The sequence below is a fragment of the Mesorhizobium sp. WSM4871 genome, from assembly GCF_055811295.1.
In genome coordinates this window covers 1-230,686 of the sequence record NZ_JBVVPU010000007.1, presented here as the reverse complement: position 1 = coordinate 230,686, position 230,686 = coordinate 1, and the positions used below count along the sequence as shown (strand labels likewise).

Sequence of the window (230,686 nt, the reverse complement as noted above, 5' to 3'; positions counted from 1 at the left end):
CTCCGCATTCATAGTAGTGAGGGACCAAACATGCTGATTGCGATAGTCGACTTCAACGTCGCACCTGACAAAAGGGCGACCGCGCTCGCCACGCTTCTTGAGGAAGCCTCTTCCGTCCGATCCATGACCGGCAGCGAGTGACCGTCAGCAGTGCGGCTGGTTTGGCGCGTTGTCGGATCGAAAAGGAGAGATAATCTCAAGCGCTATCGCAGTTTTGCTCGCAATAGCTGCACGCGAAAGTCATGCTGCTCTCGTTTTCGTTCAACTATGTGATCTCCGCCTAGCCAATAGAGGCGTCCATTTGACGTTACGTCGATTTGTGCGTGGGGCGGGGAGTGCGCCCCACGCACATGTCAACTAGCTCTTGAAGCAGTCCTGGTCCAAACGCGCCGCTGCATCTGCCGGCGAAATGAGCCCAGCTGGCAAGGCTGTGTTGACAACTTGAGCGAAGGTATCCTTGCATTGTCCTTGTAGGTTGTCATTGGCGAGACCTACGAAAACGTCGGCATCGGCGTTCACCGCCAGGAGCTCCTCGAAATATTTGGCATATGGACCGGTGACCTTCGCGTCACCGGTGATGGTAGCAGTCTGCAGCAGGATGTTCTGCAGCCAGAGGACGCCCATTTCGGGCTTTGCCATCTCCTGCAAGAACTCTGCGGCGAGCTTCTGGTTCTTGCTGGTTGCGTTGATCGCGAAGCTGGCACCTACCGCCGCCGTCTTGCAGTTTGGACAGACTGCGCCGTCGAGAAGCGGGAACTTCATGAAGCTCATGGGAAAGCCGACGGGCGGGCCACCCTTCTCCGGCGGGTTGGCGATATTGGGTACCATGAAGCTGCCCATCGGAGCCATCAGTGCCCCAGGCTTAACTGAAAAATATGAGAACGTCTCGCCGAGGGTCAGCGTCGTGAAACTGCTCGGAAAGCCTTTCGCATCCGCGACCTGTTTGACGTAGTCGAACACCTTCATCACGCGCGGGTCGGTATAGGAGATTTCGCCCTTGAGCAGCTTGCCGTAGTCCGCCAGACCCAACTGCTTGAGAAGCAGTTCGTGCGTGAAGAACGCACCGGGATACGGGCGATTGCCAACGCCGACAGCCATCGGGGTTATGCCGGCATCGACCGATTTCTTGATTACGCCGAGAAAATCGGTCCCGGAGAATTGCTTGTTTGACGGCACTGTGATGCCGAGCTTTTCCATCAGGGCGGAGTTGTACTCGAGGTCCACCGTATAGACTTCCTGCGGAACGCCATAGGTTTTGCCGTCATGTTTCCAGACATCCCTGGTCCATGGATGAATGACGCTCCAGTCGATCAGGTCGTCAAGCGGGACAATGAACCCGTTGTCAATGTATTCGGTCTGGTCGGGCTCGATGTAGAATGCGTCGGGACCCGTACCAGCGAGCAGCGCCGCCTTCAGGGCGGCATTGAGGTCCGGTTTGTCGTACCAGGTGATCTTAACCGTAACGCCGGGATGCGACTTCTCGAAGTTTCGTGCCGCCAGCTCGCGCCACGCTACCTTCTCGGCGCTGCCAATTTCATGGCTCCAGACCGTCAGTGTCGTCTGGTCTTGAGCCGTGGCGGCGTCGCAAAAGAGGCCGGCCGCGGCGGCCAACGTGATCCCCGCGACACGCCAATCGAAAGACATGCACATGCTGTGTTCCCCTTTTCTGATTGAGTTCCTTGTCAGCATATTATATGATTATTTGACTTGGCAAGCCACAGAATCGGCCGCACAACCGTTACGGTGAAAATCAGCGCAGACAGGCACGTGCGCTTGCACTCGACAGAAGGTACAGAGAGTCTTGTCAGGTCATGACCAGCAAGGGTTGATTCGAGAACCGGAAATGAGGGTCGCGAAATGTCGGCTGTAGCCAGTACGGATTGAAGTGGAGAGCCATGTGGTGAGCAAAACCGGCGAACGTGGAAGGGGTGCGTTGGCAAGGGATCGCCAGCCGCGGGGTGTTTGGCTTGATCCGGTGCAAAAGGGCTTGCACAGGGCGGTTGTTGATGAAATCGGGTTCAGGATCGTCAGCGGACAATTGAAGGCTGGAGAGGTCCTTGTTGAGGCCGATGTTGTTGACCAGATCAGAGTGAGCCGAAGCGGCGTCCGTGAGGCAATCAAAGTTCTGGCTGCGAAGGGAATGATCCGATCGCGCACAAAGATCGGTACGATCATCCAGCCTCGTTCAGAATGGAACATGCTCGATCCGGACGTGCTCACTTGGTGGAGTCAGAGTGGCGACCAGCAAGGTTTCATCCAGGCGGTACACGAAATTCGTTGGCTAATCGAGCCTGGCGCCGCCGCATGGGCTGCCGAACGTGGTTCGAAGGAATCCCACGCGCGGATATCGGCGGCCTTCGATGGCATGGTCGGAAGCGCGGACAATGAAGAAGCCTGGATTGCGACGGATCTGGAATTTCATCTTGCGATTCTTGAGTCTTCCGACAATCCGCTGCTGAGCGCGCTGGGAACGTTGATCGAGACCGCCCTAACTGCGACCTTCAAGATCACAGTGAGCATCTCGATTGAAGCGCCGAATTCACTGCCGCATCATGCCGCGGTGTGTCATGCCATTTTGGCTCGGGACTCCAAGGCGGCCCGCCAGGCAATGGAGCAGGTCCTCGACAATTCGCGGTCGGCCTGGCAGATGGCCTTTGCTCGCGAAGAATCTCGACGAGTGATGGGCAAGTCGAAGCGCCGCGTTGCCGATACGGCATAGGATCGCGCGCTTATCTGCTACTACCTGTGTAGGTAGAGCACCGCATCCCCGTCTGAACGCGACAACAGCCCTACCTTCCCGCCACCGGTGACGGAGGCATCCGGAATTGAAAACCCCGTCGATGGATCGAACCACTCGACGGCAAGTGAGCCGGACACTGTGGTCAGGTCGACCGTGACCCGTTCCTTCGTCTGCAGAAAAACCAGAAATGCAGCATCGGGTCCTGATGGATTGGCCAGGCAGTAGCCGGTCGATGTCAGATGTCCGGACGGCCTCATCTCAGCCAGGTCGACGCGATCTGCAAACTCGCGTGTATATTTCATATTGACGCGCAGCGTTTCCCAATAGGGGTCGAGTTCCACACCATTGCTTTCGTTACGTCCGGGCCAAGGCATGAGATAAGGATCCATGAAGGCGAGGTTGCAGCCGCGCAGGAAGCTTTTCCAGATCCAGGCCCGCTGGCCTGCTTCACCTGCTTTCTGCAGCAACGGGTAGAAGGCCGAGTGATCAGTGTCGTTGATGATCACCTTCTCGCCGGTCGCCGAGGGCGGATCGGTTGGGATTCCATAGCCGTCGGCACCCGACGGAGACATCCAGTCCGCATTGCTCGACATCAGCACACGATTCTCGACGTCGGTAATGTCGGTGATGCCCACGGGGTGCTGATGGGGCAGCCCGGCCTGATGATGCTTGATCAGGTCGACCAGATGAAACTGCCATTCTATCGAATGGCTGCCCGCCTCGTTAGCGATTTCGTACATCACGTTGTCGAGGTCGTTAACCGTATCGACAACCCGCCGGACATACGCCTCGTGGTAAGGCAGCGCTTCGGACATGATCGTCTGTGAGCGAAGACTGCCGCAACTGATGCCGTTGACGTTGTTGTTTCGGTCGAAAGGAAAGCCGGTCGGCCCGTTGCGGGCCGTGAAATGTTCCACGCCGCCGAACAGCATGATCGCAACATAGATATCGCGTTGGGCTGCGGCAGCGACCCGCTCCCTCAACCGGGTAAAGTAGGACTCGTCGAATTTGGTTAGATCGAAACGCGGAAGGCCGTCATTGGCAAGGCCGGGCCCGGTACGTGCCCAGGGAAACGGTGTTCTTCGCCACATGGCTGTCGCATAGACGTCCATGCGCATGGGAGACCGTGGGAAATCCCAATTCCATAGCCGGAAAAAGTTCATCTTGTAGCGATCTTGGAAGTCCAGGAACCTGTCGAAGTCGAAGGGCGGCATGTCGACGTCGTCGCTAGTGAAATCCTTGAAATTAGCCCAATTATGCGAGCCAGCAAGGTAGACGATTTCGCCTTTTGTGTTCTGGAAATATCGTGGATTTCGTTGAGACACAGTCAGCACGTCAAGCTCTCCGACACTGAGTTTCCTTCAAAAGTACATATAATATGCTAAATCGCAAGCAGGCAAGGCACGTCGATGCAGTTCGCTGCCCCTCAGATTTTCTGCGTGTATCACTCAACGGCTCTTGCAAAAGGCATATTATATGCTTAAATGACAGATGTGAATCGACACGGTTCGTGGCGAGGAGCACGCGTGCCCTTGGAGGTGGATTTGGCAGTCGTAACCGTGGACGAACTTGGCAAGCGTTACGACAACAGCTCCATGCCAGCGGTGAAAAACGTCACCTTTGCCGTTGCCGATGGCGAGTTCATGGTTCTGCTGGGTCCGTCGGGTTGCGGCAAATCAACCGTCCTGCGCATGATCGCCGGGCTCGAGCCGATCACGTCGGGCACTGTTTCGATTGACGGGACCGTGGTCAACCAGGTGCCAGCAAAGAACCGCGACATTGCCATGGTGTTCCAGTCCTATGCCCTTTATCCGCATATGCGGGTCTACGACAACATGGCCTTTGGCTTGCGTCGACGAGGGGTCCCGTCGGACGAAATCGTAAAGCGCGTCGACGCTGTCGCGGCCCGCCTGGGGCTTACCGATTATCTGCAGCGCCGCCCGCACGCACTCTCCGGTGGCCAACGTCAACGTGTGGCGCTCGGCCGCGCCATTGTGCGGGACCCCAAGGTGTTCCTGTTCGACGAACCGCTCTCGAACCTCGACGCGGCGTTACGCAACACGACGCGCAACGAGATCATCAAACAGCAACGCGATATCGGCACCACCTCTATCTACGTCACCCATGACCAGATCGAGGCAATGACCATGGGCGACCGCATCTGCATCATGAACCTCGGCGAGGTGGTACAGATCGGCAGACCGCTCGAAGTATATCGACGGCCGATCAACACTTTCGTCGCGCGCTTCCTCGGCGCCCCGCCGATGAACCTCCTCGAAGCCCGCCTTGTGGATGACGGTGGAAAACTGGCGGCCCGCATCGGCAATCAGACGATCCCGCTCGGGACGGCGGAGGCATTGTCGAGCACTGCCGGCCAGGACGGCATAATCCTTGGAATACGGCCGGAAGACATGCACGAGCCGGGTTTTCAGGGCAAGGCAACGGCGGCGCTGCCGGCGCGGGTGCGCGGGCTTGAGCCGCTGGGCGCCGAGACGCTGGCGGTGCTTGAAATCGAGGGTGCGAAGGGCGAGGTGACTGCCAGATTCGGGCGCGATACCGCGCTACAACTCGACGAGCGGATCGATGTTGTCGTCGATCTTTCCGAACTGCGCCTGTTCGACGCCACAACCACCAAGGCGATCGAATGGCAAGCAAACTGATTGGCGGCGTGGATTGTCACGTCCACGTGATAGATCCCGAGCGCCATCCGCTGCCGCCTGGTGGAGGATATAAGCCAGCGCCGGATGAAGTCGGGACACAGGCCGAACTGCGGCGCACGCTCGATGTCAACGGCATATCTGGCGCCGTGGTCGTTCAGCTCAGCGGATATGGAACCGACAGCGCCTCGATCCTCGATGTTCTGGCATCAGATCCTGGCGCGTATCGCGGCGTGGTGATGGTCGAGCCGACAATCACCGATCGTGAGCTCGAATCCATGGCAGCAGCCGGCGTCGTCGGAGCCCGGTTCAACCTGCCGAGCTATGATCCATTGGCACTGCGCCGTCCCGGCGTTGCCACGCTACTCGAGCGCATCGGTGATCTCGGATGGTTCGCACAAATCTATGCTAGGGACGCGCAGTGGGTTGAGTTGGCTGCGCTGCCGAGGCCAAGCCGCACGCGCATCCTCGTCGACCATTTCGGGCTCGAATCCGTAGCAGGCGGGCTTGCCCAACCCGGCTTCCAGGAGGTGCTTCGGCTCGGCCGCGAGGGCCGAGCGGTCATCAAGCTGTCTTCCGTATTCAGGATCTCTCCGTTGCTCGGCGGCTTTTCGGATGTCGACCCTTACGTCGAGGCCCTGCTGGACGCCTATGGCCTGGACAATTGCCTATGGGGATCAGACTGGCCGTTCGTGGGCGTTTCCTGGAGGCCTTCTTACAAAGATGTGGTCTCGCCCCTGGAACGTTGGCTTCCCGACGGAAACGACCGCCTTCGCGTCATGAAAGACAATCCGGTACGATTGTTCGGGTTCACCGCATGCTGAGGGTGGCTCTCGCCGGCGCTGGCATGATCAGCTGGTTTCACTTGAAGGCCTGGCAGCGCCTCGGCGGTCGTGCCGAAGTCGTTGCCATCTGCGATCCTGATCTCGGGCGCGCGGCGGCCCGGGCACAGGAATTCGGAATCAAGGCGGTTTACCAAGGGGCTGCCGATCTATTCGCGCATGAGGCGTTGGATGCAATTGACATTGCTTCTCCACGCGATGCGCATGCGGGTTGGGTCGAAGCTGCGGTCCGACAAGACATCGCGGTTCTGTGCCAGAAACCGATGACTCCTTCGCTGGCTTCGGCCGAACAGCTCGTTTCCTGTGTCGGTGACAGGGCGCGGTTCATGGTCCACGACAATTGGCGGTTTCGCCCCTGGTACCGCAGGCTCAAGCGCTGGATCGATGATGGTGACCTGGGCGAGGTTTCCATCGGTCGAATGGCGTTGCTGTCTTCGGGGTTCATTCCGGGACCTGCAGGGGTCGCTCCGATGCTCGAACGGCAGCCTTTCATGCGACATGAAGAGCGGCTGCTTTTTGCCGAAATCATGATCCACCACCTCGACACGCTTCGTAGCCTATGCGGTGAGCTAAGGGTATTGTCAGCTCACACGGCTCGGCAGCTCCCAGATGTGCGCGGAGAGACGTCGGGTTCCATTCTGCTCGCCACCGCAAAAGGCGCTACGATTGCGCTCACCGGAAGCGTTGCCGCGCCTGGCTATCCGGCCATGCCTGTGGATCGGCTGGAGTTGATCGGCAGGCGCGCGTCGGCTGTACTGGAGGGCACCGAACTTCGCTTGATGGGCCCCGTCCCGCGAGCGGTACGGTTTGATCAAGCCGAAGGGTACCAGCAAAGTTTTGACGATGCCATCGGGCACTTCGTTGACGGCTTGGAAACTGGTCGCAGATTCGAGACGGATGCTCGGGACAATCTTGAGACGATGCGCCTGGTCGAGGCGGCCTACCTGGTCTCCGAGAGGGTCTGCCAATGACCCTTTCCGGAGAATTTGGAGGCCTGAGTCTAAGCGACCTTGACACACCTGCGCTCGTGGTCGATCTCGACATCCTCCAAGCCAATATTGAACATGTCGCAGTCTCGTGCCTTACCCACGGTGTCGCATGGCGCCCTCACGTAAAATCCCACAAAACGATCGAGATCGCGCGTCTTCAAATCCGACAGGGCGCCATCGGCGTCACCTGTGCCAAGCTTGGCGAGGCCGAGGTGATGGCCGCGGCCAACATCCCCGGGATCCTGATTGCCAATCAGATCGTGGGGCGCCACAAGATCGGCCGGCTAGTTCGTCTCCTTGAAACAGCCGACCCGATCGTCTGTGCCGATAGCGTGTCCAATGTGGATGAGCTGACGACGGCTCTCCAGCACTCCGGTAAACGGCTTCGGGTCGCGATCGAAGTCAATATCGGCATGAACCGCGCAGGAGTCGAACCGGATCGCGTAGTCGAACTTGCGCGCTATATCGCGGCCCAACCGGCACTAATCTTTGCCGGCGTCGTCGGCTGGGAAAGCCAGGCCGTGACGATTGCCGACCCTAGCGCTAAAAAGCTGGCAGTCGCAGGCGCCATAGCCCGGCTTGCGGCAAGCGCCGAAGACTGCCGAAAGGCGGGCCTCGAGCCAGTAATCGTCAGTTGTGGCGGTACCGGAACTTTCCCCCACTGCCTTGAGCAACCCGGGATTACCGAAGTGCAAATTGGCGGCGGTATATTCGGCGACCTGCATTATCGCGATCACTATCATGTCAATTTCCCCTTCGCGCTCAAAGTGATCTCGACTGTGGTGAGTAGGCCAAATCCCATGAGAATCGTCGTCGATGTTGGAAAGAAGGCGATGAGCGGGGACGTCGCGATGCCACAGCCCATCGGCCTCGCGCCGGTGAAGTCGCTTCGGCTCTCTGCCGAACACACGACAATCGAGTTGAATGAGCCAAGCGGGAGCCCTTGCGTTGGCGACCGAGTGGCGTTCGATGTCGGCTATTCGGATACGACGGTCCACCTCCACGAAGAAATTGTCGCAGCGAAGGGTGCGAAGGTCGTCGGCTTTTGGCCAGTCGCCGCACGAGGAAAAATAAAATGACTTCCGCGAAGGAAACCGACCTAAAGCGAGGGCTGGCTATTTAGCATATAATATAATTATTGTGCTTTGAATCTGCTCATGCCAGGGTGCCCTGCAGGTTTTTGGGGGAGTGAATGCCAGAATTTGCTATCAAAGGATCAAACGCGCAGTCGGCGGTGAAGCGCTCGCCGTTTGAATTCCTGCATACCGCGCGTGCGGAGATTACCTTTTTTCTCCTGCCCGCCTTGTTGATGTACGCCGTCTTCACTGCCTATCCCGTGTTCCGCACCTTCTGGAACAGCTTTCATACGATCCGCCCTGGCAACCGGCAGGAGTTCGTCGGTGTCGCGAACTTCGTCGAAATGTTCCACGACGGCAATTTTTGGCACGCTGTCCATAACACGATGATCTGGGCCGGCGTCGCGCCACTCATCGACGTCGCCATTGGCCTCGTGCTCGCGCTTTGTCTCTATGCCGGGGTGCCCTTCGCCCGAGTTTTTCGGGTCGCATGGTTTACACCTGTCCTGATCTCGTACGTCGTGGTCGGCATCCTCTGGATGTGGATCTACAACTACGATTGGGGAATCGTGAACCTTCTTCTGCGTTCAGCCGGGCTCGGAAGTCTGGCGCATTCCTGGTTGGGCGACCCTGATACGGCCCTGTGGGCGCTCATCTTCACCCATGCCTGGAAATGGGCCGGCTTCAATATGGTGATCTGCCTAGCCGGCCTCTACGCATTGCCGCGGGAGGTCCTGGACGCCGCAGAACTAGATAATTGCGGGTGGTTCGGCAAGCTCATTTTCGTCATCATTCCAATGATGCGCCGGACCTTGCTCAATCTTTTTATCCTCGCTTTCATTGGCAAGATGAAGGTCTTCGACCTTGTCTGGATCATGACGAAGGGCGGTCCGCTATGGTCGACAGAGACGGTCTCCACCTACGTCTACAAGCGCGCCTTTGAATGGCGCACCTTTGACCTTGGCTACCCATCCGCGGTGGGTGCTGTCTGGTTCATCATCATCATGATTACGGTAACGCTTCTGACCTGGGCGCTACGGCAGCGCGGCAAGCTGGAGTACTGAGCATGTCGCGATACCCTTTCGTATGGAAGACGCTTCTGCTGACGGTTCTGGCAGCCTACACAGCATTTTCCGCTGGCCCTTTCATCTGGATTGCGACGATGTCGCTACGCACCACGGCCGAGATCAATCTGGACCCGTACGCGCTTCCACAACAGCTGCACTGGGAGAAGTTCGCGGCCGCCTGGAACAGTTCTCACTACGCCACCTACTTCAGCAACAGCGTGACCGTCGTGTGCTCAGCCGTGTTTTTGACGACGGTCATCGGCGCCATGGGCGCCCACGCGCTTGCACGATACCAGTTCAGGGGCAGGACGCTGATCTTCCTGATACTGTTCAGCACGGTGCTGCTGCCGCCTCAGCTTACCATCATCTCGTTGTTTCAAATTCTGATCGACTACGGTCTCATCAACACGCTGACCGGGCTGACTCTCGTCTATGTGTCCCTGCAGCTACCGCTAACCATCTACATCCTGGAGAGCTTCTTCGCACAGATGCCACAGGACCTGTTCGACGCGGCTAAAATGGACGGGTATTCAAACTACGAAATCTTCTGGCGCATAACGGTCCCCGTCGGCATTCCCGCCATCTCGACGACGATCATCCTAAACTTCATCAGCCTATGGAACGAGTTTCTCTACGCGGTCGTGCTGGTGACCGACGATTCCAAACGCACCTTGCCGATGGGAATCCAGCGTTTCTTTAGCGATCAAGGCACCGACATCGGTATGGTCTCCACCGGCTTGATGATCGCGATCCTGCCGGTCATCGTGATCTACGTCTTCTTCTCCGAACAGCTGGTAAAGGGGATGACGGCAGGTGCGATCAAGTAAGAGAAATAGGGAGCATCACCGTGACGAAAACAAAGGTTGCGATCATGGGATCGGGCAACATCGGCACTGATCTCATGATCAAGATCATGCGCCATCCGGAGCATTTCGAGTTGGCGGCCCTGGCGGGCATCGATCCCAATTCGGACGGGCTCGCCCGCGCCCGGCAGCTAGGAGTGGCGACCACGCATCAGGGCTTCGCGGGTCTGCGTCGCCTTCCCGATTATGATGATATCGCGATCGTCTTCGACGCTACATCTGCTCATGCTCATCATGAGATTGCCGGGCCGCTTGCCGATGACGGCAAGCAGGCCATTGATCTCACCCCGGCTGCGATCGGACCCTACGTGGTCCCGACCGTGAACCTCGATCGCAATCTGAACCTTCCCAATCTCAATATGGTCACCTGCGGCGGACAGGCGACCATTCCCATTGTCGCGGCGGTGACCCGCGTTGCGCCGGTCCACTACGCCGAGATTGTTGCCTCCATCGCCTCCAGATCGGCCGGGCCCGGCACGCGAGCCAATATTGACGAATTCACGCAAACGACCGCCCGTGCAATCGAAAGCGTCGGCGGCGCTGCGCGCGGGAAGGCGATTATCGTTCTCAATCCCGCTGAGCCGCCACTCATAATGCGCGATACGGTCTATTGCCTTGCCGATACGGACGACGCTGATGCGGTCGAGCGTTCGATCGCTGATCAAGTAAGCAAGGTACAGGCTTATGTGCCAGGCTACCGCCTTAAGCAGAAGGTGCAGTTCGACCGTGTTGGACCGAACAATCCGGCTCTGATCCCTAACCTGGGTGCCCGTTGGGGTCTTAAGGTTACGGTCTTTCTCGAGGTCGAGGGCGCTGGCGATTATCTGCCGGCCTACGCAGGAAATCTCGACATCATGACGTCGGCCGCACTCGCGGTGGCCAGACGCCTCGCCCGTACGCCAGAGGCCGCCTGATGCCGGGACGGGTCTACATCCAGGACGTGACTTTACGCGACGGCATGCATGCTGTCCGCCATCAGTACACGCTCGACCAAGTCCGTTCCCTCGCCGGCGCCCTTGATGCGGCCGGAGTCGACGCCATTGAGGTCTCGCATGGAGACGGGCTCGAGGGCTCAAGTTTCAACTATGGCTTCGGTCGCTGCACTGATCTCGAATGGATCGAGGCTGCTGCCGAAGTGGTCAAGAATGCGCGTCTCACAACGTTGTTGCTGCCTGGCATCGGGGCCATCGAGGACTTGCGAAGGGCGGTAGCAAGCGGTGTTAATTCAGTCCGGGTAGCGACGCATTGCACGGAGGCGGACGTCGCCGCGCAGCATATCAGTGCAGCGCGTGAGCTCGGCATTGATGTAGCCGGCTTTTTGATGATGGCGCACATGGCCCCGCCGGAGGTTCTTGCATCCCAGGCCAAGTTGATGGAGAGCTATGGTGCACATTGCGTCTACGTCACGGATTCGGCGGGCGCGTTGACTATTCCTGCCGCGGTCGATCGCATTCGTGCGCTACGCGATACTGTCGGGGAGACCACGCAGGTCGGCATCCACGCTCACCACAATCTGGCGCTCGGCGTGGCCATCTCGACGGCCGCGGTCGACGCCGGTGCCTATCGCGTTGATTGTTCGCTCGCGGGCATGGGCGCTGGCGCCGGCAACACGCCGCTCGAAGTGTTCGTTGCGGTGGCCAATCGTCTGGGGATTGAGCACGGCTGCGACCTTTTTACCCTCATGGATGCCGCCGATGATCTGGTGCGGCCGATTCAGGATCGACCCGTCCGGGTGGACCGCGAAACGCTGAGCATCGGCTATGCCGGCGTCTACTCGTCGTTCCTCAGACATGCCGAGAGCGTCTCAACCACTCACGGTGTCGATGTTCGCGATATCTTGTTGGAACTCGGCCGCCGGCACATGGTGGGTGGGCAGGAGGACATGATTGTCGACGTTGCACTCGACCTAGCTCGAGATCGGTCGCCCCGATTGCCGATGGGGGATCAGATCAATCCGCAAGAGGCGAGGGGACGATGAACTCGGTTGCTTTTCTCGGCCTTGGCAACATGGGCGCGCCAATGGCCAACGCGATGGCGCGGGCGGGGATTGCCGTTCACGCCTGGAGCCGATCCGGCACATCGGCTCATCCGCTGGCGCCCGAAATTACGATGCATGAGAAACAAAAGGACGCGCTTGCTGGACAACGCGCGGTCATCCTCATGCTTACCGACGCACGGGCAGTAAACGAAGTATTGGTACATAATGCTGCCCTCGAGGCGCTGTCACCAGGTGCGGTCGTCGTCGATATGGGAACGACGGGCGTGAAGCAGGCGAGACAGACTGCTGAGGCGCTGGCCGAACGCGGGATTGATCTCCTGGATGCACCCGTCTCGGGAGGGGTCGTCGGAGCGATCAATGGATCCCTCGCGATTTTCGTCGGCGGCCAGGAGGCGACGTTCAATACGCTCCGTGGCTACCTCGAAACCATGGGAAAGCCGCATCTGGTGGGTCCCGTTGGCTCGGGCCAAGCGGCTAAGCTTGTCAATCAAATGATTGCGGCGATCAACATCGGCGCGCTAGCGGAAGGTCTCCGATTTGCCGAGAAGTTCGGCCTGGATTGCCCAACGTTGCTGGAGGCTTTGGCGGGCGGCTTTGCCGACAGCCGAGTGCGGGAAGTGCACGGGCCTCGCATGGTCGCCCGAGACTTTTCGGCAAAGGGTGCGATCAACATGCACCTCAAGGATCTTCGACTAGCTGCGGACACGCCGGGCACCTCGTTCGCCGGACTACCGCATGCAAACCTCGCGCTCAAGCATTTTGAGGATCTGGTTGAGAGCGGTCTCGGTGACCTGGATCACAGCGCTTACATCCTCGCATATGATGACAAGGTGCTCGGGGCTCATGAGGCGCGCTGATTTTTTGCGTTCTAATGGACGCGGACAAGAGTGTCCGCGCAAAACCGTTTGCGTGCCAAAACAAGCGAGCTCCACGCTTTGTGTGCACTGCCAGACCTCGTCACCTTGCTTGAGAGGACAATAGCAGGATGGAGCGGGTTCGTATTGGCGTGGTTGGGCTCGGCAATATCGCGGCGGCATACATCAAGGCAGCCCCGAGCTTTCCTATCGTTCAGATCGTCGCAGTGACCGATATCAATCCTGATGTCGTGGACCTGAGGAGCCAGGAATTCGGGATTCCGGGGGTTTCGCCTGATGCGATATTCGCCGACCCCCGCATCGATGTCATCCTCAACCTCACCAATCCAAAGTCGCATGTCGAGGTCGGCCTCCGCGCTCTCGCAGGTGGAAAACATGTATACTCTGAGAAGCCGCTCGGTGTGTCTTTCGCAGACGCCAAGCGGTTAATAGAACTCGCTCGAGCCAGCAAGCTTCGCGTCGGCTGCGCTCCTGACACATTTTTCGGCGGCTCGCACCAGTTCGCCCGCCAACTGGTCGATCAAGGCGCGATCGGCACGCCGATCGGCGGAACGGCGTTTATGATGGTCCCCGGCCACGAAAGCTGGCATCCAAATCCCGCCTTCTACTATGCGGCGGGCGGCGGTCCGATGCTCGACATGGGGCCGTACTACCTTACGGACTTGGTCAACCTGCTGGGGCCGGTCGCAAGCGTTGCCGGCATGGTTGCGACATCGCGATCACAACGCCGCATAACTTCCAAAGAACGGTTCGGTGACCTCATCCCCGTCGAGGTGCCGACACATGTGACCGGATTGCTCAACTTCAGCAACGGCGCCATCATTCAGATAACCATGAGCTTCGACGTGGTAGGCCACAGGCACTCTCACATTGAACTCTATGGAACCAGCGGATCGATGGTGGTACCGGACCCCAATCGATTTGGTGGACAGGTCGAACTGCTTTCCTCCTCGGCCGAATGGACGGACATCGCCCCGACATTGCCTTATGCTGACCGCAACTATCGATCGATCGGCTTGGCGGACATGGCCTATGCCATTCGCACCGGTCGGTCGCACCGCGCCAGCGGCGATCTTGGCCTCCATGTCCTGGAGGTTATGGAGGCGGTTGGGCGGGCGTCCGAGACCCGTTCCACGGTCGACATCACCACCACTGTCGAACGACCAGCGCCGCTTGCCAACTCGCTTCGGGACGGCGAACTCAGCGATTGATAGGAGGCTGCGTTGCGTGATGCACTGATCGTCTGGGGCGGATGGGATGGACATGAGCCTGAGCATGGCGCCGAGATCATCAGGCAGTTCCTGGTTGAGGACGGGTTCAACGTAAGGGTTGAAACCTCGACCGAAGCGTTCAGCGATCCAGCGGTCAAAGGCTACTCTCTGATCGTTCCGATCGTTACAATGTCGACCATAAGAAAGGAGGAGGCGTTTGACCTTGCTTTGGCTGTCGAGGGAGGGGCCGGCCTTGCTGGCTATCATGGCGGTATGGGAGACGCCTTTCGCGATTCTACCGAATACCAGTTCATTGTCGGTGGCCAGTGGGTTGCGCACCCTGGTAATGTGATCGACTACGTGGTCGAGGTCACCAGTCCGGACGATCCGGTGATGGAAGGAATCACGAGCTTTCCCTATCGGTCCGAACAGTACTACATGCATGTCGATCCGGCCAACGAAGTGCTCGCGACGACAAAGTTCTCAGGCAGCCACGCCTATTGGATCAATGGCGTGACCATGCCCGTGGTCTGGAAACGCAGGCACGGCCAAGGCCGGGTGTTCTATTCATCCCTGGGTCACAAGGCGCACGAGTTCGAGATCCCGCAGATGAAAACAATTCTTCGCCGCGGCATGAACTGGGCGGCACGCTAGATGTCGGGTGGGTTCGCTTCGAGCGGATCGGACATCGGAGCGCGAGGGGAATCGTACCGGTAAGAGCAAGCGGCGAGCATCGCATGGGAACACCTGCGGTAAGCTGGGCACTCGGTTGAGTCGCCCTTTCCCGCGGCCGTGTTGGACAAGATGACTCCTCTCAGCGGTAGAACATAAGCGTGACGCAGAATTGCGGGGACCGAAAACTAGCGCCCTGGGAATTCATCCGCGCTCAATCAACTCGATCCGGTATCCATCAGGATCTTCCGCGAACGCTATCGTGTCACGTTGCCCGTTGACCGCGGCATGCGCCATCAGCCCCGCAGGACGAATTATGGTCGCGCCGAGTTTCTTCATACGATCGCACGCCGCCGAGATGTCGCTGACGGCAACGGCCAAGTGTCCAAAGGCGTTGCCATGGGAATATTCTGTCCCATCGTAATTATAGGTCAGTTCAATAACTGTGCTCTGAGCCTCGTCCCCATACCCGAGGAAGGACAACGTGAATCCACCTGATGGATAATCCTCTCGCCGCAACTCCCGCATACCAAGCGCATCCACGTAGAACGCGACAGAGCGATCAAGATCAGTCACTCGGATCATGGTATGCAGTAGTTGATGTGGTACATCCCGGTTAGCCATTCTCGCGCGCCTCCAATGAGATTTCGCAGAGCGCGGCGGATAGAGTCCACCGCCCTCTGCTTGACTTTGCGTTAGCCCTTCGCAATCGCCGCGCCGAGCGCAGCATTCACGTGCGGCCGACCGTTGAGATTCCACGTTCCATCCACCGTGTGGACGCCGTTGGTCCAAATGCGATCCCGCGACAATTTTCCCGCAGAAAGCCGATGAAGTATCTCGGTGACTTCGACGAAGAATTTTTCCTGAATCTGGTGATCAGCAAGCGCAAACGACGGTGTCTTGGTTTCGAGCCAAGCGCCTTCGACTGGTTTCCCTCCGGAAAAGGCTCTCCCCTTTTCAAGAATATTTACATGGGCGGTGACATTGGGAGTCATAACCGTATTCCCGCCGAGATTGTGGGCCGCGAGGAACGCCTCGGTGATCTCCGCAATTGCGGTCGCTTCGAGACCGTCCGGGAGAGCGCCTTGGGTCAAAGTCAAGGATAGGGGCATGGTTTTTCCTTCGCTGAAAGTGCCGCGCCTGAGCAGCCTTGTAATGGGATTGCGACCGTTATATAACGACCGCTATGTTCCATAGGATAACGATCGCTATGGAGTCAATCGTTAAATCACGATCGTTATCTGAAAGGCAACCATGCGGTATCGAGCCGGGCATAGAGAGGAAGCCAAGACGCGAATGATCGCTGCGGCCGGCCGAGGCTTCCGACGGAAGGGTTTTGCGGGTATCGGCGTAGATGGGCTGGCTAAGGAGGCCCAGGTTACTTCAGGGGCCTTCTACAGCCATTTCTCCTCGAAGGATGCCGCGTTCCAGGAAGCCGTCGAAGTCGGAATTGAGGAGCTTCGAGCAGGGATCGAAGCCTTCCAGGCACAGCATGGACCGGACTGGCTAGAGCATTTCGTCGATTTTTATCTGGGCGAGAAGCGCACCTGTGACTTAGATCTAAGCTGCGCCATGCAAAGCCTGTCACCAGAAGTCATACGCTCAGATGTCGATACACAGGCGATCTACCGCGCGGGAATGTTGCGAGTTGTCGAACAGATTTCGAAGGGATTACCCGGTGATAGAGCTGAGGATCGGCAGGCCCATGCATGGCGTCTTGTATCAATTCTTGTTGGAGCGGTAACCTTAGCTCGAGCCGTCGGCGACTCTACGTTGGCGGCCTCGATCGCAAATTGCACTAGAAGCGCGGCTAGGAAATAACGAATCCCCACTGCTGCACTTCTCACTGCCGGCAAGCTCAGCATCCAGCAGGTTACCAGACGCAGACCGTCAGAGCGCAGATCCACGCAGTATGTAACGCAAATGGCGCATCTCGATCCCGGTCTGATGCTCCTTCGGGGCTGCGATGATCTGCTTTTCGCTGAACTCACTCTCCATTAAGTTATGGAGTTTGATTCAAATCGAGGGCGGCGTGTCAAGGGTACCGTCCGACATCGCAGGGTCATCGCGCATACGTTTTCGGGCAAAGGTCACGAATGCCTTAAGTTTCGGCAACGATTGTTGCGGACTTGGATAATAGAGCGAGAGGCCCGGAAACTCGTCAGCGAATGATTGCAGGGCCGGTTCGAGCCGGCCCGCAGTTATGTGATCATGAAGAAACGATTGCGGAGCGCAGATGAGACCTATCCCTCTGATTGCTGCATCTATGCCGTTGTCAACGTCATTGGTGAAAAGTATGCCCTTGGGCTGCACGGTGACCTTTCGTTGCCCAACCACAAAGTCCCAATGGCCCACGTTTCGACCCTCGCGCTGCAAGACGATGCCGCGGGCATCGTTGAGATCTCGGGGATGACGTGGCTTTCCGTAACGCTCAAAGTAGGATGTCGCGCCAACAAGCAAAAGCGGTTCTGGCTTTGTTAGCTGCACCGCCACCATATCCTTTTGAACGAGATCGCTGATGCGAATTCCTGCGTCGAAGCCAGCCGAAATGATGTCGACAGATTGATCATCGCCAACCATTTCCAGTTCGATTTTGGGATAAGCGTCGAAGAACTCTGGAAGTAGCCGGTTCGTGATCAATCTCAGAACTGGACGCGGCACATTGATCCGCAATCTTCCCCTGGCGACCACCCCCAGGTCCCTCGCGGCCTCCAAACCTTCGTCTATTAGTGCAACCGCCGGGCGCGCGTATTCCATGAGACGCAGGCCGGCCTCGGTCAGGCTGACGCTTCGGGTCGTTCGGGCTAAGAGCGTTGCGCCAACGCGATGCTCTAGGCTTTTGACAGCGTGACTAACTGCTGAAGGCGTTAGCCCCAGCTTGGCAGCTGCGGCTCTGAAACCGCGAAGATCGGCAACCGCCATGAAAACGACGAGGCCGTCCAATCGGGATAAATCAATTGATGAAGGCATTTGCACGGCCTGTTCGATAATTAGCGAATTATCGTACAGTAGCCCATCTGCTACCCGGGGCTGTGAAAAACTTGAGAGAGACGAATGGCACAGCTTGGCGGAAAAGTCGCTCTAATAACCGGGGCAAACAGCGGAATTGGATTTGCAACTGCGAAGCTGTTTGCCGAGGAGGGAGCGAGAGTCATAGTCGTCGGGCGCAGAGAGCCTGCGGTGCGGGAAGCGGCTGCCTCGATCGCCGGCGCGGTCGGAATCACCGCAGATGTTTCCAAGCTCGAAGAGCTCGATAGGCTCTACAACGAAGTGGATGAAAGGTTCGGAACGCTGGACATATTGTTCGCTAATGCAGGCATTCTGGCGCGGGCGCCATTCGGGAGCGTGACGCCGGAGCACTTCGACCGCGAGTTCGATGTCAACGTTAGAGGGCTATTTTTTACAGTACAGAAAGCGCTTCCGCTTTTGCGAGACGGAAGTGCAGTCGTGTTAATGTCTTCCATATCGAATTCGAAGGGAATGCCGGGCGATCAGTTGTATGCGGCTGCTAAGGCCGCCGTCCGTTCTTTTGCTCGAGGTTGGACAAACGATCTAAAGAATCGCAAAATCCGAGTTAATTCCATTAGCCCGGGCCCTACTGCCACACCCATCATCGGTAAGATGGGAATCCCAGAAGACGTTCTTCAGGCGATGCTGCCTGCGTTGATTGCGCAAATTCCACTCGGTCGGCTCGGGTCGCCCGAAGAGATTGCAAAGGCGGTACTGTTCTTGGCCAGCGAGAGCAGCTCGTTCGTGACGGGCATAGATCTGAGCGTTGACGGCGGCATGGCACAGGTTTGAACTTTCGTCATTGCATACGCCGATCAACTGGTCAGCTGCGGAATTGGTGCGTAGGGCCGGGATGGCGTTGGCCGCAGAATTAACGTTTCCTGTCGTTACGACCTCTGAACGAGCGTTGACCTCTGAAGAGCGAAGGGCGGCACGCCGCGACTTCGAGCAGTCCCCAAAAATTTGTTGGCGAATTGCTGGCCAATTGGCCCGCCCAAATCAATACCGCAGTCTCCCATATTAAAATGGAACTACGACAAGGGAATTTGCTTCGCGATTATCAGTGAACCGGAAACTGCCGAGATCATGAGGGATATGCTTCCCAACTGCCGAACGTGCAAAAGTCAATTGACGTTCTTGACACCTGGCCGGGCGGTAAGCTTTGCGGCAGGCGACACATTCGCCGGCGCGCCGCCCGCGGCGCAGTCCGTCCGATAGCGGCCCGGCGATTTGGAAAAGTAACGGCGAAAGGTTTTGCCGAAGGCGGTTGCAGACTCGTAACCAGTGCACAGTGCGACGTTCTCGACCGAGAGTTCCGTCGATCGCAACAGTTTGGCTGCGACGTTCATTCGCCAATTCGCCAGGTATTCGAGCGGTGTCTGACCGACGAGGAGAGGAAACCGCCGAGCAAAGGAAGCTCTTGACATTCCGACACACGCCGCAAGTTCAGCAACTGACCAGGAATGGCTAGGGTCACGATGCATCGCGGCAAGTGCGCGGAGGATCTTTGGATCGCGTAACGCGCCAAGCCAACCAGCGCTCGGTGCTTGCTGCGAATCGAGCCAGTGCCTCACAATCAGGACAAGTAGCGCGTCGAGTAGCCGTGCGATCACGATATCGGAACCCGCATCCTGCTTCGCAGCTTCTTTCAGGAGAATGCGGGTTAGCGCCGGAAGCGCCTCGCCCCGCTCCGCTGCATCGGAGGGTATATGAATCAGGTCCGGGAGCACGCCAGCAAGTGGATGCCGGGCCGCGTGATCGAAGGTGATCTCCGCACAAAGAAGCAGGGCTCGTCCGACGTTACTTCCGCGGTCCGCGCGTTCCCGGGCAAGGGCAAGTCCCTGCGCAAGAGGCAGTGGAGGAGTATCCGGGGCGTCTGACAGGACGTGGGCAAGCGCGCTTGGAATGAGAACGATGTCTCCTTCGGACAAACGAACGGGCTCCGAACTGCCAGCGACGCGCAGCCAGCACCCTCCTCGTTGAATGAGATGAATCGCAACACGGACATCAGCGGGGATTGTCAGTGCCCAAGGGGCGTAGAGCTCAGACCGTGTTAAAACAGCGTTTCCGAGACTAGCCAGCCTCAACACGTCGGCAAGGACATCCATTTGCATCACGCCCGCAATTGATACGGCGCATTCCTATCAAAGAGTGAGACGATCGAATAGCTTTTTGAGGCTTTGGCTCCTTCAAATATCACAGAGAGTAGACGTACAGTCGGGCATCAACATGGGAGCCTGACATGACTGCAGCAAAGACACCCGAGGATCTCCATCAGGACCTCGCGACGGCCTACAATCAGAGGGACGTGGAACGTCTGCTGGCGCTATTTGAGCCCAACGGCACGCTTGTGCCGCAACCCGGGCAGTTCGCGCGAGGTTCTGACGAAATTCGTGGCGCGTTGACCGGCTTCATCCGGATTGGCGGCGTAATGGAAGTGAAGACGGTCGATATCGTGACTGCCGGCGATCACGCATTGACGCGGACCGCGTGGTCAATCGTCAACGGTAATCAGACGACCGTCCAAGCAAACGGGGTGGAGATTCTTCGGAAGGGGGACGATGGCGCCTGGCGCTTTCTCGTCGATCATCCCTTCGGAGCGAATGCGCCGGCCTAGCGCGCTTGCAACGGCCTAAATTCCCCGAAGAACCGAATATCGGAAGTACGTCATGTCGCTGCGCAGCCAACTCGACGCTGTCACTACTAGTCTTACGAACCAGGCGGCGCCCGAGATAATCGCCGTGATGGACGCAGCAGGTGATGCGTTAGCTCGGACCGACCTAATAGATCACGCGTTGAAAGTCGGTTCGGCGCTGCCTGAGTTCGCGTTGCCCGACCCGATGGGAAAGATTGTCACTTCGGCCGAACTCCTGGCCGGAGGGCCGTTGCTACTGACCTTTTATCGAGGTGGATGGTGCCCTTACTGCAATCTGGCACTGAAGGCACTGGCTGACATTTCGAGTGAGCTGGCAGCTTCAGGGGTTCAGATCGTGGCAATCTCGCCGCAGTCGCCAGATCATTCGCTGTCGATGCAGGAAAAACTTGCGTTGTCATTCCCTGTTCTATCTGACGCCGGAAACGCGGTCGCCCGCCGGTTCGGGCTTGTATTCAAGCTCTCGGCAGAGCTATTGCCGATCTACAAGTCGTTCGGAATCGATCTGACGGAATTCAATGCCGACGCGAGTTCTGAACTTCCCGTTCCCGCCAACTTTCTTGTCAATACCAGAGGGCAGATTCTAGAGCGCCACATCGACGTCGACTACCGCCAACGTCTTGAACCTTCCGACGCGCTGAAGTGGACCGCGACCCATTTCGGAAATCTTTAGGCCGTTGCCAATGAAGATCTGAATCAACATGTCTACTCTACTTCAGTATCTCACGTTGTCTGCGATCTTTACCGCGAGCGTGTTCATTCCCGTCGGACTTTCGCGTGTCGCCGCTGCGGAGACAGTCGGCAAAGGACTGCGGCATGAAATGGGAAATCGGGAAAGCAGCGAGCCCGGATCTGCATTCAGCGGACGAGCGTCGCGCGCTTTCAGCAACGGCATTGAAAGCTTTGCCACATTTGCCGCAGTTGCTCTCACCGCCCACTTAACAGGCCGGGACCCGCACCTGGCAGCGTTGTTGGCGCAGACATACTTCTATTCTCGTGTAGCTTTCACCGCGTTCTATTGGGCTGGCGTGGCGTATTTGAGGACGATCGCCTTCTATGCCGGCTATCTCTCTACCCTGCTGCTTGGTCTTGTCGCGTTAGGCACATTCGACTGAGATGCCGCTTGAGTTTGGCTTGCTCCGGCGCGTATTGGAGTGGCAGGCCGATTTGGGAGGATCAACCGATGCGCCGAAAAAGGTTCGAGCGAAATCCGGCGCTGGTGCTCTCGTTACCTTATCCGAGCGGTCGCGGCAGGTCGCCATGTACGCCGTCGCCCTCGGCGTGGATGGCGTCTATTCGCAAGCGGGCCCTCGAGGATCACTCGAAGCAGGCGCGGCGGCGCGGTCTCAATCGTCAATCCGCGCCCAGATCGAGGCGATCAACATATCTCTCCGCAGTCCGCCGAGGTTGCATGCGCGCACTGTCGCCCCTGCCTTAAAGCAAGCGAACCACCGCGCATTTAGTGGCCGCATTTCTCCGAACTCGTCGAAGCTCCCGGCTCCTGCAGCCGCCGCCTTTCGCGTTGCTTTCAATATCCGGCGAGCCACCCAGCTGAGCGCTCTACAAAGCACCCGCAAGTGGTCTGCCCGAGACACATTGAGCGTCCGATGGCGACACAGTGAAATGTCGGTTTAGGAGGCCAGCAGGCCGTTTAATTTGGCCTGCCGCGACCATGGCTTCACGTCCTTTAAAGCAACAATGACAGTTTTGAACTCGGAGTACTCGTCGAAACCGTATTTGCCGGTATCGCGGCCATTTCCGCTCTGGCGATAGCCGCCAATCGGCAGTTCCGGCGCGCCGTCGAGCGTATCGTTGATCCAGCAGCGTCCGGCCCGAACGGCCCGTATCGTGTTGAATGCCTTCTCGAGATCCTTGGTCCAAACACCGGCTGACAGCCCAAAATTAGTGTCATTGGCCATCCGCGCCGCCTCCTGTGGTGTATCGAAGGTCAAGGTCGTCAGCACAGGTCCGAAAATCTCATCACGGGCGATCGACATTTCAGGCTTCGCGCCGGTGATAATTGTCGGTTCGAAATAGTGGCCCTTGCCCGCGCCTGCTCGGTTGCCTCCAATCATGACTCTCGCGCCAGCATCCGCCGCTGTTTGGACGTAGCGCTCGACCTTATCGAGATGCGCGGCCGAGATGAGTGAGCCCATTTCCACACGGTCGTTCAACGGATCGCCGTAGGTCGTATGGCTGGCGATCTCGGCGACGCGGTCGATCAGCTGATCCGCGATGCCGCGTTCCACAATCAACCTGCTGCCCGAAATGCAGACCTGGCCGGTGTTGTGCAGGAAACCCTTGATCACCGTCTGCGCGGCAGCGTTGATGTCAGCGTCGGCAAAGACGATCTGCGGACCCTTGCCGCCGAGCTCCAGCCCCACCCGCTTGACTGTGTCAGCGGCGACCGCGCTGAGCAATCTTCCGGTGCGTACCGAGCCGGTGAAGGCGATCATGTCGACGCGCGGATCTTCCGCTAGTGTTTGGCCGGCGGGGTTGCCGTATCCCGTCACGACGTTGAACACGCCGTCTGGAAACCCCGCCTCGCGCGCCAGCTCGGCCATCATGATTGTCGATCCCGACGTGAACTCCGACGGCTTCACCACCACCGTACAGCCGACGCCTATGGCCCAAGGAAGCCGCTCGCAGGCGATCACCATCGGGAAGTTCCACGGTGTGATGATACCGACGACACCGATAGGCTCGCGCAACACCAGCCCCAATCGGTCGGGCCCGAGCGTGTTGTGCGTATCGCCCTGCAGGCCGCGCACCATACCGGCGCCATAGCGCCAAAGGTCGGCGCAGTAGGCGATCTCGCCGCGTGACACGCTGATCGGCTTGCCGACCTCGAGGCTTTCCACGACCGCCATTTCCTCCTGATGCTCGATCAGAAGATCGGCAAGGCGGAACATCAGCGCCGCTCGCTCGGCTCCCGTCATGCGCGACCATGGGCCATTGTCGAATGCATCGCGCGCGGCCTGGATCGCCGACTCGACATCCTCCTTGTCCGCGGACGGCCACTGGCCGACGATTGCCGATCCGTGGCCAGGACCTTCCCGATCGATCGTCTTGCCGCTCTTGGCATCGACGGAGCGGCCGTTGATCAACATCGAATAGCGGCGCGCCTTGCGAACGCGGCTGTCCGTAAGGTCCGGCGCGATGAAGGTTGAGATCTCGTCCATGGTGCAACTCCTGTGCTGAGAAGCTTGATACCGCACGCCTCAGGATCAGGCAATAGCCGCATCAACTGTGCATTGGTTGCACCAGCGGACTGTGCTATGATACTCGAGCGTCTGGATCTTGGCGCACAGCATCGCTACAGATTGTCGCGAAGACGCGAGGAATTCATGCTTAAGACGATCGAAACCGACGATGCCAAGTCTCGGAGCATCGCTCTTCGCCCGCTACGCATTCTCGAAAGCATCGCCGAGGCCAACGCGCCGCTTGCGGTAATGGATGTCGCGCGCCAGGTCGGCGTCGATCGCAGCACCGCCTATCGCATCCTGGTCAACCTTGCCGAGGCCGGCTATGTCGAGCGCGATAGTACCGGTGCGCGCTACATGCTGGCGCACAAGGTTCTGTGGCTGGCCAAGTCGCTGCTCGACAAGGATGATTCCAACGCACGCATCAACGAAGCGCTTGCCGTGCTTGCCTCCCTGACCGGCGAGACCGTGCATTTTTCCGTTCTGGATGGCAATTCCGCTTTGCTCACCCACAGTGCCAAGGGAAAGCAGAGGCTGAGCGTCGACGTTGCGATCGGCGAGCGATCGCCCCTTCATGCGACGTCGGCCGGCAAGATACTGCTCGCCTACGCAAGCGAGGCGTTCGTCGATGCTCTGGTCGATCGAGGGCTCCCGAAACTGGCGCAAAACACCATTACCAAGGGGCGTGCCTTGAAGCGTGAAGTCGCCAAGGTTCGCGAGATCGGCTTCGCCTATGACCTGCATGAATTCGCCGACGACATGCATTGTGTCGCCGTACCAGTTCAAAACAGGCGCGGCGGGTTGCATGGAACGATCAGCTTCTCCGGCCCGGATTCCAGATTCACACTGGCATTCCTGGACACGTTGCGTGATGCCGCCCTGGTTGCCGCCAAGAATCTCTCCGAGATGTTCTAGTGTGCAACCATTGCACATCATTCGCAACCATCGCACTTTTAGGTTGACCGCTCCCCGAATTATCTCCATCCTTCAAAACGGGTGGCGGGACTGACCGCGCCTGTAAGGGAGGAGTTTATGTTGAAGAGATTGTTGACAGGCGTCGTTCTTGCCGGAGCACTCATGCTTGGCTCGATCGCTCCCTCGGCAGCGGATGGCGAGAAATTCGCACTGTCGATGGGGTGGGCCGACGGTGAGTCCGGCGCGCATTTGAAGAAGGGCTTCGAGGACGCCATCAAGGAGCACGGCGGCACATTGACGGTTTCGGACGCCAACTATGATGCGAAGCGCCAGTCCGACCAGATCGACGCTTTCATCCAGTCGAAGCCTACGACGTTGTTCATCACCGCGGCCGACCCGGCGGCAATCGCGCCAGCGGTTCAGCGGGCCATCGATGCGGGCATTCCGGTTTTCGCCTCCGACAGTCTGATCCCCGGCGTCCCTGTTACCTCGACGGCCCTGTCGAACAATTTCGGCATGGGGGTCTATACCGGCGAGTACATCGCCAAGCGCCTGAATGGCAAAGGCAATATCGGCGTCGTCGACCTGCCGTCCAACGAGACCTGGGACCTGCGCGCGCTCGGCCTTAAATGGGCGTTGCGCCAGTATCCCGACATCAAGATCGTCAACACATGGTCTTTCAATCCCTCGGGCTCGACAACGCCGCGCCAAGGCGTGGAAGGCATTCTGGCCGCAAATCCGGACGTGCAGGCGATCTGGTCGGCCTGGGATGGAGCGGCGATGGAAGGCGCTCTCGCGCTTCAGGCCGCGGGTCGCACGGAAGTGTTCACAACCGGTATCGACGGCGGCAAGCAGGTCTTTGAGCACCTGAACTCTGATACAGGCGTTGCGCTTTCGATGGCGCAGAGCTTCTACGAGATGGCGGCTCTCAACGTCTTCTATGCCTATGAACATCTGGCCGGAAACAAGGTGCCGCGCATCGCGATCACCCCGACCTATGCCGTCACCAAAGATGTGCTCAAGGGCACGGTGCCGGACAATTACGATGTCCCTGGAGAAGCGGCGAAACTCGGCTGGCAGCGGGCACTTTGAGCCGCGGCCAAACGGGAGGATAGTCTCCCAAGACGCGGCCGGGCCGGGAAACATCCGCCCGGCCGCACCTTGAAGTGGCATCGGAGGAAACCGTTGGACGAACCCGTTCTGAAAGCCGACGGCATCGAAAAACGCTTCGGCGCATTCCGTGCGCTGAAATCGATCGACTTCGCACTCCAGGCTGGAGAAGTGCGCGCGTTGCTCGGCGTGAACGGTGCAGGCAAATCGACCTTTGTGAAGATCATCTCAGGCCTCTACACGAGGGATAGCGGCGTGCTTACAGTGGCGGGCAAGAGGGTCGAAATCGGTTCGCCAGCAGCGGCGCTCCATGCCGGCATCGCTTCGGTCCATCAGCATCCCGAGCTGGTCGAGGATATCTCGGGTTCCGAGAACATCTATCTGGGCAAGGAAGCCACAGGCGCGCTGTACAGCTGCGCGAAGTTGCGCCAAAGGGCGTTGAGCCTTGCGCGTCGTTACGAGATCGATGTCGATCTGGACACGCCTGTTGGCGAGTTGAGCGCGATCGAACGCGAGATGATCGCGATCCTGCGCGCCATATCCGCCGACGACATCAAGGTGCTCATTCTCGACGAACCGACTTCGGTCCTGACGCAACGCGAAAAGGCGATCCTGTTCTCGCTGATTGCCCGCCTGAGCCAGCGCGGCATCGGTGTGATTTACATCACCCACCGCCTCGACGAGGTCTTCGAGATCGCCAGCAGCTTCACTGTTTTTCGCGGCGGCGAGGTCGTCGCAACGCAGCCCGTGACCGCTGAAACCGACGCTCGGTCGATAGCCGAGCTGATGCTCGGAACCAGTCTCGGAAATGTGTATCCCGACAAGCATCCACAACCGCGCGAGCCGGTGCTCGAGGCGCGAAAGCTCGACGTCGCGGGCAAATTCGAGAATGTCTCGTTCACCGCCCGTAAGGGTGAGGTTCTCGGCATTTTCGGCCTGCTCGGTTCGGGGCTGGACGAACTGTCCAAGGTAATCTTCGGGGCCTTGGCGCCTACCGGAGGCGGGCTGGCCGTCAACGGCGGAGCCGTTAAATTCACCTCACCGCGGGATGCCTTGCGCTCAGGCATATTCCTCGTGCCGGGCGATCGTCGCAAGGAAGGTCTCACGCCCGAACGGGATGTTGCGTTCAACACGACATTGGCGCGCTTGGGCAAAGTAAGTCTCGGCGGGTTGATGAATTTTGGCACGGCGCGAAGGCGCTCCACCGAGCTGGCACGCAAAGTCGATCTGCAGCCGAACGACACCTATCGAAAGGCGGAATCCTTCAGCGGCGGTAACCAGCAGAAGATCGTCATCGCCAAGGGGCTCTTCACGCAGGCCGACTGCTACGTTTTCGTCGAACCGACGGTTGGCGTCGACATCGGCGCACGCTCCAAAATCTATTCTCTGATACGCGAACTCGCGACCCATGCCGCAGTAATCGTCATGAGTTCGGACGCCGAAGAAGCCTACGGGCTGTCCGACCATGTCATCGCCTTGCTGGCCGGCAAAATGGTGAGGTCAGGACCGGTCGCGAGCCTGACGCGCGAGGAGTTGCTCCTCGCGGGCCTTGGCGCTCCACGAGAGAAGGCGCGCGTCGCATGAGCAAATTGGCGCCGATACTCGCTTTCGGGCTGATCTACGTAGCGATACTCGCGACGTTCGGATCACTTCAGCCGCAATTCCTGACCACGAACAATCTGCAGACGATCTTTCGTCTGATGTCGGCCAACGGCTTGGCGGCGCTCGGCCTGACCTATGTCATCGTGGTGCGTCAGTTCGACATGTCCTTTCCCTGGGTCGCGTCGTTTGGAGCGATGACTACCGGCTTCTGCGTCGCCGCGGGAATGCCTGTCTTGTTGGCGCTTGCCGGCGGTATGGCGGCGGCCGCGCTCGTCGGGCTGATCAACGGTTTGATCGTCGGCTTCCTGCGCCTGCCGGACATCATCGTCACCATCGCTACCGGCTCGATCGCCTATGGGCTCGCCTATTTCTACAATGACGGCGTGCCTATACACGAGAACTACCTCACCTCCGGCATCATGAAGATCAGCAACCAGCGCCTACTTGGCGTCTCGATGCCGACGATCATCATGCTCTCGCTATACGTGCTATCGCTTGTTTTGCTTGAGGCATCGCGCTTTGGTCGCGGCTTCTACGCCACGGGTGAATCGCGCAATGCGGCCTACCTGTCCGGCATCCACGTAAGGCTCTATGTGCTTGTAGCTTTTTCCATCTGTGCGGTGCTTGCCACGCTGGCCGCGATCATAGTCACAGCCGGCGGCGGCAAGGCGGACCTGCGTGTGGGAATCAATTTCCTGATGCCCGCCTACGCCGCCGTCTATTTGGGAGCAGCGCTGTTCGGGCGGCCGTCGGTGTTGGCAACGCTGCTAGGCACGCTGTTCATGTCAACGATGATCAACGGCTTCACGCTGCTTGGCGTGCCATTTTATTATGCGGACGCGGTCGTAAGTCTGACGCTGCTTGTGGCCCTGGGCTTCACCAGCAGCCGCGTCCATGAGGCAGCAAGATCGGTGCTGAGCCAGTTCAGCCCGCGCGCGGAGAAGGCCTCGTCATGACCGTGGCGAGCTCGCACGAAACACCCAGCGGGGCTGCGCAAGGGGCCGCCTTGATTCAGCGCGTCTCGCGTCTTGCGCTGGTCGGCATCCTGATCGCCTTCTACGCTGCGTTTGCTCTCACCAACCCGGTCTTCGGACAGTGGAGTAACTTCCTGTCGATGTGGCAGAACGCCAGCATCGCAGCTATCATGTTCATCGGCCTGACCTGGGTGGTGGCATCAGGCGAGATGGACGTCGCGTTCATGGAGATCGCCGCCTTTTCGGGTGTCGTCTTCGCCTGGCTGCTCCAGGAGCGTTGGGACCCGGCCCTTGCGGCGCTGCTTGCAATAGGTTGCGGCGTTGGCTTCGGCCTTCTCAACGGGCTGCTTGTCGGCGTTCTGCGTTTTCCCGCGCTGATCGCGACCATCGCCACCGGCGGTATCGCACACGCTGTTGCGTTCATCCTTGGCGGCGGACAGCCGATCTATGTCAACAACAGCGGCGTTATTGGTCGCTTCGTCAATGCGACTTTGTTTGGATTGCCATCGCTCGGACTGTTCGCGCTGGCGCTCTATGGACTTGCATGGTTCGCGCAAGATCGGCTTGTGATCGGCCGCCGCATCTACACTCTGGCACAGAACCGCAAGGCGATGGAGGAAGCCGGCATCGGCTGCAGCAGGATCGTCCTGGGCCTCTACTGCTTCTCTGGATTGACCGCTGCGCTTGCTGGCGTGCTGCTCGCCGCCAGCTTGAAATCCGGCCAGCCGACAATCGGCGCTTCGTTCTTCCTCGACGGCCTTACCGTCGTGCTCCTGGGTACCACCGTCATCAAGATCGGCAAGCCGAATATCATCGGCACGGCGGTCGGCGTGGCCTTGCTGGCCGTCCTTTTGAACGCCCTGGCGCTCGCCGGCTGGCCGACCTCGACGCGCGAGATCATCAAAGGCGGGCTACTGCTTTTAGGAATTTCGGCGTCACTGCTCACCCAGTCGCGAACGGCAAGATCGGTGGAGCCGCAGCGACGTGAGAGACCCAATAAAATTCAGAACTGGAACAACAGGTACAAGTGAATGGAAATCATCGTGTGTTGTGAATTTAACTTCGGCTCGAGAGAAGGCGCGCAACCGCCATCAAATCTAACCTAGGGAAGACGTTAGTTGCAGACTATTCCACCGAGAGCAGTTTGGAATTGGCCTTTTCCAATTCCGGCAGCACCTTGGTGGGCCAAAACGCAGTACCTACCATGCGATCGGAGGTTGCGCCTGCGAGGTCAGTCTCTTGGATCGTCAACCATGCTTGAAACCCCGCCCTTGGTTTCTCACGTCATTAAATTGCGGTCATCCAACCGCGAAGATGAATCGCTTTTTCCGCCACCACGCATAGTCTGTCACAGGCGATTATGGGCGCACGCGGTCGGGTGGAAACAGAGATGAGGCGGTGGTCGGTGTTGAGCGCGCCTATACTCGGATTGCCGTCAAGGTGGACTGTCCTAACCAGCCAGGCCACCTAAAACCCCGCTACGGCGCGGATGATCGCCATGGCCAGCAAGTGCGGCGCCCCACAAATGCCTGGCAAATTGAGCGCCAAACTCAATCGGCATAGAGATTTCCGGCTTCGATCTCCTGAGTTCTAGTCCGCAAAAACGGTCCCCGCGAGGGGACCGCCTGTTCGTGCATGGCAGCGATTGCGGGCTACTTGCTACCGCCATTCTGCTTAACGCTACTGCAGAACTCCGGATGGCTGTTGGCTGCGGTGGCATCCTTCGCCTCGTCCTCGCACGCCGCCATCATCGCGGCCTGATCGTCAGGTGACAGCGCCTTCCAGGCCTTCGCGAAATCGTCGCTACCGACCATCGTCTTCATGCTGGAGTCTGTATAGAAGGGCTGTACCTTGGCCGGATCATCGAGCGCCGACGTGCCGGTATTCCCAGCAGCAAGGGCTGAGCCCGCAGCGATCGAGAGCGCCATTGCGCCGAAGAAAATCATCTTGATGTTCATAATGTAATCCTCCTGTTGCTTTGGGACCGTTCAAGCAACGATCATTTTCAAAACGACAGAATGGGATCAAGGTTCCGGGCTTTTACGCGGAACGGCCAAATCCGAGTAAAATATTTCTCGATAGCCCTTGAAACTTTCTTCGGGTTCTTTCGCTCGCGCCGAAGTGCTCATTTCGACCGAAAGTGCGGACGGCCAACAAAAAGTGTCACCGGGGGGCCTAAGGCTTTTTATGCCACCATCGAGAAGGCGCGAAAAGCAGATCCCGGCCAGACGAGCCGCCGATGAAACATGATGGCCGGGGAGGCTCGCGACGCCGGGCTTCCCCAGGGGTTTTCAGCGGGTTTTCGATTCCGGCCCACTCCGACATACGCACGATGTCTTCAAACACCTTGAGACCCCACTTTGCTTCAGGTTCCAGTGGCTTGCCCTTGCGCAGATCGTCTGACGCCTGCGCAAGGGCCGGACCGCCCGGAGAGGATCATAACGGACCCCATTTCGTCGATCTCGGAGGGTGCGACCTATGGTGTCTTGCCGCTCCGCTCATCCACCCAAAACAATTCATAAACCGCGACGCTTCGGGGCTTCGCGGCTCTCTCGGATCCCTCTGATCATCTGCCGATCGGGGCCCGATCACGGGATTAGACATCATCATATGCAACCAGAACACCTTTGAAAGGTTCTTGCTGTGATTTTGAGCCGACGCGGCGTCGACCGTCGTCCGAGGTAAGCGATAGATGGACGTATCCGTTTCACGAACTGCAGATGACAACATAAGAGCGGGCAAGAGCGGCTTGCTGCTCGTGCCTAACAATTATGATGCGTTTGCCGTGCGCGTTCTGGCAGCAAGAAGCGCCGTTAGCAGCCTCGATCTAATGTACTACCTTTGGCACGATGACCACACTGGCCGCATGCTTCTGCAGGAGGTTTTCCAGGCTGCAGAGCGCGGCGTGCGAGTGCGGATGCTCCTAGATGACGTAAATCCTCGCAAAAACGATTCGTCATATTTAGCATTGGGCAATCATCCGAACATTGAGCTGAAGTTGTTCAATCCTAGTGGCATTAGACAACGCAGCATTGTGCGCGGTGTGGAAGTTCTGCTACGCCTTTTTGCGTTGACCCGGCGAATGCACAACAAGGCCTGGATCGCGGACGACAACGTCGCAATCGTCGGGGGGCGCAATGTTGGCGATGCCTATTTCGATGCCGCACAAACCAATTTTCGCGACCTCGACGTGCTGCTTCTGGGACCTGCCGTCCAGCAAACCGCTCAAATATTCGAGACCTTCTGGGTTTGTGAGGAAGCAATACCGATCAGCGCACTTGGTTCAGGCGCCCAGAACGAGCACGTTAACTTCTTCGAGGGGAATGACCCTAAAGCTGCTTCGACACTTCTAAGCGGTATAGGTGATCATGCTTCCCTCACCGAGTTCATTGCAGCAAGCAACGACGTCCATTGGGTGGACCGTGTGCGCGTAATTTCCGATCCTCCAGAGAAGGTGCGTGGTTGGAGGCGTCGCAGTTGGCTGATGAAGGAGTTACGCCCCATCATTCAGTCTGCGCGGCGCCGTCTCGAAATCGTATCTCCTTATTTCATCCCTGGCAGGAGGGGCTCCGCAATCTTGTCGGAACTCGTCAGCAATAGGGTTGAAGTTTCAGTCCTGACCAACTCCCTGGCAGCCACAGACATCGCCGCGGTTCATGGAGCCTACGCAAACTATCGCAAGCGACTGCTGAGGAATGGCGTAAAACTCTTCGAGCTCCAACCCTTCACGCGTAAACCGTCGATCTCGGTGTTTGGGTCGAAGGGCGCCAGTCTGCACACGAAAGCCTTCACGGTCGACGACAAGATCGGGTTCGTCGGTTCCTTCAATTTTGATCCGCGCTCGGTGTCGTTGAATTCGGAGATGGGCGTGCTCTTTGAGGATCCGAACTTGGTGGCTGAGCTTCAGCGCCGATTTCAAACCGAAATATCGGCCGAAACCAGCTACCGGCTTGAGCTGAAAAACAACGTCCTGCACTGGCATGGATGCGACGAGGGTGAGCTCCAAGACTATACCAGAGAACCGGAAGCCGGAATTTCTCGTCGTGTCCTGGCGGCCTTGGTCCGCCATCTTCCCATCGAGTCTCAGCTGTAGCCGGCACCCAGCGCTTCCTGAAGTTCAGCTAGGATCGCCAGCGGTGCTCTACGATGATCCGCACTCGTATCACTCTGCGATCTTTCCCAAGGTGTCGGCGACGACTGCCCCACGTTCTCCCATGGGGAGTGCGGGGCCCGTGGTTGAGTCACAGGCCGTCTGGTGTTCCATCTCTGCATTGATGGCGGCACCTGCGATGAAAATGATGACTGAAATCCATGTCCACATCATCAAGCCGACAACGGCGCCAAGGGAACCGTATGTGGCGTTGTAGTTGGCGAAATGCTGCAAATAGAACGAGAAGAGCCACGAAGCGGCAATCCACACTGCCGTCGCGGCCAAAGCCCCCCAGCTTAGCCATCGCCACTTCGCACGTTCCCGGCTGGGCCCAAAGCGATAGAGCAAGGAAATGCCGGTGAGCATCGCGATCACCAGGATTGGCCACCGAGCCAGCGTAACCAGCGTTTCCGTCCATGCATCAAGGTAGAAATAGCGCAAAAGTGCGGGAACGACGCCCACGGTCAGAAAGAGCACGATCGCAATAAGGAGCGCACCAACCGTGAACAATATCGACATCAGGTTCAGGGTGAAGAAACTGCGTTTCTCGCTTTCCTCATAGGCGATATTCATCGCGTCGAAAAGGGCCTTCATTCCGCTGTTTGCGCTCCAGAGAGCGATGGCGAGGCCGATGAAAAAGCCGGTCCCAAGTGCGCCTGGTTTCTGCCTCGCCAAGGCCTGGAGTTGGCCTCGGATGAGATCGAGCCCGCCCGACGGCAGCAACCCGCCGAGATATGCGACATGATCTGCCACCGTAATTGGATCCGCGACAAAACCATAGATAGAGATGAATGCCGCCAGAGCTGGGAACAGCGCGAGAAGCAAATAGAAGGTTGCTCCAGCCGCCACCAGCAGAACGCGGTCCTTGTTGAATTCTTCCCAGAGCCGCCAGAAAATATCTTTCCAACCCAGACCTGGAATTTGTGATGGCCAAGCCGCATCGCGGCCACGGTCTCCTGGTTCCGAATTAAGGGCTACTTGGTCGTCTTCCGTGGTTGACGATGCTCGGGCGGCTGCTTCTCCATCGATTAACGAGGATTGAGTACTTCCTGGATGAAGGCCCGGTGTCGCTTTGAAGCGCCATCCGGCTTTCCTAAAGTCCACGCTCGACCAGGATGCCGGCGTGCCCTGCCAATGCGACGAGGGCCTCCCTGGCCTGGTCCGGCGTTGCCTTGCCATCCAGCGCAGCATGCACGACCTCACTCGCCGATCGATAATGATAATAGGGCCCGCGTTTGGCGTGCGGCCAGTCGATCAGGATCTCGCGGGCGCCGTTGACCGATTTGACCTCGCGCACAGCGCTGCCGCCGTGCGGCTGGATACACACACTGCTTTCGAAATAGATACGGCTTGGCACGACGGCATCTTCGGGAGAGGACTCTACAAGAATGCTTGCTTCCCTGGCTGCCAAGCTGAAGGCATCGAAAACCTTTGCTACCGGCCGATGGCCGGCAAGCGCGCCCTCGGCCACTCTGCAGGCGTCGCGATGTGCCTGGGATTGGTCGGCGGGCCAATCGGCACTTTCGAGCAAAACGTAAGCTTCGTGCGCAGAGGCAGTCCGCCGGGCCTTAGCTCCCTCTCGCAGACGTACTTTCACCGGAATATCGAAGACTTGACCCTTCATCGCTCATCCCCAGTGCTCGAACCATGTCCGAAGCGTGCCTATGAACGCTGGTAGGACGCACCAGTTCCCCCCCACCGTGAACGGGGATCAACGACAAACTAGGGGGCCACGAGAACAGGCTTTGCAGCAATTGGATACCTCCGGTGACAGTATCCAATATGTCGACGTCCACGGCGCGCAGCCGCTTTTGTTCCGGGTGATGACGCCTCCGGTGCTGTGGGGCAGCCTCTGTCCATGCGGGCATAAAGTTCCTCGCCTTCGCCGAAGGCGGCCCAACGTGAACGGCCAAGCCGGGCAATCCCCCGCCCGCCGCCGACACAGTCGACCCACAGAGTTCGAGGCGAGTAGTGACGCCCTCCGCTAAGTCACGTATCCGGCTGTTGAGGCGGGCCCAGGACTTCAGGTTCGATTGGCGGCGCGTCGATCGCTCGGGACTCTCGATCGTGTTCGAATTGCTCAGCCCATTGCAGGTCCATGAGCCAGGGTTCGCGCCGACCGATCCAGAGTTCATAGCCGGGGACGATGTCGCTGGGAGTAAGATCGAGAGCACCGAGCATGATCTCCGCCTCGTCATCCCGCAAGGATGTCACGCGAGATCCGCAAATTTGGCAAAAACTTCGGCCTTCAAACGTGCTGAGTTGGCCCGTTCCTTGGTAAGCAGATCGCGGCCAGACCCCGAAGAAGTTGAATGCGCTCCCGCTCGTGCGCCGGCAATCATGACAGTGGCATAGCCCGACGCGAAGCGGGGCGCCCTTGACCGAGAAGCGAACTGCACCACAAAGACAGCCACCGTTGCGAATGTCATGTTCGCTCATATGAGAGCTCTCATTGGAGGGTCACTATTCTCGTCGGGATTCGGGACGGGCTGCTCGTCGGGAAGAACATCGGGATCAGGTTCACGGACGTCTGGCGTCCAAGTTGACGTGTCCACTGGCGGTTCTTCGGCCGGCTCTGGTTTGGGTGGCATGGCTACTCTCCACGATTGTCGGTTGGACGCGGCGTTTTGCCGACCACAGGTCGGGGCGATTTGTCTGGCCGGAAAAGACTCTACAATTGGGCTTTTGCGTTTGAGCGGAGCACCCGCCGTCTTGGTTGCAACGGGCGCCTGACCGGCTGCGTTAATACCTGGGTTTTTGCGCTCGATCTTGACGCCTGCAACCTCTGGCTCCTTAACAATTGCCTTGTTGAGATTTTTGACCTTAGCCATTCGCTATCTCCTTCGCTGGCCAACGACCGGCGGTAAGGAATGTTCCATGTGATGCGGAACTCGCAGCTTGCCGGGCTGTTATCGATCATCCCACTGGAGAATCGAAAATGCCTGGCAATGAAAATCATCGCGAAACCGGAGCAACAAAATATCCAGCCAAGACGGGTGCCGATCCTTCAGATGCGTTTTCCCAGGACGCAGCTGGCAACAAGAAGCCCAGGAGCGGGGCCGGACTGACGCGCCCCGTCAACGACGTAGATGACAAGACGCACCAGTCAGATGGTCAGAACCTTCCAGCACAGGCAAAGCGGAACCGCGAAAAGAGCCGTCCATGAACGTCGCGAATCTTCAACTTGAGCGGCTGATGATGGCCTTCGGGCGCTTAAAAAGGCCCGGATCGATTGCGCGTATCGAATGGGATGCAATCGGGTGTCCGCTACGCCAGGCTAACCTTTGCCACGCTGTCTTTGAAGTCTTCCTTGGGATCCCCCATGCCGAGAAACATCTTTATACCGGCAACGACGCTGGAAGCGTCTTTCCAGATTTCCGCCTCAGCCGGATCGAACCGCAGCAAGCAGAGCTTAGGATCGTCCTTCCCTTGCTCAAACCAGGCCGCGACGAAGCGATTCCACAGTCGATCAATCGTGGCGCGGTCATTGTCAGTCTGTAGTGTGCCATGGACGGTCGCGAAAAGGTCATGGCCTTTCGCCGCGTAAACAAGGGTTGCCGATGTGGGGCTTGAGGCGGCGTTCTCTGCAAGTTCGGTATCTTTTGCGGTGAAGAAGTAAATGACCTTCCGATCACCGTCGAACTGCGCTGTCATGGGCCGGGGATCTACGCCCGGAACCCCGACCATGGCCGTCATATCTGAACGGATTGACTTCCAGAACTGTCCTTCGAATTCGTGATTGTCGTGCATATCGTGGCTCCTGTGAGACAGCCAAACGTCGCGGTGGTGCCAAGGTTCCTATTCTTGCTGGGATATTACCGCTGAAACCACTGGCGTCTTCCTTGCCGTTCGTCGTGTCTCCAGATTCGTCTGGAAGGGCACGTCGCAATGGGGCCCCCCAGCATTTTTTTTGAGGGAAGCTCATGCTCCGCCGTCACCAGCCTCAACCGGTTCGACCGCAGATGGTTCCAGAAAGGTGGAGACGAACAGGTCCAAGTCCACTAGCGTTGACCGCAATCAACCGCGCGAGTTTGATTGGTCAGCTTTGGCTGTGTCGCCATTTGCGGCGTCGGTTCGATACCGCCAGCGTTTTGTGGCGTCGCTTCTACAGCTCTGTCTAGAAAAGCCGGTTGCATGCCTTCAGTTGCGGGATGACGCTCTCCGTTTTGCTTCGATCCGGAGCCCTCCAAAGTTCCAAAAACTGCTGATCTGCAGTAACCGCCTGAAGGGTCCATCTAGTCGTCGGCTCCAGACAGACTATCAGCAACTCACGATGGAACCTTGTGCCGCCAGACCGCATTAATGGCGTTGCATCAACTGGGGCTATTATGGGGGCCACCGTCGACCACGAGCTGGAAACTAGCCTGCACCGCTCGGAGGTGTTAGCGGCGCTGGGCGATCGCATTCGAGAAATCGACGATCCTGGAGAACTGGCATACGCGGCAGCGCAGTTGCTAGGCCGGCAACTCAATGTCAGTCGAGCCGGCTACGGAACGATCGATCTCGAGCGGGAGACGATCACCATCGAACGAGATTGGAACGCGCCGGGCATAAAGAGCTTGGCGGGGATACTTCATTTTCGGGATTACGGCTCGTACATCGAAGATCTGAAGCGGGGCGAGACTGTCGTTTTCGACGACGCTGAAAAGGATCCTCGGACGAAGGCTCATGCTGACGCGCTGAAAGCTATCAGCGCCCAATCGGTCATCAATATGCCGGTGACTGAGCATGGCGGCCTGGTTGCGCTGCTTTATTTGAATCACGCCAAGGCTAGACAATGGACACCCGACGAAATCAACCTGATTTCGGAAGTTGCCAACCGTATGCGTACGGCGACCGAGCGCCTGCGCGCCGAGCGAGCGCTGCGCGAAAGTGCCGAGCGTCTGACCTTTCTCGATAAGCTCGGCAAGGAAACCGCTGATGCGACCAGCGCCGACGCCGTCATGCAAGTCACAACCCGGCTGATCGGAGAACACCTTCGTGTCTCCATCTGCGCCTACGCAGACATGGAGCCGGATCAGGACCATTTCACCATTCGCGGCGACTGGAGTGCTCCGGGTTCGCCCAGTATTGTCGGCTACTACAGCCTGGCGGATTTTGGGCGCCTCGCTGTCGCCAACCTCAGCGCCGGCCGGCCGCTTGTAGTCAACGACAATCTCGCGGAACTGCCGCCCGAGGAAGCAAAGACTTTCCAAAATATCGGCATCGCGGCAACTATCTGCATGCCGCTGGTCAAGCAGGGTCGGCTGACCGCGCTGATGGCAATTCACGACAAGCAGCCGCGTTTGTGGTCGCAACGTGAACTGGCCTTGCTGACTGAGGTGACTGAGCGCTGCTGGGCCCACATAGAGCGGGTTCGCTCCGAGCAGGGGGCCAGGGCCAGTGAGGAGCGTCTGCGGCTGGCGACAGACGCGGCCGCCATCGGCACATGGGACTATGACCCCGTGAGGAGGGATCTCCGCTGGGACGACAGGTGCAAGGCCCTGTTCGGGCTACCACCCGACGCCGAGGTCACCTATGAGGACGCATTTCTGGCGGGCTTGCATCCCGAAGACCGAGATCGGGCGGACGAGGCGGTGCGGCGAGCGCTCACGTGCGGAGCAACTTCGCGGTATGACATCGAGTATCGCACCATCGGCCTGCGCGACGGAAAAGAGCGGTGGATCGCAGCCACGGGCGACGCATTCTTTGAAGACGGAAGAGCGGTCCGCTTCATCGGCACAGTGTTCGACATAACCTCGCGAAAGCGGGCGCAGCGCCATCTCCAGATCATGAACGCGACAGGAGCCGCGGTTGCGGCGGAGCTCGATCTGGAACGGATCGTACAGACAGTCACGGACGCCGGCGTGGAATTGTCGGGAGCGCAATTTGGGGCATTCTTCTATAATGTGATCGACGATCAGGGCGGCAGCTACACGCTCTACGCCTTGTCAGGCGCGTCCCGCTCGGCCTTCGAGAACTACCCCATGCCGCGCAACACGGCCGTTTTCGCTCCAACATTTCTTGGAACCGGCGTGGTTCGCTCCGACGATATCCTGCAAGACCCCCGCTATGGCAGCAACTCACCAAACAAGGGAATGCCGAAGGGTCATCTTCCAGTACGTTCTTATCTGGCGGTGCCTGTCGCATCGCGCTCAGGCGAAGTGCTTGGCGGATTATTCTTCGGGCATGCCGAAACCGGCGTTTTCGGAGCCGAGCACGAGTCCGCGCTACTCGGACTTGCAGGACATGCCGCAACGGCAATAGACAATTCCCGATTGTTTAGGGCGCTACAGGCCCTCAACGCCACGCTCGAGCAACGCGTGCTTGAGGCTGTTGCCGAGCGTGCCAGAGCTGAAGAGCATCTTCGGCAGGCACAGAAGATGGAAGCTGTCGGCCAACTCACCGGTGGGATAGCGCACGACTTCAACAACATGCTTGCGGTTATCATCGGTGGCCTTAACCTTGTACAACGCAAGCTCAGAAAGGGTGATACGAACGTCCAGAGTTTTGTTGAGGGGGCGATAGAGGGCGCGCAACGTGCGGCGGAACTTACCAAGCGGCTTCTGGCTTTTGCACGCCAGCAACCGTTAGCGCCGAAACGCCTCAATCCAAACCGTTTGGTTGGCGGCATGAGCGAACTGCTGAGCCGGACGCTTGGCGAAACCATTGAAGTTGAGACTGTGCTCGCCGCGGGCCTGTGGCAGGTGAAGGTCGATTCTGCGCAGCTTGAAAACGCTCTTCTCAACTTGTCGGTCAATGCCCGTGATGCGATGCCTGCGGGCGGAAAGTTGACCATCGAGACCTCCAACGCTTACATCGACGATCGATATGCGAGAGAAAACGCGATCGCCGCCGGCCAGTATGTGCTTATCGCCGTCACCGACACCGGGACCGGAATGTCGGAGGATGTCAGGGCCAAAGCATTCGATCCGTTTTTCACCACCAAGCGCGTTGGCAAGGGAACAGGCCTGGGACTCAGCCAAGTCTATGGCTTCGTGCGGCAGTCAGGCGGTAGCGTCAAAATCTACTCAGAACCAGGCCACGGAACTACTTTGAAAATTTACCTGCCGCGCTCGTATGACGGGGTAGCAGAGGAAACTGTCTCGAGACCGACAGAGGAGTATCCGGGCCGCGCGGAAGAAGTCATCATGATTGTCGAGGACGAGGAAAGCGTCCGTCTCATGGCGGCCGAGGCGCTGCGCGAGCTGGGCTATTCGGTTCTGGAGATGCGTGGTCCGGGAGAGGCGCTGGACCACGTCCAAAGCGGGCACGTGCCGTCGCTCCTGTTTACGGATGTTGTGATGCCGGAGATGTCGGGACGTGAACTGGTGGACAAGGTCAAAGCGATAATTCCTGACCTCAAAATTCTCTATACCACCGGCTACACACGCAACGCCATTGTCCACAACGGAACTCTGGACATTGGGACAGAGCTTCTAGGGAAGCCCTACACCCTCGACGAATTGGCGGAGAAGGTTCGCTCTATTCTCGACCGATAGGGAGGTCGCGGAGGGAAAGCGTAGCGCCGTCCAGTCTGATTGGTTTGTGGCACCGTCAGCCGTATGCGGAGGTCTTGCCGCTGCGTCACATTACAATCACGGAGCGGTCACGGCAACGAGGCCGCCACTGAACCCAAGGCGCAGACGTCGGCTCTGCTGTGGCTACAACAAAAAAGGCGCTGCCTTGTGTGACAGCGCCCTAATACCTTTGATCAAAGGCGATCACTACCAGCCCTGCTGACCATACCAATCGTCGACATCCTTTCGGACGCGGTCCTTCTCGATACCGTAACGCTCCTGGATCTTGCCTTCAAGCTGGTCGCGCTTTCCCGCGATCCGGTCCAGATCGTCGTCAGTGAGCTTACCCCACTGTTCCTTGACCTTGCCTTTGACCTGCTTCCAGTTTCCTTCGACGCGGTTCCAATCCATGGTCCGTGACCTCCAGTGTTTCAGAGAAAGTGAAACGGGTGTCAGTCCGGGAGGTTCCGATAAAGTCAAAGGCTCAACTGAGCAAAAAGCGCGGCGCAAACCTCTTCCGCGACTGGGGCGGGACGTCGAAGGCGTAACCTATCCGCCGCCGAGCGGCGGCGCTATGAGAGGGAACTCGCTGACGCGCGGCCGGCCGCAGACGCAAGGAATCGTGACTTGACTGAAAGATGGGTCGCTGAGCGCGAACAGGGAGAATTGCGGGAGCAGTTCATTGCCGTACTTGGACACGATTTGCGCAATCCCCTGGCGGCGATCGACGCCGGCGTCAGGCTGGTGTTGCGAGAGCAGCCCGGCGAACGCATCGCCACGGTTGCGCGGCTCATCCAGGGGAGTACCTTGCGGATGAGCGGTCTGATCAACAACCTGCTGGATTTCGCGCGCGGCCGGTTGGGTGGCGGAATGGCTGTCCAGCTTGACGTCAGCAAACCGCTGGAGCCCACACTGCAGCAAGTGATTGGCGAAATTCGCGCCGTTGTGCCGGAGCGGGTGCTACAGATGCACTTGGAAATTGACGTTCCCGTCGCTGTCGACCACGCGCGAATCGCGCAGCTTTTCTCCAATCTTCTCGGCAATGCCATAACCCACGGCGACCCGCTTGAACCTGTTCGCATCGCCGTAGCGACGCGAGACGGCCAACTCATGGCCAGTGTCGCCAACAGCGGCCCACCGATCTCGCCTGCAGCGATGGACACTTTGTTCCAGCCGTTTTATCGGGGCGAAGGGAAAGCCAGCCAACAGGGTTTGGGCCTCGGGCTTTTACACCGCCAGCGAGATTGCCAAGGCCCATGGCGGGCGTATTGACGCCGTCTCTCACGCGAATGAAACCTGCTTTACCTTCGTGATGCCGATTGTATAACGCCTGAGAAAGCTAGAGAGGCATTTTGTCGTGCTGTGATCAGTAGGCGGGCACGAGACGCGTGTCACGCAGCGGCAGGGCCATGGTGAACTGCAAGCCGTTACGATGGTATTTCAATTCTACCTTAGCGTCACACTGCACCGCCACAACCTTTTCTAGCAAAGTGGTCCCAAAACCGCGCCGCTTGGGCTGCTCGACCTTTGGCCCATCCCGTTCCCGCCAGTCAAGGTTGACGATCTGCGCGTCGCCGAACGCGCTGACTGACCAGCGGACATCCAGGCGACCTTGAGGCAGGGACAGCGCACCGAATTTCGACGAATTGGATGCCAGTTCATGGAAGGCCATCCCGACCGGGATCGCGATGTCAGCGACAAGCGCCACGTTCGGTCCTTCCAACACTATGCGCGGCCTGTCGTGCGTTTCGTAGTGGCTAAGCTCGCTTTCAAGCAGTCTGTATAAGGATGCTGTCTGCCAGTAATCGTCGGTTAGCATCGAATGCGTGTCGGCCAGCGAAACGATCCGGGCTGAAAAATCACGAATGAAATCCTGGACGTTGCCGCTCGACTTAGCCGTCGCGCCCATCATCGCGCGAACGTTGGCCAGCGTGTTCTTGACGCGATGATGCAGCTCTCGGATGAGCAATTTCTGCCGGTCGGCTACCTCCTGCTTCTGTTTGATGTAGGACTGGACCTCGCGCTGGCGGGCGCGGGCACGCAGAGCAGAGCGCACAGAATTGGCAAGGCTCGAAGCCAGGAATGGCCGTTCAAGCACGATCAAATAGCGGTCTAGGAAGGCCAACCGCTTGTCGAATTCCGTACCACGCATGGTCAGAAGTACAATCGGAAAATCTGACCATGCCGGTTGGTTCTCAAGCCATGCTGCGAATCGCTTTCTATCCGAACTAATCAATGCTTCCTCGGCCACAACAAGACACTGTGCCTCGTCCAGAAGGGGCAGAGTCTGGTCCAGGCTGTCGCAAACACGCGAGGCAATGTGGTTCGTCGCTAGTATGGAAGCCGCGATCTTCGCGTCACGGCCGAGAGGCGCGAGCACGAGGACTGCGGGACTCGAGGCCATCACGAAGCCTTGTCTTTGAGAAGATCGCCCTGCTTGCCCTCAAATTCTGGTGATCCCATCAGGATGCCACGGAACTGTTCCAATGGCTCGCCCACCGTCACGCCGGTAACGCCGATTTTAAACTCGCGAATTGTCTCTTCGTGCGGGCCGACGCGTTTTTTGACAACCGAAATGGCGCGTCTCAACCGACCTGCGTTTTCGAAGAAACGTAGCAACATGATGGAATCGCAGAGATACGTCATATCCACCGGTGCTGCCATTTGACCATACAGCCCGTGATTGGCTAGGAGCAGGATCGTAACAGCAGCCTTCTGGTTGAGATAGGTGAGGATCTCGTGCATCTGAAGCACGAGATGCTGTTCTTCCGACATTGCATTGAGGTAGCCGGTCAGACTGTCGATTACGACGATCCGGGCATTGGAACCTTCCACCGCCGCTTGGATGCGCGAAGACAATTCGCCCGGCGAAAGCTCAGCCGGATTGACCGGTTCAAGCATCAGCATGCCATTATAGGCAAATGGTTCCAGATCCATACCAAGCCCCGCAGCGCGCGCCAGGAAAATGCGCTTTGTTTCGTCAAACAAGAGCACCAGCACACGCTCGCCGCGCGTGAGTGCGGCATAGCAATAGGTGCAGGCAATGGTGGACTTGCCAACGCCGGACGGCCCCATCAGCAGAGTGCTGGTACCGCGTTCCAGACCGCCGCCGAGCAGTGTGTCGATCTGGTTGTTGCTCATGGCCGAGGGGCCATGCTCGGCCATCTCATGCTCGGCGGCAACCAGCCGCGGAAAGGCGATAACGCCGCCTGGCCGAATGATGAAATCGTGAAAGCCACCCCGAATCTGCACGCCGCGCATCTTGATCACACGCAGCCGCCGGCGCTCGCCGCCATAGATGGGCGACAGCTGCTCCATCCGGATGACGCCGTGACTGATCGAATGCAAATTGAGATCGTCCTGTTCGGCTGTCAGGTCGTCGAGCATGAGCACCGTCACATTGTTGAGCATAAAGAAGCTCTTCAGAGCCAACACTTGACGCCGGTAGCGCAGCGACCCTTGCGACAAAAGCCGGATTTCCGAAAGTGAATCGAACACCACTCGGTCGGGTTTGATGCGATCGATCTCAGCCAGGGCAGACTGCACGGTTTCGCCGAGTTCCAGTTCGGAGGAATGAACCAATGTCTGAAGCTGTGCCGGATCGAGGCTGAGTTCTGGAGGCACAAGCTCAAGAATTTGTACGCCCTGCAGGTCCCAGCCGTGACGGTCGGCAACCGACAGCAGCTCACGCTTGCTTTCTGACAGCGTGATGTAAAGGCACGTCTCTCCGTTCTTGGCTCCCTCGATCAAGAACTGTAGGCCAAGGGTGGTCTTTCCGGAACCTGGTTTTCCCTCGATGAGATGGGATCGGTTTTTGGCGTAGCCGCCGCGAAGAATGTAATCGAGACCGTCGACCCCAGAAGCAATCGCTGACGCATCGTCGCTGTCCACTCTGATCCCCAACCGCAATTTCGAGAACGAGATAACGGCGGGCACTTTTGATGGTTCCACGTCGGTAGGTTGCATTTCTCTGTCGCGTCGGCCTTTAACACGTTCGAAAAGACGCCTGGAAAAATGGAAGAGTTTGGGAGTCGAAAAAAAGGCCAGTACTCGCCGTCAGGTGCCAAAGTTTATGTTTGCTCACCTTCGATGAACCCAGTGCCTGACATTCAGAGTGGGCACTGCAAAAGGAGGCATTCCAGCCACGAAAGCCTTTTTCCGTCCCGCATTCGACAGAATTTGCAGCCTCGAGCTGGAGCTTTCATTCATGTTCTCACCTTCTCTTTAGGTTTGTAGAGATCAGCCTCACACATGACCGATCGTTAAACTCGGTCAGCCCGACAGGTAGCTGCCGACGCTTGGTGGCAAGATCGTCCCTGGCTCTCATTAGCCGCAACGTCGCCTGGCAGGCGAGTTATCCGCCTTACAGTGTCCACAATTGGAACGTTAACGGTACTTTTCGAGACGGCATACGCGCACCGCCAAACACCATAGAGTTGCAAAAACGCCCGATTGTCATCGATAGATAGCGAAACCTCGAAATATTTTTCGAGGCGATTTTCCCTTTAAAATCAACAGCGTAATTATTTGACGGTCTTGTTGTCGGTTTTTTGTGCTGAAAACAAGAAAAAATCCAGCTAAATCAATCATCTAGCTGGGATAAAACGATTGAGTGGGAGTGAGGGGATAGTTCCGGGGAATAGGTTTGAGTGCGGTGGGATATCTTTGGGAGTTATTGGCGGCCGATAGTAGCTGATAGCAGGCGGGTGTGCCTCTTGATCACTCACGATAGGTGCGGACCAATTCAACACGTTATCCGAGAGGGGAGAGGGGTGCGCGGCTAACTATAGCGTCGATCGTCGCCTGATGTCTTAGCCGAGCCACCGTCGAACCTGATCCACCATGAAACCATATCCGCATGGCGCGGGCAGTGCCGACGCCTTTGGCGGGCGGTGGCAGAACTATCGTGCCAGGACACACGGGATTCGGTCTATCCCGCATCTGAAGCGCGCCTTTGTCCGCATAATTTCAGCGAAAGTTAAGTGCTAGGCAGTTACGTCATTGCCGCGGATTAATTTTCGGAGAATGCCGATGTCGATGATGCTGCGCGCCTTGGCTGTTGCCGTTCTGGCGCTGGGTTTAGTTAGCACCCTGCCTGCGATGGCGCAGGACAAGGCCCCCATCAACATCGCCTCAGACGTACAATACGAATTCATCGGCCGCTGGGATGCCGACAAGCTTAACAAGGTACTCACCGACGACACGCCGAAATTCTTCGGCGTAACGGTGAAATATACCGCAGCCAAGAACGCGGTGAAGCTATACCGCGTGACCTATTCGTCGGTGGTGCCGGAGCGCGGCAACAAGCCGATCGTCGCGACCGGACTGGTCGCCGTTCCCGATATCGCCGGCACATCGTTCCCGATGGTGTCGTATCAGCACGGCACGGTTTACGAGAAGACGCAGGTGCCGTCGTTTCCGGATCAGTCGCCGGAGACGCAGCTGATGCTCGCTCAGTTCGCAGGGCAGGGCTACATCGTCATCGGCGCCGACTATTTCGGCATGGGCTCTTCGAAGGAGCTGGAAGGCTACATGGTGAAGGCGAGCCACCAGCAGGCGAGCTACGACATGCTGCTGGCGAGCCGCGCCGTACTCGCTGATCTGAAACTCTCAAGCAGCAAGCTGTTCGTCAGCGGTTGGTCGCAGGGCGGTTTCGTCGCGATGGCGTTTCTGGAAAAATTGGAAGCCGCCGGCGTAAAGGTCGATGCCGCGGCGACGGCGAGCGCGCCGGTCGACGTGTCGGTCGCCCTCAATGGTTTCCTCAGCTTCCCGCGCAAGAACGACGCTGACTGGGTGAACTCGCTGTTCATCCTGTCGTCGTTTGCGTTCGAGAATTATTATGGCGTGCCGGGGTTGGCGCGCTCGCTGATCGCGGATGCGTACTACGATGTCGCGCGCAAAGCTTACCTGCGCGAACCCTTTAATGTCAGCGATGTGCCGACCGATCTGCATAAGCTGATCAAGCCGGATTATTTCAACGCGCAGTTCTTCGCCGAGTCGGCCTATGGCAAGCTCGTCGCGCAGACCGCGGCCTATCGATGGGTCATCAAGACGCCGGTGCGCAATTATTATGGCGAGGCGGACGAGGCGATCGCCGTTGGCTTGGGGCAACTGGCGATGACCTATCAGCGCGCTATCGGTAACGGCAACCCGCAAGTCGAAGCCGTGTCGACCGGACAGACCTCGCACCGCGGTACCTATGCCACCGCCATGCCGCAGTGGAAGACCTGGTTCGACGGGCTGTAGGGAACAAATGAGCGGCGCGGGTGGGCGCTTTTTAGCGTTACCCCGCGCCGCCACCTTGTCCTGCGTCTTGGTGTCGGAGTCGCTCGCGCCGTGACGTTCGCGATGGTGCTCTCGAAAGACGCTCACCCATCGCAACCAGGCAGGGTCACAAGTACCGCTCCAGCCGCCGCCTCTTCGAGCGTCTGGTCGAACTTTGGGCGACATCCGCGAACTTGGCCGGCCAGCTGTCGTTCCGGTACTACGGATTGTAATCATGGCAGTTACAGCAGAACAGAAGGCGACCCCGACAGACCGGTCAGGCATTGATCAGTTGCTTGATGCACCCTTTTCAGCATCATCACGCTGGCGACAGTCATAGCGCTGCTTTTTCCACATTAGGTGGTCGGCATCTCTCTTCACGCTCTATATCAGGATCATCGCGCTTGCGGTCCACGTCCGTCAGGTTGGATGAGCGGGGCAGTGGACCAATTCTCGGATGCACTCGAGGCCTTTTTCCGCCTCAATATAACTAAGATAAATCAGAACATATTGAATTACGAATCTGGGACGCAGGAGTGCGAAGCTCTTCGGGCGTGCCAATACAAAATATGACTTACGCCGGTTTTGGAAGGACGTAAATTTGATCGAGCCACGTCGTCGCCTGGCGTACGCGACCAGGAGGACCAGGCAGAAAGATTGGGCCTCCAAGGCTGACGGTACGCCGATACGGCTCGAGCGTTTCACTGACCGCCTGCTCGGGGAGGGGGTCGAAACCCACTCCATCGAGGGCGTGCCTGTAAGGTCTTCGGCGTCGCCAAGACGATTGCCGATTGCTTCCGATATCGGAACAAGATCGGTCTGTCGGTTGCGATCGAGGGCCCCAGGGAGGCGCTTCGTCAACGTAAGGCCACGTCAGGTGAGATTGCCAAACAGGCCGAGCGTGGCGATGTCGCCACCGTCATCCGACCGTATCTCGAGGCGCTGACTGCCAATGGCTAAGGAGATCAAGAACATTGGCGCCTCGGTGCGCGCACGCTTGCTGCAGTTCGCGAAAGCAAGCGGTCAGAGCTTCGATCTGGTTCTGACGCGCTTCGCCCCCGAGCGGCTGCTCTTTCGGCGCAGTTGGTCACGCCACGCCGACCGCTTCGTGCTGAAGGGCGCGATGTTGATGATGAGCTGGTTCGACGACCCGCATGCGGTACGCGCGACCTAGATCTGCTCGGCTTCGGCGACCCGAGCCCGGAGCCGATGCTGGCGACGTTTCAGGAAATCTTGGCATAGGATACCGGCGATGGCGTCGAGTTCGACGCTGACGCACTACGCGTCGACCGCATTCGCGAGGAGCCGGAACATGGTGGGCTCAGGCTGCGGACGACGGCCTCGATCGGCGGCGCCCGCATAAGTTTGACGATCAACATCGGCTTTGGCGATGCGGTGGAACCTGGCACCGAAAAAGCTGGACTATCCTTACGCTTGACTTCCCCATGCCCCGGCTACGTGGCTACGCGGGCGAAACCGTCATTGCCGAGAAATTCCAGGCGATGGTGGCGCTGGGGCCGGCGAACAGCCGAATGAAGGATTTCTATGACATCTGGATTCTCAGCCGGTCCTTCACCTTTGACGACGACAGGTTGTCCTGGGCGATCGCTGCCACCTTTGCGCGGCGCAGGACGGCAATTCCTGAGGACCTACCTGACGATGAAGCGCTGCCAATGTTCGACACCAAACGTGCTCTGCGCTTCCCGATTCACTCTCAGGCTCTCAGGCTCAGGCTGGAACGGATGCTTGGCGGGAGCTTTTCTCGAGAGTAACCGCAACGGCTGGCATCTTGCTGTGGTGCGGCGATGAGAATCTTCGAGTTACTTTGGCCGACTGGACAGCTGGATCTATTCGAATAATTGTCATCTCCACAATGATTCGCTGCTGCTATCCATTTCACGTCCAATGACCCGCCTGTTCAGACCGGCAAAATCGGGTGAAATGTGTGCCAGATCGACCGTTGTAATGGCTATTTGTCCCTTCGCTGCCGTTTTCCTGCTCCAGCCTGTGAGTTCAGGGGCACAGGAGCACGTGCCGCAGCCATTCCAGATTCGATCTTCGGATGTGAACCCGAAATCCTCGGCCGGTGATGCCAACGCGCCTTTCGCAATTACCGCCGATGACGTGGCCCCTGAATTGACCTCGAGCGGTAGTGTCACGACCTATCAGGGAACCGAATCGGCCGGCGACGCGGCGATCACCAACAACGAGAACGACAGGGTGGAATTCCTCGACCAGAGCACCGCGGCTCAGGCGACCATCGTAAACAATTCAGGCGGTAGCGCGCATTTTTCCGACCAGTCGACGGCGGGGAGTGCGTTCATGACCAACAATGCCGACAGCCTGATCGAATTCACCGGCCAATCCACGGCGGCGGGATCGAACATCACGAACAATGAAGGCGGCAAGATTTCCTTCGACGATGATGCCGGTGGCGGCAACGCCGCGATCGCCAACAATGGCGCGATCGCCTTCCAGGGCAACGCCAGCGCCGAACAGGCAAACATCGTCAGCAATGCCGGTGCGACCGTTTCGTTTTCGGGAAATGCCACTGCCGGCACCGCCCAGATCACCAACAATGGCGGCTTGAATTTTGAAGGAGGTTCAAGCGCGGGCCAGAGCCTGATCACCAACAATGAGGGTGCCGCGACAAATTTTTCCGGCAACAGTTCGGCCGCCACCGCGGCAATCACCAACAATGGCGGCGTCACCTTCACGGACGATGCCACCGCCGGTTCGGCGAGCATCATCAACAATCAGTCCGGTGAGGTTACCTTCTCCGGCAATGCCTCTGCCGGGACGGCTTTCATGGCCAATAGCGGACAGCTCGACTTTGCCGGCGCCAGTTCGGCCGGCACCGCGGAGATCGTCAACAACGCAAGCGGCATAGTGGCGCTCTCAGGTTCAGCCACGCTGGCCAATGCCTCCGTCAACAATGGCGGGTTGGTGGATTTCTCCGGCAACGCATCGGCGGGCGCTGCCACCATCGTGACTGGGCCAGCCGGCCGGACGGTTTTTCGCGAGCTGAGCTCGGGCGGCACCGCCGCGCTGGAGACGAACCTGGGCGGAACGGTCGATTTTTCCGGGGTTTCCGATGGACAGATCGAAGTCGGGTCAATCCAGGGGCCGGGGACGTATTATCTCGGTGGCGTCGCCCTCGTCGTCGGAGGAAACAATTTGTCGACGACCGTCGATGGCGCCATCGTCGACGGCGGATTGTCGGGCGGCACCGGCGGTTCGCTGGTCAAGACAGGCGGCGGCACGCTCACGCTCTCGGGGCCTAATACCTATACCGGGGCAACGGATGTCCGCGGCGGCGTCCTGCAGGCAGGCGCGGCGGGCGCTCTTTCGGCAAGCTCGGATTTCATCGTCGGCGCCGGCGCGCTGCTTGACCTCGCCGGCTTCGACCAGGCGATCGGCTCGCTTTCCGGCACAGGATCGGTCGATCTCGCCACCGCCCGGCTGACGACAGGCGGGAACGATGCCGACACCGTCTTCGAGGGTACGGCCAGTGGGACCGGCGGCCTTACCAAGACTGGCGCCGGCACCATGGAACTCGACGGCGTCAATGCCTATTCCGGGACGACCCAGGTGGAGCAAGGCGAGCTGCGCGTTTCGGGCTCCATCGCCGCTTCGGCAGTGCAGGTCGATGCCGGCGCCATCCTGAGCGGCAACGGCACCGTGGGCGCGACGACGGTGGCGGGCACTCTGGCACGGGAAAACGACGGTGGCACGCTGTCGGTCGCTGGCGATCTCGTTCTCGGCCACGGTTCCACCTACAGCCTGTCGCTGGATCCGAATGCTGGGGCAAGTCTGCTGACTGTGAACGGCACGGCGACGGTTGAGGGAAGCTCCCTCGTCGTTTCTGTGATCGGCGACTTCACCATCGAGGGGACCAGCTTCAGGATCCTCTCGGCATCGCAGGTGATCGGCAGTTTTTCCGACGTTCAAAGCGACATGCCGTTCATCGACCTGGCGCTGCACTATGGGGGCGGGACCGTCGACCTCGACGTGTCGCGCAACAATACAGATTTCACATCGGTCGCCGAAACCGCCAACCAGCGAGCCGTGGCGGGTGCGCTCGCGGACTTGCCGGACGGTGCGATCGTCGATGCCGTCGTTGCTTCGGCAAGTCCATCCGCGGCACGTTCGGCGTTCGATGCGCTTTCGGGCGAGATCTACCCGAGCCTCGCCAATAGCCTGTTGGAAAGCGATGCCGCGCTGCGCGATATCATGCTCGCCCAGGCCAGAAATTCCGCTGCCGAAGATGGTTCCCAGACCCGGCCACGGCTATGGTTCGATCCCTATCTGACCGAGATAGCGGGCGGCTCCGACGGCAATGCCGCCAGCAGCTATATAAGTCGCTCCGGTTTTCTCACGGGTGGCGATCTTAAATTGAGTGAAAACTGGCTGGTTGGCCTTGCGGCGGGTTATGGCGAGAGCGATTTCGACGTCAGCGCACGCGCGTCGGACGCCAATGTCGACACGCTCAGCATCGGGGCCTATTCGGCATGGGCAGGGTCGGGATTGCGGGGCCGGTTTGGCGGGCTGTATTCCTGGCATGAAATCAACTCCGAACGAAGCATCGCCTTTGGAGCGTTCAGGGACAAAGTCAAAGGCAACTACAATGCGCGCTCCGGACAGGTGTTCGGCGAAATCGACTATCCATTCAAACTTGCTCGGGCCGAAATTGCGCCGTTCGTCAACCTGACCTATGCGCGTTGGGATGCGGATGGCTGGTCCGAAAGCGGCGGTGACGCCGCGCTGGACATCCAGGCCTCCCATCTGGACGGCTTGATCACCACGACCGGTTTGCGCATGGGCGCCGAATTTCCCTGGAGCAGCGATCTGCTGGTCCGGCTCGGGGCAATGGCCGGCTGGCGCTTCACATCGCTTGGTGGCAGCGGAGAGTGGCACCAGCTCGCCGGCGCGAGCCCATTCTTTATTGGCGGCGTCCCCGTTGAACGAAACGCCGCTGTACTCGGCGCCGATCTGCGCCTTGCGTTTCGATCGATGTCGCTGGGCCTTGCCTATGAGGGATTGCTGGAGCGCGGCTCCCAGTACCAATCATATAAAGGCTTCCTCACGGTGAAGTTCTGACCAGGGCGAGTTGCAAATTTGACTCGGTTACAGGCTTCTCTTGGGGGCAAGGTTCTTTTGCCGGGATTATTCCTTCGTCAAGCAGCGCGAATCTCATAGCGTCGCATGCATGGACTTCGCCGAGGGCCGCCACGTCTGCCCGGTTTTGAGGGAGCGTCTCGATTCAATTCGAGGCTCTTGCCTGTGGAGAATTGGCGCGGCGTTCGCCCTGAAGATTGCAGGCCTGGCCCTGGTACTGATGCTTGCCGCTTGCGCCCAGCCTCCGCCGCTTGTGAATTCGTCCGGAACGAACCTCGTTTCGACCGAAACGGCTTTTGCGTTTCCCGCGCCAGGCGGCCCTGCAATCACCGCCATCATCGAGCGGCGATTCACCAATGCCACCCAGCAGGACATTCTGCTTTCGACATCGGCGCGTACGCCCGGCCAGAACATGTTGAGGGTTCAGTTGTTTGGGCCGGTCGATACATCGGCCGCCGGGGAATCCCGGCTTCGCGACGGATACCTTCCGATCGGCGATGTCGGCTCGGAGATGCGGCGGCTGCTGCCGGGCATCCGGATGTTGCGTTCGCCCTATTATGTGCAGAACAAATATGGGCCGTTTGGCTATGCCGCGGGGCGCTCGGCATCGGGTGACACCTGTCTCTACGGCTGGCAGCGCATAAGCTCGACCGGCATGACCCAAACCTGGGTGGGGAACAAAGGCTCGATCCAGGTTCGTCTTCGTCTGTGCGACCAGAATGCATCCGAGCAAAGACTTCTCGACGTCATGTATGGCTATACGATCACCTCGTCCTTCAAGACGCGCAATTGGAATCCGTATGGCGAGCCCGCCGCGCCAGATGCATCCCTTGGCAAAGCAGGGCAGCCGATCTACCCCGTTGGTATTTCGCGTTTCGAGACTGTAACCGGGCCGCCGCCCGCCGCGCAGCCAGGGCAGTCAGATGGCCGGGTGTATCGCACTCAGAGGCAGGCGTCGGTAGAGCCACCTCCCGCTCCCTCGCAGCCAGCGCCCGTGGGGCTTGTCGTGCCACCGCCGCCGGAAGCGGAGAGTGCCAACTCCCAAATGCCGGCTTCGTCCGTAGCGCCTCCGGTCTCCGCGGCGGATACCGTCGGGAAGGGCACCGTGCCGATCGTGCCGCCGCCGCCTTGCGTGGCTGACGCCGCGGGCGGCTGCAAATAAGCCAGTTTACCATTCGCTAACCATACCGAGAACGGGCATGGGCCATGAAGCCGAAATCAACCATTACGTGTTCGGATGCATGGTCGCTGCGAGTGGTGGCGCATCCCGCAAAATCTGGGAACGCAGGGGCGCAGCCGGGGACCGGGACGCGATTGGACCGACAGGTGGCAAGCGTCCGAATGTAGAGGCATGAATGCGGAAGTTCCTGAGCGTCGTTCAATGGGCCTTGGCATCGGTGTGCGTGCTCACACTGGTGACGCTGCCCATCAGTCTGGAAACCCAACTGGTTGCCGGCATGTGCGTGCTCGTCGCCATGATGGTGCTGAAGCTCGTGCGACCGGATGGCATCTGGCGGCTGGTTGCCCTTGCTTTCGGCACAGCCATCGTCATGCGCTATGTGTACTGGCGCACGACAAGCACGCTGCCGCCGGTCAACCAGCTGGAGAACTTCATTCCCGGCTTGATGGTCTATCTCGCGGAAATGTACAGCGTGCTGATGCTGGCGCTCAGCCTTTTCGTCGTGGCGCTGCCGCTTCCCTCGCGACCGTCGCGCGCCAATTCCGGCGATCGTATGCCCTCGGTCGACGTCTTCATTCCCACCTACAACGAAGATCCGGACCTGCTGGCGAACACGATGGCCGCAGCCAAGGGCATGGATTATCCAGCCGACAAATTCAATGTCTGGCTGCTCGATGATGGTGGAACCGTTCAGAAGCGGAACTCGGACAAAATCGGCGACGCCAACAATGCGGAGCGGCGCCATGCCCAATTGCAGAAGTTGAGCGCCGAGATGGGCGTGAACTACCTGACGCGCGATCGCAACGAACATGCAAAGGCCGGCAACCTCAATAATGGACTCTCAAAGTCGACGGGTGAGCTCATCGCCGTGTTCGATGCGGATCATGCGCCGGCACGCGATTTTCTCAAGGAGACGGTCGGCTATTTTGATGAAGATCCAAAGTTATTCCTCGTCCAGACACCGCATTTCTTCCTCAACCCAGACCCAGTTGAGCGAAACCTTCGCACCTTTGAAAAAATGCCGTCCGAAAACGAGATGTTCTACGGCATCATTCAGCGTGGCCTCGACAAGTGGAATGCGGCTTTCTTTTGCGGATCGGCGGCGGTGCTGCGCCGTACGGCTCTTGCGGAAACCGGCGGCTTCAGCGGCGTCAGCATCACTGAAGACTGCGAGACCGCGGTCGAGCTGCACGCGCGTGGCTGGCATAGTGTCTATGTCGACAAGCCGCTGATTGCCGGATTGCAGCCGGCAACCTTCGCCAGTTTCATCGGCCAAAGAAGCCGCTGGGCGCAGGGCATGATGCAGATACTGCGATTCAGATTCCCGCCGCTCAAGCGTGGCCTCTCAATTCCGCAGCGCCTTTGCTACATGTCGTCAACCCTGTTCTGGCTGTTCCCGTTCCCGCGCACGATCTTCCTGATCGCGCCGCTGTTCTACCTGTTCTTCGACCTGCAGATATTCACCGCGTCCGGCGGCGAGTTCATGGCCTACACGCTCGCCTACATGATAGTGAACTTGATGATGCAGAACTATCTCTACGGCGCCTTCCGCTGGCCATGGGTCTCGGAACTCTATGAATATGTCCAGACGGTGCATCTGCTCCCCGCCGTGATTTCCGTGATCCTGAATCCGAGGAAGCCGACATTCAAGGTCACCGCGAAGGACGAATCGATAGCGAGGAGCCGGCTGTCGGAAATCGGAAAGCCGTTTTTCGCCATCTTCGGTGTCCTGCTCGCTGGCGTGGCGATGACGGTCTACAAGGTTTACACCGAGCCTTACAAAGCGGACGTCACACTGGTCGTCGGGGGCTGGAATCTGCTCAACCTCATTATCGCCGGATGCGCGCTGGGTGTGGTCTCCGAACGGGGAGAGCGCGCGGCCACCAGACGCGTCAAGGTCAGCCGTCGCTGTGATTTCCAGGTCGCCGGGAAATGGCTTCAGGGGACAATCGAGAATGTGTCGGCAAACGGCGCCCGCGTGCTGGTCTTCGGCGCCGAGCTCGAGGATCTCGTGATCGATGCCAAGACTGGAATTCGGTTCAAATTGTTCTCCGACGGGACTGAAGCCGTCTTGCCGGTGTCGATACGAAACTTCGAGCGAACAACGGACAGCATTGCCATCGGATGCCTCTACCTGCCGACCGAAGCCGTTCATCATCGGCTTGTCGCCGACCTGATCTTCGCGAACTCAAAGCAGTGGGAACAGTTCCAGCTGTCGCGCAGAGGCAATCCGGGGTTGCTGCGGGGGACGTTCTGGTTCCTGAGGCTGGCGATCTACCAGACCTACCGCGGCCTGGTTTACTTCTGGCGTGACCTGCGCGGACGGGACAACATAAAGCCCATCGGACAACTCGCGGAGAAGCGGCCATGAGAGCCGTTTTCGCGTCGGTTGCATTGCTTCTGCTGGCGGTATCGCCGGCAGTCTCCCAAACCAGCCCGTTCGACATGTCCTCCGAAAAGCCGGCTGTTCCCGCGCCTGCTCAACCGACAGGAGCGGCGCCAGCCCAAAATGACAGCGCGCCGATTGCAGCGGCGACGCCGCAGCCGGCCGCGTCGCTGGCACGGCGCTATATCGCGCCATTCACCGAGCTGGTGCTTTCGGGGGAGTATTCGCAGCGCTCCTGGTCACTCTTTCTCACGCCGGAACAGGCTGCCGCGAAGGCGGAGCTGCATCTCGTCTATCAAAATGCCGTTGTCATCGCCCCCGAGGCGTCGCGTCTGAAAATATCCATCAATGGCAGCGAGCTGGTCGATGCGCCGATCGCCTCGTCGGAGAATGCCTCCGACATCTCGGTGAACATCCCGGCGAACCTCCTGCACGCCGGGATGAACGATATTGCGATATCCGCGCAGCAGAGGCACCGTACGGATTGCACGATTGAATCGACTTACGAACTGTGGACGCAGATCGACACAGCCAAGACCTTTCTTTCATTCGATGGTCCAGACGCCGGACGTTGGAAGCGCGTCGACGATCTGCGCGCGATCGGCGTGGACGAAAGTGGCGCAACGACCTTCAACCTGATTGTTCCGTCAATGGGACAAACAATCTCGACGTCACCGGCGGTGCGCCTGGGTGAGGCACTGGCGCTGATGGCCAGTATGCCGAACCAGTCCTTCGACGTCAGCGAGACCGGATCGTCGGCCGCCAAACCCGGCATGGCGACCATAGTCCTGGGGCCAGCATCGGAGCTTTCCAATGTGCTGGCGACAGTCCCCCCTGCCGCCGAAACCGGTCCGGTGGCAACATTGATCGACGATCCCAGGCTTGGTCCTTCCATCCTGGTGGTGAGCGGCCCAACCTGGCAGGCAGTCGATATGGCGATCGACGATATTGCCAAGCAAGTCGACCGGCCTGCAGGCAGCCTGCGGACGAGCCTGTCGACCCGGACGTGGCGGATGCCGGATGTGCCATTGCTGTCGAGTGCCAGCCGATTGAAGTTTTCCGAGCTTGGCATGAACACGCTGGAATTCTCGGGACGAAGGGTACGCACCGATTTTGCGGTCGGGGTTCCCTCCGACTTCTATGCCAACGCCTATGGCGAAGCGACCATCCTGCTGGATGCGGCCTACTCGCAGGACGTACTGCCCGGGAGCCACATCGACGTCTATGTCAATGACAATATTGCCGCCACGGTGCCGATCACGACCTCCGGCGGTGAGATTCTGCGGCATCTGCCGATCAAGGTCACGATGCGACACTTCAGACCGGGCGACAACGTCATTGCGCTTGAAGCCGTTCTCATGACCCGGGCCGACGCAATATGCGCGCCCGGCGCGACGGCGCAAGGCGGCCAGCGCTTCGTGATTTTCGACAGCTCCGAGTTCGCCGTCCCCGACTTCGCGCGAGTGGCCAGGACGCCCGATCTTGCAGGTGTCAGCGGCACCGGTTTCCCCTATAACCGTTCGGAATACACGTTGCCGCTGATCATGGACCGTACTCAACCGGAGAGCGTTTCCGCCGGGGTCACGCTCCTGGCGCGCATGTCGGTCGCAGCCGGACGCCTCATCGCCGTGGACTCCCTGACCGCGGCCACCGCCGTGGCGGACAGGAACGCTCTGTTCATCAGCGCGATCTCGCAAGTCCCCCCGGCAGTGCTGGCGCAGGTCGGCGTTTCGAATGATGCCTCCTCGACATGGGGGGAAACCGTCGCATCGATTCGTCCGAATACCGAGGCGACATTCGACCGATGGCGCGAAAGGCTACGCGACAGCGGGTGGCGCGGCCAGATCGGCTCGCTTCAGGATTGGCTGACAAGGACCTTCAACATATCCATGAATTCATTTCGGATCTTCCCAGGCCCGGCAGCCGAATTCACGCCGCAAGGCAGCGCCAGCCTGGTCGTCGCGCAGGAAGCCAGCCCTGCGGGTTCCGGCACATGGACGCTCGTTACCGCTCCGACGGTCGGTGCTCTGCGGGATGGTGTCCGCTCGCTGACGGAACAGGGTACCTGGCGGCAGATGGAAGGACACATCACAACCGTCGACGCCAGCGACGACAAGGTTGCCACCGTGCCAGTCACGCGTTTCAATTTCGTCGAAACGCAACCATTTTCAATCTGGAACTATCGCCTGATCGTCGCCAACTGGCTATCCGCCAATGCGCTGTCCTATGCTGTCGTGCTGACCTTGCTGTCGATCTTGCTGGGCTTTGCAACCGCCGGACTGCTTGGCGCGCTGGGACGGCGCAGGTGACACGTTCTGCGCGGGCGTTGCTTGTTGTTCTTGCCGGCGCCCTGCTTGTCGTGATGGCGCAATCCAGGGATGTTCGAGCGGCTGGAGCAATTACGGCGAAGGAATGGACCCTTTACAAGGAAAAGTTTCTCGACCCGAGCGGAAGAATCATTGACAACGCCAATGGAAAGATCAGTCACAGCGAAGGTCAGGGGTACGGGCTGCTATTGTCCTATCTTGCCGATAACAGGGGTGATTTCGATCGCATCTGGGCATTCACCCGCACGGAGATGCTGGTGCGGGACGATGGATTGGCTGCCTGGAAATGGGACCCGGCGGCGGCCCCGCACGTAGCCGACACCAACAATGCCAGCGATGGCGACGTGCTGATCGCTTACGGTCTGGCGCTCGCAGGGGCTGCCTGGCAGCGCCCTGACCTCAGCGCTTCCGCACGCAATATCGCGGTCGCGCTGGCTGCCGGTGGATTGGAAACGGTGGGCGATCTTGTTCTGCTGAAGCCGGGCAATTCGGGCTTCGCCGCCAGTGACCGCAAGGACGGCCCCGTCGTCAACCCGTCCTACTGGGTGTTCGAAGCGTTTCCGGTGTTGGCCGAATTGATGCCGGACGGGCCGTGGCGGGAAGTCGATGACAGTGGCAAGGCCTTGCTGGCGGCTTCCATGAAAATCGGGGTATCAAGCCTGCCGCCGGATTGGGTGTCCCTGAAGGCCAAACCTCGTCCAGCGGATGGGTTTCCCCAGGAATTCAGCTACAATGCCGTGCGAATCCCGCTTTACCTTGTCCGTTCAGGCAATCGCGACCGGGCGTTGCTGGAACCATTCATGACCCAAATGCCCGATCAGAATGGGCGCGTGCGTATCGTCAACATTGCCACGGGCCAAACACGTCAATTGCTTGACGATACAGGCTACCGCATCATCCCCGCTTTGGTCGCCTGCGTCCTCGACGGGACACCGCTGCCCGACGACATGCGGTCGTTCACGCCGACCGACTACTACCCTTCGACCTTGCAGTTGCTGGCGTTGTCCTATGCAAGGCGCCACAAGCCGGATTGCCTATGAAACCGGTGGTGTTCATAGCCGCCGGCGTGGCGCTGCTTGGCGCGGTCGTTCTCCGAGACGCCGGCTATTTCGGTGGTGGGGCTTCGATTCGCGATGCCGGTCGTCCCGCTACCGGCAATGCTCAATCCGAGGCGGGATATTCGTCTGTTGCGCAGCAAGCGCCCGCAACGACAGGTCCTGCCAAGCCCAACGGTGCGCGGGCTGCGTCGCCGAAGGTCGACGAGACGGCGCTCCGCTATTTTGCCTCCAAGGGCGATACCAAGCGGTTGGAGGCTGAAATTGCCCGGCTGAGAGCCCTCTACCCGCAATGGACGCCGCCGGAAAATCCCTTGGCCGTGCAGGAAGTGGGCGACCTGCAACTCGACCAGATGTGGAAGCTCTATTCCGAAGGCAAACTCGCCGAGGTACGAAAGGCGATAGCCGACAGGCAAACCGCGCAGGCTGGCTGGCAACCCCCAGCGGACCTGCTCGACCGGCTGGCGGTCGCGGAAGCCAGGGAACAACTCATCAACGCCTCCAATTTAAAGCAATACGAGGCCGTCATCCGGATTGGCTCAACCAGCTCAAGTCTGCTGACATGCGGCGATGTCGATGTACTCTGGCGCGTGGCCGAAGCCTTCGCGCACACGCAACGCGAGGACCGGGCGCGCGACGCCTACCTCTATGTGCTGAACAATTGCAAGAAACCCGAGGAACGCATAGCCACAGTACAGAAGGCGTTGCCGCTGCTGTCGCGGCCAAATCTCGAGCAGCTGCTGGCCACGGAGCAGAAGACGGCCGACGGCAAGGGAGAATTTTCCGCGATACGCGGCGATATTGCCAGGCAGAGCCTTGCCGACGCCGATGCGGACCCGAAGCTGGTTGTCCCACCGGCCGATATTGCGACCGTGAAAGCGCTGGCGACCGAGGGCGGATTGCCGTCCGACGCTCTTTTGCTGGGCTGGTACTACGTCCGCCGTGACAACCCGAAAGATGCGGAAGAATGGTTTCGAAAGGCCCGTGACAAGGAAGACACGGCCGGTGCCTCGCAAGGGCTGGCGCTTGCGTTGATCAACCAGAATCGCCCCGCCGAAGCCGAGCAAATCCTCTATTCGTGGCGCGATACGAACGATGATGTGCGACGCGTCTATCTGGCTGCGATAGCGAACCTCCTGGCTGTCACGCCGCCCCCGCCCCTCGACACTGAAGTCCTGCAGCGGATGGTTCAGGAAGTCTACGCCGCCAAGGATGCCGCGTCCGCGCAACAGCTCGGCTGGTACGCCGACGGGTTGGACCAGTGGCAGACAGCCGCGCAATGGTTCAAGCTCGCACTCGACTGGAAGCCCGACGATGAGCCTTCCGCCTACGGTCTCGCGCTGACCCGCTGGAAAATCGGCGACAAGGCCGGTGCGCGGGAAATACAGGCGGCTTGGGCGGGACGCTCCGAACGCATACCGACGGTCGGCGAGCGCAGCATCGAGACGGCGGCTGTCGGAAAAGACGCGGGGACAGAGCCGCGCGCGCGACAGCCGGTGACGCAGAGCCGCCCTGAGGATCAGGCGAAAACATATCAATCCGGGGATCAGCCAAGATCCAATCGAAATGACGCACAAGCGAGCTCTCGTGCCGGAGCCAAGCGGCAGAATCGAGGCTGCTTGAGCACCATCGATCCAGCGTCATTGGCTCCCGACGCGGCGCTAACGCGCGGCTGGTGCCTCATGGAGGCAAACAGGCCGGTTGAAGCCGCGGCGGCCTTTGAAATCGCGCTAGGCGGTTCCGGCAAAACCCGCTCCGACGCAGCGTACGGGCAAAGCCTGGCCTATTTGCGTGCCGGGCTTTCCGACATGGCGGCAGTGGCTGCCTCCAAGGCCCCTTTGGATGCCGACCGCAAGGTCCAAGTACAGACCGCGCTTCTGGAAGCCCAAGCGACAACCGCTTTCGACCAGGGGCGATATGTCGAAGTCCTCATGGCATTGGATGAAAGGTCGCGCATTGCGCCCGAACGCACCGGCCTGATGGTGCTGCGCGGCTATGCATATTTGAAACTTAGGCGGTTCGGCGACGCGGAACAGGTTTTCCGCGCTGCCGCAGGCACCGGGAATCGGGACGCTTTGAAGGGGCTGAACGATGTACGGGTGACACGCGCCGCTAAAATTCAGTGACGAGCCATAAGAGAGTTCGGTTCTCGTGGCCAGCCTTCGGGGTGTTCGTCGCTGAGGAATTCCTCCGCGATGCGACGTGAAAGAGAGGTCGCACCTCGCTGACACAGGTGGCACTACCCGTGGGATTCAGCTCGTCAATGTGCAAGTCATCGGCATCAGCCTGGTGAAAGCTTGCAGGTCGGCCATCAAGGCTAGGACGGGATGCGTTTGGCAAGCCGTCCATCTTCGAGCGACGCCCAAAGGGTGAAAGTGTTGGCGCAACCACTTGGTGACAAGCGCGTTTGTGGACAATGGCTGCAACGATATCGGAGGGGTTTTGTTCGCCCACGTTTGCACACATAGAGGCCCAAATTGCGAAACGCGCTGCGGTAGGTTGCTTTCCAGTGTCAATATGCTTGGGCTAATCGGGCATCCAATCGGTGCTTGATCCGGCCGGAGAGGAAGCGCGCCAGGTCGCTTACCTTTTCTGGCTCATGGCAATTGCTGGCGGTGTTATCTGGCTGACGGTCGTCGGTCTTCTCGTTCATGCGATGCGTCATGAGCGCGCCGCCATAAGCGAGCGTATTGCAAGTCGGCTGATTTTCTGGGGCGGGGCGGCCATTCCCTCGCTGCTCCTCTTTCTATTGCTAGGCTATGCGCTTTGGCTGATGCCTGGACTGAGACCTTTCGCACGCGCGGGCGAAGCCAACGGTCTCAGGATCGAAGTGACTGGTGAACAATTCTGGTGGAGGGTCGCCTACCGCCCGGCAGATGGCGGGGTTCCTATTCTTTCCGCCAACGAGATCAGGCTGCCGGTTGGCGTGCGCGTCGAGTTCTTGCTGAAGAGCACCGACGTCATCCATTCCTTCTGGATTCCCGCCCTCGGTGGCAAGATGGATATGATTCCGGGCCGGGTGAACCGGCTCTCGTTGCTGGCGACCAAACCTGGCACTTACCGTGGTCCTTGCGCGGAATATTGCGGAACCTCGCACGCGCTGATGACCTTCACCGCCGTCGCCATGGAACCAACTGCCTTCCGGGAGTGGTTAGCTGTGCGGGCGAACCCTTCGCCCGGAACATCCTTGCCGGGACGTGAGCCCTTTCTTCGCAACGGCTGCGGCGCATGCCATCGCGTTGCGGGCACGGAAGCTGATGGCCGTGTCGGGCCGGATCTCTCGCATGTGGGTTCGCGCGAAACGATCGGTGCCGGGATCTTGCCTGCTCACGATGAGGCGATCCGCAGCTTCATCGCGCATCCGAACGCGATCAAACCCGGTTCGAAGATGCCCGACTTCAGCATGCTGCCCCAACAGGACATCGCCGAGATTGCCGCCTGGCTGAAGGGGCTCGAATGACAGCCGTCAAAGCCCGCATCAAGCCAAAGCTTTCGCCCGCCGCGAAGAAGGCCGAGGAAGGCCAACTGCGCCGCGTCTGGGAGACGCCTGCCGGCTGGCGTTACTGGACTTCGGTCAACAATACGCAGGTTGGCCTCTGGTATGGCGGTGCGGCTTTCGCCTTCATGCTGTTTGCCGGCGTGCTGGCGCTTCTGGTGCGAACGCAACTCGCGGTTCCGGGAAATGATTTCCTCTCGGCCGACTTCTATAATCAAGCCTTCACGCTGCACGGCACGGTGATGATGTTCCTGTTTGCTGTGCCCATCTTCGAGGCCGTCGCGATCTTTCTGCTGCCGCCGATGCTAGGCGCGCGCGAACTGCCATTCCCCCGTCTCGGCGCCTTCGGCTTCTGGAGCTTCTTGATCGGCGGTGTCTTCGTTTGCGGCTCGATCTTCTTCGACGCAGCTCCCTCTTCAGGCTGGTTCATGTATCCGCCTCTCGCCACCGACAAGGAATACTCCGGCATCGGCGCCGACATCTGGCTGCTGGGCCTCTCCTTTATCGAAGTCGCTTCGATCGCCGCGGCGGTCGAACTGATCGTCGGCATCATGAAATGCCGCGCGCCGGGCATGCGCATCAACCTGATGCCGCTCTTCGCTTGGTATCTGCTGATCGTCGCGGGCATGATCCTCTTCGCTTTCCCGCCGCTGATTGCCGGCGACATCCTGTTCGAGATGCAGCGCATGTTCGACTGGCCGTTCTTCGATCCGACACGCGGCGGCGACCCGCTGCTGTGGCAGCACCTGTTCTGGATCTTCGGGCACCCCGAGGTCTACATCATCTTCCTGCCCGCCATCGCGCTGATGGCGATGATCGTACCGACCTTTTCGCAACGGCCGATCGTCGGTTATTCCTGGATCGTGCTTGCCGCTGTCGGCACCGGCTTCCTGTCGTTCGGCCTTTGGGTACACCACATGTTCGCGACGGGCCTGCCGCAGATCTCGCTGGCTTTCTTCTCGGCTGCCTCGGAAGCCGTCGCAATTCCAACCGGCGTGCAGATATTCGTCTTCATCGCCACCATGCTGGCCGGACGCGTCATCTTCTCGGTGCCGATGCTGTTTGGCGCCGGCGGGCTCGCCATCTTCGTCATTGGCGGGCTGACCGGCGTTATGGTTGCGCTCGTTCCGTTCGACTGGCAGGCTCACGATACCTATTTCGTCGTTGCACATCTGCATTACGTGCTGATTGGTGGGATGCTGTTCCCGCTGATCGCCGGCATTTATTATTACTACCCGCTGATCAACGCGCGGATGCTTTCTCCCTGGCTCGGGCGCACCGCGTTCTGGCTGATGTTTGCCGGCTTCAACATCGCCTTCTTTCCGATGCATCTGAGCGGGCTGCGGGGGATGCCGCGCCGCGTCTTCACCTATCCCGAGGGGATAGGCTGGGACTGGCTGAATCTCATCTCCACGATCGGCGCCTATGTTTTCGCAGCGGGGGTGCTGGTGGTCGCATTCGATGTTGTGCGGCCGAAGCATCGCGAACCCCGCGGCGAGCAGAATCCGTGGAAGGCCGGCACGCTAGAATGGCTGAACGAACCCGAGGAGAACTGGGGCGTCCGATCCATTCCCATCATCGAGAGCCGCTATCCGCTGTGGGACCAGAACGATCTGATGCGAAAGGTCAACGAGGGCGCCTATTATCTGTCTGACGCCAGGGACAATCGCCGCGAGACGTTGATCACCTCGGTGCTCGACGGCCATCCGGTGCAGTGCCAGCGCGTGGCTGGGCCAACCACGATCACGATAATTGCGGCCGTGTTGCTCGGCGGCGTCTTCGTGGCGCTTACCTTTGAACTGTGGATTCTTGCCCTACTCTCAGGCGTCGGCACGCTCGCTGCGATCCTCTGGTGGCTCTGGACCGGCACCGGCGAAATCCCGGAAAAGAAAACCAGGGATGTCGGCCTCGGGCTGCGCTTGCCACTCTATTCGTCCGGCCCGGATTCTGTAGGCTGGTGGGCGATATTCATTACGATGGTCGGCGACGGCACCGCGTTTGCCAGCCTCATCTTCGGCTATTTCTTCTACTGGACCATCCATCCGGACTTCACTCTGGGGCAGTCAGGCCCAGGTTTGCGGTGGCCGATGATGGCTTTGACGCTCTTTCTCGTAGCGTGGGTCTCGATGCTTGGAGCGCGTCAATTGAACGCGAGCGGGTGGATCAACGGCGCACGCCTTGCGCTTGTTGCCGCTTTCCTGCTCACGCTCACCGCCTCTGCTGCCGGCCTTGCCGGGCCGTGGCTGCATGGCATGCAGCCGACCGCGCATGTCTATCCGGCGATCGTCTGGATCCTCGTCATCTGGGCCCTTGCCCATGCCGCGGTTGGAGCCATCATGCAGCTCTATTGCCTCGCGCGAAGCCTCGCCGGTCGCCTGACGCGGGAGCACGACATGGAACTGCATAACGTCGTGCTCTACTGGCACTTTATGGCGATCACCGCGGCCATTACCTTCGCCGTCATCGGTCTTTTCCCGGAAGCGATGTGAGGCGGTGATGCGCGTCATTCCCAAAGAGGTCGAAACGCTCTGGACGCTCTTCACTGCGCCCGTGGTCTGGGCCGGACATTTCCTCGCCTGCTACGCCCTGGCCGCAATCTGGTGCGCCAAGCGCGGTGACCTCGGTTTCGGTGTCGTCCAGGCTGGCATAGCGGCTGTGACGCTGGCGGCTCTGGCCATGATCGTTCTGTCCAGCTGGCTCGCCTGGCGGCAGTGGGGCTTCGGCACACACGACCCGCCGCACGACGATCCCACCGCGAAGGATCGCACGCTCTTCCAGGGATTTGCCACGCTTCTGCTTTCCGGCCTGAGCTTCGTTGCCGTGCTTTACGTGGCGCTGCCGCTGCTCTTCATCGACGGATGTGCACCATGAGGATGCAAAGCCTGGTGCTGGGCCTACTCACGCTCGCGCTGGTCTGGGCGGGGCCGCTGCTCGATTCGTGGCGAGGCTCCTTCGCGGCCCACATGCTTGCCCACATGGGCGTCGTCGCCATTGCGGCTCCGCTGATTGCAATCGGCGTTTCAAATACAATACCTCCCGTAACGACCTCCGCTCCCCTCATCGCCTCCCTCGTCGAACTGATTGTCGTCTGGGGCTGGCACGCGCCCGCGGCGCGGCAGTGGGTCGAGACTTCAACCATCGCCACCCTAATTGAGCAGGCATCCTTCCTTGGCGCCGGGCTGCTCCTCTGGCTGACGTGCATCGCACCGGGGAATTCCCATGCACCGGCTCGCGACGCTGCCGGCACCTTCGCGCTGCTCTTGACCTCCATCCACATGACGTTGCTCGGCGCGCTGCTCTCGCTTGCCTCGCGACCGCTCTATGGCACCGGCGATGTGACTTGCTTCGGTCTCGTGCTTGGCGCCGGACAGGATCAGGCACTGGGCGGCGTTATCATGTTGATGATCGGCGCGGCCGTCTATCTCGCCGGAGGCGTCTTCCTGCTTGCCAAGCTCGTTGCTCGCAGAGCCGAAGAGGTGGCCAGCTGATGCACGTCAACTGGAAACATCTGGCGATAGGCTTGGCGATCCTCCCCGTTGCAGTGCTTTTCGCGACGTGGATCGGTTTCTTCAATGTTGGCGCCTCCACCGGTCACTGGAAAGTCACCGACTGGTTCTTGCATTTCGCCATGCGCTCGGCTGTGCGAACATACGCATTCAGCGTCGAGGTGCCGGACGACCTGCCGCGCTACGCTATTCAGCCGGCCGCCGGCCATTTCGCGCGCGGCTGCGCCATCTGCCACGGCGCGCCTGGCGAACAGCGCTCGCCCTCCGTCCTCGCGATGCTGCCGCGGCCGCCGGACCTTGCCGGAAAGGTCGCCGAATGGACGGACGCCGAACTCTTCCGCATCGTCAAGCACGGCGTGCGCTTCACCGGCATGCCGGCCTGGCCGACGCAGCGGCGCGACGATGAAGTCTGGGCGATGGTCGCCTTCCTGCGCGAACTGCCGAGGATGGACGAGGCGCGATGGCGCGATCTCGCTTACGGCAGTAGCGAACCGCCAACGGGCCAAACACGAGACCTCGAACGCGCACTAGCGGATTGTACGCGCTGCCACGGCAAGGACGGGCTCGGCCGTAGCGCCGGAACGGCGGTACTGGCCGCTCAGCGCGAAACTTACCTTCTTGAAAGCACAAGGGCCTATGCTGCAGGCCACCGTCAGAGCGGCGTCATGGAAGTTGCTGCCTCGGCCGTCGATCCTTCGCTCTTTGCCGATCTAGCGCGATATTTTTCCGCGCTGCCTGCGCCCGTAGTCTCGACACAACCGGATTCTGCTGAGGTTGCCCGCGGCGACGAGATCGCGCGCCGCGGCATCCCAGAGCGCGACGTTCCTGCATGCTTGGGTTGTCACGGTCGCCCCGACCGCAACCCCATTTATCCGGAACTGTCCGGACAGCCCGCCAAATACATTGCGACACAGCTCGAGCTCTTCCGCGCGGATAAGCGCGGCGGCACGCGCTTCGCCCATCTGATGCGCAACGCTGCTAAGAACCTCTCGGACGAAGATATTGCCGCACTAGCCGGCTTTTTCGCGAAAATGCCGCGTGCCGCCGCAACCGGCGGGCCTTGATTTGCGTTAGCTCATCACCCCAACCTGCTGGACTATCTCATGCGAAACTTCTGCGCGGTCTGTTCGTCATTGTCGCCATCGCCGTCATCGCAGGGGCGGCATGTTCTGCTTTTCGCGCGAGGAGCGAGCTTTCGTCGGATGCTGAATTTTGCACAAGGGCGAACACTATAGGAACTGATACACGGTCTTGATGACGCGAGAGCTATTGCTGGTCTGGTGCATCCGCTTGCTCGCCTAGATTACGCTCGACGGTCTCCGCGCTCAATGCAGCAAGATTACCGAGCGTTTGTATTTCATTGCAAATTTCCGTGGAGTGAGAGGAAGAGGGCCCGACATATTAAGTCGAGAGTTCGCGGCGCTTGACTCTCTGCAGGTTCACTCGGATGCCTGGGCAGACCACGCATCCACCTGTCGCCGCGACGTTCTCAAGGCGAGGCTGCGCGTCACCGTCACTTTGGCGACGTGACGATCCGCCAGTTTGGGATCAGCAGACCGTTTTCCGTCACCCCAACCCGCCGTTCGCGAATAGGGTTTGCGCGTCGATCCAGGCGCCATCCTGCGAACAGAGAAGCGCGATGACGCCGGCGATGTCTTCCGGCAGGCCCAGACGACCGAGGGGGGTTTGTTCGGGAATTCCGCGGAGCGCTTCTTCGCCGTGCTGACGGAGGAGCTGCGTGTCGACGGCGCCAGGCGCCACCGCGTTGACCGAGATGTTGCGACCGGCGAGCTCCTTCGCAAGGACACTGGAAAAGAGCACCTGGGCGCTTTTTGTGGCCGCATACGCGCCCGTAGCCGGAGGTGGCGTCTTGATGATGCTTGAGGCCAGGCTGATGATCCGGCCGCCGTCACGCGTACGTCGCGCCGCCTCGCGCAGCACGTTGAAGCTGCCTTTGACATTGGTGGCCATCATTCGATCGAAGGCCTCGTCCGACATCTGGGCGAAGAGGCCGACGTTCATGACGCCAGCGTTGTTGACCACCACATCAACGCCCCCGAACGCCTGGTCATTGGCGTCGAAGAGAGCCTTGACCGCTGCGGGATCGGCGACGTCGGCCTGAAGAGCGATGGCGCGCCCCCCAGCCGCCTCGATATCGGCCACCACGCGGGCGGCCAGATCACGGTTCGTAAGGTAGTTCACGGTCACGGCAAAGCCATCGCGTGCCAGACGCTTGGCGGTGGCAGCGCCGATGCCCCGCGACGAGCCGGTGACGACGGCCGCTTTGCCGGCGCCGGGGATAGCGGTTGTGGCTGCATGGGCCGAAGCCGTGCTTCCCAAGGCGAGAGTCGCGGGAACGGCGGCCGCGAGGGCCATGAAGGTGCGGCGCGAGGTGTCAGTATCGGACATTCTGATGGTCCCTTTCTCGATACGAGCGGTTTGCTTGTGATAGGTGTGGCCCAGCCCGGCGATTGGCGGGCTGAGGCCTGTTGTCGGCCGATCGGGAGGAGGCGATAGTCACTGTCGTCCCAGCGATGCGGCGATCCGCCCGTTTGCGATCAGCAACGTGATACCTGTCAGGACGCTCGCGATCGGGACGACCAGCAGCCCGAAGCCAAGGCCATTGGGTCCCTGCGCAGCCGTCACCGCATCGCTGACCATCCCGACGATGAGAGGCCCGAGCGCTGGCCCAAGAAGGCCGGAGCCGATCATCACGAGGCTGGAGGCCTGCGCTTGCTTACCCTCGCCGGCCACGAGATGGGCTGCGCCGAAGGCCCATGGCAGCATGAACGAGAAGGACAGCATCCCCGGCACCAACAGGGCGATAGACAACCAGCCGGCCGGCGCAAACAAGGCTGCACTCGTGGTCGCGCTGGCGATCAGGAAGAGAATGGCTGGCGGTCCGAGCACTCTCCCAGTGCCTGAGCTCACCGCGCGGTCGAACCAGCGTCCGCCCAGGAGCGTGCCGACAATGCCCATCAGGCCCTGCAAGAGACCAAAGGCAAGTCCCACCTCGCTCGCGCTGAAGCCGTGCGTGCGGATGAGAAAAGGAGCGGAGAAGGCGTAGAAGGGTGCTGCGGCGAAGCCGAGGAAGATCGCTGCGATGAACAGCCAGCGAAACGCCGGGGACGCTAGCAATCGCCGGCTGGATCGCAGGAACGGTTCGCTATTGGCGGCCGTGCGCTCGAGCGTGGGGGTCGGCCCCGGGACAAGAAAGGCCAACAGACCAACCAGACCGCCGATGGCTCCGGCGCCGATCATGGCGGTGCGCCATCCCAGCGCGTCGCCGACTGCGCCCCCTGCGGCGAAGCCGACCATGGTGCCTAGAGGAATCCCCATGGCGAAAAGGCCGATCGCCAGGCCGCGACGCTCCGGTCGGATCTTGCGGGCGATCAGCGCATGGCCGGCAGGTACTGCGCCGGCTTCTCCGAACGCGACGCCGAAACGCGTAACCGCCAGCAGCAGAAAGCTTGCGGCGAAGCCACCAAGCGCCGTCATTGCGCTCCAGAGCAGAATGCACGAAACCAGGACAAAGCGAGGCGACCCTCGATCCGAGGCTCGGGCGAGAGGCAACGAAAGCAGCGAATAGCAAACTGCGAAGGCGAGACCTGTAAGCAGGCCCATCTGGGTGTCGCTCAACCCGAGGTCCGATTTTATAGACTCAGCCAAAATAAAAGGAAGTATTCTGTCGATTTGAGAGAATGCGTTTATAAGAAGAAGCGTCGTGCAAATCGCAAATACGCGCCAACCGCGCACGTATTGCTTTGAAGGATTCTTTGAAGGGATCGGAAAAGTTTGTTGTATGTCTATTGACTGCGCAGCGGCTTCTGTCATGTTTGACGCACTCCTCGCTTGGTTCGCACCCTCAAGCTAGATGGAGTGCACAATGATCAGAATGCCGGAAGCCTCAAAAAACTTGCCTAATCCTGCGGGCGACGATAGGCTGTCAGTTGAGGGCCAGGTACTGCGCTGGCCTCGCAACCCTCCGGAGGTTCGTGTGCCGCCATCGCTGTTCGGGGCAATCACCGCCTATATCGAGGCCCAGGGCGGGGGGCAGGGCGTGTTCCCGACGCCGATCGGCAGCTTCATTATCGTCCGTTCCTTCAAGGAGAGAATGCGGATGCGGCAGGTCTACAAGCCGTCGATCTGCGTCGTGCTCCAGGGGGCGAAAGAAATCATCCTGGGAGAGGACACGCTTCGCTACGGCGCGATGGAGTGTCTGGCTGTTGGCATGACGCTGCCGGCGACGGGACACATCGTCGAGGCAAGCCCAGATGCGCCATATACCGGATTGACGCTTGAGCTGGACGTAGCGATGATCCGCGACGTACTGGAACAGCTCGAAGTGCCTCCGCCACCCCCCGCCACCTCCGGTCCATGCCTGTTCGTGCGGCAGGTCGATGAGCCTCTGGCGGAGTGTGTTCTCCGCCTCCTGCGGATGTGCGAGACACCGAAGGCGATCCCGATCCTCTTTCCGTCCGTCATGCGCGAGATCTGCTACTGGCTTTTGAGCGGTCCGAATGGCGGCGAACTCTGCAAGCTGGCCGAGCCTGAGTCGAATGCCGCCCGGATCGCGAAAGCCCTCCACCTCATGCACGAGGACATCGCCCGGACGCTTCGTATGGAGGAATTGGCGGAAGTGGCGCGAATGAGCCTATCGTCGTTCCATCAGCACTTCAAGGCCATGACTTCGATGACACCGCTGCAGTTCCAGAAGCAGTTACGCCTTCTCGAGGCGCGGCGCCTGATGGTGATGGAAGATGCAAACGTAGCCGACGCGGCCTATCAGGTCGGTTACGAAAGTGCGTCGCAGTTCAGCCGCGAATATTCCCGGACGTTTGGCGTTGCTCCGAAGCGTGACGTCATGAATCAGCAGCGCCTGTACAGCGAATATGTCGGTCGCAGGGTGCAAACTGCGTAGCTGCCTCACCATGCCCTGAGAGGGACTGCTCCCGGCAATACTGCCAGGAGCAGCTCTTTTGGTGATCCTGATCGCTCGTCAGATTGCGCGGCACCTGGCGCTGGTCGTGCGAAGCGACGACTTCTCGCCCCAGACTGCACCCGTGGCGGCGCCCTCGATCTCCATCAGAGGCCCGGCTGCAAAGCCGATCATCTCGCGCAGAAGATCGGCGTCTTCTCCGCGAGCGTGCATAAGTTCATCATGCCGTCGGTGATCGGGATCTCTCGTCAAAGCTCATTGCTTCTCTTCGACACGGAATCGAGCGCTATCGGAAATCGGATTCGGGTCGGATCGAAACTCGGCGAATGCCTGTCGGGCTTCAGTCCATGGCGCCATGGTCGAGCCGGTCATTGCCGAAGTGAATCTCTTTCGACGCAGAGCGAAGGCCGGTTAATCGCCCTGACCGGCAACATGGCCTGAAACGAGCGGACTATGTTGAACCCTCGATCAGCGTTGGAACGAGCTGTGCGGCCAAAGCTGCACCTGACCGAAGGTATCCCCCATCTGCAGGATCAGGCAAATTTCTTGAAGGTTCGGGTATTCTGATCATTGTGCACTCCATCTAGCTTGGATTTCTGGTGCCAACCAGCGCGTTGCCGATTTCCTTCGAGAATGATGGCCGCCGGAACGGCAACGTCAGGCCGAACCCGTCAATGACCCCAGATCCGAGGTTGGTATGCTTACGCTCATTGAAGATGCACTCGATAGTTTCCTGAAAAAAGACGACGGACAACCCGTCGTCATGCTGAATCTCCTGCGGTTCCAGGAAGACGGCGGCAGGGAGCGATACGCCGACTACCTCGCCGTGGCCGCGCCGATCGTCGCCCGTTTCGGGGCGGAGATCCTCTATGTGGGCAATGGCCTTCCGGCCCTTTCGGCAGAACCCGGGCAGGCCTGGGACGCGATGGCTCTCGTCCGCTATCCCAACCGCCGGGCATTCGCCGATATGGCGATGGAGACCGATTACCGGGACGAGGCAGCACCGTTGCGCGAGGCGGCGCTGACTGAAGCCGTCCTGCAGCCTCTCCAGGCAGCTTCCTCCTAAAGGCGACGAGAGAATTTCCGGATGCAAAAGAATTGGACCACCCAGGACATGCCGTCCCAGAACGGCAGGACAATCGTCGTCACGGGCACCGGCGGCCTCGGCTTCCATGATGCACTTGCGCTTGCGCGCGCAGGCGGCGACGTCATTATCGCGGGGCGAAGCCCTCGCAAGGGAAGCGATGCCGTCGCCCGCATCAGACAGTTGGCGAGACATGCGCGCGTGAGCTTCGAGCCCGTCGATCTCGCTGATCTCGCTTCTGTCGCCGCGTTCGGGCAGCGGTTGCGCGAGAACCGGGAGCGGGTCGACACTCTGATCAACAATGCAGCCGTCATGACGCCGCCGCAGCGCCAGACGACGACGGATGGGTTCGAACTCCAGTTCGGGACTAACTATCTCGGCCACTTCGCGTTGAGTGCGCATCTGTTGCCTTTGCTCATGCGTGGACAGGATCCTCGTGTGGTCACGCTGTCTAGTATCGCCGTGCGCCGAAATGCAGCCATCAATTTCGATGATCTTCAGGCCGAAAAGGCCTATCGGCCGATGCCCGTCTACGCGCAATCCAAGCTCGCCTGCCTGATGTTCGCGCTCGAGCTTCAGCGCCGCAGTGACGAAGCCGGCTGGGGCCTGACGAGTATTGCTGCCCATCCCGGGATTTCGCGAACCGACCTTCTGCACAACGCCCCGGGGCGATACAGTGCCCAGGGACTTTTGCGGTCGACCCTGTGGTTTCTGTTCCAGCCGGCGGTGCAGGGAGCACTGCCCACCTTGTTCGCAGCGACGTCACCGGAGGCGCGAGGCGGCAGATACTACGGTCCCGCCAGGCTCTCGGAGACGCGCGGCCATCCGAGCGAGGCGGCAATCCCGCCAGCCGCATTGGAGTTGCACGTCGCCAGCCGGCTTTGGGACGTCTCGGAAAATCTGGCGAACGTTAATTTCGCCGCTGCGACGGCAACACCTCTCCACACCAGTCCAAGTGGGTCCAGCCTTGCCGCGGAGGCCTGAGAGATGGACCCGCTCGGGAGCCTCGTCGACTGGATTGCTCTTTACGGAGTGCTTGGTTTGTTCGCTGCGGGGCTGGGGGAACGTGTCATACCTGCCTTGCCCTCCCATGGTATGTTGGTTGCGATCGGCATGGCCGCGGCCGGAGGAAGTTGGTCGCTGCCCGCCGCTTTCGTCATGACGACCTGCGGGAGTGTAGTCGCCAGTATTGCACTGTTTCTCGTCGTCCGGACTGTCGGGCAGGATATGTCCGCCAAGCTTCTGTATGGAACCGGGCGGCTCCTGGGTCTGCCATCGACGCGCATCGACGGGATGCTCATCTCCCTGCAAGCGCGTGACCGAAGCCTGTCCCTGATTGCGCAGATCATCCCGACAGTTCGGTTCGTCGCGCCGTTGGCCGCTGCGCTTGTTCGCCTGGATGCGTGGCGCTTTGCTACCGGCACTTTGCTGGGCATCGCCCTGTGGAACGGTCTGTTCCTCACCGCGGGCTACACGGCCGCGCACTCGATCCCCGACCTTAATGCATCAGCCTTGGCGATCAAGTTTCTGGTCCTCTTTCTCGCGGTTGAGACGCTGTCCGTGTTGATCTGGCGCCTGCTTGGACGAACCAATAGGCGCCGGACCTCCTCGGAGGATCAAGCATGCTGAACAAGTCGTCAGAGACCCTCCAGTTCTTCCGCGCCTGGCTATCCGAACCGTTCAGGGTTGCGGCCGTGACGCCATCCGGACGGGCGCTGGCGGCTTTGATCGTATCGGAGGTTTCTGCGGAAACCGGGCCAATCCTCGAACTCGGTCCCGGAACGGGGGTGTTCACGCGCGCGCTGCTGGCGCGGGGGGTTACCGAGGAGAACCTCGCGCTCATCGAATTCGGTAAGGAGTTTGCCGCAAAGCTGAATGCCGATTTCCCTCGTGCGAAGACATTGTGCATGGATGCGGCGCGATTGCGCGATGTTGAGCTTTTCGATGACACGCCGGCGGGGGCCGTCATCAGCGGCCTGCCGCTTTTGTCGATGTCGCCGCGGACGGTCTATTCGATCCTGGAAGGCGCCTTCGCGCAGCTTCGCGCCAACGGTGCGTTTTATCAGTTCACATATGGCCCGCGCTGTCCGGTATCGCGTCCGTTGCTCGACCGGTTGGGCCTCAAGGCCACCTATTTGGGCGGTACCTTCGCAAACGTGCCTCCGGCGGCCGTCTACCGCATTCAGCGTCGCAAGGTCCTTCGGATACGTGACACGACCGCGGGCACCCCTGACGCAGTAAGTCCGTCGCTGCCATGAGGATCAGGCCTTGTCCTGCGTCCCGTGACCTGTCGTGGCCGTGATTTGGTCCCAGCCGGCGAGGGCGATTTCCGCGATTGCCGTGAGCTCGGCTCGATCCGCTCCGTCACGGGCGCGGATCGCCATGCCACTTTGTACGGTCTGCGCGAACCTCGCCAGCTTGGTCGTGTCTGCCGTGGCCTGGAGGTCCCCGTCGCCTCTTGCTTTGTCGAAACGGGCCTTGAGGAGATCGAAGCCACCTGCGCGGGTCGTTCGCATGAACTCGCCGAGTTCGGAATGTCCTTCGCTGCCCACTATGGCGAGCGTCGCCATGCATCCATGCGGCAGATCGCTATCTCCACCCGTCATGGCCATGGCGGAATCCTGGAGAACGCCAGCGCCGCCTCTCGTGCGGTCGGGCCTTCCGGAAACGGGCCCAGACCAACCCCTCATAGGTCGTGTAATAGTATTGGAGCGCTTCCGCGTAGAGCGCGTCCTTCGAGCCGAAGGCCGCATAGAGGCTCTTTGTTCCGATCCCCATCGCATCCGTCAGATCAGCGATTGAGGTCGCCTCGTATCCCTTGATCCAGAACAGTCTGGTCGCGGCCGCGAGGGCAGCCACGCGATCAAATTCCCGCGGTCGACCGCGCGCGGGGAGCCGGCATTGGCTGTCCGGAGGGGTTGGAGCCTTACTATGCATCGGACACTGCATAAATCAGGTCCTGCTGGTCCCGCAGCAAGCCTAATTACCGGGGCGGTTCTCAACGTGGACGCGGGCTTCAACGCCTGACGTCAGCCCCCCACCAAGGGCCAGTTGCCAAGGGGGCGCTGCGTGACGCCGCCCAGACGCAGAACCTGGTCCCCTTTGCTTGTGGTCACACCACGAAGTCGAAACGGCCGAACTGTCCGTCGCCGGTTTGCTTTATGTCGAGGAGAAGTGTCTCGTGAAAGAGCCCATCTCCGACATTTCGGGGCTCTCCGGGAAAGTAGAGCTGCGTTGTAAGGGCGCGGCCGCCCGGACGCTGGACCTTGAAATGGAAGTGACGTGTTCGGCCGGGATAAAGCGCGGGCACGATAGTGTTGAACCACCAGCGCCCCTGCACGTCGGTGAACTGGTGTCCGCGCAGGCGGAAGCCGATGCTGTCATAGGCGCCGTTTTCATCCGCATGCCAGATCTCGACGAGGCTGCCGGGGAGGGCCCGGCAGCGATGGTCGAAAACGAAACCGGCCAGGGTGATCCGTTCGCCACCGGGCGCCCCGGGGTACAAATCGCGTTCGAGTGGCGAGTTCGGCCGGAAGAAGGGGCCGGCTTCACGCTCGAGAGTGAGATCATCTCCGTCATCGCAGGAAGGGGTCGGCGGCAGTTCGGGGGCGGCCTGCGCGAATGCCCTCAGTCTATTGGCGTCGATGAGAGGCAGCATCAAAAAGGCCGTCAGAAGCGAGCGTCGGGTGGAAAGCAAAGTCGGTCTCCCGGTTCTGAGTTGATGACCGCGTGGCGCAGGAGGTTAGCGTAGCCGCCGAGCCGCATTTGCCTGGGCCTCGCGGATCAGACCGGAATACATGCTCTCCTTGCCGGGGTACCAAGGCATGGAGCCGATGGAGCCGAAGCCGGGAACTGTTTCCATGTGCGCGACCATGCGGGCGCGCATGCGCTCGTCGGGCAGCGGGCCGCTCATCGCCTGGACATTGTCGCTCATGTGATCGGGGCTAGAGGTGCCGCAAAGCACGCTGGTGACGGCGGGATGCGCCATGACCCATTTCAGGAAGAACTGAGCCCAACTCGTCGCGTCGAATTCCCGGGCGAAACCGGGAAGTGGCTGCCCTTCGACCACCTTCATCAGCCGCGCCTTTTCCAGCGGCAGGTTGATTAGCACGCCGACGCCCTTTTCGGCCGCGGCCGGAAGCAGGCGGCGCTCGGCGTCCCGGTTGAAGATCGAGTAGTTCGTCTGGATGAAATCGACATCGTCGCGCTCGACGATCGCCAGCAATTGCTCCTGTGCCGCAGACTCGTGGTGGGTCACGCCGACATGGCGTATCAGGCCGTCCCGCTTCCACGCCTTCATGAGCGGGATGACGACGGGCGCATTGGTGATGCTGTGGCATTGCATGAGATTGATCGTGTCGCGCCAGGTGCGCAGCCGCGACTGCCGCAAGCTTTCCTCGGCGTGGCTTTCATCGCCGAGATATTCTCCGGTGGCCCAGACCTTGTTGGCGAGGAACATCCTGTCGGATCCCGCGTACTCGCCCATGAACTGGCCGACGCTTACCTCAGCCGAGCCGTAGAGCGGTGAGGTGTCGACGACGCGGCCGCCTGCGGCAACATATCGCTCGAAAACCTGCCGGAGACCATCACGGCGCACGCCGGGCTTCAGATCGAAGGTCAGGAATGTGCCGAGGCCGAGAGCCGTGAGCCGCTCGCCGGTGCGCGGCAAGGCGCGGGTTAGCACATCTGGATCGGATCCCGAAGCGGGCGAGGCCACCTCCGTCCCCTGGGCCTGTGCCGTCGCCTGCGTGGCGAGGCCGAACCCCGTCGCCGCTGCGCCCATCGTGCCGAGGAAACCGCGTCGGTTGATCTTCGACTTGTCCATGAAGTCCTCCTTGTACTGAGCGTCAGAACTGCCAATTGGCGGGCACCCAGGCGTAGGCGCCATCGGTCTTGAGCAGCCGACCGAGGCCGGGGAACGGAAAGTGGAAGCCAAGCACGGGTATGCGATCGACCGCCGCCTGGTCGAAGATGCGCCGGCGGGAGGCGAGGGCTGCCTCTTTGTCGCGGTCCGGGCCCGGAACCCAGGGCCTGTCCACGTTGACGACCGGGTGATAGGCGAGATCCGCCGTCAGCAGCAGCTGGTCGTTGCCGGAATGGACGAGAAACGCCGCCATGCCCGGTGTGTGGCCGGAGGCGACGATCGTCGTGAGGCCGGGCACGATCTCGGCGTCGGCTTCATAGAGCGTGACATCGTTCTTTACCGGCTCAAGGCTATTCTTGATGGCTGCCGCGAAGCGCACGCGGAAATCCTGCGGAACGGGCATGTAGGAGAGATCCGGCTCGGTGCGGACGAAGAAATCCCAGTCCGCCTTCGGCACGAAGACCGTGGCGCGGGGGAAGGCCCTGCCGCCGTCGACCGTTCGGAGATTGCCGACATGGTCGGGATGGGTGTGCGAGATGACGATCGCGTCAATATCGGCAGGACCAAGCCCGATCGCCGCCAAGTTTTCAAGGATGCGGCCGCCATTCGGCCCCATCGTCTTGCCCGCGCCTGCCTCGATCAGGATCCGCCGCCCGCCGGTTTCGATCAGCAGCGTGTTGAGGTTGAGCGTCATGTGGTCGGTGGGAAGAAATGCGCGCCGCAGCACCGCCTGAAGCTCCGCCTCGGGCGCATCGCTCGCATAGATACGCGGCGGGCCGCCAATGACGCCGTCGCTCAAGACGGTCGCCCGGATGTCGCCGACACGGAAGCGGTAGCAGCCGGAATTGCCGCCCAGCGAGGGTGTGGATTGGGCCTTCGCGCTGCCGGATCCGCCAATAGCCGGAACGACCACGCTCGATGCGCCTGCGACGGCGGACAACATGATGGCGCGTCGGTTGAGGGTGAAGGCATTCATCGGTCTTCCCTTTCGTTTGGTCACGCGCGCTTCATCCCGATCTTGGGGGCCGAGGGCCAGTGAGAGAAAGCGCGACAGCTATCCTTGCGGCAACCATGACATAGGGTTATTCAACGGATAAGATGCACAATTGCGATCAGCTTGATTAGAACTGCTTCCCAATGAACCCCGTCCGGCTCGACAGCTTCGAAGTGTTCGTCTCGATCGTCCGGTGTGGCGGTTTCCGCGCGGCGGCGCTCGAGCGCGGAGTGTCTTCGTCGGCCTTAAGCCAGACGATGAACGCCTTGGAAGAGGTTCTGGGTATCCGGTTGCTCAATCGCACGACGAGGAGCGTGTCGCCCACCGAAGCAGGACAACGCCTCCTCGAACGTTTGGCCCCAGCGTTGAGCGATATCAGGCTCGCGATCGCAGAGGTCGACGAGTTGAGAGATACGCCGTCCGGAACGCTCCGGATCAACGCCCCGGCGCCGGCGGTCGATCATTTTCTTTGCCCGCTGGCATTCGACTTCATGGAGGCCTATCCCGAGGTGAACATTGAAATCTTCAGCGATGCCGCGGTTATCGACATCGTGGAACAGGGCTTCGATGCCGGGGTCAGATTCGGCAAGCAACTGGCGCAGGACATGATCGCGCTCCCGCTTGGCCCTGCGCTTCGCTATGCGATCGTCGCTTCACCGGGCTACATCAAGAAGCACGGCCAACCTCAGGGACCGCACGACCTCGTTAGTCATGAGTGCATCAAGCGCAGATTTCCTGGGGGCACTTTGGTCACCTGGCGGTTTGTCGACGGAAACGAAAAGATAGAGGTCACTCCCAAGGGCCGCCTGATGGTGAGCTCGGCGCACAACGAGTTGCAGGCGGCGCTGGCCGGCAGAGGAATAGCCCATGTTTTCGATGACTATGCCAAACCCCATATCCTGAATGGCAGGCTCGTTGAGCTCCTCCCCGATTGGAGCCCGACATTGCCGCACTGGTTTCTGTACTATCCGAGCCGCCGCCTCCCGAGCGCTACGATGCGCGCATTTCTCGATTACGTCAGGAGCTACGATTGGGAAGCCCGGACGGGTCCAGCTTCGCCAGTTTCCTGAGGTTTTGGGCGGTGGCGGCGAGCAGGAACGCGACGCGGGGGTCCCATGGTCCTCGGAGGCGCAGCCGATCGAGCCGCAGGATGCGCTTCAGATGCGCGAACAGCATCTCGACCTTCTTCCGCTCGCGCCGTGAGGTCGCGCCGTCTCGAACAGCTTGTGCAACAGGGTCGCTTTGGCGGAAGCGGCCGTGACGGTTCTCGAGAATGTGGAGTGATCAGGTGCGTCGCCCGATCGGCCAAGCGTGGACGTCCGTGTGATCAGACAGTCGGGACAGTGCCGCCGTCGACGACGAGCTCCGAACCGTGGATCGAAGAGGCGCGATCCGAGGCCAGGAAGGCGATGGCTTCAGCGACCTCGAATGGTTCGGCTCCGCGCCCGATGGCAATGCCGCCAAGGCCGTCCAGGACGAGCTGGCGCGCGTCCTCTAGCGTGCCGCCGTTGGCGGCTTGGATACGTTCCAAAAACACTCCGGTCCCCTCGGTCATGATCCAGCCGGGGGACACGACGTTGACCCGCACGCCCTTCGGTCCCAGTTCCCTGGAGATCGACTTGCTGTAGGTCCGAAGCGCGGCCTTGGCGGCGGCGTACGCGGTGGTCGCCTCGGGAAGCGGCAGGACCGACTGGATGGAGGTGACGTGCACCACCGCGCCGGCGCCCCGTTCGATCATCTGCGGAATCAGGAGGCGATCGAGACGCACCGTGGCCAGCAGGTTCAGGTTCAGTTCGGACAGCCAGTAGTCGTCGGTCAGCGCGACGAAGCCGCCGCCTGGGGTGGTCGAGCCGCCGATCACATGGGCCAGGATGTCGACGCCGCCCAGACGCTCGAGCGCCGCCTTGGCCAGGGCTTCTCCGCCCGCGGCGGTCGCCAGGTCCGCCTGGACGAACTCGACGCCGTCGAGGGGCTCCAGCGTTCCGCGGGCGGCGGTGATCACCCGGGCGCCGCCCGCCAGGAAGCGGTCGACGGTTGCGCGGCCCAAACCCTTGGTGCCGCCACTGATGAGTACACGCTTTCCCGCGAACTCGGTCGGATCAGCCTTGGTGGTCATGCCGTGATCTCCAAGGCCTTGATGGCGTCGTCTTCGAGCGTGAAGCGGTAGGTAAAGCGGATCGGGCTGCCCTTGAAGTCGCCATGAGCGGGACCTTCGACCACGACCTGACCGGCCTCGTGCCGGACAGTGTCCGGTGTGAAAATCGCCTTCGCGGCGACCACGGCCTCTTCAAGCAGCGACCTGATTTCGTCGTGCCCCCGGAGAACGGCGCCGTTATCGCGAAGGATGGCCTCGGCTGCGAAGGGTGCAAGCATGCCGTCAACGTCCAGGCGGGCGTTCGCGGCCACATACGCGGCGATGGAGGATGGAAGTTCGAGCGTCATTGTTTTCCCTATTTGCTGCGATCGCAGCCGCGGCGGCTGCAAGTGCGCTTGCCAGCCAAGATAGCGATAGACAGCTTCCGCGATAATGAGGATAATTCGGGATGCTTCATCACGAAGAGCGGGACAATGGTGCAGAGCAGCCTGACGGAATTGGACGCCGTGCTCATGGTCGCCCACCGGGGCAAGTTCCGCACAGCTGCGCTTGAGCTCGGGATTTCAACGACCGCACTCAGCAATGCGGTCGGAAAGCTGGAGCGCACGCTCGGCGTACGGCTCTTCAATCGGACGACGCGAAGCGTCTCCCTGACGGAGGCAGGCCAGCAGTTCGTCGCGCAAGTCGCTCCCGCCGTGCGGGACATCCATGAGGCGATGGAGGTTGCGCGGTCTCAACAGGCCACGCCTTCCGGCACCCTGCGCATCAATGCCTTTCCGACAGCGGCGCGGGAAATTTTCTCTTGGCTCGTCCTACCGTTTCTCCAAGTGCACCCTCAGGTCCACATCGACATCGTCACAGAGGGTCGCCTGGTGGATATTGTGGCGGGCGGCTTCGACCTCGGCGTCCGTAGCTCGGATCTTGTGCCAGTCGACATGATCGCACTCCCATTGGGGGTCGCGCGGCGCAATGTTGTGGTGGGCACACCGAGCTATTTGAAAGCGCGCGGGACGCCCATGATCCCTCAGGATCTCGCCGAGCACTCCTGTCTCCGCGTCCGGCTCCCCAATGGCGCAATCTACCGCTGGCCGTTCGAGAAGGACGGACAATCGGTCCATATCGACGTTGAGGGCGCCGTCACCCTCGACGAAGCGAGCCTCGCACGCACCGCGGCCCTCGCTTCCGTAGGTCTCACCCTGGCGATGGAGTCCGACGTGCGAGACGACATCGAGGCAGGCCGTCTTGTGTGCGTGCTTGAAGATTGGACGCCCACTCTGTCACCCTTGAGTCTCTACTATCCGAGCCGGCGCAATCCGACCGCCGCATTCAAGGCGTTCGTCGACTTCGCGCGGCGGCATAGTGTAGGCAGAGATGCCCTGAGGCCGTCGACAGGTTGAGATGCGCCACAAACGGACATTAGGCCGTCGTACATTTATTGTCGCCTAGGGGTCGCCGCACGAACTAAGGCCCGCGCCGATTTTCGGACATTGCTTGAGAAGCGTCAGGCCCCTGTGCCGGTGCGGCGCCGGCCCGCCAACCGCTGTCGTGGGGTCGGCAGCTCCGGCATTCGATGCGGCTGGGACCGCCCTCGAAGCCAAGGCAAAAAAGGTGCGCCCATTTGCCCGCCGCAACAACGTTGCGAGCGTGCGGGGGCAGGTGGTGCTGGCGAACGCACTGCGGCTTGCGAACCGTCGCTACGAGGTTTTAGGCAATCGCGACGGCATGGGAAGCGAGCCAGCTGCCAACGACCACATAAGTTTATTCGTTTTTGACCAATACGCGCCGGCGGATTCCTGTAATCTTCAGAAAAACACCGGGCTAACCGGGGCCAACCAGAAAGGTCGGGGAATGAAATACGTCGTCGATACGATCGGCGGTCCCGCAGGCGGTGATGCCTGGCAAGCCGCTGTTACCGAAGCCTATTTTCCGCTCGACACCGAGTATCGGAACCGTCGCGAATTTTCAGGCAAGCTGGAAACCTTCTCGCTTGGGCTCGTCAGCGTGTCTAAAATGCGCTGCGATGCCGTAAGCTATCGCCGCCATCGCCGCCACTTCCTCAACGAGCGCGACGCCAGCCTGCTCATCACCATCCCGGAGATGTCGGAAGTGAATTTCTCGCAAGGGTCGAGGACCGTCAATTGCAGTCCGGGGGGCTTTCTCGTTGAGAGGGGAGATGCGCCTTACGAATTCTGGCACGGCAAGCCAAACGCGCTGTGGGTCCTGAAGGTGCCGTCATCGAGCGTTCGGGCGCGGATCGGATCCGCCGAACGGCTCAGTGCGCTCAGTTTCGACGCGACCCAAGGGATCGCCGCGCTCTTCCTCGACACGGTGCGAACCACGATCGGTCATCTCGATGAGATCACTGAAGTCGCTCGCGAGATGATGGGCAGGCACATCCTGGAAATGCTGTGCCTGTCGATCGTAAGCGACGATCGCGTGCTCGACAGCAACATCTCGTCGATCCGGGCCGGCCATTTGCACCGTGCCGAGCAGTTTATTCGCGACAACCTGAAGAATTCCGACCTCGGCCCGCAGGCGGTGGCTGATGCCTGCGGCATCTCCCTGCGTTACCTGCAGGTTCTTTTTCAGGACAGCAACCAGTCGATCAACGGCTTCATCCGCGACGCTCGGCTTGAACTTTGCGCCGAGGAGCTGATGTCGGTGACCAACATCAGCAGCGTTGCCGAGATCGCTTACCGCTGGGGTTTCGCCGACCAGTCTCAGTTCTGCAAGCACTACCGGACGCGGTTCGGCTGCGCACCGACCGATACCCGTCGCGAAGCAGCGAACCGGGCAGGCCGCGCTTCGACCTCAAGAGAGCGGCACTAGGCCCGACGAAATCCGGGCCAATTCCATAATCTATTGCGACGTCACCCCGGCAAGGGGCGGCGGAAGCCGGGCCTTGCCCGCAAAGACACCGCGAAGGAACTGTCATGAGCAGAATAAGAGTTGCCGTCGATGTCGGAGGGACCTTCACCGACATCTGCATCATGGACGAAGATAGCGGCGCGATCCGCATCGAGAAGACCGCCTCCACGCCTGACGATCCCATGCAGGCCATCATGAGTGGCGTGGAGCAGGGCCGCATCGATCTTTCGGAGGTGACGATGTTCTCTCATGGCACGACGGTCGCCACCAATGCGCTGATCACCCGCCGCCTGCCACGCACCGCAATGGTCTGCACCGAGGGTTTCCGTGATGTTGTCGAGATCCGCCGCGCCAACAAGGAAGACCTCTGGGACACCTACAAGGATGTCGCCAAGCCCTATATCCCGCGCCGCGACCGGCTGACAGTCCGGGAACGGGTCGGTGCCGAGGGCACGATCTTGGAAGCGCTGGACGAAGAGGCTGCGCGCCGCGTCGCGGAAATTCTCGTGAAACGGCAGGTCAAGTCCATCGCCGTCTGCTTCATGAATTCCTATGTCAACGGCGCCAATGAGCGCCGCATGCGTGAGATTCTGAAGGAGGCCATGCCGGATCTGCCGGTCTCGATCTCCTCGGAGGTGATGCCGGAAATCTTCGAGCACGAGCGTTTTTCCACCACCATGGCGAACGCCGTCTGTGCCCCGGTCGTCGTCGACTACGTGTCGCGCCTTGGAGAAAAGCTTGCGGCCGCCGGATACAAACGAGATCTCCTGTTGCTGCACAGCGGTGGCGGGGTCATGACGCCCGCGAGCGTCAAGGATTTCTCGGCCCGGCTCGCGGGATCCGGCATCGCCGCCGGTGCGATTGCAAGCCGCTTCATCGGAAATCTCTGTGGCTTCCCGAACTCGATCGGCTTCGACATGGGCGGCACCAGCACCGACGTCTCGCTGGCATGGAACGGGGAGTCGCGCATCACAAAAGACTGGTACATCGAATTCGGATATCCGATTCGCTTCCCCTCCATCGAGGTGCTGACCATCGGTGCGGGCGGCGGGTCGTTGGCATGGCAGGACGAGGGCGGCAGCTTGCGCAACGGACCGCAGTCCGCCGGCGCCTTTCCAGGTCCGGCCTGCTACAAGAATGGCAACCGCATTGCCACCAACACCGATGCCAATGTCGTGCTCGGCCGTCTCGGCACCAGCCTTGCGGGCGGCAAGATCACGCTCGACCCCGCCCTGGCCGCCCAGGCGGTGCAGGAGACTGTGGCGGCACCCTTCGGCATGGAACTCCACCAGGCGGCCGAGGCGATCATCGCCGTCGCCAACGCCAATATGGGCAATGCCGTCCGGCTTCTCTCCATCAGCCGGGGCTATGACCCGCGCGACTTTGCACTGGTCGCATTCGGCGGTGCTGGCGCTTTGCACGGAGCGGCCGTGGCGAAGGAGCTTTCGATTCCGACCGTGATTGTGCCGCCCAATCCAGGCGTCACCTCCGCGCTCGGTTGCCTCCTCGTCGACGTGCAGCACGATTTCTCCGAAAGCTTCATGGCCGATGCTTCGACGGTCTCGCCCGCCGAGATGCAGTCGGCGTTTGTCCTGATGGAAAAACAGGCTGTCGAGCGCCTGGCCCATGAGGGCGTGGCGCGGGAAGACATGGCGCTGCAGCGCACGGTCGAGATGATGTACCAGGGCCAGTGGCGCTCGCTTGCGGTGTCGGCCCCGGCGCGGATCGAGAGCATCTGCTCGCTGATCGAGGCGTTCCACAACGAGCACGAACGCGAGTTCAACTACCGCCGTGAAGAGGCGCCGGTGTCGATCTTCCGCATCGCGGTCAAAGCGATCGGCATCGTCCCGAAAGCCGAGATACCGCGACACGAAGTCTTGCCTCATGTGCCCGAGCCGCTCGGCCGCCGCGGCGTCTGGTTCGACGGCGTATCTCATGATGCGGCTGTCTATGAACGCGACCAACTCAGCGCCGGCGCTGCCTTTGCGGGGCCCGCCATCGTCGAACAGTTCGATTCCACCACCGTGGTTCCGCCGGGAATGAGCGCGACCGTCGACGGCTTCCTGAACATTCTCATCGTGACGAAAGGCTGAGACATGACAAAGCTGATTGAAACGAGCCCTGGCCTCGATCCGGTAACGTTCGAGGTGCTGAAGAACTCCTTCATCACCACCGTCGACCAGATGGCCGAACAGATGCTTCGCACCTGCTATTCCTTCGTCATCTACAACCGAGACTTTTCGAATGCCCTGCACGACGCCGATGGCAACTCCGTTGCCCAGGGCAACTACGACATCGCGGTCCATGTCGGCACACTGCACAACACGTGCAAGGAGGTGATCCGGGTCTTCGAAGGCGATATGGCACCCGGCGACGTGTACGCAATCAACGATCCTTATGCCGGCGGTACGCATTTCAGCGATGTTCGGCTCGTCCGGCCGATCTTCGACGAAGACAAACTGATCGGCTTCTCCCAGTCGAACGGCCACTGGTCGGATCTTGGCGGCTCCGTGCCAGGCTCCTTCGATGTCACCGCTCGCGACATGTTCCGCGAAGGCCTGCGGATCACGCCGTTGCGCCTTTTCCAGCGCGGCCGCTTCTGCTCCGACGTCGCCAACATGATCGCGGCCAACACGCGCGATCCCGCGTCGATCATTGGCGACATCCATTCCCAGGCGCAGGCGACGCAGGCGGCCGAGCGCGAGCTGCTGCGGCTGGTCAAGAAGTACGGGCGCGGCCAGGTCATGCGCGGTATGGAGGAGGTCCAGGACTACGTCGAACGTGCCGTGCGAAAGCGTCTCGCGGAGCTGCCCGACGGCACTTGGGAGACGGTCGACTACATTGACCGGGATCTCGGTGCCGGCGAGGGCATGATCCCGATCCGCATCAAGATGACGATCAAGGGCGACACGATCCACTACGATTTTACGGGAAGCCATTCGACCATTGCCTCGATGTACAATTCCGCCCCGGGCGCGACCTTCTCGGCCGTGGTCGCCGGCATGAAGACCTTCTTTCCGGACCTCCCGCTCAACAGCGGGTTCTACCGGATGATCGAGGTGACCGCGCCAAAGAACAGCATCGTCAGCGCGGAATGGCCGGTGGCGGTGACAGGGTTCCTGATGCCGTTCGAAAAGATCATGAACGCGATCTTCGAGATGTGGTCGAAGATCATGCCCGAACGCGCTATCGCCTGCGCCTTCAACCTCGAATATCTGCTGGCCGGGGGACGGGACGCGCGCAAACCCGAAAAGCCGATCTTTATGTTTTACGAATGGCTGCCCGGTGGTTGGGGCGGGCGCAACGGCAAGGATGGCGCCGATGTCACCACCGCCTGCTTCGGAACCGGGCTGATGTCGCAGCCGAACGAAGGCAACGAGCGGGTGAATCCCACTCGGACGATCGAGTTCCAGATCAAGCAGGATTCAGCCGGGCCTGGCAAATGGCGAGGCGGCGTCGGCGTGCAGAAGACCTCGTTGCTGCTTGAGGCCGAAAACGCCGTCATGTCCTATATTTGCGACCGCGAGCGCGCTGTCGTCTGGGGCGTCGAAGGGGGGCTGCCGTCGATGCCCCACGGCTTGACCATGAAGCGCGCCGGAGAAAAGACCGAGATTTGGCTCGGCTCCGTATTCTCCGATTACTCCGTCCACACAGGCGACCAGTTCGCTCGTCCGACGGCCGGCGGCGGCGGTTTTGGCGATCCACTGCAGCGCGAGCCCCGCAAGGTGATGGAGGACGTGATCGACGACTACGTTTCCCTGGAGCGTGCCAGAACCGACTACGGCGTGGTAATCCGCGAAATCGACCGCGACTTGTGCCAGTACGAAATCGACGAGACGGCGACCGAAGCCTGCCGTGCCGACATCCGGGCGAAACGGAAGGGGTGGGCACGCATGGATCCCGAGGAGGTCGCGCGCAAATACCGCTCCGGCGAGATCGATACGCTCGATGCGGTTCGGCACTATGCCGTGATCCTCGACTGGGAGACTGGCGAACTACTCCCCAAAACCACCGCCCAGTTCCGGGAGAGTTTTGAGAAACGGACCGTTGCCCACTGGGTCTGAGCGCCAACGAGCGCGACGCAATCTTGCGGGCGCTCGCGGGATGCCTGAGTTATCTGTTTTTTCGATACGATATTCAAAGAATTATTATTTCACAGGAGCCTGAAGCTGGAGCAACAATGCTGCAGCGCCGCGAAAGTTGGCGGCTTCCGAGGGGTAAATGACAGATGGCGCCAAGCGTGGGACGATCGTTCACCGCAGCCAGCACACTTGAAGAGGCAATGGCCGCACGCCGGCAAGGTGCGGCGGTGCTTGCCGGCGGCACCTGGATGATGCGTGATCCACGGCGCGGGGTCGACCTTCCCGAGGCGGTGGTCGCACTCCATCGGATACCGGCCTTGTCGCAGGTCGAAATCGAACCGGACCATGTCGTGATCGGCGCAGCCGTTACCCACGCAGTCCTTGGCCGCGCGTTGCACGGCGCGGAGGGCTTCGAAGGCGTGGTTGCCGCGGCGGAGGGTGCGGCCAATCCCGGCATCCGAAGGGTCGCAACCGTGGGCGGCAACCTTTGTGCCCTCGACTTTGCCGCCGCCGATCTTGCCCCTGCGCTTCTCGTCTGTGAGGCGACGGTGGAGCTGGAGACGGTCGAAGGCCCAAAACTCCTCGGTATTTCGGATTTCCTCAAAGACAGGCATACGCTGCTGACCGAAGCGATTGTAACGAGAGTTCATCTGCGCCGCGACCTTGTCGCAAGTGTTCATATTCGCCTGCCGCTTCGGAAAGCTGGCGACTACCCGGTCGCCATCGTCTCCCTCGCGATGGACAAAGACAAACGATGTCGCATTGCCGTCGGCTCGGTGGAGCCTGTAGCGCGGCGCTGGACGGCGCTCGAACAGGCCATGAGGGCAGGCCCGGCCGCCGCCCTTGATCCGGAACGTGCCGCCGGGCTTGCACTGGAGCACAATGATTTTCAGGGCCGCGACGGCAAGGAAGCTGAGGGTTGGTACCGGCGGCAGGTTCTTCCGCCGCTGGTCAAGCGCGGTGTTGCCGCACTTCTCGAGACCGGGGGCCTGGCATGACTGTGACATTCCAGCTGAATGGCGAGGACTGCAGCTTTCACGGTGATCCGATGACGCCGCTCGTCGACATCTTGCGGCAGGAACAATTCCTGACGGGGACCAAAGCCGTGTGCCGCGAAGGCTTCTGCGGCGCCTGCACGGTGCATGTCGACGACGAAGCGGTGCCGTCCTGCCTGAAGCCGATTGGCCTCGTCCAGGGATGCGCGGTGACGACCATCGAGGGATTGAGCTCCGGAAACCAGCCGCTGCACCCGCTCCAGGCCGCTTTCGAGGCGGCCGATGCCGTGCAATGCGGCATGTGTTTTCCGGGAATGGTCATGAGCTTCTCGGCTTTCGTGCGTGACAAGCCGCATGCGAGCCGTCCCGAAATCAAGGCCGCGATGGTCGGCAATATCTGCCGCTGCACGGGATATGAGCGGATCGTCGACGCCGTGGCCGAATGCCTCGACCAGGCGCGGAAGGCTGGCCAGTTGGCGGGAAGCATCCATGTCTGAGCTGTCCGCCACGGTGATGGATCTTCCCCGCCGCGATGCGCAGGACAAGCTGCGCGGGCGGACGAAATACACCAACGACCGGATTCGCCCCGACATGTTGCATGCCGTGCTGCTGCGGTCGACCGTTCCCGCGGGGCGCATCCGCAAGCTCGACGTTTCGGCGGCACTTCGCTGTCCTGGCGTGCGCGCCGTGGCGACCGGCGCCGATGCGCCAGGGCTCTACGGCATCGGCATTGCCGACCATCCGCTCCTGGCCATCGACACGATCCGCTATCACGGCGAGCCAATCGCTGTCATCGCCGCCGAGACGGAGACGCAGGCGCGGGCGGCGCTTGCCGCCATCGTGCTCGAGGTTGAGCCGCTGGCACCGGTTTTCACCATGGCCGAAGCGCTCAAACCCGCCGCCCGCCTCGTCCACGAGGGCTGGCGCGGCTATGAGGTGATCACGGAGGGCGGTGCACGTGCCGGCAACATCGCATGGGAGGCAAAATCCAGCCGCGGTGACGTCGATGCGGCCTTCGCCCGTTCCGATATACGCATTGTCGAGAGCAGCTTCACCGTCGGTCGGCAGAGCCATGTGCCCTTCGAACCACGCGTTGCCATCGGCTCCTGGGAGGACGGCCGTGCTCACATCCAGACCTCGACGCAGGTGCCTTGGACCGTGCGCAACGTCACCGGAAGAGTCATGCAGCTTCCACCCGGGCGTGTGCGGGTCACTGTACCCCCTGTCGGTGGCGGGTTCGGCCTGAAATTCGATGCGTCGATCGAGCCGATCACGGCACTTCTGGCACGGATGACCGGGCGCACGGTGGTGCTGGAAAACACCCGGCAGGAAGAGATGGCAACCTGCCTGTGCCGCGAGAATGCGGAAATTCGCATTCGCTCCGCCGTCACCGCCGAAGGATACATCGCCGGGCGCGAGGCGGTCGTGCTGATGGACTGCGGTGCGTATGGCGGCGAGCAGGTCTTCCTGACGACGATGACGGCGCACACGCTGGGCGGTAATTACAGGGTTGGCGCAACGCGGCTCGTCAGCCGCGCCGTATACACCAACACACCGCCCAACGGGGCTTTCCGAGCTTGCAACGGCGTCTACAACACATTCGCGCTGGAGCGACACACCGATGAAATCTGCGATGCGCTGGGCTTCGACCCAACGGCGTTCCGGAAGAAAAATGTCCTGGGAGATGGTGATCTCGGTGCCACGGGCCAGGTTTTCGAGGCCGACGTGCTGGGTCCAATGCTCGATCGTATGGAGGCGTTGCGTGCCCGTACCGGCACATCAGAAGCGAAGGCCGATGGCAGGCTCTATGGAATTGCGGCAACGGTCGGCACATGGTTCGTGTTTGTCGGACCCTCGGCGGCAACGGTGAATTTGAACGCCGACGGCAGCGCAACGCTGGTCACGTCGGGTGTGGAGATCGGATCGGGCACGATGGTGCAATCCCTGCCGCAGATCGTGGCTGGGCAGCTCGGCCTCGCTCCCGACCAGGTGATCGTGCGCGAAGCCGATACAGATGCCGCCGGTCTCGATGTCGGGGTTGGCGGCGGGCGCACCACCGTGTCCATTGGTGCTGCGAGCATCGCCGCCTGTGTAGAGGTGCGGGAGAAGCTGCTGCGGACCGCCGGCGAGATGCTTCAGACCCGACCGGAAGACCTGGTGCTGCGGGACGGTCGTGTCGAGATCACCGGACGTCCCGGTTCCGGCATGTCGATCCCCGCCGTCATCGCTCATGCGCAGGCAACCGCCGGCCCGATCACGGGAAGCGGAGCCTTTACCGCCAGGAACACTCCGGCAATGTCCGGCTGCGCCATGGGGCATTTCATCGATGCGCTCGACATCCCCGTCTTCGTCGTTCACGAGGCCGAGGTGGCGGTTGATCCGGACACCGGTCATGTCGAGGTGCTGGCCTATCGCGTGGTTCAAGATGTCGGCCGCGCGCTCAACCCGCGCGCCATCCTGGGCCAGATACAGGGCGGTGTGGTGCAGGGGCTGGGCTATGCGTTGCATGAGGAGGTGACGCTCACCGCCGACGGACGCATCGCGCAGGACGATTTCGAGACCTATCGCCTGCCGCTGGCGCAGGACGTGGTTCCGGTCGCCGCCGATCTCTACGAGGGCGCACCGTCGATGGGGCCTCTAGGCACCAAGGGCGCGGGCGAGGTCCCGATCCTGGCCGTGGGCGCGGCGATCGGCTGTGCGGTGGCGCGCGCCATCGGCAAGCCGGTGCGGAAGCTGCCGCTGACGCCGCCGCGCGTGCTTCGGCTGCTGCACGAGCGCGAACCACCGCCGGAATTCCCGCACATCGCCCCCGGCTGGGCGTCGAGCACTCTGGGCTGAGGCAAGCAAAAATGGTCACCCTGAACTGCGACATGGGCGAAAGCTACGGCAACTGGCGCTTCGGCGACGATGTCGGCATTATGCCTCATATCGATTGCGCCAACATCGCCTGCGGCTTCCACGCCTCCGATCCATGGACGATGCTGAAGACCGTGCGGCTCGCGCTTTCGCATGGCAAGCGGGTCGGCGCGCATCCCTCCCTTCCCGATCGCGAGGGGTTCGGCCGGCGCGAAATGAAACTTCAGCCGGAGGAACTGACAGCCGCCTTCCTCTACCAAATCGGTGCTCTGACAGGGATGCTGGCCGCCGAGGGCGCGCAGCTCAGCCATGTCAAGCCGCATGGCATCATTTACGGCATGGCCGCGCACGACGTGGACACTGCCCGGGCAATTGCCGCGGCGGTCAAGCCGTTCGGCGTCCCTCTCTTCGGCATGGCGGGAACCTGTCACGAGACGGCGGCAGCCGAACTCGGCGTTGCCTTCGTGGGCGAGTTCTTTCCCGATCTTGCCTACGCTCCCGGCGGCAGCCTGATCATCCCGCGTGTCCAGTCGGCCATCGATCTGACGCTTGCCGAGCACCGCATGGTGGGGGCGCTTACCCGACGCGAACTCGTGACGACAGACGGCACGGTCCGCCCGGTCGACTTCGACACCGTCTGCATCCACTCTGATCCACCGAATGCACGCGACGTCGCCGCGCTGATGCGGCGGATCATCGACACTCATTCCAACGGCCTCCCATGATTCATTTTCCCGAATCGTGAAAGCTCCACGCACGGGATCGAGGACTATCTCGAACTCACTGCCCGATCCATTTCCACAAGCCGCTGAGGACTTCCATGGACGCGCTTTCCAACTCTCTCGCCGCCGCCGACATCGCCACCACCATGCACCCCTACACCAACCTGCGTCAGCACGAAAAAACCGGGCCGCTGATCATCAGCCGCGGCGACGGCATCCGCGTGTATGACGAGCGCGGCAAGGAATACATCGAAGGGCTCGCGGGACTGTGGTCGGTGGGCGTCGGCTTTTCGGAAAAGCGGTTGGCCGACGCTGCCTATCAGCAAATGCTGAAGCTGCCCTACTACCACACCTTCTCCTCCAAGGCGCATGAGCCGTCCATCCGGCTGGCAGAGAAACTCGTGGAGATGACGCCGGAGAACCTGACGCGTGTCTTCTTCACGTCGTCGGGGTCGGAAGCCAACGACACCATCGTCAAGATGATGTGGTTCATGAACAACGCGCTGGGCCGGCCCAGAAAGAAGAAGTTCCTGGCACGGACCAAGGGCTATCACGGCATCACCGTCGCCTCCGGCAGCCTGACGGGCCTGCCGATCAACCATCGCGACTTCGATCTGCCGGCGATTCCCGTTCGCCACCTGACCTGCCCACACTTCTATCGTTTCGGCATGGAAGGTGAAGACGAAGCCGCCTTCACGGCGCGTCTGCTCGCCGAGCTGGAAGCGGTGATCGCCGAAGAAGGGGCCGACACCATCGCAGCCTTCATAGGAGAGCCGCTTATGGCAGCCGGCGGGGTTCTGCCACCGCCGGTCGGGTACTGGGAAGGCGTGGAGAAAATCTGCCGGGCAAACGATATCATCCTGATAGCAGATGAGGTGATCTGTGGTTTCGGGCGGCTCGGCACGCCCTTTGGCTGCCGGAAATTCGGCTTCACGCCTGATATCATGACGCTTTCCAAGCAGATCACCTCCTCCTACATGCCGCTGGCCGCGGTGATGTTCTCGGAGGCGATCTATCAGGCGATTGCCGACAACACCGCAACGATCGGCAATTTCGGCCACGGCTTCACGGCGTCGGGTCATCCGGTCGCTACGGCGGTGGGTCTCGAAAACCTCGCCATCTTCGAGGAGCGGGACCTGATCGGAAACGCGGCCCGCCTCGAGACCTCGTTTCAGGCCGGCATCCGCTCGTTCGCCGATCACCCGCTTGTCGGCGAAGCGCGGGGCACCGGTCTTATCGGCGCTGTTGAGCTGGTGGCGGACAAGGCGACGAAACGCCCCTTCGCCAAGGTAGGGCGAGCAGGGAGTATCGCATCAGGGATCGGCCACGAGGAAGGCCTCATCTTCCGCGCCATCGGCGACCAGCTCGCGCTCTGTCCGCCGATGATCTCGACAGAAGACGATGTGAAGGAAATCATGACGCGCATGGGCCGGACGCTTGAGCGCCTGACCGGTGCTGTTGCCAAGGAGGGACTTGAATGACCCGTATGAAAGCCGAACCGGTCGTCCATATCGACGACGAACGTTTCCGGGTCACCGAATGGCGCTTTGCCACCGGGGCCGAGACAGGCTGGCACATCCATGGCCATGACTACGTCATCGTGCCACTTACCGACGGGAAGCTCGGTCTCGAAGGCCCAGACGGCGCGCAATCGCAAGCCGCTCTCACCCAAGGCTTGCCCTATTCGCGACGGACAGGTGTGGCTCATAACGTCATCAATGCCGGCGATGCGCCGCTGGCCTTCCTGGAGGTCGAGGTGGTTGAGGCTGGCGACCTCGCAGCCAGGCGGCTTGCCGTGCTCGACCGGTTCCTCGCGGCCTGGAACGCCCGCGACGTGGGCGCGCTGATGGACTGCATGGCGGAGAATTGCGCTTTCCATGGATCGGTCGGCCCCGACGTCGAAGGGCGCAAGCATGTGGGACGTGACCCCGTGCGCGCCGCCTATGCAGCGCTGTTCGATGCCTTCCCGAAAGCCGCCTGGACCAGGGGACGGCACGTCGTGACGGGCGACACCGGACTTTCTTCATGGCGCTTCGTCGGCACCACGGCAGCGGGGCAGCAAATCGAAGTCGACGGCTGCGATATCTTCGCTTTCTCGGGGGAGCTCATAGCGCTTAAGGATTCCTACCGCAAAGCGCGAGGGTAGCGAAAATCTGAATTCATCGGGCGACGAGGGCGGTCCAAGCGGGCCGCCCTCGTTTTTGTCCAAAGGCAAGATCCTCAAAAGACGAAAGGCCCGGTCGTCCCATAGGAACAGGGCCTTTCGCATGTGAAGGGCCGGGTTTATCCGGCCCATCTTCTCCTACTTGAGCAAGGCTTCCATCGGTACCGGCTCGGAAATCGTCCAGTTGCCTACAACACCCGGCGTGCCGGCCTTGGTCTCGACGATCAGGTACCGAGTCTGGTTCTGGTGATGCAGTTCCGGCGTGAAGGTGCGAGGCCCGAACAGCGTCGGCTCATTCTTCATCTTCTCCAGTTCCGCGACCACCGCGTCGGCATCGGTCGTGCCTGCACGCTCCACCGCCTTGGCCCAGACGTCGACCATGACGTAACCCGGAAAGACATACTGGCTCGAGGGATCGGCGCCTGTCTTCGCCTTGTATGTGGCATTGAACTTCAGCACGTCCGGATTGGGATCGTCGCCATAGATCGATCCCTGAACGGGGACGTAGAAGTTCGTCAGATCGGGCACAGCCGAGAGCCAATAGCTACCGTCGACGCCCGAGCCATTCAGGATCATGGAGTTGATACCCGCGGCGCGAAGCTGCTTGATGGCCGAGACAGCGCCTGGCATCATCGTGCAAAGCATGATCGCGTCCGGCTCCTTCGGCAGAGACTTGATGCGGGTGATCTGCGCGGCGATGGAGGCGTCCTCGTTCTTGAAGGTGTCTTCACCGACAAGCTTCGCGCCCTGGGCTTCGAGCTTCGGCATCATCCAGTCGAAGCCGTCGCAGATGCCCTTGTTGTAGGCCGTCCAGGTATCGAGCAGACGGTAGAAGTCCTTTGCGCCCTTTTCCTTGAATGCCCACTCGGCCATGGTTGCGCCCTGCACGGCCGCCAGCACCGACGCCGAGAAGCTGTGCGGGCCGACACCCTGGATACCGGCCTTGACCGATTCCGCGCACAGGAAGAAGGAGATACGGCTCGCGTCCTCGGCCGCGAGCGCAGCCGGCGATCCGAAGTCGTAGTCGCAGGAGACGACCACGAGATCGGCATCCTGGTCGAGCACGGAGAGGCCCGCCTTGGCGCCTTCGGCTCGGTCGGACTTGGTGTCGGCCTTGACGACCTTGATCTGCTTCCCAAGCAGACCGCCAGCCGCATTGATCTCCTCGATGCGGATCAAGGCTGCCTCCTGCGCAGGCTTGTCATAGGCTTCCATGAAGCCCGACTCCGCAGTGGCGAAGCCGACGACGATAGTCTCGTCATCGGCCAGGGCCGGGTATGCGATGGACATCGAGGCCAAAGCGGTTGCGACAATTCTTATTTTGTATGACATGCACGTCTCCTTTTTTGTTTTCCGGTCGGGCTTGTGCCGCCGGTCACTTGTTGCGACTGCTGCGAGGTAACGTGAGCTCGCGGTTGCCCATGAGTCCGGATGGGCGAAGCGCGAGGATCACGATCATGATGACGCCGAGGGCTATTTCCTGAACCCCTTTCGGGAGGGCGAAAGTGGACTCGCCGAGCGATACGCCTGCCTCCAGCCAGCGCAGCGCCTGGATGAGGGCGGACAGCAGGACGACACCCACCACACCCCCCGACAGGCTGCCCATGCCGCCGACGACGAGCATGGAAAGGGTGATGAAGGTGAGACCGAGATAGAATGTGTCGGGTGTGACGACGCCGATGGAATGAGCCATGAGCGCACCGCCCAGCCCCATCACCGCGCCTGATACGACGAACGCCACCAGTCTTTCCCTGGGAATGTCGATACCGGAAGCGGCGGCGGCGGTGGGCTCGTCGCGGGCAGCACGAAGCGCCAGGCCGGACCGGGAGATCGCGTGCGCCCAGGCGATGAAGATTGCGACCACGGCGCCGATGAGATACGGCCAGATCACGCGCACGATCGGAATGCCGACGACAGATGAGGTTGCACCGGTCACGCTTTCCCAGTTGGAATAAATTGTGTTGATCATGGCGAGCATCGCGAAGGTCGCGATCGATGCCGCGATGCCCGATAGCCGCATCAGCACCCGCCCGAAAATGAGAGCGGCGAGGGCGGCGAACAATGCCGCCAGCACAGCCGATTGCCAGTACGGCAAACGGGTCGCCAGCAGCCATTCGGGCAGTCCCGGCAGCGAACCGCGCTTCATCATCGGATTGATGGTGAGCCACGCGGCCGCGTAGGCGCCAAGGCAGGTGAAGCCGATATGTCCGAAGCTGAGAACGCCCGAATTTCCGATAAATATGTATAGGCCCACGACGAGGATGACACGGACGAACACGTCGATCACCGTTTGGTTGAAGGGCCGCGATCCGGTCATCACCGTGATCAGCGCGATGGCCAGCAGCAGCAGAGAAAGCAGGACCGGCGTCAGGATTGTGCGGCGGGCAAGCGCGAAGCGGGCTGGCTTTCGCTCGGCAGCCGCGGCACCGGCAGCGGTAGAGTTGGCAAGGGAGGCGGCGACAGCCATGAAATCAGACCCTTTCCTTGGTGCCGCGCGCGGCAATGAGCCCTTGCGGGCGGAAGAGGAGAACGAGGATGACCGCTCCATAGACAAAGGCATCGCGGAATGGCCGGGCGTCGATGGGCAGCATGACCTGCATGATCACCGAGGCGGCACCCAGCAGGAAGCCGGCGAGCACGGCCCCCCCGAGGCTGCCGAGGCCGCCAATGACTGTGGCGATGAAGGCCATCAACATGATCGAGGCGCCCATCTGGATGTCCAGCGTGCCTGTCTGGGCGCCAAAGATCAGCGCAATGGCGGCGGCCAACGCGCCGGAGAGGGCGAACGCGCCCATGATAACCCGGTTCGCACGCACACCCAGCATGCGGGCCATCGAGAAGTTCTCGGCCGCCGCCCGCATCTCCAGGCCGAAGCGGGTTTGACGCAGGAACAGCGTCAGGCCAATCAGGATGACCATTGTGGCGACGATCGTTATCAGTTGGAGGAGGGGAAGCCGGGCACCGAGGATCTCCACCGGTTGGGATAGTTCGGGCAGCAGCGAGATCGATTTCGGCCGACTGGAGAAAAGCATGAGCAGGAAGTAGCGAATTACGAAACCGAGCGCGAAGGAGGCGATCATCATCGTTGCCGGATTTGCCTTGCGGAACCGCCTGAAGACGACGATTTCGCACAGCACCGACAGCCCGGCTCCGCATAGGAGCACGAAGGGCACCAGCAGATACCACGGCAATTGACCAGCGAAGACGATGGCCATGGCGTCTGTTGACGGCCACAGCAGGGCGAAGACGCAGAAGGCGATGACGTCGCCATGCGCGAAGTTCACGAGCCGCATGACGCCGAAGATGAGGGCAATGCCAAGCGCCCCGAGCGCGTAGAGCGAACCAAGCGAGAGTGCGTCGAACAGGATCTGGAGCATCTCAGTGGTCCTCGTAACCGAAATAAGCAGCCTGGATCGCCTCGCCGTTGCCGAGCGTCCGGGCGTCGCCATCGAGCACGATCTGTCCGCCACGCATCAGGATCATCCGCCCGCCCACCATCATCGCCCGGGCCGAGCTCTGCTCAACGATCAGGAGCGTGAGCTGGCGCTGCGCACGCAGCGCGATCAGCCGCTCATAGACCTGGTCGTTGATGTTGGGGGCGAGGCCCAGCGAAGGCTCGTCGATGGCTACAAGCCGCGGATTGGTCATCAGCGCGCGTCCGATGACCAGCATTTGCTGCTGCCCACCGGACAGCAATCCCGCCTGCCCGTGCCGCCTCTCTTTCAGCATCGGGAAGGTTGCGTAGACGGCTTCAAGTTCGTCGGCAGCTCGGCTGCGCCAGCCACGTTCGCGGGCGTGCATGCCGGTTCCGACCAGAAGGTTCTCTTCGGTCGTCAGCGAGCCGAAGACATCGCGCCCCTCCGGCACCATGGAGAATCCGAGCCTGGCGATGTTCTCCGGCGCCTGGCCGGTGATCTCATGACCCGCGAGGTCGATCCGGCCGCCCGCCACCGGCGTAACACCGGCGATCGCGCGCAGCAGCGAAGACTTTCCGGCACCGTTCGGGCCGGTGATGAACAGGATTTCTCCTTCGTCCATGGAGAAGGAGACGTCGCGGACCGCCGTGAGACGGCTATAGCGGATGGTGATATCGGAAAGGGCGAGCAGGCTCATTCCATCACCTCCAGCACTGGCAGGTCGGTGTTTGAGGCCGTTCCCATATAGGCGTGGCGCACCTTCTCGCTATCGCGGATGGCCGCGGGCGGGCCTTCTTCGATGATCGCTCCGGAATCGAGCACGACGATATGCTCGCAAAGGCCGAGCACCAGCCCGACATTGTGCTCGATGAGCAGGACACCACAGCCGAGATCGGCGGCGATGTGTCTTATCAGGGCCGAAAGCTCCCGCGCCTCTGGCGAACTCATGCCAGCCGCTGGCTCGTCGAGCAGGATGTATGCGGGCCGTCCCATCAGGGCACGGCCAATGGCTACACGGCGCTCATCCGTATAAGGCAAGGTTCCGGCGATGCGGGAGCCCAACGCGCCGATGCCTATCCAGTCGAGCATCGCTTCCGCTTCGGCGATGGCAGCGCGCCGGCTCATCCCCAGGCCAACGCCGGTTACCTCCAAATTGTCCAGCACAGGCAGGTCGCGGAAGAGCCGCCCACCCTGGAAGGTGCGGGCGATGCCGCGCCGCCGGACCTGGTGCGGCTTGAGACCCGCGAGTGCTGCCCCGTCGAGCTTGATAGTGCCTTCCGTCGGTGCCTGGAAGCCGGTCAACACGTTGACGAGCGTGGTCTTGCCGGCGCCATTCGGGCCGATGAGGCCACTGATGCGGCCGGGCGTAATTTGGAGGTCTACCGATGACAGGGCCTTCAGCCCCGCAAACGATACCGAGACGTTCTCCGCGCTCAGATGACTCATGTCCCTTTCCTTCTTTCTACCGACGGAAAGGCGCGAAGCATCCGGCCTTGCGGCCAGCCACGTTGCAAATGTCTTCCCCTGTCGGTTCCGGCGGTCTCTAGCGGACTGCTCGGGTGCCAAATTCACGCCGTTGCCCGGCGTCGTCTTGTCGTTTCGCGCACCGGATTTTGTCTTCCGCTACGCGCGGTCGGTTTTGGCCGACCGATCTCCTCGCCTCCGGCTCCTCCGCCCGGCTGACGTCAGCCGGCCAGATGCCCTTCAGCACGCGCCAGCGCGGCGCGCTGTTCGGTTCGCGCGGCAAGCGCGTCTTCCAGCGTCACCGGAACGAAGCGCGCCGGGGTGTGCGGCTGGAGCTGGGCGATCAGGTCCATGTCGGCTGATATTACCACGCCCAGCATCATGTACCCGCCACCCGAAACCGCGTCCCGGTGAAGAACGATCGGCTCCGTGCCACTTGGCACCTGGACGGATCCATAGGGATAGCAGGCATCGACGATGTTCGAGGGGTCGGAGCCCGCACCGAAAGGCTGCTCGCGCTCGACAAACTCCAGCGGCGTCCCGCCGCGGAAACGATAGCCGATGCGGTCGGCTTCGGGCGCGACCTTCCAGGTTTCCTCGAAGAACCGATTGCCGGCGGCTTCGGTAATCCGATGCCAGTATAAGCCTGGCAGCATTCTGAGTTCCGCCGGACTATTGCGCTCGCGGCGCAGATTTGCAGGCAGTGAGAGACCGGCTTTGCCGGGACCTTCGCCGAGGGGAAGCTCATCGCCCGCCTTCAGCGTGCGGCCCTCATGCCCGCCGAGCGCGCCCAGAATGTAAGTCGAGCGCGAGCCGAGAACCACGGGTACGTCGATGCCGCCGGAGATGGCCAGATAAGCGCGCGCGCCGCCCTTGAGGAAGCCGAAGGAAAGCCGGTCACCGGCCTTCACCGGAAAACTTTCCCAGGTCGGCCGTTCCTCGCCATTGAGTTTGGGTGGGAGCTCTCCACCCGTGACGGCGACGACCGCGGATTGGGTGAATTCGAGTTCGGGGCCCATGAAGGTGGCTTCGAGCACCGCGGCACCCGGATCGTTGCCGACAAGCAGGTTTGCGATGCGTGTCGCAAAGCGGTCCATGCCGCCGCCTTCTGGAATGCCGACATGATAGTGGCCTGGTCGGCCAAGGTCCTGCACGGACGTGGAGAGGCCGGGAGAGATTACCTTAACGGCCATTGATAAGCTCCATCAGCTTTGCATTGGTGCCGTAAATATCGCTGTTGAAGTCCTTCAGGCTGAAGGTGCACTCGCGAACCGTCGGCTGCCACCGATTGGCTTCGATTTCCTCCAGCGTGGCGTCGTAGTCATCGCGGCCAATGGCCTTGAACTTGACGATGTCGCCTGGCTTGAACAGGCACATGTCATCGGAGAGGTAGCGCACCTTCCTGGTCGGGTCGTAGATCGGGGCCGGGGTTATGCCATACATCTGGTAGCCGCCAGCGCCGCGCACCGAATAGATCGCTGCAAAGCAACCGCCATGGCCAATGGTGAGCTTGGGAGTGTCGGTGCGTGGGCGCAAGTATTTCGGCGCCTGAATCTGTTTCTTGCGCTCAACCATCTGGTACAGGAAGGGCAGTCCAGCGACGAAGCCGACCATGGATACGAACCAGGGCTGGCCGGAATAGGCCGCAATAAACTCTTCCACCGTGGCGTAGCCGTTGATGCGTGCCGAATATTCAAGATCGGTGGAGGAGGGGTCCTGATGGCGCTCGCGAAAGCGCAAGCAGGTTTCACGCGTCCATGGATCCTGGAAATAAACCGGCAGTTCGATGATCCGGGTCTTCAGCACAGGGTCCGCCTTTGAGGCCGCCTCTTCCATCGACTTCAGTTCGCTGAGCAAATCCTGCGGCTTGACGATGTCGGGGTTGAAGCGAATCTGGAAGCTGGCGTTGGCTGGGCAGATCTCGGTGACACCTCGGATGCCTGCCGTACGCACCGCATTGGTCATCGAAAGGCCGGTAAAGAAGGAGGTGAGCGACATTTCTTCGGACACCTCACCGAAGATATGCTCGTCACCGCCGAAGTTGAATCGTATCGACATCGGTCCTCCTTTAGCCCGCCAAAGCTGCGGCGTTTTCGATGAGCCAGCCTTCCAGCCAGCGGGTATGCACGTCTCCCGTCCGCACCGCAGGATCTGCGGCGAGCGCAAGAAACAGCGGCTTGGTGGTCTTGAGCCCGCCGATCTTCAACTCGTTGAGCGCGCGGATCAGGCGCACTATCGCCGCCTCGCGCGTCTCTGCATGCACGATCAGCTTGGCAAGCAGCGAGTCATAAAAGGGCGGCACTTGATAGCCTTGGTAGAGCATGGAATCGAAACGTACGCCCGGACCGCCGGGAATGCGAAGCTCGGCCACCTGCCCGGGGAATGGAGCGAACTCCCTCGCCGGATCTTCGGCATTGAGCCGGACTTCGATCGCATGCCCCTTGACGGAGACATCGCCCTGCCGAATCCGCAGCTTCTCGCCGCCGGCGATGCGAAGCATCTCCGCAACGAGGTCGACGCCGGTGATCGCCTCGGTGACCGGGTGCTCAACCTGGATGCGGGTGTTCATCTCTATGAAGTAAAAGCGGTCTGCTTCATCGTCATAAAGATACTCTACCGTGCCGGCACCAGAGTATTTGACCGCCTTGGCTAAAGCGACCGCCGAAGCGCAGAGCTCCTCGCGCAGCCTTGGGGAAAGTGCGCGCGACGGCGCCTCCTCCCAAACCTTCTGGCGTCGCCGCTGCAGCGAGCACTCCCGCTCGTAGCAGTGGATGGCATCGCTTCCGTCCGCCAGCACCTGCACCTCGATATGGCGGGCCTTGCCGATCACCTTTTCCATGTAGAGACCACCGTCGCCAAAGGCGGCGAGGGCTTCTGCTTCGGCCTGAGGAAAGGCTTGTTCGAACTCGGCGAGCGAGTTCGCAATGCGGATGCCGCGCCCGCCGCCGCCCGCCGCAGCCTTGATCATCACCGGAAAACCGGTTTCCGTCAGCACCTCGCGGCCAGCCTTGAGGCCCTCGACCCGGCCAGCCGAGCCAGGCACCACAGCGACACCTGCAGCGGCAGCGGCCGATCGCGCAGAGACCTTGTCTCCCATCATTCGGATTGCATTTCCCGACGGGCCGACGAAGACCAATCCAGCGCCTGTGACCGCGTCGGAAAACGCGGCATTCTCGGCAAGGAACCCATAGCCAGGATGAACGCTGTCGCAACCGGTGTCGCGGGCAGCCTTCAGAATTGCTTCGCCATTGAGATAGGACTTCTTTGCTGCTGGTGGGCCGATGTTGACCGCTTCGTCCGCAAGCTGGACGTGGAGCGACTCGGCGTCTGCGGCCGAATACACCGCCACGGTGGCGATCCCCAAATCTTGCGCGGCCCGGATGATCCTGACCGCTATCTCGCCCCGGTTGGCAACCAGAAGCTTTTTCAGCATCAGTCGAGATCCGCAATGGGTGCGCCGGCCATGATGGGGTCCTCATTGTCGGCAATGAAGCGGATGTTCGTACCAGCCGTCTCGGCCCTCACTTCGTGGAACGACTTCATCACTTCGATGAGACCGATTACGTCTCCGGCGGAAACTGCGTCGCCATCCGCCTTATAGGGCGGCTGGTCCGGCGAAGCGCTCCGATAAAAAGTGCCGGGAAGAGGCGAAAGAATCTGGGCCATAAAAAGCTCCGGAAAACTGCAGGCAAACTATTTTGGAACCGCCTGCGCAGGCGGGTTCGGTCGAGTTCAGTGCCAAGGGGCGATTGCGGCGCGCACGGCCCTGGCTATTTCGATGGCGTTCGGCGTATCGGAATGCACGCAGATGGTTTCGCAGCGTACGGGGAAGAAACTGCCGTCCTCTGCCGTGCCCTCGCCCTCGCTAATGGCGCGTACGCAACGCTCGGCCATCTCTGCGGGGTCCTTGGCGTCATGAACGCGTGTCAAGATCAGCTTGCCGGAGGCATCGTAGTCGAGATCGGCATAGAACTCGGCGACGAATGGGATACCGCGCTCTTGATAGATCTTCTCGTGCAGGGTGCCCGTCATGCCAAAGAGGGGTACGCCGAAAACCTCTGCCGCGTCGCACACGCCATGGGCGATTGCCTCCTGCTGCATGGCCATGAAGTAAAGGCTGCCATGCGGCTTGATATGGTGGAGTTCCACACCCTCGGCCTTGAGGAAGCCGGCAAGCGCTCCCACCTGGTAAATGATGGTGTTCCTGACTTCGTCGCGGGTCATCCGCATCTCGCGCCGGCCGAAACCCTGAATGTCCGGCAAGCCTGGATGGGCGCCGATCTTTACGCCACTCGCCTTGGCGCTGCGGACGGCGGCGTGCATGTGATCCGGATCGGAGGCATGAAAACCACATGCGACATTGGCAACGTCGATGATCGGCATCATGCCCACATCATCGCCAACCTTGTAGAGGCCAAAGCTTTCGCCCATGTCACAGTTTAGCGTCACCGCCATCGCATTGTTACCCCTCGAAGCTGCCGTCTCTGCGGCGTTGCAGCATTTTTTGCGCATGCGAGGGCATTTGTGAAATAGTAGTTTATTGATTGTGATATCAAAAAAACAGATAATGGTTTTGGGCCGGAGCGCACCATGACCATCACCTTGAAACAGCTTGATTATTTTATCGCGACCGCCGAGAGCGGACAGGTCAGTCATGCCGCGGTGGAACTCAACATCTCTCAATCGGCGGTCACTGCTGCGATAAAGACGCTTGAGGCTGATCTGGGCGTACGGCTTTTGGAGCGTAACCACGCTGGCGTAAGATTGACGATGGAGGGCGCGCGGTTTCTTGAACACGCGCGTGTTATCACCGGGGCCGTCGCAGCCGCCGTCCGAAGCCCGTTGCGCGATAGGAAAGGACTGGCGGGCAAGCTGCGGCTGGGCATGACCTACACGGTCGTCGGCTACTACATGTCGCGCCACTACGCGCGGTTTCGAAAGACCTATCCCGAGATCGAGGTCGAGGTGCTGGAACTGCCCCGAGACGCCCTCGAAAGCGGCTTGATGTGCGGAGACATCGACATGGCCGTTATGCTGGTGTCCAACCTGGAGCACACCGAGGAATTGGCGCAGGAGGTCTTGATGCGATCGAACCGCCGGCTCTGGCTTTCGGCTGATCATCATCTGCTCGCGCGGCAGGAAATCAGACTCGCCGATGTGGCGGCGGAAGATTATGTCATGCTGACGGTGGACGAGGCGCGCACGACGGCTGCCCGTTACTGGGATGCCGCGGGCCTTTCGCTCCGCGCCGTACTTACCACCAGTTCGGTCGAGGCCGTGCGATCGCTCGTGGCTGCCGGCATGGGGGTCACTGTCCTGTCCGACATGGTTTACCGCCCCTGGTCCTTGGAGGGGCAGCGCATAGAAGTGCGCGGGCTTGTCGAGCCGATCCCCACTATGGATGTCGGCCTGGCCTGGTCGCGTGACAGACCAATCGACCCGGCGGCGGCGGCCTTCCGGGCCTTCATGTCCGTAACCATGGGCGGCGGCGGCTAACCGTCTTTCCTACTCCGTTGTGCTGGCTTTTTTTCTGCGCCGATCGGTGTGCGACTGTGCGACGGCCATTTTCAGTTCGGGTGTGATTTCCAACGGCGCATTCTCTGCCTCATGCGGGTTCTGCAGCCCCTGGACATGGACGGTCGGAAATGGGAGTTCGATGCCCTGCTCCTTGAAGACCTGGCGCAGGCGTATATAGAATTTGCGTTTCATGCCGAAGGCGCCCCCCGGCCTGGTTGTGGCCTTGACCCTCAAGACGATGCCGTACTCGCCGAACTCCTGTACACCCTGCATCTTGATCGGCTCGAGCACCCAGTGTTTGAACTCGGGATCTTCCGCCAGTTCGAGGCCGATCCGCTTGATCAGCTTGCGGGCGAAGTCGATATCGGTGTCATAGCCGACGGTGATGTTGAATTTATCGATAACCCAGTCACGGCTCTGGTTCTGGACTGCCCCGAGTTCACCGAACGGTATCGTGAACAACGGACCACGGTGGTGGCGCAGCTTCACCGAACGCAGCGAAAAGCTTTCCACCGTACCCTTGTAATTGCCCGACGAAATGTATTCGCCGACACGAAACGCATCATCGAGCAGAAAAAACACGCCTGAGATGACGTCCTTGACGACGGTTTGCGCGCCAAAGCCGACGGCGACGCCGACGACGCCAGCGCCAGCGATCAGGGGGCCGATCTGGATACCCATGGAGGCGAGCATCATCAGCACCGCCATCACGACGATCAATGCCAGCAGCATGTTCTGGAGGATCGGTAAGAGCGTGTGCAGCCGCGCCTGCTGTGGATCGAGGATCGGGACCTCCTCCTCGCTGATCACGGGGTGCGGTACTTCGACACCCAGCTTTCGTTCGATCAAAGCCTTGATGATCGACCAGCCGAAATCGGCTGCGAGGGCAATGACCACGACATTGATCAAGCCGCGCAATATGAACGTCGTCGTCGTATCGCTGTCCCGCATGGATTGCATGTCCAGACCCCAGACACGCGCGAGAAAATAAGCCGCCGCCAGGATCAAAATCATCCGGATTGCGCGATCGATGACAGCGATCGTCACCGCAGGGATCGTAGGCCGACCGGCGTCTTCCGAACCTGGCCGCAGGACGAAATTAACCCCGCGCTGCGTCAGCACGATTGCCAAAGGCAGGAAGAATGCGGCGAAGGTAAACCAGAAGTATATATAAGAGCCGGCGACACGCTGAAGGAACAGGACGACAAAATAAGCAGTCAATAGCCATGTCGCTTCCGTGTGACCGCTGTGGCGCGCGCCGTCTCGCTGCGTCCTTGGCCGACGCCAAATGGCAAGCAGCAAGAGCAACAGCAGCACGAAATCGGCGCCCAGCGACAGGACCATCATTCCGTCCTGGTCGACGCCGAGGCCCGGCAAGAGGATAAACGCGGCGCCGAAGAAGGCGAAGACGCCGACGATCCGGGGTAGCCATAAGGACCAATGGTCAGCCGCTTCGTTGGTAATCGGCAAAGCGCGAACCTCGACGGCGTTCTCGACGTTCATGTAGGACGGGAGGAGCATGGCCATGACGTACATGCGCACACCCCATGTAACGACCGCCGCCATCAGAAATGTCAGGACAATCTCGCGGATGAGCATTGGCCAGTCGAACAACATGAACGCACCGGCGCTGCCCAGTGCGAACGAGACGATCAGCATGCTGGAATAAAGCGCGCGACCGCCAATCTTCTTGGCTCGCCCGATGGGCGTATCCTTCGGTAGCGCGATAATCCAAAGACGAAATGGACGGGTGACTTTGTACGTTGCCCAGGTGAGTGCCAGGCCGGCGGCGATGAACATCGCAATCAACATAAATACGCCGGCAGACCCCTTGCTCGACATATCCTGCATGGTCTCAGCCCGAACGCGCGCGAACTGGCCCGGCAGCAGGGGCAAAGTTCGCACGATTCGTTCGATATGGTGCCTGATCCGATCGAGCGTCGAGGATGCCATCGTATTCATCTGGCCCGGTGCGGCCCCGGCGCCGGACGAGGTGTCGGCCGGCGGAGCGCCTGCCGCGGCAGGCGCTCCCGTCGACCCGGCGTCCTGGTTTCGTTGTTCGGCCACCCAGGCCTTCACGGACGGATCGTCGAGAAGCTCAAACAGCTGTTTGACCCTTTCCGGCGGGACGGTCGCCGGCGCTTGCGCCTGTGCCGGACCGGCCAACAGGAGGGCGATCCAAAAGACGAGCGGCCCGGCGACAAGGACAAACATCGCCGTCAGATCTCCGAGACGTCGTGCCGGGTGCGCCAGGTATCTGGCTCCCAATCGTCGAATCTTCAGTGGCATCGTGCTGTCAACCTTCCGGCCAAATCGGCGAGCAACGACATCCGTCGTTGCCCCACCTTGGAGAAACCGATGTTGCAGTGCAAGGCATCATCGTTCCGAGCCAGCCGTTGCGCCGGGTAACTGGAGATGGTTCATTGAGCCGCCCGGGCAGCAGCCTGAGAGGCGACGAAAGTGCATCGGTACGTAGGCGGCTGACCAAGTCTCGCGGGACCATGACAGGTGGTCGACTGACATTCGAAACCGCGATTTTTGACTGCTTGAGATGCAATGCGCTCCAGGGTCGGCGACGCCGAGCGGCAAATCAGGCCGGAAGCCGCCACATTCGCACACGACCTGTACCACGCAATTCTGTTTCCGCGAGTGGGTCGCAAGCAAAGTCTGGTCCAAGCAGTTTGTGAGTTGCATCCGAAATACGGATTTCATCGGGCTCCGCGGACGTCTGAATACGTGCGGCGAGATTAACGGTCTCGCCCCACAGGTCATAGGCAAACCGCCTTTTGCCTATGACGCCCGCAACGATTGGTCCCGAGTGAATTCCAATCCTGAGTCTTAGCGGTTGTCCCGCGAAGCGTTCGCGCTTAACCGCCTCCCGCAGTTCAAATGCATAGTGCGCAAGGGCTTCTGCATGATCGGATCGGGCGACGGGCAGGCCAGCGACCACCATCACGCAATCGCCGATTGTCTTGATTTTTTCGCAGCCGTATCGTTCCGAGAGCAGATCCGCCGCCTTGAAGAAGTAGTTTAACATTGCGAGCGTCGTCTCGGCTCCGACGCTCCGCGCTCTTTCCGTAAAGCCGACGATGTCGGCAAAAAGCACACTCACCTCTGCGTGGCTGTCTGCAATCTGTTCGTCCGCTTTTAACCGCTCCGCGATCGACGCCGGAAGAATGTTGAGGAGGAGGCTTTCGGCGCGCTGGTATTCACGCGACAATCCCTCTTGGCTCTCCCTCAACGCCTCGTTCGTCGACTGTAATTTCTCGTTGAGTTGACGCTCCCTCTCTTGCAGGAGCGTCATTTCATAAGCCTTCTGTTGAAGCCGCTGCCTGTTGTCGCGTTCGGCAGTGGCGTCAAGAAAGAGCAGCCACACGCAACCATTGTCAGCAAAAAGATGAAGGTCCGCGACACGCCCGCTGGGCAGTTCGACCATGGCCATATGAAATGGAAGCTCCGGGCAAGGCAGCAAACCTTCCATGAACGCAAGCTGCTCGGCAACTGGCTTACCAATGCAAAGTGATGACAGTCCGTAATGTTTGATATTACCGCCCTTCGCAACTATGCAGAGCTGGGCGTCAATTTTCAGATATGCGACGGAGTGCTCAATGTTGAAGAAATTGTAAATCCAGCTTCTGACTTCTTTTGGAAATCCATGCATGGCCTATTCGGTGACCATCGAAGCAAGCTGACGAAATGCATCGTCAACATATTCACCTGAAAGCGCGCTTGTTAGATAGATCTGCCATCCAAGTTGCCTCAGTTGGTCAATCTCACTATCCGGTATTGCCCACCGATCGGCCAGATCGGATTTGTTGAACAGCAATATAAACGGCATGGCGCCGAATTCGGCCTCGGCCCGCTCGCGCAGCGTGAGCGCCACGGCAAGAGTAGCGGCGCGGGTTCCGTCGACGACAAGCACGAGCCCGGTCGCACCTCGCACATAGCTGACCCGGAATGAGCCGATATCGTCTTCGCCGGCCAAATCCCACAAAATCAGATCCACGGTTTTGTCTGGGAGTGCGACACTCTTCTTGTCGATTTTCACCCCCACCGTGGTCAAGTAGGTTTCCGAAAAGATGCTTTGCACGAACCTGCGAACCAGGCTCGTCTTTCCGACACCGAACCCGCCTAACATGCAGATCTTTTTTTGCAACATTCCTGGGGCTCCGGACTAGTCTAGGTTTACCGTAACCGAAACCCGGCGATTGGCGGAGCTCCCAGTTCGACTATCTTCTGGCACCGCCGGCTCAAAGGTTCCCGCGCCCCGAACCAGCAGCAGTTCCGGAGCGACGCCGCGCTTGTTGAGAAGCGCACGAACTGTCTCGGCGCGGGCGGCGCTGATCGACGCGTTGGCCGTCTCACGGCCCGTGGCGTCCGAATGCCCGGTCAACATGAACCGAGCTGTTACGCCTGACTTTCGGGCATTTTGGGCGAATTCCTTCAATTGATCCGCCAATTTGTCGAGAACCGGCGTCTGTTCAGGTCCCGGCACAACCTTGCCGGAATAGAAGAGAATATCGGTCGCCTGGATGACCTCTCTCAAATGATTGAGTTCCGCAAGGCTCAGCTCACGAAGCTGCGAGACATCCAGAGCCACTCCGTCCGCGGACAGCTGTTGAGCGGCGGCCTGCGCCCGGTTGATCCAGGCGGCCGGAGCCTCACCCACGACAACGATGCGATCCTGGATGATCGAAAGCTGAACCGATTTCGGAGGGGTCAGCGACGCTATCAGCCGCTTCACCACGAACTTCGGATCAAGGCTCTGATAAAATTGCCACTGCGAATGAACGCGGGCAGGATCGACCTCCGTTCCGGACAACAGCTCCTGCGGGTCGGCGGCAAGCGGGTCTCTCAGGCCGGAAATGTAGAAATGTCCGCCCCTCGCCGTTTGTTGGGCGACGATGATTCCCGGTTGGGCCTCAAGCCGCGACACATAATGCTGCCAGTGCTCCGCCGCGCGTGCTTCGGGGCTCACATCACGAACCTTGGAGATGTCGAATTCCGGTCCGCCTGCCGAGAGCTGTCGGGCCGCTGCGCGCGCCCGATCTATCCAGGTGTCGGGAGCCTCACCCTCGGCAACGATGCGGTCCTCGACGATCGAAAGCCGGACCGATTTCGGTGGGGTCAGCGACGCCGTCAGCCGCTTCAGCACGAACTCCGGATCAAGACTTTGATAGAATTGCCACTGTGAATGAACGCGGACGGGATCGATCTCCGTTCCGGACAACAGCGCCTGCGGGTCGGCGGCAAGCGGGTCTCTCAGGCCGGCAATATGGAATTGGCCATCGCGCACTGTTTGTTCCGCAACGATGATGCCTGGCTGGCTCTCCAGTTTCGACACATAGGCCTGCCAGCGCTCCGCGGCGCGTGCCTCGGGGCTCACATCACGAACCTTGGAGATGTCGAATTCCGGCCCGCCTGCCGTCAGCTGTCGGGCCGCTGCACGCGCCCGATCTATCCAGGTGTCGGTAGCCTCACCCTCGGCAACGATACGATCCGCGACGATCGAAAGTCGGACTGAATCCGGCGGAGCGAGCGAAGCCGTTAGCCGCTTCAACACGAACTCCGGCTCAAGGCTCTGATAGAATTGCCACTGTGAATGAACGCGGGCGGGATCGACCTCCGTTCCGGACAGCAGAGCCTGCGGGTCGGCGGCAAGCGGGTCTCTCAGGCCGGCGATATGGAATTGGCCGTCGCGCACTGTTTGTTCGGCAACGATGATACCCGGCTGGGTTTCCAGTCGTGACACATAGGCCTGCCAGCGCTCCGCGGCGCGTGCCTCGGGGCTCACATCACGAAGCTTGGAGATGTCGAATTCCGGTCCGCCTGCCGACAGCTGTCGGGCCGCTGCGCGCGCCCGATCTATCCAGGTGTCGGGAGCCTCGCCCTCGGCAACGATGCGATCCTTGACGATCGAAAGTCGGACTGAATCCGGCGGAGCCAGCGACGCCGTTAGCCGCTTCAGCACGAACTCTGGATCAAGGCTCTGATAGAATTGCCACTGTGAATGAACGCGGGCGGGATCGACCTCCGTTCCGGACAACAGAGCCTGCGGGTCGGCGGCAAGCGGGTCTCTCAGGCCGGCAATATAGAATTGGCCGCCGCGCATTTTTTGTTCGGCAACGATGATGCCCGGTTGGCTCCCCAGTCGCGACACATAGGCCTGCCAGCGCTGCCCGGATTGCCAGGAAAGAAAGAACCAACCGCCTGCTGGAATCAAAATCAGCAGGACCGCTGCCACCACCAGCCACGGAAATCCCTGGTCTGATTCCTCCTGCTTCAGTTCAACGCAGGTCTGCAACTGCGTGTTTACGCCGAGCAACTGCGAACTGTCGCCGTCGAACTGCTCTAAAGCCTGTGAGCATTCATCATGGATGCGAAGCAAGACGTCGCGAATTACTTCATGTAATTCCTCTGGCGGATTTCCCCGGATCACCGCAACCAAGGTCGCAAACCGTCCAACTTCCGACCAGAGACGAAGCTCCCCGAAACGGATAGTGTCCAGGCCGCTCTGTTCTTTCTCGTTAAATGAGTCCTTAACAAAATCCTGAATTGCGCTAATCATCGAAGAAATTAGTTGAGGGTCTTCACTCGTTGCGTTCTCGGCAGCTACATGCGCAATCAAAAGCCCGGAATTGCGGTTGATGAGAAAGACGTGTTCTACTCGATAGACGAGAGAATGCTTAAGAACAACTTCCGAGAAGCTTGCACCTGTTCTCCAGGATTCAAATCTCCACTTAAGCCCATGCCAGGTAAATATATGCCTCAGAGATTCATTCAGCGACTGAAAGGTCTGGTCGATCTTTTCGCCGATCGACTTGCGAATAGCCGGCAGAAACACCGGGTATAATATATCCGTGAGCGTGCGCGGGTTCTTCTGGATGGACCGTTGCACAGCCCTCTCGACCACTGGCGCAAAGGCCTCGCCGAGCTGCGCATGAGACGCACGTGCGGTTGCACTGGGGAGAACTCCGCCCACCGCAGCCGCAAGCTGCTCGGGTTCGTCGAGCAGTTGGGTTACTCGTGAAAGTTCCGAAATTTCGCGGCTGACCAGCAACTGGCGCAGCGTTTCCATGCGAGGATCGGCGGTTGGAACTCCGTCGAAACGCGCACGATAGTCCGGATCGACATTCCGGGCAATTTCGACCAAAAGACTAGCCAGAGCCTCGCGATCAATCTCTGTATCGTTCGAAGCTGTTCTTTGAGGAAGGCTGATTGGGTCGACGGTCGACGTCAAGTCCGATCAACTCACTTTCCAGCTACGCTCCGAGTTGCTCTTGCTGCCGACGGGATCCTGATTCAGACATTTCGCGACCTCGACAAACAGGCCAGCCAAAAGATTTCGGTCGGTCTTGACGTTACTGAGATCGGAGAACATTTTCTCAATCAGCATCTGAATGCTTTCATTCTTTTGCTTGATTTCCTCCCGCAGCAATTGATCGCTTCGATTTACCCGGTCCGCAACTTCGCGCTCGAGCTCGCTTAATTGATCCGACAACGCGCGCACCTGCTTTTCAAGCGCCTGATTTTGTTCGCGAAGATTCCGGTCGATCTCCTTGTCGGCCTCGGCTCGTGCATCTTTTTCGTTCCGCAATTGCGCCGCGAGCGATTCGACCTGCTTCTTTGCATTCGACTCGTACATTTCCAGATTGCGCTTGGCCTCGGATTCGACATCCTTGAAGCGCTGCAAGAACCGTTCTTCAAGCTTGGAAAAACGGCGGTCATAGTCCTGCATCTGGTTGCCGAACAGCAGATCACGTATCTTGTCGACACCTACGGCTTCGCCGGAACCCCCGCTCTCGCGAGCCTGGACCGCCATGAAGTTCAGCCCGTTTCCCTCTGCATTACTTATCAGATTTCCGTCCGCTTTATTTGCTGAAGAAGCGGTACTCGCAGATTCCTTGGCCATCTCTATACCCCAATTGCCACAACCCAGAAACATATCAGAATGTCAGCAAATTACCCGGCCCGCAAGCTGGAATCTTCTTAATTTGGGCCGATTCAAGCGTCAATTTTACATCCCTTGGACTAGTAACAAAAGCAAGCGTTCAGATTGGTTCCGCTATAGTACTTATTTGTGACAGCAGCCATAGCGGGATAAACTAATTGACAATCGTATTAAATCTACTGAATAAATGAATAATACAATATCCGGCTATAGCTACTGGAGCGCAAATAAGTATCGCAGGATAATTAGAAATCTCTAAATTAGCTTGCCGTGGCGGTGAACATACTGCTTCGCACCGGCTGTATACTGCGACGATCGGCTTCCGACGCGGCCCCAACGGTAGAAGGAAGGTCTCCTTTCGAACGGAGAATGGCTGTTCGATAATGCCCCCCCCCGCAATCGAGGAGTCTCGGTCGCTGGAAGGGGAGCAATAGTCCCAATAACTGGGGTCATTCACACCAAGCTTCAGTGGGCTTGCATTTATTGCGCCCCCGATTGCAAAAGACGTCGGTTTGCCATAGCCATTGCACTCACCCGGTGCCGGAGACCGCAGCTTGTGGTCATGGTGCCGATCCCGGGAATCGACATGAGTATGCTTGGCTTTGACGTACATCTGCGACAGCTGGCGCCCAAACTCGGCGGCACGGGTGCGAATGCTGCGCCAGGCTTCCAATATCGGTAGCACGGCAGGAGCAAGCTCGCTCTGCAGCCAAATGGTGGCGTCGCGGCGGCCCGGAAGAATTCGCGGAAAACTGTTTGGACGCAATGTCCCTGAGGACCGTTTCCTTTGGCAGGAAATCGCCGGCTATGTTTCGGGACTCTTGTTCTACCTTCGAACCAGGCGCGGGTAAGACGGCGTGGCGCATGATCCCTTGGTTTCAATCGTGGTTCCTGCGCACAACGCGGAGGCAACGCTGGCGCGCGCACTCGATTGCCTTCTCGATCAGGAAATAGTGGATTGGGAGGCGATCGTCGTCGACGACGCCTCCACGGACCGTACTCCAGCGATCATCGCCGGTTATGTGGAGCGCGATGCCCGATTTCGCACGTTAAGCTCTTGCGCCTATAGCGCCGCCGGCGCGCGCAATAGCGGGATTTCGACAGCGCGCGGCCGCTGGCTCATGTTTCTGGATGCGGACGATTGGGTGGATGCCGGCTTCCTTGCGAAAATGCTGGCCGCACTGAAAACCGCTCCCGGGGCAGTGGCCGCCTATTGCGGGTCCCGGCGCGTGATGCCCGATGGCGGACTCACCCCGCCGAGCATCGCCATGGAGGTCGCGGCCCAGCCATTCGAAACATTCGCCCGCCGGTGCGCCATCGCCACTCACGCGCTGCTGGTCGACCGGGAGACAATTGTCGGGCTGGGCGGTTTCGATGTGTCGCTGCGCACCTGCGAGGACTGGGACCTGTGGCAGCGCCTCGCGCGTCTGGGCAAAGATTGGGTGATGGTCGACGAGCCGCTCGCTTTCTATCGTATCGGCCCCAACGCGCTCTCCCGCAATTCGACGCAGATGCTGGCAGATGCGGAAATCGTGATCGCCCGCGGCTTTTCTCCTGATCCCAGGGTCAAACACCCGGCTTCGGCTCATGCCAATGGAGCGATCGAGGCGAACGGCGGCACCGCCTCCGAGGCACTCGCATGGTTCGCGTTGTGGAACGCCGCGTCGGATTGCGGCAGCGGCTCGCGCTCGGTCGACCCGCACGCCCTGCGCGCGCTCCCGGCAGGACGTAAATGGGCGCGTGAGATCGCCAAGGTGGCCGTCGATGGCCTGATGGTCGGAAGCCTGTCGGTGCCAGCGCAATTGGCTGCCAGGTGGGACCGGTTCGGCGGCCCCGTCACCGAGTTGATCGGCAGGGTCTGGGAGAATCCCGCAACCGGTCGTCGCGTCCAGTATCAACTCGAGCAAATGCTTCTCGACGTCGACGACCTTGCCGCGCCGCGGAGGCTGGCGCACACACTTGGAATTCGCGTCGACGCTCGAAATCCGACTACGCTCGAACTTCCGCAAGGAATCGATCAAATCTACGCCTACCTGGTGACGGATGGCCAGATCGAGTCTGTCGTGCAATTCGGTGCACTCGGGACAGTGACAAGGGATTATTGGATCGAATTGATCCAGAATGTCGTGCCCCCTGAGCGGCTTGACCGCCGGTCCGATCCAGACAGTCACTTCGGCAAACTCGCCCAATTGGCCGAGGAAGCGCGGGAGCTGGTTCGATCGAGCGCCGAACCTGCGGAGCCTCCCGCCGCGCCGCGCCGCGCACGGGCCCGGCACGGCAAGGATCGCACGTCGTTCTGGAATGGCTATTTCGCGACCGAGGATCCCTGGAACTACGGTTCGTCCTATGAGCAGGAAAAGTACGAGCGGCAGCTCGAAATTTTGCCTGCCGGTCCCATCGGACGGGCGCTTGAGCTGGCTTGTGCGGAGGGCCACTTCACGCGGCAGCTGGCGCCGCGAGTGGGCCATTTGACCGCAACTGACATCTCCGCCATAGCCGTCGAACGGGCCCGCGCGCGATGCGGCGATCAGCCGAATGTTGAGTTCGGCGTCTTGGATTTCTCCGCGGACACGCTGCCGGGCGAGATGGATCTGATCGTCTGTTCGGAGGTCTTCTACTATCTGGACGATCTCGACGAGTTGCGGCGCATCGCCAAAAAATTTGTTGAGGCGTTGGCGCCTGGCGGCAGTTTCATCAGCGCGCACGCATTCGTGCTGCGTGACAATGTTGAGAGGACGGGCTTCGACTGGAATACATTCGGTGCACAAGCGATCTCGCAGACGCTGGCCGCGACCGAAGGCCTCGTCCTCGAGCAATCGATCCAGACCGAGCTCTATCGCGTAGACCGCTTCCGCCGCCTGTCACCAGGCGAGGTGGCGGCGGGACCGATGATAGATCATGTGCCAATCCGCGCGCCCGTCGCAATCGGGGTCGCGCGAAATATCGTCTGGGGCGGGGCGCGGGCCTTGCGCCGCGACGTCGCACGTAGCGAGCGGCGGCAGCGTATCCCTGTCCTCATGTATCACAGCGTCGCCGATGATGGTCCGGCCGCGCTCGCCCGTTTTCGGCTGACACCCGCCGCATTCGCCAGCCAGATGGCATGGCTGCGCGCCAATGGCTTTCACGCGATTGGCTCCGAAAAGCTGGAAGGGTCCATCGCCAACCGTCAACCTTTCGTCGGCCGCCCGGTGCTCATCACCTTCGATGACGGCTTTCAGAACTTTGCCGACCATGCCTGGCCGATCTTGCGCGCGAACGACCTGACCGCGGAAGTGTTCCTGGTGACGGATCTCGTGGGTGAGAGTGCGCAGTGGGATGCCGACAGCGGTCCACCGGCGCCGCTTATGGACGCCGGCACGGTGCGACGCCTCGCCGCCGAAGGTGCGTTCTTCGGTAGCCATCTGGCGACCCATAGCGCGATCGATGGTCTGTCGAGCTCGGATCTGGCCGCCGAGCTCCTGCGCTCTCGTATGTTCATCGAACGGTGGACCGGTCGGCCGACCACGGCGTTCGCGGCACCCTTTTCTGTCACCGACCGACGGATTGGCCGGTTGGCCAAGGAGTGCGGCTATCGGATCGGCTTCGGCGGCAGACACGGGCCGGCGGATCTCGACTGCGATCCCATCGACCTTCCGCGCATCGAGATTCGCGGGGATCGCTCGCTCGATGACTTTGTTGCCAAAGTCGAGGCCGTGCTCGAAGAGCGGTGAACTTGTCAGGGTGATTATTAAGACTGAAATAAGGTCAGGTCGCCTTGATCTCTGCCCGGCCGATCCTGCGCCATCGGGCGTTCTCGCGAACCAGTTTCAGGTCGTCGGTCGTCTCGGCAAGTGTCCGCAAACGGTATTGCCGGAGCAGGTCCGGGAAGAGCGCCCCTTCCGGCAGGCCGGCAAGCTGCTCGCGGACCGAGATCTTTTCATCGATGACCCGCATGCCCCAGGCATTTTCCCGAACCTCAAGCTCCGCGGCCAGGTCGCGCTCTTCCGGCGCGTTTTCATCCAGCGCAGCCAGCAGGATCGAGTGGAAAAGCGCTACATAGCCAATCTGTCTCAGGCCGCCCACAACCCGTACGCGCGGCAATATGGCAAGGACGAGGAACATCAGGAACAAGTTCGGCAGCAGCACGCCGTCCAGCAGCGCCTGCCTGAGATGCGACCGCTCGAACGGTATGGAAAGACCATGCGGCCTGTCAGGTTCGATCAGGTGCCCGCTCTCAAGGACGAGCTTGCGCACGCGCTCCTCGCGGATGCCCCAGAAATAGGCTGTGGCATTGGGCAGGAATCTGCCAAATGGGCTCGATTCGGCTTCTTGCAAGGCACGTTCGAGACGCTGGCGTCTTGCGGGCTCAATGAGCAGCCTGGAAAGAAGGCTGCCGTCATGGTCTAGATGCCGCGCCACGGCAGAAGCGGCGAGCCGATCATCGATGAAAACCGGCAGGGCCATGCCGGAACGATCCCAATTGGCGACCAGATCTTCGTTGAGGGCCGTCAGCGCATCGGCGGCGGTCCCAAACACCTTGCCCTGGCTGGCACGCAGCGTGCTCAGCCAGCGGCTGGCATCAGTTTCGTCGCCCACCGCTTCGAGCGCACGCTTGTTGAGGGTGACGGGACCGGCCGCGCAGGCGCTTTTGCGGCAAAGTTTGTGGCGCCCCATGCCAAACAGGTTGACCTTGTCGCCACCGACATCGAGCCATCCCGGCCCCTCCCGGCCAATTGTCTCCATGGTCATCGTCGTTCCCATGAAGCTGAAGAAGGCCGACAGCCCGTTTTCGACCGCGCCGAGCCAGGCAAGCAGGAGGGCATCGAAGGTGATCCGGTCCATCAGAAGCAGGCAGTGCAGGCCGGACTGAATCACCGGTCTATGCTCGAACTCGTCCAGGGCTTTGCCGATCTCTTCAGGCTGCATGATCGCACCAAGGCGCTGATGCAGAACTTCGCGCAGGATCGAACGGGCAGCGATCGCTGGGCCCGATACGGGCTTTGCCACCGGCCGCCACAGATGGCGGGCGTAATCGGAAACCGGTGCGTTCCAATTCTGCTCGATATCACGCACGACTTCCGGGCAGAGCAGCGACAGCACAGCCAGAATTTCCGCCGGAGGCGCAGGGGTTGGGTCAAAGACGGCTGTCATTGGTCTCGTCTAGCCGCTTGCGGTGCGAACGCCAAGGGCGAGCGGATTGCTGGATCCGGCCGGCCCACACATGGATTGTCAGCTCGATCAAGATGGTGTGACAGCGCTTCTCAGAACCGCAGCCGGGCCATGCTCAGGAGGTCATGGTACTGCCCGTCGGTAAAACCGGCCTTCACATGCCGGCCTTCGACTTCGAAGCCGTGGCTTGTGTAGAGACGGATGGCCGGTTCGTTGTCGGCATAGACGGTCAATTCGACCCGCTTCAGGGCGCGCCAGTTGTCGGCCACGTCAAGCAGCGCGCCAAGTATGGCAGAGCCGATGCCCTTGCCGACAAACGCATCGTCAAGTCCGATATTGATCTCGCCGATATGCGAACGGCGCGGCGAACCCTGCACGACCAGGCTGCCATGGCCGACGACCTTGCCGTCCAACTCGGCAACGATCCAGGTGGTTTCATGGCCGGACTTGGCGATGCGCCGCTCCACCTGCTCCACCCTCTCGAAGGGCATCCTGAGCGTGCCCCAGCGGAAGCCCGGCATGTTGAAGATGGCGCAAAGCGCCTCCGCATCGCTTGCCCGGACGGCCCGGAGCTGCGGTTGGATTTTCTCTTGGGATAACGAGGTCATGGCTTTCCCGGCAAGGCATCGGTCCTGCACGATGCATCGGACGTCACCTGAAAATCCAGCTGTCTGTGCAATCTATGATGCCGATTGCGGGCTGAAAACCCCGGAGGCGGCGTAGAGTTTGAAGGCGCCGCTGATGCCGATCCAGCCGAAAAGGGCGAGCCAGCACAATGTCCCTGTCGCCGTCCAGCCGATCCGGTGCACCGCGGCGTCGGTGATGACGAGGCCAAGGATGGCAAGCAGGCCCACCAGAAACTGCGCCAGGCCGAGCACCAGCAGTTCCTCGCGCGGCGCGCTTTTCCAGACGAGATATACACCACCCGCGCCGGCGAGGAAGATGGCGCTGTAGACCTGAGCGTGAAAGGCATCGATCGGCCATGGCCAAAAGCTGCTGGATGTCAGGGGCAACAGCAACAGGCCGACGCCGTAGAGCCCGAGAATTGTCGCTTCCGCCGCCATGTAGCCGCGCCATGCGGGGTTTAAGATCACGCCTTTTGCAGGAGGACGGGCCCTAGCCCGCCACAGGAACAGCCCGGATACCGCGACCGAACCAAGATAGACCAAAAACCAGAGCCAGGGTGCTTTGCGCCCGAAGTTGAAATAGCCGAGATTGATGAACGAAGCCACCGACACGATGACGGTGAAGATGAAGGCCATGACGAGCACGAGCCTGCCGGGCGACCAGCGATTCCAGACCAGCAGCGCCGCCATCACGGCCATTTCGGCGGTGTAAAAGCCGCCGAGGAAGCGGGCATTGAACGGCGTGACGGCCCAAGGCCAGCGCGGCCTGACCAGCACCGGAGCGAAAAACAGGGCGGCGCCTACGATCAGCACGATGAGGACCATTACCGAGAAAAGGCGCAGGGCCGCGGGAAATGGCGGGTTGTTGGCTGTCGGCATGGGAGAAAGTCCCAAAGATGAATGGCCCATGGAGCCATCATAGTGCCGCTAGGGGCCGGTGAAAATCCGCCGAATGGAAATTGAACTGTCACCGGCTTGTCTATTCGAATGGCCGTACGGTCCGTTTCGGAGTAAGATGAAGCGCTCGGACCGGTGACCGGTCCGGTCAACACGCCTCCGGGGCGCATCTTTCCGGAGCCTGCACGATGAACGAAGCTCAGGATCTGTTCTCGCTTCTGCTGCAATCGACCGATGTCGATCCGCGGGCAATCGATGCGATCAAGCAAACCATCGCGGAGGGCAAGGACCGCGAACTTTGCCGCATCAATGTGCCAGCCTTCGCCAGCAAGCATGGCCTCGACGAGGAACGCGCCATAAGCGCCTTTCTCCATGCGGCACGGGTAGGCATCTTCGACATTTCCTGGAATGTTCTGTGCCCCGGTTGTGGCGGCGTGCTCGATACCAACGCCACGCTGAAAACCGTGCAGAAGGACGAATACACCTGCGCGCTGTGCTCCGAGGGCTATTCGCCGACCCTTGACGAGATGGTCGAGGTGACATTCACCGTCAGTCCCCGCGTGCGCAGGATTGCCGCCCACAATCCACACGAGCTGTCGTTGATGGAATATTTCCGCCAGATCTACTGGGCGTCCGGTGTCGATCTGCCGGAAGAGGATTTCGCGAAAAAGATAGAAGCGTTCTCGCTGGAGGATATCGAGCTTGCCCCCGGTGAAAAGGCGGTTCTGCCGATACAGCTTCCGTCTGAATTCGTCATCGTCTTTGAGCCGGTCACCCATTCAGTGCAGTTCATCGACGGGAAGGGCGAACCGACAAAAGAGCGCCGAAGCCTTTCTTTGGTCTTCGACCGCGACCATGTCCAGAACCAGACGCTGGAGATGCAACCCGGCCCGTTGCGCATTTCGCTGGAGAACAGGACCGACGCCCGCGTGCTGCCGACGGTCTTCATCGCCGGCCAGCTATTGCATGATTTCCTGGGCAAACGCCGGCCCTTCCTGACCGCCAAGCGCCTGCTCACCAACCAGACGTTCCGCAATCTGTATCGCACCGATACACTCGACATTAACCAGCGCCTGAAGATCACCAGCCTGACCTTTCTGTTCACCGACCTGCGCGGATCGACCGAGCTTTACGAGCGGGTGGGCGATCTTTCGGCTTTCGATCTCGTGCGCGAGCATTTCCAGGTTCTGCACGAGATCGTCGCGGCCGAGGCAGGCGCGGTGGTGAAGACGATCGGTGATGCGGTTATGGCGACCTTCGCGACGCCTGATCGTGCGATTGCCGCGGCCCTCAGGATGCGCGATGCCATGCGTGAGCTCAACGACAAGAGCGGGCGCGAGGATCTGCTGCTCAAGATCGGAGTCCATGCCGGTCCCTGCATCGCCGTGTCCATGAACGAGCGGCAGGACTATTTCGGCCAGACGGTCAACATTGCTTCACGAGTCCAGAACCTTGCCAAGGCACAGGCGATCTTCGCCACGCGTGCGGTGGTCGAAGATAATCTCACCGCCGATCTGTTGCACAGGAACGCGCTGACGCCGGTGCCTCATGAGGTCTCGCTGCGCGGCATTGAGCGGGAGATAGCAGTCTATACGATCCCCTGAAGATTTCCTGGCGCGCTCACACGCGCTTGCAGAGGAAATAACGATCGGCGGGCTCCGAAGTCGGCGCCGGGAGGCGTTGCAATAGCGGGTGATCGAGTGGCGTGCCACTGACCGCGAAGCCGCCGACGCGAAGCAGGCGCGCAATCAGATCGGGAAGCCAGGTAGCGGTCACTGCGTCGCGATCGTCATAGCCGGTGCCGATGTCGGCATGAACAAGAGCGGCGTCGATGCCAATGAACTTGCGGGCCGTCTCGCGTATTTCGCCGAGCACGAGGTTTTCAGTATCGGGAATTGAGCTGGCGTGTGCACCAACTTCGCGGTCGAACACCACGATCCGACGCCCGGGCAGAAGCTCGCGCAGATGGTGGAACGTCCGGCCATTGCCGAGGCCGAGCTCGAGCACAAGCCCCTCCATCTTCGCCACCTCGGGGCAGATTTGATTGAGAATGTCGCGCTGTGCGGTCATCCTGCTGATGAAATTATCGAGGCGACTCATATGCGATTGTATGTCCTGAACCAGCAGCCTCGATCGAGGCCTGCCGCATATAGAGGCGAACGACGAACCTTGCAATAACGCAACCATCCGCCGAGAACCGTCATACCGGGTGGAGTCGTTCGGCAGCCCGCGCGCGGAACAGCGATCTCACTTGTAGGGATCCGCGGCGTCCCGCAAGCCGTCGCCGAGGAAGTTGAACGCCATGATGACGAGAATGACGGGGAGCATCGGCAAAAGCAGCCATGGATAGAAAGCGATGACGCTGACGCTGCGCGCCTCGGTAAGCAGGATGCCCCAGCTGGTTATCGGAGCCCTCAGGCCGAGCCCGAGGAAGCTCAGCGCCGTCTCGCCCAGGATCATGCCGGGTATGGAGATCGTCGCCGTCGCGATCAGGTGCGACATGAAACCCGGAATGAGATGCCGCCCGATGATGCGGCTGCTTCTGGCGCCCATCAATTGCGCGGCCAGAACGTAATCCTCCTCGCGCAAGGCTAGAAGCTTTGAACGCACGGCGCGCGCCAGTCCGGTCCAGTCGAGCAGCCCGAGGATGACGGTGATGCCGAAATAGATCAGGATCGGACTCCAGGTTATCGGCATGATCGCCGCCAGAGCCAGCCATAGCGGAATGCTGGGGATCGATTGCAGAACTTCGATTATCCGTTGAACGATCAGATCGAAGATACCGCCGTGATAGCCGGCCAGTCCGCCGATGACAATGCCGAGCAGGAAGCTGAAACTGATGCCGACGAGGCCGATTGTCAGTGAAATGCGTGCGCCATAGATGATGCGCGAGAGCACATCGCGCCCCAGCCTGTCGGTGCCGGCCAGGAAAAGCTGGCCGTTTTCGGCGGGGCAGACAAAATGCCTGTCACCTTCGATCAGGCCCCAGAACTGGTAACTGTCGCCCTTGCAGAAGAAACGGATCCGCTGAACATCATCCTGTTGTTCGATGTAGTTCCGCTTGAGCGTGTCCATATCCAGCGTCATCTTGCGGCCATAGACGAACGGACCGACGAACTGGCCGTCGTGGAACAGGTGCACCCGCTGCGGCGGCGAATAGATGTAGTCCATGTTGCGCGTGTGCAGATTGTAGGGCGCCAGGAACTCGCAGATCAGTATTCCGAAATAAAGCGCCGCCAGGAATATGCCGGATACAACGGCAAGCCGGTGCTTCCGGAATTTCCACCACATCAGCCGCAACTGCGACGCCTGAAAGACCTTCGACTGCTCCGGCGTCATCGCCTCGACCGACTGCAGGTCAAAGGGCGCGGTGGAAACGTAGTGCTGCAGTGGAGCACCCGGAGCGGGCAGGGGCGAATGCGTGTTCATTTGGTGCTGCCGCCCTGCAAACGAATTCGTGGATCAAGCAGCGCCAGCGCAAGATCGGAAATCAGGACGCCGATGACTGTCAGGAAGGCGAGGAACATTAGGAACGACCCTGCCAGGTACATGTCCTGGCTTTGCAGCGCCTTGATCAGCATAGGCCCGGTCGTCTCCAGGGACAGCACGATCGCCGTGATTTCGGCACCGGAGATGATGGCCGGCAGGATAGAGCCGATGTCGGAAATGAAGAAATTGAGCGCCATGCGCAGCGGATATTTGACCAGCGCCTTGAACGGATGAAGTCCTTTGGCGCGCGCGGTCACGACATATTGCTTGTGTAGCTCGTCGAGAAGATTGGCGCGCAGCCGCCGGATCATGCTTGCCGTGCCTCCGGTGCCGATGATCAAGACCGGAATCCAGAGATGGGCGAGGATCGACTTCGCCTTGGCCCAGCTCATCGGCTCGCCGAGATATTGCTGGTCCATGAGATGGCCGATGGATGTGCCGAACCAGATGTTGGCGAAATACATCAGGATCAGCGCCAGCATGAAGTTCGGAATGGCAAGGCCGAGAAGGCCGAAGAAAGTCAGGCCGTAGTCGCCCCAGCTGTATTGATGGGTGGCGGAGTACATGCCGATCGGAAAGGCTATGAGCCAGGTGAAGATGATCGTGACGAAGGAAACCAGCACGGTCAGCCACATTCGGTCCCCGACGACGTCGCGAACCGGCAGCTCATATTCGAAGGAATAGCCGAAATCGCCGTGCAGCATCCCCCCGACCCAGTAGAAGTAGCGAATGACCGGTGGCTGGTCGAAACCATATTCCTTGCGCATCATCTCGATGCGATCGGAATCCACCGCTTCGCCCTGGGCCCGAAGCTCGGCGACATAGCTGTCGAAATAGTCGCCCGGTGGAAGTTCGATGATCGTGAACACCAGTGCCGATATGACCAGCAGCGTTGGAACCATCACGGCGATGCGCCAGACAAGATATCGAAGCACGCTCAGGTGTCTCCAAGCCAGAATGTATCCGGCATGTAGACACCGAAATAAGCGGTCGGGTCGTAGCCGTAGAGCGCCTTGTCAGGCAGGTTGCGCAGCCGCGAGGACGCCAGAATCGGCTGATGCGTTGCGTTCACCGTGCCGATCGAAAACACCTGGTCGGTGTAGATCGACAGCATTGAATTCCAGATTTCGGCGCGCTCGGTGGCTTCGGTCGATCCGTTCCAGCGCTTGAGCAAAGCCATCAACTCGACCACCTCAGGAAGATCGGGCGCCTCACCCATCTTGCCATGGGACAGATAGTGAGCGCCCCAGAGCGGCCATTGCAGCTGGTCGTCGACGGTGGGGGCCAGCTGGTACGGGTTCATGTCGGCGGTCGGCACGCCATTGTCGATGCCCGACCACATCGACATCATGATCTGGCCGCCAAGCGCGCGGCTGCGGAAGATGTCGCGCTGCGAAGTCCGGATGAACAGGGCGATCCCGATCTTGCGCCAGTGATCGGTGATGAGTTCGAGTGCGTCGGTTTCCAGCGTGCTTTCGCCGGCCGTTTCCACGATGACCTGCGCAGAGCGCCCATCGGGAAGCATCCGCAGGCCGTCATCGTCACGCGTCTGGAGCCCGACCTCGTCGAGCAGGGCATTGGCCTGGTCGGGATCATGGGCAACCCAGGCTTTCGCGAATTCCGGCCGGTAGAGCGGGCTCTCCGGCAATACCGTATCGGCACTTTCCTGCGCCAAACCGTAGAACACAGCCATGTTGATCTCGCGCCTGTCCACGGCGAGCGACAGGGCGCGGCGCACGCGCACGTCACGAAGAAGGCCACGCCACACCTGGTCGGAACAATTCAGATTGGGCAGCAGCGCCAGCCGCGAACCCTGTGTGCGTTTCCACAGATGCATCTTCACCGGGTAGCGCTTCTCCGCATCCTTCAGGAAGGAGTAATCGGTGAAGTCGATTCCCATACATTGCAGGTCGCTCTCGCCCGCACCGGTCTTGGCGGAGATGATCGCCGACGAGCTGACATTCATGACGATCCGGTCGATATAGGGCAGTTGCCGGCCATTCTCGTCCATTCGATGAAAGAACGGGTTTCGCTCGAAGACGAATTGCTCGGCCGGCGGTTTGGTCCGGTTCTGCCAGGGATCGAGTGTCGGCAGTTCCGGATTCTCCGGGCGATACTGCCGCGACATGCGGATATGCAGGAGCGTCCATTTCTTGGCCCGGTTCTCCTTCATCAGGCCGGCGAGCCGGAATGGATCCTGGTATTTCTTGTGGAACTGCTTGAGATAGGTGGCCGGCAGAACAAGCGAGAGCGGCGAAGCAGCAGCGAGCTTGGGCAGGAAGTCGGGATTGGGCGCATCCCAACTATAGCGGACCGTCAACGGGTCGACGATCTCGAAACGTGGCGGCTTGCCGTCCGCCAAAAGGGCCGGGGCGAGCCCGCCTTGCGAAAGCTCGTCGTTCAGCCAGACATCTTCCCAGCAATAGCGGAAATCCTCCGGCGTCAGCAGGCTACCGTCAGACCATTTATGCCCTTCCCGTATCTTGAACGTGAAGACGCGGTCATCCGCCACGTCATAACTTTCGAGAATGTCGGGTTGCAAGTTGAGCTTTTCGTCATAGCCGACTAGGCGGGCATACCCGTAGATCGTCATCATCCGGATATCTTTCTGGCTGCCGATGATGGTGCGCAGCGTGCCGCCATACTGGCCGGGCTGCCGGCCCATTGCGGCGAGGTTCAACGCGCGCGGGCTCTTGGGCAAGCGTTCGGCGAGTGCCGGCAGCGCCCGGGCCGTCAGCTGCGGCTGAAGAAATTCCGGCTCCAGATCGCCGGCGCGCGACGTGCCCGGCAGAAATGCCGAAGCCATGAGCCCAAGGACGGTGCGCCGGCTGATCAATGGCGTAACTCGCTGACATCGGCCGTACGCCGGGCCAGCACGAGGTGACCGCCGCCGAGGTCGAGCGGCGACAGCATATCCTCGTCGCCTTCGTCGCGGAATTGCGGTCCCCATGCGCTGGTGTCGGAAGCGCCGCCGAGCTTCAGCGTCTTGAAGTCCATCGGTCGGTCGAGGTCGGGGAAAGGGACTGCGGCCAGCAGTGAGCGCGTGTAGGGGTGGATCGGTTTCCTGAGCAGAATTTCGCGCGGCGCAAGCTCGACGATACGCCCGCCGCACATCACCGCGATGCGGTCCGCCATGTAGTCAACCACCGCCAGATTGTGGGATATGAACAGGTAGGTCAGGCCCAGTTCCTTCTGCAGGTCCTTCAGGAGGTTCAGGATCTGCGCCTGGACAGAGACATCGAGCGCCGAAACCGGCTCGTCGCAGATCAGCAGTTCAGGCCCCAGCGCCAATGCGCGCGCGATGCCGATACGCTGACGCTGCCCGCCGGAGAAACTGTGGGGATAGCGCTTGATGAAGCGCGGATCGAGCCCGATTGCCTGCATCAGGCTCTTGACCGTGGCGAGTCGGGACGCGCCATTGCCACGTTGATGGATTTCCAGCGGCTCGCTCAAGATGTTCTCCACCGTCATGCGAGGTGAGAGCGACGAAACCGGATCCTGGAAGACCATCTGGATTTTCGCGCGCAGCAATCGCAGGGCGTCTCCCTCGGCTTCCAGCACGTCGATCGGTCCCTCGCGGCCATTGAAGACCACAGAGCCGCCGCTAGGGGTGATAGCCCGCATGAGGATCTTGCTGACGGTGGTTTTGCCGCAGCCGCTTTCGCCGACCAGACCCAGGCACTCACCCCGCCTGATATCGAAGCTCACGCCGTCCACGGCGCGAACAGAAGTTTGATGATCCCCGCCGAACCATCCGGACTTGCGGATGGTGAAGGTCTTTGTCAGATCCCTGACCGACAGCAGGATGTCGTCCGGCCCCTTCGATACCGGCGCCGTCTGCTTGCCGAGCAGGTTCCCGACATTCACCGGCACCTCGCGCAGCGCCTTCAGCCTTTCGCCAGGCTTCAGGTCGAAATGCGGAACGGCCGCCATCAGGCCCTTCAGGTAAGGGTGGCCTGGCCGGCGGAATATCGCCTCCACAGGTCCCGCTTCCATGATCTCGCCATGGTACATGACCACCACCTCGTCGGCGACATTGGCGACCACGCCAAGGTCGTGTGTGATCAGCAGCATCGCCATGTTCAGCTTGGTCTGAAGCCCGCGCAGCAATTGCAGGATTTGCGCTTGGATGGTGACGTCCAACGCCGTCGTCGGCTCGTCGGCGATCAACAAAGCGGGCCGACAGATGAGCGCCATGGCGATCATGGCGCGTTGACGCAATCCTCCCGAAAGTTCAAAGGGATACATGTCATAGGCGCGCTTGGGGTTGGGAAAGCCGACAAGGCCGAGCATTTCCTCGGTCCGCGCCTTGCGCTCCACCCGAGCCATGGGCGTATGAATCTGCAGGGACTCGCTGACCTGGTTGCCGATCGTGTGCAACGGCGACAGCGATGTCATCGGCTCCTGAAAGATCTTGCCGATGCGGCTGCCTCTCAACGCCCGGATTTCGGGTCCGTCGCGCGGCATCTGCAGGATATCCTGCGTCGTGCCGGGTTTTTCAGGATCGGAAAACAGGATGCGGCCGCGAACATGGGCTGTGTTCGGCAAAATGCCCATCACTGCCTGGCTGAGAACCGACTTTCCGGAACCGGACTCGCCCACAAGCGCGGTAACCCTGCCGGGCAGGACGCGAAGATTTGCACGCCTGACGGCATGCAACGGTCCCCCGACAATGGCAAAAGAGATGCCAACATCCTCGATCCGCAGCAGATCAACGCCCGAATTCATTCTCACACCAGCCCCACTCTGGTAGGTCCAGAAGGCGAGACTAGCGTATTGCGCGCCTAGAGCAACTTGGATTCGAAACAGTCGCCAGTTCCCTGGCGGAACCGGCGACCGGACTGCATCCCAAAGGCGTTCGGATCAGATCGTGGCGGTTACTGGAGCTTCCTCCGGTCGCCCCCCGACAGCCGCGCGGCATCGCGATGAAGCAGCATAACCTGCTCGGCGTCCGATATCCGGTCGTGAATCGGCGCAGCGTCTTCATCGAGTGCGAGGTCACCCGACAGATCGGGTGAAAGCACCGTCAGCTTCTGCTTGATCCCAGCCAGTTCCTCCTTGCCGAGCGTCAGCCAGCTGTCGGCGTCGCAATAGCCAGCGAAGTCTTTGCTGGCGAGAACGCTGTGCGGATATTTCTTGGTCAGGGTCTGGAGGCGCTGGACCTCGTTTACGGCCGCGCCGAAGACAGAGAATGTGAGCCGGTCGGTAAGCCCGACATTGCCGAACATCACATTGCCGACATGCAGGCCGATACCGAATTTTATGTCGTCCAACCCTTGCTCCTTTCTGCGCAGATTGAGCTCCATCATACGCGCGGTGGCCTTGTGCGCTGCCGCAAGAGCGGCCTGGCAGGCGATCTCGGACTGCGAGCGGTGCCTTTCGCAAGGGTAGACGGCAATGAAGCCATCCCCCAGGAAACTCATGATCTGCCCGCCGTTGCGATTGAAAGGTGCGGCAATGGCATCGAAAAACTGGTTCAGCGTATCGATATAGATTTCGCGGCCGGCGGTTTCGGCAAGCCTTGACGACCCGCGCATATCGGCCATGACCAGTGCGGCCCGGATTGTATCGCCGTCGCCGCGCTTGATCTGGCCGTCCAGCACGCGCCTGCCGGCGTCGCCGCCGAGATAAGTGGTCATCATGTTGTCGGCGAGCTTGGTGAGCACCGCCATCTTGGTTGCGATAGCGAGATGGTTCTGGATGTGCAGCAGCGCCGAAATCATGCTGTCGCTGAAGCCTGAAGCACTGTCGGTCGACCAAGACCCCATCATGCCCTGACTGGTATCGACGCTGAAGGGATGGACGAAAGCCATGTAATCGGTGACGCCCATTTGGCTGAGCTCATCGAAAACAGGAAACTCTGACCGCACCGACGGGTCGAGCCGGCGCCGCAGATGGTCGAGCTTGTTGCTGAGCAGATGGTAGTATGGACTGGTCAGGAATCTGTCAGAATGAACGCCGTTCTCACTGCGGAAGCCTTCCACTTCCAGGCCTTGGCCGCGAAGCCAGGTGAAGCCAAGCGCGTCATAAAGCGGATGAAGCATCGAAAAGCTCAAATGCACCCGCTTCAGCGGCAGACCGGCAGCAGCCAGCCGTTCACAAAAGCCTTTTACCAATGTTTCCAGGTCGTTGCCCGCCAGCGCCGATTGGGTCAGCCAATCCGCAACCTTATCTACGAGAATGGTGGAAATTTCGGATTGCGCTGTGCTCATGCTATCTGGAAGCCCGTCGAGACGAGCCATTCTCCTTTGATCCGCCACGACAAAAGCCGGTAAAGAATTTCCGGAATGACTGTTCTTGCAGGCAACTGGCGCACTATGTGGCGAGGCTGCCGGCGGAGTGCAACCACGATCCTGACATCCGGGCAAAAAATTTGCCGGCTCGAACACCGTCAGGCCTTCACCACCGTCTCTCGGGCCAGCCCGAGGCGGCCAAAAACATTGCGTGTGTCGATGATCAGAAGAGCGTGATCAGCGATCGCCTGATAATCGATCGTGTCGTGGTCGGTTGCAACGACGACAGCATCGAAATCCTTCAAGGCCGACTCGGTCAATTCGACCGAGCGACGCCCCTTGATCGCCATATGCTCCCGTGTGGTCGGGATCTCGGTAACATGCGGGTCGTGGAATTCCGCCTTGCCGCCCCATTCCTCGATGAGTTCAATGAGCCGCAATGAGGGGCTCTCGCGGATGTCGGGCACATTCTTCTTATAGGCGAGCCCGATGATGAGAATGCGCGAGCGGCTCAGCGCCTTGCCGCAGCGCCGGTCCAGCGCCTTCGCCAGTTCATCGACCACATGACGCGGCATGGCCGTGTTGATCTCTGCCGCCAGTTCGATGAAGCGGGTCGGCAGTTCGTATTCGCGCGCCTTCCATGTCAGGTAGAAGGGATCGATCGGAACGCAGTGCCCGCCAAGTCCGGGGCCAGGATAGAAAGGCATGTAGCCGAAGGGCTTGGTCTTTGCCGCCTCGATCACCTCCCAGATGTCGATGCCCATCGCACCGAGCACGATCTTCAACTCGTTGACGAGGGCTATGTTGACCGAGCGGAAGATGTTTTCGGTCAGCTTGACCGCTTCGGCGGTCGCCGTGGTGGAAACCGGAACGACGGTCTTGACCACGCCCTGGTAGAAAGCCTGCACGAGCGTCGCTGCTTCAATGCCGTCACCTGCCACGATCTTGGGGATCGTCGCGACTTCAAAGCTGCGGTTGCCGGGATCCTCGCGTTCGGGCGAGAAACCGAGGAAGAAGTCCCTCTTCGACTGCAAGCCGGTTATTTCCAGTATGGGCTTGATCACGTCGTCGGTGGTGCCGGGATAGGTGGTCGATTCCAGCACGATCAGCTGGCCGAGACGTAAATGCTTCGCGATGGTGCCTGCCGTGTTCCTGACAAAAGAGAGATCCGGCTCTCGGTGTTTCGTCAGCGGTGTCGGAACGCAGATGATGATGATATCGCAGACGGCCAGTTCGGCAAAATCCGCAGTGGCGCGGAACCGTCCGCTCGCCACCTGGCCGGCAAGGGCTGTCGACGTCACCGCCTCAATGTAGGATTGGCCGCTGTTCAGGCTCTCGACCTTCTGGGCTTCGATGTCGAAGCCGGAAACCGGGAAGCCGGCGCGTGCGATCGCGACCGCCAGCGGCAATCCGACATAGCCCAGCCCGATCACGCCGACTTGCGCAGCCCGCGTCGAGATACGGTTCAGAAGACGGTCATATGTCGATCGTGAGGCGTCCAAAAATCTGCTTTCCCGTCAATTCGGACAGGCTGTCCGCGCCCATGGCGAGGCTCATCATGATCCCGAGACCCATAGCCGAGGCATATTGCGGAAAATCGGTTTCCGCAAGCCGTCATCAGACCGGCGCCTTCGCCTTCAGGCTTGCGGCAGCAATCGCATAGCCGCCGGCGGCGCCATCGATGAAATGAACGTGATCGCGTTGCAGCGGCGATGCGACGAGGCATGTCATCAAGGCCGATTTCTGGCGGTGCAGGCCATAGTTGCTGATGCCCGCCTCTTCCGCCTGTTTCAGCCGGTTCTCGATCCGCTGCAACACATCCGCGTCGACGTCGATGGTCATCTTCAAGCCGTCGTCGAACTTCCGGAAATCCGAATTGCTGGCCACGTCGCGTTTGTAGATCTTCGGATCGAAACCGCCAATCGTCCAGCCATATCTATCCGTAACAGCCGTAAGCGTCATCAGGAACACTACCCACAGCTTCGACAGCCACCGCCATCCTGCTGGTGCCATGGCCCGCGCTTCGATATCGAGGCCGGCGGGCAGAAAACTGTAGCCCGGCCCATTCACCGGCACCGGATGGCCATCGCGTTCCTGCCTGCCGGCCAAGGCGATGATGTCGGAAGCCAGAAACTGAAAACCGCGCAGGTCGCGCGACGCCCCCGGTACGGCTATGATCGAGACGATTTCGCCATGCCGGGCTTCGATAGGGTTCCAGCGGCAGGAGAGGCCGGTCAGATCCGGCCGCGCGCCGGCCGGCGCAGGATCGATGCGGTAGCGCCCCGCTTTCATCTCGGCTTCCGCCCAACTGCCGCCGCCGCCGGCGAACATGGCATAGAAGACCGCTTCGGAGGCCTGGAACCTCGCCACGCGAACGTCGAGGCCTTGCGCCCTTACATCCTTTATCGGCACGATTGCGGCGCGCAAGGTCAGGTCCAGTTCGTCCGCCACCCATCTCTGGACAGCCGCCAGCGCGTCGCGGGCAATCTCCAGTGCCGAGCCGGGAAACGCCACGAGCGCGCCGTCGCCGCCGAAGACGAAGGGAAGATCTTGCCGGCCCAGCGCATTGAGCAGCGCCGAAATGACGCTGGCGCCGGCCATATTGACGGTTTTATAGCGCCCGGCCTCGATCGCCTTGGTCGAGCCGACGATGTCGGCGGTGGCAAGCGCCCAGTCATCGGGGAGAGGCCGATAGTTATCGATATCGGCAACGCTCTCGAACTTTGCGAAGACCGGCAAGGAAGCGACAAACGGGTCGGACGCGGCAGCTGTTTCCATGAGCATCAGATAGCACATTCCACTGCTCGAAGGAGAAGTCGATCATGCTTCGAAATTGACTTGCGCAGGCTTTCCGATGATAGGATCCGGCGATGCGAATTGCCTTCCACGCGCCGCTGAAGTCGCCCAATCATCCCGTTGTCTCCGGCGACCGCCAGATGGCACGGATGCTGGTCAAGGCGCTGGAGCATGGAGGGCATAGTGTCGAACTGGCATCGGAATTGCGCTTCTATCTACGCCAACCGGAACAGAAAAGTTTCGATGCGCTCAAGGTCGAGGCCCGAGAAGAGGCGGCGCGGCTGACAAAGCTCTGGGATCGTGACGGCAAGCCTGATCTCTGGTTCTCCTACCATCCCTATTACAAGGCGCCCGACCTGATCGGCCCCGAGCTGGCGTCGGCCTTTGCTGTCCCCTATGTGACAGCGGAAGCCTCCTATTCGAGGCGGCGCGACGCCGGCTTATGGGCCGATACGCAAGCGTTGGTGGTGCGAGCCATCGAACAGGCAGCACTGAACATCTGCTTCACGCAAAGGGATCGCCAGGGACTGACAGATGCGATTCCCGACGCCGCTCTCGGTATGCTTTCGCCCTTCATCGACACGTCGGTATTCCGGGAAACGCCGGCACGGGGTTGTCCGACACGCCTCGTTACCGTCGCCATGATGCGCGCGGGCGACAAAGTCGAAAGCTATCGCATGCTGGCGCAAGCACTCGGTTCGATCGGTCACCTGCGCTGGACCATGTCGGTCGTCGGGGACGGGCCTGCTCGTGACCAGGTCAAAGCGCAATTCGCCGGCTTGCCCGCCGAGCGTATCGAATGGCTTGGCGCGATTGAGCCAGCCGCCGTGCCGGATGTCCTCTACAGCGGGGGGATCTATGTCTGGCCGGGTTACGGCGAGGCCTATGGCGTTGCCTATCTTGAAGCACAGGCCGCCGGCCTTCCGGTCGTGGCCCAGGAGATCGCCGGCGTGCCGGAGGTCGTGCGGGATGGCCAAACCGGGTTTCTCACCCCGCCGGGCGATGTGGCGGCGTTCGCTTCTGCCATCGAAAGGCTTCTGGCCAGCAACGACGAAAGAACCATCATGGGAGCGGGAGCCAGGCGTTTTGTCCTCGAGGAACGTTCCCTCGGTGGCGCGGCGGCGCGTCTGGCCGAACTTCTTGCGAAGATCCCGGTTTCATGACCTCCGATCAGATATGGCAGCCCTTGGTGGCAGAACTGGCGCGCTGGCAACGGGCGGATCGCAAGGCAGAGTTCTGGCTGCGCGACGATGACGCCGTGGATCCGACGCCTGCGCTTGATCGGCTGCTCGACCTCACCGGTGAATTCGCGGTTCCGGTCACTCTGGCCGTCATTCCGGCCCTGACTGATGAGAAGCTTGTCGTCCGGCTTGACGAGGCGCCGCATGCCACGGTCGCCATCCATGGCTGGGCGCACCGAAATCATGCGCCCGAGCACCAGAAAAAGCAGGAACTCGGCGCGCATCGGCCACGCGAGGCGGTGCTCGATGATCTGGCTCGCGGACTGTCGCACATAACCGGCCTGCACGGCGCACGTGCCGTTCCGATGCTGGTCCCACCCTGGAACAGGATCGACGCCGGCCTGCTATCCGACCTTGGATCGATAGGATTTGCGGCATTGTCGGTCTATGGGCCGCCGAAGCCGGCTTCCCTGGCGGTCATCAACAGCAATGTCGACATCATGGATTGGCATGGGACACGCGGCTGCCGCGATCATGGCCTGTTGGTTCAGGCTATCATCGCGCAATTGCGGCATGCATTCGACGGCGAAGAACCGGTCGGCCTGCTCACCCACCATCTCGTACATGACGAATCGGCCTGGCTTTTCCTCGAACGGCTGTTCACAGTCACCGCACGGACTGAAGCCTGCGCATGGCTTCCGATCAGGACATTGATTGCGGGTAGAGGAAAATAGCTCAGCGCTTTTTGTGCAATGAGACTGGAAATTTGAGCGTCTGGCCATCCCGCGCGGCAAAAGCGCCGGCAAACCTGTCTTTGGCCAGTTTCTCGATCTCGTCCAGTTCCTCGTCGGTGCGTGTCGGATCGTGGTGAAATAGCGCAAGCCCGCGCGCACCGGCCGCCTCACAGAGCTTGACGCCCTGTTGCCATGTCGAGTGCCCGTTACCGCGGCGGCGTTCCATTTCCTCCTCGGTGTAGGCGCAATCGTAAATGACGAGGTCGGCATCGTCGATCAGGCCGAGCACCGCCTGATCGAGTCTGTCCGGCTCGTGCTCAGTGTCTGTGATCACCGCCACGGCGCGGCCGCCCCATTCGACCCGGTAGCCTATGCAGCCGCCCGGATGGATAAGGCTGCCGGTTCGGACGACCACCCCTTCGCGCGGCCGAAGCACGTCTCCGGACACGAAATCGCGGCAGTCGAGGCTTGCCTTGCAGACGTCCATTTTTACCGGAAACCACGGCGGCCGCATGAACTCATCGATCATCTGCCGGGTCGTCATGCGTCCTGCAAGATGCCCGGACCAAAGCGTAACCTTGACGCTCCGGTCATAGATCGGCGTAAACGCCGGCAGCCCGATGATGTGATCGTAATGGCAATGGGTGAAAAGCAGGTCGAAATCGGTTACGCCCGACGCCCGAAGGGCCCTGCCGGCAGGCCGCAGGCCAGAGCCCGCGTCGAACAGAAGCGTATGCCTACCGCATCGCATTTCGATGCAGATCGTGTTGCCGCCATAGCGAGAGAATTCAGGGCCCGATACCGAAATGCTGCCGCGCACGCCCCAAAACCTGACCAGGAAAACGTCGTCGTCCATGCTAGCCCTTCGCGGTCTCCGTCGCCCATCGTAGCCAAACAACTGCTGCCAGAGCAATTCCAGGAAAAGTGTTAACCGGTTTTCCCGGGAAAAGCGCGTAGCGCTTTCCCTTGGGAATTGCGTCAAAACAAAGAGGCGAGGCCGGTTTTCTCCGGGAGATATTCTCGGCAAGAAGCCAGTGCCATCACGACGGCGAGGATCGAGCGCACGTCTATTTGGCGCTTCGTGCGTCGATCAGATCCGCGGTCGTATGGCTTAGGCGATCGGCAAGAACCCGCAATATCTCGATGGTCATTTCCGGGAACTCTCTCATAAGCCTCAGGAAATGATCCTTGCGGATTCTCAAGGCTTCCAGCGGACTTGCCGCTCTGACGGTGGCAGTGCGGGAGCTGTTGCACAATATGGCGATCTCGCCAACAATCGAATTTGGCACCAGTTCGGCAACTTTTATCGGCCCGGCGTCGGAATCGACCAGAATATCCGCCCTGCCTGAAAGGATGACATAGGCGGCGTCTCCCTCGTCGCCCTGCCGAAAAAGAATCTGGCCGGCGCTGTAGCTCACGCGGTCGGATGTGAACGCAAGCAGTTTGAGCTTTGTCGGCTCGATGCCAGAGAACAAGGGAACGCGTTGCAGCATTCCAACTTCATCCTTGAGCAGCATTGTCGCAAACCTTCCCGCGTTTGCTATGATAGCAGTTCTTTGAAGATACCGTTCCCTGCCAAAAGTGTCTCGTATGTTCCGTCTTCCACCAATTGACCCGAGTCGAAGACGACAACGCGATCGAACATCGCCGCCATAGCCGGATTCGTCACGACCCATACAATTGCCGGCGAACGCCCGTCGCGTCTGGCTTCTTCGAGCACGTTTCGCAGCACCTTATTCTGCATGCGCTGATCGAGCGCTGACAGCGGCCGGTTGAAAATGAGAAAATCGGGACGCTTGAGCAGGGCTCGGGCAACATCGAGCTTCTGTCGCTGTCCTCCGGTCAGCCGCCTGCCGCCGGAGCCGACATTGAAGTCCAGGCCGACATCCAGAAGCTCGGCATAAAGCCCGAGTTCGTCAAGAATGTCGTAGACGATGGAGCGTATGCGGTCCGGCGCGTCGGGGTGGTTGGTGCCCACACGCCCGAACAGGACATTATCCATGACGGTGGCCGCGGCAATGTATTTGGCAGGATCATACCGTTCGACTGCATTTTGCAGCTCGGGCGGCAGGTTTTCATAGAACCGGTTGCGTGCAGCGACGATCTTGCTCATCAGTTCGTCGCTCAGCAGGCCGAAGCGGTGCCGGGGTTCGATATAGGCAAAGCTCAAGGCGACGATCATGGCGCGGTCGTTCTCCGAAACCGCCTCGTGGGGACGATTCTTGAGCCGTTGCAGCAAGGTTTCGTAGGCGGGTATCTCCTCGGCGGTCATGAAGGCGAGCTGCTGGAAGAACTGGTGATCGGGCGGCAGGTCGGCAAACAGCTCGATCGCCTGTTCGGCGATCTCCATGCCCATTTCGTAGAGCGTGTGGTCGAGGCCGGCTTGCTTCAGCACGGAAGCAAAATAGGGATTGGCCGCCAGAGCCTTGTCGGCCAGTTCGGGGCCGGCGGCAGCGCCGAAGAGCAGATTTTGGCCGATTGTTGCTTCCTTGTTGTAGGCGCCCGGTTCGAAAGGAACCACCAGTCCGCTCAGTCCTTCGTGTTCCAGCCGGGTTCGCAGCGCCGCACGCAGTTCGACGATTCGCCTGGCAAGCTCCGTGTGACGCGTAAGGTCGGCTGTAGAGCGTAAGCCAAGATCCAGAATGTCGCGCGACAGAACAACTGCGTCGAGCACCCGGCGCACGGCTTCAAAGAGATCGTGCGGGCCGGTAGCGCCGACGGAAGCATAGTTGATCCAGTCGCTGTGGATATCAAGATCCGAATTGCCCGACCGGCGTGCCTCGTCGATGTTCCAGCGGTGCTGGTCTGCCGCGGGACCGTCATAAGGCACCGTTGTCAGCGGCGCATGCTTCAACCCGTAGAGCAAGTTATCACGGAGGCTTGCCTGGAACAGGAAAACATCCGATGAGGCATAGGACATGCGCCGGCCGGTCACTGCTTCGGGGAGTTCAAGCAGGTCATCGGCGCCCGAAGTGACCCTTCCGCTGTCCGGCCGGTTCAGCCGCGCGAAGGCTTCTGCAAGCGCCTCCGCTCCACCTGTTGCTGTACTGACCAGCGCCACCGTCTCGCCCGGCTTGACCTGGAGGGAGACACGGTTGAGGAGCATTGCACCGCCATCGTCTGCTATGGACAGACTGATCGCCGACAGAGGACCGGTTATCGGAGCGGGGTCTTCGATCGTCAACGCCCCGATTGTCGGCGCGATGAGACCCTCGACGGTGAACTGTTCAACGACCTGCTGATATTTGACCTGGACGTCCTGCCGATCCTGATCCCAGTCGATCAGTTCCTTCATCGGTCCGGGCAGGTCCTTGTAGGCGCCGATCACGGCCACGAGCTGGCCGACGTCCAGCCGCCCCTGGATGACCAGATACCCGCCGATCATGTAGAATAGAAAGGGCGTGAGCTGCGCGAGAAAATTGTTGAGGAACTTCACCATGAATTTCCATTGGTAAAGATCGAAGCGGATCTTGAAGATGAGTCCGAGCCGGGCAGCTATGTCGGCGCGCTCGTAATTTGATGTATCGTGGACGTGAACCGCGCCGATGCCGTCGACGATTTCGCCAACCCGGCCCGAAAGCGCGCGCGCCGTCAACTGCCGTTGACGCCCGAGCACGATCAGCCGCCGCCGCATTCGCGGGATGAGCACGATCTGGATCGCCACGATCACCACCGCTATCATTCCGAGCCAGAAGTTCTGGACCACGATGAACAGCATGGCCGTCAGCGCCTGGCCGCCGAGCAACACCGGTTGCAGGAAGGCATCGCCGATGAAGCCGCCCAGCGGCTCCACCTCGTCCTTCACCATGGTCGCCACTTCGGCGGATTTCACCCGCTTGAAGTAAAGCGGCGGAAACCGCAGTACACGATCGATCAGATCGAAGCGGATACGCCGCAGCATGCGTTCGCCGAGGCGACCCTTGTAGGTGTTGATGTAGAGTTTGAACAGGCCGTTGATGATGACCAGCAGAAGGAACACAAGGCTCAGGGCAAGCAGCGTCTCCTTGCGGTCGAGCTGAAAACCGGAGAAGAACTGGACCTCTCCAATGAACGGCAGGTTGTAGTGCAGCCTCATGAATGGCTGGGTCGCGCCCGGTTGCTCGAAGCCCTTACCTTGGATCGGGCCGTTGACGATCAGCTTCGGCAGGTCGAAGGACATGAAATACGGGATCATCGAAAGCACGACGATCATCAATATCCAGAGTTGCTGCTTCTTGGTGTGCGTCCAGATATAGCGGGCTAGGCTGGGTTCCATATGCGACTGCGGGCCCTTCAGTTGGAAGGATGCGGGATGTAAAAGCACCTGCTGGCGAGTGGCGTATCAGCAATTTCTTCGTCGCCAACGACCAGCTCGAAGCTGCAGTGCCGGGGGATTGTCCTGCGCTCAAGCAGTTCGCGGCTTCCGTAGGGTTTTGGCGAATAGCCGAGCACGAGGCCGCAGCTGCGCGGCTGGTGCTGGCGGATGCACGCCGATGGCCCGGATAGATGCAACAGGCTCTCTCCGGCACCGGGCAATGGCGAAGCGGCTTGCAGCATAATCACGTCCGCGGATCAAACAGCCTTGCGGGAGGCAAGATTGCGTCGCCCGAAATCCCAACATACAAGACGAATATGATGGATGTCACGCAACCACGCAATGCCGGCACGGACGGGCACGAGCAAGCCCTGGACCTCACACGAGGAATTGCTGCCTATGTCAAATGCCCTCTCGTGGCAGGGCTGGCGCGCGTCATCGCCAAACATCCGAAGGCCGATATCGCCAACGCCTTCAACCACAAGCAGGTCGCCTGCAAGATGTGGGCGCTCGACAGGCTGTTCGAAAGCTGCGGCGGCCGGTTCGGGCGCATATGGATTCTGGGTGGATGGTACGGCGTATTGCCGGCAATGCTGTTCAACGACGCCCGCTTCGACATCGCGGCGGTCGATAGCATCGACATCGATCCCGAGGTCGCGCCGGTCGCCCGGACCCTCAACCGGGAAGCCGGCGACCGGTTCCGGGCGCTGACGGCAGACATGTATGCACTCGACTATGCGGCCGAGCGGCCCGACCTTGTCGTAAATACGAGCTGCGAGCACATAGCCGATCTGGGAGCCTGGCTTGCTCTGCTTCCGCGGGGCACGAATGTACTGCTGCAATCGAACGATTACTTCAGCGAGCCGACGCACATAAACTGCGTGGCTTCACTTGCAGCCTTCGAAGCCATGGCGACGCTGCGGGAGGTGCGTTTCTCAGGCGAACTGCCGACAAAAAATTATACGCGCTTCATGCTGATTGGAACTGTCTGACGCATTTCGCCTAAAAGCCTGCCCCACCTTTTTGGGACCATGTTCGGTACCGCTCGCGCAGAATTTGCGCCGAGCGACGCGCGCCTTCCAGATCGAGACGATGCGCGGATGGCGTCGGTCCCACCAGCGCCTGTTCGATCGCTTGCGCCAAACCTTCAGGCGTCAGGTTCTTTTCCATCAGCACCGTCGCAAGACCGAGCTCTTCGAGCATCAGGGCGCGAAACGTCTGTTCGGTTTCCCCGCCGGCTGCAAATGGAACGAGCAGGGAGCGACAGCCCGCGCGCAGGACGTCGCAGACCGTATTGTAACCCGCCTGCGAGACTGACAGGCGGGCGCCGGTCAGCAGGCTGGCGAAATCCTCGCGGAACCGGAAGATGGACAGGCCTGGCGTGGCATCGCATGCGATCGCGTCAAACTCGTCCTTCGGCAGGTTTGGGCCGGTTATCAAACACCATTTCCAGGCGTTGTTGGCATTCCGCGCCGCTGTGACGGTGGAACTGACAAGGCTCTTTCCGGCAGCCCCGCCGCCAACCGACACCACAACGTCGAAGCGTTCGGAGACCGGGAATGATGGCGGCGCGGCAACCAGCCCCGTGTAGGTGACCTCGGCCCTGATCGCCGCAGCCAGCGGAAATGTCTTGTCGATGGTTGCGAAAGCCGGATCGCCGTGGACCATGACAAGGTCGAAATGCCTGTTGATCAGATCGACCGTTTCCTCGTTTCGGCCCGGCTTGACGCGTTCCTGAAGGATATCACGCACGGACGTCACCAGCAGCGGTCTGGGCGACGTCGCGTCGATGACCTCGATCAGCGGCAACAGTTCGAAACGCATCTGCCGGCGTCCAAATGGAAACGCCTCGACAATGACGATATCAGGCCTGCAATCCCGGAATGCTTGCAGCAGCATCTCTGAACGCGATTTCTTGAAATCATCGTCGATGGGTTTGCCCTGCAGGTCGACAAGTCCGGAAAATCCTTCATCACCGGAGGTGACCGGTGGCAGGGTTACAGATTTTACACCCGGTCCCGGAAACCCCGCGATGGGCGCTCCGCCGGTCACGACGGTTACGTCAAACCCGTCATCGATCAGAGCCGCCGCAATGCGGCTGGCGCGCGCGAGATGGCCGATACCGAGCAGGTGCTGAACATAGAAGAAAGCGCGCAGCCGCTTCATTCGGCGGCCCGCCACTCCCGCTCGAACAGTTCCTTGAGCTGTCCAATGCTTGCCATATGATCGAAATTGCCGCGCACGCGCCGCTCTGCGGCGTCGCCGAGGCGGGCGCGTAGCACGGGATCACGGATCAGGCGCTCCAGCGCCTGTGCCAAGGCAATTGGGTTTTCCGTCGGAACCAGCAGCCCGGTTTCATCCGGCGACAAAAGCTCCGGCACGCCGGAAATATCGGTCGACACGCAGGCAAGCCGCTGGCTAGCCGCCTCCACCAGAACGTTCGGCAGACCGTCCCGGTCGCCATTTGCGGTGATCCTGCAGGCCAGGGCGAAGATGTCGGCGCGGCGGTAGTGCTCAAGCACCTCCTCCTGCGCAAGCGCGCCTTTCCAAGAGACGCGACCATCCAGGCCGAGCTTTTGCGCCAGCGCCTTGATCCGTTCCAGTTCCTCGCCACCGCCGATATGCTCGAAACGCCACGCCAGATCACCAGGCAACAGCGCAAGGGCCTCCAGCAAGGTATCGTAACCTTTCTTTTCAACGGCGCGCCCGACACTCAGAACGACAACCGGTTCGTCCGGCGCCAAGCCGTCATGCTGTTTTCGCGCCTCGCCAAAACTGCCGAAGCGATCAAGGTCGAGCCCATGATAGCTCAGATGCACGGACGAGTTGCCGTTAGCGAGTTTTTGCAGCCGGTCGAAGCCGGTTTTTGTGCAAGTGACCGTCCAGCATGCCGAGGAAAGCTTGCCGGCCAGATCCCAGTCCGCCGAAGTCCAGATGTCCTTGGCGTGGGCTGAGCAGCTCCAGGGCAGGCCACGAAGCTGGCTTGCATAGCGCGTCACCGATGCCGGCGTGTGGGCGAAATGTGCATGCAGCCAGCCCGCGTCTTCCGGCCATTCGGCCGCCAGCACGAGCGCTTGTCCGAAGCGGCGCACGCGATTGCGCGTAAAGTCGCGGCGGATATCGGTAGCCAGCGATCCGAGCGCGCGCCAGAAGCCCGGCCGCAGCAGACAAGCAAACAGCGAGCGCACCACGCGCAGCGGCTCTTCATGCAGATATTCCGGCAGATAATGGATGGGCGCTTTGATCTCGTCATGCACGGGATGGCGTTTTGCGTCGGTCGGCCGCCTGAGCGCGACGAGTATCAGCTCGAACCCCGCACGCTCCAGACCGAGCAGTTCCTGGGCAATGAAGGTTTCCGACAGCCGCGGATAGCCCTTCAGAACCACGACGATCTTGCGATGTTGCAACTCAGTTCATGCCTTCGATGACCGAAAGGTGATGGCCGGCCCGCCGTTCGAGCAGTTCCGCGACGATCTCGGATATATGAGGCAGCCCTTCCAGCGTCAGATGCGGATTGCTCTGCGATGGGCGGGGCCGGTCCGGCAGCGCCTCCAGTGCATCGGCAAACCGCTGGGTGTCCTCGGCTTCTTCCGGCAAAAGCATCTCGATGAGGCCGAGTTCGGCCGCGCGCCGCGCGCGGATCAGTTGTTCCTCGCGGGGCTTGACGCGCGGCACGATCAGCGCCGGCTTATCGAAAGACAGTATCTCGCAATAGGTGTTGTAACCCCCCATCGCCACCACCGCCTTGGCGCCGGCAATCAGCTCTTCCATGCGGTTGTCGAACTCGATCATCTTGATATAGGGGATCTTGGACCCCTTCTTGAGCAACTTGTTGCGCTTGCGCGCCGGCATGTAAGGCCCAAGCACGATCAGCGCCCTATGCCGCAAGTGCGGATCCTGCTGATAGGCATCGATGACGTTGTGGATCAAGTCGCCGCCGTCACCGCCACCACCGGTGGTAACGAGAATATAGTCGCCCTCGGGCCGGTGGCCGGGCAACTCGTTCTTCTGCAGGCTCCGTTGCAGGAAACCGACGAACTTCATCTTTGCCCTGACAGCCGGTGGCACATCCAAGCCGGTCAACGGGTCATAGAAATCCGGCGGACCATAGGCCCAGACCTTGTCGTAGAACAGGCCTATCTTGCGCATCACATCCCTGCGTGCCCATTCAGCTTCGAGCAGATGCGGCGCGTCCATCACCTCGCGCAGGCCAAGCACTAGCGTGGTGCCCCGCGTCTTGAGGTAGGACAGAGTGTCCTCGATTTCACCACGCAGGCCGAGCGGTTCCTTGTCGACGATGAAGATATCCGGCCGAAAGGTCTCGGCTGTGTGGCGGATGATCGACTGGCGCATCCTCAGCGTCTCATGCAGATCGATATCCTTCTCCAGCGAGGTGTATTCGCCGTTGCGCAACTTGATGACGCTGGGGATCTTCACGAAGTCGACACGGGCGCGGTAGTCGAAGGCGCCAGCGATAGTCGCACCCGAAATGATGAGAACCTGAAGTCCGCGGAAATCCTCGACCAGCGAATGCGCGATCGTCCGGCAGCGCTGCAAGTGGCCGAGCCCGAACGTGTCGTGGCTGTACATGAGAATTCGAGCGTTTTGTACGTGCTGGGTCATTGTTGAACGTCTTCTAGAATTCTCGCCTTGAGGACCAAGGGCGACCCCGCACGAAACCATCCTCGCGGGCTACCGGCCTGTTTTGAAACATGGGGGCGCAATTTACAATCCATATTACCCAAGAGGATCCCAAGGATGACGCTCTTCTTAATAGTGCAAGCCGATCGTCGTTCGCTATGGAAGCCACCCCTCTTGATTCCAGTAGGCTCGGATCTCTCCTGTAGAACCCACGTCGCGCATCATTGCTCTCGGTCTCGGCGTACCAAGGGTGCTGCCCATCGATTTCGTGACGCGCGCTCTGATTATGATTCGACATGTTCGACACCCGGGTAGAAGCTCGGCCAGGTGGCGGTATCCACGCGCAGCGACCAGATCGTTTCGGGAGATACCGCGTTCGCTTGGCCCCCCGCCTCTTCAATCCGCGAACTCCGAGAGTTCCCGGTTAAAGCGGTCTGGATCCGCGATGAATGGAGCGCCCTACGTCCTCGTGGGCCGCAAAATCCTTGAAACCATGTCCGGTCACGATGCAGACCACGGTATCGGTCGATCCGATCGCGCCGTTCATGAACAGATCCCGGACCGAGGCAAGAGAGGCCGCCCCCGTTGGTTCACAGAAAAGACCGGCCTTGCGCGCCAGGTCGATCATCGCCTCGCGAATGCCCTCATCGCCGACGGCATAAGCAATGCCCTTGCTTGCGCGGACAAGCGGAAGCGTCAGACTGCCTTCCTCGGGATAGCCCAGCAACGGGTCCGAAATGCCGGACGCGATCGTTTTGGGGTTCTCCCAGCCGTCAACGTCGATCTTTCCGTCCGCGAAGGCCCTCGCTATCGGAGCACAGCCTTCGGACTGCGCCGCGATCAGACGCGGCACTTCGCCAACCCTGTCCATGAAGCCCTGAAAGACGCCTTTGACCAACGGGCCGGAGCTCGTCGGGATGGCGATCCAGTCGGGCACGATGCGTCCCATCTGCTCATGGAGTTCCTGCCCGACCAGCCGCAAGGCATCCACGCCATAAGGATTGAGATAGGTCGTGGTCAGGTTTGCATAGCCGGTCTCGGCGCAGAGTCGTTTGGCATGCTCAAACGAGTTTCCGTAATGGCCGGGCACCTGCTCAAGCGTGGCGCCATAGGCGGCAATCTGCGCCAGCTTGCCACGCGGGGTCGCCTCCGGGCAGACGATGATAGCGGGAATTCCCGCATTCGCGGCATAGCAGGCGGCGGCGGCGCCGGCGTTGCCGCTCGACGCGCTGACGATACCAGTCGCGCCAAGCGCGATCGCCCGGCTCAGCGACGCCGCCACGAGACGATCCTTGAAGGAGCCAGATGGATTGCGGGTTTCGTCCTTCACCAGAAGTCGCCCTTTGAAGCCGGCATGGAGGAGATCGGGTCTGAGTTCCCGAAGCGGCGTGCCACCCTCTCCAAGCGTAATGTCATCCGCGACGAAGTCGGCCCTGAGCCAGCCGCGGCCCTCCGGTTTTTGGCGTACAACCTCCAATATGCCGCCGCAGTCGGGGCAGCGGTAGACCAGTGTTGGCGCCAGGGTGGCATCGCAGGCGATACAGCGCAGGCTCAGGTCCTGGGGCTTCGTTTCGGTCTTCAGAGGAACAGCAAGCGTCATTGCATCATTCCGCGCGCCGCGACAGGAAAGACGCATTCGACCCGCTTGCCGCGCATGCCGACATACCAGTCGTAGCGGTCGACCGTTGGATCGCAATGGCCCGGAATGAGGCGCAGCGTTTCGCCGATGGCAAGGCTGCCGGGATCCGAACGCAGGACGAGCGAACCGTGCTCATCGGATGCGCCGACATAGTCGATATCCTGTCTGGCGTGAATGAGAGGAAGCCCGCTGTCGACGGCAATCCCCTTGTGGCCGCAATCCAGAACCGCGATGCCGTGACGGGCGGCACTCATGACCGTGCTCAACACGAACAGCGATTGTTCGAAATCGGGAGCGGGACGATTTCGTGCATAGTCGGCATCCATGAACACATAGGAGCCGGCCTGCAACTCGTTGTAGACGCCGCTGGCTGCCTCGTGGGCAAAGGTGCCCGTGCCTGCGCCGCCGACGACAGCGCATTCCAGCTTTTGCTTCCTGATTGCGGCGACCGTATCCGCCGTTCGCGCCGCAGCCTGGCCGATCGCGTCGCGCCGTTCCTCTTCGGTGCGCAGGTGCTGGGCGCGCCCTTGATAGGATTGCAGGCCGCCGAACACCAGATGGCGGCTTCTCGCTATGCGTACCGCCAGTGCCGTGGCCGGCTCGCCGGGCTCCACACCGCAGCGGCCGCCGCTGACGTCGATCTCGACCAGCACGGTCAACCGCGTGGCCAAGGATTCGGCAACTGCCTCGATCTGGTCGACCACGATCGCGCTATCGGCACAAAGCGAAATCTTCGACATCCTGGTCAGCGCGGCCAGACGCGCCAGCTTGCGGGAGGAAACGACCTCGTTAGAAACGAGGATGTCGCTGACGCCGCCCCAGGCAAGAACCTCGGCCTCCGCTGGTTTTTGCACGCACTGGCCGATGGCCCCCCTGGCGATCTGCCAGTGGGCGATGACGGGGGACTTGTGGGTTTTCGCGTGAGCGCGCAACCGTACCCCCGCGTCGCGGCAGAATGCGCCCATGCGGTCGAGATTGCCTTCCATTGCATCGAGATCGATGATGAGGGCAGGCGTATCGATATCGGCTTCGCTCATTCCGGGTTCGGCAGGGGGGCGTTGGAGCATTTTGTCTTTCTCTGATCCGCACGGCTCCCGTCATAGCCATTTCGGCGGGACCCCGATGGCTTTACCGGGCTTGCGATGGACTACCCGCGTCGTCCGCGTCAGGCGGCTATCGACGACCGCGTCTGCTGCGACAGGGTTTCGAAATTGTCGCGGATATAGGCCGCGGCACGCAAAGCGAGCGCCGAGATGGTCGCCGTCGGATTGACGACACCGCCGGTCGCCAGCACGCTTCCATCGACAATGAAAAGGTTGGGAACCTCCCAGGTCTGATTCCACCGGTTGACGACGGATGTCGCCGGGTCGCTGCCCATGCGGCAGGTGCCGATCATATGCCAGGCGGGTGTGCGATAAACGCCGTCCTTGTCGCGATAGTCATGCAGCCGATATTCGAAAGCGCCGCAGGCCTTTGCAAGCTCCTCGAGGCGATCGAGCATGTAGTTCATCATGCGCTTGTCGTTTTCACCTGGCGCATAATGGGTCTTTGCCGCAGGCACGCCATCGGAATCCTTCAGAACAGGATCCAGCGTCACGCGATTCTCCGGATTCGGCAAATCGTCGCCAATGGCGAAAACGCCGATGGAATGGCCGAAGTGGCGCTCGAACCATGAGTGATGGTCGCGGCCCCATGGCGCGCGGGCCGGCGTGAACCAACCTGCCGCAAGCTCTCCCGCCGAGGGCGTGGAGGTGATGCAGTTGAAATTGAAACCGTTGACGAAACCGCGCGACACGTCGGTTTCGGCAAACTGCCGCGACAGCAGGGATGCGACGTAACCGATATGACCATCGACCGGCTCGTCGACCCACATCTCGCAGGCAACCAGCGTGTGGTGAAGGAGATGGCGTCCGACCTGATCGTTGGCGTTGGCGAGATTGTCGGATGCGAGAAGGAGCCGTGGCGTTCCGATGCCGTTCGCGGCCACGATAACCAGCTTCGCTTTCTGGAAATGCTGCTTCCCGGTGTTGCGGTCGACATAGAGCGCGCCGCTTGCGCGACCGTCCGGGTCTCTCTCGATTTTCAACACGCGGGCGTTGATGCGCAGTTCGCAGCCGGCATTCAATGCCTTCGGCCAGATGGACAGTGAATATTTGCTCATCGATCCGCGCGGGCAGCCGTTGCAGGTACCGCAATTGTTACAGGCCGGTCGGCCGTCATAATCCTCCGAGATCGCCGCGGCCTCGACGGGCCACCAGTGCCAGTCAAGCGCATCGAAACCGGAAGCAAGGCGCTTCGCCACCTTGGACACGGGCATTGGCGGGGTCGGACAACGGTCTCGCGGGGGCATGGCCGGATCGCCGGCAAGTCCCGACACGCCGACGAGCTTGTCGGCTTGCTCGTAAAAGGAGGCGAGATCCTCATAGGCGATCGGCCAGTCCGGCTGAAGACCATGCTCCGTGCCCTTGCGGAAATCGGAGGGACGGTAGCGTGGCCAGATTGCGCCATAGACGTTGGTCGACCCGCCAACGGCGTTCCACATCAGGATTTGCGAGGAGTCCGAATTGACGGGGAAATCGTCCGGATGGCTGCGCTTGTTGACGTCCGGGCTCCAGTTGGTCCGGCGCTGCCAAGACCAGTCGGCATGGAGATGCGGATGATCTTGCGCTTCCACCCAGGAACCCTGTTCGAGGCAGACGACATCGAGGCCGGCTTCCGCCAGTGTCAGTGCCACCAGGGATCCCGTCGCGCCGGCGCCCACGATCAATACGTCACAGATGCGCTCTGTCGTCATCTTTCCAGTCCCCAATGATCTGTCTTTACCGTGTCCAGGCCGAGCGACGACGTATCGACGGGCCTGACGTTTTCTGTTTTCAGGTAGCGGCCGCGGCGATGGGCGGGCTGGTCCCGGTTGAAATCGAAGGGCGCCATGTCGTAGCCGGTGAGATGAGGCCGGTAGGAGTATGGGCGCCCCGTGTTTCGAATGGCTTCGATGACGAAAGGCGTTTCGTAGTAGGCAAGCGTCACCGCCGCGTAGATCCTGTCGAAAAGCTCCGGGTCAGCGTGCTCGAAGGCCTTGACGGACGCGATGCGGGTCTCGCCATCGGCGCTTGAAAGTCCGTCCCTTTCCCAGCCCAGCAGATCGGCCAGTGCCGTAAACCGCACATCGCTCCAGTCCGCAAGGAGACGCATCGCCACGATGCCGTGCACACCCGCCTCGGATGCGGAGGGCCAGCCCTCGGCGCCGGGGATCAGTTCATCGACGAGCGCGCGGATCATCCGCGCTCTCTCCGGCGGAGAAAGCAGCGAATTCCGTTCGCTAGCAAAGGCAAGCGGTTGGGGGCTCATGCCGCACCTGCCTTTTTATCCATCGTGACCGTTATCATCTTCAGTTCCGTCATGGCTTCCATCGTGTGCACGCCGCCCAGCCGGCCGATGCCGCTCCTGGTGCCGGTCCCGCCGCCGAAGGGCAGGTGAATTTCCCACCAGGTGCTGCCGGCATTGACGTTGACGATCCCGGCGGGGATCGCCTTGGCGATCGAAACACCTCGCGCCACATCCGCCGTGAAGACGCCGACCGACAGGCCATAGTCGCTGTCGAGCGCCAGATCGAGCGCTTCGGCCTCGTCCTTGAACGCGAGAACGGGAACGACGGGGCCGAAAGTCTCCTCCCGGTTGATTTTCATCTCGCGCGTGACACCGGCGATGATCGTCGGTTCAAAAAACAGTCCGCTGCCGAGATCGGGGCGCGGCTTGCCGCCATAAAGCACCTTGGCGCCTTGGGCGACCGCGTCATCGACATGCTCCTTGACCTTGGCCGCGACCTTGGCGTTGTTCAGCGGCCCCATGGTGGTCCCCTGGTGGAAGGGATCGCCGAGCACATGTTTTTTCGCATGGGCGACAAGTTTCTCGCACAGGCTTTCGGCAATCGACCGATGCGCGAGAACACGCCCCGTCGCGGCGCAGACCTGACCGGCATTGAAGAATGCGCCGCCGGCCGCGGCCGCGGCGGCCGCGTCAAGATCGGCATCCTCGAAAACGATCACGGGGCCATTGCCGCCCAGCTCCAGGAGCAGCGGCTTGCCGGCGCCGCGCTCGGCGATTTTTCTGCCGGTCGCCGCACTCCCGGTAAAGCCGATGGCCGCCACGTCGGGATGAACCACGACGGCGTCGCCCGCGGTCGCGCCTTCCCCGATGACCAGATTGATGACGCCGGCGGGAAGACCGGCGCTGTCGATTGCCTCCATCAAGGCACAGGCGACCAGCGAGGTGGAAGGAGCGGGCACCCAGACGATGGTGTTGCCGCTGGCAATGCCCGGGGCCAGATATTCCACGGGGATGTTGACCGGAAAATTCCACGGGGTGATGACGCCGTAAACGCCACGCGGCTGGCGGATCGTCATGACAAGCTTCGTCGGATCCTCGGCCGGCAAGGTCTGCCCGCCCATTTGCTTGACGAGCTCGGATGCCAGCCGGAAGCCGTCGGCGGCCTTGCCGACCTCACCCATGGCCTCCGTAAGAACCTTGCCTTGCTCGGCCGAGAGGATGCGAGCGATCTTTTCCTGAGCGGCGTCGATTGCCGAGGCGATGGCAACGCAGATCGCGGCGCGCTTGAAAACCGGCGTGTCGGCCCATGCCGGCGCGGCGGCCTTTGCCGCGGCGACAGCCCGTTCTGCCGTCTCGCGGCTCGATCGCGGGAGCTGGGCAATGGTCTCTCCTGTTGCCGGATTGACCGCCGCCATGGTCTCCGGCTCCGTCTGCCATTCGCCGCCTATGAAATTGGCCGGCGCGTCTTTCATTGCGTAGCCACTGTCCATTTTCAGATCTCCCTATTCAGCCGCTGCTGCGAGCGTTTGATCGTCGGTGCCGATATCCTGGCCGGCAATGACCAGACCGGCGGCAAAGATACGTTCAGGCGCGACGACGATCTCGCCACGCGTGTCTTCGAGGGAAAACGCACCGCTGCGCAATTCGAGGATGCTCGCGTCCCCGGCCGAGCCGATCTTGAACGTTCCAAGCTCAGGGCGCCGCAACGCCTTGGCCGCATTGACGGTCGAGGCTGCGATGATGTCGTTGATCGACATGCCGAGCGCCAGGAATTTCGAAAGCGTCGTGACCTGGTCGTAGGCCGGGCCTTCGATGCACAGCGCATGGACATCGGAGGAGATGGTGTCCGGCTGGAAACCTTGCGCCAGCATTGCGCGTGCGGACTTCCAGGAGAAGGAGCCCATCCCGTGGCCGATATCGAAAAGAACGCCGCGTTGCCTTGCCTCAAGGATTTCCGGCTTGATCTTGCCCCTGCCGTCGACGGGTGCATTGGGGAAGGGTCGGAAACAATGGGTCAGCACGTCGCCGGCGCGCAGGCGCGAGACAACGGCCTCGTAGGATGGCGGCGGCTCATCGATATGGGCCATCAGCGGCAGGCCCGTCTCATCGGCGACCTGCAGGGCGACATCGAGAGGCTGGATGCCGGCAGGGCCGGAAGCATGGCGCCCGATGCGCACTTTCACGCCGATGATGACGTCGCGGTTGGCGTTGATGATCTCGACCGCTTCGCGGCTTGCAAGAAGCCGCATGTCATGGCTTTCGCCGATCATGAAATTCTTTGCGAACCCATAGATGCCGGCGAAGGAGATATGCAGATAAACGAGAATACGGGCGGTGCTGCGCTCGATCACATGCTTGCGAAATCCCGGAAAATTTCCTGGTCCCGCGCTTCCTGTATCGACGCAGGTCGAAACCGCGCTCTTTCGGGCAAACGAGTCGGGGTCCACGCCAAGCGACGTTCCGCCCCAGTAGACATGCGTGTGCAGATCGATCAGGCCGGGCGTCACGATCAAGCCGGAGACGTTTCGTTCTTGCGTGCCGGAAAGGCCGTCCCCAAGCGCGGCGACCTTTCCGCCGGCGAAGGCGACGTCGGTGATGCGGTCGATGCCCTGGGAGGGATCGATCACACGGCCATTTTTTAAAACGAGCTCATACGGCATGAATTCGGCTTTCGGTTTCCAAGAATTGCTGGTTGATACGGGTGCCGTCGTCCGCGGCGAAATAACGAACGGCTTCCGCTCGCGCGCTAAGGATGACGCTTTGGCCGGCAGACAGGCCGGACGCGTCGCTACAGGTTGCCCGGACGACATGCCCGGCGATCGAAACGTCGAGGAATTGGAAAGGCCCGGCCGGTTCGATGAGCACAAGCTCGCCGGACAGCGTCAGGCCGCCATTGCCGCGAGCCGCCGGCTTCAGGTCGTGTGGACGCACGCCGAGGATCTGATCGGAACTGCCGCCACACAGATTGGCGGGCAAGAAGTTCATTTGCGGGCTGCCGATGAACCCGGCAACAAACTGGTTGGCTGGCTCGGAATAAACCTCCATCGGCGGTGCGAACTGCTGCACGACGCCGTCCTTCATCACGGCGATCCGGTCGGACAGCACCATGGCCTCCTCCTGATCGTGCGTAACGAAGATGACGGTGATGCCGAGCGCCTTCTGGAGGCGCCGGATCTCGGTGCGCATGCGCACGCGCAGCGACGCATCGAGATTGGAAAGGGGCTCGTCCATTAGAAGTACCGAAGGGTTTCTGACGATCGCGCGGCCAACGGCGACGCGCTGGCGCTGGCCGCCGGAAAGCGCCGCCGGCGGTCGGTCGAGAAGGGCCTCGATGCCCAGGACATCGGCGGCCCAGGCAACCTGCTTGTCCACGGTCGCCTCGTCCAGTTTCTGCTGGCGCAGTGGAAAAGCGATATTTTCGCGCACCGTCATGTGCGGATAGAGCGCGTAATCCTGGAAGACCAAGGCGATGTTGCGTTCGCGCGGTCCGAGATCCGAAATCTCCTTGTTGTCGAAGCGGATGGATCCCTCGTCGATATCCTCCAGGCCGGCGATGCAAAACAGCAAGGTCGATTTCCCGCATCCCGACGGTCCGAGGAAGGAGATGAACTCGCCGTCGTTGATCGAGAGATCGAGTCCTTTCAAAACAGCCATGGTCCCGAACCGCTTGTTGAGGCCGGCAATTTCGATCGATGCCATGCTCGAATCTCCTTTCAGCCCTTGACCGCGCCGGAAAGCGCACCCTGGACGAGGTAACGTTGGAAGAAGAAGGCGACCGCCACGGGCGGCAGGATGGCAAGCACGCTGGCGGCAAAAAGCGGCCCATACTCATAGAAGCGCGCCTGGTTGAGAAAGCCTGCGATGACGACCGGTATTGTCTGCGTCTTGGGGGTCGAGGTCAGGATCATTGCAAAGAGAAACTCGTTCCAGGACACCAGGAAGCAGAAGATCAGCGCCGCGACGATAGCCGGCCGCACCACAGGTACCAGAACCTTGCGGAACATCGTCCAGCGGCTGCAGCCATCGATCTGTGCCGCGCGCTCCAGGCTGAGGGGCACGGTCTCGAAACTGGTCTTCATCATCCAGGCGGCAAGCGGCATCAGGATCGTCGAATATGCGATCACCAGACCGAGATGGGTGTCGATGAGCCCGAGCGTCCGGAAAATGACGAAGAATGGCAGAACCAGCGTCAGCGCAGGAACCATACGCGTCAGAAGAAGCGCCCAGAGGCTGACGGCAAAGAAGCGATGTCCGGCGTAGCGGGCAAAACCGTAGCCAGCCAGGGTGCCGAGCGCGACATTGACGACGGAGACGACGATGCCGATGCCGAAACTGTTGAGCAGGGACAATGGCACGCGTGCGGCCTGCACGCTGGTCGTGCCTTGGGCCATGAGCACGGACCGATAGTTTTCGAAGGTGAGCGTCGAGGGCACGACGGAGGGAGGCGTTCGGATCAGGTCGGTGGCCGGCGACAGGCTGATCAGGATCAGCGCGGCGACGGGCAGGAAAGACCAGACAAGAATGGCAACAACGGCGAGCGCGAACAGGAACTTGCCCGTGTTGCGCGTGGCTATCGGGCCCATCAGCCTCTTCGGCTTCCATTCCGGCAAGACGACCATGGGGGGGCGCGGGCGGCTGGTCGTCTGCGGTCCTGGAGCGGCTATGGCCGGCACCGTCGTTCTGGCTTTCCTGGGGCTGAGGAAGGCGAAATAGGCGATCGCGAATGCAAGGCTGAGAAACGTCAGCACATATAGAAGAGCGGCCCCTTCGCCGAACTTCAGGAACTGGAAGGATTGCATGTAGCCGAGCCAGGACAGTGTGGTGGTCGCTGCGCCCGGACCGCCGCGCGTCATGATCCAGATAATGTCGAAGGCCAGGAACGCGTTGATGGTCGAGATGATGGTGGAGAAAAGCAGCGTCGGCTTGAGCCAGGGCAGCGTGATCGCGAAGAAGCGCTTGACCGGTCCCGCACCGTCGAGAATGGCTGCGCGATGCAGGTTGCCCGGCATGGATTGCAGGCTGGAAAGGAGCATCAGCGTCGTCAACGGCGTCTGGTTCCAGACTTGGGTCAACGCCACGAGGTTGAGGGCGCGGAAGCCCTCTCCGAACCATGCCCGTCCCCATGAACCGAGGCCGACGTCGTTGAGAAAGCCGTTCAACAAACCGAAATTGCCGGCATAGATGAAGGACCACAGCACTCCGATAGACACAGGCGCCATGGCCCAGGGGACAAGGACCACACTGCGCAGGAAGCCGCGGCCAGCAAATCGCTGGTTTAAGACAAGTGCGATTAGCGTTCCGAGTACGGTCGTTCCGATGACCGCAATCGCCGAGAAATAAAGCGTGCGGCCGAGCGCATACCAGAAGTCCTGGTTCTGGAAGATCTTCGTATAATTGGCGAAGCCAACGAAAACCCACCGCTTGGTGATCGGATTGGTGATGTTGAAGGACAAATAGAGACTGTAGAGGAGCGGCAGGCCGACGATCAGGACCATCAGGATCAGTGTCGGGGCGACGGAGACATACGCAAAGGCCGGAAGGCTGATCCTGCGGCGGCGCTGATGCGCCAGTGGCTCTATTCCTTGCGACGGCAGCAGCGTCGTTGTCATGCGTCCTCGCACATCATCTGGGCCAGAGCGCCGGCAATGCCGCGTCTGGCGATGTCGTTGGAGGTTGATACGGACGGGGTAGCCGTCCCGATCGCCGGCTACCCCGGATGCCTTACTGATACTGGGCCTTCAGCTCGGAAGCCTTGGCCGCAAGCGATGCCACCAACTGGTCGGTCGAGCTGCCCGAACGGATGTATTCCTGGACCTGCTGCATCATGAACATATCCCATTCCGGGAACCAGATCGCCTTGCCGATCGCACGCGACGTCGCCATGCCGAGCTGTTTGGCCGAAATATCGAGGTCGCGCCATTTCGAGAAACTGGCGACGATCTCGGGATCCTGCATGACCTCCTTGTAGCCCGAGCCGAGGCCGAACTCGAGCGCCCAGCGCTTGATCACATGATACTGGCCGTCCTTGGCTTTGCCGCCGAAGAACTGGAGCAGGTTCCACACGCGTTCCTCATCGACGGGTTGCGAGCCCATGAGATAGGCCGCCGTCCAGGCCATGGTCGAGCGGGTCGCTCCCGGCATGATCGCGTTGCGCACTTTTCCCGCGATCTTGGAAACGGCGGGATCATTGGCAACCTTGTGGTTGTAATCATGCACGACCATGAAAGTGTGGCGGCCGGAGGCGTAGCTGGGCACGCCTTCGCCGGGCAAAGTCATGATGTCCTCGACGACCAGCTTTTCCTTGTAGAAAGTCTGGTTGATTTCCAGGATCTTGCGCAAGGCCGGCTCGTCGACGAAGTTTCCGTCGGCGTCGAAGACCTTGGCACCTTCTGAATACCATGCCGCGAACATGTACCAGGACATATTAGGCCATTGTTGCTGCCACATCGCGTGGAAGGGCGCCTCGGATATGCCATCCTTCTTGAGCTTGCGGCAGACATCAAGGACGGCATCCCAGGTTTCCGGCGCCTGAACCCCGGCCTTTGCGAGATGCTCCTCGTTGTAGAGGAAGGTGTTGTAGCCGGCGTAGTAGGGGAGCCCGCACAGCGGCCCGCCGTTTGGCAGCGAAAGCGACTCCACGCTGACCGGGAACATGCCAGCCTTGATATCGGCAACGCCCGGCATGCTCTCGATGTCGCGGATCCAGTTGGCCGCGTGCCAGCGGGCGATGTAGTTCTCCTCGGAGTACAGCATGTCGATATGCTGACCGCCGGTGAGCTTCGTCTCCGCCACGGGGTGGTAGTCGCCTGATACGAGTTCGTAATTCACGTTCTCGTCGTAGAGTTTCATGAACGACTTGACGTTCTCTTCGACGATCTGCGGCTGGTACTGCCAGCCAACGAAGCTGATCGGTGTGGAGGGGGCCGCGAAAGCGCGAGATCCCATCATCGCCGCAGCGGACAGCCCCGCAGCGCCTTGCAGTATCTGTCTTCTGGACAGCAGGTGTCGTTCCAGCGAAGAAATCATGCTAGTTCCCCATTGTTATAGCTTTTTTGATTTCGGCCAACCGGCTGTGCCGGCAGATAACTTTCGGTATCTCCAGCCTCGAAGACGAACTGTAAGGCCGGTTAAGCTCGTGCTGTGGGGTAACTATGCAAAATTTTTTGGAGCTGTCCAACAAAATTTTTATTTTCGGATCATTTATCCGCCAGTTCCGAGCAAGTGACGATTTTTTAAGCTGATTTTTGATCGAAAAAACAAAAAATAGACATCTTTTTGGGTCAGTCGCACAGAGGTTGGGTTTGAGCCTCATCGCGGGCGATCGCCAACTGCTGCTTGAGGCGGCGAAGTTTTTCCCGGCCTGCGTTCTTGCGGGCGATGGCGACGCCGTAGGAGATGATATCGATCGCGATCATGTAAGCGTAGCGGATTGACGCCGGGCTCAGAATATCTTCGTCGGGGGGGCCGTTGATGGGCAGCAGCTCATCCACCGCGGCGGCGAGAGGTGTTCCGCTTGGGGTCAGGGCAATCGTTATCGCTCCATATTCGCGAGCGACGGATACGGCCTTCTCAAGCTCGCTATTGGCGCCCGTAAGCGAACAGCAGATGACGACGTCCGTGCGTTCCACGCTTGTCGCCAGCATGAATTGCATCTGGTGATCGTTACAGGGAATGACACGTATGCCCAGCCGGAAAAAGCGGTTCTGGATCTCTTCGATGAGCCATGAGGAGACGCCGCCGCTGCCGAATGCGTAGAGCGTGTGACAGACACTGATCTTGTCGACCACCGCCTGAGCGCGTTCGAGATCGACGTTGTGATGCATATCCGCAATGGTTTTCTGTGCCCGTTTGCTGACGCGCTCCGCAACCTCGGCGATAGATCCGGGCGGCGTCTGGGGTTCGAGATAACGGATGCCGACACGCACCGACCCCATGATCTTAAGCTTGAGATCCTTTAAGCCGTCACACCCCAGCATGCGGGAAAACCGGGTGACGGTTGGCGCCGATACATTGAGCCAGGTGGTGAGCTCCTCGATGGGCTTTTCGGCAAAGCTATGCGGCTCGCTTAAAATCGCGTGTGCGATCCGGCGGTTCGTCTTGGAGAACTGTGACTGCTGGTCGACAATTAATCCGATAATGTCTTGTGCGTTGCGCTTGTCGCCTTGGGCGACCACGCCATCGTTGGGTTGCGATGCGCGATTTTCTTGCGACCGATTGCGAGCCATTGACTATCTCCCCAGGAATTGATCTCGCAACGCGCTCGAGGCGGAGAGCGGTGGCATGCACGTCGTCTTGCGCCGCGACCGCCTGCTTTCGGAGTGCTTTCCAGGTCGTTGCATCAATTTTACTTCACCCATACTGGCTATGATCCCATACTGGCTATGATCAAGAGGATTTGGGAACCCATCGGCCCGAGCAAATCACGGTACCGCCTTTGCATTCGATACCGCAAATCGGCGCGACGCATCATAGACATTTTCCGGTGACGTAGCTTTGGCTCAACTATCGGAGCAGTTTGTCAGGATTGCTTACGCTTCCCGCTCGCCCTTGGCCGGCCGCCGTCAGGATTTGGCGGGCCTGTGTGAGATACATTGCAGACACCTCACCTCTGATGTAATTTAGCAATTGATCAGGTGAGGGCTTGTCCGCTGTCGTGGCGGCGTTTCTCCCGGGTCGTGTCTCGGCAGGTTGCATGCTCTCTAACGGACCTTGATGCCGCAAGTTGTATTCTTGTGGTCAAGAGGTAACAGCGGTTAAGGGATTTGACATGCTCCGACGTTGCGGCTTCGTTGTAGCCCTCATCCTCGCAAGCCTTGCGGCCTTCGACGCGTCCGCGCTCGAACGAAGGGTTGCCTTTGTCATTGGCAATTCCGACTACCGGGAAATCTCGGCCCTCAAGAACCCGGCCAAGGATGTTGTGGACGTATCCGATACGTTTCGGCAGGCTGGTTTCGAGGTGTTCGTTGCGAGCAACCTCACCAAACTGCAATTCGAAGAGCAGTTCCGCAACTATCTGGCCGCCGTGGATGGCGCCGATGTCGCCGTCGTCTACTATTCCGGTCACGGCTTTCAGATCGGCGGCGAAAATTTCCTGATCCCGGTGGACGCTTCGCTGAAACAGCCGGCCGACGTCGAGGTCCAGGCAATCAAGCTGAACGACGTGCTGCAGCAGATGCGTTCGAAGTCGAAAATCCAGGTGATTATTCTCGATGCCTGCCGCAACAACCCGTTCCCGCGCAAGGACTATTGGCTGAGGGATCAGCTTGTTGTCGCCAGCGGCACCGGCCTTGCGCAAATAAGAAGCTCACTGAACACGCTGATCGCGTTTGCCACCGAACCCGGCGCGGTTGCCTATGACGGCGCCGGCGACCTCAGTCCTTTTTCGTCGGCGTTTGCCCGTCGCGCGCTGGCCCCCAACCAGGAGATACGCACCGTCATGTCGGCCGTGCGCAGGGATGTGGTTGAGGCGACAAAGGGTCTGCAGGTTCCCTGGGAGAACTCTTCGCTGATCGACGACGTCGTTCTGATGCGTCGCAGCAGCCGCCCATCGCTGCCGCCGGTGCTGGAGAAGGTCGTGCTGTCTGGGGTCGGGCCCGTCGGTCTGGATCTCCCCGAACCGGTCGAGATCGACGGCGGGACAGTCACCGTCAGCATCGAAAGACCGCCCACGCTCGGACGCCTGATGCTGGACGGCAAGGTTGTCGAGGCGGGAGAACAGATCCAGGGCAAGGACCTGCCGCGTTTGCAGATGGATGTCCCCAAGGGAGCAGGCGGGCCGGACGAGATGGACATGCTGGCCTATGCCGCACGCGACAATTGGGGCGGCGAAGCCAGGGGCATGCTGGTGTTCCGGATCAAGAACGGCGAAGGCGCCCAGGGCGAACAGGTGATGGCCTCGCTCGAGGCCGAGCAGAAGCAGCAGGTGCTGGAGCGGGGCATCCATATCGCCGGTGCCGCCGAGGCGATCGAAGACCGGGAGATCGACATTCCGGTCGGCGTCGGCCCGATTCCGCTGAATCTGAATTTCCCGGTACAGGACCCCGCGGTCAGCCTGAAAGTCGCGAGCTATCCGGCAACGGGAACGCTCTCCCTGCCGGATCGGGTCCTGTCGCCCGACTCCAGCTTGATGGCCGATGAGGTCGACCGGTTGCGCTATGAGCCACAGATCGGAGCCGGCAAAACGGTCGAGGTCGCCTTCGAAATCCGGGCGGGCAGCGCCGCATCCAAGCCCGCCACGATGAAACTATCGCCTACCGTCGATCCGTGCGACTCGGCTGCCGGTGAACCCCTCGACCTGCAGGGCGTCGTTCCCGGCCTGCTGCCAAACGAAATCGGCGCCGACGCGGTGAAGCTCTGCGAGGACGCGGTCAAGGCGTATCCCGATGTCGCCCGCTTCCGCTATGAGCTGGGGCGCGCGCTGCTTGCTACGGGCAAGGTCGACCAGGCCAGGAAAGCCATCCAGCAGGCTGCCGACAGGGGGCACGTGCGCGCCGTGTTCGAACTTGGCTATATCGCCTCGTCTGGAATAGGGATGGACGTCGATCCCGAGAAGGCAAACGACTTCTACTCAGTGGCATCTGACAAAGGCGATCCCTATGGGATGACGGCGTGGGGTCGTGCCTTGTTCAACGGCCTCGGCGTTCAGCGCGACACGGCCAAGGGGCTGGACCTGCTGCTGAAGGCGGCAGCGATGGGGCATACCTATGCCATGAACGATCTCGCCGCGATCTTCACGGAGGGTCGCAATGGTGCGCCCGTTGATCCGGTCCGCGCCGTTGCTTTCTTGAATGCCGGTGTCGAGCGACAGGACATGTATTCGATGAACCTGCTCGGTCGCAACTACCTCAGCGGCAAAGGTGTCGAAAAGGATCCGAAGGCGGCGCTGGCGTTATTCCAGAAGGCCATCGATCTTGGCCAGCCCTACGCTCCAGCCAGCCTTGGGCGCATGTATCGAGACGGCGTTGGGGTGCCGCAGAACCTTGATGAAGCGCAACGCCTGTTCGAGTTGGCGACCGCGCGGGGTGATCAATCCGGCGCATATGATCGCGCGGCCCTCGAGATGCAGAAGGGCGACAATGCCGACCAAGCCGTCGCCGTGCGTTTCCTGGCATTCACAGTCGCGCTCGATCTTCGCAACGAGCTGCCGGACGCCCAGACAACGCTGGCCAAGTTCGGAACGAAGGCGAAAACGGCTGCGTTGAAGCAACTGCGTGGGGAACTCAAGTCGAAGATTCCGTCAAGCGGTTCTATCGACACGCAACTGGTCAAGGCGGCCAGGGCGGTCTGGGAGCAAGCCAATCCGCGTCGGGATTTGTTCTGATCAACAAGGAGGCAATGGTGGGCAGAGTATTGAAGCAGGCGATTATCGGAACAACTCTCTTCGGCGTCCTTGCGGCGCTCACAGGCTGCACGTATTTGATGCCACCCGAACCGACGCCGCTGGTGGAGACGTCACCGCCGAAGGTCGTTCGCAGGGTACCTGTCGAGCAGAAGATTGTTCGTAGGGCACCTGTCGAGCAGAAGGTTGTCAAGGCGGCTCCCAAACGGGTGGTCAAGAAAAAAGTGATCGAGCCGGTTGAGGAGGCGTCTGCGCCACCTGTCATCGCTCCCCTGGGTGGCAGTGGCGAGGGAGGGGGAGGCGGCTGGTGATGGTCCCGATAGCGGCCGTATCTCGGGGCACAGCTGGCTTCCGTTTCATTTTTCACGAAAGCTGCGCAACACCACGTGGGTTGGGGGATGCCGCACGACATGCATAAAACAACAACCTAAAGTGAAGCCGGTCAAACGCGAGATGCATTAGCATGCATCCGCTGATTGGCGCAGCGCCTCGATTTCTGCCATCTGGATGCCCATTTCGACAAACGCGGAAAGGACCGAAAAGCGGTCCGCCAATGCAACGCGCGCCAGTCCGGCCAGAACTCCCGCATTGACCGCATGGGCGGCGGGAAATGATCGCAAATGCGATGCTGCGGCCATGTCCGCAGCCGCACCGTTGCCGTGCCATCCTGCGGCTAGGGCAACCCAGGCAGCCGGCGTTGTCGGCGGCATTGCCGCGGCCTTGCCCACTTCCGCGTCATGGTAAGGACTATCGGGTTGGCCGACCCAGTCGTGAACAAGCGCGAGCAACTCCTGATCCCCGCTGTCGAGCAGATCGGTCAGGTGGCTCAGGCACTCATGCGCCCACCAGATCGCAGCCCGCTCAGGCAGGAGATAGGCACAGAACGTAATCGCCTCCTCGGGCACTCGTCCGGCAAGGAGAGTGCGGCAAAACTCGATTGAAGGCTGTTCGGTTGGAGGTGCTACCATGTCCCCGGCAACAGCGGGACAGGCCATGAAAAGATCCCGCGCCGTTTTGAATCGAAGCTCATAAGCCATGGCCACCACGCTTTCACCTGGGGAACAATTGGTACTGAAGCGCTGGACGAGGCGCGGGTCAAGCCTCTGTCCAGGGCAAGGTGGCAACAGCCGTTGATCGCCCAAATGCTCAACGTTTATGACAGACAGTCGCTTCGCAATTTGGTATAGTCCGGGTTGGCGAAATCGGATGCTCAAAACAGGAGTGCCGTTGTGAAGTTGTGGGGTTCAGCTTTTGTCTTGGCGGTAGCGCTTTCTTGGACGCATGCTTCCGCTGATCCGCTTCAAAAATCGGAAGACATCGTGAAGTTTTTCGAAGGGGCGAGCGAATTCGGCCCGCCGCGTGGGGTTTGTGTCGGCACCGAAGACGAATGCAAGAGCAACAAGAAGGAAGCGCCCGCCGAAAAAACCAGCCTCGACATGCTGATCAATTTCGGCCTGGATTCCGCGGAACTCGATACGACTGCGCGCGCCGAACTCGGCGAGTTCGCCAAGGCGCTCAATGATAACCGGCTGAGCACGCTGAGTTTTGTCGTGGAGGGCTACACCGACGCTTCGGGTTCGGCTCACTACAATGAGGGGCTGTCGGAACGAAGAGCACAATCGGTGACCGCCTTCCTGATGTCCAATGGCGTCGACGCTGCCCGCATCAAGGCAATCGGCCTGGGCGAAACGCGTCCACGCAACCCCGACCCCTACAGTCCGGCCAACCGCCGGGTGGAAATGCGGATAAGGACTGAATAGCTGGTGTGCGCCAGGCCTTGCTCAGATATCGAACAGGCTTGAAACGCAGGCTTGTCAGTTGTTGAGCACGCCACCTACCGCAACGCCGGTGCCGAAAATCAGCGCCTTGGTCAGGAAGTCGCTGTTGTCCCGCGGCGGCGGGGCGTCCCGTCGAACCACCTCGCGGTAGCGCTTTTTCTGCACGACCTGCTGTTGTTTGCGAGGCTTGTGTGCCGCCACCGGCTTTTGTGTCCGGGCTTTCTGTGCCACGGGCTTTTGTGCGCGGGCCTTCTGCACCTGTTTTTTCGGCTGCGCTGCACGAGCCTGATCTGCGGCATGTCTGGCGCGCACCGTAGCCATCATCGGGTCGGTCTGGATCACCAGGAACGCCAGTTGCTCGCGTGTCAGGAAATCGGTCCGCGGCAGACCGTTCTTCGCTTGCCAGACGCCGATAGCCTGGCGGGTCTGCGGACCTATGTTTCCGTCGATACGGCCGAGTTCGTTGCCCAGGGCTTCGATGCGCAATTGCAGATCGATGCGGCCTTCGTGATCGAGGCCGATCGCACTTTCTGTCAACTCGGTACCCAGGGTCTGCTTCGCCTCGTCCGAAACACCAATGGAGGTGCGAACGGCCGAGCCGGAATTGGCATTCGCCTCGTCCTCATCGGCTGCCGCGACATGCTGGTCTTCGGCTTTCGGTTCCTTCAGCTGGTCGATGTTCAGCCGTGCCACCGTGGCAAAGCGGCCGTTGGGAAACTGGTCGAGGTAGGCTTCGTAGAACGGAACGGAATTGCGCTTCGAAGCTTCGTCCCACAGGCGCTGTTCGACCTCCCAGGAAGGAGGCTCGCTGGTTGCGGGGGCGGGGGTCGCGGTCATTGCGGCGCCGGATGCGTCGGCGACAGGTTTTACGACAGGCACGGCTTGGGCAATGGATTGTCCCATGAAGACCTCGCGCCCCAGCGATGCGTTGTGCCAGGGTCTCTGGCGACCCTGTGTCGTTTCGGTCACCTGGCCACGCACACGTGTCAGCGCGCTCTGGATTTCAATGCCTGGCTCAGTCAGGTGCCTGGCTAGCGCCGTGGAATAAGGGCTGTTGACGCCCTTGCCGTCGAAAGCGATGGCGCCTGGATCGGTTGCATAGGCAATCAGAATGCCGCCGGTTCCAACGCCCTCCGATTTTGCTTCAACCGGCGCCAGACCGGCGCCGAACGAGGTGGAGCGGCTCTTCGGCATCGAGGCCGCCAGCGTCCTTGCCAGCGGATTGTCGCGGCAGGCATCGAGGATAATGACGCCGACCGCCGGCTCGGGCGGCAGCGCTGCCATGAAGTCGTCGATCTGAATAGTGCGGGTCTTGAGATAAGCGGGCGATGTCAACTCGGCGTCGACCGGTATCAGGAAATTCTTGCCGTCGACCTGCATACCGTGCCCGGCATAAAAGACGACGGCGAGATCGGCGTCGTAAGATTGCTCGGTAAACCGGCTGATGAGGCGGTGCATGCCTGCATTGTCTTGATCGACCCCTTCGATCACCTGGAAGCCGGCATTGCGCAGGGTGGATGCGATGAGGTGCGCATCGTTGGCCGGATTGGGCAAGGCAACGGCATGGACGTATTTGCTGTTGCCGATGACCAGCGCCACGCGTTTGGCATCGGGCGTGGCAGCCTCGGCGTCAAGCGAGGCGATGATGAACGCGACAAACCCGCTCAGAAAGACGGCGAATGCTTTCATGGACCAGCCCTCCGCGCTTTTGGCGCGCACCATTGATGTCTGTGCATGCTGAATTTCGTCAGCGACGTAGTCGCTTCTGCCAAAATGGCTCTTGGGCGTATGTGATCCCGGCCACAGTTTGGTTCAAAGGATCCGAAAAAATACGCGGCGAAACCCGCGCGCCGCTCTAATCAAAGAGATAGAGCATGATGTCGTCCGAAAACCGCTCACACTTTTCGGCATCATGCTCTGGAGCCAGGTTCAAAGGGTATTCTGAACCGAGCCTATGACGGCCGTGATTGCCTGCTTGTACTTTTCGAACTCCGGCGATGTCTGGCGGACTTGCGTCGTCGTTGTCTGCTGGCCTGCGCCAGTCGTTGGCTGGCTCAGCTTCCGACCCATTTTCCGTTCGGCCCAGCTCACGACATAGCTGGCGGTCTTGCCGGTGAGGAACGGGTTGGCTTGAATGACGGCCGACCCGAGCACGGCGCTCAATTGCGCCGAACCCGACGCCGACAACACTTGATGCGCGCCTTCCATTCCCAGGAAATGGCAGAGATAGAGCCGACCGGCCGTGATCTGGTGGCCGCGCGCCCGAAGATAGGCCTCGCCTTCGCGCGCCAGATTGCTGACCATCTCGCGCGAGATCGTAGCGTCGTAGCGCAGGGCGAGCAGGTCGGCGGTCGACAATGTCCGCGCAAGTTCGGGACGATATGTGTTCATCATCCTGATCCAGGTCTTTGTGATGAACTGACCGGCGCCGGTCGCTGAAGAAAGGGGGTTCTTGGCGCGGGCGCTGCCGCCACTTTCGACCTGAACGATACGGTCGGTCAGCGTTTCGACGGCGGAATCGTCCGTGGCGATTGTGGTAACCGTGCCCAGGGGATTGACGGCCTCGCCACTCCGATAAAGTTCGAAATGCAGGTGCGGCCCGGTCGAAAGGCCGGTGGTGCCGATATAACCAATGATATCGCCCGCCTTCACCTTCGTGCCGACGCCGTCCTTGATCGCGAACTTCTGCATATGCGCATAGCGCGTCTCGCTCCCGTTTCCGTGCGAGATCTTCACCAGATTGCCATAACCCTTTCCATCGCCCTGAAAGACGATTTCGCCGTCGAAGGCAGCTGCAATCGGCGTGCCCAGGGGTGCCGCCCAATCCACACCCTTGTGGATCCGGACGGTTCCGAGGATCGGGTGTTTGCGCGGGCCGAAGGTGGACGTCATGACCCCGTTGACCGGCGTGACCATGCCGTTGGTGACCGTCAGCGAGCGAACCTGATCATCACCGCTAACGCATGCAAACTGGCCGTCGCTCTGCTGGAAGACGAAACAGTCGAGCCTCTTTTCGCTACCCTGGACGCCTACATACAACACCCGTCCCGCAGTCTCTTCCTTGCCACGTGGCCTTTGCGAATAGATCAGCACCAGACGCTGGTCCTGGCTGGCGAAGGCATCCAGATCCTGTCCTCTGGAAAGATACATGATCGCTTCTCCGATCACGCCGGTTGGAACATTGTTACGTGCCGCGGTCGAATAGATTGCGTCGAGCAGTCGGTATTGCCTCTTGTGCGTGCCTTCCGCTTGTGCCCCCGAGTAGTTGAACAGATCTTCGCGGACCCAGGGGTCAACACCCGACACAAACGCACCAGCGGCATTGCGCGTCAGCGTGCCGACAAATACGCTCTTGGCGTAGATGGAAACCTGCATCAGGGACATGGTTGTCGTCTCGCGCGCCGGCCTGAAACCGCGCATCGCGACGACATAACCCGGCTCAAGGCTTTCCTGACCGAAAAGCGCCTTCAGGGCTTCGCCTGCCAGCCTGGCGTCCTCGGCGGGGAAATGCGCATCCAGTGCGACGCTGTCCAAACTGCGGTCGTTCAGAATCTTTACGAAAATGTCTGCGGTAGCCTCGAATCGCTGATATTCGCTCGTGACAACTGCGACGCTTGTGTTGTTTTCGATCTGGGTCTTCTGGAAGGCGGGAAGGGCTGCCTCGCCTGCAGCGATTGTTTCGCCCCAGCCTGCTTCGGGGTCGTCGGTATCCGCCTGCGGACCGGAAGCGACCGGAGCCTCACCTGGCGCGAGCAGCTGAGGATCGTCTTGCAAATCGCTGGATGGCTGCGCCTGGGTCTGTCGCTGTGCCTGGAAGAATGCGAAGTCTTCTTGCGTGGACGGGATCGTCGTCATGAATTTTTCGCTGGCGCTAAGCATCACGTCAGACAGAATTTCGATCTGGGGAGAAACTCCGGCCTGATCGAGTTCCGCCGGGCGCGGGATCACTTTGCCTTTCGTTGCGGCGCCGGCGTCGGGCGCAAGGGTGATCCACATCGGGTCGCCTGCGAGATCGATAATGGCAGGCACATAGACCGATGCGTCGGCCGGCACATCGTCCGTTCCTTCGACCGCCTGCAACTCCTCGTCTTCATCACCGAACGACCAATAGTCCGCGGTGAGGTAAAATCCGGCGGCGATCGACAGCAGGACAATCACGGCCAGACTGGCAGAGAGCCTGCGCCACAGCCTGCGTCTGCGAAGGGCCGCGCGCGCCTGCTTTTTCAGCCTGAAGCTCGTATCGATACTGTGCGTCACGGATTGCTTCCGGTCAGGAAGAAGGTCCACCGCACCTGTTCGAGCGTATCGACTTCTAGAAATCGCACGGCGATACGGCCGCGCTGCCAGCATTCATCGATGCCGCGTATCGAGAAGCGCCGCCGGTCGATGCACATTTCGGTCGACCCGGTTAGGATCGCGTGACCAAAGACGTCCGTCGCATAGATGTAGATGTAGCGGTTCGCCAGTTCCTCGCGGATGACGTTTACGCATTGATTTGCGCCGATGGTCCACCAGCCGTCGGTCTGGTCCGCATTGTCGACCTTCTGGCCAACGGCGAGATTGACCACGTCGAGTGTCTGGTTGCAGACGGTGAATTCGGCACGCGCTTCGTTCGTCGAGAGAAGAGCCAGCAGCGTCGCACCCGACATGACCGCAAGTTTGAGGGCTCGAACCAAGTCACGCCGCTTTTTGGGTGGGACAGCGGGCAGGGAGGAAAAACGCAAGCGGCGGAGGTCCATGGGCGTTCATGCTACCCGCCGAGCCGGAAGTACTGTGCCGTTGCGGAGAAGTCAGATCCGCTGGTCTCGATTTCCTCGATAATTTTGGGTAGCAGCACCGAGGCTGGTGTTGGCTCGGGGAACGCCGCAGCCTGAATATCCTGTCGACCTGTGATGACCATTATAATCTCCGGCACGGGCTTGCCGGCCGCCTTGTCGGCAGCGCCGAGACCGGTCGGGATGCTGAACGTGGCCTTGTCCGATTGCACCACGATGCGATCGTCGAGGTTGAATGCCATACCCTTGTGGTCGATCAGCAGCACGCTGGAAATGAGGCCGCCATCCGTCACCAGCGTGCCGCTGATCGGCGAACCGCTCGGCACCGACGTCCGATCGAGGACAAGCTGCGGCTTGTCGGCCGCCGTCCGGTCCAGAATGCGCAGAAAGTTGGTGACTTCGCATTGGGCCGGTTCAATGAGGCGGACGCTGATGTCCGGTTCGACCTGGAATCTTGCCTGGAAGTCGTACATCATTCGCTCGAATGGCGGGACCTCCGTTCCAAATCCCTCGATCGCGGCAGCCTTGTCGGTAGCCGACGTCAACGCCGCATAGAAACAGTCGCCGCCGCTGAAGTCGCGCACCCAGGCGACCCGTTGCGCGGTCGCATCGACGGGAGGGGCCGGCGGAGCTTCCGGTCTGGGCACATTCAAGGCGACGGTGGCGTCGTCCGGCGGCTTGTCAGCCGGTTGCTGCGGCGCAAGCTCCGCCTTTGGCGCTTGCTCCGCGGCCTTACGTTCGGCATCGAGCCTGGCCTTCGTCTCCGACAAGATCCGCATAGCCTGCTCCGCGTTCCGACGTTCTTCCTCTTCGGCTTGTGCTTTCGCCGCCTCTTCGGTCTCTCGCTCCGCTTTGGCCCTGGCTTCGGCATCAGCCTTGGCCCTAGCTTCCTCTGCAGCCTGTTGTTCAGACTTCTGGCTTTCCACCGCATCGGGCTGGACCGCTGGCGGCGAGGCTTTCTCGGCTGGTGCTATAGGTGCGACCTCGGCGGTCGGCGGAGCGGCCTGCTGGCTGTCGCTGGCCACCGCATCCGGCTGAATTGCCGGTGGAGCCGCTTCGGGTGGCGTTTGCGTCTCGACCGCAGATGGCTCCGAGATTTCCTCGGTTGGCGGGGGAACTTTGACCGGCTGTGTCGGCTCCGGCTCCTGACTGGCCGCGGCATCGGCCTGATTGTCGACGGGCGGCGTAGCGATGTCCGGTTTTGGCTGCTGGGATGGAATCTGCTTTGCCGGCTCATTGCCAGGCCGGCTCGCAGCGCTGTCCGTCGGGGCCGGCTTTGGTGCTTCTGGTGTCAAAAGCGGTGTATCGCCGGCGACCCGCGTGGAAGGCGTCATCAAGCCGCTCAGATAGACGCCTGCGCCAGACACCACAGCCAGCGCCGCCAAGCCAGCGATCGCGAAGGTTCGGGTCCTTGCAGACTTTCCGCGAGCATCAGCGGTGACCGCGCGCGAAGGATGCGCGGCCGCCGAGGGCCGCGGTTCGGACAGATGCGCCGGTCGTACATGCGGGACGAAGCGCTGCTCCCCCGATTTCGCTGCTGTTGGCAAGCCGTGTTCCTGGGCTTTGGAACCGGGCGCAACGGTCCCCCCGGTTCTTGGCAGTCCGGTCCGGTCGCGGGGTTTGATGGACGGCGGAGGCGTTGTCTCCTCGCTGTCGTCACGCGTCAGCCTGGCGATATCCGCCATGCTGATCGGCCGATCCCGCGGATCCGGTTGCAGCATGGCTTCGACAATGTCGCGAAAATCGGCATCGATGTCGGACAGGTCCGGCACGGTTCGGCGCTTCTCAACGATCTCGAACTGGGAGCCGCCCATGTTGATCGGTTTTCCGCGCAGTGCGGCGGCCAGCACCAATCCCAGGCTGTAGATGTCGGACTGCTCGCTGACGTCGCCGCCAAACAGCCCGAGCTGTTCGGGAGAAACGTAGCTGTACTTGCCTGCGAACTTTCCGCCGATCAGGGTCTCCCCGCCGATGGTTGCCGATCGCGCGATGCCGAAGTCGATAATCTTTGCACGGTCGACACGGCCTCCTGGCAGGATGATGTTATCCGGGGAGAGGTCGCGGTGTATCGCTCCCGCCTGGTGCACGGCGCTCAGACCGGATGCAAGGCGGTGGCAGAGCTTGCGCACGTCTTCCGTCCGCATCGCGCCACGTCGCATGACGTCGAACAGCGATTCACCGTCGACGAATTCCATGGCGAGATAGGGCCGGGCGATGCCGGGATCGATCGTGAAGACATGGTATCTGACGACCGCGTCGTGCGACAGGTGGTTGAGGATCGAGGCTTCCTTACGGAACAGGGAAAGGATCGTCTGGTCGCGGGCGAACTCGGGCAGGACGATCTTGATCGCGACGTGGTCGCCGGTCTGGATGTTGTGGCCGCGATAGACCTCACCCATGCCGCCAGACGCGATCCGCTCGTCAAGTTCGTAGATGCCGCTGAGTTGCGTGCCGACGGCGGTGTTGGCCAGGCCGGGCGATATTCGCGTCTTGTCGTCGGCGCTCATCGGCCTCCAACCTCCGCGGATGGATCAGGATGGAACCCGTTGCCGTCGCCTCCGATCTTCACCAGCACAATTGTGACATTGTCCGTTCCGCCGCGCGCCAGCACCGTTTGCAGCAGGTTTTCGCATGCCGCCTGAGGTCTCGCGGACACCACTGCTGCCTCGATCTCTGCGTCGGTGACGTGTGCCGTCAGCCCATCGGTGCTCAACACGAAAATGTCCCCCGGCATGATTTCGCCTTGCTGGAAATCGATGACGATCTCGTCGCTGACACCAACCGCATGTGTGATCACGTTGCGGCGCGGCCAGGTGAGCGCCTCGGCCGCGCTGATCATGCCTCTGTCGAGAAGTTCCTGAACTTCGGTATGGTCCCTCGAAATCTGCGAGATCGAGCCGTTGCGGATCAGATAGACCCGGCTATCGCCGGCCCACAGGCAGGCAAACCGTCCATTCATCGCCAGCAGGGCAGCGACGGTGGAGCCTATGGTAACGCCGCGAGACTCCGATATCCCGCGGATCTCGGCATTGGCTCGGCTCAGCCGGTCCTCGAAGCGCGCGCGAAGATCCGGTGCTGAACTTGCGATGCCGATCGTTGCCAGGTGATCGACGATGCTGGCCGAGGCGACTTCTCCGGCATCATGTCCACCCATTCCGTCGGCCACGACCCAGAGGCCGGTTTCCGGCTCGACCAGATAGCTGTCCTCATTGAGCTCGCGGACACAGCCCCTGTGGCTGACGCCGAAGCTTTCAAAGGGAAGGGCGACATTGTTCAATTTCCTACCAAGCGCTTCGCAAGCGTCCTTTGCGGCGCTTTTTTCAGCGCTCGCTCGCGCCAGTTTGCCACAGGCGCGGATATTAGAGTATCGAAATCAACGTCCGAGCGCCTGTTGCTCATGAGCGGCGTCACCGTGCGGGAAAGCTCAAGGGCCATCTCAAAAAGCCTTTGGGCAGCTGAACCCGGAAAGCGCGGGAAGGAGGAGGGGGTTGGGGTCCGAACCGGCCTGGATCGTATAGGCGACATCGCGCCCGCCGATCACGAAGCGGGCTTCCGTATTGCCGCCGGTGCTGGTGATATCAGCCTTGTCCAGCAATCGCTTCAGTGCCCATGGACCGTCAAACTTGATGGCGGACTCACGGCCTGGCATTTCCGGCATGAGGCTCAGGCTGGCGGACGCCGAAGTCCCGCCGCTCGGCCAGGTCACCGTGCTTGGCGTGTTGCCTGCCTGGTTGCTTTGAACGATCTGGCCATCGACGTCGAGTATTGCCGCATCGGCATCGCCATGCAGTGAAACCGGCGTAAAGGTCACGCTCACCGATGGGACAGAACCACCGGAGGGAAAGAAGGCGTTGCGGATCTCGGCAGCACGCTGGAAGTCCTTCAAGGTCGACTTCGGAAGGTCGCGCCCGAAGCGCGCATCCTGTTTCCAACTCCAGTCCTGGCCGGTCATGTCGATCAGCGATGCGAGATTCTGTGCGAAGAACCGGTCCATAAGCCCGCCCGGAGCGAACAGTTTCGAGAAATCCGCCATTGCGATGTCCTCGGTGCCATTGCCGGCGAAGGGATAATGTCCGTTGACCGCCTCTTCGCAGGCGCGCGTCACCGTCTGGTCGAGCATCTGGTTCAGATTCGCTACCGAGGTTTCGGCGACGTTGCCCTCGAACTCGTCGGCTGTCGCGTTGACCATCCGCGCGAGTTGCTTGGGCAGACGCGAGACATTGGCGCGAACGGTGGATACCTGCAGTTGCAGATTCATGTTGACGCGTTCCGTCTGCGAAGGAACATCGGCCGCCAGTTGCAGACTCTGGTAGATGTCACGGAAATTCTGGGTCAATGCATCGATCGGGCGGCGTCCGGCAGGACCGTTCACCAGCGTCTGGAATGACCTGAACTGCGCTTCTATATTTGCTCCGGGGTGCTGTGCGCTCGAGGACCCTGCGCCGGCGCGGCTTTGCGATTTGCCTGTGGCAATCTGTATGCCGATGCGCGCCAAACCCTTGGCGATATCTGCAGACGTCTGCGGCTGGTTCTCGACCACGCCGGATTCCAGTTCGGAGGCTCTGCTGCGTCCGGCTTCCTGCGTCAGAGCTGTCTCGTCGGCTATCGCCGTAAAAAGCTGGTCGATCGGCGATGTTGATGACGCGGCGGCGGAAAGCGCGATATAGTGCGGCTTGTCCTTCAGCATCGCCTTGAACCTCAATTCGTCGAGAACAGCGTTCCACGCCGCGGTGAATTCCTTCCCGTAGCGATCGAGAAGTTCTGGACCGAGCTTGAGCAGTTCCTGATCGATGCCGCCTTGCTCGCCGCCACCGCCGAGAACCCATTGGTCGTCGACCAGCATCTGCGCGATGCGCGAGAGTTGCTCGAGGTAGAAGTCGTTGAAGCCGGCATAGGTGTAGATGCCGGCAACACGAACATCAGCCAGATCGCTGCCGTCGATGCGCTCGAACAGCAACTGCGCTTCCGGGCCACCTTTTGCGGAAACAGAAAAATCGTCCAGCGCCGCCGCGTATGTAGCCGACTTGATCAATGCGGAGGCGCGATCGGCCAGGCTCATGCGCCCGAGCGAGCGCTGGGCGGATTCGACAAGCGGTCGGTTGAGTTCGAAAACCGGATCATAGGCGTCGTCCAATGCAAGCATGGCGCGCAGATGCTTTTCGAGCTGCGCTCGTCCCTCGCGGTTGTTTTCGCCCGGATACCGGTTCTGCTCCCAATCCTGTCTCATCCAGGAAACGACCAACGCGTCGTCGACCTTCGGTGCCTTGCCGCCAAGCATCAGATAGATTTTCAACGGCTCATAGAGCGCGGCGGGGTCAGCCATCTTGGCCTGGATCGTCCGCTCGGCCTGGATCAATAGCCGCGCGCGGAAAGTTCGCTCCAAGGCTTGCCGGTATGCCGTCCTGGAAGCCGAAAGAAGTCTTTCCCGCTGGCTGAGGCCGAACGTCTCCTCGACCGGTGTTGGCAAGTCGCCGGTTTCGAACCCTGCCGGCAGATTGCGCAACTGGTCGAGCGGGCCAATGACATTTTCGAGATCGACATCGGTAACCTCAGTGCTTTTGAGCAGCGGGTCCGCTGTCTCGCGATACTGGTTCATCGCCTGCGCGGTGAGGTCGATCAGCGACCTGTTGGCTGTGTAGCTCATGGCCAAGGCGCCCAGGGCCACCGCGGCGATCAATGCGATTATGCCAAGGCCGCCATATCTGGCGATCGCCGCACGCCTTTCAGCCGATTTGTCGTACGAAACCCACCCGGCCTCCGCAAAAATGACGCGGGTGAGAAGGTCGTGCAAAAAGAAGCTTTTGCCGGTGCCGGACAGATGGGCCGAGGAATTGTTGCCGAAACTGCGGCTGATCGCGCCGAGCACCTGGTCAATCGGTGTTCCTTCCTGCGTGCCTGACGAAAAATAAAATCCACGCAGGCTGACATTCACCTGGCTGCGGGCCGGATCGAACAGGCTGGCGACGAAAGTGGCGATCCGTCCCTTCAGCGCGCCAAACTGCGCCGGAAAGCCGAAGACGGATATGCGCGCGATCGGATCAGTCTCTTCCTGCAGTCGGTCGGGGACCTCCTCCGCCAGCCGTTTTGCCAGTGCCTCGAACTCGGCCGGCGCCTCGCCGACCATGTTCTTGTTGCGATCCGTGGTCTGGAATGTCGCGCCCCACACCTTGCGTCGGCGCGGTTCGTCGAACCCGCCGAAATAATCCATGAAGCCGGAGACAAGGTCGGCCTTGGTGAAAAGCAGGTAGACCGGAAACTGGACTTTCAGTGTTTCATATGTTTCCCGCAGCCGGCTGCGTATCTCGACGATATGGGCGTTCAATTGCTGATCGTCGAGGCTTATGAGGTCGGCAAGGCTGATGGCCAGGATGACGCCGTTAATCGGTTGCCTGGTGCGGTATCTCTTGAGCAGCGCCAAAAAGGCAAGCCAACTCCTTTTGTCGCTCTCGGCGTGCGAATCCTGCGTTGTGTAGCGTCCGGCGGTGTCGATCAGCACCGCCTCGTCGGTGAACCACCAGTCGCAGGACCGTGTGCCGCCGACACCGGCCACCGGCTGGGCGTCACCCGACCCGGCAAGCGGAAATTTCAGGCCCGAATTGACCAGCGCCGTCGTCTTGCCCGCACCGGGCGGGCCGATGATGATGTACCAGGGGATATCATAGAGGAAGTTGCGCTTGCGGCTCGACCGCTTCAGCGTCGCAATGGCCTCGTTCATGCGGGCCTCGAGCACCTGTGAGTCGCCATCCCTGTCGTCGTTGCGGACGATTGCCGCCTCGAGCGCTTTCTGTGCCTTTCGCGTTTGCCAGAACCGGAAGCCGTAGAAGAGTGCCGCGATCGTCAGGATGACGCCTATGATCGTGGCACGCAGCCAGACGGGGCCGAGCGGGCGGGTGTCGGCAAAGCGGATCAATGGCCCGGCAAACCAGACGGCTGCCGCGAAACCGGCCAGCGCAATGACGCTGAGTATCCGCAGCAACCAATGCGTCATGGGCGTTTCCAGCCGGCCGCGCTCACAACGTCTCCTCCTTGGGGATCATCACGTCGACACGGCGATTCTGGGCGCGGCCTTCCGGCGTCGTGTTGTCGGCGATCGGCTCGTCCTCGCCCTTGCCTTCGACCGTGATCCGCGAAGGCTGGCTGAACCGTGGCGCCATCATTGCTTCGACCGCCTTCGCCCGGGCGACGGAAAGGTCGAAGTTGGATTTGAACGCGCTCGATTTTCGCGGCTTTATATTGTCCGTATGGCCGACAATCCGGATCGGTCCGGGCTCGGGTTCCAGCGCGGCGGCGATGTCCGCGGCTATCGGCCCAAACTCCGGCTTTATCTCGGCCCTGCCGGACTGGAACAGCAGGAGATTGTTGATTTCCACCACGATGAACATGCCCTGCGTGCCGACGGTCAGCCCGCCGCGCGCGATATCCTTGGCCAGTGCGGTACGGATGCGATCGATCTGGCTGGGGGTGGCGGCGACAGGCGGGGCGACTTTCACCGGTTCGGCCAACGGCGCCACGCTGGCGCGTTCGATGGTGACCGGCGTCGATGGATTGAGGGCCAGCAGCTGGCCGGCAACGGCATCGCCCTCGTTGGTGATGAAGACCCGCAACGTGAAGAATGCCGCTGTGAGCAGCGCCGATGCAGCAGCCGCAACGACCCAGAGCGGCATCCGGGCCGACGATTTCGTCATTGTCGCCGCCAGGCCCTGCCAGTGCGGCGAGACCTCTTCGTCGGCGCGAGCCCTGAAGTAGCGGAGCGTCTCGTGGACGTCGCGTCGGACGCGTTCGAGATCGGTGTCTTCGCCCCCCAGGCCTCGATACTGGCCTTCGAACCCCAATGACAGGCAGGCATGCATCAATTCGAGCAAATCGTAATGTGCCTCCGGGGTGGCCAGCACCTTGTTCAGCGCTTCGAAGAAGCCCGTGCCCGTGGGTTCGACGTGGAAGAACCGCGACACCATGCTGTGCTGCGCCCAGTCATCACTCTTGGGCCAAGGCAGGTTGCCGATCAGATCGTCAGCCGTTTCGCAAAGGGCGAATTTTGCGATCCGGGCATCCTCTTCGGGAACGCCGGCTTTTTCGACGGTCCGGTCGAACTTTTCAAGCTCATCGGCGACGTGTTCCGCCAACGGCTCCGCTTGTCTTTCGACAGGCAAAAGCCTGAGCTGGCCGAACAGCATCAGCAGGGGCGCGGCCGCGGCGAGGATCGGGTTTGCCGCAAAATAGCTGACGCTGTCGGCGGCATCGAGCAGGATTTCCTGCTGCATGGCGAGCTTTGGCGTGGCCGCAAACGAGCCTGCTCCCGCCGCTGCGCCGGGAGTTTCGCCTTGATAGATCACGGTTCCGGATGTCCAGCCCGGTGGCGGGTGCCGGCCGACGCTGGAATCGAAAACTGTTGAATCCTTGACCGGCGAGTGCTGCTTGCCACCTGGGACGGGTTCCTGAGCAACTGGCGCCGATTTCTGCTCGCGCCGTGGCCTGGAGCGAATGACCGTTTTGCCCGCCGGACCGAAAGGATCGTCCTTGGAACTCATCGCCGATCTGCCGTCCACGCGCGATGTACGTGCATGCGCCGGATGAGCGCAAAACGGCTCCTGGCCAGATGCAGAAAACGCTGTCCCTGCTGGCGAGAGCACTGTTCGGAAGAAGGTTGGCCACAAAACGCTATCCCGCCGTAAGATGACATTTGCCGCAGACCCCAGGTCAATCAACCTTACCAGCTTGGCGAACTGTCGTATGTGATCGTAGTCTCACAAAGTAGCCATTGGAACCGGATGCAGTGCGCCGACGAGATTTTTCTTTCGCCGACTATAGCACTGCACATTCTTTCGGGGATGCACTTCTATGCGCCAGGGTCGGTCTCACCGCTCTATTTTTGCTTGTCGGCCTTGGCATAGGCTTCGCTGAAATAGGACAGGAATATATCCAGCATGCCGTTTTCGTGGGCTTCCTCCATGGTCCGCCATTTCGCGACAAAGGCGTCCCAGGCCAGGCCTTTCTTCGAGCTGAACGACGTTGGCGGAAGCTTTTTGCCGATCGCCTCGGGCGACAAGTCGTCAAGTAAGCGCGAAAGAGCAGCCTGCATGGCTGCATAGGTGGCAAATTCGTGCGTCTTGAGATCGCGGAATGCGTCTTCGATGCTGTGCCTGGCATCGAGATAGCCGGCCCTGCGCCGCGCGAACATGATCTCAAGGATATCGTCGGTCCCCGGCACGAACTTCAGGGGATTGTTGTCCTCGGCACTTATCATCGTGCGGTGTGTGCTCTTGGCCAATATCTTCGCAGCCGCCCGTGCTTTCAGCAGCAAGGCCAGCTCCTCGACCACCGTCCGCAGCACCGCGCCGATTTCGGCAGCAACTTCATGGGGATCACGAGATTGAAGCAATTCCGGGGAGATGCCGGCTCCGATCGCGATTTCCCGCAGCATCTCGTCTGAGTCAGGGCGGCGGGGTGCGGACCCCGCCGAGGGCGGAGGAGTGGGCTGCAGCAAGGAAGACGTCGACGCTGGCGCCTGCTGCCCGGGCCGCTGCTCCGCCGGACTGAAGAAAGGCTCGTTGCCGAAGTCCAGCGGCCGGCCGGTGGCGACCGGCATTTCCCGTTGCGTCGAACCGCGATTGCCTTGAGCTTGGCCTGTCGTCGCGCGCTCGTCGTCAATCGATACGAAGATGACGTAACGGCCGATCAGCAGCCGGTCGCCATGACCGAGCCGATGCGGGCCGGCCATGCGCTGGCTCGATCCGTTGACGAAGGTTCCATTGCGCGAGACGTCGTACAGCCAGAACGCGCCCGCGTCGAACCTGACCTCGCAGTGCCGGCCGGAGATGAACTTGTCCGGGTCGGACAAAGTCCAGTCACAAGCCTCGCGTCCGATTTCGAAGCCGCGATCACGGGCTGCATAGCCGGTTGAGATGCCAGCGGGCAGGGCGTCGACATTGTTGATCTGCAGCCTGATGAACATCCAAAATCGCCGTCGATCGCCGATCGATACGCCACCATTCTAGCAGCTTGCAAGTATAACAGGACAGCAGCGTTTCAAGTCGATGAAATCGATAAGGCAAGGTTTAACTGCCGCTCGTTCTTTTTTTGGTCGACAGGAAAACCTGTGGTAGGCTCAGCATGGCCTAGTGTGGCGTTCCTGAAGGTGATGTTGTTCACATAGCAGGAACTTCAAATCCGCCACACTGGCGGCCGCGTCCAGGAGGGGCACGACCCATGCCGAACGAACAACGCGCCACGGTTGTGCAGACACCGGTGGGCGCCGAGTTGTTGACCTTCACCCATCTCGTCGGGCGCGATGAGATCAGTCGTTGTTTGGCCTATACTGTCGGGTTCGTCAGCAGCAGTCCCGATATCGACCCGCTCAAGATGCTGGGCGGGGCTGTTTCGATCGAAGGTGAATCCGATCCGAAACGCTGGTTCAGCGGCCTGATCTCGGAATTTCGGCTCACCCGGATCGAGGACAGGCTGGCATATTACGAAGCGGTCGTCAGGCCATGGCTCTGGTTCCTCGGCAACACGACCGACTGCCGCATTTTCCAGAACATGAGCGTCATCGAGATCGTCGAGGAGGTTTTCTCGAAATACAGCACGGCAAAATTCGAGAAGCGCCTGCAAGGGTCTTATTCGCCGCGCGAATACTGCGTGCAGTATGACGAGACCGATCTCGATTTCGTGCAGCGGCTGCTCGAGCACGAAGGCATCCTGTATTTCTTCGAGCACGACGAGGGCAAGCACACACTTGTGCTCGCCGATGCGATGAGCAAGCTGAAGCCTGCGCCGGGTTACGAAAAGGTGCCTTATCACTTTGAAGGGCAGGGCTCGCGGCGCGATGTCGAGTATATAACGGAATGGATTCCGGGCAGTTCGGTGCGGCCGGGCGCTTATGTCCATACCGACTACGACTTCACCAAGCCAGGCGCCGACCTGATGGCCAAATCCGCCCAGCCGTTCGGCCACAAATTGGCGGCGGGCGAGAACTACCGCCAGCCCGGCGCGCATCTCGATGTAGGCCGGGGCGACAGCCTTGCGGCGATCCGGCGCGAGGAAATCCAGGCCGTGCACCAGCGCATCGCCGCTGTCGGAACCGTGCGTGGGCTATATTCCGGCTGCACGTTCAAGCTGGACGGCTTTCCGCGCGAAGACCAGAACCAGGAGTATCTGGTGGTCAGCGCCGAATACCGGCTCTTCGATCCGGGCTACAGGGCTCTTGCCGACGTCGGCAGCGAGAACTTCAAGGTGATCCTGGGCGTGGCGCCGACCGCCTTGCCTTATCGTCCGCCACGGATTACGCCCCGGCCGATCATGCGCGGGCCCCAGACGGCGACGGTGGTCGGCCCATCGGGTGAAGAAATATTCACCGACAAGTATGCCCGGGTGAAGGTGCAGTTCCATTGGGATCGTCTGGGCAAGAAGGACCAGAACAGCTCCTGTTTCGTGCGCGTCTCGCAGACCTGGGCCGGCAGCGGCTGGGGGTTCATCCAGATACCGCGCATCGGCCAGGAGGTCATCATCGATTTCATCGAAGGCGACCCGGATCTGCCGATCATCACCGGCAGGGTCTACAACGCCTCGCAGATGCCGCCCTACGGGCTGCCGGGCAGCGCCACGCAATCCGGCTGGAAGTCGGATTCCTCCAAGGGCGGTGGCGGCTATAACGAGCTGATGTTCGAGGACAAGGCCGGCTCCGAACTGGTCAATTTCCAGGCGCAGAAGGACCACAACCTTCTGATCAAGAACGACCGCACCAAGCTGGTCCAGCACGACCAGTCCGACCGCATAGACCACGACGCCAAGCACTCCGTGGGCCACAACCTCGACGAGGACGTCGGCAACAACAAGACGGTCAAGGTCGGCGTCGACCAGACCACGGATATCGGCTCGAACGATACCGAGACGGTGGGCAAGAACCGTTCGCTGACGGTTGGATCGAACGAAACCATCAATGTTGGGTCAAACTCCACCGAGACAATCGGCATAGCGCATACGCAAACTGTTGGCGCCGTCCAGACGGTGACCGTCGGCGCGGCTCGTATCGATTCAGTCGGCGCGTCCGAGACCCGGACTGTGGGCGGCCCGCAAGCGAATACAATCGGTGCGACACGGTCAGTCACTGTAGGGGCGGCACAGAGCCACGACATCGGGGCGGCGGATAGCTGGAATATCGCGGCGGATCAGAGCGTTCAGATTGGTGGTGGTCAGACCGTCAAGATCGCTAAGGACCAGGACACGACAGTCAACGCGGGCCGATTGGCCAAAATCGCCAAGGACGACCAGACCGAAGTTGGTGGGAACAGTGCGGCGAAGATCGCGAAGAATGGCGTGGAAGACATCGGCGAGGACAAAACGATCAAGGTCGGAAAGAACCTCACCATTCAGGCAGGCGATACCATTCTGATCAAGTGCGGGGCGGCCGGCATCGCGCTGAAGAAGGACGGGACCATCACCATCGAGGGCAAGGACATTACAATTACCGGGTCAGGCGAAATTGGCGTAACTGCCTCGAAAAAGATCGTCATGAAGGGCAGTAAGATCCATCAGAACTAGGATATTCAAATGGTTGATGTTCTGGGACGAATAGACGGTGTCGTGATAGGCATGTTTTTGGGGATGGGCGATAGGGGGCCGCTGGTCGTTTTCCCCGGCAACCCGTCCACCGATGCTGTCCCGGCGCGAAGCCTGACCGAACTGTCGTCTTCAATGATTGGGGCCGAGGTGGCATTGCTTTTCCAGGAAGGCGATCCTCTTAGGCCGCTGATCGTTGGGCGAATTGTCGAACCGGCGCATAAATCCGGCTTGCCGTCGGTTGTCAGCGACGGCGAATGTGTAAGGATAGTGAGCGGAAAACGCATCGAACTACGCTGCGGAAAGGCCACCATTGTCATGGAGCATGATGGCCATATCACCATCCGGGGAACTTACGTAACCAGCCATGCCAGCGCCACGAACAGAATTCGTGGCGGATCGGTGAATCTCAACTGATGCCAGCGCCGATTCTTCCCGAGATCGTTCGGCAACACGCCGAGATGGCAGCCTTTCTTTGGACTGTGTACGATCACCACCTGCTTCATCCCGATGAGAACCCCGATATGGATGAAGTCAGGCTCGACCGTCTTGTCGAGCGCTTGGAAGCCTATCTGGATGGGCTGCGGGTCGCAGGTGAGCATGGACTGGCAATTGCCCGCGAGATCTATCAGCACTCTCCGGAGTCGGGTGAACTTTTTGTCCTGCGAATGTTGTCGTTTCCCGATCCGCCGCGAATAGCGGACCTCGATCTCGCCAGGGTTCGCAGTTACCTCGCTCGACACCAAGCCAGTGTCGCGGACGACCGCCGTCCCGGCGCTATTCTATGACGGACAAGGATCTATAGATAGCGGCGCTTCATGTCGACGATGCGGCAGTGGACTTCGCCGTCATATTCAAATTCGAAGCCCCGCCATTCATCTCCGTCAAACAAAAATACTTCCTTCCAGCCGACAACCACCAGGAGTTCGCGAGACGCATGCATGAAGTTCCCGAAGTCCAAGGCGCGGAACGGGACCAGTTTGAGCCCATCTTGAACGAGAAGGCCATGTCCGTCGTCGCCCCAATAGGTCTTGCCCATGAATTCGTAGATCGACGCAAAGTCCGTCTCCGGGCCTTGGACTTCATCTACACGATCCTCGAAGTATTCGAAGCAGTCGCCATCGTCGCCGCCGATCTTTACGCGGCCATCGGATGCCACATGGATGGCGTTGATCGGCACGTTGAAGTTGAGTGGAATCTGTTTCCACTTCCCACCCGCCAGGCGAAGCAGGGCGCCATCGAAGCCAGCCACGTGCACGTCACCACCTGGTTGGCCGTGAATGGCTCTCAGATTTGACTTTGTGCCTCGTTTGATGGGGCGCCACGATTGTCCTTCCGCAATGCAGCAGATGCCGGCGTCTCCAAGAAGATACAGTTCTCCCCCTTCGTGCTGCCAGATCTTGTCGACGAAGTCGTCAAAGGGCGTTTCCCATGTCGTGTGGGACTTGCCTTTGAACAGGTGGGTCGTCGCACCGAGGTCGAGAACGATGTGCTCTTCCGGCGAGCGGCTGACGTGAGACAGGATCTGGCTCGGCAATTCAAATATGGTCTCGCTGCGGATACCCCTGCCATCGAAGGAGATCTTGAACAAGTAGGAGTGGGCAATCTCATTGTGCCGGTCAGTCAACTGCAGCGAAACGCTGAAGAGATTTCCGCCAAGGTGGTATGCATTTATGGCGTCGGTGTCGACTTCGTCAGGGCTGAGGTCCGAGATTTTCCTAGACATTTGCTGCGCCCTTCCTTCTGCCCAGCTTAGCGGGTTGTGTGCGACATGGTCGTCATATTGTTCAACGTCTCACGCGATTTCGGGGGATGCACCGCATCTTCGATATAGGCCATGAAGATTGCCCGCAGACACTTGGCGATCTCCTTCTTGGTATCGGGATCGGCCGCCTTGGTCTCCTTGTGCGTGTTGACAATGGCGTCGGCACCTTGGGCGACAACGCCCTTCAGCTTCGGCTTCTGTCCGCGTTTGGCCAGGCGTTCCTTGTATTGATTGAGCCGCTTGGTTTTCAGGTCGTGCGGTGTGTTGACCTTCGAGCCTGGTCCTTTGTGCTGAAATCCTCCGCCCTGGGCGTGTTTTTTGGCGCGGATGCACACGCAGGGCGCGCGGTGCTGGCTGTAATTCTTCCATTGCTTGTAACTTTGGTTGTGCTCACGGTCATGTTGGAAATATTCGTTTCCGACATAGTGCTCGGATTCATAGCCATCCGGGCAATTTGCCTGGTTGTGGGGATGCAGTCTCAGGTTGTGCTCCTGCAGGAGCACCCAGCATTCCGTCTCCGCTCCGTCCCTGAAGAGAAGATGGTACCAAGGCGCACTCTGGTTGGCGGCAAGTGAGGCGTGGTTGTTCGTCGCAAGGTCGGTGAACCGGATAACAGGTTCGCCGTCGAACTTCACATTGTTCGACCACGACTGGAAATACTCCTTGCCGGTATTTGTAGAAGTAATAATGCCCTTTTTTGCCGCGCATCCGGCCTCGGTTCCGGATGTTTTTGAGAGAAAGGACTGGTTCTTGATATTGACGGTCTTGTCGGAGATCTTGACGGTCCCCGTTCCTTGATCAGTATCGCTTGAAAACCCGAAACTGGGATAGGGAATTGGTACGCCAGGGGGCGTGGCAGGATTTTCCGGAGGCGTGAAGCAGGTGTCTGGAAAGGCGGCAATCGTCTTGCCATCGCTTCCTCTTCCGGAAATTTCCAGCCCGTTGGCGAACACATTTCCCATCTATCGCGCCGATCCGCTCAGAACCGCTGCTCCGCATTCGCCCACATCATTGGACGCCTCGATCAGGACCGGATCACCTGCGGCATATCCTTTGGCTGCGGCGGTAAATGCCCATCCCACCATGATCGGCACCACGGCGGCGCCGACATTGCCCATGGTTTCTCCCGGCGACCAGATATCCATGAACTCGCGTCGGCCTCGAGCCAGTCGCAACGTCGCCAGTGCGCTTTGCTTGAACCAGTACTTCTCACCGATCAGATCAGCGATTCTGTAACCCACCCGACTGAGTTCTACTCCTGTCTCTTCGAGGGCTGATCGATAAGCCGCAGTCATCCCGTCGCCGCGGAGCGGCAAATCCGCCTCGTTGTAGATATGGGCCGGCTCGCGCGTGAGCCCTAGCCCGAGAAGTTCGAGGCCACGGGCCCCGGGCCTGCCTGCCAAAGTACACATGAATGCTGCGGCCGCTTCTCCGGGTATAAATCCGTCGGGATGGCGTGGCGCCAGCAGGCGACTTTCCATGAAGTAATGAGTGATTGTCCCGGCCGTGAGATAGCTGTCGACGCCCGCAATCAGGACATTTTCAGCGTCCCCAGAGCTTAACAATCTGCGTGCATGCTCTATCGCAATGTGACCGGATGGACGGCCATGGGCGACGACATGCGCCTGCCAGGAGCTTGTCAGACCGGTGAGTTCACTTATGCGGGCGAGAAGGTGCTGTGCGTCCGGTGCGGGCCTGCCTGGCCGTCCTTCTTCGGCGAGACAGAGGATCAGGGTGATCGACGATCCCAATGCACCGGGCGCGCCGCCCAAAGCCTCCTTGATCGCGGCTGCCGCGATATAGGCGATCCGCTTTTCGCCAACCCAGTTTTCCTTGACGGTAATAGGCGCTCCGATCAACCGCTTGCCGCCGCCGGCTACAAATCTTGTCTCTTGAAAACCGTCGATGCCCGCCCGCATGGCAGCGCAGGAAGAAGGCGCGTCCAGACCAACTGGTGTGACCATGCCGATCGACGATATGACGACCCGATTTGTCATGCATCCTCGGAAACGGAGTCCGCAGTCCCCCCGGCACGAATGTAGCGGCGGCCGGAGGCTCGTGCTCTGAGCATTGATTCAGAAGGCGGGCCTACCCAGCACTCCACAAAGTCCAGGATCGTGCGACGAATGCGGCTTGAAATCCGCCAGACCATGGAGAAGCGCCTGTGCTCAGGCTCGAACAGCAATGAATCAGGAAATACCGTTCCTTCGAAGCGCGGCTCCTCGTCGTCCGCGGCGAACAACGTCATCGGCAACGCGGTCGGTGGCAGTCGAAAGCTCACCCGCCCTTCCGGCGTCAGATTGATGAGCACCACGTCCTCGCCGCCCGTCGGCAGATCGATCTGCTGGTCGGGCGGCGCCATCTGGAAATAGCGTTCGTCGAAATCGGGTGGCAGGAACGGAAAGATGTTTTTCGTCCAGTTGTCGTCATAGGTGCCGCCATATTCGATGCGTCCCGGCCAGCCACGCCCCATCGGTCCGAAGCTCATCGGCTTGTAGTCGCCGAAGGGCGAACGGATTTCTTCGCCGACAGCTTGCGTATTCGGCAGTCGCAGACCGGGGATAAGGCGCTGGTTCTTGGTCCGTGACCAGCCGGTTCCGACGGGATTGTATCTGTAGCTGGCGGGGAGCTTGTCCTCCGGGTCCAGTCTGTCGACGCCACCCCAGGCAACGTCATAGGAGATGGGTAGTTTCAGGAAGGGCTGTGGCGACGTGGCGGTAAAGACCGGCCCGACGGATCGCCACTCCCGGTGGCCGACGACCTCGAACAGTTTTGACCAATTGCCGACCTTGATACCGACCGGCACGCGCTCGATCGGTCTGCCGTTTGGTGCGTAGGCACAGCCATTGGCGACAACGTCGCAGCGCGGTTTGCGGAAGGCGAAATCGGTTTCCCACAGCGTGGCCGAATAGCCGGGCACGCCGGTTTGCATGTCGGCCATGACCAGAGGGACCTGTTCCGACGATTTTTTCACCAGTCCGCCGGGTGTCGTGGGAAAGTCGAACGTACCTTTCACCACCATGACGATCCACTCGTGGCCGGCCTTGTCCAAGCCCATGGTGAATTGGTGCTGATAGCCCATCTGGTTCCAGATCTGCATCAGCTGGTCTCCCAGTTGGCGGCGAAGATTTGTTCAAGCGTCGCTTGCGGAGATTGCGGGTCGATGTCGAAAATGTCCGAGCGGGCGGTCCACATCACCATGTCGTCGATGACATCTCCGTCCTCCTCAATGGGTGGCACATGCAGGGCGGTCAGTGCGGCATCCAGTTCGTCGGGTGCGAGCTCGCCGCGTTGGGCGGCGAAGGCAGCAGCCTCGATGCTGTCGAACCATTCGTCGCCATGGGCCAGCTGGAAGGAGGCTTCGGAGAGCTGCGCGACGACGCTCAGCGGGAACTGCCTGCCAACCCGGTCGGCGCTCTGCAAGATGATGCCCGCCGATGCGCCGAAGGAAGCCGGGCCGGCGAGAAAGCGCAGCGCCGTATTCTGCGGCCAGGCTGCCGAACCCATCAGCGGGACGATGTGCTGCGCCAGCCAGCGGTCCCAAACGCGCACAAAATCCCCCGGCAGCCGCCGCGTGACGAAATCGCCGGTGGCAGGCATTTTGCCGTAGAAGCCGGGCAGGATCATATCTGGGGCGGACATGAGAACTTCTTGAACATCTGAAGATTGTAGGGGTTCTCGACGCTTGCCGCCTTGAGCTCGAAGTCGGCGTACATGCCTTGCGTGCCCAATCGCAGGCTATAGACATCGGACAGCGAGGTGCCGGTGAAGCGGCCGCTGCGCAGCAGCCTCAGCCACGCCCAGCTGCCGGTCTCGTTGAGCATGATTTCGGGTGAGCCGTCGATCGGCTGGAAGGCAAGCGAGATGACTCCGGTGCCGTCCTTGCCGGGCCAGGTCATCGGCTGCGGGCGCGTCGCGTTGTTGAAGTAGACGAGGTTCTGGCCATCGAGATTGAGCGTGACGCGTGTAATGTTCGGAGACAGATCCTTGGGCTCGAGCGTGAAGTTCATCACCGGGCCCGTGCCGCCGGGAAAGAGATCGTCGCGGATCCGTCTGGCCTGTTCGAATGCCGCCAGAGCCGAAGAGTCCAGGCCAAAATCGGCGCGCCATTTCCATGGCTGGCTGGCGGTGTCGACATAGCTGATCAGGTGGTCGTTGATGAAGGCGTCGATCATCCCGGCCGGTCCGAACAGGCGAGAAAAATCGCGGACATTGACGTCCACCGCGCTTTCGGGGCTGAACGGATAACGGTCGTTCAGCGCCGCCTGGCAGAACGGCAGGATGTCGGCGCGCCAGATGGCGTTGAGCTCCGAGGTGACCGCCTTCTGCGTCAGGCCGCTGGTATCGCCGGCGATGCCGCCGAGCCAGTCGTCGACCGGATCCGGCAGGATCTGCGCTTGCCTGGCGACCGCTCCCGTCAGTTCGGCGAGACCGCCCTGCTTCTTGATGGCGTCCTGGGGGTCGGGATTGGCCGTGACCGTCTGCAGCACGTTGGACAGGGCGGTCAGGGCCACTACCGCGGCGTCGAGCGCCGGCGGCTGGCCGTCAACCTCGGCGATTGCGCCCTTAATCGGTTTGAAGTGTTCGGCCACCAGACTGCCGGTAAGATCCACCTCGTCGGGGGAGCCCGCGCGTGGCAGCAGTTTTGCGCCCGTCTTGACGATCTTTCCCAGCTTGCCGAGTTTGCCGAGCAGTTTCGAGCCGCCCTTGGCCGCTGCCTTGTTATCGGCCGGCGCTTCATCGGATCGGGTAAGGTCGGTCTCCTGAATGACTGCCGTAAGCAGGCGTTTCAGCGCGGAATCGGCGCTTGAAAGGTCCTTGAGATTCTCGCTGGCGACATTCAGGTCGGTCAACGGCGCGAGCCTCATATCGCGCAGGAAACTGTCCCATTGCGCGATGTAGTCTTCGTAATAGAGCTTCAGAATGTCCTCGGACAGCGCCGAGACGGAGGTCTCGGAATTTTCCGAACAGCCTCCGGCGAAGACCGCCCGATCCAGCGCCGCCTGGGCGGCGACATCCTCGACCCGGTCGAGAATGGCATCGTGGAAGCCGGAATAAGTGAATGCCCCCGAAATGCCGACGCGCAGCGTCTTGTCGGAACGCCGCGCAAAAACCTTGGCGCCGTTGGGGCCGGCGAAATTCGCGGGGATCCATTCCTTGAGCCCGGCCACCGCCGGGTCGGCCAGCAGCTGCCTGTAGGCACGCGCCGGCAACGAAATCGTGCAGACTGTTTTCAGCGCCTCGGCAACCAGCGCCTGATCCGGCGCGATATAGCTGTCGTCGACCGCCATGCGGCGGATCGCGGCAAGCTGGTGCTCTTCCGCGTCGGCGGTCGGAAAGGGCGCCGTGGGCGCGAATTCGGGCAAATCGTTCACCCACCAGTTCTGGACGAAATCGGAATCCATCTGTGACAGGCCCGTCATCATGCGATAGGTCTTCAGCGCCCCCAGCATGAAATCCGGATCGCGGATCTGCCGCCACATGGTTGCCTCGAGCAGAGCGATCATGTGCGGCTCGAGAACGTTGCGCAGAGCGTGGTCGTAGGTGTCGGCCTGCGCGCGCAGCAGCTCCGCCGAGGCCGATGGCCCGAGCAGATCCTGGGCGCTGCCCGGCGGTGCGGTTCGGGCATTCGCGACCTCGGCCATCGCATTGAGCGCGCCATCGATGGCCGGCTGCGCCACCGACGCCGGGTTTGCCGCGACCGCGGTCAGGGGTGTCTGCAGCGCCTCGAACTGGCTGGCCTGCGCCGTGATCGCATTGCGGTTGTCATAGTAGGACCAGGTGAACATTGCGCCGGCCAACAGGGCCGCGGCGGTACATGCGGCGGCGGCGCCACGCCAGATCCAGGCGCGGCGGCGCTGCGCCAGCGGATCGAATGTCCCCAGGCCCGCTTCCCTGAAGATGACCTCGGTCAGCAGGTTCTTCAGGAAAAAGCTGCGTTTTTCGATGCGCTGCGCCGGCATGGCCCGTCGCGGCGGAAGACCGAAGGAAGAAGACAGCGCCGCGGCCAGCCGGTCGATGGGCGCCCCTTCCTGGGTCGCTGACGTCAGATAGAGGCCGCGCAGCCAGGCGGCCTCTTCGTATCGGCTTTCGCCGAACATTGCCTCGATCAGCACCTGGATTGGTTCGGAAAGACTTGCGAGCTGGGCGGGAAACCTGAAGATCTCGGCGCGGGCGGCGAGTTTGTCCTCGTCCTCCAGGCGCGGCACCAGCCGCCGCTCGAGTTCCGTCGCCAGCGTGGCGATTTCCCGCTCTATGGTCTTTGCGTCGACGCGCGCGTCCAGCGCGAAGGTCGTCCCCCACACCTGCTCGCGCGCGGCCGTCGACAGGCCGCCGAAGAAAGCCTCGAAACCCTTGATCAGGTCGGCCTTGGTCAGCATCAGATAGACCGGAAGGCGGATCTCGAGCCGGTCGTTGAGCTCTGCCAACCGACGGCGGATCTTGCGACCATGTGCCTTGATGGCTTCGTCGCCCTCTGAAAACACGTCGATCGATAGCGCGACGATCACCCCGTTCAGCGCCCGGCGACCCCGGTGCTTCTTCAAAAGGTCGAGGAAACCCAGCCATTCCGCCGCATCGACGTCGGGCTGGCTCTCCTGCTGGACATAGCGGCCGGCGGTGTCGATCAGAACCGCGTTTTCCGAAAAGAACCAGTCGCAGTTACGTGTGCCGCCAACCCCCTGCAGGTCGTCGGTCAGGTCGATCGGGAAGTTCAGCCCGGACTGCCGCAGGGCCGTGGTCTTGCCGGTGGCCGGCGGCCCGACGATCAAGTACCAGGGCATTTCGCGCAGGAACTTGCGCCCGCCCAGCTTGCGGCGCTTCAGTTCGGCCATCACTTCGGCGAACTTGGCACCGACGGCGGCGACGTTCTCCTCGCCCGGGCTGAGCGGCTTTTCCACCGCTGGCGCGGCGATCTCGGCGATGAACATGCGGTTGGCGCGGATCGCCCGGCGCTGGGCGATGATCAGCCAGATCAGCCAGAAGATGACCAGCAGCGCAATAATGACGATGCGCACTGTTTCCGAGGCGAAGGGTTCGTAAGCACCGACCCTGACGATCGGTCCGAACACCCAGATAACCAGGGAAAGCAGCGTGATGCCGATCAGCGTCCAGAGCCAGCGCGATGTCAGAACCGCCCAGAGGAAGCGCAGGATGAACATCTCACAGCCTCTTTTCGACCAGCACCTCGACGCGGCGGTTCAAGGCCCGGCCTTCGCGTGTGCTGTCTTTGGCTACGGGATCGGTGGCTGCGCGGCCTTCGGAACGAACGCGGTCCCGCGGCACTCCGCTCTGGATCAGCATGTCGGCGATGGTCGCCGCGCGCGCCTCGGACAGCCGCTGGTTGGTGGAGAGCGGATTGGAGCTTTGCAGCGGAACGCTGTCGGTGTGGCCGACCACCGTGATGTTGCCGATCAGTTCCTGATTGGCGAGGATCACCTTGGCGATAGAACCGATCAGGGGCTCGAAACCTTCTGTCAGTTGTGCTCGCGACGACTGGAACAGTTCGGGGTTGGAGGCCTGAACGACTAGCTTCGCCAGCGAAACGCTCTCGGTACCTCTAAGGGCCGACTTGAGATTGGCCGGCGCCCCAGCCTGAAATTCCGGCAGCAACGCAAAATCCACGGCCTCCGGTGGCGGCGCGTCGACCTGTGGCGACGTGCGGCTGATATCACTGCGGGTGGGAGGCGGCAGCGCGCGGACAAGCGCGGAAAGCTCGACCGCCTGGCTGCTCAGCCCCATTGAGAGCCCGATATGGATAGCGGTGGCGACCACAGCGGCGCCGAGCGCCATCACCCAGATCGGAACGATGAAGCGCTGCGGCTCGTCGGAGGCGATCACGCCTTTCCAGTTGGGCGACAGCGGCGCGGCGTCGGCATCGGCATCGCGCAGGAAGCGTGCCGCCGCCACGCGAACGGCATTGAGCGAGCGGTCGCCCGACCGGCCTGGCACGCGATACTTGCCGCGGAAGCCGAGCGCCAGGCAATGATATTGCAGTTCCAGCAATTCGCGATCACGGTTCGGGTGGCGCTCCAGTTCGTCGAGACGGGTGAAGAACTGCGTGCCGGCATCGACATCGCCGCGGAGCATGACCACAAGCGGCTGACGCGGCCATGCGCTGGCACCGCCCCAGGGCGTGTTCAAGGCCAAATCGTCGAGCAGCGCCGCCACCACCCAGGCCGCCTGATCGGCCCGCTCCAGCGAGGATCCCGCCGCCATTGCCATATCGCGCGCCCGAACCAGTTCGTCGAGCAACCGGGTGCGCAGCGCTTCCGGATTCTCCGGCGGCAGCGCGCTTTCAAGCTCGGGCGCGAATTCGAGCAAGGGTGCGAAGGCGTTGACAAGTGCGTTCGGGTGGGCGCGGGACCGTTTTATCGGCGCGCCCGGCAGGAGTGGCGCCATCGGGCGGGGCATCGGCGCGCCGGTCAGCCGTATGCGAGTGCGTTCACGATCCTCCGACAGTCCGAAGGGATCATCCCGGCTCATCATCTCACCTGTTCACCGAATAGCAGTCCACCTGCGGCTCGCTCGGCAACACGCCCGAAACGCCGATGACGAAGCCTGGGGCATCGAGCAGCGAGGCCCAGTGCTCGCTTTTCTGATCCAGCTCAAGACACAGCCGATCGCCATCGTAGGGGATTTCGCGGGGTTGCGAATGAAGCGGTTTCAGCGGGATGCCGGGCAGGCGGGACTTCCAGAGACCCTCGAACTGATCGGCTGCGCCGACAGTCGCCTGGTTGACGAATATCTTGCGCAGCGCGTCCTCCGACAGCTCGGACCCGACCCGGATGACGATCCGGCTGGCCACCAGGAGCTTCGGATTGTCGATGCGGATCTTCCAGACATTGGTCGAATGCCGCATGACGGGCAGGGCGCGTGATTTCGGTTCGATGTAGCGCAGGCTCAGGATGAGCGAACGCAGCGCATCCGCAAGCGCCGAATATGCGGGGCCGGGCGCCATGTGATCGTAAGCCGGCAATTCGCCCAGCCGCCGCGCGCTGGAGCCATAGGTCGCCATCGAGCCGGCGAGACCGGCGAGCTCAAGATAAAGCTCGGCCGGATGGAAAACATCCTGAGCCAGCATGTGGGCCAGTCGGGGACGCGCCGCATTGGCAAGGTTGAGCATCAACAAATCTTCGACGCTGCGCCCTGGTCCGCCCATGACCATCTTGCCATGCGCCTCGGCGATCTGGTCGAGGCCGGTAACGACTTCCAGAAGCAATTGCCGATACCAGGCCACCGCGCCGGTAACCAAGGTCGGCGGCAGGAACGTCTCGTCCAGGGACACCCCGCCGTCGGCTCGAACGCCCTTGATTTCGGCTATGGGCAGGGCGGTGTAACCGCCAACCGACTTTCCGGGGGCAAGCAGCAGCGCCTGCGGACGGGCGATCTCGATCTCTTCGGGGTCGGAACCTCCCTGCACGGCATCGCGCACCGCAAGGATCCGCCCATGATAGCGTGCGCCGCTGGACGCCGTGTGTGCCGGATCGAAGCCGACGCCGCCGGGAGGTTCGAGCGGCAAGGCGACCAGCACCGCTCCGGCGCCCGTATCCGGCGTCACCGGCAGCGGTCGCGGCGCGTCCATCATGTCCGGGATCGAAAAGGGAGTCCCGTCCGGAAAGATGCCCCGTGCCGACAGGATCGAGACCTGGCCGGCATCGAGCATTGCCTGGTCCAGCGTCAGCTGCTGAAAGCCGAACGTGTGCAACTGCCCGGCCTGCAAAGCGCCGCGCACAGTCGCCTCGAAAAAACGATCCTGCTGCTGGAAATGCTGGGTCCGCAGAAACAGTCCTTCGGACCACAGCACCCTGTTTGCATCGCTCATGCCGCCACTCTCTGCATCGAGCACCCCTTGCCTTGGCCGCTAGGCGGAAATTCCGCCGCTACCAAGCGTTACGTTGACGGTAAATTGTGATCCCGGCGAAACGGACTTGGTTGTCCGCCAGTTTCTGCCGCCGGGCTCGCGGATCAGTGCAACGAAGCCCAGCGCAGTTGCGTCCGGCTCGACGGTGATGATTTTGGTCGCGGTCTTTCCCGGTGCGACCGACATCTGGTCGGATCCGATGAGGTCGCCTGCGAGCGCGGAGCCGGCATCGCCCTGCAGCGCGAAATAATCGGCCGAGTTGAATTTACCGGTGCTGCGCAGCCGCATCACCAGGACCGTCACGGGCCGGTCGCCGCCACCCGGTCCCGGGTTCATGCCGGCAGCGCCGGTCAGGTTGACCGTGATGGCCGACGGCTTTGGCGGACCGCTCTGGCAAGCCGCAAGCAGCCCCGTCGCGCCCAGGGCAATGACGAATTCGCGTCGATCGATCATGTCTCACTCCTCCTCATATGCGTCCCGAAAATCTGCGCCGATTTCACCAAGAAAGCTCGTTTCCGCGCTCTGGGCGATTTCACGATGGCGTTTCTGGTAGAGCTCCCACAGCTTGGCGCCACGCCCGCCTGAAAGCAGGGTGCCGATCGCGGAATTCGATTTCAGCTCTTCCTCGATCGCCGCCGGGTCAAAACGGTCAATCATCCGCCGCAAGGCGGTCTGCACGCCGCGCCAGGCGCGCACGTGATGTTGCGCGAGATCGCGGACCGCGTCGGCGATTGCTGCTTCGCCGGCGAGAAATCCGGGGCTACGCTCGGCGATAATGGTCACGATGGCGTCGTCGACCGTCGGCAGAAACTTGAGCGGATTGACCTCAGAGGCTCCGACCATCGTCTGGGCGACACGGGCGCTTCCCTTTTCCTCGGCTCGCTTGCGCAGAAGCTGCATCAGGCCTTCCATCATCAGCCGATATTCGCGGCCGAACTTCTCCATTTCCGCAGCGGTGTCGCGCCCTGGAAAATCGGCTTCCTCAATGCCCAAGCCACGCAGGAATGCCGTGCGAAGCGCCATGTCATTGAGCCCCGCCGCTGCCGGCCGGGCAGCTTTGGCGGCAGCGCCCGTTCTTGGTGGAGGAGGCGCCTCAGCCGGTTGCGCGGGCAGGTCCCACGGATTGGCGGATTGCGGCCTTACGGCGGCGCGTTCGCGTTGACCGGACGGGCCGGCGCCGTTTTTCAAATCGGGCGTCGCGGCCGGCTCGAAACCGAAATCGTCATCGAATTCGGATGACTTTCCTGGAACGGACTCGGTTGCACCGTTGCGGGAAGGCACCGGATCGAGGCTGAATGGGTCAGCGGGGCCTGGCGCCCCACGTGGTTCGGGATAGGGTGCGCCGTTCGGCGCGGGTGTTGATACCGGGTCGAGGCTGAACGGGTCGTCGAAGGCAGGTGAACTGCGCTGATTGGCACGCTCGAACGCTCCTGGCACCGGCTGCTCGAACGGGTTCGGCAGATCGGCCGGCCTCGGTCGCCGTGGCTCCTCTTCGACCTTGGCTGAAAAAAAGTCGTCGTGGCCGATGCTGATCGGTACACGAGACGCCGGCGGCGGGCGTTCCGCGACCGACTGAATGCTTGCCGGCGCCTGGGCTACCGGCGACTGCAGGTCGACGCATACGACATAGTCGCCCAGTCTGAGCCGCATGCCGCTTTGCAGCCGCGCGGACTGGCCAGCGCCGAGCGGACTGTTGGAGTCGTTGATGAACAGTCCGCTGCTCGATGTATCGGTAACGAAATATCCGTCCCGCCCGCCGGTGATCTTGCAATGGGCGCGCGAAACGAACATGTCGGGATCGTCGATCTGCCAGCCCGCGTCCGCGCTGCGGCCGATCACCAGTTCACCCTCGTCCAGCCGGGTCTGCCTAACCGCCTGGGTACGGGGTCCTTGTTCCAGCGTCAGCAGCAGGCTCATGCCGCGACCTCCGCCAATTCCGGCCGCCATCCGACGATCGTGCGCAGCCGCATATCGTCAGCATCTCCCCTTTCGGGGGGGCGCGCAAGCCAGGCGGTCCGGCCGAGCTGTACTGCTCCGATACGCGGCGGCGGCACGGCGTTGCGCGCGAGCACGATCCGCAGATCGACGTCGAGCGATTCCCCGACCATGTCGCGGACAGCCTGCTTGAATAACTTCAGGCTCTGGCCACCCGGCAGGAACGCCTTGAAGTCCTCATATCCGAGTGGGCCGACGCGGAGTTCGATCCGGCTTTGGCGGTTGAAAACGCGCGGGCCGATCGTCGCCCCGCGTCCGAGCGCGGTGTAAGCCTTGGCAAGGCGCGTCTGGAGCGGGGCTGGTATGGTTATCCACGCGGCGACGAATTCCTTGAGCTGGACCGGCACCTTGAACGCCTCCGCCAGAAACAGCGTCAGGCGCTCCGGGCCGTCGACCTGGCTGGCGAGCGAAGCGGCCTGGCGAAGCTTCACCGTGTCGAGATCGGCATTCCCAGTGCCAGGCAGGCCGATCCCCGCCATGGCTTCAAGCATGGCGCGAACGCGGCCGCCGACCGCACGTTCCACCTGTACCGCGGGGTGGGCATCCGCCCAGGCCCGATAGTACAGGGCAATCATGCGGTGCTGAAGAATGTTGACGAAGTCCACGAAGGTCGTGTCGCTGGTCTGCCGCGCGTCGGCGCCGGTGAACCAGCGCTGCGACAGGCGATCGAGCACCCAACGCGTCAGATGCAGCGGCAAGGGACCTTCCGGTCCCATCAACCCGATATTTGCAACCGTGACCCGGGCCGGCGCCCCGTCCTTCCCCGACGACTTGTCGTTCCCAGGTGTCTTGTCCTTCGCGTCGCGGAACTCAACCACGTCCTTGGCGGTAAAGCCGAGACGCACATGTTGCCCGAGCCTTGCCGGCTCGCGATCCGGCTGGCCGGAATAGCCGAACAGACCGCCCCTCCGTTCGAGCCGGCGCAGCAGCTCGAAGAAGTCGAACGATCCGGACAGCCCCTCGGCCCGGTCCAGGTCGAATGTGTCTAGATCAGGTAGCGATTGCCGGGCGTCATCGGCCATGGCACATCCTCCTGCTTCTGCAGCAGCCGCGTGCGGGTCCGCACAAAGCCGTTTATTCCGGCGTGACGGGCAAACAGCCGCGCCAGCAGGGCCGAAAGCAGCAATGTGCTTTGCCCCGCCAGGACCGACTGGTCCACATGCAGCGTCACTTCCGTGCCCCGTCCGAAGCACATCGGCCCATCGATCTGCAGCCGCTCGACGACCGACCGCGAGTCGATGCGAACGATCGAGTGCACGTTGCGGGCGAGGCTCGGATCGCCCCGATCGGCATAAAGATCGAGCAGCGCATGCAGCGGATCCAGGCCGCGACCCTCCTTGGCAAGGCTGAGAAAGTTGAGCGCGAGTTGCGCCACGAGACGCCAGGCGAGATTGTCGGCGCGGGATTCGCCCTCGGCGCCCGCCGGCAGCGCCGCGGGAATAGCCGGCTGCGGCGAACGCAATGCGCCGAGAAGCCTGACCGTTTCGACGGGATCGCCTGTCTCCAGCGTCAAGGTGGGATTGTCGTCGAGGATCGGCAGGTCGCGGTTGGTGCAAAGCGCCACGATGTCGACCCGCTTCAGCGGACGGTTCGGCGGGCTTCCAAGCGGACGGGAAATCGACAGGAAGACGTCGTCCCCGGTGTATGAGGTGCGGGTCAGGCCGTCGCGCCGTTCATCCTCGGTGGCCCGGCGAGGGCGCCGTTCGGTGGAGTAGACCCAGCCACTGCCGCGGTTTTGACCGAGGCTGAAGAGCTCCGGGATTTCGGCATCGTTGCCCTCGGTGTCGGCATCCTCGACGCGGGTGACCCGATAGATCTCGAAGTCCCGCGCCCGCGTGCGGTCGGCATGCAGTACTTGCCGCGTCTTGCGAGGATCGAGTTCGATGACGTTGCACTCACGCTCGAAGAGGTTGATGATCGGCGTTGCGAACAGTTCGAAATCGGCTGGTGTCAGGTCGGCAAGCTCGGCCACCGGACGCCGGAACATGAAGATGATCTCTATCCCGGCCTCGCATTTGCGCAGGACGGGTTGCAGCCCTGAAATCCGCACATAGTGGAAGCGCTCGGGCATCATGAAATATTCACGCAGCAGTCGATACCCCTCGAATGTCGGACGGGTACGAGGCATCAGGGCCTCGTCGTCGCTGATGCCGACCATTTCGGGTTCCGGCAAAGGCGATAGCGGGTTGGTCTTGCCTTCGGCGCGTGCGCCGACGGCCGACGAGGCGCCAAAAATCGCGTCAAACAGCAGCGGCGCCTTGGTGCGCCCGGCAAAATAGAGGTCAAGCCGGTCGAGCGCCAATTCGTTGAGCTTGCCCTTACCGGTTCGAGCCAGCGTGATGCGGAGCGCTGCCTCGCCGCCCACACCGCCGATCGGCGTTATGCCTGCCGCCGCCAGCGCGCTGCGATCCTGAAAATAGCCGACTGAAGTGATGGCTATCGGCCACAGCGTCATTTCCTGCGCGGTGGTGAATGTGCAGCGCGTCGACAGGCCGGGTTGCAGGCTGGAGACCAGCCGCGTGTTGCGCTTGATGACATGGCCGGCAATCATCGACTGGACCTGCTGACCGGGTTTCAGCACCGCCATCGCCGTTGCCGGCGCCGGTGAAACCAGATCGGGATAGAGGACATCGAGCACGCTACGTGAAAACCGCGAGCGCTCCGCATCGACTTTCAGCCGCGTGCGCGCGGCCAGGAAGGCAACGCCGTCGAGCAGCCGCTCGACATACGGATCCGGACACGGGACCGTATCGAGTGAAAGATTGCGCGCCACGGCCGGATGCATGTCGGCAAATTCAGCCGCGAGTGCACGGATATGGGTCAGTTCCTCCTCGTAATATTCTACGAAGACCCGATCCATCTCTCAGGCTTCCCTAAATTCGGTCCGCGCCAAGCCGTTATCGAGATTGATCGTGGTGCGCAGCCGCATGCGTTCCGGCGTCGGCGTCATGATCAGCACAGCGTCAATCTCGATCTTCAGGCCCACGGTTTTGTCGCCAAGGGTCACCGTTACCTTTGTTGCGCTTTCCTTGAGACGTGGCTCGAACGTGGCGAGGATGGAACGGATCTCGCGCGCCAAAGTTTCGCGATCGAAGTCGCGGGAGGAACGACCCGAAAACGAAGGCACGCCGTAATTGACCACACTTCGGCGAACCTCCGGAAAATCGGCAAGCGACGGCGGGTTGTCGGCGGCCTGTTCGCTTTCGAGATCGGAAAGAAGAGGAATGGCCTCGAAGCGCTCGGTGTTGAACAGAGCTTCGATGTCGCGTCGCACAGCCTCCCTGAGGACACGGGCCGATACGACCACGCCACGGCTTTCGATCTCCGCACGATGCTGGGTTTGAAAGATCAGGCGATGCAGGCGCTGCTTCTGATCGGATGTGAGCTCGGCGTCGGCGTCGATGACCCGCGGGGTTCCCGCAACAAGGATGTCCAGCCGGTCCGCGCCAAGCTCGTCGTGCAAGACTTGGCGCAGTCCGGCTATTTCCGAGGTCACGCCCGGCAGGTCGTTGACGAGGCGGTCCCAGAGAGAGGGCTGGACCGCTTCGCGTTTCGCTCGCGAACTGCCGGTAACCTGCAGCTTGTCGGCGCCGGACCGCCGGGCCTCACTTGCCGACATAGACATCCATTTCGATCTCGTCATCCTTGTCATAGACGAACTTGATCTTCTTGTAGGCGAAGCTGACCTCCTCCTGGATCAGGTCTTCCTCGTCCTCGGCCTGCGACATGTCGTATTCCATGATCGAGGCGTCGGTCAGGGTGACGACCAGGTAGTCGCTGGTCTCGCCGTCGATGGTCCGGCGTGCGGAGAACACAACTTCGTCCAGCGCCTTGTTGTCGAACAGCGCCTTTTTCAAATAAGGCGACGACTTGTCATAGTGCTTGGTGAACTTGATCATGCCGAGGGACACACGACCGCGACGCGAGAGCGAATTCGGATCGTAAGGCGCGACTATCTTGTAATCGACACCGTGGACTTCGATTTCATCTTCGTGGCCATCGCGAACGCTTGGGCCTTTGATATCCGGAACCTTTAAAAAGCCATCGATCTTCACTGTTGTGGGCATTGTCTTTCTCCACCGCTTTCAATCAAAACAAGATGATGTTGCTGCAAATCAAGTCTTCACGGACGGTAGTTCCGACACCAGCCGGAGCGAGGCGTTGATGCCCTCCAACTGGTAGTGCGGGCGTAGATAGAAGCGGGCATTGTAATAGCCCGGCCGCCCCTCGACGCTGTCCACCTGGACCTCCGCGGCGGCAAGCGGGCGCTTGGCGCGCGCCTTGTCGTCGGCGAAGGCCGGGTTGGCCAGCACGTAGCGGTTGATCCACTCGGTCAGCCAGATCTGCATGTCCGAGCGCTCCTTGAACGACCCTATCTTGTCGCGCGCGATTGCCTTGAGGTAATGCGCGAAGCGCGAGACCGGGAAAAGATAGGGCAGGTTGGCGCTCAGCCGTTCATTCGACTGGGCGTCGGGATCGACCAGCCGCCCGGCGCGCGTCTCGTCGTCCTGCAACGAATGCGCGCCGATGAAAGCAGCGAGATCGGTGTTTTTGCGGTGCAGGATCGGCATCAGGCCGAGCTTGGCCAGTTCCGCCTCGCGCCGGTCGTCGATGGCGACTTCCGTCGGGCACTTCATCGCGATCGATCCGTCGTCGGTCGGGAAGCTGTGCACAGGCAGGTTTATCACCGTGCCGCCGTTCTCGACGCCGCGAATCTGCGTGCCCCAGCCATAGAGTTTGTGACTGCGGTTTATGTTGACGCCCATCGGGAATGCGGCGTTCATCCAGACGTATTTGTTGTGGTCGGCCTGCACCTCTTCCTCGAAGGTGAAGCCCTTCACCGGAACGGTATCCGTGCCATACGGCAGTCGCGCCAGCACCCGTGGCATGGTCAGGCCGATATAGCGCGCGTCCTCGCTCTCGCGCAGCGATTGCCACGAAGCATAGGCTGGATTGGAGACGATCATCTGCAGGTCCTGCGGGTTCGGCAGTTCCTGCCAGCTGTCCATCCGGAACAGTCGTGGCGAGGCGGCAGCGATGAACGGCGTATGCGCCGAGGCGCAGATGCCGGACATGTTGCGCAACAGGCCGACGTCGCGCGGATGGTTCGAGAATTCGTAGGCGCCGACCAGGCAGCCGATCGGCTCGCCGCCAAGCATCGAATACTCGTCCGTATAGACTTTCTTGAAGATCGGGCTTTGATCCCACATCTGGCCTTCATAGTCTTCAAGCGTGTCGGCGAGCTGTTCCTTGGAAATGTTCATGACCCGGATCTTCAGCTTCTGATCCGTCTCGGTGTTGTTGATGAGATACCAGAGGCCGCGCCACGTGCCCTCCATCTCGCGCACTTCCGGCGCGTGCAGGATCTCGTTGACCTGCGTCGTCAGCATCTTGTCGATGCCTGCGATCAGCGACTTGATCGACTTGATCGCATTGGACGAGATAGTCGTGGTGTCGGAACGGGATTGCGCGGCCAGTGCAAGGTTGCGCACGAGTTGCTGCAACTTCTCGCTGTCGTCCTTCTTGACCTTGAAATCCTTCTCCAGCAGCCCGCTGAATTCTCCGAGGTCTATTGCTTCCGCCTCAGCGGTGACGGCTGCGGTTTTTTGCTGTTCGGCCATGACTTACTCCCCAGCCTTGTCGTCGTCGGATAATGCCTGGTTGGCGATCTTGCCGAGAAGCGGCTCGTTGTTCAGAAGTTGCGCGATGCGCTTTTCGGCGTCGACACGGCCATCCATGAAGCCGAGCAGTTCCTCGAGTTGACGACGCATTTTGAGGATCTCGGCCAGTTGCGGAACCTGCTCCGCGATCTTGTCGGGGGCGAAATCGCCCATCTTGGTGAAGGTGAGGTCAAGCGCCAGTTCCTCGTCGCGCTCCTGGCCTTCGGCCTGCGGCAGCGTGTTCTTCACCCGCGCCTTCACCCGCGGCCCGAGCGCTTCCATGAACTTGGGGAAGCGGTTCGCGTCGGTCTCGACGAAAGCGCGGTCGAGTACCGATTTCGACGCTTCCTTGGTTTGCGAGGCACCGGAAAGATCGGCCATCACCCCCATGACGAACGGCAATTCGATTGTCGTCGGGCTGCCGTAGGTTTCAACGTCGTAGGCGATCTGCACCCGCGGCGCGCGATTTCGTTCGATGACCTTCGCTTTGCTTTCGGCTGGCATGTGTTGCTACCTTTCATCCTTCTGAGCGGCCTTCTTGGCATCGGGAACGCCGGCCAGGAGCCGGAATTCCTTCAGCCCCGAAGGGGCGAGATCTTCCATCAGTTCAACAAAATCCATGTGAACCATCCGGCGTACGCGCCGTGCCAGATGCGGGATCGGGCTCGACGGTTCAGTGCGGTCGTAGAAGGCGACAACAAGGTCGAGGCATTTGACGACGTCGTCGCGGGACGAGATCCGGTCGGGCAGGCCGCTGCTGCCGGACTCCGCGTAGCTTGCCATACTTGCCATCGTATCGGCTCCATGACCGTTTCGAGCAGGCGTTGCCGGTTCTGCAGCCGCGGAAAGCGGCTTTGCGGCGCCATTCGCGGTGGCGCCGGCGGCCGAGTTTCGTTCGAGGGTGGTCAGCAAACGCTGCAGAAATCGTTTTAATTCCGGAACGGGGGCGCCGCTGCCCTCGATACGGGCATTGAGGGCGGTCTCCACCGCCTCAAGGGCCGCGATCGCGGCGCGTGCATCGGTGACGATCGAGGTCATCTCCGCGCCGGCCTGGTCGATTTGTGCGGCGCATGCGCTGCGCACCCGGTTCACCAACTGGCTGTGCGCGCTCGCCAGAGCCGCTTTTTCGGTTGCGTTCAGTCCCGAGGACGCTTCCTGAAGCACGACGCGCTCGTCGAGCGCACCCTTTTCCAGGTCCTCGCCGAGGATCGGGCCGATTGCACGCGGCGCAAAAAACGTCAGTTTCCGCAGATCCTTGAGCAGGCCATCCTGGCCGTTCTGGAGGTCCGTCAGCGCATTGATGCGGCGCAGGGCGGCGTCGCGCAGGGTAGCACCGGACCGCAGGGCCGGATGCATGGTCGCCCAATGCTGATCGAAGGTCTGCGCTATGAGGGTCAGGCCGTCAGCCAGCCCGGCCAGCCGATACTCGTTGGCCAGAGCACGCGTGACGATGACGAGGAGGCGCAGGTCCCTGCCGTGTTGGCGCAACTCCTCAGCCTTGGCGAGCACGGCGGGCCAGTCGATCGGAACGTCAACTTCTGTGTTCTTGCTTCCTTGAAACTCGACCTTTTTCTGCTGTTCCGTCAGGCGCTCCAGCTCGTGGAAAGCGGGATCGTTGCGCAAATCCTTCCCGGACGGATTTTCACCGTCGAGAGGAGCAAGCCAGAGTGCGAGATCAATCACACAAACCCCCAGCGGGCAGCCCTGAAGCCACGCGTGACGCTACGGTATCACACTGCGTCACTTTACCACAATTTAGTTGCTGCTTAAAAGTTAACAGAAGCCCGCAACCTCGATCTTGAGCGCCGGGATCAGTGGCGTGATCGACGAGGCCTGTATGTGAAATTCTTCGCATAGACGCCGGCAATTCCGTGGTTGTCTGCGACCGGAATGCGGAACTATCCGCGAAACGGTAGCCGGCCGGGCCGGCGGCCGAGCGGGCCTGTCCATCATGCGCTTTGTCAAGTCGCCACTAATGTGGCAGGTTGTTGGCTGGCAGATTTCAGGAGCAAGTTCGATGGAACAGCGCCGGTCATCGCAGAGTTTCAAGCGCAAGGAACTGGTCGGCAAGCTCAATCCTGTCTGTTTGCGGGCCTTCAAGGCTGCGGCTGACGCCGCCAAACTGCGCGGCAATCCCTATGTCGAACTCGTCCACTTCATCGAACAACTGGTGCTTTCCGATCGCTCGGATGTACAAATGATACTTGCCGATGCGGGAGTGGATGCAAGCCGGCTTACCGCCGACATGACCCGCGCCGTCGACAAGCTGCCCTATGGCGCGACTTCGATCGAGGAATTTTCCGACCATATCTTTCACGCCATCCAGGAAGGCTGGAACCTGGCGGGGCTGGAGTTCAATGTCGAGGAGGTCCGCAGCGCCTATATTCTCCTCGCTTGCCTGAAGACGCCGGTGCTGGAAGGCTTGCTGTCGAAGATCAGCGGCGAATTCGACAAGATCGACGCCGACGGGGTTGTCGCTCGGTTCGCTGACGTGGTCGACGGCTCACTCGAAGCCGGCGCCGCCGCGGCCGCTCCTGCCACTGAAACGCCGATGAAACGGGGCCCGGGCGGCGACTCGGCGCTGGCGAAATACGCCACCGACCTGACCCAGCGCGCCCGCGACGGCAAGATCGACCCAGTCGTCGGCCGTGATCCGGAGATCAGGCAGATTGTCGACATCCTGATGCGACGCCGGCAAAACAACCCGATCCTGACCGGTGAGGCCGGCGTCGGCAAAACCGCGGTCGTGGAGGGCTTTGCCTTGCGCATCGCCGAGGGCGACGTGCCGCCCACCCTGCAAGGGGTGAGCGTGCGCATGCTCGACGTCGGATTGATGCAGGCGGGTGCAAGCGTAAAGGGCGAGTTCGAAAAGCGGCTGAAGGCGGTCATCGATGAGGTTCAATCCTCCGAGACTCCGGTCATCCTGTTCATCGACGAAGCCCATACCTTGATCGGCGCCGGTGGCGCTGCCGGAACCGGCGATGCGGCCAACCTGCTGAAACCGGCGCTGGCGCGCGGCGAACTTCGCACCATCGCGGCAACGACCTGGGCTGAATACAAGCAGCACATCGAGAAAGACCCGGCGCTGACGCGCCGCTTCCAGGTGGTCAAGATCGACGAGCCGTCGGAGGCGGTCGCCGTTCTGATGCTGCGCGGCGTGGCCGGGGTCCTGGAGCAGCACCACAAGGTGCAGATGCTCGATGAGGCGATCGAGGCGGCGGTCGGCCTGTCGCATCGCTACATCCCGGCGCGGCAATTGCCGGACAAGGCGGTGAGCCTTCTCGACACCGCCTGCGCCCGTGTCGCCATTTCGCAGCATGCCACCCCTGCCGAGGTCGAGGATATCCTGCGCCGCCGGCAGGCGCTGGAGGTCGAGCGCGGCATCATCGGCCGCGAGGCCGCGATCGGCATCGAGGTGACCGACCGGCAGGCCCGGGTCGAAGCGGGGCTTGCCGAAACCGAAGGTACCCTTGCCGCCGCGCAAGCACGTTGGGAGCGGGAAAAGGCGCTGGTTGCCGAGATCCTCGAACTGCGCGCCAGGCTGCGCGGCGAGGGAGTGCCGCTCGATGAAGTGGCGACAGAGGAGGCTGCCGCCGGAACAGCAGGCCCGGATGCAACCGAGACCGAAGTCTCTGAGACGGAAACGCCCGGGACCGAGGCTAAGGCAACAGCGACCACCGGTCCTCCTCCGACCGATCCGGCCGCTGATCTTGCACGGCTGCGCGAACTGATGGCCGAACTGGCCGAGGCGCAGGGCGAGACGCCCCTGATCCTGCCGTCGGTCGACCGCAATGCGGTGGCGGCTGTGGTTCAGGACTGGACTGGCATCCCCACTGGCAGGATGCTGTCGAGCCAGACCGAAAAGGCGCTGCGGCTGGCCACCACTCTGTCCGAACGCGTGGTCGGTCAGGATCATGCCATGGAGATGATCGCCAGGCGCGTCCAGACCAGCCGGGCCGGGCTCGGTGCGCCGGAAAAACCGGTGGGGGTTTTTCTGCTTTGTGGTCCCTCCGGCGTGGGTAAGACCGAAACCGCGCTGGCCTTGGCCGAAACGCTCTATGGCGGCGAACAGAACCTCATCTCGATCAATATGTCCGAGTTCCAGGAGGCGCATACGGTCTCCACCCTGAAGGGCGCGCCACCCGGCTATGTCGGCTACGGCAAGGGCGGGATCCTGACCGAGGCTGTGCGGCGCAAGCCCTATTCGGTGATCCTGCTCGACGAGGTCGAGAAGGCGCATCCGGACGTGCACGAAATCTTCTTCCAGGTTTTTGACAAGGGGATGATGGACGACAGCGAAGGCCGCCGGATCGATTTCAAGAACACGCTGATCCTGCTCACTTCCAATGTCGGTTCCGAAGTCATCATGGACCGGACCAGGGACGGCACGGTACGGGCAGGGCTCGACGATCTGGACACAGCATTGCGCCCTCCATTGTTGAAGGTGTTCCCCGCAGCCTTCCTTGGCCGGGTGGTAACCATCCCCTACTACCCGCTTTCGGACATGATGATCGAAGCGATCACCCGCCATCAGTTTGCCAAGATCGCCCGCCGGCTGCGGGCAACCAACGATGCCGAACTGGTGATCGGTGACGGTGTCATGGATCTCGTCAAGGCCCGCTGCACCGAGATCGAATCCGGCGGGCGAATGATTGACGCTATTTTGACAAACACGCTTCTGCCGGAATTGAGCCGGGGGGTGCTGAACCGGTCGCTCGAGGGCGAAAAGATGACGAAGGTGACGGTTGGAGCCTCCGAAGGAGGTTTCACCTATTCTTTCGAATAGCTCAGGACCAATTCTGACGAAGGCTGGTCAATTCCAGATGGAAGCGTGCATGGAGCAGCGCATTCAAGCCCGCTTCGACTTGTCGCGACGTTCGACGACATAGATATGGTCGGCCGCCAGGACGACGTCGCCATGCTGGTTGATCACCTCGCAGCGCTCGATCACCCGTCCTGACCCTGGCCGCTTGGGATCGTCTTCCTTGGCGGCAATAGTGGTGCGCGTGCGGATCGTGTCGCCGATGAACACCGGCTTGATGAAGCGCAGCCGGTCGTAGCCATAGGAAAAGGCGACCGGGTTGACGACGCTAGCCGTCAGCCCGACGCCGACCGAGAACACCAGCGTGCCGTGGGCGATGCGCTGGCCGAACGGCGTCGTCTTCATGAACTCGGCGTCCATGTGGTGCGGGAAGAAATCGCCGGTGTGGCCGGCATGGACGACGAAGTCCGTCTCGGTGATGGTGCGGCCGCTGGTCAGGCGCGATGAACCGATCTCATAGTCCTCGAAATACTGGATCTGTTCCATCAGGGCCTCTCCGCGATCGGCGTCGCCGGCGCCGCGCTCGACTGATAGGCCGCCTCGACCAGCGCCATCGTGCTCCAGGCATCCTCGACCGGGCTGATCAGCGTTGCGTCCTCGCCGGCCGCAAAGCGCTGGACATTGGCCATGCGGCCGACGAAGGCATCGGGGAACCACTCGCCGGCCAATGGCACGGCGACCCAGTCCGTCCCGCCTTTCGGATGGATCTCCAGCACATCCGGCTCGCCGCGCGGATAGTCGAGATTGAGGCCGAGCTTGAGATAGGCAGCGCCTTCGGTGCCGCAGATGCGGAACTCGCAGGCCTGGTGCTGGCGGCCGAACTTGTGGTCGTGATTGATCGACAGCGCGCAACGCACGGTGTCGCCATAGTCGAGAATGGCGCTGGTGCGTGTCTGCGCCACCGCATGAGTGGGGTGGCCAAGCGCCTTGGCGTGCACACCTCTGGGATCGCCAAGCAATTGCCGGATCAGGTCGAGATAATGGATCGAATGCATGGCGATCTCGACGCGCGGCGCCTTGAGCAGGAACTCCCAGAGCTCCCATGGTGTCGCCAGCGCCAGCCAGGCATCGAAGTCGACGATCTCGCCGAGCCAGCCCTTGGCGATGGCATCCTTGAGCGCCAGCATCATTGGCGCGAAGCGCAACTGGAAGTTCACGGCCGCCTTGAGGTTCTTGGCGCGGCAGATTTCGAGGATTTCTGTTGCCTCGCCGAGGTAGTTGCCCATCGGTTTCTGGATCAATGCGACCGCGCCATCGGGTAGAGCCTTCAGGATCTCGGCGTGCCGCCCGGGCGGCGTGGCGAGGTCGAAGATCGCATCCTCGACGGCGGCCGCTTCCTCAATCGAGCGGAACACGGTCACGCCCCATTTCTCGGCCAGGGTCCGCGCCTTGGCCTGGTCCGGATCGTAGAGGCCGGCGACCGGGAAGCTGGCCTTCCTATAGGCCGGGAAATGCGCGTCGCCGACGATCGATCCCGCGCCGAAGGTGACGATCGGACGGGGCGCCGAGGGTTTGGGCCAGGCCTGGACGAGCGAGGCAGGGTCGAAACCGCCTTCAGTCATGATGGAAGACCTCGTCCATGTCAGCCCACCATTCGCCTTCCTTGCGGGTCGCGAGTGGCTCCTGGCATGGCATACAGACCGCCCACCATTCCTGGGTTTTCGGGTCGGCCGCCATTTTGGCCATGTCGGCCGCATAGTCGGCGCCATGGTACTCGAAATAGCTGAACAGCAGGTTCTCCGGCCGCTTCAGGTAGATCGAGTAGTTCTTGATGTTGCAGGCCGAAATCATGGTCAGCACATCCGGCCAGACGGCGGCGTGAAGGCGGACATACTCCTCGACCTTTTCCGGCTTCAGCCCCAGCACCATCCCCATCCGCTGCATGCCCGTCTCCCTATCTGGTGATCGCCGTGGTGAACTCGGCGATGCTCATGGCCTTCACCGCGTCCCAGTCCCAGTCGATGCCGATGCCCGGCTCATCAGGCGCCAGCGCCTGGCCATCCTCGATGCGCATATGCTTGCCGGTCAACTGGTCGAGTTGCGGAATGTACTCGACATATCTGCCGTTCTGAACAGCGCAGGTCAGGCTGACATGCAGTTCCATCAGAAAATGCGGGCAGACCGGGATGTCGAAGGCCTCCGCCGCATGGGCGATCTTGAGCCAGGGCGTGATGCCGCCGATGCGGCCGACATCGACCTGCACGATCGAGCAGGCGCCCTTCTGCATATACTCGCGGAAATGCCTGATGGAGTAGAGCGACTCGCCAATGGCGATCGGCGTCGGCGTCGAGTTCGACAGTCGCACATGCCCGTCGATGTCGTCGGCTGGCAGCGGCTCCTCGATCCAGGCGAGGTCGAGCTCGCGCAGCCTGGCCGCGCGCCGGATTGCCTCATCGACCGAAAAGCCCTGATTGGCGTCGGTCATGATCTCGTAGCCGTCGCCAACCGCCTTGCGCACGGCCGACAGGCGCGCCAGATCCTCCGCCCCGTGCGGCTTGCCGATCTTCACCTTCGAGCCGCGAAACCCCTTGGCCTTGGCGGCCAGCGCATCGTCGACCAACGCCTGAGTCTCGATGTGCAGCCAGCCGCCTTCGGTTGTGTAGAGCGGGCAGCGGTCCTTGGCGCCGCCGGCCAGCTTCCACAGCGGCAGCCTCTGTTTCTTCGCCCGCAGATCCCAAAGTGCGGTATCGATCGCCGCGATCGCTATGGCGGTGATCGCACCGATCGTGGTGGCATGCGTGGCAAATTCGAGATCGTGCCAGATCGCCTCGATCATGTCGGGGTCGCGACCGATCAGGCGTGGCGCCAGATGGTCCGAGAGCAGCCGCATCACCGAAGAGCCGCCCGTGCCGATCGTGTAGCTGTAACCGGTACCGACCGCGCCGTCGGAATCGATGATCGTAACGATTGGCGTTTCCTGGCTGACGAAACTCTGGATCGCGTCGGTGCGCTTGACCTTGGGCACAAGGTCCACCATCCGCAGTTCGACCTTCTCGATTCTGGCCATGCCTTCAGCTCCGCAATGTCTTTCCGGTCTCGGCGGCAAACAGATGCGCCTGCGACATGTCGAGGCTCATGGCGACCCGCTCGCCCGGCTTCAGTGGTCTGGGGTTCAGCATGCGCGAAACCCAGTCGCTGCCGTTGAACTCGACGAATACCAGCGTCTCGTTGCCGAGCGGTTCGGTGACCGTTATCGGCAATTCGATCTGATGGACGTCGGCGGCGCTGCCGGAGCTGATGCCGTGGCCAGTCGGATAAATGTCGTCCGGCCGCAACCCGAACACCACTCTGTCGCCGGTTGCGACATTGGCCTTGAACTGGCCGGGCAGCGGCAATTTCTCGCCACTGGCGAAGACCATCTGGCCGTCATCGATCGTGGCCTCATGCAGGTTCATCGGCGGTGAGCCGATGAAGCCGGCGACGAAGCGCGTCGCCGGCCGCCGGAAGACCTCGTCGGGCGTGCCGACCTGCTCGATATGGCCGTCGCGCATGATGACGATGCGGTCGGCCAGCGTCATCGCCTCGACTTGGTCATGCGTGACGTAGATCACCGTCGACTGCACCTTGGCATGCAGTTTCTTGATCTCGGTGCGCATCTGCGTGCGCAGCTTGGCGTCAAGATTGGAAAGCGGCTCGTCGAACAGGAACACATCCGGATCGCGCACGATGGCGCGGCCCATGGCGACGCGCTGGCGCTGGCCGCCGGACAATTGCGAGGGCCGGCGGTCGAGCAACGTGTCGAGACCGAGGATGGCCGACGCCTCGGCGACGCGGCGCTCCATGTCCTCCCTGGCGGCGCCGGCGATCTTGAGGGAGAAGCCGAGATTCTCGCGCACCGTCATATGCGGATAGAGCGCATAGGACTGGAAGACCATCGAGATGTTGCGCGAGCGCGGCGGCAGGTCGTTGACGACGCGTCCGCCGATCTCGATAGAGCCATCGCTGATCTCCTCGAGCCCGGCGATCATGCGCAGCGTTGTCGACTTGCCGCAGCCGGAGGGACCGACCAGCGCGATGAATTCGCGATCGGCGATGTCGAGGTCGATGCCGTGCACGATCTCGATATTGCCGTAGCGCTTGGTCAGCTTGGTGAGGGAAACGGTTGCCATTGGGTCAGCCTTTCACCGCGCCGGAGGTCAGGCCGCCGACAAGGTGCTTCTGGACGATATAGGTGAGGGTCAGCGCCGGGATGATCATCACCACCGCAAGCGCGCACATGCCGCGCCAGTCGATGGTGAATTCGGCGGTGTAATCAAGCAGGCCGACCGGCAGCGTCTTGGCGCTGACCGAGCGTGTCAGTTGCGAGGCCAGCGCGAATTCGTTCCAGCAGGTCAGGAAGGCAAAGATCGCCGCGGACGCGATGCCGGGCCCTGCAAGCGGAAACTCGACCTGCCAGAAGGCCTGCCAGCGCGTGCAACCATCGATCTGCGCGGCCTCCGCCAGATCTTTTGGCACCTGGCGGAAAAAGCCGTCGATCAGCCAGATCGTGAACGGCACGTTGAGCGTAACATAGGCAAGGATCAGCCCGAAATGCGTGTCGATGATGCCGAGCCGCACATAGAGAAAGAACAGCGGCAGCGACAAAGCGATGCCAGGCACGGTGCGTGTCAGCATCAGGCCGAGGAAGACGCTCGATTTGCCGCGAAAACGATAGCGGGCAAAGGCGTAGCCGCCGGCCATGCCGATGGCGACCGCGATGACCGTCGAAGTCACCGAGATGATCAGCGAGTTGCGGAAGTATTCAATGACCGGGATGCCGCCCTTGCCGATGCCGCTGAACATGGCGACATAGGCGTCGAACGAAATCTCCTGTGGGATCCAGACCGGCGGTTTGGCCATGATCTCCACGGTTGGCCGCAAGGACGAGATGACGATCCACAGACCCGGCAGGCAGATCGTCAGCATCGCCAGGAACAGGCCGATGCGATAGACAACGCCCAACAGCCGGCGCTTCAGGCGGGCGGAAGAATTCTCGTCCATCACCACTCAGCACCGATCTGCGTGCGCGCCGCGGCGAGCTTGTTGAAGAAATAGACGGTGAAGGCGATCGACAGCAGGATCGAGAAATAGGCCATGGCGTTGGCCATGCCCATGCGCCCGTCGCTATAGGCCGTGCGCGCCACCAGCGTCCACAACAGCTCGGTGCGGCCCGCCGGTCCGCCGTCGGTCATGATCTTGACGATGTCATAGGCGCGCGCGACGTCGAGCGAGCGGATGGTCATGGCGATGTAGGCGAAGGGCATTACGAACGGCCACGTCACATAGCGGAATGTCTGCCACGGCGTGCAGCCGTCTACCCGCGCCGCCTCGATCGGTTCCTTCGGCATGGCCAGCAGACCGGCGAGGATCAGAATCGCGAAGATCGCCGTCGACGACCAGATCTCGGCAATCGAAATGGCGATGAAGGCGAGATGGCCATCGATCAGCCACGGTATGGCGTCCTGGGTGATGCCGAGCGACTGCAAGGCATTGTTCACCAGGCCGATATTGTCGTTGAACATGAATTTGAACTGGAAGCCGACGAGGATCGGCGAGAACATCATCGGGAACATCATCAACGTGCGCAGGATGCGCTGACCGCGCGTCGCCTTCTCAACCAGCATCGCCAGGCCAAGGCCGAGCAGCATCTCGAGATTGAGCGCGATCGTCAGCAGCAGAACGGTGCGCCCGAACGCCCACCAGAAATCGCCGTTGGACAGGATCGAAAGATAATTCCTGAAGCCGATGAAGACGAAGAATGTCTCGGGCCGCGTCAGCCGGAAAGGCGTGAAGCTGGAATAGAGCGACAACAGCAGCGGCACCACGACAACCGCCGCCAGCACGATCATGGCCGGAAGCAGCAGCAGGAATGGCGCGGATGGCTTGAAGCCCTTCATCAGAATCCCTGAGGTTTGCATCGATTATGGGCGCCGCTGGGCTGTCGAGGTCCGGGTGGGCGAAAGCCCATCGTGATCGCCCAGTGCCGGTAAGGCGCGATCGCCTCCCTCAACCGTCATGAGGGAGGCGGCGTTGGTAGCGGTTTCTAGAGCTTGCCGGCGTCTTCGAGGATCTGCGTCGCCTTGGCGGCGGCTTCATCCAACGCCTGCTTGGACGTCTTGTCGCCGAGGATCGCCGCCTGCAATTCGGGATAGACGGCGTTCGAGATCTCGATCCACTCAGGCGTCTGCGGCACGGCAAAGGCGTGCTTGGCTTCTTCCTGGAAGGCGGTAAGAACCTCTTTCTTGTAGGGATCGTTTTCGGCCTGCTTCAGGTCCCAGTCCCAGACCGCTGTGCGGGTCGGCAGTGGGCCCGCGGCGGCTTCGAGCTTCTGGCTGTCCTCGTTGGTCAGCCACCACACGAGCGAGGCCGCGGCCTCCTTGTTCGGACAATTCTCGGTCACCGAGAAGCCGTGGAAACCGGACCAGCCGGTGCGCTTGCCCGAAGAGCCTTTCGGCGCAACCTTGACGCCGACATTGCCGGCGACCTTCGACGACTTCGGATCGTTGAAGAAACCGGCCCAGCCCGGCCAGTCGAGATTGATGGCGACGGTGCCGGAGGCAAAGCCCTGGCCGAGATCGTCCCAAAGGTAGTTGGTCGTTCCCGCCGGCACGGCCTTTGCCTTGTAAAGGTTGACGAACCAGTCGAGCGCCCTGATGCCGGCTTCGGAATTGAAGACGGGCTTGCCGTCCTTGTCGAGATACTCGCCGCCTTCGGCGACGACCATCTCGTAGAAGCGGCCATTGATGGCCTCTTCCTTGCCGGCGAACTGCGTGCCGTAGAAATTGGGCGGGTTGGCGAAGAACTCGGCCTGATCGGTGACTTCCTTCCACGTGTCAGGCGGCACCAGGTCATAGCCGTATTTCGCCTTGAACTTGGTCTTGTTGTCGGCGTTCTCGTACAGGCTCTTCTGGTAGTAGAGCGCCGAAACGTCGAACTGGGCGCGCGGCAGCATCATCAGCTTGCCGTCGATGGTTGCCGCCTGGATCGTCGAAGGCACGAAGGCTTCGATTTCTTCCTTGGGCAGCAGTTTGCTGAGGTCGGTATAGAGGCTCGTATACTGCGGCGCGAAGGACGAATGGTTCCAGCCGACGCACCAGTTGGTGCTGCCGGAGGCGATGTCGGACTTGAGCTCCTTGTCGATGTCGAAGCCGTTCTTCTTGGTCAGGATGTTGACCTTGGCGCCGGTCGCCTTTTCCCATTCGGGAATGCGCTCATAGAGCTTTTCATATTGCTGGCCGCCGATCAGCTTCACGTCGACGGTGACGCCCTCGAACTTGCCGGGCAGGTCGCCGGCAAGGGCCGCGCCTGCACCGAATGCAAGCAACAATGCGCCGGCGGACACGCCGGAAAGCAGTCTGTTCATTGGTATCCTCCCTTGGTGCGCCTCAGCGGCGATCGCAACTCGTCTGACGACAAAAAGCGCTACATTCATATACAAACAAAACATTCACGGATACGTCAAGGCGAAATTTGTTTCCGTCCGCCTTGTTCCTGCGTATATGAAGAATCGAATTCACTGAGGGGGATGAGCCATGGACGACAGCGAAGACGAGCGTTATCGCGCGCCGGCACTGGACAAGGGGCTCGACATCCTGGAATTGCTGGCCGGCGTCGACGGCGGCCTGACCCAGGCTGAAATCGCCAAGAAACTCGATCGCAGCCCCAACGAGTTCTATCGCATGCTCGACCGGCTGGTGCGTCGCGGCTACGTCACCCGGCTGGACGGCGACCGCTATTCGCTGACGCTCAAGCTGTTCGGCCTGGCGCAATTGCACGCCCCGGTGCGGCGGCTGGTTTCCTACGCGACGCCGGTGATGCGCGAACTTGCCGAAACCTCGCAGCAGGCAAACCAACTTGTTGTTTTTGATCGCGGTTCCGCTGTCGTCATCGCTCAGCAGGAGGCCCCGAACTATTGGGGCATCTCGATCCGGGTCGGCTCCCATATCAGCCTGTTCGACACGGGTTCGGGACATGTCCTGCTGGCCTTCCGGTCACAGGAAGAACGGCAGATGATGATCTCCGAGCACGTCCGCAGCACAGACAAGGCGGCGCAGCCGGCCGAGTTCTTTGCCAGGCTCGACCAAGTTCGCGACCGCGGCTACGAGATGATGGCCTCGCTGCAGACGGCCGGCGTCTACAACCTTTCGACGCCGGTGCTGGGACCGGATGGCCGCGCCATCGCGGCGCTCACCATTCCCTATATCACCCTCGTCAATGCGGCGGCCGCGCCTGACATCACACTGACGATCCAGTTGCTGCAGGACGCAGCGCGTCGGTTGTCGCGATTGGCAGGCTCGGACGTACCTCAATCGTCGTAATTTCCTATTTGAATAATGAATTTTTCAGCGAGATAGTGTTGCGAGCTTTAGAGGATACGCCACCATGATCATCGACACTCATCTGCATCTCATAAACCGCTCGGTGCTGCGCTATCCCTGGCTCGCCGGCGTGCCGGCGCTCAACCGCGATTTTTCCTACGAGGAATACGCCTTGGAGGCTCGCCGTGTCGGCGTCGAGCGGGTGCTGCATATGGAGGTCGATGTCGACCCCGCCGATATCGAGGCGGAGACCGCCCGTGTCGAAGGCCTGTCACGGCAGCCCGACAGCCTGCTGGTCGGAGCGATCGCCTCCTGCCGGCCGGAGGAGGAGGATTTTCCGGCCTATCTCGCACGCCAGCGGGAAAACCCCTTCGTCAAGGGTTTCCGCCGTGTCCTCCATGTCGTGCCCGACGAGCTATCGGAAGGTGCGCTGTTCCGCGACAACATCAAGCGGCTCGGCGGCACCGGCCTGACCTTCGACCTCGTCGTGCTGCCGCATCAGATTCCGAAGGCGATCGCGCTTGCCGACTTGGCGCCCGATGTGCAGTTCGTCCTCGACCATTGCGGCGTCCCAGACATCAAGGGCAATGCCGAGCGTCCGTGGCGCGAGCATATGAGCGAGATCGCGCGACGTCCAAATGTCATGGCCAAGATTTCCGGCGTCGTCGCCTATGCCGATCCCGGCAGCTGGACGGCCGAGATACTGCGACCCTATGTCGAACATACGATCGGTGAATTCGGCTGGGACCGCGTCGTCTGGGGCAGCGATTGGCCTGTCTGCACGCTTGGCGGCGGCCTGTCGACCTGGGTGGCGGCGACCCATGTGCTGCTTTCGGGCTGCAGCATTGCGGAGCGCGACAGGCTCTTGTCGGCGAATGCCCGCAAGCTCTGGCGGCTCGCCTAGCCGACTTGGCGCAGCGTCAGATCGTTGCCGATACGTGCCGTTCGCGGCCGTAGAGCGAGACCAGCAGCACGATGATGAAGCCAAGCGCGGCCTGAACCGCGGAGGGCTGGAAGCCGAGGCCGATCAGCAGCGTGTTGATTTCGGTCAGCACCAGAACGCCGGCGATCGTGCCGAGGTAGCTGCCCCGCCCGCCAACCAGCGCCGCGCCGCCGACGACGACCGCCGCAATGGTCTGGAACAGATAGGGCTGGCCGACATCGCCATAGGCTGAGCCGGTGAAGCCGAGCAGCAGCACCCCCGCCACGGCAGCGAAGAAGGCGCTTGCCGCATAGGTGACGACCCACATGCGAACCGGGTCGATCAGCGCCAGCGGTGCGGCGCCCGGATTGCTGCCCAGCGCGTAAAGCCGGCGTCCGTAGGGCGTTCGCTCCAGCACCAGAACCACGCATGCCGTCAGGACGACGAGGCTGGGCACCAGCCACGGCACCGGCAACGGCCCGGCCGAGCCGCCGATCGACACGAAACTCGAAACAGCTTGTGGCGCCGAGCCTGACGGAAAGCCCGCCGTCCACAACAGCACCAGCCCTTGCACGATCATGCCGATGCCAAGCGTGACGATGAGCGGCTGGATGTCGAGGCTGCGCGAGATCAGCCCGTTAAGGCCGCCGATGATGACAGCGAGCACCCCGACGAGGCCGCAGACGAGAGAAAAGTTCCAGCCGTCGCCATAGAGCTGCGCCGCCACGACGTTGGCGAAGCCGATGACGAAGGGGATGGACAGGTCGATGCCGCCCATGATCACGACCAGTGTCTGCCCGATCGAGGCGACGGCAAGCAGCGAGGCGAGCACCAGCATGGCGCGTACGGCAAACGGCGTCGAGTAGCCAGGAATGAGGGCGGTGCCGGCCGCGTGCAGAAGCGCGGCGACGCAGAAAGCGCCGATGACGCGGGCGTTGGTGGTTGCAAAAAGGTTTCCGCCGGTCATGTCAGCGCCCTCTGGTCGCGAAACGTTCCTGCAGCGCGGTCAACATCACGGCCAGCACCAGTATCGCGCCATAGGCGATCTGCAGGACGAAGGTCGAGACATTGAATGTCGTCAGCACGCTTTGCAGGAGGAAGATGTCGATGGCGCCGATGGCCGCGCCCGCCACGCCGCCACGGCCGCCAGCCAGGCTGACGCCGCCCAGAGCGACGGCGGCAATCGCGATCAGCGTGTAGGTCGGCCCGATATTGGGATCGGCAGAGCCGATCAGCGCGGTCAGCATCAGCCCGGCGCATCCGCTGAGAAGACCGGTCATGACATAGGCGATGAAACGCACGCGCGTGACGTCGACGCCGGCGGTGTAGGCGGCGCGGTCGTCGCTGCCGACCGCCATAAGTTGATCGTAGTAAGGGGTGCGCCGCACCAGCCACCAGCCAATGAACATCGCCGCCAGCGGCAGTATCGAGAGCGGGCCGGACAAGGCCTTGAGCCAGGCTGGTGCGGGACCGATCGGCGCCGGCAGGATCGTCAGCGTGACGCCGGTGAGGATCAGATAGGTGCCGAGCGTGGCGACGATCGGCTGGATGCGCACGACCGTCGCCAGAAAGCCGTTCGCCGCGCCGACCAGCGCACCGATGAGCAGCGTGGCAGGCACGAGGATCAGAGGCGAAGAGATGCCGGCGCCAAGGAAAAGCACCTGGATCGTAAAAGCGTTGACGAAACCCATCAGCGGTCCGACCGAGATGTCGATGCCGCCACGGCCGGCAAGGATCACGGGTGTGGAGGCGATGGCCGCGCCAATCAAAGGCGCGGCCAGTCCGATCAGCGCGCCCCAGGATCCCGGCTGGAATCGCGCCGGATTGAGGATGAGATTGACCGCAAGCAGCACGACCAGAAGCACGACGGCGAAACCGACGCGTCGCCAGAGAGGCAGGAGGCGCGTGACAGAACTCATGCCGCACGTCCGAACATGGCGGAGATCACGCTGTCGGTGGTGAGGGACTGGCCCGCGATTTCGGCCGCGACTTCATTTTCGCGAAACACCAGCACACGATGGCACAAGAGCAGGATCTCCTCGATCTCGCTGGAGAGGATGACAAGTCCCATGCCGTCGGCGGCAAGCCCGCGAAAGACGTCGTAGAGAACGTGCCGCGTCGCCACATCGACGCCGCGCGTAGGGTCGTTGAGCAGCAGGATCGCGGGTTCCAGAGCCAGCGCTCGTGCCAGCAGCACCTTTTGCTGGTTGCCGCCCGACAGTGTGGTGATCGGCGCATCGGGCCTGGGTGCGACGATCGACAGTTTCTTGCGGTAGATGTCGTAGCGCGCTCTTCGCGCCGCCGGACTGATCAGGCCGAGGCGCGTATCGCGCGACAGCGTCGAGACGGCAAAATTGTCGAGCACCGACTGGGTCGGGAAAATGCCGTTCGCCCGCCTGTCGCGTGGCAGATAGGCGATGCCGCTGGAGACCGCCTTGCGGAACCCGGTGATCTTGCCGCCGCCGCTGGGGAGGTCGAGCACGATCGAGCCGCCAAGCGGTGGCGCAAGGCCGGCGAGCATCTTGAGGAACAGTTCCTGGCCATGACCGTCGAGGCCGGCAAGGCCGACGATCTCGCCGGGAGCGATCGCCTGTGTGATCGGACTGGCGCCGGGCGCGATGACGAGGTCGCGAATGGCGAGGCCACGAAAGTGGGGGCTACGAAAGTCGGGGCCACCAGAGTCGGGGAGGGCGCGATCAGCCATGCGCCAACTCCGCCGCGGTGCGCGGCGCCATCGCCTTGAGAAGTTCAGCCGGGGACGAGGCGTCACGCTCTTCGGTGCGCACCACGCGGCCCCCGCGCAGGATCGAGATGCGATCCGAAAGCGACATCACCTCATCCATGCGATGCGTGATGAACAGGATGAGGCAACCCTCGCCGGCAAGGGCGCGCATCAACGAAAAGACCGATTCGCGGTCGGCGAAGTCGAGCGCGGCGGTGACCTCGTCGAGGATGAGGATTTTTGGGTTGCGCACGATCGCACGGGCGAGAACGATCAATTGCTGCGCGGCAAGCGGCAACAGGCCGGCTTGTGCGTCAAGGGGGACGTCGGTGACCGCGAAGCGCTTCAGCGCCAGCGCTGCCCTGTCGCGGCGCTCGTTGCGGGCAACGGTGCGCCGGACCAGCCCGTCGAGGCCAAGCAGGATGTTGTCCGTCACGCTGCGATCCGGTGCGATCAGCACCTCCTGGAAAACCGTCGCGAAACCTTGCGCCTGGAAGGCAGAGGGGCTGGCACCGGAAAACGGCTTGCCTTGCAGCAGGATCGCGCCGCTGTCCGGCTGGACGATGCCGGACAACAGCTTGACCATCGTGCTCTTGCCCGAACCGTTCTCACCCAGAATCGTGTGTATGGTCCCCGGTCGGAACACGATCGAGGCGTCGGCAAGAGCGACCGTCTCGCCATAGCGTTTGGATATATTCTGGATTTCAAGCATGTCGTATTTCGATGTTGGCTGGCCGGCTCCCGAAAAGGAACCGGCCAGCCGAGACCTTATTTGGCGCAGGCATCATTTTGCACAGGCGTCACTTTGCACAGGCATCCGGCACCTTCGAATAATCCCAACCCTTGGTCGGTGCCGGGTTCGAGAAATAGGCGTCGAGCCATTCTTCCGGCATCGGGTCCGTTGGCGGCACCGGGAAGATCGACACCGCATCCGTCGTCATGCAGTCCTTGTACCACGCGCCGAGATCGGCGCTGTGAACCGGCGGGATCGGGATGAGCAGTGTGTTCAGCTTCGGCTTCTGGCCGTCAAGCATGCGTTCGCCGACGCGAAACAGCGTCTCGGCGGTCCAGTGCGGCAGCACGGCATGGCCTTCGAAGCGGTACTTGTCCGGATTGGCTTTCCAGTAACCCAGCGCGTCACCAGTGATCGAGCCGGTGATCAGCGGCGCCGGCCGTCCGGCCTCGGCGAAGGCCTCGGCAACGACACGGCTTTCGCTGCCTGTCGTCCACACCGCATCGATCGGCGCCGGATTGGTGGCGATCGCCTGCAGCACCACGGTCTTGGTGACGTTGGCCGTCCAGTTGCCGTTGACGTTGCGCGAGATCTTCAGCTTCGGATTTTCGGCCAGCGCCTTGTCCGCGCCCTGGCGCTCCTGCACCACGATCGGGTGGCCGGCGATGCCTTCGACCAGCAGGATGCTGGCGCCGTCCGGCTGGGCCTTGCCGATAGCCGTCATCATGTCATAGCCCCAACGCGCATAGTTGGAATCGACATTGATCGCATTCGGACTGGTCACCGAACCGGCCGCCGTGACGAACGGGATGCCGGCCTTGGCGGCCGCGTCGATGGCATCGTCCAACGCCGTCGCCGAGCCCGGGATCGACGTGATGATCGAGCACTTCTTGTCGATGAAGGCGCGGATCTGGTTGATCTGCTGGCTGGCGTCATTGTTGGAATCGGAAACTTCGAAGCTGGAGACGGTGCCGTCGGCGATCAGCCCGTCGACGAGACGCTTCAACTCCTTGGTCACCGTGACCCGCCACGGGTTGCCCTGGTAAGATTCCGAATGGCACCACTTCCACGGTTTCGCCGGCGGCGTGAAATTGTCCCAGGCCGAGGGCAATATCTTCTGCGGCGCGCCGTCATATTGCGCCTTGAGTTCGCTCGGCAGCCCGCCGATGACGCCTTGCACGTCCTGCGCCAGGGCAGTCGTTGCAATCGTGGCAAGGGCGGTTGCGGCCAGCAGGCCGCGGATCATTCCTGTCATCTTGTTCTCCTCCATTCGGTTTCGCTCAGGCTCCTCCACCGGCAGCGCCGGACACCTGCGCCGGGACGCTGTCCCGAAACAGGCGATTGAGATCGGCAACGACCCGGGCGGCTTGGCGCCCGGAGGTGATGCCGGAAATGATGCAGTCGGATGCCGCCTGCTGGAACGCCATGTAGCCGTCATGGCGCGGCCGCACCCATGCGCCTTCCAGCGTCGCGCGCGTATCCCTGTAGAAACTGCCGGTCGCGGCATTGACGCTCTGGTCCTCCCACGCCGCCGCATGGCCGGGCTGGCCGCCCGAGGCGGCATAGGCGCCGCGCTGGACATCGCCGCTGGCGACCCAATAGGCGAAATCGATCGCGGCATCTTTCGCCCGGGAAAAAGCCGAGACTGCTATGCCCGTGCCGCCGAGCGCCGAACCGATCGGGCCGTTGGAGCCGATGACTGGAATGTCGGCAAAGGCCAACCGGTTTGCGCGGAAACCAGTCATCGCATAGGAGACGTAACCATAGATCAGTGGCACGCAGACGATCCTGGAACCGGCTTCCGCCATGCGTTCCGAAACGGCGATCGGATCCATCTCGAAGCAGGCGGGCTCGACCAGCGCGGCAATCTCCCGCATCGTCTCGAAGACCTTACCGCCGGCCCCGCTATCGATGAGATCGACTGATGGATCGGTCGCGCAGGGATGACCGAGGTTGCCGGCAAGCGTGAAGAACACCATCAGGCAATGGGGCGGGCGCAGCGGCAGCAGCACGCGGCCTTGCCGGGCGAGATCGAGCACCTCGCTCCAGCGCGCAGGCCGGGCATCAAGCGCGTCCGGCCGCCAGGCCTGGACCTGGCTTGCCGCATCGATCGGAAAGGCCCATTGCCGCCCTTGCCAGTTGTAGCTCGGATAGGATTGTCCGACGCTGCCCGAGGCCAAGGCCGCAAGCTCCGCCTCGCGGCCGGCGACATCCAGCGGCTCGAGGCAGCGTTCCGCCGTTATCTGGCCGACATGTGGATGGTCGATGACGATTAAATCATAGGCTCGCGCCAGTTCATCGACCGGAAAGGATTCGAAATCCTGCAGCGAGCGCTTGTCCCATTCGATGGCTATGCCCGTCTTCTGCTGCCAGAGGGAAGAGCAGGCGACCATCGGATCGTAGCCGCGCGGATGGCTCCAGGTCATGCCTTTGAGCGTGCGCGTATTCACAGGTCGAATTCCTCGCGGATTTTCATGCTGTGCTCGCCGATGCGGGGTGCCGCCCGGTCGACCTTGGCTCTGATGCCATCGACCCTGAGCGGCGAACTGGTGGTGAGGATCGAGACGTCGTCCTCACGCGTCACGGTTTGCAGCATGTCGAGCGACTGGAACCCCTCGCTTGCCAGCATCTCCGGCCAGGTCAGCACCTTGGCGCACCAGATGTCGGCCGGCTCCAGAATGGCCAGCCATTCGTCGATCGTCTTGGTGGCGATCCTTTGCGCGACGATCGCCTTGATGTCGTCGCGCGCGGTGAACCACGATGCCGGTTTGTCGCGATAGGGCGCCAATTCTCTAAGCGACAACAGATCGGCCAACTTGGGGATCGGTGTCATCGCAACGGCGAGGTAGCCGTCCTTGGCGGGGTAGACGCCATAGGGCGCCGACAGATAGGCATGCGCGCTACGGAAGCTGGAGCGTCTGGGCAGACGGCGGCCGTCATTGAGGTGCGTGGTCAGCACCTCGAACTGGAAGTCGATCAGCGCTTCCAGCAGGCTGGTTTCGATATGGCTGCCCTGGCCGGTGATGCCGCGCCGCACCAGCGCCGCCAGGATGCCTTGCGCGCAGGCAGCGCCCGCCAGCATGTCGCCGATTGCGAGGCCGAACGGCACCGGCCCCTGGTCCTCGTCGCCGTTCAGCCACATCACTCCGGAGCGCGCCTGGGCCAGCAGATCCTGGCCGGGCCGCTTGACCCAAGGGCCTTCCTCGCCATAGCCGCTGATCGAGGCGTAGACCAGGCGCGGGTTGATCTCGCGGACGGCACCATAGTCCAAGCCGAGTCGCTCGATGACGCCCGGCCGGAAATTCTGGATCAGCACGTCGGCCTTGGCCAGTAGCCCGCGCAGCGCCTTGAGATCGGCCTCGTTCTTGAGGTCGATGGCGAGGCTTTCCTTGGCCCGGTTGATGGCATGGAAGATCGTGGAGTCGCCACCGATCTCGGTGTCGCTGAGGTAGAGCCGGCGCGACAGGTCGCCACCATCCGGCCGCTCGATCTTGATGACGCGGGCGCCAAGATCGAGCAGCCTGAGCGAACAATAGGGGCCGGACAGGAACTGGCTCATGTCGACGACGGTGAGACCGGCAAGCGGCAATTCGGCTGCTGCCTGCATCGTTATTTCTCCGTCTTGCCGATGAAATCGGCGGGGTTGCGGTACTTCACCGTCTGCAGGTGCTCGCAGTAGAGAACCAACTCGCCTTCGCCCTTGAACACTTCATAGCTGGCACGGATCAGGCCCATGTCCTTGTAGCGGGGCTTCTTGTCGAGGTTGGAGCGGATCGAATAGATCGTGTCACCAATGAAGACAGGCTTTATGAAGCGAAGCTTGTCGTAGCCGTAGGAAAAGGCATTGATGCAATTGGTGGCGACCAGCCCCAGCCCGGCCGAGAAGACAAAGGCCCCAGCGATCAGCCGCTTGCCGAAGATGCCTTCGGCCTCGGCAAACATCTGGTCCTGCACGTAGGGGTGGATGTCGAGCACCAGTGTGTTGAAGAGGTGGCTGTCGCCTTCGGCCATCGTGCGGCGCAACGAGCGGATTTTCTGTCCTACCGGCCAGTCCTCATAAAACCAGTTCTCGGCATTCCATACCGGCAGGGCGGCGTGATCCCTGGGCATGTTTTTGGGGTGCGTCGAGGCCACACCGACGGTCGGCGCGAATTCGGTCACGGCTGGCCCCACCAGCTCTGGGCGAGGCTTGGCACAACTGTCGGAACGCACAGCAAAGCGTCGAAAAGCACGACGTCTCCTCCCGTCAATCTTCTTTTGTAAATAGTATTTTCACATATGGGGTTGCGTTGCAAGCGTGAACAGGCGAAATTTTGGCTGTTCCCGCGCGCCGAAGCGCTGGCAGGGGAGGGAGGAAATCATGCGCAATGCCTGTCTGGTCTTCATCGGTAGCCTGAACCGCGAGGCGCCGTATTTTCAGGGCGCGCGCGGCGTCGGCCTCAGCGTCTACGATTTCAACGAAGAGACGCTGGAAACGCGAAAACTGGCCGAGACCAATGACATCGACAATCCGACATTCCTGTCGGTGACCCCTGACGGGGCACGCATCTACGCCAACTCGGAACTCTTCACCTGGCGGGAAGGAACGGTCAGTGCCTACAGCTTCGATCGCGCGACGGCTACGCTAAGCTATCTGAACAAGCAGCCTTCGCTGGGCAGCATCACCGCGCACAACACCATCACCCGTGACGGAACGAAGCTTCTGGTGGCGAATTACGGCATGGGCGAGGGTGGACCGGACCGGGCGGTGGCTGTCTATGGTTTCGAGAAGAACGGCGCACTGTCGGCGCCGCTGGCCAGTGTATCGCATAAAGGCACCGGCCCGAATGCTGCACGGCAGGAGCGCTCTCATGCCCACAGCGTGACGGAAACCATTGGCGGTGGAACAGCTGTTGTCGCGGACCTCGGCATCGACCGGCTGGTCTCCTATCGGATCGAGCCGGATGGGAGGTTGAGCAAGCTCGCCGAATCCCCTCTGCCACCGGGTGCTGGTCCACGCCATCTGGCCTTGCACCCCAACGGACGCTTCGTCTTCGTCATGAACGAACTGGACTCGACCATCGTTTCGATGGCGCTGGACGAAGCCAGCGGCAAGCTCTCGATCATCGATGCCAGGCCGGCGGTGCCGGCCGAGGCGCGCGACAGCAATCATTGCGCCGATATCCAGATCGCGCCGGACGGCCGTTTTGTCTATGGCTCCAACCGTGGCCACGACAGCGTCGTCATCATGGCGGTCGACCAGCAGACCGGCGTGCTGAAACTTGTCGGCTATGTTCCTTGCGGCGGCGCGACGCCACGCAATCTCGCGTTGACCCCGTCCGGCGGCCATCTCTTCTCGGCCAACCAGAATGCCGACCGTATTTCGATCTTTGCTCGCGACACCGACAGCGGCACGCTGACCGACACCGGACGGGCTATCGAGATCGGCACGCCAATGTGCGTCAAGATCGTGCGTTGAGGCATTTCCCGCAGTCTGACGGTGCGACCTGGATCGGTATTGATTAGGCGACCAACCCGGCAATCTCAGGGCGTAAGCAATCTATTCCAGTGCTTGCCGGCTGGACAACTGTTCGATGCGGATCCGGAAGAATACAGGCGGCCTGCTGTCGGCAACGGGAGGCATGACCGGCTTCAGGTGCCAGTGTCCAAATCCTTATCCCAGCAAACCGACCAGCACGTCGAAGGCCGCGTCGATGTCGGCACGGACCGCGGCCCGAACCGCTTCCGCATTCCGGGCGCGCAACGCCGCGAACATCTCCTGATGGTGCTCGTTGGCGGTCGAATAGTTCCCGGAATCGTGCAGCATGTTGAAATAGGGGCTGATCTGCAGCCACAGGTTCTCGATGATGTTGAGCATGTTCTCGGAGCCGGCCGCCCGATAGATCGAGAAATGAAAGGCGTAATTGGCCCTGAGGTAGGATTTGACGTCGCCGGTGGCATTGGCCTGTTCGAGCGCATCGAGATGTTGGCGCAGCAGCGCTATGCCGCGGTCGTCCATGCGCTCCGCTGCCCATGCGGCGGCGATCGCTTCGATCTCGTAGCGGACATTCCTGAGGTCGATCAGACGCGCGCGGCTGAGCGCCGGAATGCCGATCGATCGGCCCGAAACCACCATCAGCGCATTGGCGGCGGTCAGCCGCCGCAACGCCTCCCTGACCGGCATCGGGCTGACGCCAAAAGCGTCGGCTAGGCTCTGCACCGTCACCATCTCGCCCGGCACGATGCTGCCGTCGAGGATCAGTTCGGTGACATGGCGGTAGACCCTGTCCTGCAGGGTTTCCCTGGACAGGGGAGTGATCTCGACCCCCGGCTTCCTGAATGCCGATCCAGCCATCTCCCGTCAACCTTCCCGCCTAATGCATGTCGCGCAAAAGTGCGCAGCGGTTTTGCGATAACGACATGCATAAAACAACCTGAAGCGCGTCGCATGAGGCCGGACAAACGCGGCGCGCTTTAGGGCGACGCTACCGCCTGAGTCCGGAATGCAGGGTTCGGATTGCCGCGTCAAGCCGCCTCGAGCACCGGTTTTGATATCAAGCGATTTCATCATTGATCTTTGATCAAATCATGATACGGTGGATGACGTCGAATGACAAGGGTTACGTTTCGTACCCTTGGGAGGCATTCGGTCGTTCGGATTGGGAGGAATACATGGGTATCGGATTGAAAGTCCGGCGGCTCACGCTGCTGGCCGGCATGGCTGCATGCGCTTTTAGCCTTTCCGCCGCGCAGGCGGCTGAAAAGCACAAGATATTTCTCAGCATGAGCTACATCGGCAACGATTGGCAGGCGGAGGCGGCCAACATGGTCAAGGCCATGGCCGCTCACAAAAGCCTGGCCGACAAGGTCGACCTGCAGGTCCAGGTCGCCGGACCCAACGCGCAGCGCCAGATCCAGCAGATCAACGCAATGGTGCAAAGCGGCGCCAAAGCGATCGTCGTGTACCCGATCTCGCCGACCGCGCTCAATCAGGTCGTGAAAAATGCCTGCGACAAGGGTGTGAAGGTCTTTGCCTACGACGCTGAGATCACCGAGCCTTGCGCTTACAACGTCCATATCGACCAGTTGGAAGCGGGCAGGGTGACCGCCGAATGGCTCGCAAAAAAGCTCAATGGCAAAGGGAACATCATCGCCATCACCGGTGTTCCCGGAACATCCGTCGACGATCAACGGACAAAGGCCGCCAAGGAAGTCTTCGCCAAATATCCCGACATCAAGATCGTCGGCGAGGCTGTCGGCATGTGGAGCCAGGCGGTTGCCCGCACCGAGCTTTCGAAGATCCTGGCCACCCGCAACTGGGACGACATCAACGGTTTGTGGATGCAGGTCGGCTGCTTCACCGCCAATTCGATGCAACTCGAGGCCGGCAAGAAGACAAGTGAACTCCTGCCCTGCGCCGGCGAAGGCTCCAATGGCGGCCGCATCCAGATGCTGCCGGAGGGGACCGAGGTCGAAGGTTCGGCTTCCCCCTATGCGCCGCTCGGTGCGCAACGCATTTCCTACGCCTCGCCACCTTATTCCGGGGCACTCGCCTTGAAGTTGGCCGTCGAAGCGATTGAAGGCAAGGATGTGCCGAAGACCACGATCCTGCCGCTGCCGATTGTCACCAGTGAGACGATCAAGCTGTGCGACGAAGGCACATGGGCGGAAATGAAGGCCGGCTGCAACGCCTTCAAGCCGTCGCTGGTCTCCAACCCCGGCTGGTTCGCCTCGATCTTCTCGGACCAGACACCCGAGATCGGCCTTGCCGCTGCCCTCGTCGGCCAGCCGGAAGAATAGTGCCTGTCGCCCAAAAGCGTGCAGAGTTTGGGGACAACGACATGCACAAAATAGAGACGTAAAGCCTCCCAGGCGATCGTGACGATGCACGGACATTGCTTCCGTGCATCGTCGATCTGGGCAAAGGCTAGCGATCGAGGACAATGACAGAATCTCCCGAGCTTCCCGCTGTCGAGATCGACGGCATCAGCAAGGCCTTCGGCCCGACCGTCGCGCTCGACCGCGTGTCGTTTCGGATTGCATCCGGCAGCGTCCATGCGCTGCTGGGAGAAAATGGCGCCGGCAAGTCGACGCTGGTGAAACTCCTGTCGGGACTGGTGCGGCCAAGCGAAGGCCATGTCCGTGTCTTTGGCAAGGAGATCGGTTACGGCGCGCCGCGCGCAGCACACGCGCTGGGGGTGCAGACGGCGTTCCAGGAGATGACCCTGGTGCGCGATCTCACCGTCCTCGACAACATGCTGCTGCCCTATGCCCCGGTCGGCGTCTCCGGCCTGATCCGCCGCGCTGCCGCGCGCAAGGCGGTCCGCCGCCACATCGACGATCTCGGCTTTTCCGTCGATCTCGATGCCGAGGTGGGCGAACTCGAGCTTTCGGTGCGCCAGAAGATCGAGATCGCGCGCGCCGTCTATCGCAAGCCGCGCATCCTGCTGCTCGACGAGCCGACCTCGACGCTCGCCGGCCGCGACGTCGACTGGCTCGGCGACATCATCGCCAGGTTGAAAGCGCAAGGCACGACCATCGTCTTCATCACCCATCGCATGCGCGAGGTCCGCGCCTTCTGCGAGACGCTGACGATCCTCAGGAACGGCCGCCATATCGTCACCGCCCCGGTCGCCGATGTGTCGGACGCCGACGTGATCGAAAAGATCATCGGCCGCAGCATCGAGCAGACCTTTCCGCCCAAGCCCGACGGCGCCCAGGCTTTCGGGCCGCCGGTTCTGGGTGTGCGCGACTTGAAGGTCGGGCGCAAGCTCGACGGCGTCGGCTTCGACCTGCGCAAGGGCGAGATCCTCGGCGTCGCAGGATTGCAAGGCATGGGCCAGCAGGACCTGTTCCTGGCCTGCTTCGGCATGGCCGAAATCACCCGCGGCTACGTCCTGGTCGACGGCCGCAAGGTATGGCTTGGTTCGCCCGCGGATGCATTGCGCCCCAACATGGCGATCGGCCTGGTGCCTGAGGATCGCAAGTCCGAAGGTCTGTTCCTGAAATTGTCCGGCAGCGAGAACGCCACGCTGCCCGTGGTGTCGCGCTTTACACGCCTCGGCCTCGTCGATGCTGGGGCCGAGATGCGCTCCGTCGAGGAGGCGTTCGCCACTGTCGAAGTCGACCGCCGCGCGCTGTGGACGCGGGCGGGCGCATTTTCCGGCGGCAACCAGCAGAAGATCGCAATTGCCAAATGGCTGGTAGCGCAGAGCCGCATCCTGCTTTTGTTCGATCCAACCCGCGGCATCGATGTCGGCACCAAGCACGAACTCTATGTGATGATGCGAAACTACGTGGCCGCCGGCGGCTCGATCCTGCTGCACTCGACCGAGATTCCCGAACTGGTCCATCAATGCGACCGGGTCCTGGTTCTCTATGACGGGCGCATCGCGGCCGAGCTCGAAGGTGACGCTATTACCGAACCCGCCATCATGCGTCCGGCGCTAGGGCATGCCGGGGACATCGCCGCATGAGCAGCGCCGCACTTTCGTCCCCTGTCTCCAGCGGCGTCGGGCTGCGCCGCGCGCTGGTGCGAAATCGTGGCGCGCTGATCGCCGCGGCCGTCCTTGCGATCCTGCTTTTCATCGTCGACTGGGTCAGTGCCGGGCCGCTCACCTATTTCGACGTATCGTTCCTTTCGAGCGGTGGCGCGACCTCGGCGCTCGCGGCGATCGGCCAGACCATTGTGATCCTGTCGGGCGGCTTCGACCTGTCCGCCGGCGCGGTGATATCGCTGGTCAATGTCGTTCTGGCATCGAGCATGGACCCGACGGCGCCTGGCGCCAGCATCCTCCTGTGGACGGCGGTTGGCATCGGCGTCGGCATGGCGGTGGGCGCCTTCAACGGCTTCTTCATCGCGGTGCTGCGTATGCAGCCCATCGTGGTGACCCTGTCCACCATGTTCATCCTGCAAGGCGTGACGCTGCTGGTGATGGACAAGCCCGGCGGCTTCGTGTCGCCCGATCTCGGCACCTTCTACCTCGGCGACGCGATCACCGGCTGGCTGCCGATGCCGCTGGTGGTGATTGGGATAGTGCTCCTCGCCTGGTTCTGGCTGAAGGGAACCCGCTTCGGTACCGCGCTCTATGCGGTCGGCAGCGATGCGGATTCGGCCGCGGCGGTCGGCATCAACGTCGTGCTCGTGCGCTTTGCCGTCTATGTGATCGCCGGCGGCTGCTACGGTCTTGCCGGCGTGTTCATCAGCGCCCAGACCGGCAGCGGCGATCCGCTGGTCGGCAATCCGCTGCTCTTGTCGATGTTCGCGGCGGTCGTCGTCGGTGGCACGCGTCTTGGTGGCGGGCAGGGCGGTCCTGTGGGCACCGTCTTCGGCGCCTATATCCTGATGATCGTGGTGAACATCCTGCTGGTGCTCAACGTATCGGCCTACTATTCCACCATCGCCGAAGGCACCATACTCGTGCTGGCGGCTCTTGCCGGCTCGATCTCGCATACATCGGTGCTTGCGGTGCAGCTTCGCGCCGCGCGCGCCAGGTTTGCCGCCTGGCGCGCCGGCATATTGCCCTCGCAGCTCGACTACGCGGATCGGCGTCTCCGGATCGCACGGCCATCGCCTGACCAACGCGGCGAGATATCGCCGCGCCCCGCTTTCCATCTGCGTAATGCCGAGACGCTGCGCTATGCGCTGCCCGCTTATGTCTGCCTCATCATCATCGTGGTCGTCACGCAGATATGGCTCGGCCGCACCATCCTCAATCCGGGGTACTGGAACTCGCTGCTCGTGCTGTCGTCCTTCCTTGCCGTCCTGGCGCTCGGGCAGGGTACCGTCATCCTGACCGGGGGCCTCGACCTCTCCGTGCCGTGGACGATCGGCATTTCCGGCATCATCCTGGCCGGCATGGTCAACGGCTCCGATGCGGCACTCGTCTATGCCTTGCCGACCGTGCTCCTGATGGCTTGCGCCATCGGCTTCGCCAATGGCTTCGGCATCGTCTATCTCGGCATCTCGCCGATCGTCATGACGCTCGCCACCAACGGCATTCTGCAAGGTTGCGCGCTGCTCTATTCGCAGGGAACGCCGGCAGGGTTCTCCTCGCCGATGTTGCGTTGGTTCATGACGGCCAGGCTCGGTCTCGTGACGCCGGTCGTTCTGCTGATGATCGTCTTTGTTGTAGCGGCGGTGCTGCTGCTTGGGCGCACGCCGTTCGGACGCCGGGTCTACGGCATCGGCAACGGACTGCGCGCGGCGCGATTGTCGGGGATCGGCGTCGAGCGCACGCTGATCCTGGTCTACATGCTCTCGGCCGTCTGCGCCGCGATCGTCGGCATCATGCTGACAGGCTTTTCGGGTCAGGCGAGCCTCGGCATGGGCGACGACTATCTCCTGCCGTCGATCGCCGTGGTGGTGGTCGGTGGCGCGCTGATCACTGGCGGGCGCGGCCACTATCTCGGCATGCTCGGCGGCGTCTTGTTGCTGACCGCATTGCAGATGCTGTTGGCCGGCACCACGCTTCCCTACGCCACCAGGGCAATTCTTTACGGACTGGTCGTCCTGGGCGCCGTCATGGCGCTGCGCGAACGGCGACTGCAATGAGAAGGACACGATCATGAGTGTAAAGGCGCCGGCTTCGGCGGATGAATTTCTGGGTGGGCTGAAAGGGCAGCGCGTGCTGGTGACGGCGGGCGCCGGCGGCATCGGCCTGGCCATCGCCGAGACGCTGTCGCGGCTCGGCGCGCGCATCATGGTGTGCGACGTTTCCGACGAAGCGCTGGCCGCCGCACCCGGCAGGATTGCACTGGTCGACGCGGTCAAGGCCGATGTCTCGCGTGAGGATGATGTCGACCGGCTGTTCGAGGCGGTGCAGGAGAAGCTTGGCGGGCTCGACGCGCTGATCAACAATGCCGGCATCGCCGGGCCGACCGGCGGTGTCGACGAGATCGATCCGGCGGACTGGCGGCGCTGCATCGACATCTGCCTGACTGGCCAGTTCCTCTGCGCCAGGCGCGCCGTGCCGCTGATCAAGGCGGCGGGCGGCGGTTCGATCGTGTCGATGTCGTCGGCGGCGGGCCGCCATGGGTACGCGTTCCGCACGCCCTATTCGGCGGCCAAGTTCGGCGTCATCGGCTTCACGCAGAGCCTCGCCAAGGAACTCGGGCCGCACGGCATCAGGGTCAACGCCATCCTGCCCGGCATCATCGAGGGTCCGCGCATCGAAGGCGTCATTGCGGCGCGCGCCAGGCAGGTCGGCATCAGCCATGAGGAGATGACGGAGCGCTATCTGCAGAACATTTCGTTGCGTCGCATGACCAGCCCCTACGACGTCGCCGCGATGGTCGCCTTCCTGCTCTCCGACGCCGGCGTCAACATTTCCGGCCAGTCGCTCGGCGTCGACGGCAATGTCGAAACACTCTGAGGAATCGATCGATGGCAAAGGTGGCGATTGTCGGCAGTGGCTTCATCGGGCGGGCCTGGGCGATCAGCTTCGCCCGGGCCGGCCACGATGTACGCATGTGGGACCAGTCGCCGGCCGCGACAGGCGGCGCCCGCGACTATATCGGCGGTGTGCTGGGTGACCTTGCATCGAACGATCTGCTGCGCGGGCAGACGGTCGACGCCGTGCTTGATCGCATCGCCGTCGTCGCGGAGCTCGAGGAGGCGCTGGCCGGGGCCGTCCATATCCAGGAGAACACGCCGGAAAACCTCGAAATCAAGCGTGAGGTATTTTCCGTGATCGATGCGCTTGCCGGTCCGCAGGCGGTGATCGCCAGTTCCACCTCGGCGCTGCTGCCTTCGAAATTCACCGATCATCTCAAAGGACGGCACCGCTGCCTCGTCGTCCATCCGATCAATCCGCCCTATCTCATCCCGGCGGCTGAGGTCGTGCCGGCGCCATGGACCTCCACCGAGACGGTTGAACGGACCAGCGCCTTCCTCGCCGACGCCGGCCATGCGCCGCTGGTGATGCAGCGCGAACTCGACGGCTTCATCATGAACCGCCTGCAGGGTGCGCTGCTCGAAGAGGCTTTCCGGCTCGTCGCCGACGGCTATGCCAGCGTCGAGGATGTCGATATCGGGATTCGCGACGGGCTGGCCCTGCGCTGGTCGTTCATGGGCCCGTTCGAGACCATCGACCTCAATGCGCCCGGCGGCGTGCGCGACTATGTCGAGCGCTACCAGACGATCTATTCGAACATCTTCCCGCAGATGTTGCGGCGCGTCGACTGGGCCGGCGAAGTGATGACGACGGTCGAGGCCGACCGCCGCGAACGCTTGCCAAAGGCTAGCCTCGGCGAGCGGCAGGTGTGGCGCGACCGCCGGCTGATGGCGCTGGCGGCGCACAAGAAAAAATCGGATCGGGAGTTTGGAAAATGAGAGAGACAAGCCGCAAGCCCGGCGCTGTGCAGACCAGCGGCAAGGTCATCATCACCTGCGCGGTGACGGGGGCGATCCATACGCCGACCATGTCGCCCTATCTGCCGATCACGCCGGACCAGATCGCCTCCGAGGCGATCGCCGCGGCCGAGGCCGGCGCCGCGATCCTACACCTGCATGCGCGCGACCCCGAGACCGGCAAGCCCGACCAGACGCCCGAGGCCTTCGCCCGCTTCCTGCCGCGCATCAAGCAAGGCACCAACGCTGCCATCAACATCACCACCGGCGGCAGCCCCTACATGAAGGTCGAGGAGCGCGTGCGGCCCGCCGCCCAGTTCAAGCCGGAAGTCGCCTCGCTCAACATGGGTTCGATTAATTTCGGGCTGTATCATCTCGCCGACAAATACGGGACCTTCAAGTTCGATTGGGAGAAGCCGCATCTGGAAGCGACGCGCGACCTCGTCTTCCGCAACTCGTTCAGGGATATCGAGTACATCCTGGCGACCTGCTACGACAACGGCACGCGCTTCGAGTTCGAGTGCTATGACATCGCCCATCTCTACAACCTCTCCCACTTCGCCGATCGCGGACTGGTGAAGCCGCCGTTCTTCGTGCAGTCGGTGTTTGGGCTGCTCGGCGGCATCGGCACGCATCCCGAAGATGTTGCCCATATGAAGCGCACCGCCGACCGGCTGTTCGGCGACCAGTTCCGTTGGTCGGTGCTGGGCGCCGGCGCCAGCCAGCTTCGCATAGCCGCCCAGTCGGCGGCCCTTGGCGGCAACATCCGCGTCGGGCTGGAGGACAGCCTCTGGGCGGGCAAGGGCAAACTGGCGAAGTCGAACGCCGAACAGGTGCTGCTTGCCCGCAAGATCATCGAGGGGCTCGGCATGGAGGTGGCGACGCCCGACGAAGCGCGCGAGATCCTGTCCTTGAAAGGCGGCGACAAGGTCGCTTTCTAGCCAATCGCGGCACTGGCCCAAACAAAGGAGGAAGGCATGAAGATCGAAGTCGTGGTGGACGTGAAGACCACGCTGGGCGAGGGACCCCTGTGGGACGTCGAGCAGCAGCGCCTCTACTGGATCGACAGTTTCGACGGGCGCGTGTTCCGCGCCACCGCCGACGGACGCGAGATACGCTCATGGGATGTGCCGATGAAGATCGGCTCGATGGCGCTGCGCAAGGACGGCAGCGGCGCCGTGGTATCGCTTCAACGCGGCTTCCATCTGCTCGATTTCGCCTCCGGCGATGTTACCTTGATTCACGATCCGGAACCGGACAAGCCGACGAACCGTCTCAACGACGGCAAGGTCGACCGGCGCGGACGTTTCTTCGCCGGCTCCATGGACACGATGGAAGAGGGGCCGTCCGGCGGTCTCTACAGGCTCGATCCGGATTTTTACGTCACCAGGATCGATTCCGGCATCATCTGCTCGAACGGCCCGTGCTGGAGCCCCGACGATCGCACCTTCTATTTCGCCGACACCTGGACCGGCGAGATCTGGGCCTACGACTACGACATCGCCACGGGCGCGGCGACCAACCGGCGCACCTTCACCCGTGTCGACACCAGCCGCGGCGGGGCAGCCGACGGATCGACGGTCGACGCGGAAGGCTTCCTCTGGAATGCGCTGGTCTATGACGGTCGGCTGGTGCGCTATGCGCCCGACGGCAGCATCGATCGCATCATCGACATGCCGGTGAAGAAGATCACCAGCGTCATGTTCGGCGGGCCGAAGCTGGACACCCTCTACGTCACCTCGATGGCCAAGCCGCCGCTGCCGCGTTTTCCCGGCGACGGCGTTCTGCGCGGCAGCCTTTTCGCGATCACCGGCCTTGGCGTAACCGGGACACCGGAGCCGAGATTTGGCGGTTGAAACGACCTTTTATGTCCCGCTGACTTTGCACAAGCTCCTCGTAGCACCGGCGCTTTCCTTGCCGAAGCGCTAAGGACGCGCTGTGCGCGAGCCGGAAGGCAGACGCCACATCGCCGGCGGCTCCTGTGACAACAGCTGCCATCTCGCCCTTGACGAACGCATATCCCAATGGTTATACGTCAAGCAATAGCCATTTGGTTATTGATCATAAAAAACCAGGCGTACGTTGCGAACGCGGCAGACGGAGAGTGCAAATGAAGCTCAAATTGACCAGCGTCTATGTGGACGACCAGGAAAAGGCCCTGCGCGTCTACACCGAGGTGCTCGGCCTTGCCAAGAAGGCCGATTTCAGCAACGGGCCGTATCGCTGGCTGACCGTGGCCTCGCCCGACGAGCCGGATGGAACCGAGCTGCAGCTCGCGCTCAACGACAACCCTGCGGCCAAGGCCTACCAGCAAGCCATATTCCAGCAGGGCCAGCCCGCGGTCATGGTCTTCACCGACGACGTCAAGGGCGACTATGAGCGCATCAAGGCGCGCGGCGCCGAATTCACCATGCCGCCGACCGAGGTGACCGGCTCGACCATCGCCCAGCTGAACGACACTTGCGGCAACCTTGTTCAAATCACCCAGCTGGCGCGCTGGTAAGGCGAGGACCATCGATCCCAGATGACGAACGCTCACGATGTGCTCTTCAGGACGCTCGCCGACCCGACGCGCCGCGCGATCTTCGAACGGTTGTGCCGCCAGGGAGAGCAGACCGTGGGCGCCCTGACTGCTCAGGCCGGAATCTCGCAACCGGCCGTCTCGAAGCATCTCGGCCTTCTGAGGCAGGCCGGGCTGGTGCGCGATCGCCACGAAGGACGACAGACCCATTATAGCGCGCAACTCGGCGCGCTTGCCCCCTTGATGGACTGGACAAGCGAGATGGCCGGGTTTTGGGAAGCCCGGTTCGACCACCTCGAGGACTTGCTGAAAAGGATGGACCAATGAATGAAACAACGACCGAAACGCGTTCCGTCGTTGTCGAGCGTGAAATCCCTCATCCGCCGGAAAAGATCTGGCGCGCGCTCACGCAGTCGCACCTGATCGAGGAGTGGCTGATGATGAAGAACGATTTCAAGCCGGACGAGGGCAGCCGTTTCAATCTTAGCGCGGACTGGGGCGGCGTGGACTGCCAGGTCCAGGCAGTCGAGCCGGCCAAAACGCTGTCCTACACCTGGGACACCAAGGATCTCAGGAGTGTCGTCACCTGGACGCTCACCCCGACGAGCACGGGAACCCATCTGCGCATGGAGCAATCGGGCTTCCGGGCGGACCAGCGGCCCTATTACCAGGGCGCGACGGTCGGGTGGCGAAAATTCTTTGCGAACCTGGAACAGATCTTGGCACGGTTGGATTGAAGCCCGCCAGGCTGCAAGGAAGCCCGCGGCAGGCTTGCCTACTCAGTTTGTCTTCAGAGGAGATGCAATTGAATTGGAACAATTGGGTCAGGCGGATCCACCGCTGGCTGTCGATTGCCTTTACGGTGACCGTCATCGCCAACTTCGTCGCCATGGGACTGGGCGAACCTCCTCCCTGGGTGGTCTACTCGCCGCTGCTGCCGCTCGCTTTGCTGCTGTTTACCGGCCTGTACATGTTCGTGCTGCCCCACGCCAGCAGGTGGCGCAATGGGCGAGGCGCCGGCGTACTGGAATGAACAGCGTACTGGAGTGAACAACGCACCGGAGTAACAAAATGGCCAAGACGTCCAGGAAGCCGACCAAGATCGCAAAGGAGACCGCCGCCCAGCCGGCCCCCGGCAAGCCCGCCCCCGGCAAGCC

192 protein-coding genes and 4 pseudogenes are annotated in these 230,686 nt (G+C 61.2%); 84 read left to right on the top strand and 112 right to left on the bottom strand.

Annotated features, from left to right (window positions below):
* Positions 1-357: 357 nt before the first annotated feature.
* A complete protein-coding gene (locus tag AC0L2H_RS16580; RefSeq protein ID WP_473591235.1) occupies positions 358-1,650 on the bottom strand; it encodes an ABC transporter substrate-binding protein in 1,293 nt (430 codons plus the stop codon).
* A 250-nt stretch (positions 1,651-1,900) separates the two neighbouring features.
* Between AC0L2H_RS16580 and AC0L2H_RS16575 the strand changes: the two genes are divergently transcribed.
* Positions 1,901-2,719 (top strand): FadR/GntR family transcriptional regulator, encoded by an 819-nt coding sequence (locus tag AC0L2H_RS16575; protein ID WP_473591234.1) that lies wholly within the window; start codon positions 1,901-1,903, stop codon positions 2,717-2,719.
* A gap of 20 nt (positions 2,720-2,739) precedes the next feature.
* Here the strand turns inward: AC0L2H_RS16575 and AC0L2H_RS16570 are convergent, their stop codons facing one another.
* On the bottom strand, positions 2,740-4,074 hold the full coding sequence (locus AC0L2H_RS16570) for a hypothetical protein (RefSeq protein ID WP_473591233.1): 1,335 nt from the start codon (positions 4,072-4,074) through the stop codon (positions 2,740-2,742).
* Positions 4,075-4,284: 210 nt separating this feature from the next.
* Here AC0L2H_RS16570 and AC0L2H_RS16565 point away from each other — a divergent pair, with 210 nt between their 5' ends.
* The 11 genes from AC0L2H_RS16565 (at position 4,285) to AC0L2H_RS16515 (ending at position 14,973) form a co-directional block, all read left to right on the top strand.
* Positions 4,285-5,400: an ABC transporter ATP-binding protein gene (locus AC0L2H_RS16565; RefSeq protein WP_473591232.1), complete on the top strand. Its 1,116-nt coding sequence runs from the start codon at positions 4,285-4,287 to the stop codon at positions 5,398-5,400.
* Positions 5,385-6,221 carry an amidohydrolase family protein gene (locus tag AC0L2H_RS16560; protein WP_473591231.1) on the top strand — a complete coding sequence of 279 codons (837 nt, stop codon included), beginning with the start codon at positions 5,385-5,387 and terminating at the stop codon, positions 6,219-6,221. Before AC0L2H_RS16565 ends, AC0L2H_RS16560 begins: the two co-directional genes overlap by 16 nt.
* A 23-nt stretch (positions 6,222-6,244) precedes the next feature.
* Positions 6,245-7,210, top strand: coding sequence for a Gfo/Idh/MocA family protein (locus AC0L2H_RS16555; protein WP_473591230.1), 966 nt, complete (start codon positions 6,245-6,247; stop codon positions 7,208-7,210).
* Complete coding sequence (locus AC0L2H_RS16550; protein ID WP_473591229.1) at positions 7,207-8,307, top strand: alanine racemase; 1,101 nt, start codon at positions 7,207-7,209, stop codon at positions 8,305-8,307. The genes AC0L2H_RS16555 and AC0L2H_RS16550 overlap by 4 nt, the downstream gene beginning before the upstream one ends.
* Before the next feature lie 113 nt (positions 8,308-8,420).
* Positions 8,421-9,368 (top strand): carbohydrate ABC transporter permease, encoded by a 948-nt coding sequence (locus AC0L2H_RS16545; RefSeq protein WP_473591228.1) that lies wholly within the window; start codon positions 8,421-8,423, stop codon positions 9,366-9,368.
* Between the two features lie 2 nt (positions 9,369-9,370).
* Positions 9,371-10,198, top strand: a complete 828-nt coding sequence (locus AC0L2H_RS16540; protein WP_473591227.1) for a carbohydrate ABC transporter permease — start codon at positions 9,371-9,373, stop codon at positions 10,196-10,198.
* Positions 10,199-10,218: 20 nt separating this feature from the next.
* On the top strand, positions 10,219-11,148 hold the full coding sequence (locus AC0L2H_RS16535) for an acetaldehyde dehydrogenase (acetylating) (protein ID WP_473591226.1): 930 nt from the start codon (positions 10,219-10,221) through the stop codon (positions 11,146-11,148).
* On the top strand, positions 11,148-12,212 hold the full coding sequence (gene dmpG, locus AC0L2H_RS16530) for a 4-hydroxy-2-oxovalerate aldolase (protein ID WP_473591225.1): 1,065 nt from the start codon (positions 11,148-11,150) through the stop codon (positions 12,210-12,212). Before AC0L2H_RS16535 ends, dmpG begins: the two co-directional genes overlap by 1 nt.
* A complete protein-coding gene (locus AC0L2H_RS16525; RefSeq protein ID WP_473591224.1) occupies positions 12,209-13,090 on the top strand; it encodes an NAD(P)-dependent oxidoreductase in 882 nt (293 codons plus the stop codon). The genes dmpG and AC0L2H_RS16525 overlap by 4 nt, the downstream gene beginning before the upstream one ends.
* A gap of 128 nt (positions 13,091-13,218) precedes the next feature.
* Complete coding sequence (locus AC0L2H_RS16520; protein WP_473591223.1) at positions 13,219-14,319, top strand: Gfo/Idh/MocA family protein; 1,101 nt, start codon at positions 13,219-13,221, stop codon at positions 14,317-14,319.
* A 12-nt stretch (positions 14,320-14,331) separates the two neighbouring features.
* A complete protein-coding gene (locus tag AC0L2H_RS16515; protein WP_473591222.1) occupies positions 14,332-14,973 on the top strand; it encodes a ThuA domain-containing protein in 642 nt (213 codons plus the stop codon).
* 222 nt (positions 14,974-15,195) lie between these two features.
* Here AC0L2H_RS16515 and gloA read toward each other — a convergent pair whose 3' ends face one another.
* Together gloA and AC0L2H_RS16505 are read right to left on the bottom strand one after the other, a co-directional pair.
* Positions 15,196-15,615, bottom strand: coding sequence for a lactoylglutathione lyase (gloA, locus tag AC0L2H_RS16510; RefSeq protein WP_473591221.1), 420 nt, complete (start codon positions 15,613-15,615; stop codon positions 15,196-15,198).
* Between the two features lie 71 nt (positions 15,616-15,686).
* The gene (locus tag AC0L2H_RS16505) at positions 15,687-16,103 is read right to left on the bottom strand and encodes a 4-oxalocrotonate tautomerase (protein WP_473591220.1); all 417 of its coding nucleotides are present in this window, start codon (positions 16,101-16,103) and stop codon (positions 15,687-15,689) included.
* 184 nt (positions 16,104-16,287) lie between these two features.
* Here AC0L2H_RS16505 and AC0L2H_RS16500 point away from each other — a divergent pair, with 184 nt between their 5' ends.
* The gene (locus AC0L2H_RS16500; RefSeq protein ID WP_473591219.1) at positions 16,288-16,812 is read left to right on the top strand and encodes a TetR/AcrR family transcriptional regulator; all 525 of its coding nucleotides are present in this window, start codon (positions 16,288-16,290) and stop codon (positions 16,810-16,812) included.
* A gap of 195 nt (positions 16,813-17,007) precedes the next feature.
* Here AC0L2H_RS16500 and AC0L2H_RS16495 read toward each other — a convergent pair whose 3' ends face one another.
* Positions 17,008-17,961: a LysR substrate-binding domain-containing protein gene (locus AC0L2H_RS16495; protein WP_473591218.1), complete on the bottom strand. Its 954-nt coding sequence runs from the start codon at positions 17,959-17,961 to the stop codon at positions 17,008-17,010.
* A gap of 84 nt (positions 17,962-18,045) precedes the next feature.
* On the opposite strand from AC0L2H_RS16495, the gene AC0L2H_RS16490 reads away from it, so the two are divergent.
* The gene (locus AC0L2H_RS16490) at positions 18,046-18,792 is read left to right on the top strand and encodes an SDR family NAD(P)-dependent oxidoreductase (protein ID WP_473591217.1); all 747 of its coding nucleotides are present in this window, start codon (positions 18,046-18,048) and stop codon (positions 18,790-18,792) included.
* Positions 18,793-19,124: 332 nt separating this feature from the next.
* On the opposite strand, the gene AC0L2H_RS16485 is transcribed toward AC0L2H_RS16490, so the two are convergent.
* Positions 19,125-20,108 (bottom strand): AraC family transcriptional regulator, encoded by a 984-nt coding sequence (locus AC0L2H_RS16485; protein WP_473591216.1) that lies wholly within the window; start codon positions 20,106-20,108, stop codon positions 19,125-19,127.
* Between the two features lie 134 nt (positions 20,109-20,242).
* Here AC0L2H_RS16485 and AC0L2H_RS16480 point away from each other — a divergent pair, with 134 nt between their 5' ends.
* Genes AC0L2H_RS16480 through AC0L2H_RS16470 form a run of 3 tightly spaced genes read left to right on the top strand, consistent with a single transcriptional unit; the run spans position 20,243 to position 21,768 of the window.
* Positions 20,243-20,617 (top strand): YybH family protein, encoded by a 375-nt coding sequence (locus AC0L2H_RS16480; protein WP_473591215.1) that lies wholly within the window; start codon positions 20,243-20,245, stop codon positions 20,615-20,617.
* A 52-nt stretch (positions 20,618-20,669) separates the two neighbouring features.
* Positions 20,670-21,326, top strand: a complete 657-nt coding sequence (locus tag AC0L2H_RS16475; RefSeq protein WP_473591214.1) for a peroxiredoxin-like family protein — start codon at positions 20,670-20,672, stop codon at positions 21,324-21,326.
* 28 nt (positions 21,327-21,354) lie between these two features.
* On the top strand, positions 21,355-21,768 hold the full coding sequence (locus AC0L2H_RS16470) for an MAPEG family protein (protein WP_473591213.1): 414 nt from the start codon (positions 21,355-21,357) through the stop codon (positions 21,766-21,768).
* Between the two features lie 516 nt (positions 21,769-22,284).
* Here AC0L2H_RS16470 and AC0L2H_RS16465 read toward each other — a convergent pair.
* Positions 22,285-23,835 carry an aldehyde dehydrogenase family protein gene (locus AC0L2H_RS16465; RefSeq protein ID WP_473591212.1) on the bottom strand — a complete coding sequence of 517 codons (1,551 nt, stop codon included), beginning with the start codon at positions 23,833-23,835 and terminating at the stop codon, positions 22,285-22,287.
* 165 nt (positions 23,836-24,000) lie between these two features.
* Between AC0L2H_RS16465 and AC0L2H_RS16460 the strand changes: the two genes are divergently transcribed.
* The 5 genes from AC0L2H_RS16460 to AC0L2H_RS16440 all read left to right on the top strand — a co-directional run bounded on the left by AC0L2H_RS16460 (position 24,001) and on the right by AC0L2H_RS16440 (position 29,488).
* On the top strand, positions 24,001-24,771 hold the full coding sequence (locus AC0L2H_RS16460) for an IclR family transcriptional regulator (RefSeq protein WP_473591211.1): 771 nt from the start codon (positions 24,001-24,003) through the stop codon (positions 24,769-24,771).
* 117 nt (positions 24,772-24,888) lie between these two features.
* Positions 24,889-25,863: a sugar ABC transporter substrate-binding protein gene (locus tag AC0L2H_RS16455; RefSeq protein WP_473591210.1), complete on the top strand. Its 975-nt coding sequence runs from the start codon at positions 24,889-24,891 to the stop codon at positions 25,861-25,863.
* 69 nt (positions 25,864-25,932) lie between these two features.
* Positions 25,933-27,465 carry a sugar ABC transporter ATP-binding protein gene (locus tag AC0L2H_RS16450; protein WP_473591209.1) on the top strand — a complete coding sequence of 511 codons (1,533 nt, stop codon included), beginning with the start codon at positions 25,933-25,935 and terminating at the stop codon, positions 27,463-27,465.
* Positions 27,462-28,439, top strand: coding sequence for an ABC transporter permease (locus AC0L2H_RS16445; protein WP_473591208.1), 978 nt, complete (start codon positions 27,462-27,464; stop codon positions 28,437-28,439). The genes AC0L2H_RS16450 and AC0L2H_RS16445 overlap by 4 nt, the downstream gene beginning before the upstream one ends.
* Positions 28,436-29,488 carry an ABC transporter permease gene (locus tag AC0L2H_RS16440; protein ID WP_473591207.1) on the top strand — a complete coding sequence of 351 codons (1,053 nt, stop codon included), beginning with the start codon at positions 28,436-28,438 and terminating at the stop codon, positions 29,486-29,488. The genes AC0L2H_RS16445 and AC0L2H_RS16440 overlap by 4 nt, the downstream gene beginning before the upstream one ends.
* Positions 29,489-30,109: 621 nt before the next feature.
* On the opposite strand, the gene AC0L2H_RS16435 is transcribed toward AC0L2H_RS16440, so the two are convergent.
* Positions 30,110-30,415: a hypothetical protein gene (locus tag AC0L2H_RS16435; RefSeq protein ID WP_473591206.1), complete on the bottom strand. Its 306-nt coding sequence runs from the start codon at positions 30,413-30,415 to the stop codon at positions 30,110-30,112.
* A gap of 734 nt (positions 30,416-31,149) precedes the next feature.
* Between AC0L2H_RS16435 and AC0L2H_RS16430 the strand changes: the two genes are divergently transcribed.
* The gene (locus AC0L2H_RS16430; protein WP_473591205.1) at positions 31,150-32,550 is read left to right on the top strand and encodes a phospholipase D-like domain-containing protein; all 1,401 of its coding nucleotides are present in this window, start codon (positions 31,150-31,152) and stop codon (positions 32,548-32,550) included.
* 69 nt (positions 32,551-32,619) lie between these two features.
* Here AC0L2H_RS16430 and AC0L2H_RS16425 read toward each other — a convergent pair whose 3' ends face one another.
* The 4 genes from AC0L2H_RS16425 to AC0L2H_RS16410 all read right to left on the bottom strand — a co-directional run bounded on the left by AC0L2H_RS16425 (position 32,620) and on the right by AC0L2H_RS16410 (position 35,438).
* Entirely contained in the window at positions 32,620-33,711 is a 1,092-nt protein-coding gene (locus AC0L2H_RS16425) for a YihY/virulence factor BrkB family protein (protein WP_473591204.1), read from the bottom strand.
* Complete coding sequence (locus tag AC0L2H_RS16420; protein WP_473591203.1) at positions 33,701-34,231, bottom strand: DUF982 domain-containing protein; 531 nt, start codon at positions 34,229-34,231, stop codon at positions 33,701-33,703. Before AC0L2H_RS16420 ends, AC0L2H_RS16425 begins: the two co-directional genes overlap by 11 nt.
* Positions 34,232-34,596: 365 nt before the next feature.
* Positions 34,597-35,046: a GFA family protein gene (locus tag AC0L2H_RS16415; RefSeq protein ID WP_473591202.1), complete on the bottom strand. Its 450-nt coding sequence runs from the start codon at positions 35,044-35,046 to the stop codon at positions 34,597-34,599.
* Positions 35,043-35,438: a hypothetical protein gene (locus AC0L2H_RS16410; RefSeq protein WP_473591201.1), complete on the bottom strand. Its 396-nt coding sequence runs from the start codon at positions 35,436-35,438 to the stop codon at positions 35,043-35,045. The genes AC0L2H_RS16415 and AC0L2H_RS16410 overlap by 4 nt, the downstream gene beginning before the upstream one ends.
* Positions 35,439-35,545: 107 nt before the next feature.
* Between AC0L2H_RS16410 and AC0L2H_RS16405 the strand changes: the two genes are divergently transcribed.
* Entirely contained in the window at positions 35,546-35,773 is a 228-nt protein-coding gene (locus AC0L2H_RS16405) for a hypothetical protein (RefSeq protein WP_473591200.1), read from the top strand.
* Between the two features lie 101 nt (positions 35,774-35,874).
* Here AC0L2H_RS16405 and AC0L2H_RS16400 read toward each other — a convergent pair whose 3' ends face one another.
* Positions 35,875-36,357: a pyridoxamine 5'-phosphate oxidase family protein gene (locus AC0L2H_RS16400; RefSeq protein ID WP_473591199.1), complete on the bottom strand. Its 483-nt coding sequence runs from the start codon at positions 36,355-36,357 to the stop codon at positions 35,875-35,877.
* Between the two features lie 578 nt (positions 36,358-36,935).
* On the opposite strand from AC0L2H_RS16400, the gene AC0L2H_RS16395 reads away from it, so the two are divergent.
* The gene (locus AC0L2H_RS16395) at positions 36,936-40,088 is read left to right on the top strand and encodes a GAF domain-containing protein (RefSeq protein ID WP_473591198.1); all 3,153 of its coding nucleotides are present in this window, start codon (positions 36,936-36,938) and stop codon (positions 40,086-40,088) included.
* A 225-nt stretch (positions 40,089-40,313) separates the two neighbouring features.
* Here the strand turns inward: AC0L2H_RS16395 and AC0L2H_RS16390 are convergent, their stop codons facing one another.
* Entirely contained in the window at positions 40,314-40,517 is a 204-nt protein-coding gene (locus AC0L2H_RS16390; RefSeq protein ID WP_006337269.1) for a CsbD family protein, read from the bottom strand.
* Between the two features lie 216 nt (positions 40,518-40,733).
* On the opposite strand from AC0L2H_RS16390, the gene AC0L2H_RS16385 reads away from it, so the two are divergent.
* Positions 40,734-41,378: a sensor histidine kinase gene (locus AC0L2H_RS16385; RefSeq protein ID WP_473591197.1), complete on the top strand. Its 645-nt coding sequence runs from the start codon at positions 40,734-40,736 to the stop codon at positions 41,376-41,378.
* 94 nt (positions 41,379-41,472) lie between these two features.
* Here the strand turns inward: AC0L2H_RS16385 and AC0L2H_RS16380 are convergent, their stop codons facing one another.
* Complete coding sequence (locus tag AC0L2H_RS16380; RefSeq protein WP_473591196.1) at positions 41,473-42,510, bottom strand: sensor histidine kinase; 1,038 nt, start codon at positions 42,508-42,510, stop codon at positions 41,473-41,475.
* Entirely contained in the window at positions 42,510-43,997 is a 1,488-nt protein-coding gene (locus AC0L2H_RS16375; protein ID WP_473591195.1) for an ATPase domain-containing protein, read from the bottom strand. The genes AC0L2H_RS16380 and AC0L2H_RS16375 overlap by 1 nt, the downstream gene beginning before the upstream one ends.
* Positions 43,998-45,137: 1,140 nt before the next feature.
* On the opposite strand from AC0L2H_RS16375, the gene AC0L2H_RS16370 reads away from it, so the two are divergent.
* The 15 genes and pseudogenes from AC0L2H_RS16370 to AC0L2H_RS16300 all read left to right on the top strand — a co-directional run bounded on the left by AC0L2H_RS16370 (position 45,138) and on the right by AC0L2H_RS16300 (position 66,502).
* Positions 45,138-46,352: an alpha/beta hydrolase family protein gene (locus AC0L2H_RS16370; protein ID WP_473591194.1), complete on the top strand. Its 1,215-nt coding sequence runs from the start codon at positions 45,138-45,140 to the stop codon at positions 46,350-46,352.
* 667 nt (positions 46,353-47,019) lie between these two features.
* Positions 47,020-47,330, top strand: a pseudogene (locus AC0L2H_RS16365) (type IV toxin-antitoxin system AbiEi family antitoxin domain-containing protein); the annotation flags it as partial.
* On the top strand, positions 47,323-47,544 hold the full coding sequence (locus AC0L2H_RS16360) for a hypothetical protein (protein WP_473591193.1): 222 nt from the start codon (positions 47,323-47,325) through the stop codon (positions 47,542-47,544). The pseudogene AC0L2H_RS16365 and the gene AC0L2H_RS16360, both read left to right, overlap by 8 nt.
* Positions 47,545-47,815: 271 nt before the next feature.
* A complete protein-coding gene (locus tag AC0L2H_RS16355; protein ID WP_473591192.1) occupies positions 47,816-48,142 on the top strand; it encodes a nucleotidyl transferase AbiEii/AbiGii toxin family protein in 327 nt (108 codons plus the stop codon).
* Between the two features lie 292 nt (positions 48,143-48,434).
* Entirely contained in the window at positions 48,435-51,470 is a 3,036-nt protein-coding gene (locus tag AC0L2H_RS16350; protein ID WP_473591191.1) for an autotransporter outer membrane beta-barrel domain-containing protein, read from the top strand.
* 109 nt (positions 51,471-51,579) lie between these two features.
* Entirely contained in the window at positions 51,580-52,650 is a 1,071-nt protein-coding gene (gene bcsN / locus AC0L2H_RS16345; RefSeq protein ID WP_473591190.1) for a cellulose biosynthesis protein BcsN, read from the top strand.
* A gap of 193 nt (positions 52,651-52,843) precedes the next feature.
* The gene (gene bcsA / locus AC0L2H_RS16340) at positions 52,844-55,039 is read left to right on the top strand and encodes a UDP-forming cellulose synthase catalytic subunit (protein ID WP_473591189.1); all 2,196 of its coding nucleotides are present in this window, start codon (positions 52,844-52,846) and stop codon (positions 55,037-55,039) included.
* Positions 55,036-57,363, top strand: a complete 2,328-nt coding sequence (locus AC0L2H_RS16335) for a cellulose biosynthesis cyclic di-GMP-binding regulatory protein BcsB (RefSeq protein ID WP_473591188.1) — start codon at positions 55,036-55,038, stop codon at positions 57,361-57,363. Before bcsA ends, AC0L2H_RS16335 begins: the two co-directional genes overlap by 4 nt.
* 53 nt (positions 57,364-57,416) lie before the next feature.
* Positions 57,417-58,421 (top strand): family 8 glycosyl hydrolase, encoded by a 1,005-nt coding sequence (locus AC0L2H_RS16330; RefSeq protein ID WP_473591294.1) that lies wholly within the window; start codon positions 57,417-57,419, stop codon positions 58,419-58,421.
* Entirely contained in the window at positions 58,418-60,562 is a 2,145-nt protein-coding gene (locus AC0L2H_RS16325; protein ID WP_473591187.1) for a tetratricopeptide repeat protein, read from the top strand. Before AC0L2H_RS16330 ends, AC0L2H_RS16325 begins: the two co-directional genes overlap by 4 nt.
* A 419-nt stretch (positions 60,563-60,981) precedes the next feature.
* Positions 60,982-61,896, top strand: coding sequence for a cytochrome c oxidase subunit II (coxB, locus tag AC0L2H_RS16320; RefSeq protein WP_473591186.1), 915 nt, complete (start codon positions 60,982-60,984; stop codon positions 61,894-61,896).
* Positions 61,893-64,421 (top strand): cytochrome c oxidase subunit I, encoded by a 2,529-nt coding sequence (gene ctaD, locus AC0L2H_RS16315; protein WP_473591185.1) that lies wholly within the window; start codon positions 61,893-61,895, stop codon positions 64,419-64,421. Before coxB ends, ctaD begins: the two co-directional genes overlap by 4 nt.
* 7 nt (positions 64,422-64,428) lie before the next feature.
* Positions 64,429-64,803, top strand: coding sequence for a hypothetical protein (locus AC0L2H_RS16310; RefSeq protein ID WP_473591184.1), 375 nt, complete (start codon positions 64,429-64,431; stop codon positions 64,801-64,803).
* Positions 64,800-65,420, top strand: coding sequence for a cytochrome c oxidase assembly protein (locus tag AC0L2H_RS16305; RefSeq protein ID WP_473591183.1), 621 nt, complete (start codon positions 64,800-64,802; stop codon positions 65,418-65,420). The genes AC0L2H_RS16310 and AC0L2H_RS16305 overlap by 4 nt, the downstream gene beginning before the upstream one ends.
* Positions 65,420-66,502 carry a c-type cytochrome gene (locus AC0L2H_RS16300; RefSeq protein ID WP_473591182.1) on the top strand — a complete coding sequence of 361 codons (1,083 nt, stop codon included), beginning with the start codon at positions 65,420-65,422 and terminating at the stop codon, positions 66,500-66,502. Before AC0L2H_RS16305 ends, AC0L2H_RS16300 begins: the two co-directional genes overlap by 1 nt.
* A 502-nt stretch (positions 66,503-67,004) precedes the next feature.
* On the opposite strand, the gene AC0L2H_RS16295 is transcribed toward AC0L2H_RS16300, so the two are convergent.
* A complete protein-coding gene (locus tag AC0L2H_RS16295; protein WP_473591181.1) occupies positions 67,005-67,847 on the bottom strand; it encodes an SDR family oxidoreductase in 843 nt (280 codons plus the stop codon).
* A 108-nt stretch (positions 67,848-67,955) separates the two neighbouring features.
* Entirely contained in the window at positions 67,956-69,272 is a 1,317-nt protein-coding gene (locus tag AC0L2H_RS16290) for an MFS transporter (protein WP_473591180.1), read from the bottom strand.
* Between the two features lie 163 nt (positions 69,273-69,435).
* Here AC0L2H_RS16290 and AC0L2H_RS16285 point away from each other — a divergent pair, with 163 nt between their 5' ends.
* Positions 69,436-70,359, top strand: a complete 924-nt coding sequence (locus AC0L2H_RS16285) for an AraC family transcriptional regulator (protein WP_473591293.1) — start codon at positions 69,436-69,438, stop codon at positions 70,357-70,359.
* Between the two features lie 108 nt (positions 70,360-70,467).
* Here the strand turns inward: AC0L2H_RS16285 and AC0L2H_RS16280 are convergent.
* Positions 70,468-70,590 (bottom strand): annotated as a pseudogene (locus tag AC0L2H_RS16280) (IS256 family transposase); the annotation flags it as partial.
* Positions 70,591-71,074: 484 nt separating this feature from the next.
* Here AC0L2H_RS16280 and AC0L2H_RS16275 point away from each other — a divergent pair.
* Genes AC0L2H_RS16275 through AC0L2H_RS16260 form a run of 4 tightly spaced genes read left to right on the top strand, consistent with a single transcriptional unit; the run spans position 71,075 to position 73,719 of the window.
* Positions 71,075-71,443, top strand: coding sequence for a DUF1330 domain-containing protein (locus AC0L2H_RS16275; RefSeq protein ID WP_473591179.1), 369 nt, complete (start codon positions 71,075-71,077; stop codon positions 71,441-71,443).
* 21 nt (positions 71,444-71,464) lie between these two features.
* A complete protein-coding gene (locus AC0L2H_RS16270) occupies positions 71,465-72,445 on the top strand; it encodes an SDR family oxidoreductase (protein WP_473591178.1) in 981 nt (326 codons plus the stop codon).
* A gap of 3 nt (positions 72,446-72,448) precedes the next feature.
* On the top strand, positions 72,449-73,090 hold the full coding sequence (locus AC0L2H_RS16265) for a DedA family protein (protein WP_473591177.1): 642 nt from the start codon (positions 72,449-72,451) through the stop codon (positions 73,088-73,090).
* Positions 73,084-73,719 carry a class I SAM-dependent methyltransferase gene (locus tag AC0L2H_RS16260; protein WP_473591176.1) on the top strand — a complete coding sequence of 212 codons (636 nt, stop codon included), beginning with the start codon at positions 73,084-73,086 and terminating at the stop codon, positions 73,717-73,719. Before AC0L2H_RS16265 ends, AC0L2H_RS16260 begins: the two co-directional genes overlap by 7 nt.
* 3 nt (positions 73,720-73,722) lie before the next feature.
* Here the strand turns inward: AC0L2H_RS16260 and AC0L2H_RS16255 are convergent.
* The 4 genes and pseudogenes from AC0L2H_RS16255 to AC0L2H_RS16240 form a co-directional block, all read right to left on the bottom strand.
* A pseudogene (locus AC0L2H_RS16255) lies at positions 73,723-74,398 on the bottom strand (TetR/AcrR family transcriptional regulator).
* A gap of 175 nt (positions 74,399-74,573) precedes the next feature.
* Positions 74,574-75,158 carry a dioxygenase family protein gene (locus AC0L2H_RS16250; protein ID WP_473591175.1) on the bottom strand — a complete coding sequence of 195 codons (585 nt, stop codon included), beginning with the start codon at positions 75,156-75,158 and terminating at the stop codon, positions 74,574-74,576.
* 45 nt (positions 75,159-75,203) lie between these two features.
* Entirely contained in the window at positions 75,204-76,286 is a 1,083-nt protein-coding gene (locus AC0L2H_RS16245; RefSeq protein WP_473591174.1) for an aldo/keto reductase, read from the bottom strand.
* Positions 76,287-76,308: 22 nt separating this feature from the next.
* Positions 76,309-77,301: an MBL fold metallo-hydrolase gene (locus AC0L2H_RS16240; RefSeq protein WP_473591173.1), complete on the bottom strand. Its 993-nt coding sequence runs from the start codon at positions 77,299-77,301 to the stop codon at positions 76,309-76,311.
* A gap of 161 nt (positions 77,302-77,462) precedes the next feature.
* Here AC0L2H_RS16240 and AC0L2H_RS16235 point away from each other — a divergent pair, with 161 nt between their 5' ends.
* Positions 77,463-78,389 (top strand): LysR family transcriptional regulator, encoded by a 927-nt coding sequence (locus tag AC0L2H_RS16235; RefSeq protein ID WP_473591172.1) that lies wholly within the window; start codon positions 77,463-77,465, stop codon positions 78,387-78,389.
* On the opposite strand, the pseudogene AC0L2H_RS16230 reads toward AC0L2H_RS16235, so the two are convergent.
* The 3 genes and pseudogenes from AC0L2H_RS16230 to AC0L2H_RS16220 all read right to left on the bottom strand — a co-directional run.
* A pseudogene (locus AC0L2H_RS16230) lies at positions 78,337-78,522 on the bottom strand (transposase); the annotation flags it as partial. The gene AC0L2H_RS16235 and the pseudogene AC0L2H_RS16230 sit on opposite strands and share 53 nt — an antisense overlap.
* Positions 78,523-78,646: 124 nt before the next feature.
* Positions 78,647-79,435, bottom strand: coding sequence for an SDR family oxidoreductase (locus AC0L2H_RS16225; RefSeq protein WP_473591171.1), 789 nt, complete (start codon positions 79,433-79,435; stop codon positions 78,647-78,649).
* Positions 79,432-79,761, bottom strand: coding sequence for a nuclear transport factor 2 family protein (locus tag AC0L2H_RS16220; RefSeq protein WP_473591170.1), 330 nt, complete (start codon positions 79,759-79,761; stop codon positions 79,432-79,434). The genes AC0L2H_RS16225 and AC0L2H_RS16220 overlap by 4 nt, the downstream gene beginning before the upstream one ends.
* Before the next feature lie 126 nt (positions 79,762-79,887).
* Between AC0L2H_RS16220 and AC0L2H_RS16215 the strand changes: the two genes are divergently transcribed.
* The 10 genes from AC0L2H_RS16215 to AC0L2H_RS16170 all read left to right on the top strand — a co-directional run bounded on the left by AC0L2H_RS16215 (position 79,888) and on the right by AC0L2H_RS16170 (position 93,083).
* Complete coding sequence (locus AC0L2H_RS16215) at positions 79,888-80,811, top strand: LysR family transcriptional regulator (protein ID WP_473591169.1); 924 nt, start codon at positions 79,888-79,890, stop codon at positions 80,809-80,811.
* A gap of 211 nt (positions 80,812-81,022) precedes the next feature.
* Complete coding sequence (locus AC0L2H_RS16210) at positions 81,023-82,243, top strand: AraC-like ligand-binding domain-containing protein (protein WP_473591168.1); 1,221 nt, start codon at positions 81,023-81,025, stop codon at positions 82,241-82,243.
* Between the two features lie 104 nt (positions 82,244-82,347).
* The gene (locus tag AC0L2H_RS16205; protein ID WP_473591167.1) at positions 82,348-84,375 is read left to right on the top strand and encodes a hydantoinase/oxoprolinase family protein; all 2,028 of its coding nucleotides are present in this window, start codon (positions 82,348-82,350) and stop codon (positions 84,373-84,375) included.
* A 3-nt stretch (positions 84,376-84,378) separates the two neighbouring features.
* Positions 84,379-86,346, top strand: coding sequence for a hydantoinase B/oxoprolinase family protein (locus AC0L2H_RS16200; protein ID WP_473591166.1), 1,968 nt, complete (start codon positions 84,379-84,381; stop codon positions 86,344-86,346).
* A gap of 164 nt (positions 86,347-86,510) precedes the next feature.
* Positions 86,511-87,362 carry an FAD binding domain-containing protein gene (locus tag AC0L2H_RS16195; protein ID WP_473591165.1) on the top strand — a complete coding sequence of 284 codons (852 nt, stop codon included), beginning with the start codon at positions 86,511-86,513 and terminating at the stop codon, positions 87,360-87,362.
* Positions 87,359-87,856 carry a (2Fe-2S)-binding protein gene (locus AC0L2H_RS16190; protein ID WP_473591164.1) on the top strand — a complete coding sequence of 166 codons (498 nt, stop codon included), beginning with the start codon at positions 87,359-87,361 and terminating at the stop codon, positions 87,854-87,856. Before AC0L2H_RS16195 ends, AC0L2H_RS16190 begins: the two co-directional genes overlap by 4 nt.
* The gene (locus AC0L2H_RS16185; protein ID WP_473591163.1) at positions 87,849-90,197 is read left to right on the top strand and encodes a xanthine dehydrogenase family protein molybdopterin-binding subunit; all 2,349 of its coding nucleotides are present in this window, start codon (positions 87,849-87,851) and stop codon (positions 90,195-90,197) included. The genes AC0L2H_RS16190 and AC0L2H_RS16185 overlap by 8 nt, the downstream gene beginning before the upstream one ends.
* Before the next feature lie 11 nt (positions 90,198-90,208).
* The gene (locus AC0L2H_RS16180) at positions 90,209-90,940 is read left to right on the top strand and encodes a LamB/YcsF family protein (protein WP_473591162.1); all 732 of its coding nucleotides are present in this window, start codon (positions 90,209-90,211) and stop codon (positions 90,938-90,940) included.
* Between the two features lie 95 nt (positions 90,941-91,035).
* Complete coding sequence (locus AC0L2H_RS16175) at positions 91,036-92,418, top strand: aspartate aminotransferase family protein (protein ID WP_473591161.1); 1,383 nt, start codon at positions 91,036-91,038, stop codon at positions 92,416-92,418.
* Complete coding sequence (locus AC0L2H_RS16170; protein ID WP_473591160.1) at positions 92,415-93,083, top strand: nuclear transport factor 2 family protein; 669 nt, start codon at positions 92,415-92,417, stop codon at positions 93,081-93,083. Before AC0L2H_RS16175 ends, AC0L2H_RS16170 begins: the two co-directional genes overlap by 4 nt.
* Before the next feature lie 156 nt (positions 93,084-93,239).
* On the opposite strand, the gene AC0L2H_RS16165 is transcribed toward AC0L2H_RS16170, so the two are convergent.
* The 10 genes from AC0L2H_RS16165 to pxpA all read right to left on the bottom strand — a co-directional run bounded on the left by AC0L2H_RS16165 (position 93,240) and on the right by pxpA (position 102,436).
* On the bottom strand, positions 93,240-94,433 hold the full coding sequence (locus tag AC0L2H_RS16165) for an ABC transporter substrate-binding protein (RefSeq protein WP_473591159.1): 1,194 nt from the start codon (positions 94,431-94,433) through the stop codon (positions 93,240-93,242).
* A 43-nt stretch (positions 94,434-94,476) separates the two neighbouring features.
* A complete protein-coding gene (locus tag AC0L2H_RS16160; protein ID WP_473591158.1) occupies positions 94,477-95,568 on the bottom strand; it encodes a branched-chain amino acid ABC transporter permease in 1,092 nt (363 codons plus the stop codon).
* Between the two features lie 4 nt (positions 95,569-95,572).
* Positions 95,573-96,478, bottom strand: a complete 906-nt coding sequence (locus AC0L2H_RS16155) for a branched-chain amino acid ABC transporter permease (protein WP_473591157.1) — start codon at positions 96,476-96,478, stop codon at positions 95,573-95,575.
* Between the two features lies 1 nt (position 96,479).
* Positions 96,480-97,214: an ABC transporter ATP-binding protein gene (locus AC0L2H_RS16150; protein WP_112620708.1), complete on the bottom strand. Its 735-nt coding sequence runs from the start codon at positions 97,212-97,214 to the stop codon at positions 96,480-96,482.
* Positions 97,211-97,963: an ABC transporter ATP-binding protein gene (locus AC0L2H_RS16145; protein ID WP_473591156.1), complete on the bottom strand. Its 753-nt coding sequence runs from the start codon at positions 97,961-97,963 to the stop codon at positions 97,211-97,213. Before AC0L2H_RS16145 ends, AC0L2H_RS16150 begins: the two co-directional genes overlap by 4 nt.
* A 239-nt stretch (positions 97,964-98,202) precedes the next feature.
* Positions 98,203-99,174 carry a 5-oxoprolinase subunit C family protein gene (locus tag AC0L2H_RS16140; RefSeq protein ID WP_473591155.1) on the bottom strand — a complete coding sequence of 324 codons (972 nt, stop codon included), beginning with the start codon at positions 99,172-99,174 and terminating at the stop codon, positions 98,203-98,205.
* The gene (locus AC0L2H_RS16135) at positions 99,164-100,039 is read right to left on the bottom strand and encodes a 5-oxoprolinase subunit B family protein (RefSeq protein ID WP_126103558.1); all 876 of its coding nucleotides are present in this window, start codon (positions 100,037-100,039) and stop codon (positions 99,164-99,166) included. The genes AC0L2H_RS16140 and AC0L2H_RS16135 overlap by 11 nt, the downstream gene beginning before the upstream one ends.
* Positions 100,040-100,049: 10 nt before the next feature.
* Positions 100,050-101,414 carry an acetyl-CoA carboxylase biotin carboxylase subunit gene (locus AC0L2H_RS16130; protein ID WP_473591154.1) on the bottom strand — a complete coding sequence of 455 codons (1,365 nt, stop codon included), beginning with the start codon at positions 101,412-101,414 and terminating at the stop codon, positions 100,050-100,052.
* Complete coding sequence (locus tag AC0L2H_RS16125) at positions 101,414-101,647, bottom strand: acetyl-CoA carboxylase (RefSeq protein ID WP_013533152.1); 234 nt, start codon at positions 101,645-101,647, stop codon at positions 101,414-101,416. The genes AC0L2H_RS16130 and AC0L2H_RS16125 overlap by 1 nt, the downstream gene beginning before the upstream one ends.
* A 66-nt stretch (positions 101,648-101,713) precedes the next feature.
* Positions 101,714-102,436, bottom strand: coding sequence for a 5-oxoprolinase subunit PxpA (gene pxpA / locus AC0L2H_RS16120; RefSeq protein WP_473591292.1), 723 nt, complete (start codon positions 102,434-102,436; stop codon positions 101,714-101,716).
* 135 nt (positions 102,437-102,571) lie between these two features.
* On the opposite strand from pxpA, the gene AC0L2H_RS16115 reads away from it, so the two are divergent.
* Positions 102,572-103,477: a LysR family transcriptional regulator gene (locus AC0L2H_RS16115; RefSeq protein ID WP_473591153.1), complete on the top strand. Its 906-nt coding sequence runs from the start codon at positions 102,572-102,574 to the stop codon at positions 103,475-103,477.
* A gap of 9 nt (positions 103,478-103,486) precedes the next feature.
* On the opposite strand, the gene AC0L2H_RS16110 is transcribed toward AC0L2H_RS16115, so the two are convergent.
* The 5 genes from AC0L2H_RS16110 to AC0L2H_RS16090 all read right to left on the bottom strand — a co-directional run bounded on the left by AC0L2H_RS16110 (position 103,487) and on the right by AC0L2H_RS16090 (position 111,410).
* A complete protein-coding gene (locus AC0L2H_RS16110) occupies positions 103,487-105,787 on the bottom strand; it encodes a mechanosensitive ion channel family protein (RefSeq protein WP_473591152.1) in 2,301 nt (766 codons plus the stop codon).
* Between the two features lie 301 nt (positions 105,788-106,088).
* Positions 106,089-107,159 carry an adenylate/guanylate cyclase domain-containing protein gene (locus AC0L2H_RS16105; protein WP_473591151.1) on the bottom strand — a complete coding sequence of 357 codons (1,071 nt, stop codon included), beginning with the start codon at positions 107,157-107,159 and terminating at the stop codon, positions 106,089-106,091.
* 3 nt (positions 107,160-107,162) lie between these two features.
* Complete coding sequence (locus AC0L2H_RS16100) at positions 107,163-107,657, bottom strand: Rab family GTPase (RefSeq protein WP_473591150.1); 495 nt, start codon at positions 107,655-107,657, stop codon at positions 107,163-107,165.
* 15 nt (positions 107,658-107,672) lie between these two features.
* Positions 107,673-110,738 carry an OmpA family protein gene (locus AC0L2H_RS16095; protein ID WP_473591149.1) on the bottom strand — a complete coding sequence of 1,022 codons (3,066 nt, stop codon included), beginning with the start codon at positions 110,736-110,738 and terminating at the stop codon, positions 107,673-107,675.
* 6 nt (positions 110,739-110,744) lie between these two features.
* Positions 110,745-111,410 carry a hypothetical protein gene (locus AC0L2H_RS16090; protein WP_473591148.1) on the bottom strand — a complete coding sequence of 222 codons (666 nt, stop codon included), beginning with the start codon at positions 111,408-111,410 and terminating at the stop codon, positions 110,745-110,747.
* Positions 111,411-112,306: 896 nt separating this feature from the next.
* Between AC0L2H_RS16090 and AC0L2H_RS16085 the strand changes: the two genes are divergently transcribed.
* The gene (locus tag AC0L2H_RS16085; protein ID WP_473591147.1) at positions 112,307-115,159 is read left to right on the top strand and encodes a trifunctional glycosyltransferase/class I SAM-dependent methyltransferase/polysaccharide deacetylase; all 2,853 of its coding nucleotides are present in this window, start codon (positions 112,307-112,309) and stop codon (positions 115,157-115,159) included.
* A 34-nt stretch (positions 115,160-115,193) separates the two neighbouring features.
* Here AC0L2H_RS16085 and AC0L2H_RS16080 read toward each other — a convergent pair whose 3' ends face one another.
* From AC0L2H_RS16080 to AC0L2H_RS16070, 3 genes are all read right to left on the bottom strand, one after another.
* Complete coding sequence (locus AC0L2H_RS16080) at positions 115,194-116,579, bottom strand: hypothetical protein (protein WP_473591146.1); 1,386 nt, start codon at positions 116,577-116,579, stop codon at positions 115,194-115,196.
* 110 nt (positions 116,580-116,689) lie between these two features.
* Positions 116,690-117,205, bottom strand: coding sequence for a GNAT family N-acetyltransferase (locus AC0L2H_RS16075; protein ID WP_473591145.1), 516 nt, complete (start codon positions 117,203-117,205; stop codon positions 116,690-116,692).
* 72 nt (positions 117,206-117,277) lie between these two features.
* Positions 117,278-118,102, bottom strand: a complete 825-nt coding sequence (locus AC0L2H_RS16070; RefSeq protein WP_473591144.1) for a hypothetical protein — start codon at positions 118,100-118,102, stop codon at positions 117,278-117,280.
* Between the two features lie 206 nt (positions 118,103-118,308).
* Between AC0L2H_RS16070 and AC0L2H_RS16065 the strand changes: the two genes are divergently transcribed.
* Entirely contained in the window at positions 118,309-119,724 is a 1,416-nt protein-coding gene (locus AC0L2H_RS16065) for a DUF5939 domain-containing protein (RefSeq protein WP_473591143.1), read from the top strand.
* A 16-nt stretch (positions 119,725-119,740) separates the two neighbouring features.
* Here the strand turns inward: AC0L2H_RS16065 and AC0L2H_RS16060 are convergent, their stop codons facing one another.
* The 8 genes from AC0L2H_RS16060 to AC0L2H_RS16025 all read right to left on the bottom strand — a co-directional run bounded on the left by AC0L2H_RS16060 (position 119,741) and on the right by AC0L2H_RS16025 (position 130,620).
* Complete coding sequence (locus AC0L2H_RS16060; protein ID WP_473591291.1) at positions 119,741-120,220, bottom strand: class I SAM-dependent methyltransferase; 480 nt, start codon at positions 120,218-120,220, stop codon at positions 119,741-119,743.
* A gap of 147 nt (positions 120,221-120,367) precedes the next feature.
* Positions 120,368-121,549 (bottom strand): ABC transporter permease, encoded by a 1,182-nt coding sequence (locus AC0L2H_RS16055; protein ID WP_473591142.1) that lies wholly within the window; start codon positions 121,547-121,549, stop codon positions 120,368-120,370.
* Positions 121,546-122,544: an ABC transporter permease gene (locus tag AC0L2H_RS16050; protein WP_378977802.1), complete on the bottom strand. Its 999-nt coding sequence runs from the start codon at positions 122,542-122,544 to the stop codon at positions 121,546-121,548. Before AC0L2H_RS16050 ends, AC0L2H_RS16055 begins: the two co-directional genes overlap by 4 nt.
* A 2-nt stretch (positions 122,545-122,546) precedes the next feature.
* On the bottom strand, positions 122,547-124,445 hold the full coding sequence (locus AC0L2H_RS16045) for an ABC transporter substrate-binding protein (protein WP_473591141.1): 1,899 nt from the start codon (positions 124,443-124,445) through the stop codon (positions 122,547-122,549).
* Positions 124,442-126,337 (bottom strand): ABC transporter ATP-binding protein, encoded by a 1,896-nt coding sequence (locus AC0L2H_RS16040; RefSeq protein ID WP_473591140.1) that lies wholly within the window; start codon positions 126,335-126,337, stop codon positions 124,442-124,444. Before AC0L2H_RS16040 ends, AC0L2H_RS16045 begins: the two co-directional genes overlap by 4 nt.
* A gap of 149 nt (positions 126,338-126,486) precedes the next feature.
* Entirely contained in the window at positions 126,487-127,821 is a 1,335-nt protein-coding gene (locus tag AC0L2H_RS16035) for an adenylate/guanylate cyclase domain-containing protein (protein ID WP_473591290.1), read from the bottom strand.
* A 179-nt stretch (positions 127,822-128,000) separates the two neighbouring features.
* Complete coding sequence (locus AC0L2H_RS16030; protein ID WP_473591139.1) at positions 128,001-129,344, bottom strand: nucleotide sugar dehydrogenase; 1,344 nt, start codon at positions 129,342-129,344, stop codon at positions 128,001-128,003.
* A 115-nt stretch (positions 129,345-129,459) separates the two neighbouring features.
* Positions 129,460-130,620 carry a DUF3095 domain-containing protein gene (locus AC0L2H_RS16025; protein ID WP_473591289.1) on the bottom strand — a complete coding sequence of 387 codons (1,161 nt, stop codon included), beginning with the start codon at positions 130,618-130,620 and terminating at the stop codon, positions 129,460-129,462.
* Positions 130,621-130,712: 92 nt separating this feature from the next.
* Here AC0L2H_RS16025 and AC0L2H_RS16020 point away from each other — a divergent pair, with 92 nt between their 5' ends.
* Entirely contained in the window at positions 130,713-131,801 is a 1,089-nt protein-coding gene (locus AC0L2H_RS16020) for a glycosyltransferase family 4 protein (protein WP_473591138.1), read from the top strand.
* Complete coding sequence (locus AC0L2H_RS16015; protein ID WP_473591137.1) at positions 131,798-132,553, top strand: polysaccharide deacetylase family protein; 756 nt, start codon at positions 131,798-131,800, stop codon at positions 132,551-132,553. The genes AC0L2H_RS16020 and AC0L2H_RS16015 overlap by 4 nt, the downstream gene beginning before the upstream one ends.
* 1 nt (position 132,554) lies before the next feature.
* Here the strand turns inward: AC0L2H_RS16015 and AC0L2H_RS16010 are convergent, their stop codons facing one another.
* The 4 genes from AC0L2H_RS16010 to AC0L2H_RS15995 all read right to left on the bottom strand — a co-directional run bounded on the left by AC0L2H_RS16010 (position 132,555) and on the right by AC0L2H_RS15995 (position 137,089).
* Positions 132,555-133,409, bottom strand: coding sequence for an MBL fold metallo-hydrolase (locus AC0L2H_RS16010; protein ID WP_473591136.1), 855 nt, complete (start codon positions 133,407-133,409; stop codon positions 132,555-132,557).
* Between the two features lie 211 nt (positions 133,410-133,620).
* On the bottom strand, positions 133,621-134,070 hold the full coding sequence (locus AC0L2H_RS16005; protein WP_473591135.1) for a cyclic nucleotide-binding domain-containing protein: 450 nt from the start codon (positions 134,068-134,070) through the stop codon (positions 133,621-133,623).
* Between the two features lie 23 nt (positions 134,071-134,093).
* Complete coding sequence (locus tag AC0L2H_RS16000) at positions 134,094-136,808, bottom strand: ABC transporter transmembrane domain-containing protein (protein WP_473591134.1); 2,715 nt, start codon at positions 136,806-136,808, stop codon at positions 134,094-134,096.
* A gap of 17 nt (positions 136,809-136,825) precedes the next feature.
* Positions 136,826-137,089 carry a hypothetical protein gene (locus AC0L2H_RS15995; protein ID WP_107648574.1) on the bottom strand — a complete coding sequence of 88 codons (264 nt, stop codon included), beginning with the start codon at positions 137,087-137,089 and terminating at the stop codon, positions 136,826-136,828.
* 78 nt (positions 137,090-137,167) lie between these two features.
* Here AC0L2H_RS15995 and AC0L2H_RS15990 point away from each other — a divergent pair, with 78 nt between their 5' ends.
* A complete protein-coding gene (locus tag AC0L2H_RS15990) occupies positions 137,168-137,839 on the top strand; it encodes a methyltransferase domain-containing protein (protein ID WP_473591133.1) in 672 nt (223 codons plus the stop codon).
* A 10-nt stretch (positions 137,840-137,849) separates the two neighbouring features.
* On the opposite strand, the gene AC0L2H_RS15985 is transcribed toward AC0L2H_RS15990, so the two are convergent.
* From AC0L2H_RS15985 to AC0L2H_RS15925, 13 genes are all read right to left on the bottom strand, one after another.
* A complete protein-coding gene (locus AC0L2H_RS15985) occupies positions 137,850-139,013 on the bottom strand; it encodes a glycosyltransferase family protein (protein ID WP_473591132.1) in 1,164 nt (387 codons plus the stop codon).
* Positions 139,010-140,254 (bottom strand): glycosyltransferase, encoded by a 1,245-nt coding sequence (locus AC0L2H_RS15980; RefSeq protein ID WP_473591131.1) that lies wholly within the window; start codon positions 140,252-140,254, stop codon positions 139,010-139,012. The genes AC0L2H_RS15985 and AC0L2H_RS15980 overlap by 4 nt, the downstream gene beginning before the upstream one ends.
* Before the next feature lies 1 nt (position 140,255).
* Positions 140,256-141,470, bottom strand: a complete 1,215-nt coding sequence (locus AC0L2H_RS15975) for a glycosyltransferase family protein (protein WP_473591130.1) — start codon at positions 141,468-141,470, stop codon at positions 140,256-140,258.
* Between the two features lie 442 nt (positions 141,471-141,912).
* Positions 141,913-143,088: a pyridoxal-phosphate dependent enzyme gene (locus AC0L2H_RS15970; RefSeq protein ID WP_473591129.1), complete on the bottom strand. Its 1,176-nt coding sequence runs from the start codon at positions 143,086-143,088 to the stop codon at positions 141,913-141,915.
* Positions 143,085-144,194 (bottom strand): DSD1 family PLP-dependent enzyme, encoded by a 1,110-nt coding sequence (locus tag AC0L2H_RS15965; protein ID WP_473591128.1) that lies wholly within the window; start codon positions 144,192-144,194, stop codon positions 143,085-143,087. Before AC0L2H_RS15965 ends, AC0L2H_RS15970 begins: the two co-directional genes overlap by 4 nt.
* 98 nt (positions 144,195-144,292) lie before the next feature.
* The gene (locus tag AC0L2H_RS15960; RefSeq protein WP_473591127.1) at positions 144,293-145,921 is read right to left on the bottom strand and encodes a GMC family oxidoreductase; all 1,629 of its coding nucleotides are present in this window, start codon (positions 145,919-145,921) and stop codon (positions 144,293-144,295) included.
* On the bottom strand, positions 145,918-146,406 hold the full coding sequence (locus tag AC0L2H_RS15955) for a gluconate 2-dehydrogenase subunit 3 family protein (RefSeq protein WP_473591126.1): 489 nt from the start codon (positions 146,404-146,406) through the stop codon (positions 145,918-145,920). Before AC0L2H_RS15955 ends, AC0L2H_RS15960 begins: the two co-directional genes overlap by 4 nt.
* A gap of 65 nt (positions 146,407-146,471) precedes the next feature.
* Positions 146,472-147,944: an aldehyde dehydrogenase family protein gene (locus AC0L2H_RS15950; RefSeq protein WP_473591125.1), complete on the bottom strand. Its 1,473-nt coding sequence runs from the start codon at positions 147,942-147,944 to the stop codon at positions 146,472-146,474.
* A 12-nt stretch (positions 147,945-147,956) separates the two neighbouring features.
* Positions 147,957-149,114 carry an amidohydrolase/deacetylase family metallohydrolase gene (locus AC0L2H_RS15945; protein ID WP_473591124.1) on the bottom strand — a complete coding sequence of 386 codons (1,158 nt, stop codon included), beginning with the start codon at positions 149,112-149,114 and terminating at the stop codon, positions 147,957-147,959.
* Complete coding sequence (locus tag AC0L2H_RS15940; protein WP_473591123.1) at positions 149,104-150,153, bottom strand: ABC transporter ATP-binding protein; 1,050 nt, start codon at positions 150,151-150,153, stop codon at positions 149,104-149,106. The genes AC0L2H_RS15945 and AC0L2H_RS15940 overlap by 11 nt, the downstream gene beginning before the upstream one ends.
* A gap of 14 nt (positions 150,154-150,167) precedes the next feature.
* Positions 150,168-152,063, bottom strand: coding sequence for an ABC transporter permease (locus AC0L2H_RS15935; protein ID WP_473591122.1), 1,896 nt, complete (start codon positions 152,061-152,063; stop codon positions 150,168-150,170).
* A 112-nt stretch (positions 152,064-152,175) separates the two neighbouring features.
* Positions 152,176-153,480, bottom strand: coding sequence for an ABC transporter substrate-binding protein (locus AC0L2H_RS15930; RefSeq protein ID WP_473591121.1), 1,305 nt, complete (start codon positions 153,478-153,480; stop codon positions 152,176-152,178).
* 254 nt (positions 153,481-153,734) lie between these two features.
* Positions 153,735-154,679, bottom strand: coding sequence for a MurR/RpiR family transcriptional regulator (locus tag AC0L2H_RS15925; RefSeq protein ID WP_473591120.1), 945 nt, complete (start codon positions 154,677-154,679; stop codon positions 153,735-153,737).
* 542 nt (positions 154,680-155,221) lie between these two features.
* Between AC0L2H_RS15925 and AC0L2H_RS15920 the strand changes: the two genes are divergently transcribed.
* Together AC0L2H_RS15920 and AC0L2H_RS15915 are read left to right on the top strand one after the other, a co-directional pair.
* Positions 155,222-157,774, top strand: coding sequence for a caspase family protein (locus tag AC0L2H_RS15920; protein WP_473591119.1), 2,553 nt, complete (start codon positions 155,222-155,224; stop codon positions 157,772-157,774).
* A 14-nt stretch (positions 157,775-157,788) separates the two neighbouring features.
* The gene (locus AC0L2H_RS15915) at positions 157,789-158,103 is read left to right on the top strand and encodes a hypothetical protein (RefSeq protein WP_473591118.1); all 315 of its coding nucleotides are present in this window, start codon (positions 157,789-157,791) and stop codon (positions 158,101-158,103) included.
* Positions 158,104-158,250: 147 nt separating this feature from the next.
* On the opposite strand, the gene AC0L2H_RS15910 is transcribed toward AC0L2H_RS15915, so the two are convergent.
* Entirely contained in the window at positions 158,251-158,829 is a 579-nt protein-coding gene (locus tag AC0L2H_RS15910) for a DUF6931 family protein (RefSeq protein ID WP_473591288.1), read from the bottom strand.
* A gap of 192 nt (positions 158,830-159,021) precedes the next feature.
* On the opposite strand from AC0L2H_RS15910, the gene AC0L2H_RS15905 reads away from it, so the two are divergent.
* The gene (locus AC0L2H_RS15905) at positions 159,022-159,552 is read left to right on the top strand and encodes an OmpA family protein (protein WP_473591287.1); all 531 of its coding nucleotides are present in this window, start codon (positions 159,022-159,024) and stop codon (positions 159,550-159,552) included.
* A 54-nt stretch (positions 159,553-159,606) separates the two neighbouring features.
* Here the strand turns inward: AC0L2H_RS15905 and AC0L2H_RS15900 are convergent, their stop codons facing one another.
* The 8 genes from AC0L2H_RS15900 to tagH (AC0L2H_RS15865) form a co-directional block, all read right to left on the bottom strand.
* Entirely contained in the window at positions 159,607-161,259 is a 1,653-nt protein-coding gene (locus AC0L2H_RS15900; protein ID WP_473591117.1) for a caspase family protein, read from the bottom strand.
* A 240-nt stretch (positions 161,260-161,499) separates the two neighbouring features.
* Complete coding sequence (locus AC0L2H_RS15895) at positions 161,500-163,827, bottom strand: M23 family metallopeptidase (RefSeq protein WP_473591116.1); 2,328 nt, start codon at positions 163,825-163,827, stop codon at positions 161,500-161,502.
* The gene (locus AC0L2H_RS15890; protein ID WP_473591286.1) at positions 163,824-164,219 is read right to left on the bottom strand and encodes a DUF1036 domain-containing protein; all 396 of its coding nucleotides are present in this window, start codon (positions 164,217-164,219) and stop codon (positions 163,824-163,826) included. Before AC0L2H_RS15890 ends, AC0L2H_RS15895 begins: the two co-directional genes overlap by 4 nt.
* A gap of 101 nt (positions 164,220-164,320) precedes the next feature.
* Entirely contained in the window at positions 164,321-166,852 is a 2,532-nt protein-coding gene (locus AC0L2H_RS15885) for a serine/threonine-protein kinase (protein ID WP_473591115.1), read from the bottom strand.
* Complete coding sequence (locus tag AC0L2H_RS15880) at positions 166,849-167,622, bottom strand: PP2C family protein-serine/threonine phosphatase (RefSeq protein WP_473591114.1); 774 nt, start codon at positions 167,620-167,622, stop codon at positions 166,849-166,851. Before AC0L2H_RS15880 ends, AC0L2H_RS15885 begins: the two co-directional genes overlap by 4 nt.
* Before the next feature lie 159 nt (positions 167,623-167,781).
* Complete coding sequence (tssM, locus tag AC0L2H_RS15875) at positions 167,782-171,333, bottom strand: type VI secretion system membrane subunit TssM (RefSeq protein ID WP_473591113.1); 3,552 nt, start codon at positions 171,331-171,333, stop codon at positions 167,782-167,784.
* 22 nt (positions 171,334-171,355) lie between these two features.
* Positions 171,356-172,873 carry a type VI secretion system protein TssL, long form gene (tssL, locus tag AC0L2H_RS15870; protein WP_473591112.1) on the bottom strand — a complete coding sequence of 506 codons (1,518 nt, stop codon included), beginning with the start codon at positions 172,871-172,873 and terminating at the stop codon, positions 171,356-171,358.
* A gap of 335 nt (positions 172,874-173,208) precedes the next feature.
* Positions 173,209-174,297 (bottom strand): type VI secretion system-associated FHA domain protein TagH, encoded by a 1,089-nt coding sequence (tagH, locus tag AC0L2H_RS15865; RefSeq protein WP_473591111.1) that lies wholly within the window; start codon positions 174,295-174,297, stop codon positions 173,209-173,211.
* Positions 174,298-174,551: 254 nt separating this feature from the next.
* Between tagH (AC0L2H_RS15865) and AC0L2H_RS15860 the strand changes: the two genes are divergently transcribed.
* From AC0L2H_RS15860 to AC0L2H_RS15850, 3 genes are read left to right on the top strand one after another with little or no spacing between them, the layout of a single operon-like run.
* The gene (locus AC0L2H_RS15860; RefSeq protein WP_473591110.1) at positions 174,552-176,882 is read left to right on the top strand and encodes a type VI secretion system Vgr family protein; all 2,331 of its coding nucleotides are present in this window, start codon (positions 174,552-174,554) and stop codon (positions 176,880-176,882) included.
* A gap of 9 nt (positions 176,883-176,891) precedes the next feature.
* Positions 176,892-177,317: a DUF6484 domain-containing protein gene (locus tag AC0L2H_RS15855; RefSeq protein ID WP_473591109.1), complete on the top strand. Its 426-nt coding sequence runs from the start codon at positions 176,892-176,894 to the stop codon at positions 177,315-177,317.
* Positions 177,317-177,688: a hypothetical protein gene (locus tag AC0L2H_RS15850; RefSeq protein WP_473591108.1), complete on the top strand. Its 372-nt coding sequence runs from the start codon at positions 177,317-177,319 to the stop codon at positions 177,686-177,688. The genes AC0L2H_RS15855 and AC0L2H_RS15850 overlap by 1 nt, the downstream gene beginning before the upstream one ends.
* An 11-nt stretch (positions 177,689-177,699) precedes the next feature.
* Here AC0L2H_RS15850 and AC0L2H_RS15845 read toward each other — a convergent pair whose 3' ends face one another.
* From AC0L2H_RS15845 to tssA, 17 genes are read right to left on the bottom strand one after another with little or no spacing between them, the layout of a single operon-like run.
* On the bottom strand, positions 177,700-178,626 hold the full coding sequence (locus AC0L2H_RS15845; protein ID WP_473591107.1) for a hypothetical protein: 927 nt from the start codon (positions 178,624-178,626) through the stop codon (positions 177,700-177,702).
* Positions 178,627-178,652: 26 nt separating this feature from the next.
* A complete protein-coding gene (locus AC0L2H_RS15840; protein WP_473591106.1) occupies positions 178,653-179,627 on the bottom strand; it encodes a DUF4150 domain-containing protein in 975 nt (324 codons plus the stop codon).
* Entirely contained in the window at positions 179,628-180,662 is a 1,035-nt protein-coding gene (locus AC0L2H_RS15835; protein ID WP_473591105.1) for a 3-oxoacyl-ACP synthase, read from the bottom strand.
* The gene (locus tag AC0L2H_RS15830) at positions 180,659-181,765 is read right to left on the bottom strand and encodes a DUF2169 family type VI secretion system accessory protein (protein ID WP_473591104.1); all 1,107 of its coding nucleotides are present in this window, start codon (positions 181,763-181,765) and stop codon (positions 180,659-180,661) included. Before AC0L2H_RS15830 ends, AC0L2H_RS15835 begins: the two co-directional genes overlap by 4 nt.
* The gene (gene tagF / locus AC0L2H_RS15825) at positions 181,765-182,292 is read right to left on the bottom strand and encodes a type VI secretion system-associated protein TagF (protein ID WP_473591103.1); all 528 of its coding nucleotides are present in this window, start codon (positions 182,290-182,292) and stop codon (positions 181,765-181,767) included. Before tagF ends, AC0L2H_RS15830 begins: the two co-directional genes overlap by 1 nt.
* A complete protein-coding gene (tssM, locus tag AC0L2H_RS15820; RefSeq protein ID WP_473591102.1) occupies positions 182,289-185,825 on the bottom strand; it encodes a type VI secretion system membrane subunit TssM in 3,537 nt (1,178 codons plus the stop codon). The genes tagF and tssM (AC0L2H_RS15820) overlap by 4 nt, the downstream gene beginning before the upstream one ends.
* 1 nt (position 185,826) lies before the next feature.
* Positions 185,827-187,149 carry a type IVB secretion system protein IcmH/DotU gene (icmH, locus tag AC0L2H_RS15815; protein ID WP_473591101.1) on the bottom strand — a complete coding sequence of 441 codons (1,323 nt, stop codon included), beginning with the start codon at positions 187,147-187,149 and terminating at the stop codon, positions 185,827-185,829.
* 4 nt (positions 187,150-187,153) lie between these two features.
* Complete coding sequence (gene tssK, locus AC0L2H_RS15810; protein WP_473591100.1) at positions 187,154-188,488, bottom strand: type VI secretion system baseplate subunit TssK; 1,335 nt, start codon at positions 188,486-188,488, stop codon at positions 187,154-187,156.
* Positions 188,489-188,527: 39 nt separating this feature from the next.
* Positions 188,528-188,980 carry a type VI secretion system lipoprotein TssJ gene (gene tssJ / locus AC0L2H_RS15805; protein ID WP_107648625.1) on the bottom strand — a complete coding sequence of 151 codons (453 nt, stop codon included), beginning with the start codon at positions 188,978-188,980 and terminating at the stop codon, positions 188,528-188,530.
* A gap of 3 nt (positions 188,981-188,983) precedes the next feature.
* A complete protein-coding gene (tagH, locus tag AC0L2H_RS15800) occupies positions 188,984-190,444 on the bottom strand; it encodes a type VI secretion system-associated FHA domain protein TagH (protein ID WP_473591099.1) in 1,461 nt (486 codons plus the stop codon).
* Complete coding sequence (gene tssG / locus AC0L2H_RS15795; RefSeq protein WP_473591098.1) at positions 190,441-191,544, bottom strand: type VI secretion system baseplate subunit TssG; 1,104 nt, start codon at positions 191,542-191,544, stop codon at positions 190,441-190,443. The genes tagH (AC0L2H_RS15800) and tssG overlap by 4 nt, the downstream gene beginning before the upstream one ends.
* Positions 191,508-193,382, bottom strand: coding sequence for a type VI secretion system baseplate subunit TssF (tssF, locus tag AC0L2H_RS15790; protein ID WP_473591097.1), 1,875 nt, complete (start codon positions 193,380-193,382; stop codon positions 191,508-191,510). Before tssF ends, tssG begins: the two co-directional genes overlap by 37 nt.
* 3 nt (positions 193,383-193,385) lie before the next feature.
* Entirely contained in the window at positions 193,386-194,141 is a 756-nt protein-coding gene (tssE, locus tag AC0L2H_RS15785; RefSeq protein WP_473591285.1) for a type VI secretion system baseplate subunit TssE, read from the bottom strand.
* Entirely contained in the window at positions 194,128-194,589 is a 462-nt protein-coding gene (locus tag AC0L2H_RS15780; RefSeq protein ID WP_008875170.1) for an Hcp family type VI secretion system effector, read from the bottom strand. Before AC0L2H_RS15780 ends, tssE begins: the two co-directional genes overlap by 14 nt.
* A gap of 48 nt (positions 194,590-194,637) precedes the next feature.
* The gene (tssC, locus tag AC0L2H_RS15775) at positions 194,638-196,143 is read right to left on the bottom strand and encodes a type VI secretion system contractile sheath large subunit (RefSeq protein WP_097574983.1); all 1,506 of its coding nucleotides are present in this window, start codon (positions 196,141-196,143) and stop codon (positions 194,638-194,640) included.
* Positions 196,144-196,146: 3 nt separating this feature from the next.
* Positions 196,147-196,686 carry a type VI secretion system contractile sheath small subunit gene (tssB, locus tag AC0L2H_RS15770; RefSeq protein ID WP_097574984.1) on the bottom strand — a complete coding sequence of 180 codons (540 nt, stop codon included), beginning with the start codon at positions 196,684-196,686 and terminating at the stop codon, positions 196,147-196,149.
* Between the two features lie 6 nt (positions 196,687-196,692).
* Entirely contained in the window at positions 196,693-197,865 is a 1,173-nt protein-coding gene (gene tssA / locus AC0L2H_RS15765) for a type VI secretion system protein TssA (protein WP_473591096.1), read from the bottom strand.
* Positions 197,866-198,199: 334 nt separating this feature from the next.
* On the opposite strand from tssA, the gene tssH reads away from it, so the two are divergent.
* Positions 198,200-200,968, top strand: a complete 2,769-nt coding sequence (gene tssH, locus AC0L2H_RS15760; protein ID WP_473591095.1) for a type VI secretion system ATPase TssH — start codon at positions 198,200-198,202, stop codon at positions 200,966-200,968.
* Between the two features lie 63 nt (positions 200,969-201,031).
* Here tssH and AC0L2H_RS15755 read toward each other — a convergent pair whose 3' ends face one another.
* The 8 genes from AC0L2H_RS15755 to AC0L2H_RS15720 all read right to left on the bottom strand — a co-directional run bounded on the left by AC0L2H_RS15755 (position 201,032) and on the right by AC0L2H_RS15720 (position 208,346).
* Entirely contained in the window at positions 201,032-201,493 is a 462-nt protein-coding gene (locus tag AC0L2H_RS15755; protein ID WP_473591284.1) for a MaoC/PaaZ C-terminal domain-containing protein, read from the bottom strand.
* Complete coding sequence (locus AC0L2H_RS15750; RefSeq protein ID WP_473591094.1) at positions 201,490-202,566, bottom strand: Gfo/Idh/MocA family protein; 1,077 nt, start codon at positions 202,564-202,566, stop codon at positions 201,490-201,492. Before AC0L2H_RS15750 ends, AC0L2H_RS15755 begins: the two co-directional genes overlap by 4 nt.
* Positions 202,559-202,888 (bottom strand): L-rhamnose mutarotase, encoded by a 330-nt coding sequence (locus AC0L2H_RS15745; protein WP_473591093.1) that lies wholly within the window; start codon positions 202,886-202,888, stop codon positions 202,559-202,561. Before AC0L2H_RS15745 ends, AC0L2H_RS15750 begins: the two co-directional genes overlap by 8 nt.
* A gap of 10 nt (positions 202,889-202,898) precedes the next feature.
* A complete protein-coding gene (locus AC0L2H_RS15740) occupies positions 202,899-204,011 on the bottom strand; it encodes a mandelate racemase/muconate lactonizing enzyme family protein (protein WP_473591092.1) in 1,113 nt (370 codons plus the stop codon).
* Between the two features lie 4 nt (positions 204,012-204,015).
* Complete coding sequence (locus tag AC0L2H_RS15735; protein WP_473591091.1) at positions 204,016-205,113, bottom strand: ABC transporter ATP-binding protein; 1,098 nt, start codon at positions 205,111-205,113, stop codon at positions 204,016-204,018.
* A 4-nt stretch (positions 205,114-205,117) separates the two neighbouring features.
* Entirely contained in the window at positions 205,118-205,984 is an 867-nt protein-coding gene (locus AC0L2H_RS15730) for a carbohydrate ABC transporter permease (RefSeq protein WP_473591090.1), read from the bottom strand.
* On the bottom strand, positions 205,984-206,880 hold the full coding sequence (locus tag AC0L2H_RS15725; RefSeq protein WP_473591089.1) for a carbohydrate ABC transporter permease: 897 nt from the start codon (positions 206,878-206,880) through the stop codon (positions 205,984-205,986). Before AC0L2H_RS15725 ends, AC0L2H_RS15730 begins: the two co-directional genes overlap by 1 nt.
* 146 nt (positions 206,881-207,026) lie before the next feature.
* Entirely contained in the window at positions 207,027-208,346 is a 1,320-nt protein-coding gene (locus AC0L2H_RS15720) for an ABC transporter substrate-binding protein (protein WP_473591088.1), read from the bottom strand.
* 169 nt (positions 208,347-208,515) lie between these two features.
* Here AC0L2H_RS15720 and AC0L2H_RS15715 point away from each other — a divergent pair, with 169 nt between their 5' ends.
* Complete coding sequence (locus tag AC0L2H_RS15715; protein ID WP_473591087.1) at positions 208,516-209,301, top strand: IclR family transcriptional regulator; 786 nt, start codon at positions 208,516-208,518, stop codon at positions 209,299-209,301.
* Between the two features lie 64 nt (positions 209,302-209,365).
* Entirely contained in the window at positions 209,366-210,205 is an 840-nt protein-coding gene (locus AC0L2H_RS15710; protein ID WP_473591086.1) for an amidohydrolase family protein, read from the top strand.
* Positions 210,206-210,221: 16 nt separating this feature from the next.
* Here AC0L2H_RS15710 and AC0L2H_RS15705 read toward each other — a convergent pair whose 3' ends face one another.
* The 8 genes from AC0L2H_RS15705 to AC0L2H_RS15670 all read right to left on the bottom strand — a co-directional run bounded on the left by AC0L2H_RS15705 (position 210,222) and on the right by AC0L2H_RS15670 (position 217,839).
* The gene (locus tag AC0L2H_RS15705) at positions 210,222-211,190 is read right to left on the bottom strand and encodes an ABC transporter permease (protein WP_473591085.1); all 969 of its coding nucleotides are present in this window, start codon (positions 211,188-211,190) and stop codon (positions 210,222-210,224) included.
* 1 nt (position 211,191) lies between these two features.
* Positions 211,192-212,142 carry an ABC transporter permease gene (locus AC0L2H_RS15700; RefSeq protein ID WP_473591084.1) on the bottom strand — a complete coding sequence of 317 codons (951 nt, stop codon included), beginning with the start codon at positions 212,140-212,142 and terminating at the stop codon, positions 211,192-211,194.
* Entirely contained in the window at positions 212,139-212,927 is a 789-nt protein-coding gene (locus AC0L2H_RS15695) for an ATP-binding cassette domain-containing protein (RefSeq protein ID WP_473591083.1), read from the bottom strand. Before AC0L2H_RS15695 ends, AC0L2H_RS15700 begins: the two co-directional genes overlap by 4 nt.
* Positions 212,920-213,657: an ATP-binding cassette domain-containing protein gene (locus AC0L2H_RS15690; RefSeq protein ID WP_473591082.1), complete on the bottom strand. Its 738-nt coding sequence runs from the start codon at positions 213,655-213,657 to the stop codon at positions 212,920-212,922. Before AC0L2H_RS15690 ends, AC0L2H_RS15695 begins: the two co-directional genes overlap by 8 nt.
* 88 nt (positions 213,658-213,745) lie before the next feature.
* Positions 213,746-214,933 (bottom strand): ABC transporter substrate-binding protein, encoded by a 1,188-nt coding sequence (locus AC0L2H_RS15685; protein WP_473591081.1) that lies wholly within the window; start codon positions 214,931-214,933, stop codon positions 213,746-213,748.
* 25 nt (positions 214,934-214,958) lie between these two features.
* Positions 214,959-216,128, bottom strand: coding sequence for an extracellular solute-binding protein (locus tag AC0L2H_RS15680; RefSeq protein ID WP_473591080.1), 1,170 nt, complete (start codon positions 216,126-216,128; stop codon positions 214,959-214,961).
* Entirely contained in the window at positions 216,125-217,285 is a 1,161-nt protein-coding gene (locus AC0L2H_RS15675; protein ID WP_473591079.1) for a CaiB/BaiF CoA transferase family protein, read from the bottom strand. The genes AC0L2H_RS15680 and AC0L2H_RS15675 overlap by 4 nt, the downstream gene beginning before the upstream one ends.
* 2 nt (positions 217,286-217,287) lie before the next feature.
* Positions 217,288-217,839, bottom strand: a complete 552-nt coding sequence (locus tag AC0L2H_RS15670) for a MaoC family dehydratase (protein WP_473591078.1) — start codon at positions 217,837-217,839, stop codon at positions 217,288-217,290.
* A 199-nt stretch (positions 217,840-218,038) separates the two neighbouring features.
* Between AC0L2H_RS15670 and AC0L2H_RS15665 the strand changes: the two genes are divergently transcribed.
* Positions 218,039-219,136, top strand: a complete 1,098-nt coding sequence (locus AC0L2H_RS15665; RefSeq protein ID WP_473591077.1) for a lactonase family protein — start codon at positions 218,039-218,041, stop codon at positions 219,134-219,136.
* Positions 219,137-219,331: 195 nt separating this feature from the next.
* Here the strand turns inward: AC0L2H_RS15665 and AC0L2H_RS15660 are convergent, their stop codons facing one another.
* On the bottom strand, positions 219,332-220,012 hold the full coding sequence (locus tag AC0L2H_RS15660; protein ID WP_473591076.1) for a GntR family transcriptional regulator: 681 nt from the start codon (positions 220,010-220,012) through the stop codon (positions 219,332-219,334).
* A gap of 317 nt (positions 220,013-220,329) precedes the next feature.
* On the opposite strand from AC0L2H_RS15660, the gene AC0L2H_RS15655 reads away from it, so the two are divergent.
* From AC0L2H_RS15655 to AC0L2H_RS15605, 11 genes are all read left to right on the top strand, one after another.
* Positions 220,330-221,457 (top strand): sugar ABC transporter substrate-binding protein, encoded by a 1,128-nt coding sequence (locus AC0L2H_RS15655; RefSeq protein ID WP_473591075.1) that lies wholly within the window; start codon positions 220,330-220,332, stop codon positions 221,455-221,457.
* Between the two features lie 143 nt (positions 221,458-221,600).
* A complete protein-coding gene (locus AC0L2H_RS15650) occupies positions 221,601-223,133 on the top strand; it encodes a sugar ABC transporter ATP-binding protein (protein ID WP_473591074.1) in 1,533 nt (510 codons plus the stop codon).
* Positions 223,130-225,211, top strand: coding sequence for an ABC transporter permease subunit (locus tag AC0L2H_RS15645; RefSeq protein WP_473591073.1), 2,082 nt, complete (start codon positions 223,130-223,132; stop codon positions 225,209-225,211). The genes AC0L2H_RS15650 and AC0L2H_RS15645 overlap by 4 nt, the downstream gene beginning before the upstream one ends.
* A gap of 13 nt (positions 225,212-225,224) precedes the next feature.
* Positions 225,225-226,031, top strand: a complete 807-nt coding sequence (locus AC0L2H_RS15640; protein ID WP_473591072.1) for an SDR family oxidoreductase — start codon at positions 225,225-225,227, stop codon at positions 226,029-226,031.
* Positions 226,032-226,042: 11 nt separating this feature from the next.
* On the top strand, positions 226,043-226,990 hold the full coding sequence (locus AC0L2H_RS15635) for a 3-hydroxyacyl-CoA dehydrogenase (RefSeq protein WP_473591071.1): 948 nt from the start codon (positions 226,043-226,045) through the stop codon (positions 226,988-226,990).
* On the top strand, positions 226,987-227,949 hold the full coding sequence (kce, locus tag AC0L2H_RS15630; protein ID WP_473591070.1) for a 3,5-dioxohexanoate:acetyl-CoA acetone transferase: 963 nt from the start codon (positions 226,987-226,989) through the stop codon (positions 227,947-227,949). Before AC0L2H_RS15635 ends, kce begins: the two co-directional genes overlap by 4 nt.
* A gap of 36 nt (positions 227,950-227,985) precedes the next feature.
* Positions 227,986-228,864 carry an SMP-30/gluconolactonase/LRE family protein gene (locus AC0L2H_RS15625; RefSeq protein ID WP_473591069.1) on the top strand — a complete coding sequence of 293 codons (879 nt, stop codon included), beginning with the start codon at positions 227,986-227,988 and terminating at the stop codon, positions 228,862-228,864.
* 254 nt (positions 228,865-229,118) lie between these two features.
* Positions 229,119-229,511, top strand: coding sequence for a VOC family protein (locus AC0L2H_RS15620; protein ID WP_473591068.1), 393 nt, complete (start codon positions 229,119-229,121; stop codon positions 229,509-229,511).
* Between the two features lie 21 nt (positions 229,512-229,532).
* Positions 229,533-229,856, top strand: coding sequence for an ArsR/SmtB family transcription factor (locus tag AC0L2H_RS15615; protein ID WP_107648667.1), 324 nt, complete (start codon positions 229,533-229,535; stop codon positions 229,854-229,856).
* Positions 229,853-230,266, top strand: a complete 414-nt coding sequence (locus AC0L2H_RS15610) for an SRPBCC family protein (protein WP_473591067.1) — start codon at positions 229,853-229,855, stop codon at positions 230,264-230,266. The genes AC0L2H_RS15615 and AC0L2H_RS15610 overlap by 4 nt, the downstream gene beginning before the upstream one ends.
* A 68-nt stretch (positions 230,267-230,334) precedes the next feature.
* Positions 230,335-230,562 carry a hypothetical protein gene (locus AC0L2H_RS15605; protein WP_473591066.1) on the top strand — a complete coding sequence of 76 codons (228 nt, stop codon included), beginning with the start codon at positions 230,335-230,337 and terminating at the stop codon, positions 230,560-230,562.
* Positions 230,563-230,686 lie beyond the last annotated feature (124 nt).

What these genes read in the sequence shown, in the direction of transcription:
- AC0L2H_RS16580 (WP_473591235.1), bottom strand. Translation starts at nt 1,650, where the DNA reads ATGTGCATGTCTTTCGATTGGCGTGTCGCGGGGATCACGTTGGCCGCC.
- AC0L2H_RS16560 (WP_473591231.1), top strand. Translation starts at nt 5,385, where the DNA reads ATGGCAAGCAAACTGATTGGCGGCGTGGATTGTCACGTCCACGTGATA.
- AC0L2H_RS16555 (WP_473591230.1), top strand. Translation starts at nt 6,245, where the DNA reads ATGATCAGCTGGTTTCACTTGAAGGCCTGGCAGCGCCTCGGCGGTCGT.
- AC0L2H_RS16550 (WP_473591229.1), top strand. Translation starts at nt 7,207, where the DNA reads ATGACCCTTTCCGGAGAATTTGGAGGCCTGAGTCTAAGCGACCTTGAC.
- AC0L2H_RS16545 (WP_473591228.1), top strand. Translation starts at nt 8,421, where the DNA reads ATGCCAGAATTTGCTATCAAAGGATCAAACGCGCAGTCGGCGGTGAAG.
- AC0L2H_RS16540 (WP_473591227.1), top strand. Translation starts at nt 9,371, where the DNA reads ATGTCGCGATACCCTTTCGTATGGAAGACGCTTCTGCTGACGGTTCTG.
- dmpG (WP_473591225.1), top strand. Translation starts at nt 11,148, where the DNA reads ATGCCGGGACGGGTCTACATCCAGGACGTGACTTTACGCGACGGCATG.
- AC0L2H_RS16525 (WP_473591224.1), top strand. Translation starts at nt 12,209, where the DNA reads ATGAACTCGGTTGCTTTTCTCGGCCTTGGCAACATGGGCGCGCCAATG.
- AC0L2H_RS16520 (WP_473591223.1), top strand. Translation starts at nt 13,219, where the DNA reads ATGGAGCGGGTTCGTATTGGCGTGGTTGGGCTCGGCAATATCGCGGCG.
- gloA (WP_473591221.1), bottom strand. Translation starts at nt 15,615, where the DNA reads ATGGCTAACCGGGATGTACCACATCAACTACTGCATACCATGATCCGA.
- AC0L2H_RS16505 (WP_473591220.1), bottom strand. Translation starts at nt 16,103, where the DNA reads ATGCCCCTATCCTTGACTTTGACCCAAGGCGCTCTCCCGGACGGTCTC.
- AC0L2H_RS16500 (WP_473591219.1), top strand. Translation starts at nt 16,288, where the DNA reads ATGATCGCTGCGGCCGGCCGAGGCTTCCGACGGAAGGGTTTTGCGGGT.
- AC0L2H_RS16495 (WP_473591218.1), bottom strand. Translation starts at nt 17,961, where the DNA reads ATGCCTTCATCAATTGATTTATCCCGATTGGACGGCCTCGTCGTTTTC.
- AC0L2H_RS16490 (WP_473591217.1), top strand. Translation starts at nt 18,046, where the DNA reads ATGGCACAGCTTGGCGGAAAAGTCGCTCTAATAACCGGGGCAAACAGC.
- AC0L2H_RS16485 (WP_473591216.1), bottom strand. Translation starts at nt 20,108, where the DNA reads ATGGATGTCCTTGCCGACGTGTTGAGGCTGGCTAGTCTCGGAAACGCT.
- AC0L2H_RS16480 (WP_473591215.1), top strand. Translation starts at nt 20,243, where the DNA reads ATGACTGCAGCAAAGACACCCGAGGATCTCCATCAGGACCTCGCGACG.
- AC0L2H_RS16475 (WP_473591214.1), top strand. Translation starts at nt 20,670, where the DNA reads ATGTCGCTGCGCAGCCAACTCGACGCTGTCACTACTAGTCTTACGAAC.
- AC0L2H_RS16470 (WP_473591213.1), top strand. Translation starts at nt 21,355, where the DNA reads ATGTCTACTCTACTTCAGTATCTCACGTTGTCTGCGATCTTTACCGCG.
- AC0L2H_RS16465 (WP_473591212.1), bottom strand. Translation starts at nt 23,835, where the DNA reads ATGGACGAGATCTCAACCTTCATCGCGCCGGACCTTACGGACAGCCGC.
- AC0L2H_RS16460 (WP_473591211.1), top strand. Translation starts at nt 24,001, where the DNA reads ATGCTTAAGACGATCGAAACCGACGATGCCAAGTCTCGGAGCATCGCT.
- AC0L2H_RS16455 (WP_473591210.1), top strand. Translation starts at nt 24,889, where the DNA reads ATGTTGAAGAGATTGTTGACAGGCGTCGTTCTTGCCGGAGCACTCATG.
- AC0L2H_RS16445 (WP_473591208.1), top strand. Translation starts at nt 27,462, where the DNA reads ATGAGCAAATTGGCGCCGATACTCGCTTTCGGGCTGATCTACGTAGCG.
- AC0L2H_RS16440 (WP_473591207.1), top strand. Translation starts at nt 28,436, where the DNA reads ATGACCGTGGCGAGCTCGCACGAAACACCCAGCGGGGCTGCGCAAGGG.
- AC0L2H_RS16435 (WP_473591206.1), bottom strand. Translation starts at nt 30,415, where the DNA reads ATGAACATCAAGATGATTTTCTTCGGCGCAATGGCGCTCTCGATCGCT.
- AC0L2H_RS16430 (WP_473591205.1), top strand. Translation starts at nt 31,150, where the DNA reads ATGGACGTATCCGTTTCACGAACTGCAGATGACAACATAAGAGCGGGC.
- AC0L2H_RS16420 (WP_473591203.1), bottom strand. Translation starts at nt 34,231, where the DNA reads ATGAAGGGTCAAGTCTTCGATATTCCGGTGAAAGTACGTCTGCGAGAG.
- AC0L2H_RS16415 (WP_473591202.1), bottom strand. Translation starts at nt 35,046, where the DNA reads ATGAGCGAACATGACATTCGCAACGGTGGCTGTCTTTGTGGTGCAGTT.
- AC0L2H_RS16410 (WP_473591201.1), bottom strand. Translation starts at nt 35,438, where the DNA reads ATGGCTAAGGTCAAAAATCTCAACAAGGCAATTGTTAAGGAGCCAGAG.
- AC0L2H_RS16405 (WP_473591200.1), top strand. Translation starts at nt 35,546, where the DNA reads ATGCCTGGCAATGAAAATCATCGCGAAACCGGAGCAACAAAATATCCA.
- AC0L2H_RS16400 (WP_473591199.1), bottom strand. Translation starts at nt 36,357, where the DNA reads ATGCACGACAATCACGAATTCGAAGGACAGTTCTGGAAGTCAATCCGT.
- AC0L2H_RS16395 (WP_473591198.1), top strand. Translation starts at nt 36,936, where the DNA reads ATGGGGGCCACCGTCGACCACGAGCTGGAAACTAGCCTGCACCGCTCG.
- AC0L2H_RS16390 (WP_006337269.1), bottom strand. Translation starts at nt 40,517, where the DNA reads ATGGATTGGAACCGCGTCGAAGGAAACTGGAAGCAGGTCAAAGGCAAG.
- AC0L2H_RS16380 (WP_473591196.1), bottom strand. Translation starts at nt 42,510, where the DNA reads ATGGCCTCGAGTCCCGCAGTCCTCGTGCTCGCGCCTCTCGGCCGTGAC.
- AC0L2H_RS16370 (WP_473591194.1), top strand. Translation starts at nt 45,138, where the DNA reads ATGTCGATGATGCTGCGCGCCTTGGCTGTTGCCGTTCTGGCGCTGGGT.
- AC0L2H_RS16360 (WP_473591193.1), top strand. Translation starts at nt 47,323, where the DNA reads ATGGCTAAGGAGATCAAGAACATTGGCGCCTCGGTGCGCGCACGCTTG.
- AC0L2H_RS16355 (WP_473591192.1), top strand. Translation starts at nt 47,816, where the DNA reads ATGCCCCGGCTACGTGGCTACGCGGGCGAAACCGTCATTGCCGAGAAA.
- bcsN (WP_473591190.1), top strand. Translation starts at nt 51,580, where the DNA reads ATGGACTTCGCCGAGGGCCGCCACGTCTGCCCGGTTTTGAGGGAGCGT.
- bcsA (WP_473591189.1), top strand. Translation starts at nt 52,844, where the DNA reads ATGCGGAAGTTCCTGAGCGTCGTTCAATGGGCCTTGGCATCGGTGTGC.
- AC0L2H_RS16335 (WP_473591188.1), top strand. Translation starts at nt 55,036, where the DNA reads ATGAGAGCCGTTTTCGCGTCGGTTGCATTGCTTCTGCTGGCGGTATCG.
- AC0L2H_RS16330 (WP_473591294.1), top strand. Translation starts at nt 57,417, where the DNA reads ATGGCGCAATCCAGGGATGTTCGAGCGGCTGGAGCAATTACGGCGAAG.
- AC0L2H_RS16325 (WP_473591187.1), top strand. Translation starts at nt 58,418, where the DNA reads ATGAAACCGGTGGTGTTCATAGCCGCCGGCGTGGCGCTGCTTGGCGCG.
- ctaD (WP_473591185.1), top strand. Translation starts at nt 61,893, where the DNA reads ATGACAGCCGTCAAAGCCCGCATCAAGCCAAAGCTTTCGCCCGCCGCG.
- AC0L2H_RS16310 (WP_473591184.1), top strand. Translation starts at nt 64,429, where the DNA reads ATGCGCGTCATTCCCAAAGAGGTCGAAACGCTCTGGACGCTCTTCACT.
- AC0L2H_RS16305 (WP_473591183.1), top strand. Translation starts at nt 64,800, where the DNA reads ATGAGGATGCAAAGCCTGGTGCTGGGCCTACTCACGCTCGCGCTGGTC.
- AC0L2H_RS16300 (WP_473591182.1), top strand. Translation starts at nt 65,420, where the DNA reads ATGCACGTCAACTGGAAACATCTGGCGATAGGCTTGGCGATCCTCCCC.
- AC0L2H_RS16295 (WP_473591181.1), bottom strand. Translation starts at nt 67,847, where the DNA reads ATGTCCGATACTGACACCTCGCGCCGCACCTTCATGGCCCTCGCGGCC.
- AC0L2H_RS16290 (WP_473591180.1), bottom strand. Translation starts at nt 69,272, where the DNA reads ATGACAGAAGCCGCTGCGCAGTCAATAGACATACAACAAACTTTTCCG.
- AC0L2H_RS16275 (WP_473591179.1), top strand. Translation starts at nt 71,075, where the DNA reads ATGCTTACGCTCATTGAAGATGCACTCGATAGTTTCCTGAAAAAAGAC.
- AC0L2H_RS16270 (WP_473591178.1), top strand. Translation starts at nt 71,465, where the DNA reads ATGCAAAAGAATTGGACCACCCAGGACATGCCGTCCCAGAACGGCAGG.
- AC0L2H_RS16265 (WP_473591177.1), top strand. Translation starts at nt 72,449, where the DNA reads ATGGACCCGCTCGGGAGCCTCGTCGACTGGATTGCTCTTTACGGAGTG.
- AC0L2H_RS16260 (WP_473591176.1), top strand. Translation starts at nt 73,084, where the DNA reads ATGCTGAACAAGTCGTCAGAGACCCTCCAGTTCTTCCGCGCCTGGCTA.
- AC0L2H_RS16245 (WP_473591174.1), bottom strand. Translation starts at nt 76,286, where the DNA reads ATGGACAAGTCGAAGATCAACCGACGCGGTTTCCTCGGCACGATGGGC.
- AC0L2H_RS16240 (WP_473591173.1), bottom strand. Translation starts at nt 77,301, where the DNA reads ATGAATGCCTTCACCCTCAACCGACGCGCCATCATGTTGTCCGCCGTC.
- AC0L2H_RS16235 (WP_473591172.1), top strand. Translation starts at nt 77,463, where the DNA reads ATGAACCCCGTCCGGCTCGACAGCTTCGAAGTGTTCGTCTCGATCGTC.
- AC0L2H_RS16225 (WP_473591171.1), bottom strand. Translation starts at nt 79,435, where the DNA reads ATGACCACCAAGGCTGATCCGACCGAGTTCGCGGGAAAGCGTGTACTC.
- AC0L2H_RS16220 (WP_473591170.1), bottom strand. Translation starts at nt 79,761, where the DNA reads ATGACGCTCGAACTTCCATCCTCCATCGCCGCGTATGTGGCCGCGAAC.
- AC0L2H_RS16215 (WP_473591169.1), top strand. Translation starts at nt 79,888, where the DNA reads ATGGTGCAGAGCAGCCTGACGGAATTGGACGCCGTGCTCATGGTCGCC.
- AC0L2H_RS16205 (WP_473591167.1), top strand. Translation starts at nt 82,348, where the DNA reads ATGAGCAGAATAAGAGTTGCCGTCGATGTCGGAGGGACCTTCACCGAC.
- AC0L2H_RS16200 (WP_473591166.1), top strand. Translation starts at nt 84,379, where the DNA reads ATGACAAAGCTGATTGAAACGAGCCCTGGCCTCGATCCGGTAACGTTC.
- AC0L2H_RS16195 (WP_473591165.1), top strand. Translation starts at nt 86,511, where the DNA reads ATGGCGCCAAGCGTGGGACGATCGTTCACCGCAGCCAGCACACTTGAA.
- AC0L2H_RS16190 (WP_473591164.1), top strand. Translation starts at nt 87,359, where the DNA reads ATGACTGTGACATTCCAGCTGAATGGCGAGGACTGCAGCTTTCACGGT.
- AC0L2H_RS16185 (WP_473591163.1), top strand. Translation starts at nt 87,849, where the DNA reads ATGTCTGAGCTGTCCGCCACGGTGATGGATCTTCCCCGCCGCGATGCG.
- AC0L2H_RS16180 (WP_473591162.1), top strand. Translation starts at nt 90,209, where the DNA reads ATGGTCACCCTGAACTGCGACATGGGCGAAAGCTACGGCAACTGGCGC.
- AC0L2H_RS16175 (WP_473591161.1), top strand. Translation starts at nt 91,036, where the DNA reads ATGGACGCGCTTTCCAACTCTCTCGCCGCCGCCGACATCGCCACCACC.
- AC0L2H_RS16170 (WP_473591160.1), top strand. Translation starts at nt 92,415, where the DNA reads ATGACCCGTATGAAAGCCGAACCGGTCGTCCATATCGACGACGAACGT.
- AC0L2H_RS16165 (WP_473591159.1), bottom strand. Translation starts at nt 94,433, where the DNA reads ATGTCATACAAAATAAGAATTGTCGCAACCGCTTTGGCCTCGATGTCC.
- AC0L2H_RS16160 (WP_473591158.1), bottom strand. Translation starts at nt 95,568, where the DNA reads ATGGCTGTCGCCGCCTCCCTTGCCAACTCTACCGCTGCCGGTGCCGCG.
- AC0L2H_RS16155 (WP_473591157.1), bottom strand. Translation starts at nt 96,478, where the DNA reads ATGCTCCAGATCCTGTTCGACGCACTCTCGCTTGGTTCGCTCTACGCG.
- AC0L2H_RS16150 (WP_112620708.1), bottom strand. Translation starts at nt 97,214, where the DNA reads ATGAGCCTGCTCGCCCTTTCCGATATCACCATCCGCTATAGCCGTCTC.
- AC0L2H_RS16145 (WP_473591156.1), bottom strand. Translation starts at nt 97,963, where the DNA reads ATGAGTCATCTGAGCGCGGAGAACGTCTCGGTATCGTTTGCGGGGCTG.
- AC0L2H_RS16140 (WP_473591155.1), bottom strand. Translation starts at nt 99,174, where the DNA reads ATGGCCGTTAAGGTAATCTCTCCCGGCCTCTCCACGTCCGTGCAGGAC.
- AC0L2H_RS16135 (WP_126103558.1), bottom strand. Translation starts at nt 100,039, where the DNA reads ATGTCGATACGATTCAACTTCGGCGGTGACGAGCATATCTTCGGTGAG.
- AC0L2H_RS16130 (WP_473591154.1), bottom strand. Translation starts at nt 101,414, where the DNA reads ATGCTGAAAAAGCTTCTGGTTGCCAACCGGGGCGAGATAGCGGTCAGG.
- AC0L2H_RS16125 (WP_013533152.1), bottom strand. Translation starts at nt 101,647, where the DNA reads ATGGCCCAGATTCTTTCGCCTCTTCCCGGCACTTTTTATCGGAGCGCT.
- pxpA (WP_473591292.1), bottom strand. Translation starts at nt 102,436, where the DNA reads ATGGCGGTGACGCTAAACTGTGACATGGGCGAAAGCTTTGGCCTCTAC.
- AC0L2H_RS16115 (WP_473591153.1), top strand. Translation starts at nt 102,572, where the DNA reads ATGACCATCACCTTGAAACAGCTTGATTATTTTATCGCGACCGCCGAG.
- AC0L2H_RS16110 (WP_473591152.1), bottom strand. Translation starts at nt 105,787, where the DNA reads ATGCCACTGAAGATTCGACGATTGGGAGCCAGATACCTGGCGCACCCG.
- AC0L2H_RS16105 (WP_473591151.1), bottom strand. Translation starts at nt 107,159, where the DNA reads ATGCATGGATTTCCAAAAGAAGTCAGAAGCTGGATTTACAATTTCTTC.
- AC0L2H_RS16100 (WP_473591150.1), bottom strand. Translation starts at nt 107,657, where the DNA reads ATGTTGCAAAAAAAGATCTGCATGTTAGGCGGGTTCGGTGTCGGAAAG.
- AC0L2H_RS16090 (WP_473591148.1), bottom strand. Translation starts at nt 111,410, where the DNA reads ATGGCCAAGGAATCTGCGAGTACCGCTTCTTCAGCAAATAAAGCGGAC.
- AC0L2H_RS16080 (WP_473591146.1), bottom strand. Translation starts at nt 116,579, where the DNA reads ATGACAGCCGTCTTTGACCCAACCCCTGCGCCTCCGGCGGAAATTCTG.
- AC0L2H_RS16075 (WP_473591145.1), bottom strand. Translation starts at nt 117,205, where the DNA reads ATGACCTCGTTATCCCAAGAGAAAATCCAACCGCAGCTCCGGGCCGTC.
- AC0L2H_RS16070 (WP_473591144.1), bottom strand. Translation starts at nt 118,102, where the DNA reads ATGCCGACAGCCAACAACCCGCCATTTCCCGCGGCCCTGCGCCTTTTC.
- AC0L2H_RS16065 (WP_473591143.1), top strand. Translation starts at nt 118,309, where the DNA reads ATGAACGAAGCTCAGGATCTGTTCTCGCTTCTGCTGCAATCGACCGAT.
- AC0L2H_RS16060 (WP_473591291.1), bottom strand. Translation starts at nt 120,220, where the DNA reads ATGAGTCGCCTCGATAATTTCATCAGCAGGATGACCGCACAGCGCGAC.
- AC0L2H_RS16055 (WP_473591142.1), bottom strand. Translation starts at nt 121,549, where the DNA reads ATGAACACGCATTCGCCCCTGCCCGCTCCGGGTGCTCCACTGCAGCAC.
- AC0L2H_RS16040 (WP_473591140.1), bottom strand. Translation starts at nt 126,337, where the DNA reads ATGAATTCGGGCGTTGATCTGCTGCGGATCGAGGATGTTGGCATCTCT.
- AC0L2H_RS16035 (WP_473591290.1), bottom strand. Translation starts at nt 127,821, where the DNA reads ATGAGCACAGCGCAATCCGAAATTTCCACCATTCTCGTAGATAAGGTT.
- AC0L2H_RS16025 (WP_473591289.1), bottom strand. Translation starts at nt 130,620, where the DNA reads ATGGAAACAGCTGCCGCGTCCGACCCGTTTGTCGCTTCCTTGCCGGTC.
- AC0L2H_RS16020 (WP_473591138.1), top strand. Translation starts at nt 130,713, where the DNA reads ATGCGAATTGCCTTCCACGCGCCGCTGAAGTCGCCCAATCATCCCGTT.
- AC0L2H_RS16015 (WP_473591137.1), top strand. Translation starts at nt 131,798, where the DNA reads ATGACCTCCGATCAGATATGGCAGCCCTTGGTGGCAGAACTGGCGCGC.
- AC0L2H_RS16010 (WP_473591136.1), bottom strand. Translation starts at nt 133,409, where the DNA reads ATGGACGACGACGTTTTCCTGGTCAGGTTTTGGGGCGTGCGCGGCAGC.
- AC0L2H_RS16005 (WP_473591135.1), bottom strand. Translation starts at nt 134,070, where the DNA reads ATGCTGCTCAAGGATGAAGTTGGAATGCTGCAACGCGTTCCCTTGTTC.
- AC0L2H_RS16000 (WP_473591134.1), bottom strand. Translation starts at nt 136,808, where the DNA reads ATGGAACCCAGCCTAGCCCGCTATATCTGGACGCACACCAAGAAGCAG.
- AC0L2H_RS15995 (WP_107648574.1), bottom strand. Translation starts at nt 137,089, where the DNA reads ATGCTGCAAGCCGCTTCGCCATTGCCCGGTGCCGGAGAGAGCCTGTTG.
- AC0L2H_RS15990 (WP_473591133.1), top strand. Translation starts at nt 137,168, where the DNA reads ATGGATGTCACGCAACCACGCAATGCCGGCACGGACGGGCACGAGCAA.
- AC0L2H_RS15985 (WP_473591132.1), bottom strand. Translation starts at nt 139,013, where the DNA reads ATGAAGCGGCTGCGCGCTTTCTTCTATGTTCAGCACCTGCTCGGTATC.
- AC0L2H_RS15975 (WP_473591130.1), bottom strand. Translation starts at nt 141,470, where the DNA reads ATGACCCAGCACGTACAAAACGCTCGAATTCTCATGTACAGCCACGAC.
- AC0L2H_RS15970 (WP_473591129.1), bottom strand. Translation starts at nt 143,088, where the DNA reads ATGACGCTTGCTGTTCCTCTGAAGACCGAAACGAAGCCCCAGGACCTG.
- AC0L2H_RS15965 (WP_473591128.1), bottom strand. Translation starts at nt 144,194, where the DNA reads ATGCTCCAACGCCCCCCTGCCGAACCCGGAATGAGCGAAGCCGATATC.
- AC0L2H_RS15960 (WP_473591127.1), bottom strand. Translation starts at nt 145,921, where the DNA reads ATGACGACAGAGCGCATCTGTGACGTATTGATCGTGGGCGCCGGCGCG.
- AC0L2H_RS15955 (WP_473591126.1), bottom strand. Translation starts at nt 146,406, where the DNA reads ATGATCCGCGCGCTCGTCGATGAACTGATCCCCGGCGCCGAGGGCTGG.
- AC0L2H_RS15950 (WP_473591125.1), bottom strand. Translation starts at nt 147,944, where the DNA reads ATGGACAGTGGCTACGCAATGAAAGACGCGCCGGCCAATTTCATAGGC.
- AC0L2H_RS15945 (WP_473591124.1), bottom strand. Translation starts at nt 149,114, where the DNA reads ATGCCGTATGAGCTCGTTTTAAAAAATGGCCGTGTGATCGATCCCTCC.
- AC0L2H_RS15940 (WP_473591123.1), bottom strand. Translation starts at nt 150,153, where the DNA reads ATGGCATCGATCGAAATTGCCGGCCTCAACAAGCGGTTCGGGACCATG.
- AC0L2H_RS15935 (WP_473591122.1), bottom strand. Translation starts at nt 152,063, where the DNA reads ATGACAACGACGCTGCTGCCGTCGCAAGGAATAGAGCCACTGGCGCAT.
- AC0L2H_RS15930 (WP_473591121.1), bottom strand. Translation starts at nt 153,480, where the DNA reads ATGATTTCTTCGCTGGAACGACACCTGCTGTCCAGAAGACAGATACTG.
- AC0L2H_RS15925 (WP_473591120.1), bottom strand. Translation starts at nt 154,679, where the DNA reads ATGGCTCGCAATCGGTCGCAAGAAAATCGCGCATCGCAACCCAACGAT.
- AC0L2H_RS15920 (WP_473591119.1), top strand. Translation starts at nt 155,222, where the DNA reads ATGCTCCGACGTTGCGGCTTCGTTGTAGCCCTCATCCTCGCAAGCCTT.
- AC0L2H_RS15915 (WP_473591118.1), top strand. Translation starts at nt 157,789, where the DNA reads ATGGTGGGCAGAGTATTGAAGCAGGCGATTATCGGAACAACTCTCTTC.
- AC0L2H_RS15910 (WP_473591288.1), bottom strand. Translation starts at nt 158,829, where the DNA reads ATGGCTTATGAGCTTCGATTCAAAACGGCGCGGGATCTTTTCATGGCC.
- AC0L2H_RS15900 (WP_473591117.1), bottom strand. Translation starts at nt 161,259, where the DNA reads ATGAAAGCATTCGCCGTCTTTCTGAGCGGGTTTGTCGCGTTCATCATC.
- AC0L2H_RS15890 (WP_473591286.1), bottom strand. Translation starts at nt 164,219, where the DNA reads ATGTCGGGTGCGACGCTGCTGGCTCTTCTCTCGACGAACGAAGCGCGT.
- AC0L2H_RS15885 (WP_473591115.1), bottom strand. Translation starts at nt 166,852, where the DNA reads ATGAGCGCCGACGACAAGACGCGAATATCGCCCGGCCTGGCCAACACC.
- tssM (WP_473591113.1), bottom strand. Translation starts at nt 171,333, where the DNA reads ATGACGCATTGGTTGCTGCGGATACTCAGCGTCATTGCGCTGGCCGGT.
- tssL (WP_473591112.1), bottom strand. Translation starts at nt 172,873, where the DNA reads ATGAGTTCCAAGGACGATCCTTTCGGTCCGGCGGGCAAAACGGTCATT.
- tagH (WP_473591111.1), bottom strand. Translation starts at nt 174,297, where the DNA reads ATGTTCATCAGGCTGCAGATCAACAATGTCGACGCCCTGCCCGCTGGC.
- AC0L2H_RS15860 (WP_473591110.1), top strand. Translation starts at nt 174,552, where the DNA reads ATGCCGAACGAACAACGCGCCACGGTTGTGCAGACACCGGTGGGCGCC.
- AC0L2H_RS15855 (WP_473591109.1), top strand. Translation starts at nt 176,892, where the DNA reads ATGGTTGATGTTCTGGGACGAATAGACGGTGTCGTGATAGGCATGTTT.
- AC0L2H_RS15850 (WP_473591108.1), top strand. Translation starts at nt 177,317, where the DNA reads ATGCCAGCGCCGATTCTTCCCGAGATCGTTCGGCAACACGCCGAGATG.
- AC0L2H_RS15845 (WP_473591107.1), bottom strand. Translation starts at nt 178,626, where the DNA reads ATGTCTAGGAAAATCTCGGACCTCAGCCCTGACGAAGTCGACACCGAC.
- AC0L2H_RS15840 (WP_473591106.1), bottom strand. Translation starts at nt 179,627, where the DNA reads ATGGGAAATGTGTTCGCCAACGGGCTGGAAATTTCCGGAAGAGGAAGC.
- AC0L2H_RS15835 (WP_473591105.1), bottom strand. Translation starts at nt 180,662, where the DNA reads ATGACAAATCGGGTCGTCATATCGTCGATCGGCATGGTCACACCAGTT.
- AC0L2H_RS15830 (WP_473591104.1), bottom strand. Translation starts at nt 181,765, where the DNA reads ATGCAGATCTGGAACCAGATGGGCTATCAGCACCAATTCACCATGGGC.
- tagF (WP_473591103.1), bottom strand. Translation starts at nt 182,292, where the DNA reads ATGATCCTGCCCGGCTTCTACGGCAAAATGCCTGCCACCGGCGATTTC.
- tssM (WP_473591102.1), bottom strand. Translation starts at nt 185,825, where the DNA reads ATGTTCATCCTGCGCTTCCTCTGGGCGGTTCTGACATCGCGCTGGCTC.
- icmH (WP_473591101.1), bottom strand. Translation starts at nt 187,149, where the DNA reads ATGAGCCGGGATGATCCCTTCGGACTGTCGGAGGATCGTGAACGCACT.
- tssK (WP_473591100.1), bottom strand. Translation starts at nt 188,488, where the DNA reads ATGAGCGATGCAAACAGGGTGCTGTGGTCCGAAGGACTGTTTCTGCGG.
- tssJ (WP_107648625.1), bottom strand. Translation starts at nt 188,980, where the DNA reads ATGATCGATCGACGCGAATTCGTCATTGCCCTGGGCGCGACGGGGCTG.
- tagH (WP_473591099.1), bottom strand. Translation starts at nt 190,444, where the DNA reads ATGAGCCTGCTGCTGACGCTGGAACAAGGACCCCGTACCCAGGCGGTT.
- tssG (WP_473591098.1), bottom strand. Translation starts at nt 191,544, where the DNA reads ATGGCCGATGACGCCCGGCAATCGCTACCTGATCTAGACACATTCGAC.
- tssF (WP_473591097.1), bottom strand. Translation starts at nt 193,382, where the DNA reads ATGGATCGGGTCTTCGTAGAATATTACGAGGAGGAACTGACCCATATC.
- tssE (WP_473591285.1), bottom strand. Translation starts at nt 194,141, where the DNA reads ATGTCGGCAAGTGAGGCCCGGCGGTCCGGCGCCGACAAGCTGCAGGTT.
- AC0L2H_RS15780 (WP_008875170.1), bottom strand. Translation starts at nt 194,589, where the DNA reads ATGCCCACAACAGTGAAGATCGATGGCTTTTTAAAGGTTCCGGATATC.
- tssC (WP_097574983.1), bottom strand. Translation starts at nt 196,143, where the DNA reads ATGGCCGAACAGCAAAAAACCGCAGCCGTCACCGCTGAGGCGGAAGCA.
- tssB (WP_097574984.1), bottom strand. Translation starts at nt 196,686, where the DNA reads ATGCCAGCCGAAAGCAAAGCGAAGGTCATCGAACGAAATCGCGCGCCG.
- tssH (WP_473591095.1), top strand. Translation starts at nt 198,200, where the DNA reads ATGGAACAGCGCCGGTCATCGCAGAGTTTCAAGCGCAAGGAACTGGTC.
- AC0L2H_RS15750 (WP_473591094.1), bottom strand. Translation starts at nt 202,566, where the DNA reads ATGACTGAAGGCGGTTTCGACCCTGCCTCGCTCGTCCAGGCCTGGCCC.
- AC0L2H_RS15745 (WP_473591093.1), bottom strand. Translation starts at nt 202,888, where the DNA reads ATGCAGCGGATGGGGATGGTGCTGGGGCTGAAGCCGGAAAAGGTCGAG.
- AC0L2H_RS15740 (WP_473591092.1), bottom strand. Translation starts at nt 204,011, where the DNA reads ATGGCCAGAATCGAGAAGGTCGAACTGCGGATGGTGGACCTTGTGCCC.
- AC0L2H_RS15735 (WP_473591091.1), bottom strand. Translation starts at nt 205,113, where the DNA reads ATGGCAACCGTTTCCCTCACCAAGCTGACCAAGCGCTACGGCAATATC.
- AC0L2H_RS15730 (WP_473591090.1), bottom strand. Translation starts at nt 205,984, where the DNA reads ATGGACGAGAATTCTTCCGCCCGCCTGAAGCGCCGGCTGTTGGGCGTT.
- AC0L2H_RS15725 (WP_473591089.1), bottom strand. Translation starts at nt 206,880, where the DNA reads ATGAAGGGCTTCAAGCCATCCGCGCCATTCCTGCTGCTGCTTCCGGCC.
- AC0L2H_RS15720 (WP_473591088.1), bottom strand. Translation starts at nt 208,346, where the DNA reads ATGAACAGACTGCTTTCCGGCGTGTCCGCCGGCGCATTGTTGCTTGCA.
- AC0L2H_RS15715 (WP_473591087.1), top strand. Translation starts at nt 208,516, where the DNA reads ATGGACGACAGCGAAGACGAGCGTTATCGCGCGCCGGCACTGGACAAG.
- AC0L2H_RS15710 (WP_473591086.1), top strand. Translation starts at nt 209,366, where the DNA reads ATGATCATCGACACTCATCTGCATCTCATAAACCGCTCGGTGCTGCGC.
- AC0L2H_RS15705 (WP_473591085.1), bottom strand. Translation starts at nt 211,190, where the DNA reads ATGACCGGCGGAAACCTTTTTGCAACCACCAACGCCCGCGTCATCGGC.
- AC0L2H_RS15700 (WP_473591084.1), bottom strand. Translation starts at nt 212,142, where the DNA reads ATGAGTTCTGTCACGCGCCTCCTGCCTCTCTGGCGACGCGTCGGTTTC.
- AC0L2H_RS15695 (WP_473591083.1), bottom strand. Translation starts at nt 212,927, where the DNA reads ATGGCTGATCGCGCCCTCCCCGACTCTGGTGGCCCCGACTTTCGTAGC.
- AC0L2H_RS15690 (WP_473591082.1), bottom strand. Translation starts at nt 213,657, where the DNA reads ATGCTTGAAATCCAGAATATATCCAAACGCTATGGCGAGACGGTCGCT.
- AC0L2H_RS15685 (WP_473591081.1), bottom strand. Translation starts at nt 214,933, where the DNA reads ATGACAGGAATGATCCGCGGCCTGCTGGCCGCAACCGCCCTTGCCACG.
- AC0L2H_RS15675 (WP_473591079.1), bottom strand. Translation starts at nt 217,285, where the DNA reads ATGCAGGCAGCAGCCGAATTGCCGCTTGCCGGTCTCACCGTCGTCGAC.
- AC0L2H_RS15665 (WP_473591077.1), top strand. Translation starts at nt 218,039, where the DNA reads ATGCGCAATGCCTGTCTGGTCTTCATCGGTAGCCTGAACCGCGAGGCG.
- AC0L2H_RS15660 (WP_473591076.1), bottom strand. Translation starts at nt 220,012, where the DNA reads ATGGCTGGATCGGCATTCAGGAAGCCGGGGGTCGAGATCACTCCCCTG.
- AC0L2H_RS15655 (WP_473591075.1), top strand. Translation starts at nt 220,330, where the DNA reads ATGGGTATCGGATTGAAAGTCCGGCGGCTCACGCTGCTGGCCGGCATG.
- AC0L2H_RS15650 (WP_473591074.1), top strand. Translation starts at nt 221,601, where the DNA reads ATGACAGAATCTCCCGAGCTTCCCGCTGTCGAGATCGACGGCATCAGC.
- AC0L2H_RS15645 (WP_473591073.1), top strand. Translation starts at nt 223,130, where the DNA reads ATGAGCAGCGCCGCACTTTCGTCCCCTGTCTCCAGCGGCGTCGGGCTG.
- AC0L2H_RS15640 (WP_473591072.1), top strand. Translation starts at nt 225,225, where the DNA reads ATGAGTGTAAAGGCGCCGGCTTCGGCGGATGAATTTCTGGGTGGGCTG.
- AC0L2H_RS15635 (WP_473591071.1), top strand. Translation starts at nt 226,043, where the DNA reads ATGGCAAAGGTGGCGATTGTCGGCAGTGGCTTCATCGGGCGGGCCTGG.
- kce (WP_473591070.1), top strand. Translation starts at nt 226,987, where the DNA reads ATGAGAGAGACAAGCCGCAAGCCCGGCGCTGTGCAGACCAGCGGCAAG.
- AC0L2H_RS15625 (WP_473591069.1), top strand. Translation starts at nt 227,986, where the DNA reads ATGAAGATCGAAGTCGTGGTGGACGTGAAGACCACGCTGGGCGAGGGA.
- AC0L2H_RS15620 (WP_473591068.1), top strand. Translation starts at nt 229,119, where the DNA reads ATGAAGCTCAAATTGACCAGCGTCTATGTGGACGACCAGGAAAAGGCC.
- AC0L2H_RS15615 (WP_107648667.1), top strand. Translation starts at nt 229,533, where the DNA reads ATGACGAACGCTCACGATGTGCTCTTCAGGACGCTCGCCGACCCGACG.
- AC0L2H_RS15610 (WP_473591067.1), top strand. Translation starts at nt 229,853, where the DNA reads ATGAATGAAACAACGACCGAAACGCGTTCCGTCGTTGTCGAGCGTGAA.